Source organism: Halomonas sediminis (genome assembly GCF_044871105.1).
Classification (GTDB): domain Bacteria; phylum Pseudomonadota; class Gammaproteobacteria; order Pseudomonadales; family Halomonadaceae; genus Vreelandella; species Vreelandella zhuhanensis.
In genome coordinates, this window is the sequence record NZ_CP085246.1 from 57,672 (window position 1) to 282,120 (window position 224,449).

Below are 224,449 nucleotides of genomic sequence, written 5' to 3' on the forward strand. Positions count from 1 at the left end.
TGGCCCAGTGGCCCGGTGGTGGTTTCGATCCCCGGGGCGTAGCCGTATTCCGGGTGGCCGGCTGTGGGCGAGTGCAATTGACGAAAGCTTTGCAGGTGCTCCAGACTCACTTCGTAGCCGGTAAGGTGCAAAAGCGAGTAGAGCAGCATGGAACCATGCCCATTGGACAAGACGAAACGATCGCGATCGGCCCAGTTCGGATCGCTGGGATTATGCTTGAGGTAATCATTCCACAGCACCTCGGCAATATCCGCCATGCCCATGGGGGCACCAGGATGGCCGGATTTGGCTTTCTGGACGGCATCCATGGACAGAGCGCGAATGGCATTGGCCAGTTCGAAACGGGATGGCATGGGGTGCTCCTCGCCTGAAGTCGAAATTAAAGGCGCTATTGTCGCCGACTTGTGGAGCGGCGGCAAATTCTGGGAAGCCGGGGCTACAGCGTGTAGACTCTGCCTCCCGAAGCGGTGGGTGCCGCCTTCCTTTGCAGGCAGGCCTGTTCTGCCATGATTTCCTGCTGGTGCTGCGCTAATTGCAGCCGAGATACAGAGGGTCGAGAGCGCGATGAGCGAATATTCCCTGTTTACGTCCGAGTCCGTCTCCGAAGGCCATCCGGACAAGATCGCCGATCAGATTTCCGATGCGGTGTTGGATGCCATCATTGCCCGTGATAAACAGGCGCGCGTGGCATGCGAAACTTTGGTAAAAACCGGTGTGGCCATTATTGCCGGTGAAATCACCACCACGGCCTGGGTGGATCTGGAGGCGTTGGTGCGAGAGGTGATCACCGATATTGGTTATACCTCCTCGGATGTCGGCTTCGATGGCGTTACCTGCGGAGTGATCAATTTGATCGGCAAGCAGAGCGTGGAGATCGCCCAAGGCGTGGATCGCACCAAGCCGGAAGATCAGGGCGCGGGCGACCAAGGCTTGATGTTCGGCTATGCTAGCAACGAAACCGAGACATTAATGCCGGCACCGATTCACTATGCTCATCGGTTGGTCGAGCGTCAGGCAGAATTGCGTAAGCACGGCATGTTGCCGTGGCTGCGTCCGGATGCCAAGAGTCAGGTCACCTTCCGCTACAATGGCGAAGGCCAGCCGTGCGGCGTCGATGCGGTGGTGCTTTCCACGCAGCATGATCCTGACATCGAACAGGAAGACCTGCGTAAGATGGTCAAGCGTGAAATCATCGAGCATGTGTTACCGGCAGAATGGCTCGATGAAAAGACCCAATATCACATCAACCCCACCGGCAAGTTCGTGATAGGGGGCCCGGTGGGCGATTGCGGCTTGACCGGGCGCAAGATCATCGTCGACACCTACGGCGGCATGGCGCGCCACGGCGGCGGAGCTTTTTCGGGCAAGGATCCGTCCAAGGTCGACCGCAGCGCGGCTTACGCCGGACGCTATGTGGCAAAGAACATCGTCGCCGCAGGCCTTGCCGACAAATGCGAAATTCAGGTGGCCTATGCCATTGGCGTGGCTGAGCCGACCTCGGTGGCTATCGACACCTTTGGTACCGGCAAGATCGAGGATGCCAAGATCGTCGAGTTGGTGCGGGAGTATTTCGATCTGCGTCCCTTCGCGATTACCAAAATGTTGGACCTGCTGCATCCGATGTACCGTCTGACCTCGGTTTACGGCCATTTCGGTCGCGAGCCATTCGAATCCAGCTATGCCTGGATCGATGATCAAGGCAGGCAGCAAATCGAAACCTTTACCGCCTTTCCTTGGGAAAAAACCGACAAGGCTGATGCTCTACGCGAAGCAGCGGGTTTGTAACCGTTGTAAGACATTGACCGCATCGGCTGTAAGACAACGCCCCCACGGCTTTGCCGGGGGGCGTTTTTCATGGCTGACTTGGTTAGGCTGACGGGATTCCTTCAAGAAAGCGTTCAGGAGACATCCCATGCCGCCAAGGATAGCCCCATCATGGGGTGTCTGGATGAGAGCCATTCGGATAATTATTGTCAGGCTGAGCGTCGTCGGGATAAGCGTCGTTGGGGCAGGCTTGGCCCAAGCGGACGACATTGCTTGTCCAGACTGGCCGCAAGCCCGCCTGTTGCGGGAAGCCGACGCCTTGGCCGAGCAAGTGCAGCGCTGGGATCATACCTATCATCAGCAGGGCACCTCCCTGGTGGCCGACGAGCTTTACGATCAAGTGCTTGAGCGCCTGGCCGGCTGGCAAGATTGTCTCGGCAGGCCGATGGTGCATCAGCCATTGAGCGAAGCCTTCGGGGAAATATCTCATCCAGTGGTGCAGACCGGCCTAACAAAAACCGATGAGCCGGGCGTGAGACGCTGGACGAGTCGTCGGCAGGATGTATGGATTCAGCCCAAGGTGGATGGCGTGGCAGTCACGCTGCGCTATGTGGATGGTGCGCTGGTCCAGGCGGTCAGCCGTGGGGATGGTGAGCAGGGTCAAGACTGGACCGCCCATGCTCGGGCGCTCCCCGCCGTGCCGAATCGATTGCCTGAACCCGAAGATGTCGTGCTCCAGGGCGAGCTCTACTGGCGCTTGGAAAGGCATGTGCAATCGCGCAGCAAGACGCTTGAGGCCCGCAGCCGAGTGGTTGGTGTGATGGCGCAGCAAACCGCTTCCGTCAAGGAGTTGGCGAACATCGGTCTGTTCGTGTGGGATTGGCCGGATGGCCCGGCCGCCATGGAAAAGCGTCTTGAAACGCTGACGTTGCTGGGCTTTGATACCGCCGATTACACCCATCCGCTTAATGACCAAGATGCCGCCGGAAACTGGCGTGAACGCTGGTTCAATGGGCCATTACCCTTTGCCACCGATGGCGTGGTACTGCGCCAATCAAGCCGTCCTTCCGGTCGACGCTGGTCATCAGGCCCACCTGAATGGGCAGTGGCATGGAAATATCCACCTCGTCAGGCACTGGCGCAAGTGCGTGGGATTGAGTTCCGTGTGGGACGCACGGGCCGTATTACCCCCTTGGTATGGCTGTATCCTATCCGGCTTGAAGGACGTCGTATCAGCCGTGTATCGCTGGGCTCTTTTGAGCAATGGCAAGCGCTGGACCTGCGCGCCGGTGACCAGGTAGCGGTGCAACTGGCGGGCTTGACTATTCCGCAGCTTGCCGAGGTGGTCTGGCAAACAGAGGAACGCGAATCCCTGAACGTACCGGCTACCGAGGCCTATCACCTCCTGAGCTGTTTGCGCCTTATCGAGGGTTGCCAGGCACAGTTCGTCGCCAGGCTTGTCTGGCTCGGAGAGCAACTGGAAATGCGTGGTATAGGGGAAGGTACTTGGCAAGCTCTGGTAGATGCCGGGTTGTTGGAAGGCTTGCTGGACTGGATGAGTCTGGATACTGAAAGCCTTCAGGGGGTCTCTGGCGTGGGGGCTCTCAGAGCCTCTCAATTGCGTCAGAGCTTTAAGGTCGCACGGGAAAAACCGTTTCCCCAGTGGTTGGCGGCTCTCGGTGTGCCACCTGGAATAAATGCTGGCACCGCTGAGGAGTGGTCTGTACTCAAAGCGCGAACATTGAAGCAGTGGCAGACTATCCCGGATGTCGGTTCAGTCAGAAGTGAGGCCTTGCAGGCATTTTTTAGCCACCTTGAAATCCAGCAGCTGGCACAACGTTTGCAGCGCGAGGCGGTAGCCGGTTTCAAATCAACCGAGACTGGTCAGCGTTAGCATGATGCCGAAATAAAGCGGTATCAAAAAAGGCGCCAGCAAGGTGGAAACCAGCACGGCAAGGGCACCCTTCTGTGGTTGAATTCCCAACTCCATGGCCACCACCACTACGTTGGCGGCCATGGGCACCACGCCCAGAAGTAAAAAGGCCATGGCCAGTGGTGGAGAAATCTCTAGCCACCGCTGCAAGGCCAATACCGCTACCAGCGTCGCCAGCGGCCATACCAGGTACCTCACACCGACACAGGCGAGTACCAGACGGGTGTCCCAAGCGGCCAGCGTGGCCCGGCTCAAGGTCATGCCAATGATCATCATGCCCAACAGGGTATAGGTGGCGGGAAATACATCCAGTGATTGCATCACGGCGTCTGGTGGGCGAAGCCCGGCACTGGAAAGCATTAACGCGGCTAGAAAAGCGTAAATCAAGGGCAGCCGCAAGATCTTGACCAGGCTTTGGCGTACTGAAAACTGGCCACGAGCACTGATGTAAAAGCCCACGGTAAACTCATAAAGCGTGATGCCCAGCAGACAGAACAGGTAAAGCGTGACACCTTCCGCTGGCAGTATGATCAAGGCCACCGGAAGGCCGAAATAACCGGTGTTACCGGTGCCGGATGAAAAGGCTAGCAGAGCGCTTTCCGGGGCGTCGAAAAAATGCTGGGCCAGCCGATGGACAATCAGTGCAATCAAGCTGGAAAGCACGAACAGGGCGAGCGTCAGCAGAAGATAATCGGCTGTGGGACCACCCTGCATCAAGGCGCGAAAAAAGGTCAAAGGGGCGACCAGGTAAATCAGCAGTGTGGCGATGGGGTGCGGGTCGACAGCAAGACGCCTGGCGGCGAGCCACCCCAGCCCGACGAAACTCAACAGCATCAATAGCGGACCTGTCAGGGTGGCGGGGTTCAAGGCAAGCATCTGGGTTCCTCAAAGACGGAAAAGAACATGAATCAAATTGAAGTTTCGGCCGGGAATCTTTCATTGGCTCATGGCGCCAGGACAGGCGAGAATATCGCCAATAATCGCATATAACCTTTTAGATGATGAGGAAAAACGCATGAGCAGCCAAGAGCACCCCTTGGGTATCAGCTTTGAATTCTTTCCGCCAGGTACCGACGCCGGGCGCGACAAGCTCATGCAAGTGTGTGATGTGCTGGCGAGTCGTAACCCGCGTTTTTTCTCGGTGACTTACGGCGCCGGCGGCTCGACCCAGGCACGTACCCGTGAAGTAGTGCGTAAAGTGGGCCGCAGCGGAATTACCACTGCGCCCCACCTTTCATGTATCGGCAGTGACAAGGGTGAGTTGCGCGAGTTACTGGCGCAGTATCGAGAGGAAGGCATCAACAGCCTGGTGGCGCTACGCGGTGACATGCCTTCGGGTATGGGCAGCATCGGCGAGCTGCGCTATGCCAACGAACTGGTCGAATTCATCCGCGAGGAAACCGGCGATCATTTCGAGATTGCCGTGGCCGCTTACCCGGAGTCGCACCCCCAGGCACCCAGCTTCGACAAGGATGTGGAAAACTTCGCGCGTAAGATGAAAGCGGGAGCGAACCTGGCGATTACCCAATACTTCTTTACCGCTGACGCTTATTTCCACTTCGTTGACAAGGCGCGTGCCTTGGGCGTGGAACAGCCTATCGTGCCGGGTATCATGCCGATTACCAATTATACCAAGCTGGCGCGCTTTTCCGATGCTTGTGGGGCGGAAATACCCCGTTGGATTCGTAAGCAACTCGAAGCCTACGGCGATGACAGCGAGGCGATCGGTGATTTCGGCACGGACGTGATTTCACGCCTATGCCAGCGCCTGCTGGATGGCGGCGCTCCGGGATTGCATTTCTATACCCTGAATCAATCCAAAGCGCCGCTGCGCGTGCTCGATAATTTACGATAAACCCGAAAGATGAGAGCTTGAATAAGCGAGTTGGCGGCCTTTCGGTCAAGCGTCTAGCCTGAGTTCTGTAGGTTCCATGCAAACCGAATGAAGGAGCTGCACGATGCGCCATTTAATTCTCTCGGGAGTCGCCGTCTCTCTGCTGTTTGTCGGTGCGACAACCCATGCTCAAGAACAGGAACAGCACGACGTCGAGATGCATTGGGTCAGTAAAGACGGCATGGAGACATCGATTGGCACCGTCACTCTGGAAGAGAGAAAAGACGGACTACTTTTGACGCCCGACCTTTCGGGCATGATACCCGGCGTCTACGGCTTTCACGTTCACCAAAATGCCAGCTGTGAACCGAGCAAAAATGATGCTGGAGACATGGTCGCGGCGGGCCAGGCCGGTGGCCATTATGACCCCGAGAATACCGGCAGCCATGAAGGGCCTTATGGTGAGGGGCACCGTGGTGATCTCCCGGTACTTACCGTCAATGAGGAGGGCGAGGCCATGCATCCGGTATTGGCGCCACGGCTCAGCCTCGATGACATGCAGGGACGCAGCCTAGTGATTCATGCACAGGGCGATACTTATTCCAATGAACCCAAGGATGGCGGCGGTGGCCCACGCAAGGCCTGTGGTGTGGTCGAACTTTCCGGTAGTTAACAAAAAACCACCGACATGGACAATGTCGGTGGTTTTTATTGTGCGTGAAACATTGCGCCTATAACGCAAGCTGGCTTCAGGTGGTGGGCTTCACGCTGGCATGATTGCCATGCGCCTTGCGCTGCATCAAGAATAGCGCCGCTCCGATCACCAGTCCTGCAATGTCGGTATAAACGCCCCCATAGATCATGAAGATGGCACCTATCAGCATGATCACCCGCTGCCAGACCTTGACCGGACCGAAGAACCAGGCCTGCACCATGCCTGCGAGCAGTACGATACCCAGGGTGGCGGTGACGCCCACGCGCAGGATCTGCATCCAGCTACCCTCCATCAGCATGGCCGGGCTGTAGTAGAACATGAACGGCACGATAAAGGCGGCCAAGCCGATCTTGAATGAGGTGACCGACGTCTGCATGGCGTTGGCACCGGATATCCCCGCTGCCGCATACGAGGCCAAGGCCACGGGGGGCGTGATCGCCGAGACCACGGCGAAGTAAAACACGAAGAAGTGCGCCACCAGCGGTTGAATGCCGATATTGATCAACCCTGGCGCCACCACTGACGCGGCGACCGCATAAGCGGCGGTGGTGGGCATGCCCATGCCCAGCAAGATACTGATGCACATGGCGAACACCAGCGCCAGCAGCTGGCTGACCCCGGCCAGGCCGAGTAGCAGCGAAGAAAAGCGAGCCCCCACCCCGGTCAGGGAGATAACCCCCACGATCAAGCCGGCGCAGGCACAGACGGCGATGATCTGAATCGCCATGGTGCCGGCCAGTTGCAAGGCGGTGAGAATGGAGCGTATGCCCATCTTGTTAGGCGAAAACCAACTGACTACAGCGGCCGACGCAGTGGCCAGGGTACCGGCACGAATCACCGAATAACCCATGAACAACGCAAAAATCAGAATGATGATCGGCGTAAACAGGTAGACCTGCTTCACCAGTTTCGAGAACAGCGGAATCTCATCCTTGCGCATGCCGCGCATGCCTTTACGCGCAGCTTCGAAATCCACCATGAAGTAGACCGAGGCAAAATAAAGGATGGCTGGAATCACCGCCGCCAAGGCAATTTCGGTATAGGGAATACCGGTGATCTCCGCCATGATAAAGGCGCCTGCCCCCATGATCGGCGGCATGATCTGGCCGCCAGTGGACGCCGCAGCTTCGATGGCGCCGGCACTGCGCGCGGGATACCCCACTTTTTTCATCAACGGAATGGTCAGCGAGCCGGTGGATACCACGTTACCGGCGCTGGTGCCGTTGATCATGCCCATCAGGCCGGATGCAAAGATCGAGACCTTGGCCGGGCCGCCACGTGCACGACCGGCAGTGGCGAAGGCAAAGTTGACGAAGTAATCGCCCACCTTGGACGCTTGCAGAAACGCAGCGAAGATGATGAACAGAATAATGTACGTCGATGAGACCGCCGTGGTCGGGCCGAGGATGCCCGCATCGGTATAGACCTGGCTGAAGAAGCGGTTCATTGACAGTCCGGGATAGCCGAGAAAACCGGGCAGGTAGGGGCCGGCAAACACATAAAGCAGAAAGATTGCCGAAATGACCACCAGTGCCAGCCCCGTGACGCGTCGTGTCAGTTCAAGAATCAGCAGAGAGCCGGCAATCGCCGCCCAAGTAATGCCGGGAGGAGCAAAGGAAGTGCCGGTCGACATCCGGATGTCGGTGTTATAAGCCACCAATAAATAACCGGAACTCGCCAATGCACAGACCATCAACACCAGGTCGGCGGGGGTGAAACGGTGGCGAGCTTGGCGATAGAACCAGGAAATCCCGATGCTCGCCACAGTGGCGGCTATCAAGGGGAAACCGAAATGCCAAGTTTCCACCTGCGAGTCGATACGCAGGGCACCGCCGCTCAGGGTTTGCTGCATGAAAAATACCTGAATCAGCGAATAGATCGCTGGAATCAGTAGCGCATAGCTCACCCAGCCTAACCAAGGCGCGGAAGCGCGATGCTCCTGATCGGCAAAACGGGCACCGGCATACAGCCCGTAACCCAAGATCAATGCCCCGGCAATATGCACGATACGAAACGACCAGGTTTCCATCGGATAGACATTAAGTGAAATTAGGTGAAAGCTGGAATAAGCAATCGCTAACCCTGCAAACAGAAGCCACTGCCAGCCGGCAAAAACGCGGCGATTGGACTCCACCATATCTTCATCGACACCAGAGGCGATAGTGTCGGGTGGCGTCGGGGCGTCATCCTTGAAGCCGGTAGGATCTTGGTCTGGTTTGTGACTCATGGGGTCACCCTCACAGCAAAAGCAAAAAAAGGGGGCAAAAAGCGAAAGATGCCCCGTGCGGCATGGCCGGCACGGGGCACCGCTAACAAAGGGAAGGCTTACTTGATCAGGTCAGGGTCGATTTCGTAGCCGTTCTCTTCGTACCAACGAGCCGCACCCGGATGGAAAGGCAGCACTTTGTTATGCTTGATGTTTTCCGGAATGGTAGTTGCAGCACTACGGTGAATGGAGCGCATGCGGTCATTGTTTTCCATGGTGACCTTGGTCACTTCATAGATAAAGTCTTCCGGGAGGTCACAACCGGTAATGGCGAAGTTCCACATGGACACTGCACGGGCGTCTTCTTCCAGTGTTTCGTAAGTGCTGGCAGGAATGGAGAATTCCGCTACCGGGAAATTTTCGATAACGGTCTGTTGCTCTTCCTCGGTGAACTCGATGATGTTGACATCGGTCTGCACTTCCAGCTGGCTAACAGCCGGAATCGGAATGCCGGCGGCAAAGGCGATTACGTCGAGCAGACCATCCTGTAACTGGCCGCCAAGGTCCGTCCAGCCACCGTTACGCCGATCGAACTCTACACCTAGGGTTTCCAGAATCTCGGGGAAATAGGTGTCGGAAGTGGACGCGGCTGGGCCGAAGCCGATGCGGGCGCCATCCGGAATCTCGGAAATCGAGGTAATCCCGGAGCTTTCCAGTGCGGTAATCGAGAAGGGTGTCTCGTACATCGGGAACATGGCACAGACATTGTCCATTTCCAGGCCCGGTGCCAAGGGACTCTTACCGCTCACAGCATCCGCGGCGGGTCCCATGGTGGTCAGGCCGAAGGCGACATTGCCCTCATGAACCAGCGCCAGGTTCTGGGTCGGGCCACCGGTGACTTCGCCGCCGCCGGAAATACCCAGCTCGTCAGCAATGAAGTTGGCCCAGCCGGAGCCATAAACAAAGTAGGTGCCGCCCTGGCTTGCGGTCCCTACGGTGAAGTTGTCCGGCCAATCCGAACGCTCAGCGTGCGCGGCGGTACCGGCTACCAGCAGGGCGCTACCGGCGAGCAGGGTGAAAGTCTTGGGCATCATGTTGCGCATGTCGATTTTCCCGTTGTTTATTGGAATATTGATTGATGGCCGTTTGGGTAAGCGTCTTGGCTACCAGACGGCCATGCTGACACTCTAATCAACTGCAATTAGCGAACCATAAAATAAATAAAGCATTAAAAACAAAAGGTTAATACGGGGAGGTTCGACAAAAGTCGAAAAGGGAAGAGTGGAAAGTGGCTGGATAACCGCACACTACTGGTTGGCTCATGTGCGGTTTTTCGGACATTCTGGTGATAAGCGCAAGGGCGATAAGCGCAAAATTACGGCTTGTGGATCTTGCCAGGATCCAGAATGCGTACCGGCTGAACGTCCTGCTGCTTCTGTTCATCTCTTACCTGATTAACCCGGGTGTTCAGTTCGCCGAGTGCCTCGTCTTCAATGGCCAGCTGTTCAAAAAAATCACAGCTTACGCACTCGCGATAACGAATCCCGTTTTGTTCCCATGCACGGATACGGTCCATCTCGGCGCAGCGGGGGCAGGTGACCCCGGCAATAAAACGTTTGATAACAGCCATAAGAGGCTCCCAGAAAGTTGCTCGCCGGCCAATGCCGGCGAGCAACCGAAGTGAATGTCAGGCGGCATGAATGCCGCTGTGGCGCAGTAGAGGTTCAACGCTTGGATCGCGGCCTCGGAAGGCGCGGAATAGATCCGCCGCATCCCGGAGACCGCCGGGTTCGAGAATTTCACGGCGAAATCGCTGCCCAGTTTCGGGGTCGAATATACCGGCCTCTTCAAAGGCGCTCCAGGCATCCGCCGACAGCACTTCCGCCCATTTATAGCTGTAATAGCCTGCCGCATAGCCGCCGGCAAAGATATGCCCGAAGCTGTTTTGGAAGCGATTGAAGTCCGTTTTGGGTACCACCGAGATCGCTGCACGGATCTCGTCGAGCAAGGCCTGAATCTGTGTGGCGGTGGGGGTTTTGAGTTCATGATGCAGGCGCAGATCGAACAGCGAAAATTCCAGCTGGCGAACCATGCCCATGGCGGACTGGAAATTCTTGGCGGCTTGCAGGCGCTCGAGAAGCTCGGGGGGCAACGGCTCGCCGGTTTCCACGTGGCTGGCGAGCAAGTCGAGCCCCTCGCGTTCCCAGCAAAAATTCTCCATGAATTGGCTGGGCAGTTCAACGGCGTCCCATGCCACGCCATTGATACCGGAAATGTCGGCGATCTGCTGCTGGGTCAGCATATGATGCAGGCCGTGTCCAAACTCGTGAAACAGCGTGGTCACTTCATCATGAGTGAACAGCGCCGGTCGATCTCCTACAGGCGGCGTGAAGTTGCAGGTCAAGAAGGCGACCGGCAACTGAAGCCCTTCGCTGCTCTGGCGGCGTACTCGGCAATCGGCCATCCAGGCACCGCCACGCTTGCCTTCTCGGGCATAAAGGTCGAGATAAAAGCCGGCGATGACCTCACCGTTTTCGGTAATCTGGTAGTAGCGCACGTCGTCGTGATAACGCGGCGCCTCAGAATCTTCCTTGAAACGCACGCCGTAGAGACGTTCGACGACCTGAAATAGCCCGTCTATCACCTTGGGTGCCGGAAAGTAAGGGCGTAACTGTTCTTCGGAAATGACATGGCGTGCTTCGCGCAGCTTTTCACTGGCATAGGCCACATCCCAAGGCTGCAATTGGGTAATCCCCAATTCACGCTTGGCGTAGTCGGCAAGCTCGGAGAACTCTTCCTGGGCTTGAGGTACCGCCCGGCGAGCCAGGTCCTCCAGAAAGTCCAGGACTTGCCGGGGAGATTCCGCCATCTTGGTGGTCAGCGAATAGTCGGCGTAGCTGGCAAAACCCAGTAACTCGGCAAGCTCGGTGCGCAGCGCCAGGATTTCTTCCATGAGCGGAGCGTTATCGAAGTGCCCGGCATCCGGCCCTTGGTCGGAAGCACGGGTGATGAAGGCCGTGTACACCTCACGGCGCAATTCACGGTTATCGGCGTAGCAGATCACCGGATAGAAGCTGGGGAAATTCAAGGTGATCCGATAGCCTTCCAGCTCTTTGGCTTGGGCATTGGCCTTGAGGTTATCCAGGGCGCTCTGCGGGAGACCGGCAAGCTCGGTTTCGTCGTCAACCTGCTTGTACCAGGCTTGAGTGGCGTCCAGCACATTGTTGGAGTACTGGTTGGAAAGCTCAGAAAGGCGCGCCTTGATCTCGCCGTAACGGGCTTTTTGGGCCTGGGGTAAATCGACACCCGCAAGGTGGAAGTCACGCAGGGTATTCTCCACCGTGCGGCGCTGGGCTTGATCCAGCTCGGCCCAGGCGGGCCCTTCCTTGAGTGCCTGCCAAGCATGAAACAAGCCTTCGTGTTGGCTCACCCAGGTACTGTAGTCGGAAAGTTTGCTCAGGCATGCCTGGTAGGCTTCGCGCCATTCGGGAGAATTCATGGTGCCGTTGAGGTGAGAAACCGGTGCCCAGGCTTTGCTGAGACGATCGTTCAATGTTTCCAGCGGTGCCGCAACGCTTTCCCAGGTGGGAGTGCTGTGCTGGGCTTGAGCGGTGAGTTTTTCAATGGCCGCTCGATTGTCTGCCAGCAGGCTTTCCATCGCCGGTATCACGTGTTCAGGGCGAATTTCGTCAAAGGGCGGCAACTGATGGGTCTCGAGCAAGGGATTGCGGGACATGCGCACCTCGATAGTGATGGTCAGGAGTCGCTGAAAAAAAAGCGGAAAAGACTTCTGTTAAGGCCATAAATGCGGGCAAGTGTCATAGGTTTCAATGGCAAGGTTTGGCGGCGGTGCAAGGGCCTGCTAGTCTTGCTCGCTTCCAAACGCCAATGGGCAGGAGTAATCGATGAGCGAGACGCTGGAGCGCTGGGGCTCGAAGCGGGCCTTTATCTTGGCCGTCACCGGTGCCGCAGTGGGGCTGGGTAACATCTGGCGCTTTCCGTATATAGCCGGAGAAAACGGAGGTGCAGCCTTTTTGCTGATCTACGCCGCCTTTGTGGTATTGCTGGGGGTACCGGTGATGATGGCCGAAATTCTGGTCGGCCGAGCCGGGCGCCGGGGGCCAATGCAGGCATTGGGCGCCTTGGCGACCCAGGCAGGGGCCTCCCGCCATTGGCGCTGGCTGGGGGTGTTCGGTGCTTTCACCGTATTTTGCATCCTGTCGTTTTATTCGGTGGTGTCCGGTTGGTCGATAGAGTTTCTGGTGGCCTCGGTCAATGGCAATTTTATACAGGCAAGCCCCGCCGAGATCGGAGCAGGCTTCGATGCCTTCCTGGCGAATCCTGGACTGTTGGTTTTCAATCATTCGTTGTTTCTGTTCATGACCATGAGCGTGGTGGCAGCAGGTGTCGCCAAGGGCTTGGAGAGACTCAACAATCTATTGATGCCGTTGCTGTATATCTTGTTATTGTTATTGGCGGGCTATGCCGCGACTACTGAAGGATTCGGCCCGGCACTGGCCTGGCTGTTTGTGCCGGCTTTTGATGCCGTGACCTTGTCGGTCGTACTGCACGCCATGGGCCATGCTTTCTTTACCTTGGCGGTGGGTGCCTGTGCACTCATGGCCTATGGCGCCTATATGCCTGAGGAACAGAGCCTGCCCAAGGCGGCGGCCACCATTGCGGTGCTGGATATCAGTGTGGCGCTGATCGCCGGAATCGCGATATTTTCCGTGGTGTTCGCTCAAGGCATGGACCCCGCCGAAGGGCCGGGGCTGATGTTCGTCACCTTGCCTATCGCATTTTCCCATTTGCCTTGGGGGGCCGTATGGCTCAGTGCCTTCTTCTTGCTTTTGTTGCTGGCCACCTGGACCTCGGCGATCAATCTAGCCGAACCCATGGTGGCGACACTGGAAGGGTTGGGATGGAAGCGAGGCATGGCATCGGTGGCAGTCGGAAGTGGCGTATGGCTGGTGGGCGTGGTGGCCGCGATGTCATTCTCGGTATTGGCCGACTTTCGCCCGCTGTTCGGGCGTAATGTGTTTGAGTTGGTGAGCAGTATTCCGCCGGACATCTTTTTGCCGCTGGGTGGCATGCTGATTGCCATCTTCGCTGCCTGGATAATGCCTCAGGCTGCTGCGGCCGAGGCACTGGGGTCCAGCGAGCGAATGTTCCGGCTGTGGCGCCTGGTAGTGCGCTGGGTATCGATACCGCTCACCCTTGTCGTGCTGTTGAGCGCTTTGCTCTAGTGCCATAAAGCAGGTTTTCAATGACGGGAGATACCATGAAAGATCAGGCTATTCGCGGCTATCAGGGGGTGTCACCCCAGCTAGGCGAGCGAGTTTATGTCGATCCGGCTAGTGTGGTGCTGGGCGACGTGGTGTTGGGTGATGATTGCTCGGTATGGCCGATGACGGTGATTCGCGGCGATATGCACCGTATCCGCATTGGTGCACGCACCAGCGTGCAGGACGGCAGCGTGTTGCATATTACCCATGCCAGTGACTTCAATCCGGCGGGATTCGCGCTGACCATCGGCGATGATGTGACTATCGGCCACAAGGCGATTCTTCACGGCTGCACTCTGGGAAATCGTATTCTGGTGGGGATGGGCGCGATCGTCATGGATGGCGCCGTCGTGGAAGATGAGGTCATCATTGCGGCTGGGGCAGTGGTTACCCCGGGCAAACAGCTGGAAAGCGGTTATGTCTATGCCGGCAACCCGGCCAAGGCCATGCGACCGCTGAAGGATAAGGAACGTGCCTTCTTTACCTATACCGCAGGTAACTACGTGAAACTCAAGGACCAATACCTGCTGGAGCCAATGGGCTGACCCCAAGTCGCCACCCTGTGTTTTTATCCGAGAGAGAGTGTCGCGGTAGCCTGTAATCTGTTAATTTATCCAGCTTTTTAAGAGCTGCCGCGACATGGCCAATTTCCGCACCCACATCACCATTGCCGCTGTAGGCGGCACGCTGCTGGCGTATGCAGGTTGGCAGGTCCAGTGGTGGGCGGTACCTCAGGCGCTGCTGGCGCTGGCGCTGGTCACCTTCGGCGGTATCCTACCCGATATTGATGCTGACCGTTCGCGTTCCATACGCTTGATTTTCAACTTACTTTCCGTACCAGCCCTGGTGATGGGAGTGCTGTTGCTGCAGCCTTGGCTGACCCCCGGGGTGTTGCTGGTCGCCTGCGGGGGGATCTACTTTGCCGTGCGCTACCTGGGTAGCGTACTGTTTTCTCGGCTTACCGTGCATAGAGGCATCTGGCATTCGATACTGGCGGGGGCGTTATGTAGCCTGATGACCGCTGTAGTGAGTTTTCAATTATTGAAGCAGCCGGCTGGCTTGGCGTGGTCACATGGCATGGCCATCGGGGTAGGTTTTCTGATCCATCTATTGCTGGATGAGCTTTACAGCGTGGACCTGGAAGGTGCACGGTTGAAGCGCTCGTTCGGTACCGCCTTCAAGTTATGCGATGCGCGCCGACCGCTGTCCTCGCTGTTGATGCTGATCGCCACCGCGGTGCTGCTACCTTGGCTGCCACCCTGGAATGTGCTGGGCGAGCTGCTGGTTCAGGGGTCGTTCTTGTGGCGGTAATCGTCGGCTTTTAGTTGGTGCTTCTTGAGCTTGTCGTAAAGTGTCTTGCGGGGAATGCCCAGCTGTTGGCACACTTCGCTCACACGCCCTCTATAGCGTGCCAATGACTGACTGATCAGGCTTTTTTCGAACAGCTCGACTTGATGGGGAAGCGCGGGCTCGCAGGTGTCGGCGCTAGCCCCTTCGAGCAGTGCATCCAGACGATAATCAAAGGCCGCGCCGAGCAGGACGTAACGCTCGGCGAGGTTGCGCAGTTCGCGTACATTGCCTGGCCAGTCATGGGCCAGCAGCACGGCGATCCCCTGGCTATCCAGGGTGGGCGCTTCCAGACCGCTACGGTTGGCGGCAATTACCGCAAAATGCTGAAACAGCAGAGGGATATCCTCGCGCCGTTCGCGCAGGGCGGGAAGGGGCAGGGTCACGACGTTCAACCGATAGTAAAGATCTTCGCGAAACTGGCCGGTCTCGGCTGCCGTCTTGAGGTCCACCTTGGTGGCGGTGATCACGCGAATATTCAGCGGTACTACCTCATTGGCTCCCAGCCGTTCCACGGAGCGTTCCTGCAATACGCGCAGCAGCTTGACTTGCAATGCCAAAGGCATGGATTCGATTTCATCCAGAAACACCGTGCCGCCATTGGCATGCTCGAATTTACCGATACGCCGCTCGAAAGCGCCGGTAAAGGCGCCTTTTTCATGACCGAAAAGCTCGGATTCGATGGTGTTTTCCGGCACCGCGCCGCAGTTGATCGCCATGAAGGGACTGTTGCGGCGTGCACTGCGTTCGTGAATGGCCCGGGCCACCAGATCCTTGCCGGTACCGGTTTCCCCGAACAGCAGGACATCGGTTTCCACCTGACTGATGCGTTGAATCATTGCGGCCAGCCGAGAAATCACCGTGGTTCTGCCCACCAGGCGTGGACCCAGCGCGGCCTGCTGGACTTCCAGTTCAGCCTTCAGGCGGCGATTCTCCAGACTCAACTGGCGTTTTTCCACGCCTCGGCGCACTACCTCGACCAACTGATCGCCGGCAAAGGGTTTTTCCAGAAAATCCCAGGCACCTTCGCGCATGGCTTCGACTGCCGTGGAAATATCTCCATGGCCGGTAATCAGGATGATCGGCAGAGTAGGGTCGCGTTGGCGTAATTCACGCAGCAAGGCCATGCCGTCCATTCCAGGCATGCGAATGTCGCTGACCACCACGCCGGGAAAGTCGGCACTCAGCTGGCTCAAGGCACTTTCGGCACTTTCGTAACAGTGGGTGGCATAGCCGGCAAGCTCCAGGGTCTGGCTGGCGGTGATACGCAAATGGGGCTCGTCGTCGATGATCATCACCGGAAACGTCGACGGCTCATTCATGAGAAACACTCTCCTGAGAAGGCTGAGGCGATGAAGCAAGGCTGATAGTCAGCTCGAACTGGGCACCGCCTTCGAGGCAATTGGCGGCACGCAAGGTGCCGGCCAGGTCGTCAATGATACGTGAGGAAATCGAAAGGCCCAGCCCCAAACCACTGCCCGGGGTCTTGGTGGTAAAAAAGGGTTCGAAAATATGCGCCAGGTGGGCCTCGGGAATGCCGGGGCCGTTATCAGCGACACGGATCATGACCTTGTTGCCGGTTTGGCTGGCGCTTAGCTTCAGGCAAGGGTTTTCGGTGTCCTTCATGGCATGCAGGGCGTTGCTGATCAGATTGACCAGCACCTGCTCAAGGCGGATAAGGTCACCGGTGACCCAGAGTATCTCGTCGGGCCAATGCTGTTCTACCATCACGTTGCCTTCGCGAAGGCGGCTTTGGAATAGCCTCAAGGCGTAATCAACACAGGCCTGCACGGAGATGGTTTCCTGGCGCTCGCCGCTCTTGCGAGAAAACTGACGTAACTGGGCGCTGATCTCGGCCATGCGTTGAGTCAGGTCGATGATCTGCGCCAGGTTGGTATCGACATTGGTGTACTGCGCGCGGGCCAGAAAACTGCGGGCGTTCTCGCCATAGGCACGTATGGCTGCCAACGGTTGGTTGAGCTCATGGTTGATACCCGCGGCGAGCTGGCCCAGCACGGCAAGCTTGGCTGCCTGGATCAGTTCATCCTGGGTTTGGCGCAGGTTGTCTTCGGCGCGGCGACGTTCTTCGATTTCCGCCGATAGCCTGCTGTTGCTGGCCACCAGGTCTCGCGTGCGATGTTCGACGCTGACTTCCAGTTCGTCACGGACTCGTGCCAAAGTGCGGCGTTCACGTTCGGCGAAGGCTTCACGCTCACGGCGCAGGCGCAGGCGTTGCCAGCCAATGCCGCCACCGAGCAGCAGCACCCCGTAAAGGCCGCCCGCCATCGAGGCGGCTATCCATTGAGCGTTGGTCACCGGCGTCATCGGCTTGAGAATATGCATTTGCCAGCCAAACTCGGGAATAGGCTGGGTAAGCCTTAGATAGTTTTCATTTTTCATTGCGCCGTGGGCGAAACTGACGATCCGGCTATTGTCATCATAAGTGTCATGCTCCTCGATGCCCGCCGCAGGCAATGGTTCGTTGGCATAACGACGCGTTGCCAGTAGCGCTTCACGTTCGCTTTCGGAGAGTGGTTGCAGAGCCGTCATGCGCAGCTGTTCCCGACTGGCCATGAAAATGATGTCATCGGCATCGGTGACCAGCAGCGTTGCATCCTGTTTCGCCCAGCTTTCTTCAACGGTATCGAGCAATACCTTGATCACGATGACGCCATCCGGGCGAGCATCAGGGGCGGTATCGTCGAGCCACACCGGCGCGGAGAAATAATAGCCGCGTTCGAGCGACTGCACGCCCAAACCGAAAAAGCGCCCTTGGCCGCCGGCAATGGCAGCGGTGTAATAGCTGCGAAAAGCGTAGTTCTGGCCGATGAACGTATTGGCGCGATGCCAGTTGCTGGCCGCCAGGGTGGTGCCATGACGATCCAGCAGGTAGACATCGGACACCCCAGCCGTAAAGCGAAAGCGATCCAGCATCATGTTGAGCGGCATGGGATCCTGGCTTTTCGGTGAGGCGAGAAAGCGCTGCACACTTTCACGGGTGGCGAGCATGCTGGGCAGGTAATCGTAGCGCAGCAGGTAGCCGTTGAGGTTGGCCACCGATAAGCGCAGTTCGTTCTCGGCATCGCCTTGAAGGGTGGCGAGGGCTTGCTCCCGGGCTATCTGGGCTGCTTGCCACATGCATAGCAACAAGCCCAGGGAAAGCAGGACCAGCCAGAGACGCCGCCAGCGACGTGAAAGACCTGCCAGCAAAGTGGTGTTCATGGGCAAGTGTCCAGAACCTCATTCATTAAGGGGTGTGGCTGCAATGCCTGACGCTTCATGCCGATATCGTGGTGCTCTGGGCGCGGCGCAGGGCACGTTGTGAGCGGGTTTCCGCACGCGCCATTTCGAGCAGGCCTTCCTCGACGAAAACCAGGTGTTCATGAGCGCGAGTCCGGGCTTCTTCAGGCTTGCCCTCGAGAATGGCATCGAGCAGAGCGCGGTGCTGCTTCATCAACAGGCTACGCGAGTCCGGTTTGGCAAACAGGTGAGCCAGGTTGTCGACGATACTTTTTTCCAGTAAATCGAAAATGCCGCGAATCGTATGCAGCAGTAAAACGTTGTGAGCCGCTTCAGCGATGGCCAGATGAAAGGCGGCATCCAGCTTGGCTTCGCGTGCCGGGTCGGCGCCGGCGAAGCCGCTATCGAGTTCTTCGAAGCGCTGAATCAATATGGCTTTATCTGCTGGCGTGGAGCGCAGGGCGGCATAGTAGGCGGAAATTCCTTCCATGGCGTCACGAAATTCCAGCAGGTCCAGGTGAAACTCCTTGTGTCTGGAAAGCATTTCCAGAAGCGGGTCGGTATAACCGCTATTGAGTTCATCATTGACGAAGGTGCCGCCACCCTGTCGACTGGTCAACAAGCCGCGTGCGGCAAGCTTTTGGATGGCCTCACGCAGGGACGGCCGTGAGACACCGAAACGTTCGGCCAGCTCGCGCTCTGGAGGAAGGCGCTGGCCCGGTTTCAGGCTGCCTTCCAGAAGCATGCCTTCCAGCCGTTCAGTGATCACATCGGCCAGGCGTGGCTGCCGCAGTGGTGGATAGCTCATGATGAAAAACTCTCTTAGATTGGTAAGACCAATTTTAGCTTTTTGCTGAGGTGACGACAAGATGCCTTGTCCATCGCTAAGAATAGAGGAAAAATATCCTAAGGGAATCCAGGGTGCTTTTGACTAAAGTCTAGGTATTTAGGGCTGTACGGCCCAGAGTTTCCATTTGACAGTGTTTGGTTATCTCCTTAGTGTTGACAGAATTAATTGGGGTAAATTGGTTTTACCAATTTTCCAGTGTTATCGATTTCCGCTAGTCGGCATGCTGAGGAGCCCTGCGAATGGCGCCAGTCAAGCTATATCCCCCTAAACCGGACAAGGTGTATTTTTACGGCACCTGCCTGGTCGACATTTTTTTTCCTCAGGCCGGCCTGGATGCTATTCGTTTGCTCGAACGCGAGGGCATTGAGGTCATCTTTCCTGATGATCAGACTTGCTGTGGCCAGCCGGCGTATACCTCCGGCTATCAAACCGAGGCGCGCGAAGTGGCTCGCTCACAGTTGGGGTTGTTCGAGCAGGACTGGCCGATCATCGTGCCTTCGGGTTCCTGCAGCGGGATGATGCATACCCATTATCCGCAGCTTTTCGCCGGCACGAAAGACGAAGCGCTTGCCAAGGCGGTAGCCGGACGCGTGTTTGAGCTCACCGAGTTTCTGGTGCATGTCTGCCGGCTCAAGCTTGAAGATCGCGGCGAGCCCGAAAAAGTCGCCATGCACACCTCCTGCAGCGCCCGGCGGGAAATGGGACTGGCGGAAACCGGCCCGATGCTGCTGTCCAAGCTTGGCCAGGTGGAATTGATGGAGCAAGAGCGTGCCGCCGAATGTTGTGGTTTCGGCGGGACTTTTGCCGTGCGTCATCCGGAAATTTCGGCGGCCATGGTGGAAGACAAGACGCAGGCCATTGAAGCGACCGGAGCAAAGCGTTTCGTTACCTCTGATTGTGGCTGCCTAATGAACATTGGGGGGCGTTTCGAGCATCAGGAAAAAACGGTGACGGGTGAACATATTGCCAGTTATCTGTGGCGGAGAAGCTCATGAGCATGCAGGACGATGCGGTTCAGACATTCACTCCGCGCGACTTTCATCGCCAGGCTCACGATGCTCTGGGCAACCCGCAGATTCGCGCCAACTTCCGCAAGGCGATGGATGGCCTGATGACCAAGCGGCATGACAGCTTTGGCGACTGGGATCTGGAAACCCTGCGTGAACTCGGTGCCAATATCCGTATGCGAGCACTGGCCAAATTACCCGAGCTTCTCGAACAGTTAGAAGCCAACTGCCAGGCCAATGGCATCCAGGTGCATTGGGCTGAAGACGGAGAGGAGGCCTGTCGGATCATTCGCGAGCTGTGCGAGGCACGGGGCGCCAAGGCGGTCATCAAGGGCAAATCGATGGTTTCCGAAGAGATGCACCTCAATGAGCATCTTGAAGCGGCGGGCATCGAGGCGCTGGAATCCGATCTCGGCGAGTACCTGGTGCAGCTCAATCAGCAGACCCCCTCGCACATCATCATGCCGGCGATTCACCTCAATACCGATGAAATTTCCGACATCCTGCACGACAAGACGGGAACCGAGCGTACCCGCGATGTCGATTACATGACCGCCGCGGCACGCTCCCAGCTGCGCGAGCGCTTCATGGCCGCCGACGTGGGAATTTCCGGGGTCAACTTCGCGGTCGCCGAGACCGGCACGCTCTGTCTGGTGGAAAACGAAGGCAATGGGCGCATGACCACCGCTGTGCCGCCGATGCATATCGCCGTGACGGGTATCGAGAAAGTGGTGGAGCACCTGCGCGACGTTCCGCCTTTATATGCGCTGCTTTCGCGCTCGGCGACCGGCCAGCATGTGACCACTTACTTCAACATGATTTCTGGGCCGCGCAAGGCGCAGGAGCACGACGGGCCGCAAGCCGTGCATCTGGTACTGGTCGACAACGGACGCTCCAGAATCTATCAGGATGATGAACTGCTCGATACCCTGCGCTGCATCCGTTGCGGGGCCTGCATGAACCACTGCCCGGTGTATACGCGGGTCGGTGGCCATACCTATGGCACCACTTATCCCGGCCCTATCGGCAGTATCTTGATGCCTCATATGCTTGGGCTGGAAGACACCAAGGATCTGCCCAGCGCCTCGAGCCTGTGTGGTGCCTGTGGGGAGGTATGTCCGGTAAAGATTCCGATTCCCGATTTGCTGGTAAGGCTGCGTCGTGAGGCCGTGGGCGAAGGGCGTGGCAATGTCCCCGGCGCCGGGGTCAAGCGTAACAAGAAGGAAGTCGCTGCCTGGAAAAGCTTTCAGTGGCTGGCGACTCACCCGGGCGCTTGGCGTAGCGGTACCGCCATGGCCGGCAAACTGAACATGCTGATGCCATCGAAACTGGGGTCCTGGACGGACCATCGCACGGCGCCCAAGCCCGCCAAGACCACGCTGCATGCGTTGATCAAGCGTCATCGTAAACAAAGGAGCGACGTATGAGCGCCCGTGATGCGATTTTCAAGCGCCTGCGCGAGCGCACCGACGGCCCTCTGACGCCCCCGGCCTGTGACTTTTCCGTGGTGACCAATCGTGGCTGGAGTCGAACGGAGCGTCTTGAGCGCTTCGAGCGGTTGATCACCTCGGTGCATGGCGAAGTGATCCACGCCCCGTCAGGCGATTGGACTCGCCGCTTAGTCGAAGTGCTAGCCGCCAAGTCGATCAAGCGTCTGGCATTGGGTCGCGAGCATCCCATCGCGGTCGAGGCGCGCGAGGCCTTGAAAGCAGCCGATGTCGAGCTTGTCGATGTGGATCGCGATATCGAGACCTGGCAACGGGAACAGTTCGAACGTGTCGATGCCGGCTTGACCTCGACCGGCGGTGGCATTGCCGAGACCGGCAGCCTGTGGCTGTGGCCCACGCCGGACGAGCCACGCCTGATCAGCCTGGTGCCGCCGATTCATATTGCCGTGCTGGACGCTGAGAGCATCGAGGACACCTTCTTTGATGTGATCGAGGCGCATGGCTGGGCGCAGGGCATGCCGACCAACGCCCTGCTGATTTCCGGGCCCAGCAAGACTGCTGATATCGAACAGACGCTTGCCTACGGCGTGCATGGCCCGCGTGAATTGGTAGTGTTGCTGCGCCATGCTGCTGCACAAGAGACAAGTGCATGACCCCCTCGGCCTCCCATGCCTGGCAAGCGCTCAAGGCGGTTCTGCTGGAAACGATGCCCGCTGAACGCTTGATCGATGATCCGCTGCGCACCTTGGCTTATGGCACCGATGCCAGCTTCTACCGACTGATTCCCCAGCTGGTGGTGCGCGCCGAAACCGAAGAAGAGCTTCATCGGGTGCTGGCCGAATGCCGCGTCCGGCGCTTGCCGGTGACGTTTCGAGCGGCAGGTACCTCGCTTTCAGGCCAGGCGGTGACCGATTCGGTATTGATCCAGCTCGGGCAAGGTTGGCGGGGCCACAAGATTCTCGATGAAGGCCGGGCGATTCGCCTGCAGCCTGGCGTGATCGGCGCCCGGGCCAATCAGTTGCTGGCGCCTTACCAGCGCAAGATCGGTCCTGACCCGGCCTCGATCAACAGTTGCATGATCGGGGGAATCGCTGCCAACAATGCCTCGGGCATGTGTTGCGGTACCGCCCAGAACAGCTATCGAACGGTGCGTGATATCCGCGTCATCCTGGCCGATGGCGCCTTGCTGGATACTGCCGAGCCACACAGTGTCAGTGCTTTTCGCAAATCTCATGCTGCGCTGGTGTCGGGACTTGAACGTCTTGGAAACGAAACTCGGGCCAACGAGGCGCTGGCCGAGAAGATTCGCCACAAGTACCGGCTCAAGAACACCACTGGTTATGCGCTCAATAGCCTGGTGGATTTCGAAGATGGAATCGAGATTCTCAAGCATCTCATGATCGGCTCCGAGGGCACCTTGGGCTTCATCAGCGCCATCACCTATGAGAGCGTGATAGACGAACCCGAGAAAGCGGCGGCCCTGGCCTTATTCCCGGACATGGCCACTACCTGTCGAGCGACGATCGCGCTCAAGCAGGCGCCGGTATCCGCCGTGGAGTTGATGGATCGTGCCGCTCTGCGCTCGGTACAGGATCAAGCCGGGATGCCGGCCGTACTCAAGGAGCTTCCAGAGGGCGCCGCAGCGCTGCTGGTGGATGTGCGCGGTAATGACGACGCCGAGCTTGAGTTGCGCCTTGAGCAGGTGCAAAAGGTTCTCGCCGAGATTCAGACGCTCGAACCGGTCGCCTTTACCCGCGATGCTTCCACCTATGCGCTCTACTGGAAGATTCGCAAAGGGCTGTTCCCCGCGGTGGGCGCGGTACGTGAAACCGGCACCACGGTGATCATCGAGGATGTTGCCTTTCCTATCGAACGCCTCGACGAGGGCGTGCTTGCGCTGACTGAGGTGTTCCGCCGGCATGGCTATGAGGAGGCGATTCTGTTCGGGCATGCCTTGGAGGGCAACCTGCATTTTGTTTTCCCTCAGGGCTTCGAAAAACCCGGTGAGGTGGCGCGTTATCAGGCATTGATGGATGAAGTCGCCCGGCTGGTTGGGGTCGAGTATGGCGGCTCGCTTAAGGCGGAGCATGGCACCGGGCGCAACATGGCGCCCTATGTCGAGCTGGAGTGGGGTAGCGACGCCTATGCCCTGATGTGGGAACTCAAGGCCTTGTTCGACCCGGATAATCTGCTCAATCCTGAAGTGATCCTGAGTCGCAATCCGACGCTGCACCTGGAAAATCTCAAGCCGTTGCCGGCAGCCGACCCGCTGGTCGACAAGTGCATCGAGTGCGGCTTCTGCGAGGTAGTCTGCCCATCAAAAGACCTGACGCTTACACCACGCCAGCGCATCGTGCTTCGCCGGGAACTGGCAAGGCTTGAAGCGCTGGGTGATAGCGCCAGTGAAGAGGATAAAGCGCGTACCCAGGAGCTCTGGCAGGCCTATGCTTATCAAGGTATCGAGACCTGCGCTGCCACTGGCCTGTGTGCCATGCAGTGTCCGGTGGGTATCAATACGGGGGATCTGGTGCGCAAACTGCGCCACGACAACATCCAGGGCAAGGCGGGTGCGGCTAACCTGGTGGGACGGCATTTCTCCGGAGTTACCAGTGCCGGGCGAGGTGCCTTGAGAGTGGCGGGAGTTGCACGCACTACGCTGGGGCCAGATTTGCTAGGCAAACTCAGTCATGGAGTGCGCCGGATCAGTGGCAGTCGAGTGCCGCAGTGGAGTCCAGCGTTGCCTAAGGCAGCACCGGTACAGGTGCTGAAACGTGACACGGTTGATGATGATTCTCGAGAGAAGGTCGTCTATCTACCTTCCTGTGCCACTAGGGTTTTTGGAGCCTCGCATGACGACGCTGAAAGGCGCTCGGTAATGGAGATTACCTTGCAGCTGCTCGATAAAGCAGGCTTCGATGTCATCTTGCCCCAACAAGTTTCTCAGCTCTGCTGCGGTATGGCGTTTCAATCGAAAGGGTTGTTTGACGAGGCAGCACGCAAGGCCAAAGAGCTGAATAGCGAGCTATTGCGAGCCAGTCAAAACGGACGTTACCCGATCCTCTGTGACACCAGTCCCTGTACCTTGCAGATGCAAGAGCACCTTGATGAGCGGCTTTCCATGCAAGAACCGGTAAGCTTTGCTCAGGAGCAGTTGTTGCCGCGGCTTTCTGTTACCCCGCTTGATGAGCGTATCGCCGTGCATGTCACTTGCTCCAGTACCCGGATGGGATTGAGCGATAGTTTCGTGGCGCTGGCGCGGACTTGTTCTAATGACGTGGTGGTGCCGGCCGACATCAGCTGCTGCGGGTTTGCCGGCGACAAAGGCTTCAATACACCGGAGCTCAACGCGGTAGCGCTGGATGGGTTGGCAGAGCAAGTGGCAGGGTGCAGTGCTGGCTACTCCAACTCACGCACCTGTGAAATCGGCTTGAGCCAGCATGGCGGGATTCCTTATCGCTCGATTCTGTCGTTGCTGGACCGTGCCAGTCGCCCGCTTGAAGACCAAAGACGATAGCGTTGGAGTTTTTTTACCTCCAGGGCTTGCCAGTGTCCCGGCCAGGGGGTAGAGTACGCATCCGCTGCCGGGAACGCCAGGCGTTTCCAGCGGTGGAGCTTGCTGAAAAGCAAGCAGTGTCAAGGGGTTGGCGCTTTTTTTCAAAGCCTGGCTCGCCGAAGGAAGGAGATGAAATGATCGCCTTCAGTTCAATCGGTCCTTGACATTCTCGGTTAACGGCGTAGAATACGTCTTCCTCGCCGGGTGCTGATGAGGCGCAAGCCGGACAGCGACCGCGAGATGCTCTTTAACAATTGATCAGGTAATTCATGTGGGCGCTTGCCGATGAGGGTGACAATGTCACCGAAAATCAAGGCAAGCGACTCAAGCAATAAGGTTTTTCGGAACCTGTGTTGAATGAAATCGTTTGAACCTTGAGCCAAGTTTGATCCACTTCTGTGACTTTCGAGTGACAGGCAAGGATCACAATGATTTGAAACTGAAGAGTTTGATCATGGCTCAGATTGAACGCTGGCGGCAGGCCTAACACATGCAAGTCGAGCGGTAACAGGCCCTTCGGGGCGCTGACGAGCGGCGGACGGGTGAGTACTGCATAGGAATCTACCCGGTAGTGGGGGATAACCTGGGGAAACTCAGGCTAATACCGCATACGTCCTACGGGAGAAAGCAGGGGCCTTTTGGCCTTGCGCTATCGGATGAGCCTATGCCGGATTAGCTGGTTGGTGAGGTAATGGCTCACCAAGGCGACGATCCGTAGCTGGTCTGAGAGGATGATCAGCCACATCGGGACTGAGACACGGCCCGAACTCCTACGGGAGGCAGCAGTGGGGAATATTGGACAATGGGGGCAACCCTGATCCAGCCATGCCGCGTGTGTGAAGAAGGCCTTCGGGTTGTAAAGCACTTTCAGCGAGGAAGAACGCCTGGCGGTTAATACCCGCCAGGAAAGACATCACTCGCAGAAGAAGCACCGGCTAACTCCGTGCCAGCAGCCGCGGTAATACGGAGGGTGCGAGCGTTAATCGGAATTACTGGGCGTAAAGCGCGCGTAGGCGGCGTGATAAGCCGGTTGTGAAAGCCCTGGGCTCAACCTGGGAACTGCATCCGGAACTGTCAGGCTAGAGTGCAGGAGAGGAAGGTAGAATTCCCGGTGTAGCGGTGAAATGCGTAGAGATCGGGAGGAATACCAGTGGCGAAGGCGGCCTTCTGGACTGACACTGACGCTGAGGTGCGAAAGCGTGGGTAGCAAACAGGATTAGATACCCTGGTAGTCCACGCCGTAAACGATGTCGACCAGCCGTTGGGTGCCTTGAGCACTTTGTGGCGAAGTTAACGCGATAAGTCGACCGCCTGGGGAGTACGGCCGCAAGGTTAAAACTCAAATGAATTGACGGGGGCCCGCACAAGCGGTGGAGCATGTGGTTTAATTCGATGCAACGCGAAGAACCTTACCTACCCTTGACATCCTGCGAAGCCGGAAGAGATTCTGGTGTGCCTTCGGGAGCGCAGAGACAGGTGCTGCATGGCTGTCGTCAGCTCGTGTTGTGAAATGTTGGGTTAAGTCCCGTAACGAGCGCAACCCTTGTCCTTATTTGCCAGCGGGTCATGCCGGGAACTCTAAGGAGACTGCCGGTGACAAACCGGAGGAAGGTGGGGACGACGTCAAGTCATCATGGCCCTTACGGGTAGGGCTACACACGTGCTACAATGGCCGGTACAAAGGGTTGCGAGCTCGCGAGAGTCAGCGAATCCCAGAAAGCCGGTCTCAGTCCGGATCGGAGTCTGCAACTCGACTCCGTGAAGTCGGAATCGCTAGTAATCGTGAATCAGAATGTCACGGTGAATACGTTCCCGGGCCTTGTACACACCGCCCGTCACACCATGGGAGTGGACTGCACCAGAAGTGGTTAGCCTAACGCAAGAGGGCGATCACCACGGTGTGGTTCATGACTGGGGTGAAGTCGTAACAAGGTAGCCGTAGGGGAACCTGCGGCTGGATCACCTCCTTAAACGACACGTCAGCCCTTGCGGCAAGCGCTCACAATGAATTACCTGATCAATATAGAGCAAAACGGTAACAAGCGAGTGCCTTGGCTTTCGCTTTGCCGGGTCTGTAGCTCAGTTGGTTAGAGCGCACCCCTGATAAGGGTGAGGTCGGCAGTTCAAGTCTGCCCAGACCCACCAAATTCCTGTGATGCTGCGTCAACATGCTTCTCGTATAGCAGGCTATACGTCGTCGCATCTTGCCTTGTCTCACAGAAATTTGTGGAGAAAAGGTGTCGCACGATGGGGCCATAGCTCAGCTGGGAGAGCGCCTGCCTTGCACGCAGGAGGTCAGCGGTTCGATCCCGCTTGGCTCCACCAACCGTCTACCGTGAATTACCGTCAGTGGTCAGTGATAAGCATTCGAGACGCTCAATGCTTATCACTGTTCATTGAACAGTCGCTCTTTAACAATGTATATCATGCTGATGAACGCAGAAGACGCAAGTCTTCTGCATGTTGTCATTGCGACCCAGACTCCTTCGGGTTATAGGGTCAAGCAATGAAGCGCACACGGTGGATGCCTAGGCAGCCAGAGGCGATGAAAGACGTGGCAGCCTGCGATAAGGCTCGGCGAGGTGGCAAACAACCTGTGACCCGGGCATTTCTGAATGGGGAAACCCACTCATCACAAGATGAGTATCGTGCACTGAATACATAGGTGTACGAGGCGAACCAGGGGAACTGAAACATCTAAGTACCCTGAGGAAAAGAAATCAACCGAGATTCCCCTAGTAGCGGCGAGCGAACGGGGACCAGCCCTTAAGCGTGTGACTGATTAGGCGAACAAGCTGGGAAGCTTGGCCGTAGCGGGTGATAGCCCCGTAGTCGAAAATCTGATCACGTGAAATCGAGTAGGTCGGGGCACGAGAAACCTTGACTGAACATGGGGGGACCATCCTCCAAGGCTAAATACTCCTGGCTGACCGATAGTGAACCAGTACCGTGAGGGAAAGGCGAAAAGAACCCCGGAGAGGGGAGTGAAATAGATCCTGAAACCGTGTGCGTACAAGCAGTCGGAGCCCACTTGTTGGGTGACGGCGTACCTTTTGTATAATGGGTCAGCGACTTATTTTCAGTGGCGAGGTTAACCGTATAGGGGAGCCGTAGGGAAACCGAGTCTTAACTGGGCGCGCTAGTCGCTGGAAATAGACCCGAAACCGGGCGATCTATCCATGAGCAGGGTGAAGGTTGAGTAACATCAACTGGAGGCCCGAACCAGGATCTGTTGAAAAAGATTTGGATGACTTGTGGATCGGAGTGAAAGGCTAATCAAGCCCGGAGATAGCTGGTTCTCCTCGAAAGCTATTTAGGTAGCGCCTCATGTATCACCACCGGGGGTAGAGCACTGTTTCGGCTAGGGGGTCATCCCGACTTACCAACCCGAGGCAAACTCCGAATACCGGTGAGTGCAGCGTGGGAGACACACAGCGGGTGCTAACGTCCGTTGTGAAAAGGGAAACAACCCAGACCGTCAGCTAAGGTCCCCAAATCCTGGTTAAGTGGGAAACGATGTGGGAAGGCTCAGACAGCTAGGAGGTTGGCTTAGAAGCAGCCACCCTTTAAAGAAAGCGTAATAGCTCACTAGTCGAGTCGGCCTGCGCGGAAGATGTAACGGGGCTAAACCAGGTACCGAAGCTACGGGTGCGTTCTTAGGAATGCGCGGTAGAGGAGCGTCGTGTACGCCGATGAAGGTGGATTGAGAAGTCTGCTGGAGGTATCACGAGTGCGAATGCTGACATGAGTAACGATAAAGGGCGTGAAAAACGCCCTCGCCGGAAGACCAAGGGTTTCTGTTCGACGCTAATCGGAGCAGAGTGAGTCGGCCCCTAAGGCGAGGCCGAAAGGCGTAGTCGATGGAAAACGGGTCAATATTCCCGTACCGGACATGATTGCGATGGGGGGACGGAGAAGGCTAGGTGGGCCAGGCGTTGGTTGTCCTGGTGAAAGTGAGTAGGCCGAGGTCCTAGGCAAATCCGGGACCTTAACGCCGAGACACGAGATGAACTGACTACGGTCAGGAAGTCACTGATGCCACGCTTCCAGGAAAAGCCTCTAAGCTTCAGATCATGTGCGACCGTACCCCAAACCGACACAGGTGGTCAGGGAGAGAATCCCAAGGCGCTTGAGAGAACTCGGGTGAAGGAACTAGGCAAAATGGTGCCGTAACTTCGGGAGAAGGCACGCCGGCGTAGGGTGACGGGACTTGCTCCCTGAGCCCGAACCGGTCGAAGATACCAGGTGGCTGCAACTGTTTATTAAAAACACAGCACTCTGCCAACGCGCAAGCGGACGTATAGGGTGTGACGCCTGCCCGGTGCCGGAAGGTTAAATGATGGTGTTAGCCCTCGGGCGAAGCTCTTGATTGAAGCCCCGGTAAACGGCGGCCGTAACTATAACGGTCCTAAGGTAGCGAAATTCCTTGTCGGGTAAGTTCCGACCTGCACGAATGGCGTAATGATGGCCACGCTGTCTCCACCCGAGACTCAGTGAAATTGAAATCGCCGTGAAGATGCGGTGTACCCGCGGCTAGACGGAAAGACCCCGTGAACCTTTACTATAGCTTCACACTGGACGCTGATGTTGCCTGTGTAGGATAGCTGGGAGGCTAGGAACCCCGGACGCCAGTTCGGGGGGAGCCAACCTTGAAATACCAGCCTGGCATCATTGGCGTTCTCACTCAGGTCCCTTATCGGGATCGAGGACAGTGTGTGGTGGGTAGTTTGACTGGGGCGGTCTCCTCCCAAAGCGTAACGGAGGAGCACGAAGGTACCCTCAGCACGGTCGGACATCGTGCATTGAGTGCAAGAGCATAAGGGTGCTTGACTGCGAGACAGACACGTCGAGCAGGTGCGAAAGCAGGTTCTAGTGATCCGGTGGTTCTGTATGGAAGGGCCATCGCTCAACGGATAAAAGGTACTCCGGGGATAACAGGCTGATACCGCCCAAGAGTTCACATCGACGGCGGTGTTTGGCACCTCGATGTCGGCTCATCACATCCTGGGGCTGAAGTCGGTCCCAAGGGTATGGCTGTTCGCCATTTAAAGTGGTACGCGAGCTGGGTTTAGAACGTCGTGAGACAGTTCGGTCCCTATCTGCCGTGGGCGTTGGACGTTTGAGAAGGGCTGCTCCTAGTACGAGAGGACCGGAGTGGACGACCCTCTGGTGTTCCGGTTGTCACGCCAGTGGCATTGCCGGGTAGCTATGGTCGGACGGGATAACCGCTGAAAGCATCTAAGCGGGAAGCCCCCTTCAAGATGAGACGTCCCCGAGGCCTTGAGCCTCCTGAAGGGCCCAGCGAGACCAGCTGGTTGATAGGCACGGTGTGGAAGCGCTGCAAGGCGTTGAGCTAACGTGTACTAATGGCCCGTGAGGCTTGACCCTATAACACCCAAGGGGTCTGATCGCAGGACAACAGACAATTGGCCCGCCGCCAAGGCGACGTGCCCCTCAGCATGATAGACATTAAAAGTTTTGCCTGACGACCATAGCGTCCGGGAACCACCTGATCCCTTGCCGAACTCAGTCGTGAAACCGTTCCGCGCCGATGGTAGTGTGGGGTCTCCCCATGCGAGAGTAGGTCATCGTCAGGCACCTATTCGAAAAAACGCCCCCACGGCCTTGCCGCGGGGGCGTTTTTTTGTGCCCGAAAAAGGATGCCCGGAGGTTTTTATTTATAGCCGGTCTCCCGGCCTGTTGCTCATGGCGGGCAGGCCGGGAGGTGTTCGTAGTACGGACGATAAAGAATAAAACTGTATTACCAATCGACAGGTTTGCCTTCCCAATCCCAGAAGGTACCGGTGTCTTGAGGTGTGCGTTGTGAAATGACTGACAATAAGCGTTCTGCCACGAAATCGGGTGTGAACAGTTTGTGTTCGGGGACGCGAGCTTGAAAGGGCTGGGAAAGAGCGGTGTCAGTCGTGCCGGGATGCAGGCAAAGCACGACAGCCTTCTTGTTAAAGCGCTTCAGCTCTATCGCCGCCGTTTTCATCAGCATGTTGTGCGCGGCCTTGCTTGCACGATAGGCATACCAGCCGCCCAGCCGGTTATCAGAAATGGATCCCACCCGTGCCGAAAGGCTAGCAAAAATAGCGGGATGGCTGCCTTTAAGGGAATCCTGCAAAGCGCTAAGAAGCAATGCTGGCGTTATCGCATTGGTATGAAACAAGCTTGATAACGCTTCCTCATTGAGTTGGCCAAGTTGTTTTTCCGGCTGAATGCCACGTGCTTCATCGTGAAGTGTGCCGATGGCATTGAACACCAAATGCAGTGGCTGTTTATTCAAGTGTTCACATAACGCCAAGCGGTCGGCTTCTACCGAAACATCAAGCTTGAGCCATGTAAGGCGTGGATCGGTAATTGTTGAATCTTGGCGGCTGACTGCAATGACCTGGCCCAGGTGCGGGCAATTCAGCAATGCCTCGGTTATGGCAGCGCCAATGCCACCTGAAGCTCCAGTGACCAAGGCAGTAAAATTCTCGGGTAATTGCGTTAGCATAGGAGAGCTCTAAAGACTGATGAGCAGTCATTCAAGCGTGTTAATGCGGGAAAGTCGAGGGTCAGGCAGAGGCGTTGATGCGCCTAGGCTGGGAGCTATTGCGGCCGTCCGGCTTGTAGAGCGTTTTTTCTGCGATGTGGCGAATATAATCCAACATCTGCTGGTTATGTTTCATGCGCAAGGAAAGCATTTGCCCCGTGAGTTCATTCAGGCGGGCGGCACGTTCGCTTTTGGTCAGCAGTGTTTCCCAAGCAGTGGCACATTGCGCATCCTGAGCAGCTTCCACGGCACCTTGATGGCCATCGGCATAGCCCAGGCGTTTCTGCACGTTGCGGCGTAAGGTTTCCATCCGCTCCAGGTCACTCAGCACGGCTTGTTTTTCATGTGCGATAGTAGCGAGAGCATCACCATCAATATCGCCCTGAGCCAGCAATTGTTGCTCCTGCTCAAGTAGCGCTATCAAGGCTTGCAAACGCTGTTGTTGATCATCGAGCAAGCGGGCTAGACTCATTGCTGGTCGTCTCCAAGCGTTTCCTTGAGATTGGCAATCAGGCCATCTGCGATACGGTCGGCATTGATTTCCATACGGCCTTCACGGATAGCTGCACGAATTTCCTCCACCCGGGCAACGTCGATATCCTGGCTGTCGCTGACATTACTCTGGCTGAGTTGGGTGGTGCTGGAGGAATGCGCTGCCGCTTCAGGTGCTTTGGCAGGGCCGGCCTTTTGGGTTTCTTCTCGCTGTGGCGCCTGGTTGGTGCGCAAGAGCGAATGGATATTGTCGATTTTCACGTTGTCTGCCTCGTCGTCACCGTCGAATAGCCTTGTGCGCTGGTTACCACTAGGTATCGACTGCGAGAAGAAGAACTTTAGCTATTTTGCGCTAAAAATCCACCACCAAGGTACCGTTTTCAGTGACCCTTGCGGAAATGAGTTCTCTAGGACCGAAGCGAACCCGAATACGGTCTCCTGCCCCCCCGGTTTCCAAGGCTTCACCTTCCCGCGTCACGCGAAAAGCGCTACCACGAGCTTCGACCGTCACACGCTGGCCGCGTTCCACCAAGGGAGGCTTTTGCAGAAAATGCGCCTGGAAGATACTTTCCGCGCGTATTGGGCGGCGCGTCATTTGTCCCACGATGGCTTTTGCTTCAAGCAGCGCTTGAGCGGGAAGCTCGTTCAGATTGCCTGAGCGCTTGGTTAGCATCAAGGAGCTTATGACTGCGCCACGTTCAATGTCATGCGCTGCAATCATATAAGTGCCGATTACGCCGATCTCAGCCTGCATATAGCGTACCTGGCGCCCATCTTCGCCACAACGCACTCCGACGGAAATTCGCCCGACAGGCGCCTGGTCTGAATTGGTCAAGAAAGGCTTTGGGTCGATACAGGGCGGTAGGTGGCGTGAAGGGGTGCGCAATTCGATGATTACCTCCTCTCCCAGCGGCTGTGCCTGCTCGAAAAGAAAGCCATGAACGCGCTGCATGAGCGCTTCATCTGTCTCGGAGGCCCAAGTGACATTTTCAGCTAACAGGCCCAAGCCGACGATGGCAATCGCGTGACGCAGCCAGTGACAGGTAATAAACAAGCGCATGGAAAGGTCGCCAGAGGTCAGCAAAAAGAGAAGATAGCCACTGAGTATAGCCTGTACCAGCGTACGGAAGAATGAGAAATGCTGGGTGAAACATGAGCTGTTCCATGCTTTAGGCTGACATTCATGAAGGTAGTCTTCATCATCAACAAAAACCCTTTGAATTTTGCCTCTCAGAGAGGAACGGCATGATCGATCAACTTGAATCTGCCTTTAACTATCATCAACAAGCGTTAGGTCTGCGCCAGGCCCGCCATGAAGTGCTGGCAGCCAATATTGCCAACGCGGATACGCCCAATTACAAAGCGCGCGATATGGATTTCGCGGGTGAGCTGCAAAAAGCCGTGGAAAGCGGGCAGTCGCCGGCTGGCGGCGGTGGCTTGGTCCTATCGCGTACCTCCGAGCGTCATCTGCAGGGAGCGGGGCCGCCTACGGGAGGCAGCCACAGTGAATTGCTGTATCGCATTCCAGACCAGCCCAGCCTGGATGGCAATACCGTGGATATGGACAGGGAACGCAGCCAGTTCGCCGATAATTCCGTGCGCTATCAGGCCGCTTTAACGATCTTGAACAGCCGCATTCAAGGCCTGAAGAATGCCATGCAGCCGGAATAACCGGCAGGAGTTTTACTGAATGTCGATGTTTTCCGCCTTTGATATTGCGGGTTCCGCCATGAGCGCCCAGTCGCAGCGCATGAATGTGACCGCAAGCAACATGGCCAATGCCGATAGCGTAGCGGGCCCGGATGGCGAGACCTACCGTGCCAAGCAGGTGATGTTTGAAAGCCAGTCCCAGAATCGTTATGGGATCGGTGGCGTGCGGGTGACTGAAGTGGTTGAGGATCCTTCTCCGCTGCGTATGGAATACATGCCCAGCCACCCCGCCGCTGATGCCGACGGCTACGTGACCAAGCCCAATGTCGAGCCCGTGCATGAAATGGTCAACATGATTTCCGCTTCGCGTTCCTACCAGGCCAATATCGAAGTCATGAACACCACCAAGCAGATGATGATGAAAACGCTCACTCTGGGAGAAGGTTAATCCTATGAATATCGATACCAGCGTCATCAATAGCATCAATAATGGTGGTAAGACCGGCATGCCGGCTAGCCAGTCCGATGAGTTGCGTGAAAGCTTCATGACCCTGCTGATCACGCAGCTGGAAAATCAGGACCCGCTGAATCCGATGGAAAACGCGGAAATGACCTCCCAGTTGGCGCAGATCAACACCGTCAGTGGAATCGAGCAGCTTAACGATACGCTCAATGGCATCACCGCTCAGATGAATGCCGGCCAAACCCTGCAGGCCGCTGGGCTGATCGACAAGGCCGTATTGGTGCCTGGAGATACCGTCAAGGTACATTCGGATGATGAAGGCGGGGTTTACGCCACGCCATTCGGGATCGAGCTGGATCGCCCAGCGGAAAATGTCCAGCTTAGCGTGACCAGCCAGAGTGGCGAGGTGGTTTACGAGAAGAGTTTGGGCGCTGTGCGGGCCGGCGTGGAGTCGTTCAGTTGGAACGGTACCACCACCGATGGCGATCCCGTCACTGATGGCTCCTACAAAGTAAGCTACAAGGCCACTGACGCTGAGGGTGAGTCCCTCCAGTCTGATGCGCTGAACTATGCACTGGTCAATGGCATCACGCCCGCCGATGAGAATGGCAGTGTGAAGCTGGATCTCGGCGGCGTCTACGGTCAAGTCACGCTGGATCAAGTCAAGCAGATTCTTTGATAATTAGGCAGTTAACAATATTTCAGGGGAACACCAATGAGCTTTTCACAAGCCTTGAGCGGTCTGAACGCCCAAAAACAAACACTGGGTGCGGTGGGCAACAATATCGCCAACTCCCAGACCGTGGGGTTCAAGAGCTCCAGCGTCCAGTTTGCCGACGTTTTCGCCGAGTCGCGCATCGGCTTGGGTACGCGTAACTCCGCCACTCTGCAGGACTTTGGCCAAGGCAACATCGAGTCCACCAACCGCAATATGGACTTGGCAATTGCTGGCGAAGGCTTCTTCCGTTTTCAGCAGCCCAGTGGTGAAGTGGGTTATTCGCGTAATGGCCAGCTGACCATGACTGCTGATGGCAAATTGGTGAATGCTCAAGGTGCCAGCATCATGGGCTATGCCGCCAACGCTGCCGGTGAAGTGCAGGCAGGTGGTGATGTTGAGGCATTAAGAGTGGATGCGGGTGATTTAGCTGCCAGCGCCACTACTGGATTGGATATCGAATTGAACTTGGATTCAGAAGAAGGAGAGTTAACGGCTCCTGCCGAAGCAGATATCTTGGCAGGTTTGGACTCTGGTGATTATTCATATTCTACAAATGCCACGATTTATGATTCTCAAGGTAATGCTCGAAATCTGACGATGTATTTCACCAAGACTGATGCAGCTACTAACCAATGGAATGTTGGTCTTAGAATGACTGGTGGGCCTGAAGGTGCCGGTACTTATGCAGCTGCAGATGCCACTACATTGGATTTTGATGCGAACGGCGCATTGGAAGCTGGCGGTGCGGCCACTTTGAACTTAACTGCTGACGAATTTGATGGTGATCAGCTTGCAGAATTGAATGTTGCTATTGACTTTGCCGGGACTACTCAGTTTGCCAACAATTCCACCGTCAATGATATCAACCAGGATGGCTACACTTCTGGTTCGCTTGTCGGCGTCACCATCGGTAACGATGGTACGATCATGCGCAACTACTCCAACGAGCAGTCTCTTGCCGCAGGCCAGGTCGCGCTGGTCAGCTTCCGTAACCCGGAAGGCTTGAAGCCGGATGGAGATAACCTCTGGTCGGCCACGGGGGCTTCCGGCCAAGAGTTGGTGGGTGCGCCGGGAACCGGCCTGCGTGGTCTGATTGAACCGAGTGCCGTGGAAACCTCCAACGTGGACATGGCGGCTGAATTGGTCGACATGATCATTGCCCAGCGCGCCTATCAGGCCAACTCCCAGACCATCAGCACCCAGGATGAGCTGTTGCAGACCATTATCAACCTGTAACCCTCATCCGTTTCGCTCGTCATCAAAGGGAGTAAGCCGTGGATCGTATGCTGTATACCGCCATGAGCGGCGCCAAGCTGAGCATGGACCAACAATCCGTGGTCAGCCAGAATCTGTCCAATGTTTCCACTACCGGTTTTCGCGCTCAATTGCACGCGGCCCGCTCGGTACCGGTACAGGGGGACGCCTTGCTGGCGACTCGCACCTCGACCGTGGCGACGGTGCCGGGGACGGATCACTCCCAAGGACCGATTACGCGAACCGGGCGCACCCTGGATGTGGCCATGCAAGGCAATGCCTGGATGGCGGTACAAGCCGATGATGGTACCGAGGCCTACACCCGTCGGGGTGATCTGCAGATCGACAGCGATGGTGTTCTATTGAATCTGGGCCGCCCTGTGATGGGTGATGCTGGGCCCGTTGCCGTTCCCCAGGGAGCGCAAATCTCCATAGGGGCCGATGGGACTCTCAGTGCCATCGGCGCGGGAGAAAATCCTGATGCATTGGCCAATGTCGGGCGTATCAAGCTGGTAACCCCGCAAGATAACCGTGATCTTGAACGCGGAAAAGACGGCCTGTTTCGGGCGCCAGCGAATGACGAAGGCCAGCCGGGTCTTTTGGCGGGCGATGAAAATGCGCGTCTAGTCAGTGGGGCACTCGAAGGCAGCAACGTCAGCGCGGTGGACGCCATGGTATCGATGATCGACGTGGCGCGCCGCTATGACATGCAAATGAAAGTCATCACTACCGCCGATGAAAATGCCCAACGCGCCAACAACCTTCTTTCGATGCAGGGCTGATCGAGCCTTCAGGCATTCCAGTTTTCAGGTGCTCCAGTTTTCAGGGACTAAAGGAATTCATCAAATGATCAACTCATTATGGACGGCCAAGACCGGCCTGGAGGCCCAGCAGACCAAGCTGGACGTGATCTCCAATAACCTGGCCAACGTCAGCACCAATGGTTTCAAGAGCTCAAGGCCCGTCTTTGAAGACCTCTTGTATCAGAACATGCGTCAGCCAGGTGCTCAGAACGATATTCAGAACCGTTTGCCCTCGGGCATGCAGGTAGGTACCGGGGTGCGCGCCGTGGCCACCGAGCGTTTACATACCCAAGGTGGCCTGGAACAAACCGAAAATTCCCGCGACATGGCCATCAACGGCGGTGGCTTCTTTCAGGTACTGATGCCGGATGGCACCACGGGCTATACCCGCGACGGTAGCTTTCAGTTGAATGAAAACGGCCAGATGGTCACCGCCAATGGCTACCCGATGGAACCTGCGATTTTCATTCCAGAGAATGCCTTGTCAGTGAGTATTGGCGAAGATGGCACGGTGAGTGTGCGCCAGCCGGGCGTCACTCAGGATAGCGTGGTTGGCCAGGTCAGCTTGACCACCTTCATCAATCCGGCGGGTCTGGAAAGCATCGGTGGCAACCTTTATCTTGAGACAGGTGCCTCCGGGGCAGCCAACCAGAATATGCCGGGCATGAATGGCGCCGGGCGTTTGTTCCAAGGCTATGTGGAAGGTTCCAATGTGAGTGTGGTCGAAGAAATGGTCAACATGATCCAGACCCAGCGCGCCTACGAAATCAACAGCAAAGCGATTACCACCAGTGATGAAATGCTGGCACGTTTGAGCCAGTTGTAAGGTGAGAAGAATGACGACCCAAGCCATGCCCAAGGTAGCCAGTTCGCGACGCTGGGCACTGCTGGTTTTGGCATTGTTGATTCTGGGGATTTCCGGATGCGCACAGATACCGCGGGCCTCGGTGGTGGGCGAACAGGAGCAGATCACTATCGTTGATCGACCTCCACCGGTGCCTAACGGGTCGATTTACCAGGCCCGCCGTGGCTATCAACCCTTGTTTGAGGATCGTCGCCCGCGTGCAGTGGGTGATATCTTGACCATCGTGCTGGACGAGGAAGTCAGTGCCTCGAAAAACTCTCAATCCGATGCCAACCGCAGCGGATCTGCCGGCCTGGAACTGGAACAGATTCCGGATGTGTTGAGTGTACTTGAGGACTACGGCTTCGATGTGTCCGGGGAAAATAGTTTTTCCGGAGGCGGAGGCTCCCAAGCCAACAATTCCTTTACCGGTACCATTACGGTGTCCGTGCTTGAGGTAATGAATAACGGTAACCTGCGTGTGCGTGGCGAAAAACAGATCGCCATTAATCAGGGCACTGAGTTCATTCGCTTCGCGGGAGTGGTCAATCCACGCACGATCACCACCCAAAATACCGTACCTTCCACCTCAGTGGCGGATGCCCGGATAGAATATGTGGGTGATGGCTATATCAATGAAGCCCAGCACATGGGTTGGTTGCAGCGTTTCTTCCTCAACGTTTCGCCGTTCTGAACCGAGCTGAGCTGAGCAATGATCATGAATAAAACCAAACCTTTCGCGTGGTGGCAGGGCCGGCAATTGCTGGTTCCTGCCTTGCTGTGCCTGTTGGCTTTTCCGGCCCAGGCGGAGCGTGTCCGGGAACTGGCGGGTTTTGCCGGGGTACGTGATAACCAATTGGTGGGTTACGGCCTGGTGGTGGGTTTGGATAGTACCGGTGACCAGACCACTCAGGCACCTTTTACCAGCCAGAGCCTGAGTAACATGCTTTCCCAGTTGGGCGTGACGATTCCGCCGGGCACCAATATGCAGTTACGTAACGTGGCGGCGGTAATGGTGACGGCGGATTTGCCCGCTTTTGCCCGCCCCGGTCAGCGGCTGAATGTGGTGGTGTCGTCAATCGCTAATGCCAGAAGTTTGCGGGGTGGAACCCTCTTGATGACCCCGATGAAAGGCGCGGATGGTGACACTTATGCCATTGCTCAAGGCAACATGCTGGTAGGGGGTGCCGGGGCGCAGGCTGGAGGAAGCAGCGTTCAGATCAACCAGCAGGCGAGTGGGTCCATTCCTAACGGGGCCTTGGTCGAACGTGAGGTGGCACTTGCGTTGGGCACCAATGACGGCCTGCTGGAACTACAGCTGAACGATACGGATTTCGGTACCGTGCAACGTATGGTCGAGGCAATCAACAATGAATTCGGCCAGATAGTGGCATCAGCACGCAATGGCCGAGTGATTGCCCTGGATGGCCCCACCACTGACAATGCCAGGGTGAATTTCATGGCGCGAGTGCAAAACGTCCAGGTCACCCCCACTCAGGCGCCGGCAAAAGTAGTATTGAATGCCCGTACAGGGTCGGTAGTGCTCAATAGTGCCGTGACCCTACGCCAGGCGGCGGTGGCCCATGGCAACCTTTCGATCATGATCGATACCAATTTCGGCGTCAGCCAGCCTGCACCTTTGGGTGAAGGAGAAACGGTGGTGGTGCCGGATACGGATATCGAAATCGAACAGCAAGAGGCCTATCTGCAAATTGTGGAAGGTGCCCAATTGAGTGAAGTGGTTGAGGCCTTGAATGCGCTAGGGGCGACGCCCCAGGATTTGATGTCGATTCTGGAAGCGCTGAAAGCTTCTGGCTCGCTACGTGCTGAACTGGAGATCATTTGATGAGCGTGCAGGACATCAGCAATCAGTTTGCGCTTGATATGCAGGGACTGCAGCGTTTGCAGCATACCGCAAGAATGGACCCGGAAGCCGGTGTAAAAGGTGCTGCCCAGCAGTTCGAGGCGCTATTCATTCAGATGATGATGAAAAGCATGCGCGATGCCATTCCGGCTTCCGGCTTGATGAACAGCCGCGAGACCGATACGTTCCAGTCGATGCTGGATAAACAATGGTCCCAGAGCATGGCTTCGCGCGGCATGGGATTGGCCGATGCATTGGTCGAGCAGCTTGAACGCCAAGGCGTGGTAAATCGCCCGGGGGAGGCGCCTCAGGTCGATAGTGAGACACAAGCTTTGATTGCAGGTATTCCCAGGGGAACGCCGCGGGTGCTGGATGAACCACTACGCACTTCAGACATGGCGGCAGAACCCCAAGTTGCTGCAATGGCCAAACCGGCCTCCTTTCTGGACGAACTCGCCACCATTACTGAAGATACTCAAGTTGCTGCAATGGCTAAACCGGGCTCGTTTCTGGACGAACTCGCCACCATTTCAGCAGAAACTTCCTCAACAGCAACTTCCAGCGATAACGTCGTGACCGCTGCGCTTCCAGAAGCCAGTGCTCAGCGTGATACACCCCGGCATATCCAGGAATTCATCGGTCGATTAGCTAAACCGGCCCAGGCGGCGAGCAGCGCCACAGGGGTGCCCGCTGAATTGATTCTGGCTCAGGCTGCTCTGGAAACCGGTTGGGGGCGCCATGAAATCGCCACTTCCAACGGAGGTAATAGCCATAATCTGTTTGGGATAAAGGCGGGCAGCCAATGGCAAGGCAAGACCACCGATGTTGTGACCCACGAATATATCAATGGGCGTCGTACCCAAATGGTGGATACCTTCCGTGCCTATGACTCATTCGAACAGGCATTCACCGATTATGCCGGGCTGATTGGTAACAATTCACGCTATGCAGCGGTATTGAATGCCCCTGATGCTCACCAGGCCGCCCATGCCTTGCAGAAGGGGGGTTATGCTACCGACCCGCGCTATGCCGACAAGTTGATTGCCGTGATGAATACGCTGGGACCCTTGAGCGCTGGCGGTGATTTTCTGGCGGATAGCCGCTAAGTCATTGAGTCGAGCCTCAAGTTATTCTGCGCAATGCCGATAGAAAGACTATCGGCTTAAGGAACTGAGACCATGAGCATGTTTTCTGTTGGGCTAAGCGGCCTCAATGCAGCGCAGAATGCCCTGAATACCACTAGCAACAACATCAGTAACGTCTATACGCCTGGCTACAATCGCGAGCTGACTCAGCTTGGCGAAGGCCGCGAGGGTGGCGGGGTCCGTGTCAACGACATTGAGCGTCAATTCAATACCTATGTCGCCGATCAGCTCAACAGTGCCAAAACCCAATCCAGTGCCTTGCAGGCGTATCAAAACCAAGTGACGCAGGTCGACAATTTATTGGCGGATCGTGACGCTGGTCTGGCGCCGTTGATGCAGAATTTTTTCTCTTCTCTGGAAGACCTGGCAAGTGCCCCTTCAGACCCGGCAGCTCGCCAAGGCGTATTGGGAACGGCCAATACCTTGAGTGCTCAGTTCCGCTCCTTCGATGGTTATCTGCAAGATATGCAAGGCAATATCAATAACCAGATCAAGGACGAAATTACCCAGATCAACAACACCACCGAGCAGATTGCCGGGCTGAACCGGGAAATCGCCCTGGCGCGAGCCCGTACGGGCGAGGCTCCCAACAGTTTGCTGAATCAGCGCGATCACATGGTGTCCGAGCTCAACGAGCGGATGGACCTTCGCCTGAATATCCAGGATGGCAAAACCTACAATATCAGCTTGCCCAATGGTCAGCCTTTGGTTACCGGTACCGATTCCTACAAGCTCGAACCGGTAACATCGGACGCCGATCCTCAGCGTACCGTGGTGGGTTACCGTGATGGCGGCGGCAATCTGGTGACGCTGAGTGAGGACGTGGTTACCGGCGGCGCTCTGGGCGGCTTGATGAACTTCCGTGAAGAGACCTTGGACAAGACGCAGAATCAGATCGGTCAACTGGCCGTATCCTTGTCCACTGCCTTCAACGAGCAGCACAAGCTGGGTGTAGATCTCAATGGCGACCAAGGGGAAGATTTCTTCAAGGTTCGTTCGCCACAAACCTATGGCTACACCAATAATACCGGTGAAATCAGCTCCGCAGAATTTGATCCGGCTACCATTGATGAACTGCGTGCCACAGACTATACCGTGCGGTTTGAAGGCAGCGACCCGGTCGTAACGCGAAACGATAATGGCCAGGTGGTAGATTTCGATGAAGACGTCTGGAATGACACGGGTACACTGACCTTTGGTGGCATTGCCATTGAGTTTAGTACAGCGCCTGTTGATGGTGATCGTTTCGAGATTCAGCCAGTCCGTCGGGCAGGCAATGGTATGGAAGCCAATATTGCTGACCTGGACAAAATTGCTGCCGGTCAGCCTGTAAACCCCGATGATGCTCCTGGTAGTTGGGTCGCTGCTGGCGCTGGCGATAACCGCAACGCTCTTGCCCTGCAGAACTTGCAATCCGAGTCGATTGTCGGCGGTAGTGCTTCTGTGAGCGGTGCCTATGGCGCCATGGTCAGTGATGTCGGCAACCGGGCCAATATCACCCAGGTCAATCTGGATGCTCGGCAGGGCTTGACGGATCAATTGAAGGCAGTGCAACAGTCCGAGTCCGGCGTTAGCCTGGATGAAGAGGCCGCGAACTTGATCCGTTACCAGCAGTTCTACCAGGCCAATGCGAGGGTGATCGATACTGCCGGAACATTGATGGATACCATTCTTGGCCTACGGGGCTGATCGAAAGGAGACTGAAGCATGCGTATCAGTACCGTCACCATGTTCGAGCAGGGTGTTGCCTCGATGAATCGCCAGCAGAGCGACTTTCTCAAGGTCAGCGAGCAAATTGCCAGTGGCCTGAGAGTAGTCAATCCATCCGACGACCCCCAGGCTGCTTCACGAGCAGTGGGGGTGGATCAAGCCAAGGCCGTCACTCAGCAGTATGCGGATTCACGCGTATCGGCACGTAATTCGCTGGCACAGACAGAAAGCATTCTCAACAGCATCAGCGATGCGAATATCAGCGCAAAGACACTGCTGGTGCAGGCCTCCAGCGATACCCTGAGCGATGTCGATCGCCAGTCAGTGGCGAGCGAACTCAAGGGTATCTACGAAACCATGCTGGGCCAGGCCAATGCCACCGATGGTAACGGTCGCTACCTGTTCGGTGGTTACAAGGATAATGCCCCCCCGTTTGTGAAAGATGCCGAGGGCAATGCTCAGTACAACGGTGACAGCAACGCCCGTGAACAGCGCATCGATGCCTCGCGCCTGATGCCGGTAACCGATAACGGCGAGACCATATTCAAGAGCGTGCCCAGCGGGGCGGGATATGTGGCGGAAGCACAGTCCGGCAACCAAGGAAATGTGACGTTCAGCGGACCACAAGTGCGCGCCGTCAACGACGATGGCTACGGTAGCGATTACCGCGTCACATTTGATGGAACTGCGGATAATCCGACTTATCAGGTCGAACGATTCGAAGAGACGGCTTGGGTTACCACCGATACGACAGGCGGGGCTTTGCCCGCGGGTAACTGGAGTGAAGCCAATAGCGAAGAGGGTATCACGCTGGAGTTTGGTGGGTTGTCGATTGGCCTTGAGGGTACGCCGGCACCGGGCGACGATATCCTTGTCGCCCAGGCGGGCAGTGATCAACGCGAGCCGAATCTTTTCCGTACCATGGAAGAAGCCATCCGCGTACTGGAAACCCCCGCTGATGATCAGGCCAAGAAAGCCGACCTGCGCAATACGCTCAATACCGCCATGCGTGACCTGGATAACAGCCTGGATAACGTTCTTACGGTGCGTGCCTCGGCCGGGGCACGGCTTAACGAGTTGGATGTGGTGGATGCCGTGAGCAGCAACCGGATGCTCAATTACGAACAGACATTGTCAGATCTGGTCGATCTGGATTACAACGAGGCAATTTCCGAATACAGCTTGCGCCAGGTCGGGATGCAGGCAGCCCAGAAAGCCTTCGTTGATGTAAAAGGCATGTCCCTGTTCAACTACATGTAACGCTCTGCATGTAGCTTGTTTATTCAATGCCTTGGTTAACATGACCAAGGCATTTTTGTATCTATTTCTTCTTGGATGGTGTTCAGCCAAGCGGTGCCATGGCCTCGATCAGGCGCTGCATGAAATCGATGCTGTTGCTGAATAGACGTTGCAGGAAGCTTGCCATATCCGTCATCAATACCATCAGCAACACCAGCCCGGTAATCAGCGACATGGGAAAGCCGATATTGAAAACGGTGAGCTGGGGTGCCGAGCGATTGAGGATGCCCAGTGCCAGGTTTATGATCAAGAGCGATGCCACTAGCGGTAAAGCCAGCAGCATGCCGGCAGCAAAGATGGTGCCGCCATAACGCGCCAGCATATCGAAAGCGCTTGGGTTGAAGGTGCCGATACCGATGGGTAGCACCTGGAAACTCATCACCAGGGTTTCCAGCACCATCAAGTGGCCATTGAAGGCGAGAAACATCAAGAGGGTGATCATGTAGAAGATACGCGACAGCACCATGATGTTGGTGCCGCTGGCGGCATCGAAAAAACTGGCGAAGGCAAGCCCCATCTGCAAACCGATGAACTCACCCGCTGCCTGAACCACGGCAAACATGACATGCATCACCATGCCGATGGCCAGGCCGATCAATATCTGCTCCACCATGATGCCAAGCCCTGCCCAGGAGAGCACTGCAACTTCAGGCATGGAGGGAAGTACTGGCGCAATGACCACCGCGACGATAGCCGCGAGGCCCACCTTGGCCTGGTTGGGAACACTCGAGTGTCCCCATAAAGGAGCCGCTGCCATGAAGGCAGTGATACGGGCAAACGGCCACAAGAATGCCACCAGCCATGCTTGTAGTTGGGCAAAGGTGACTTCGACCACTGGTCACATCACCATGCTGGGGATGTTGATAAACAACTGACGCGTGAAGTCGACGATCAGACCTATCAGCCAGGGACCGGCGAAGACCAGCACGGCAAAGACGGCGAGGATCTTGGGAATAAACGTCAGCGTCATTTCGTTGATCTGAGTCGCGGCTTGGAAAAGGCTGACGATAAGGCCGGTCATCAAGGCGGCCATCAGTATCGGGCCGCCAAGAAATAGCGTGACGCGCATCCCTTGGTAGGCAATATTCATGACCATTTCAGGGGTCATTGGAGGTGCTCCTTTCGCCGCCGGTATAGGCTTGGCCTGCCGGACTAGATCATGTAAAAACTTTCCGCCAAGGAGCCGATGATCAGGTGCCAGCCGTCTACCAGAACAAACAACATCAACTTGAACGGCAAGGAAATCGTGATGGGCGGTACCATCATCATCCCCAAGGCCATCAGCGTACTGGCCACTACCAAGTCGATAATCAGGAAAGGAATGAAAATCGTGAACCCGATCTGGAAGGCGGTTTTCAACTCGCTGGTGACAAAGGAAGGCAAGAGAACCCGCATGGGCAAGTCTTCCGGGCCTTGCAAGGGCCCGACATCCGCCAGACGTGCAAACATGGCGATATCCGGTTCCCGCGTCTGGGCCAACATGAATTCACGAAAAGGCTGTTGAGCTATCCGCATGAATTCTTCGAAATTGATGGTTTCTTCGGTCAAGGGTAGCCATGCATTATCATAGACTTGAGCCAATACCGGCGACATGACGAAAAACGTCAAGAAAAGTGCAAGCCCCAGTAAGACCTGGTTAGGAGGCGTCGCCTGGGTACCCATTGCCGTGCGCAATAGGCTGAGCACGATGATGATCCGGGTAAAGCTGGTCATCATCAGCAAAATTGCCGGCAGAAAAGCCATGCTGCTGAGCAGAAGTAACGTTTGCAGGCTCAGTGACCATTGCTGCCCGCCGCCTTCCAAGGGCTTGCTCACTATGCCTGGAATCTCTTGAGCACCGGCAGCGAGCGGTAGCAGCAAAGCCAGGCCGATCAAACCTATTGCAAGCAGACGTTGCCAGCTAGGCAAGGAGTACGGCATCCAGTGTCTCATTGAGTATGACGAGAATCGGAAGGTGCATGGGGGGCACCTTTCTTTTGCTTCGAATAGGCGTTTATGGCCTGGTCCAGCCGTCGGGAAAAGCCATTCTGTGAGGAAAAGGACGTTGCATCTCGTCCTTCCGGCACGGGTAGCTCATGCAGTTTGGTGATTCGCCCGCTGCCGACACCCAGGACCAACCAGGTATCTTCCACCTGGATAACCACCACACGCTCACGGTTACCTACCGCTGAGGTTCCCACTACCTTGAGGTGAGCCCCATGGTGGAAGCGTTGCGTGTTCCAGCGGCGCAGCAGTGCGGTACAAGCAAGAATGATGGCAATCACCAGTGCCAGGGCAGCAGCGGTTTTACCCAAGGTTGCCATGCCTAGCAAGGCGTCACTGCCGTTACCTAGTGCTTCGAGTGGCGCACTGTCCTGTGCGGAAGGAGTATCGGCATTCATCGGTTCAGCTTGTGAATCCGTTCGGAGGGAGTGATGATCTCGGTAATACGAATGCCGTATTTATCGTCCACTACCACGACTTCCCCTTGAGCCACGAGATAGCCGTTGATCAGGATATCCATAGGCTCACCGGCCAGGCCCTCAAGCTCGATCACCGACCCCTGAGCGAGCTCGAGCAACTGCTTGATAGTGAGCTTGGTGCGACCCAGTTCCACGGTCAACTTGACCGGGATATCCATGATCATTTCCAGATCACGCGGCTGACCCGTGCCGGTATCCTGCGATAGCGGACGAAATATCTCCTCACTGGCCGGCTTGGCCGGCGAAGCAGGTTGCTCTGGCTGCGCTGCATCCTGGTGGGCGGCCTGTTCTTCCTCGGCGGATTGCTGTTCCGCCATGGCGGCGGCCCAAGGATCATCCTCCTCGAGCAAGGCTTCCTTGCTGGGGGTGGTGTCCTGCTCGGTTTTATCCTGCTCGGACATGGCGGCGGCCCGGTCATCATCAGAAATATTCTGATCGGGCTTGTTGGGATCAGTCATGCTTGAATTCCTTGGCTTGCTTCAGCGGTGACCCCTTGATGAAGTCGTTGGACGATACATTGTTCATGGCCGCATGGTCGAGCATGCGGGAGACCCGCAGTGCTCGCTGCTGATTTTGGCTGCCGTAGTCGCATTCCATGACCGGTACACCATCAACACTGGCCACGACCGTGCCGGGCAGGTCGAAAGGCAGGACGTCACCTTTCTTGAGTGACATGACATGGGCGATACGGCTAGGGATCTTGGCAAACTCTGCCACCAGTTCGATTTCCGACTGGCGCAGTTCGCTAGCCATGCGCTTTGTCCAGGAGCCGTCCTGAGCCTGTTTGCTGTCGTTGACCGGGTTGGCCAACAGGTCCCGCAACGGCTCAATCATGGCGTAGGGCATTGAAATCTGAAATTGACTCGAAAGATTGCCTACTTCCAGATTGAAATGAGTATTCACCACGATCTCGTTAGGAGAATTGGTGATGTTGGCAAATTTCGACTGGACTTCCGAACGTAGAAACTGGATATCGAGAGGATAAATAACTTTCCAGGCTTGTTCGTAGGCATCGATCGCCAGCTTTAACAGCCGCTGAATAATGCGTTGTTCGGTGTTGGTGAAATCGCGCCCTTCGGATTTTGTTACAAAACGTCCGTCGCCTCCAAAGAGGTTATCCACCACCATGTAGACCAGGTTGGGAGGGAAAACCATCAATGCCGAGCCACGTAGAGGTTTCATGGCGACAATGTTGATGTTGGTAGGTACCGGTACGTTACGCGAGAAATCACTGAAGCTTTGGTAGCGTACCGACTCCACGGTAATATCGACACTACGTCGAATCAGGTTGAACATGCCCGTGCGGAAATAGCGCGCAAAACGTTCATTGATGAAGTCCAGGGCGTGCAGGCGCTCGCGAAGCACACGATGTTGTGTGGAAGGATCATAGGGACGAATGCGGGCTTCGTCTTTTGATTGAGCCGTTGACGAAGGTTCATCCTCACCACTGACGCCCTTTAAAATGGCATCAATTTCTTCCTGGGACAGTAGATCGTCCTGCGACATGACGGCTCCAGATTCCCGGGTTATTGCACGATGAATTCAGTAAAGAGCACTTCACGTAAATCCAGCAGAGGCTGATTTTCTGCCATGGGCACACTGAGCCGGCCAATGACCTCATTCGCCAGCTGCTGTTTACCTTCCGCTGACGTCAAATCATTGGCCTGCTTACCGGAAAACAAGGTGAGCAAGCGGCTGCGTACCTGGGGCATATGCTCTTCCAGGAGCTCCTTGTTCTGCTGTTCGCCGACACGCAGCGTAACGCCCACATATAATAATCGTGAGCCATAAGTGTCATCTGCCAAGTTGACCGTAAACGGTTCGATACGCAGAAAAATGGGGGCCTGTCGTTGGGTCACTTGCTGTGCTTCGCTTGTCGCACTGTCTGTCTCACGGCCCATGACCATATACAGGGCAGCGGCGGCACCTGCTGAAGAAAGCAGCACCAGAAATACCATGATCCAGAGCAGCTTCTTCGATCCATTGTTTGATTCTGCCATTATTGTTCCTGTTAACTCCGAGCTTGGCCCCAGTGAGGCGTATTATGCCTAAAACTGGCATGGCTGATGAAAGGAACAAGCCCGCGGAGCGAGCCTATCTCTTGTTTTAACTTTTTTTCTTGCAGCGCTTTTCTAGGCGTAGAGATCAACGCGACCATCCAAAGAGGCGGTCAAGGTAGAAGATGCTTGTGCATCGCCTTCGCTGTCACTCACCTCCGTTCCAATGGTGCCTGTGCCTGGTTGGCCGGGTGATTTCTGACCGGCAAGTTGTTGCCCATCAGGTTGATCTCCTACAGAGGTTTCGCCTAATGAGATGCCCTGTTCGGCCAAGGCTTCTCGCAACTGAGGAATGGCCTGTTCGATGACTTGGCGCACCTGAGCGTGAGCGGAAAGAAAGTGAGCTTGGGTGCCTTGCTCACTGACCTTCAAGGATATGGAAAGGGGACCCAGTTCGGCGGGGTGAATTTGCATTTGAATCTGCTGCTCGCCACCCCGCTGAGTGAACTGCATCAGTTGTTGACCAAGCTGTTGCGGCCAGGCTTGATGAGCCACCGGCGTGGATATGCTGGCTTGTGCAGGTGCCGATGTCACTGCATTCAAGCCCACCAGACTTGGCTGAGACTGAGAGGAAGGCTGGGCTTGCATGCCGGCGGACAGGGAAGACTCTGACGTGGGAAGACTTCCGCCGGCAAGTCGACTGTCCACCAAGGGGGTACCCATACTTTCGCTGGCTGGGCGCTGAAGTTGTGTCGTGTCCAGGGATGGCCGTATGGCCTGAGCTTGTTGAGACAATGCCAAGGCATCCAGCAGGGAAGCCCGAGAGGTATCACTGCCTTGAGATGGCGTTGATAATTGAGCTGAAGACGCCGCCATGCTGCGTGCCAGCTCAGTGAGCTGTACTAGCGGGGTCATTTCGCCCCTTTGCAGGCTCTTGCCTTCAGCACTCACTTCAAGGGTGTCGAACTCGGCCAACAGTGCAAGGCGCGCAGCAATTTCATTCAGGCCGGTGGCTTCAGTCGTCAATCCGTCTTGTGGCTGTTCGAGTAGCGCTTCCAGTTCTTGTGCACTGATATCCAGATCGAGTGATTCAGCTTCCAGGGATTGCAGCAAGTCGGCATAGGGAGCGGCTGAGTCCAAGGCGCTCTTGCCCTGTTGAGCCGAGGCCTTGGCTAACGCATTATCGAACAATCCTGCTTTCCGTACGCCGGCTTCACTAGAACTGGCCTGAAGGCTAGGCGGATTATTCTGGCCCTGAGCGGCCGAAAGTAACATTTGAATAGTCATGTCATTCCCTGGAGCCGCTAATAGGAGCGGGTATCGGCAAGGCGGCGAGCCAAACGACCGTTCACCAAGTCATCGCTGGTTCTTTGCTCGCGTTGTTGTTCATTGCGTTGTTGCTCGGTCGCCCGGCGTGAGGCCAATGTATCGTAGGAAGACAGCTTGCGCTGCTCTTGCTGCCAATAGTGCTGGCTTTGCGTAACGCGCTGCTGCTGGGCGGCCAATGCCTGGCGCGCCTTCACCAGAGCGGCGTCCAGCGAGGCGAGAAATTGCTGGTAATTGTACATGCTTGCCGGATCGATACCCTGACGCATGGAGGTTTGTAGACGCTGGGCATATTCCTGGCGGTAACGCCCCAGCGATTCCACTTGCGCCACGGTCTGTTGTTCGTTGTTGCGTTCGTTGGCGAGTGCAAGACCGGCCTGGTCACGTGAACGTCGAGCCAGTTCGATCAAGGTATCAAATTGCGATGTACTCATGACTGCCCTCCTACGACCGCTTCAAGTGCTTGATGCGACTGGTCCATGGTTGCACATTCTTTCATCTCTTGCTGCAAGAAGCGTTCAAGCTCGGGGAAGCGTTGAACGGCTTCATCCAGTTGTGAATCATGCCCTGGACTGTAGGCGCCGACACTGATCAGGTCACGGTTGCGTTGGTACCTTGAGAAGAGACGTTTGAAGCGCTGGGCATGACGTTGCTGCTGCGCTGTGGTGATTGCTGTCATGGCACGGCTGATGGAGGCCTCGATATCGATGGCAGGATAATGTCCCGCTTCGGCCAAGGTCCGAGAAAGCACAATATGGCCGTCCAGAATGGCGCGTGCCGAATCGGCGATGGGATCTTGCTGGTCATCCCCTTCCGTGAGTACGGTATAAAAGGCGGTAATCGAGCCGCCCCCGCGTTCGGCATTTCCGGCACGCTCGACCAGGCCGGGGAGCTTGGCGAATACGGAAGGCGGGTAGCCCTTGGTCGCGGGCGGTTCACCGATTGCCAGGGCGATTTCGCGTTGGGCCATGGCATAACGCGTCAAGGAATCCATAATCAATAGCACGTTACGCCCTTCATCACGAAACCCTTCCGCTAGCCGTGTGGCGTAGGCAGCACCCTGCAATCGCTGCAGCGGCGAGGTGTCCGCGGGTGCCGCCACCACCACGGCGCGCCGCCGTCCTTCGGGGCCGAGAATATTGTCGATGAAGTCTTGAACCTCGCGGCCCCTTTCACCAATCAAGCCCACGACGATCACATCGGCCTGGGTATAACGCGCCATCATGCCCAGCAATACCGACTTGCCCACCCCGGAGCCGGCAAACAAGCCCATACGCTGGCCGCGTCCCACGCTGAGTAACGCATTGATGGCGCGGATACCCACATCGATCTGGGCGTCGATCGGTGCCCGCGCGAGAGGGTTCAAGGGGGTTGTTGCCAAGGTGGCGCGAGGGCATTCTTCCACACTCTCGCGATCATCCAGGGGGTTGCCGTTGCCGTCCAGCACTCGGCCCAGCAAGGCGTCGCCGAGCGGGAAGCGCCGTGCACTATGACCGCTGCCTTCACCCAAGGGTGTCACGCGCGCGCCGGGCATCAAACCGGAAATTTCTTCAAGCGGCATCAAGAACAATTTGTCGCCTGCAAACCCGACCACCTCAGCTTCTGCATGGGTCTTGGTGCTGGGAAGCTCGATACGACAGGCACTGCCTACCGCCACACGCAAGCCTACGACTTCAATCACCATGCCGGTGGCGCGAATCACTCGCCCGCTGGTGCGATGATGGGGAAGGTGTTGAATACGTTGCTGGGTGCGCTGCAGCACATGCTGCCAATGCTGCCGGTGGGGGTTGCGAGTATCTGACATGAGTGACCTCAGCTTGTGGAGGACGACAAGGCATCTGCTGTGCCGGGAGGACGCTTGCGTACCTGTGCCTTTATCGCCTGCCAGCGCCCTTCGAACGTCGCGTCCAATTCACCTTGGGCGCTGGTCACTCTGCAGCCTCCGCGGGGCAGTTGGTCATCCGGCTGCAGCTTCCAGCCGGCAGCGTCGAGCTCAAGCCCCAGGTGCTCATCGACGAGCCTGTGGTCGTCTGGGTTCAACCATAATCGCTGCTGTCCGATTAAGGGAGGCTCGCTGTGTAAAAGCTCGCGAACGACCGTCAGGATATGGTCGGGGGTTTCGCTCAGCGCCTCTGCGGCAAGTTGCTTGCCAGTGGCCAAGGCGAGCTCCACCAAGTCGTGGGCGACGTCATCGTCAAGCTGGGTCAGGGCGTTGCTAAATTGCTCGGCAAGGGTCTTGATGGGGCTTAAGTTGGCCTTGAGCTGTTGTTGCAGCTCTTGCTCCGCTTGTTTGCGTGCCTCTGCCAGACCTTGCTCAAGCCCCTCGGCATGGCCGCGGTCGAACCCTGCCTGGTGACCTTCTCGTTCGGCTTGCTGGCGAATCCTGTCATCCAGCGCCTGGCGCTCTTGCTGTTCGCATTGACGTGCCTGTTCGGCGGCCTTCTGTGCGGCCTGAATGTTACCTCGCTGTTGCGAGGCGGGATCTTCCTGGGGCGTAGGGATGGCCCCGTTTGACGGCTTGGGCAGTTCGCCCATCTGCCAGCGCCGCCAATCGCCGTGGCGATCGAACGTAGGGGCGCGTGGATCAGACATAGGCATCGTCTCCGCCAGCCAGCACTATCTCGCCGGCATCGGCCAGGCGGCGTACCACCTGAAGAATCGCCTTTTGCTCGGTTTCGACTTGAGAGACCCGAATCGGACCGCGTGCCTCCATGTCTTCACGTATCAGAACGGCAGCACGCTGGGACATGTTGAGCAGGAATTTGTCGACAAGACTGTCCTGAGCGCCTTTGAGGGCCACCACCAGAGAGTTGGTGTCGATTTCCTGCAGCACCATCTGAATCGCACGGTTGTCCAGGTCGAACAGGTTTTCGAACAGGAACATCTCGTCGATAATCTTCTGGGCCAGGTCGTCGCTGTGCGAACGCACCATCTCGATAGCAAGATCTTCTTGAGTGGAATTCATCAGGTTGAGAATTTCGGCTGCGGTTCTTACGCCGCCCTTCTTGCTGCGTTTGAGGTTCTGGCCTTCCAGCATGCTGGAAAGCACTTCGGTCAATTCCTGAAGTGCCGCCGGCTGAACGCCACTGAACGTGGCAATACGCAGCACCACGTCGTTGCGCAATTTTTCTTCGAACAGCTCCAGAATATTGGCCGCCTGATGACGCTCAAGATGTACCAGAATGGTAGTGATGATCTGAGGGTGCTCGTCATGGATAAGTTCCGCGACCATTGAGGCTTCCATCAGGTTGAGCGCATCGATACCGGAGTTGCTGCCAGTGGTTTCGAGAATATCCTCGATCAGACTCGAGGCGCGCTCGTTACCCAGTGCCTTGGACAGAATCGAGCGTATGTGCTCGCTGGAATTAAGGTTGAGCGCAACGAACTCTTCGGTTTGCTTGTGGAAGGCTTCCAGCACCAGCTTGATTTCTTCATGGGAGACCTGTTGCAAGCGATTCATTTCTATGCTGATTTCCTGGATTTCATTGGCACCCAGGTATTTGAAGATCTCGGCAGCGCTGTCTTCATCCAGAACCAGTAAAAGGATGGCGCTCTTGCGAGCACCGCTCATCTCGGCGATAGCATTACTCATGTGTTCATCCAGCTGCGAATGATCATGGCAACCATGCGAGGATCTTCCTGGGCCATTTCGCGTAGATCATTAAGGTTGTGTTCATACAGCGATGTCTTGCGCTGACGTTTCGGCTTGTTGTAGGTATCCTCGACGTCCTGATCATCCTCGCTCGCCTTCTCGCTCGCCTTGTTTTCCTTTTCCTCGCTGTCTTCGCCTACGTTCACCTGGAACCCGCCCGGCATTTGCGCCATGAGGGGCGGCTGGGTGTAGCGCTTTATCAGCGGCCGAAGAATCAAGAGGTAAAGCAGCAAGATGGCCAGAGCTACCAGCAAGTAGCGCCCCAGGTTGGCTGCCATGTCCAGAATTTCCGGACGTTGCCACCATTCGGGTAGTGCTGCTTCTTGTTCGGCGCGGCTGAAGGGGCTATTGACCACATCCACTGCATCGCCACGCGCCAGAGAGAACCCCATGGCCTGGCGTACCAGCCCTTCGATCTGCTGGACTTCAAGCTCCGTCAGGGGAACACGCACCCATTCTCCCGCCTCGTTGAGCTCGTCACGAAAGTTGACTACCACGGCGGCGGTCAGGCGTTCGATCTGGCCTCGGCGGTGTTGTATATGCTCGATACTACGGTCGACTTCGTAATTGACGACATCATCCTGGCGCAGGTTGCGTAATGCCTGCAGCGCTTGGGTCTGTTCCTCGTCCAGACCTTCCAGACCTTCCTCGTCAACATCGGGAAGGTTGATAGGCGAAGGGGCGGCACCCGGCGGGGTATTACTGAGGGCGCCGGGAATGCCCATGGCCAGTGCCTCATCCCCATCGTAAGACAGGCTGGATTGGCGGCTGCGCACGGCGGCTTCGTTGGGCGGCTGGTTGGGGCCGTAACGTTCCGAGGTTTCTTCCCGACGCGAGAAATCAATTTGCGCCGCCACCTGGGCGCGCACGTTATCGCTGCCGACTAGCGGTGTCAGGATACGCTCGATGCGCTGCTGGTAGGAGCGCTCGACTTCGGCGATATAGCTCAGTTGCGTACCGTCAAGACCATTGTTCTGGCGGGAATCGGCAGACAATAGGCGCCCATCCTGATTCACCACGGTCACGTCTTCTGCCGCAAGCTCGGGAACGCTGCTCGAGACCATATGCACGATGGCGCTGACCTGGCCGTCGCCGAGTACGCGACCGGGTAGCAAGGTCAGCACGACCGAGGCCTTGGCGGACTCACGGTCACGGACAAAGACCGAGGGCTTGGCCATGGACAGATGGACGCGCGCTTTTTCCACCGGCCCCAGCGATTCGATCGAGCGCCCGAGCTCACCTTCCAGGCCACGCTGGTAATTGATCTGTTCGGCAAATTGACTGATACCAAACGCCTGGGTTTCCATCAGCTCGAAGCCGACGTTGCCGCCCTTGGGAAGCCCTTGTTCTGCCAGTTGCAGGCGCAGGGCATGCACGTTCTCATCCGGCACCAGCAGGGCCCGCCCACCCTGACTGAAACGATAGGGAATGCCCCGCGACTCCAGCTCGGTGATGATGCGACCGCCATCCGCTTCTTCCAGGTTGGTATAAAGCACCCGATAATCCGGGCTGGACGCCCACAGCAGTAGAGCGACCACCACCGCGATGCTCGCAGCACCTGCTATTAACAGGGCTACCAGAGGATTGCCGCGCAGCTGTTGGACAATACGATCCCTGGAGGAGGCGCTTTTTGGCTCGGTATCCGTTGTTCCGTCAGTGGTTTTTTTATGGGTCGTGCTGTTCTGACGGCCGGGGGCCGTGCTGGCTTCGCTCATGCGTACTTCTCCGAAAAAGCGCAAACCAGCAGGCGGTCAAGGCGCATCACCAAACAAGGCATAGGCTGCATCCGTCAATCGCGGTTGTCCGCCAAAATGATGAGGCGGAATTATGATGAACGCCATTATCCGGTTGGGAGTCGAGCCTAAAGGAAAGAAAAGCCTGGGTTTCCGGGCGTATTTGCACGCACGAGCCATTGGTGAGCGGTGTTAATCTACCCGCATTATTTTATTTTTGGCTATTCGAGGCGTCTCAATGAGTGCACCCGCTATCCAGTCGGCGTTACAGCAGATGCAAGGCTTGGCCACGCAGGCAGCCGGGCATGAGCTCAAAGGCCAGCAACTGACGACCTCGGTAGGCCAAGGAAGTTTTGGTAGCGAGTTGCAGGCATCCATTCAGCGTATCAATCGGTTGCAACAAAATGCCAACACCAAGGCCGTGGCCTTTCAAGCCGGCGAGCCGGGTATCGAACTTAACGACCTGATGGTCGATATGCAAAAAGCCAGCGTGGCGTTTCAAATGGGTTTGCAGGTGCGTAATCGTTTGGTCACATCGTATCGGGATGTCATGAATATGCAGGTGTGATTGATTCTATCCTTGCGTTACTTGCGGCCTAACTGGGCATCCAGCGCATCGAACTGCTGGGTCAGGTAGTTGCTGGTAGAATTCATCTGGGCAATCATGCTGTCCAGCTGGCCGAACTGGGTGCGATAGCGCTCGATGGTTCGGTCGATACTTTGTTCCATGCGGCTGTAACGGTTGCCAAGGCTTTCGATACTGCTTTCCGCCCCGCTGATGGCGCCCTGAACCGCGCCATTGGACCCCAGCAATTGGCCGACGGTGGTATCCAGCTTGCCGGCCATGCCGGTATCGTCGCTGGTGCCGGCGAAGAACTCGGCCAGGGCGCCCTGGTCGTTGGCGATGATGTCATCGAGTTTGTCGCTATCGATTTCCAGGCTGCCGTCCAACTGCAGCGAAATGCCCACGTTGGAAAGCATGGAAAACTGGCCGTCGGCTACACCGCCACCCAAAACACCCCGCAGGCGCGATTCCACCGTGCGTATGGTGTTGTCGCCCAGCAAGTCACCGGCCTGACCGGTTTCACTGTCGAAGGCGGTCAGTTCGCCAATGCTGCCTTTCAGGTCGTTGAACGCCTTTACAAAGCCCGTCACGGCCTCACGCACCGCCAGGGTGTCTTGCTCCACCACCACGGTGCTGGTGGCGTTACCACCTTCCTGTAGGTTGAGCGTCACGCCCTGAATGGCGTCTTTGACTTCATTGATGGAGCTGGTGATTGTTACGCCGTTTACCTTGAGAGAGGCATCCTGCCCGGCGGTGTTTTGAATACTGGTGTCAACGGCCAGGCCCGCTCCTTCGCCGGTTAACCCGTTAAAAGTGATTCCTTGGATCGAAGTGTCGGCACCGGTTACGGTCGAACTCAGGGTTAAACGGTAACCTTCACCATCGTGGATCACAGAAGCGGAAACGCCACTATCTTCCTTGGCGTTGATGGCATCACGGATATCTTCCAGGCTGCTACCAGCGCCAACGATAACATCCACATCCACCGGTTCCGCCCCGGCGAAACTCAAGGTCAGGGTCTGGTCGTTATTAGCATCGATAATCGGGGCATTCGAATCCGTGACGCTCGTAGTGGCAAGGCTGCCGGCGGTGGCCAGCTGAATGACCTCTACATCGTAGCGTCCTGCGTTAGCCTCGGCGGTGGCGGTAGCACTTACCGATTCACCGCTCACGCTGGCGGAGAGGCTTGAGTACAGGGAGGAATCGTTGAGCTTGCCTATCGCGCTTTGGAAACTGGAAAGGCCGCTTTTCAACTGGCCGTAAGCGGAAATTCTGGTCTGCTGGCTTTCCAGTTGTCGCTCGATGGGGGCCAACTTGCCTCGTTCAGCATCCTTGAGCTGATCAAGCAGGCTATTGAGGTCCAGGCCGGAGCCGATGCCGAGTGAAGAAATTGAAGCCATATCATGCCGTCCTTTTCGTGATACCTGTGGTACCTATTCGTGGCACCTGCATCAAGATACTGGTTAATGCACTGTGGTTAATTTAACCCTATCGGCGGGATGAGGGCGAACTTGAGAAATTTTCCTGTCAAAAGCCTTTCCACACGCAAAACGCCAGCGGTAGGCATGCAGGAACGGTCGCTCAGATATGCACCGATAGTGATTTAACTCAGCATTGCCTGCGTATGTTCGCGCTGCTGCTTCACGGCATCATCCAGAATGCTCAGCAACTGGCCATAGTCTTCTGGCATCTGTTCATCCATCCCCGTTGCCTCAAAACGCTCAAGGGTGTGCTGCGTTTCGTCGATCACCGCTTGCAGTTTATCGATCAGGCGCTGGTGATCAGCAGGGGTCATGAGTCATCACGGGTTTGCCATGCCTGGATACGCTGATAAAGCTGTTTGGCTCTATCAATAGCGGTAGCTTCGTGGGTATCGAGGGTCAGGTAAATATCATGCCGTGAACCTTGCGTCACCGCTTCGAGTTCCGTTGCATAACGCTGAAGCAGGTGCTCCAGGTTCATGCGTATCATCAGAAGCTCCAGCTCAAATTCGCTTTTTAGCGTCTGGTAACGCTGTTGGTGTGCTGCGTCTTGAGTGAAAGCGCTGGGGGCAGCCAAGGTGCTTTTCACCTGTTTTTCGATGGTGTTGAGCTTAGGTATGAGGGAATACATGACCTCATACGCCGAGATACTGACGTGGCGGTCATTCACATTGGGCTCCCTTTTGTTATTCATCGAAAAAAACCGGCCCCACTTGGGAGCCGGTTCATTGTATCACTTAGCGATAAAGCGAATGCTCTATCGATGCCAAGCCTCAGATTAACCCAGCAGCGACAGCACGTTCTGCGGGATCTGGTTGGCCTGAGCCAGTACGCACCGCCAGCGTGGCTTCAAGGAGGTCAGCGGCGACCTGCCTTTAGTGGCGTGAGCGACGTGGAGCAAGGGGTCATCCTCCGTTATATAACAAGTAATGTGGCCATCTTAGATCTCAGGGCGAGGGTTTCCTGAGTATGCCGCGTTGCGTCATATGACGATTCGCGTTATATTGAATGCAGGGCAATGCCCTGAAGAAATTGCGCCAGTTGGATGCTGCCGATAACCTTGATGATCTGCGCATCCCACCCGGCAATCGACTGGAGGCCTTGCATGGTGACCGTGAAGGTCAGTACAGCATCCGCGCATCAACGACCAATGGCGGCTGTGCCCATGATATCGAAATCGTCGACTATCACTGAGGAGGCGACCATGACTGAACAACTGCCCAATATCCACCCGGGCGAGATCCTCCTTGAGGACTTCATTGAGCCCATGGGGCTGACCAAGAACGCCTTGGCCACCGCCATCGCCGTACCGGCCACCCGTATCGGCCAGATTGCCCGTGGCGAGCGCGCCATCACCGCCGATACCGACCTGCGCCTGTCTCGCTACTTCGGCACCAGCGAAGGCTACTGGCTGCGGCTGCAAAATGCCTACGACCTGGAGCAGGCCAAGCGCAAAGGTCGTTTTGACGGCATTCGCCCGCACGCGGCCTAACCTTTGTTGGAGGTCGCTTCAGCGGCGAGGGGTTCCCGAATTCCAGCACCCTAACCCAACCGCATGGTGGGAGGCCGCTTCAGCGGGCGAGGGGTTTCAGGCTTGGCGACCCAAAACATCGCGCGATAAATCGCCCTCCCACCCTGTATCAAGCCTTGGCGAAGCCGACGCGGCAATCTCAGGCCTGACAGACCGCTCACCTTGTTGACAAAAAGGAAACAAGTGAACTAATCTGCTGTCAGTACTCAGGAGGGGCGATGCGGATAGTCACGAAAAAAGTCTTCGACGAGGCGACCAAGAAATATCCAAACGATGCACCCTCGATACAACGAACATACAAGTTACTGAGATCCGAGAGCTTCCATTCACCAAATGACCTCAAGAAGGCACTCCCGAGTCTGGATAACTTCCGCTACAAGGACCGTTGGTGGATCATAGACATTGCTGGAAACAACCTGAGACTGATCGCCTTTATCTCATTCGAGCAACAGATCCTATACGTGAAACACATTACAACACATGCCGAATACGACAAGCTTTGCCGTCGGTATGCCAAGGAGGCAGATAAATGAACGCCATCGCCTACCTCGAAGAAGCCAAGGCCGTTTTCCGAGCCGTTCCATTCCTGTCACGCATCCACTCCGAAGAAGAGTATCAGGCGGCGCTGAACATCGTTGACGACTTGATCGACGATTTTGACAACAATACCACCCTTATCGAGCGCCTTACCGATGCCATCGAGGAGTGGGAGAATACCTCAGAGACATTCGCCGAGTTCAACGCTGGCGTTCAGTCCCAAGATGCAGTGGATATGCTCAGGTTCTTGATGGATCAGCACGGGCTGGGTGTTGCGGACCTGCCCGAGATCGGCAGCAAGTCGCTGGTCTCCAAGATCCTCAACCGCAGGGAACGAGACCTTACCCGCCGCCATATCGAAGCGCTATCCAAGCGATTCGGCGTTAGTCCCGCCCTCTTCTTCAATAGTTAACCAGAAACGGTATCCGCCGGGCGAGGGTTGCCGAATTCCAGCACCTAACCCAACTACCAGGTGGGAGGCCGCTTCAGCGGGCGAGGTCTTCACAGGCTCAGCCCACCAAAAAAACAAAAACATCGCGCGATAAATCACCCTCCACCCTATATCGGCCTGGAAGCGACGCGGCAACCCCAAGATCACTTCGCTGCGTTCGCGATGACACGGCAATCTCAGCTCTCAGGCTCAACGGTTTCCCGAATTTCCACGCCTTCGGGGGTATCACCGGGCCAGGGGTTGATATCCACGCCGGTTACCTGGGCGGTTTCCGGGCCACTGGGTACCGCATCGCACAGCGGTTGCAGGTGTTCCAGGGTGCCGTGAATCACCGCTTCGACACCGCCATCGGGCAGGTTGCGACCCCAGCCCGCTAGCTCGCGCTGCGTCAGCTCATCCACCAGCCACTGGCGATAGCCTACGCCCTGCACCGTGCCGGTTATCAGCAAGCGCAGGGTTAATAGCGTATCCGGGGCCATCGCCAAGGTATGTTCCGATGCTGCTTCACGGCATAATCCAGTATGGCCAGCAGCTTGTCGTAGTCTCCACGCATCTGCTCGTCCATACCTGTGGTCTCGAAACGCTCGAGGGTCTGCTGAGTTTCGTCGATCACGCCCTGAAGCTGATCGATTACCTGCTGGTGGTCATTAACAGTCACAGAGTCAATACCCAACTGAATTCGCAACGACATTCACTCCGACTTTATCTCGTCTTCAACTTGATCGACAAAGAGTTGATCATGAACGTCACTACCGTCGGTCAGCATAACGAGAGAATCATTATTCTCCAGCTCAATTTTTGGTGTTTCGACCAATAGTATATGTCGCTTTTCGTAGCACCAATTGATGAAAAACTCCTCTCTTACCACCATCCTGACTGGCATTGGCAGAACCATATAGACTGTTGAGGCCAGCTCTTTAAACCGATTTTCATCGTTAATAACGCTTGCAGAGAGTGGCCCGGCGACTTGGTACCAGGCTTGCCGAACCTTGGGCATCATGTCACTCAAAATACTTTTCTTACTCACCTGCTCAAAACTTTCCTCGCAGACACCATCCTCACTCTTCCCGCGCTTCCTATCGGCTTTTCCTTTTTTACCAAATAGACCAAATTTTGCCCCACTTTGATCTGCATTTTTCTTAATCCCCTTGTCAATAACCAGAACCAAGCTATCCTCCTGAAGAATCACTGACTCATCATGAACTCCAAAGAAGCATGCTTCACCTCTAGATACCGAGATCACTTCCTTCTGCCCCGAATCCTTGTAAATGACCGTCGCCATTCCTTGGACCACAAGGATCATCTCAACTAATTCTTTCTTTATGTCGATGACATCAGAATTTCCAACAAGCCTGGCGCCATCACCCAAGGATTCTTCTCCCATGGCTTCGAACATCGACATGATATCTATCTTCTTCATCTCATATCCTTATAAGAAAATAAAAAAAATATTCAAAAATATGGGCTGACCCGAAGGCCAGCCCAAGCTGTCATGCATCTACTGACAGACTATTAACCCAGCAGAGACAGCACAGACTGCGGAATCTGGTTAGCCTGTGCCAATACAGACGTACCGGCCTGCTGCAGAATCTGCGCGCGAGTCATGTTGGCGACTTCCACCGCGTAGTCTGCATCTTCGATACGCGAACGGGCAGAGGTCAGGTTAGTCTCGTTGGTCTGCAGGTTGGTAATGGCAGACTCGAAACGGTTCTGAATCGCACCTAGGTCAGAACGCAGGGTGTCAACCTTACTCAGTGCATAGTCAAGCTTTTCCATAGGGTTTCGTGATGCTTGATTAGCCAAGTCCTCAGTTATGAGAGCTTGACTCGGACTATCAGCATTTTGCACATACATCACATCCGCTGCGGTATTTGTTACTACTCCACCGCCATCTACCGTATATGCAGTGCCCCCAATATCAAGAACAGAGCCTGTCTTAGACCCTCCAGCAACTTCCAATGTTGCTGCTGTAGCAGCTTCGTTAGTAGCTTCACTTGTAAAGAGGCTTGTCCCTGCTGTATAAATAGCCGGATCGTCGTAATGAAGAGCGCCGGTGTCAACTGTAAGTGCCCCGCCAGTACCTGTGTTAGCTCCCGCAACACTCACAACAACTGTTGACCCATCAATAGTTGCTTCAAACGTACCATTGCCATCAGCGTTGACGCTTGTATCGGTTTTTGTCCATTCAACTCCACCAAACGAAAGACTATCGTTTTGATTCGCAGAAACAAACTTAGTTGCAAAATCATCTGCTACATTTGCATCACCAGCAGCTGAATTATTAGTCAGATTTTGGGTGACTGTACCATCAGTGGCGCTCGTATATACGGCCGTTGTCCCATCAGCAAGTGTGACATCACCATTATCTAAATCTACCCGAAGAGCTGTTGTAGGGGTACCATCAACATCGACGTTATATTCAGAATAGCCGGTTGCGCCAAACTCTTCAGTCATATCATTAAGAGTAGCTTTCTGGTCACCACTGACTTTAAATCCATCAAGCCCTAAAGAGCTCGCATTAATTTTCTCCAAGTCGATATTAATCGTCTCATTGTCGTTGGCGCCAACTTGTATCTTTAGAGCACCATCTTGCTGCAAGACTTTGGTACCGTTAAAGTCGGTTTGCTCAGAGATGCGATCGATCTCGGTCAGACGCTGTTCAATTTCTGCTTGGATAGACTTCAGGTCGTCCTGAGAGTTAGTACCGTTTTGCGCCTGAACAGATAGTTCACGCACACGCTGCAGGTTATCGTTAACTTGGTTCAGTGCGCCTTCAGCGGTTTGCGCGACGGAGATACCGTCGTTGGCGTTACGCTGTGCAGTAGACAGACCAGTAATCTGGGAAGACATACGGTTGGCGATGGCCTGACCGGCCGCATCATCCTTGGCACTGTTGATGCGCAGGCCAGAAGACAGACGCTCCATGGAGGTGGTAAGTGCGTTTTTTGATTCATTCAGGTTTTGCTGGCCGATCATCGATGTGATGTTGGTATTGATCACTGACATGGTGTGGTTCTCCTTAACGAGACGGTGGCCCGCTGGGCCTGCTACTCGGCCACATTGTGTGCCGTTGTATCAAGTAACGGCACCTCGGCTGTTTTCTTTAGGGCCAGCATGAAAAATAAGTGTAAGGCTTGGTAACAAAGGGTCAGGGGCTGAGGTGCGCCTTTCAGCGCATCAGGCTTCAGACTCTATTAAACGACCATGGAGTTGTTCGAGCCTTTGCGCAATCAACAGCACTTCTTCGCTAGGAATCTGGCGAATGACATCGCCTGTGTTGCGATCAACCACTTTTGTGATGACACGGGCAGGCTCTTCAACCAAATCAAACTCGATGCCATGTGGATGCATGACCTCATTGATGCACGAAATAGGCTCAACCAGTTCGTCGGCTGTAATGGTCCGAGTGTCGCTTTGTGCATCGCCCAGAACACTGCCCGGCGCCGGAAGTTTATCCAGTGCACTTTCCAGGCGTTGTCTGGGAGTCAAATCGTGCAGGGCGGAAGACGATAGGCTGCTGGTGGCGTCTGTTAGCGGTGAACTCATGGCATGTCGTTCCTCTTCAAGCGTCTGCGCCGGCAGTGGTTAGCGTCGCTGTACAAGAAAGGCGTGCTGCCGTGCTGTTTTTGTAGCCTCACAATGTTAAATCGGCACTTGCAATGAAAACTTTAATGCCTTGTGCCGCCGGTTTTTCAATTCATGGAAATTATCCAGCCACTTGCCCGATTTGCAGACGGTCTCAGTGAGAAAGAGCGAGTCACGGATGCTGCTTATCTGGATACGTCCTTGTGGCAGCATCTGTTATCCTGCTGCGCTCGTGGATTAACACCGAGTGATAGGAAAGCGAGGCGAGGATGGCAGCGCAGCAAGACGAGTTTGAAAAAGTAACCGGGGCCGCCTCCATCGAGGCGCTGCTGAACGCGCTTGTGGAAACCGGGGGTGTGTCACTTCGCCTGGAGCAGGCCGAGGCTGGGCGTGAACCCATGCTGTTGATGGAGCAGCATTCGGCTCAGATGCTGGTCATGGACCTTTCCTCGGTGGCTCACTTGCTCGAGGAATTGGAGGAAGGCGCGCCGTTTCGTTTGAGTGGCCAAACCGAAGGCAAGCTCGTGCGAACCCCGCCCCTGGTGCTGACCGAAACCCGCCGTTCCGGCGGGCGCTTTCTGTGTTGCTGCGAGTACCCCGACTACCTGGACGTTCTGCAACGGCGCGAAGCCTTTCGTGCCGAGCTGCGTATGGGCATGGCGGTCGTCGCTACCCTGTACGACGATGAGGGAATGGCCGTTCAGGGGGATCTACGCGATTTATCTCAAGACGGCTGCCAGCTCGAATTGCCGATGGCGGCCAGTGGCCTCCTGGCGTCTTGCCCGCCTTTATTGAAGGTTGAATTGCACTTTCCGGATGGCACGCATTTTCTTGCTGACGTCACGCCTTGCCACCAGAAAACCGATGCGGATCACAGGCTGTTACGTCTAGGATGCCGTTTTCACGGCTGCAGTACTCAGCAAGAGCGCCGGCTCTGGTATTTCGTCTGTGAAATCGAACGTGAAGCGGCGCGTTATAAAAAAGAGGGGCAGGGGGGCCGTTTGCCTTCAGCGTTGTTCGAGCCTCAAAAAGGTAAAAATACGGCCAATGAGGCCATTGGCCGCCGTGATCTCAAGCGCTATGCGACGCCCATGACGCAACGGTTGGTAAAAGTGGCCGCCTATCTGGATGCTCAGATGCTGGCGTTGCAGCAAGGCAGGGATATCGAATCGCGTCAACTGTCCCGGTATACCGATCGCTTATTGGTATTGCACGATGAGGATAGGGAGGCGCTGCTGTTTGCTTCGCGTTGCATGACCCCTGAACCCTTGCTGGTGAGGCACGGGCTTGCCGTGGCGATTCATCTTCTGGATCTGGTGGGGAGAAATATTCCCGGTGATGTGCGTAAAGCGATTGCCGCCAGCGCCCTGGTGCATGACTTGGGCAAGGTGTTGGTGCCGCAACTATTGTTCAAGGCGGCAAGCTTTGAAGCCCCCCATCGGCAAACACTGAGCGAACATGTGCCCTTGTTGTTGGAGCGCTTGAAACATTGCACCTGGCTTTCCGGAAAGATCGCCACGGCGGTGATCGGCGGCATCAATGAACGCATGGACGGCAGTGGTTACCCAGCGGGATTGGTGGGGGACGAACTGCACGAATTGGCCAGGGCGAGCGCCATAGTGGATGTGGTCGAGGCAATGCGCCGTGACCGAATTGACCGGCCTGCGCGAACCGTCCAGGAAATTTACCGCCATTTGCTGCGCCATCCCCAGCAGTTTGATCCACGCTGGATGAAACGGTATGTACAACACTTCAAGGTGCTGCCGATTGGGTCCCTGGTGCGTTTTTCCAGTGATCAGTTGGCATGGATTCAGCGCCTTGATGACCAGGGTAACCCAGTGGAAGTGCAGCTCACCCAGGTGAGTGAATCGCCTACCCGAGAAAATCTGGGGACGTTGATTCGAGGTAACGTATTGGAAAGTTTGGGAAAGCCAGTGGGCGAAGTGGCTGTTTCGACCTGAGGCGAGCTAAGTGAATTAAAGTCGTGTTATCCGTCGCCGATAAGCACAAGTAATAGCAACGCAAGGCGTGCTGAACCCAGTGAACAGGAGTAAGCAATTCATGAGTGTGACTCGTGGGGCAGCCACTTATGGCCGTGGCGCCAAGGCCTACGCCCGAGTAGGCGTTGAAAGTGGGGTGATGTCCGCCAACCCTCATCAGCTGATCGTGTTGTTGTTCGATGGCGCTCAGGCTTCTATTCGTGCGGCACGTATTCATCTTCAGGCGGGGAACACGGCAGAAAAAGGCCAGGCGATTTCCAAGGCGCTGGATATTATCAATAATGGCCTGGCGGCAGCGCTCGACCAGCAGAAAGGCGGTGAAATCGCTGAGCGTCTGGGGTCGCTCTATGATTATATCGCCCGCTTGCTGTTGTCAGCCAACCTGCGTAATGATGAAGAAAGCCTGAACCAGGCGGAGCGTTTGCTTGAAGATATCGCTTCCGCCTGGCGTGAAATCGGCCAGCAGAGTACATGAGGTGCCAATGTCTTCTCGTTATGACACTCAGGATGCCTTGCTGAAGGCTTATACGGCGCTGCTGGCAAGTGTCAAGCATATGCATGAACTGGCGCATCATGAGCAGTGGGCGGAACTCATTGAGCAGCGGACTCACTACGTCTTGCTGGTAGAGGAGCTGCAGCGGCTGGATGCTTCCCTGACGTTGGATGCCGTGCATAGTCAGCAAAAGGCCGACCTCCTGGAAGGCATTCTTGAGCATGATGTACAGATGCGCCAATTACTTCTCGAGCGTCGTGACGAACTGGGCAAGCTGATAGGCGTATCGCAACGTCAGCGCAGCCTGCACCGCGCTTATGCACCCCAGCAGGCGCCGGTAGGGTACAGCGAAGCTGTCGGGGAAACAGCTGTCGGGGAAGTCACAGAAGAGATTCCCGCCATGGGCAAGCCATCCAATAAGGGATCGCCGTGAGTGGGATCAACCCGCTGATAGATACCATGCTCTATGAGGTGCTGGGGCGACGCGGCGAGGCGCCGGCACAGCGTGTACTCAATGAACCGGTCAAGCCGGTGCTGTCGGGTGAAGCGCCGCGCGCGCTGCGTAGTGACTCACGCCTGGACGGCCGTCCCGCCCCGCCATTAACCGATCTTCAGCGCACGCCCTTGCAGCAAGGGGCACGGGCATTGCCGCCTGGCGAGCACTCTGCCAATGCCCCGGTTTCCACCCAGACTCACTTCAGCACTGCCGCGCGAAGTATCGCCGATGTGCTGCTGCGATTTCCGGCGCCTCCTTCTGTGGTGCGCACACCGGCGCCCTTGATGCAGGTTGGCGAACCGCTGGTTTCGAGCACCTTGGCGAGCCGCATCGAGAGCAGTATTCGGGATAGCGGGCTGTTTTATGAAGCCCATCTGAAACGTTGGTATCAGGGCGAAACCCCACGTCAGCAGCTCGCCCAAGAGCCCCAAATGCGTCAGGCAGGGCGTTTCGTTGCACCCGCATCGACCGGTCAAGGGCAAATCTTGCCGGACACTGTGCTGACGCCTGCGGCTACCCAACAAGGCACCTCGACACCACTACCGGCCTTGCACCGCTCCGGTGAGGTGGTGCAAGAAAGCTTGCAAGGCATCGTACGTCAACAGCTGGAAATGCTGGTGACGCCTACGATTCGCTGGGAAGGGGATGTCTGGGCAGGCATTTTCATGGCGCTGGTCATCAACTTGCCTCCTCGCGAGGAAGGACGCGAAGAGCAAGAAGATACAGACGATACTGCTTCGGGATGGCGCTCGGAGATTAAGCTCGAGGTCCCTGGTCTGGGGGACTTTAGCGCCGCCTTGTGGTTCTATCGCGACACTCTACGTTTGGACCTGTCCACTTCTCAGGCGGAAACACACCAACGCCTGGAAGCGGGGTTGGGGCAGTTGCAAAAGCGCCTTGAGGCCTTGGATATGCGTAAGGTGCAGGTAAAAGCGCGCTGGATAGAACCGGAGGATGGCAATGGCCTCTCAGCGTGAACGTCGCCGACAAGCAGTCGCCTTGGCCTATCAAGGCGGTGACAGCGCGCCCAAGGTGGTTGCAAAAGGCTACGGAGAAATGGCGGAACGCATCATGGCGGAAGCGCAGCGCCAGGGCATCTACGTGCATGATGCGCCTGAGTTGGTTGCCTTGCTGATGCAGCTGGATCTGGATGCCGAGATTCCCGCCGGTTTGTACCAGGTGGTGGCGGAATTATTGATTTGGGTGCATGAACTATCGGCTGCGCCATCCGAGACGAATAACCATTGACCTACCAAATGCTACTGACTGGTTTCATACATAGGTTGGCCAATGCAGACGTTCTATGTAACCATTCGCCTGGAAATAAGGGAAAATAAATTCAATAAGATAAACTTGTCAGATTAATTTAACTCAGCAACTTAACTTAAGTTAATTTAGTTGCTTAAAAAAGTTAATCAATTCTTTTAATAAGGGGTTTGAGTAGTTTTTTATTAATTTTATTTAATTTTGTGTCAGTGATTTTTAGACCAAGAGCGCAACTTATGAGCCAGACCAACTTTCTCGACGAAATTCAAGAGCTGAATCTGGCCTACTTGCTTCTGGCCCAACGTCTGCTTGGAGAGGATCGCGAGGCGGCCATGTTTCGCCTGAAAATTAGCGGAGAAATGGCCGATCTTCTCGCCTCGCTGAGTGCCCGCCAGCTAACCCAGTTGTCGCGTACCAATCAATTATTATGTCGTTTCAGCCATACCAGTGCCGAACGGTTGTATCAGGTGACGCATAACCCGCGCGACCAAGGTTTGGCAGGGTTGCATGCCTCCCTTTTACTAGCAGGAGAGCGTCTGGAGTCGAGTGCTCCTTCGGGAGATAAGGCGTGAGCCAGAAAAGCCTGGTAGATGAAATGCATCAGGTTCAGCTGGCCATTGAGCTGATTGAACTAGGTGCAAGATTACAGGTGCTGGAAACGGAAACCGAGCTAAGCCGAACGCGGCTGATCAAGCTCTACAAGGAAGTACGCGGCATGTCGCCGCCTAAAGGAATGCTGCCCTTTTCCACGGACTGGTTTGTCACCTGGCTACCCAACATCCATTCTTCTCTTTTTTATAATATATACATCAGTCTGTTAAGTGAGACATGTTGTGAGCGCATCGATGCCTTCGTCAAGGCATATCGGCTTTACACCGAACAGGTCGAGTTTGATGGAGGAGCCGCTGTGCTGGGGTTGACCCGGGCCTGGACCCTGGTGCGCTTTTTTGAAAGCGATCTTTTGCAGTTGACGTCTTGCACGCGTTGCGGTGGTTGCTATGTCGCCCATGCCCACAATCCGACACAAGGTTATGCGTGTGGTATTTGTCAGCCGCCTTCACGGGCCGGGAAGACCCGAAAGGCACTCGATAAATCATCTGGACAGGAAGTGGTTGAGAAAACATGAGATAGCCATTTGCTGAAAATTAATAAAAAATGCTTAGGTTGTGGATGGTAGTGCTGCTCAATGGTACTTTCCTCTGGCGAATAAAATACCTGCTTCATCATCGTGCTTGTTCGGATTGTCCGTCTATGCGCTATGAGGTCGGTTGAGTGATGCCGGCTCCGACAACCCCTTGATCGTGTAACTGTAAGGACACCGTTTGTGCTGATTCCGCTGGGTTATCTGATTGTCATTCTTTCTGTTTTCGGTGGCTTCGTGCTCGCGGGCGGAAGTCTCGGGCCATTGGTCCAACCGACCGAGTTGCTGATGATCGGAGGGGCGGGCGTGGGCGCCTTCATTGCCGCCAACAATGGCAAGGCCATCAAGGCCACTTTCAGGATATTCCCCAAGCTCAGAAGGACCAAGAACTACAACAAGGCGCTGTACATGGAATTGATGGCGCTGCAGTTCAAGCTACTTTCCAAAATTCGCCGTGAAGGCATGCTGGGTGTTGAGCGGGACATCGAAAATCCACAAGAAAGCCCCTTGTTTCAAGAACATCCCAAGGTGCTGGAAGATCCCATGATCATGGATTTCCTCACCGACTATCTACGCTTGATGGTGAGTGGGGGCATGGAGCCGATGGAACTCGATGAGTTGATGCTGCACGAGATCGAGGCTTTCGAGCAAGAGGCCCACATACCTGCTGATGCCATTGCCAAGGTGGGGGATGCCATGCCGGCTTTTGGTATCGTGGCCGCCGTCATGGGCGTAGTGAAAGCCTTGAGCATGGCGGATGCCGGGCCTGATGAGATGGGTCAAATGATTGCCCATGCACTGGTGGGTACGTTTCTAGGGATTCTGCTGGGGTATGGATTTATCAGCCCTTTGGCCAGTCGCGTCGAACGTCAGGTGAAAGAAGCTGAAAAGATGTTGCAGTGCATTCGGGTGACCTTGTTAGCCAGCCTCCACGGCTACGCACCGCAACTGGCGGTGGAATTCGGGCGCAAGGCATTGCATACCCAGGAACGGCCAAGCTTTACCGAGCTGGAAGACTACGTGCGTGATGCGAAGAAGGCCGGGGGGGCATGAGTCAGAACCGAGACAAGCGTCCGATAATTGTCATTCGTCGCAAGAAAATCGTTCATGCCCGCCACGGCGGTGCCTGGAAGATTGCACTGGCGGATTTGATGACCGCTCTCATGGCGTTGTTTCTGGTGCTTTGGATACTGAGTACAGCAACGGACGAGCAGCGGGAAGGGGTCGCCGAGTATTTCAGTACGCCGCTGATTTCCGCCATTTCGGGAGATCGGGCAGGCAGTACGAGTGCAATACCCGGGGGTGGACCCGACCCGACACACAGCGAAGGCGAGCGGGCAAGAATCGATACCCTTCGTCAGACTCGGCCGAGTGAGCAGCAGCGGCGTTTCTTTCAGGACTTACAGCGGCGAATTGAAAGTGTCATTGCGATGGACCCTGAGCTGCGTCAACTACGCGAGCAAATGCGTTTTGACCTCACTCCGGAGGGCTTGAGAATACAGCTATTGGATACCGAGCAGCGGCCCATGTTTGCGTTGGGCAGCGATCAGGTTGCGCCTTATATGCGTAATCTTTTGCGCACGATCGCACCACTGCTCAACGAGTTATCCAATGACCTGAGCATCAGCGGGCATACGGACAGCGTTCCTTATGCGGGAGGGTACAAAGGCTATAGCAACTGGGAACTCTCCAATGATCGCGCCAATGCCTCGCGTCGAGAACTGGTGGCCGGCGGGCTCGACCCGGTGCAGTTGCTGCGCGTCTCCGGGTTTGCTGATCGCGTTGACGTCTCGGATACGCAGTCGACTGATCCGGTTAACCGGCGTATTGAGCTTCTCGTTTTGTTACCGGAAATTGCTGCGGCTATTCGCAACCCCGGTGTATTGACGAAAGCCTCGGTGCCGCCTCTGCTACTTGAAAACTTGCAACAGGAGCCGGGTGCTGACTGACCGAAGAGACCGGTCGATTGAATGCCATGGACTGATAGAGGATGAACGATGGTAGGCAAGAACATGAGTTTTCTGGTGGTGGATGACTTTCCTACCATGCGCCGTATCGTCCGCAGCCTGCTCAAGGAGCTCGGTTTCACCAATGTGGAGGAAGCCGAAGATGGCCAGGATGCGCTGAATAAGCTGCGTGCCGGTAGTTTTGAGTTTGTGGTGTCCGAGTGGAACATGCCTAACCTTGATGGCCTTGAAATGCTCAAGGAAATTCGGCAGGACGATGCACTCAAGCACTTGCCGGTATTGATGGTGACGGCGGAAGCCAAGAAGCAAAACATCATTGCCGCTGCCCAGGCGGGTGTCAATGGGTATGTCGTCAAGCCGTTCACCACCGCCACCTTGGAAGAGAAGCTCAATAAGATTTTCGACAAAATGGGTAAATGAACCGGCTAGACGGCCGAGCGTGCTCTCAACGCCATTGATCGTGCCCAACCCATGCAAGAACCCATTGGCTGAGCGTTTGATGTCACCACCCCAGGCCGAGTAACAGCATGGCGGATAGCGATAGCGACGATGAAAAGACCGAAGAGGCCACACCCCGGCGACAGGAAAAATCGCGTGAAGAAGGCGAGGTGCCTCGATCGCGAGAACTGACCACTTTCCTGCTGTTATTGGGAGGAGTGATCGGCCTGTGGTCGATGGGGAAGATGCTTTATGATCAGCTGGGCATGGTCATGGAACAGGCGTTTCTGTTCGAAAGGCGTCAGGTGATGGAGCCCATTTCCATGCTGGTGGTCGCGCTGGACCTGGGGCAACGGACATTGTTTGCCATGCTGCCGTTGTTCCTGCTGCTGGTGCTGATTGCGCTGGTAGCACCCGCTTTACTGGGGGGTTGGCTGATCTCGGCCAAGTCGATGCAACCCAAGCTCTCCAAGCTCAACCCGGTGAAAGGCGTCAAACGGATATTTTCCAGCCAGGCCTTGGTGGAACTGGCCAAGGCCGTGGCGAAAACGGTATTGGTCGGTGGCGTGGGCGCAGCCTTCCTGTATTTGAATATCGGCAAATTCCTGGCCTTGATGGACCAGCCGGTACAGCAAGCCTTGGCCAGTGCGCTTAACATGGCGGCCCAAGCCTCAGGGCTGATGGTGCTTACCCTGGTGTTCGTCATCCTGATCGATGTGCCTTTTCAGCTATGGAGTCACGCCAAGAAGCTGCGCATGAGCAAAGAGGAAGTCAAGCGCGAGCACAAGGAATCGGAGGGCGACCCTCAGATCAAGGCCCGTATCCGTCAGCAGCAACAAGCCATGGCGCGAGGACGCATGATGAGCAAGGTGCCGGATGCTGATGTGATTATTACCAACCCGACCCATTATGCGGTGGCCTTGGCGTATCAGGAAGGCCAGATGGGCGCGCCGCGGGTAGTGGCAAAAGGGGCGGATGCGATAGCGGCCAAGATCAGGGAAATCGGGCTTGAGGCCGGTGTGCCTCGCCTGGAGGCAGCACCGCTGGCGCGAGCCTTATATCATCATGTGGATTTGGACGCCGAAGTACCGGCCGTCCTTTATACGGCAGTAGCCGAAGTCATGGCGTGGGCCTACCGCCTCAAGAACGTTGCCAAAGAAGGAGGCGAGGTGCCCTCTACACCTGACAATCTGCCGGTTCCCCCCGAGCTGGAAACCCCCGGCCGGCATTCCGACGGCACTAATGAGACGCAACCATGAAAGGCTTGAGCCAATATCTCGGCAGCCAGGAGTGGATGGGCACTGTGCGCATGAAGTTGCTCGCCGGACCGATTCTGATTCTGATGATCCTGGGCATGATGATTCTGCCCTTGCCACCGTTTCTGCTGGATCTGCTGTTCACCTTCAATATTGCCTTGGCGATCATGGTGCTGCTGGTCAGCATGTTCGCCCAGAAGCCGCTGGATTTTGCCGCTTTTCCCGCCGTATTGCTGTTTACCACCTTGCTGCGCCTGTCACTCAACGTCGCGTCGACACGCGTGGTACTGATGGAAGGTCATCAGGGGGGCGATGCGGCAGGCAAGGTCATCGAGGCGTTCGGCACCTTCCTGGTAGGTGGCAACTTTGCCGTCGGCCTCGTGGTGTTTCTGATCCTGGTGGTCATCAATTTCATGGTCATCACCAAAGGGGCCGGACGCATCGCCGAGGTAGGGGCGCGCTTTACCCTCGATGCCATGCCGGGCAAGCAGATGGCGATCGACGCCGACCTCAATGCCGGCTTGATCGGGGAAGAAGACGCCAAGCAGCGCCGCGCGGAAGTCTCTCAGGAGGCGGATTTTTATGGCTCGATGGATGGTGCCAGCAAGTTCGTGCGCGGCGATGCCATGGCAGGCCTGGTCATCATGGTGGTCAACGTCCTGGGGGGGTTACTGATCGGCATGGTGCAACATGACATGAGTTTTGCCGATGCAGGAAGAACCTATACCTTGCTGACCATCGGCGATGGTCTGGTCGCGCAGATTCCCGCCTTGGTGATTTCCACGGCGGCAGGTGTCACGGTGTCCAGGGTGAATACCGACCAGGATGTCGGCCAGCAGATGATCAGCCAGCTGTTCATCAACCCCCAAGTCATGATCCTGTCTGCCATCGTGATGGGCCTGCTGGGCATGGTGCCAGGGATGCCTAACCTGGTGTTCCTGATATTCACGGCCTTGTTGGCGGGTCTGGCCTGGTATCTCATTCGCCAGAAAGAGAATTTGCTGGTCAAGCAGGAAATTTCCGCCGAACCGCCGCCGGTGCAGGAAACTCCCGAGGCCAGTTGGGATGACGTCCAGTTGGTCGATACGTTGGGGCTGGAAGTCGGCCATCGCTTGATCCCGCTGGTGGATGCTCGCCAAGGAGGCGAGTTGCTTGGGCGAATCAAGAGCGTGCGCAAGAAATTCGCCCAGGAGGTCGGGTTTCTGCCGCCGGTGGTGCATATCCGCGACAACCTGGAGCTTCCCCCCAATACGTATGTCCTGACCCTGAAAGGGGCTGAAATCGGGCGTGCCGAAGCGCAACCGGGAAAGTGGCTGGCAATCGATCCCGGTCAGGTTTCCGGCGAACTGCAGGGAACCCCCACGCAAGACCCCGCCTTCGGTTTGCCGGCGGTGTGGATCGACAGCGGTCAGCGTGAACATGCTCAGGTGTATGGGTATACCGTGGTGGATGCCAGCACGGTGGTGGCGACCCATCTCAATCATCTGCTGCATCGCCATTCCCCGGAAATGTTGGGGCGCCAGGAGGTGCAGAAGCTGCTGGATAAACTGGGTGACGATCAGAAATCGCTGGTCGAGGAAGTGGTGCCCAAGGCTATCTCGCTCACGGTACTGCAACGCATCCTGCAGAACTTGCTCGATGAAGATGTCTCGATTCGGGATATGCGCACCATCTTGGATACGTTGGCGGAGCATGGCGGTCAGCAACAGGACCCCAATGAGCTGACCGCCATGGTACGGGTTGCCCTGGGGCGCAATATTACCCAGCAATGGTTCCCTGGGCAGGAGACCTTGCATGTGATGGGGCTGGAGGCTCAGTTGGAGCAGGTATTGCTGCAAGCCATGGGCGGCAATGGTGCGCTTGAGCCGGGCCTGGCGGATACCCTCATGACCCAGGCACAACAAGCCCTGGAACGTCAGGAAAGTGCCGGCGAGCCACCGGTGCTGGTGGTTCAGCACAGCCTGCGGGCGGTACTGTCGCGCTTCTTGCGGCGTCGGCTGCGCCATCTGGTGGTGATGTCCCAGGCGGAAATCCCCGATGATCGTACGCTGCGGGTAACCACCTTGGTGGGTGGGCGACAGTAAGCGTTGCTTTCGGATGACGCTCCTAACAAGCATGTACAACGCAAAAGGTGAAGCATGAGCGTAAGACGTTTCGTCGGGGCGAATAGCCGCGATGTCATGCGCCAGGTACGTGAAGCCCTGGGTGACGATGCGCTGATTCTCGCTAACCGGCAAACCGAAGGTGGCGTGGAAATCCTGGCCATGGCGGATGCGGCGGTGGATCACTTCGACCCGACCCAGGCGTCAGTCACCGAGGTACCTTCGGTTGAGCCTGCACCCGAACCGACTTCAAACCCTCTCGATCCGATGCATACCATGAGCGAGCGTTTGCTCAAGGAAATGCAGGATATGCGTGCCCTGTTGGCGAATGATTCGGTACGCAATCCCCCCGCCACCCAACAGCCACTTGGCTGCGCCCAACGCCTGGAGCGCCTGTTGCGGGAAGTGGGCTTCAGCCATGAGCTGGCCGAGGAAGTGTTGACCGGCTTGCCCGAAGATTTCGCGACACTGGCCGAGGACAGCGAACGCCCCTTGGCCTGGTTGCGCCGCCAGCTGGTCACACGGCTGCATGTCCTCGATGACGAACCCCAGTTTTTCGATCAGACCGGTATCGTGGCGCTGGTCGGCCCTACCGGGGTGGGCAAGACCACGACCACCGCCAAGTTGGCGGCCCGCTTTGTCATGCGGCATGGCACGCGCCCGGTGGCCTTGATCACTACCGATAGCTTTCGTGTCGGGGCGCATGAGCAATTGCGCATTTATGCGCGTCTGCTGGATACCCCGATGTATGCCCTGGATGCCGAGCAGCCCATCGACGACTTGCTGGACCGCTTGCAGGGCAAGCGCTGGATCATCATCGATACCGTGGGCATGAGCCAGCGTGATCAGCGAGTGATCGAGCAGATCGCTCACTTGCAAGGCGGGCGCTCGAAAGTGCGCCTGGTGCTGTTACTCAATGCCGCCAGTCAGCCGGAAACCCTGGAGGAGGTGGTGGTGCGCTATCGTCAGGCAGCGGTGGCTGCCGGAGCGTCGCTTGACGATTGCATCATCACCAAGCAAGACGAGGCCGGGCGCCTGGCGCCGGTGCTGGATATCGTCATGCGCCATGGCCTGCGGGTACTGTTTGGCTCTCACGGCCAGCGCGTCCCCGAAGACATGGCGGTGGCCGAGGCTGAAAGCCTGGTGGCGCAAGCCTTGAAAACGCGTACGCCGCTACCCGGTAAGCTTGAAGCCAGTACCCAGGCGGCGGTTTCCTTGCCGCGCTGGTCACGCAAGGTGTTGGGCCAAGGGCGGCGCCTTTCCGGTTTGCTGGCCGACCTGCGTCAACGGATCGTCGGCTTCGCTTACTTGGAAAGCGCCTGGGATCTGGCCGCCTTGCCTGGATCCTTGCAGAAGGAGCGCCTGGATCTACTGCTGGCGAGTTATCCACCCGGGCAAACTACCTTGGGCATGGCCTGGTCGCCGAGGCGTAATGAGCGAGGATGCGAGTGGGCCATGCCGGATGTCGGCCTGGATGCTGATGGCGCCTGGCTGGCGCTGCCCTGGTTGCAACATCGCCACCCGGCGGGGGAGCAGGAGCGTATTGCCTACCTCTCTCGGACCACAGGCGTCGTTGTACATTTATTGCCCGGGCTTCCTGATGGGCCAGCTTGGGAATGGCTGGAGGCCCAGCATATGACCTGGATCAGCCAGGTTCGAGGGGCTCAGGGGGTAAACTACCAGGGCGAGCGAGTCAGCCTGGCGACGCTGCCAAATGAGCCCGAGCCGGCCACCTCAGTGCCGGTACGCTTTCGGGGGCAGCCGATGACCTTAGGGGTGTCGCACCAGACGGTGGAGATAACTTCCTCCTCGCGCCAAACGACCGTCGCTTCTCAGCCGATGCTTGCCTGGCGTGGCGAGTTGCGTGATCCGGAAAGCGCCAAGATAGTGGCGCGTCGCTATTGGCTGACACCGGAACGTCTGGGCGACGACGTCCTCTCGTTGCTGTTGACCCAATTGCAAAGCGAAGGGATCGCGGCGTTGACTCGGCGAGCCTGGCAGCAACTGAAAGCCTCCGATAACGGTGAACTCAGCGCAGAAATACGTTTGCTGATGGCCTCCGGGTTAGCCACGGTGGTGGGGCATCTCGACGTTGCCGATGATGAGGCCGCCGCTGATTTGCGTGCCGATCTACTCGGGTTGCTGGGCGCGCGCCGTCGTCGCCGCGACACCGCCATGCTGGATGCCTTGTCCTATGCCTTCATGGCGCGCGATGCTATTCGCCAACTGGGCAACACTAGCCTGGAGGGCATCACGTGAGTGACAAGGATCAGGCGGCGGGGCTGCGTAAATGGGCCAATCTGCAGCGACAGCAAAAAGACAGTAACGAAGAGGCGGCCAGTGATGCCCCGGCGCCCCCGGCTCAACCGAAGGTGCGCCTCCCTTTGGTCGTCGTGGGGCTGCCGGGAACCACTGCCGCCCAGGCGCACAAGGTCAAGGAGCGTTTGAGCCAATGGGCCGCTTTGGGTCGAAAATGGGCCGGTGATCCAGAGCAATGGGAAATACACGTGGTGGCCGCGGATGCCCCCGAGGTGGCGACACTGACGCGGCAGTACCGGCGTTGGGCGTTATGGGTCGAAAGTGATGCTGAAGCATTCGTTCAAGCGTTTCGCATTCTGCGTCTGTTGCATGATGCCGGTGGACCCCGGCGTTTATTGGCGCTGCATGAGCCCGGCTTGTCCAGACGAGGCTTGTTGGATAATTTGCATGAAGCCGCTCACTACTACTTGGGAACTGACCTATTGGTACTCGCAAGATGAAAGATATCCTTGGCATGATAAGCTGTAAGTATGGGAAGCATAAGGCGATGGTTGGGCTTCTGCTGTTGCTCTCCCCGACGGCGCTAGCCGCACCGGGAAGTTGGGTGGCATCGGTGCCGGGGCTTATGGTGGCGATGAGTGATCGCGCCGTTTCGACTCAGAGCGTGGCGCCGCCGCCAACGGCCACTGTCGGCGAGGCGCAAATAACGCATATCCAGTGGCAGTATCGCCACCCTCCCGGCACCCTATTGCGGGCTTGGCTGTGTCATCCAGAGCAGTGCGTTCCGCTTAGGGGCATGCGAGGAGCCACCCAGGCATTTGCCGGCATGCAAGCTCAGGCACCGATACACTTTCGTTTCGCATTGACGCCGGGACAGCGTCCGGTAAAAGTTCAAGGCTTACAGGTCATCGTGGATTACCAGTGAAGGCCGATCAGCCGTGAGGCAAGAGGATGTACACAGCACAAGGCAGGATCAAACAAAGTGAATTGCTGGCCCAATACATGCCGCTGGTAAGACGCCAAGCACTGATGCTTCAGGTAAGATTGCCTTCCAGTATCGAGCTTGATGATCTGATCCAGGCCGGCATGGTGGGCTTGCTGGAAGCCTTGGGGCGTTTCGACGCCAATCAGGGGGCAAGCTTTGCCACCTTCGCCAGCCAGCGTGTTCGCGGCGCCATGATGGATGAACTGCGTACCCGTGATTGGCTGCCGCGCAGTGTGCGGCGTTCGGCACGGGCGATGGACGCCGCCATCCACCGTCTGGAACAGACCTTGGGTCGACCGCCGGAAGAAGCCGAGGTCGCGGCCGAGCTGGACATGCCGCTGGATAGCTATCACCAGCTGCTCAACGATACCAATAACGGCCACCTGCTCGCCTATGAAGACCTGGTGGCGGAAAACGGCGAACCGGTCAGTACCACCTCGGTTCATCTACCGTTCGATGTCCTGCTGGATTCCCAGCAGCGTCAGCGCCTGGTCGAGGCCATCGAAGCCTTGCCGGAGCGCGAAAAATTATTGATGGCACTGTATTACCAGGAAGAACTTAACCTCAAGGAAGTGGGTGCCGTGCTTGGCGTGACGGAATCCCGCGTCTCTCAATTGCACAGCCAGGCGGTGAGCCGTCTTCGTGCTCGTCTGGCCGACGATTGAGATGAACTCGTCGCTATTTGAACCACGTATTGTGCATTGATGGCGTGCGCTGTTGGCACAACGCCTTCGATTAACTTGAGACCGGCAAGGAGCCGTTGATGAATCCTTCGACGCTGATAGGCATGTTTGCCAGCATAGGGCTGCTGGTTAGCGTCCTGTTCTTTACTGCGGAATCACCCGAGAGCTTTCTTAATCTCCCGGGGCTTGCGATTGTGCTCACCGGCACTCTGGCCGCCACTTTCATCAGTTATCCACTCAAGGAAGTACTGCATGTGGTGCGGCTGGTGGGCATCGTATTCCGTCGTGAGAACACCTATGTGCGCGATGACATCAAGGAACTTGTCGACATGTCCCGGTTATGGTTCAAGGGGGATGTACGGGCGGTGGAGGCCGCTTTGGAAGACACGCACAACCCCTTCTTGCGTACTGGTATTCAGCTAGTGATCGCCAACACCAAGCAAGACGAGATATTCGATCTGATGCGCTGGCGTATCGCTCGGTTGAAAGCTCGCGAGCATGCCCAGGCGCAGGTATTTCGTACCATGGCCACCTATGCGCCCGCATTCGGCATGATCGGCACCCTGGTCGGCCTGGTGAACATGCTGGAAGTCATGGATTCCGGGGACCTGGACGTTATCGGTCCGCGCATGGCCGTGGCGTTGCTGACCACCTTCTATGGCATCTTGTTGGCCAACCTGATCTTCAAGCCTATCGCGGTCAAACTGGAACGGCGTACCGAAGACCGCCTGATTACCATGAACATGGTAATGGAAGGTATTTCGTTGATCACCAAGCGCCGTCTACCCTCTTTCATCGAAGAAACGCTCAATTCCTTCGTCGCCGACTTTCATGATGAAATTCGCGAGAGAAAGGTGCCCTCGAAACCCGCCACTAGCAAAGGGTAGCGCCCATGCTGGATCATGATACGCGGCAGGCATTAGCCCCTGTCAGTATAGGCAGTGACGATGAAGGCTGGTTGACCAGTTATCTCGATGTGCTCACTTTGCTGATCACTCTGTTCGTGCTCCTGCTGGCGCTGACGCCGGCGGGCAGTGGCGAAGCAGCGGAGGATCAAATAACGCCAGGAGACGTCGTGCCAACTAGCCTGCTGGCACAGCGTTCAACCGGCACCATGCCGCGCCACGATGGTGTCCAGCCGCAATTTTCCGGGCTGAGCATTCCCGGGGTGAGTGTCGAGCAAGGCCGTGAAGGGGTGACGTTACGTATCGATGACAGCCTCTTGTTCGGCAGCGGCCAGGCCCAATTGACCAACCAGGGACGAAACGTGATCGGCAGCCTGGGTGAGGTGCTTGAGTCATTCGATGGTCAGATTTCCATTGAAGGTCATACCGACAATATCCCGATTTCCACCACACGTTTTCCATCCAACTGGGAATTATCCGCAGCCCGAGCAATTGCGGTGTTGCGACATCTCGAAGGGGAAGGCCTGGACGTCAACCGTCTGCGTGCCGTGGGTTATGCCGATACCCAACCAATGCAAGACAATGCCATGCCTGAAGGTCGCGCGGCCAACCGGCGTGTCGAGTTGCTGCTGCGTCAAGTACGGGGGAGTTGAAAACGTTGCCTGACAACATCACGCTATTGAAATCCCCGCCACAGCTGCAGCCATATGGTGCCATGCTGGTGTTGGATGCTAGCTGTCGCCGGGTATGTCAGGTCAGTGCCAATCTGACGGAATTGACCGGCCTTGAGTGGTCGGGAAAAACTCAAGATAACGTTGCTACGCTTCTTGGCAAACGATTGGCCCAGCGTGTGGAAGATGAAATGCGGGACGCGTCGCGCTTACCTGGGCCGTTGGCATTTCCTTGTCTTGTGCAAGGTAAAAGCCAACGTTTTCAGCTTAACGCCCTGCGCAGTGGCAAGCATGTGCTGGTCGAGCTGGAACCGCTCAATGCCTCGGGTAAACGTCGCCTGTTGGGCACGGTCAATGAAAGCCTGATGCACCTTGCCGATGCGCCTCATCAGGATGCCTTGCTCGATAGTTTGGTCAATGCCATTCGACAACTTACCGGCCATGATCGCGTGGTGGTGTGCCACTTCGATAGTGACTGGCACGGCCTGATGGTGGCGCAAGCCACCTCCGGGAAATTACCTGCGTTGCTGGGGCAACGCTTTCCTGCCAGTGACTTCCCCTTGAGCCTGCGACGCAGTTACGAGCGTACACCCGTACGCGCAATTACTGATGCTCAGGCACCGCCGGTGACCTTGCTTCCACGCACGAGCGACAACAGCGTCGATGTAACGGTAAGTTTGCTGCGTGCCCCGGCGCCTGAGCGGCAAACGTATCTGGCCCGCATGGGCGTTCGGGGCTCGTTAAGCTTGGCCATGCAAGGAGATGATGCCGGCTTGTGGGGCCTGGTGATCTGTCATTCGGCCACCCCTCATCAGGTCCCTCCTCCTATACGCGATGCCGTACGCGCCCTGGTGCAAATGGCTACCCAGCGTCTTCTGCTGTTGCGTGCCCGCCAGGAAGCCCGCTATCTGGAAAGGGTGCAGGATAGTCTGGCATTACCAGCTTCACAGGAAGAGCCCTACAGCCCCGCACAATTATTGCAGCAGCAAGCTGCCACTTGGCTGGAACTATTTCGCTCTACCGGAGTGGCTTTGTGTATCAATGGCAAAATTATCAGCACCGGTCAGGTGCCCGCCAGAGCTGTCATCGAGCAATTGACCGCACGGCTGGAAACGGCACATGCCCATGCCCGGCCTTGGTGTAGCCGAAATCTTCGCAGTGATCCCGTCACCAGGACGTTACCCATGGGCCACCATTGTGGTGTCATGGCGATACCGCTGGCCATGAACCCATCCCAGCGTACCTGGCTGGTATTCTTTCGTCCTGAACAGATGGAAACCCTGTATTGGGCGATGCAGCCTACCGAGGCATCCGGGCAGTTCATGATGTCGACTGATCTGGCGGGCTCGGCGGCCTGGCGTGAAGAAGTAGTAGGCAAGAGCGAAGCCTGGCAGCATGTTGAGCGGCTGGCTGCCGTAGACTTGGGTGAAGACTTGACCTTGGCTATTTCTGCTTATGAAATCAGTACTTTGAATGCTCATTTGCAAACTGAGCGGCAAGCCTTGGCGAAAGCCAATCAGCGTTTGGAGCAATTGGCGCATTTTGACCCCTTGACCCAGGTGTGGAACCGTTACCGCATTGAACAGGCGATCGATGCGGCGTTGGTTGCCGCCCAGCGTTACGGTACGCCGTTTTGCCTGTTGCTGTTTGATGTGGATAACTTCAAAAGCATTAATGACACCTATGGCCATGCCTTGGGCGATGATGTGCTGGTGGCGCTTGCCGCCCTCGTGGAAGGCTCATTGCGGGGTTGCGACCACTTGGGGCGATGGGGAGGCGAGGAATTTATCGTGCTTGCCACCCACTCGGATCTGGAGGCTGCAGTGGGGTTGGCCGAGAGACTCCGGATCTTGATTGCGTCACTGGATGTGACAGGAATTGAACAATCGATTACGGTCAGCATCGGACTGGCGGACTGGTATGCGGGAGCTTCATGCAAGACGATGATAACGCGAGCGGATGCCGCTATGTACCGAGCCAAGCATAGCGGACGTAATCGGGTAGAACTTGCTCAGGAAACAGGCCTTGAACCTGGCGACAAGGCACATTGAACGGGAATAGCCGTCTTGTTGGGTGTCGTTAAGGAGAATAAGGCGTGAGTGTAAGCCCGGTACAATCAACTCCTGACATGAAGTGGCGAATATCGCCCCACCAAGCCGGCTTTACAGGGGGTTGTGATTGGCTTGTTGTTATTGTGCTTGCTGGGTTGGGAAATGCATAAACACCATGGCCAAGAACAGCATGGGGCGCAATCGCGTAGCGTGGCAAGTGCCGACATGGTGGCCCAGTGGGTGGACAGTACCTTGATTGCCTCGGCGCATTCACTGCGAGGAATAAAAGAACTTTACGATCTGACCCAGGCGCAACCGGGCAGCATCGATGCCGAAGCCTTGGCGACGCTGCTGGTTCGCCGTCGCGACAGTCTGGAATTCTGGGAGGAAGTCGCTCTGGTGTCACCCTCCGGACGGATTGTCGCGTCGACGCTCTCCTCGTCGTTGACACGCATCGAACTTGACCAACATGCTTTCTTCACTCCTTTGTTAAGCCACACTGCTCCCGTATTGGAGGCGGTTTCCGGGTTGTACTCCTCCGAAACCGCTGGAGGGGAGCTGCGCCTATTGCACGCATTACGCCTGGAAAACCCTGAAGGGGAGCTGCAAGGACTGGCCTTGGCGCGGTTTGCCCCTTCTGTATTTGCCGACATGCTGGAGCGCCTGACATTAAATGAAGGCACCAGCCTGGGATTGGTGGATACCACCCTTCGAGTGTTAGCACGGCGTGCGGAAGCTGGAATTGCCGCAAGTATGTCGGTGGGAAAAGAAGTACGTACCCCGCAATTACTCGCATTTCAGTCGGGAAGTGATATTCGTAGAAGCTGGATCAGAGAGTCGCCAGTGGATGGCGTGCATCGGCTGTACAGCGCGCGTAAGTTGGAAAATGCCCCCTGGGTAGTGATTGCCGGTACGGATACTACCTTTTATTTGAATGATTGGTGGCGGCGCTTCTGGGCATTGATGGCGGGATGGTTGGCATTAGTGGTGATGGGGGCGGTGGCAATGCGTCATTACCGTCATCTGTATGCCGCGGAACAGGAGCTGCGCCAACACCGCAACCGCCTGGCCATGGAAATGGAGACCCAGCTCCAGGCACAGCAAGCCAGTGAGCTGGAAGCTGACCATCAGCGTGATGCGTAATGATGCCGGTGCCATTGCCAATTACGTGGCCACGCTGAGCGATATTACCCAGCGCAAGGCCGCCGAAAAAGAAATTCATCAGTTGGCGTTTTACGATGCCCTTACCGGCTTGCCCAATCGCCGTCTGCTGATCGACCGTCTGGAGGCCGCGTTCAAGGATACTCAGCGAGACGGGCACTACACCGCCGTCATGTTCATCGACCTGGACAATTTCAAGACCATCAACGATAGCCTGGGGCATTATCTGGGCGATGCCTTGCTGCAAAACGTGGCGCGACGTCTCGAACAGGTCGTGCGTGACGGCGACACTGTGGCCCGTCTGGGGGGTGATGAATTCGTAGTGATGCTGCATGAGCTGGGAGGTGATCTAGCGCTTGCGGCACCGCATGCCGAAATTATCGCCAATAAGCTGTTGATGTCGCTGATGGCGCCCTTCGATGTGCAGGAACAAGTGCTGCAAGTGACCGGCAGTATCGGTATTGCCTTGTTCACCGGTAGTGAGGTTAGCGTCAGTGATATTCTTCAACAAGCGGATCTGGCGATGTATCAAGCCAAGTCCGCCGGGCGTAATGCCTTGCGCTTTTTTGATACGGCCATGCAGACCGCCGTGGTGGAACGGGCACGGCTGGAGAGCGACCTTCGCCAAGCGTTGGAGAATCAAGAATTCCGCCTGTATTATCAGAGTCAGGTGAATGCTCAGGGCGTGGTGGTCGGCGTGGAAGCATTGCTGCGTTGGGAGCATCCGGTTCGCGGCATGGTGTCGCCAGCCGAGTTCATTCCACTGGCCGAAGAAAACAATCTGATTAGCTCCATTGGTGCCTGGGTGCTGGAAACCGCCTGTCACCAATTGGCATTATGGGCACGTTCCCCAGCCACTGAAGGGTTGAGTATTGCGGTCAATGTTAGCCCCCATCAGTTTCGTCAGGCCTGCTTCGTTGACGAAATACTCGATATTCTCGCGCATACCGGTGCCAACCCTCGTCGATTGAAGCTGGAAGTGACCGAAAGCTTGTTCATTGCCGAAGGCGATACGGTGCGAGCCCGCATGAAAGCGCTGCGAAGTGAGGGAATCTGCTTCTCTCTGGATGATTTCGGTACCGGTTATTCCTCGCTGGCTTATCTCAAGCGATTACCTCTGGATCAACTCAAGATCGATCAGTCTTTTGTCCGTGATGTGCTGGATGATCCCATTGATGAGGCCATCGTGCGTACCGTCATCGCCTTGGCGCAAAGTCTGGAGCTGGAAGTGATCGCCGAAGGGGTAGAGACGCAGGCGCATTGCCAATGGCTTTATGAGCATGGCTGCATGGCATATCAAGGCTACCTGTTTTCACGTCCAGTACCGGTTGACGCTTTGGTAGTCGAGCGACAAGCAGCTTGCATGCGCTCAATAGCAGCGTCTGCGCCCTGAAGGCTGAAAGACATGTACCAAGGCGCCTGTTCTCCTTGGTCGAAGCCTAGATAAAAAGCGTCCCCCTCGCGCATTTCCTCGATAAGTGGCGACAAATCATTTAGATAAAAGTGCGTATAGAAACCCTTGTCTCCGCGCTCGATGATGAACTCCGCCATGCTCTCGTGGCGGGTGGTATCATCCACGCGTAGGCGCGCCGGCACCAGGTTCACTGCACGGCTTTCGCCCTGTCGCTCATCAAGTTCCACGTGCATTTCCAGCCAAGGCAAATCACAGACACCCGCGGTGGCATTAAGGCTTAGGGCGGCGTCGGCATAGCTGTGGGTTTCCACGGCACGAAAGTGACGTTCATCGCCAAGCACCAAGTTCATCGATTGCCAGTGTCCATGTTGAATGCTGTCTTCAATGTTGAAAGTGGCGCCAAGCACAGAAGAGCCCAGCGCCAGGTACAGGCCGACAGCAAGGGAAAGGCGAAAGTGAAAATTTCGAATTGAAAGCATTAGGTGATACATCGACTGATAGTAAAAGACCAGCCTATAACGGCTGAGGCAAGGAAAAAAGCTAAGGTGCTGTTTTCTTTGCGTGTGTCTACATATGGTAGAAGATTATATAAAAAATGGCCCATGTGGTGGAAAGTCAAGTCTATACTTCATCAGTGTAGTCCGTATAATCGCCGCATTTCCGGTCATCAATTCTGCCTCGCTGTGAAGGAGTCCCGCGACATGAGCACCTCTATCAAGGTCAGCAAGATCTCTCATGATGTTCCGCTACAAGCGCCGTCACGGGAAATCTGGGATGCCAAGTATCGCCTCAAGGATCGCCATAGCCGACCGGTGGACAAGGATGTCGGCGGCACCTTCGAGCGGGTAGCGCGTGCCCTTGCCGCGGTGGAAGGTGACAAGGCCGAGGAGTGGTTGCCCAAGTTTCGCTGGGCGCTGGAACAGGGCGCCATACCTGCCGGGCGGATTTTATCCAACGCCGGTGCGGAAGACTATAAGCCAACGGTTAGCCTGATCAACTGTACCGTCTCGCGCACCATTCGCGACTCCATGCGCGATATCCTGGATAGTGTGGTGGATGCGGGCATGACGCTGAAGTCCGGTGCCGGTATTGGCTATGATTTTTCCACCTTGCGCCACAAGGGCGCCTTCGTATTCGGCGCCGGCGCCGGTACCAACGGCCCTTTGGCGTTCATGGATATTTACGACAAGATGTGTTTCACCGTGGCTTCCGCCGGTGGACGCCGCGGCGCCCAGATGGGCACTTTCGATGTCGGCCATCCCGATGTGCGTGAGTTCATCCAGGCCAAACGTGAAGCCGGGCGTCTGCGCCAGTTCAACCTCAGCTTGTTGATCACCGATGAATTCATGGAGGCGGTCAAGAACGATACCGACTGGCCACTGGCGTTCCCGCTGCACCACGGCGAGAAGGATGACGTCAAGGCGGAAGACCTGATCTACCGCGACTGGCCGGTCATCGAAGAAGGTTACACGGTAGACGACAAAGGCCGAGTGGCTTGCCGTATCATCGAAGTCATCAAGGCACGGGAATTGTGGGATACCATCATGCATTCCACCTACGACTATGCCGAGCCTGGCTTTATCCTGATCGACCAGGTCAATCGCATGAACAACAACTGGTTTTGCGAAGATATTCGCGCGACCAATCCTTGCGGCGAGCAACCCCTGCCGCCGGAAGGCGCTTGTCTGCTGGGCTCGGTCAACTTGACCCAGTTCGTTATCGACCCCTTCGGCAAGAAGCCGCGTTTCGACTGGGACCGCTACCGCAAGGTAGTGGCAATCTTCACCCGTATGCTGGATAACGTGGTGGAAATCGCCGGTCTGCCCTTGCCCCAGCAGCAGCGTGAAATTGAAGCCAAGCGTCGTCACGGCATGGGTTTTCTGGGCCTGGGGTCAACCCTGACCATGCTCAAGATTCCCTACGGTTCGGCGCAGTCGCTGACCTTTACCGAGGAAGTCAGCCGCAACCTGGCGATTGAAGGCTGGAAGCAGGCGCTGGAACTTTCTCGCGAGAAAGGTATGGCACCGGTGCTGGAAGAAGAGCACCTCATTACCGCCAAGATGATGCGCGAACGTCCGCAGCTGGCCAAAGACGGGTATGAGATTGGTGACAAGGTGCCGGGACGCATTCTGCATGCGCGCTACAGCCAGTACATGGCCAAGATCGCCGAGCTCGAGCCGGAATTGGTCGCGGCACTGGCGGAACAGGGTGCTCGATTTACTCACCACAGTTCAATCGCCCCGACCGGCACCATCAGCCTGTCGATGGGCAACAATGCATCCAACGGTATCGAGCCCTCTTTCTCGCATCGTTATTTCCGCAATATCATCCAGTCCGGCAAGAAGACCAAGGAACAAGTCGAAGTCGTGTCGTTCGAGCTGGCCGCCTATCGCCACTTCATTGCCAGCGATGCAGTGGAAAGCGACCTGCCGGATTACTTCGTCACGGCCGATTCGGTGACACCGGAACAGCATGTGGCGGTACAGGCGGCGTCACAGAACTGGATTGACTCGGCGATTTCCAAGACGGTCAATGTTCCCACGGATTTTCCTTTCGAGCAGTTCGAGAGCCTTTATCTGCAGGCCTACGAAAGCCGTCTCAAAGGCTGTACCACTTTCCGCTTCAACCCCGAAGCTTTCCAGGGCGTGCTGGTGCGTGAGGACGATCTCAAGAACACCACCTATGTATTCGAGCTGGAAAACGGTGAAATACTGGAACTTACCGGTGATGAAAGCGTGATTTACGATGGCGAGGAGCACAATGCCGCCAATTTGTTCGATGGACTGAAGGAAGGCACCTATGGCAAATGGTGAGGTTTTCCATCAAGCGCGAAACGCACACATTCTGCTGACCGAAGGGACTGACTGATGACCGTTGAAATAAAATCCAAGATCGTCGGATATAGCATCAAGCAAAAGGAGCAGCCGGCTGCCGTGCCGGAACTTCAGGAAGAAACTCCCCTAACGGTGCGTATTCCTTCGCGCCCCGAAGGAACCCTGGAAGCCGTTTCGGAAAAGATTTCCTATGTCGGCGCGGAAGGGCGCAAGAAAGTCTATCTGCTGGTGTCGTTCATGCCGGTGGAAGGTGTGTTGGGCGGCAAGCGCGTGGTGATCGAGCGGCCGGTGGAATTTTTCTTCCCCTCAGGTCAGCTTTCAAGCGAACACCAATGGATTACCGCCACCATGCGCAGCCTGTCGTTGGCCGCACGGGGTGGCTACGTTACCCAGGCGGTGGCGGATCTGCGCAAGGTAGCTTGGGATAAAGGGCTGGTGCGCTGTGGCATGAATCAATGGAACAAGCCCATGTTCCACGATTCCGAAGTGGCGGCGATTGCCTGGTCAATTCAGCAGATTCTTTATCGCCGGGGCTTTCTGGATGCCGATGGCAACCAGGTACCGGTGGAAACCTTGGTCGAGCGCTACGCTCACCGCATGACTCACGGTTATGCCTGGCATCCGCCGGAAGAGGCGAGCGAGACGGCCCAAGCAGAACCCGCCGTGGCGGTTACCTCGGCAAAAAAGCCTGAAGGGGAGGGCCCGGCCGTCGTCGGACACTGCCCCGAATGTCGTGGTGAATTGATCATGATGGATGGCTGCCCCACCTGCTATGCCGGCTGTGGTTGGTCGAAATGCGGGTAACGGGTCGATAGTGCCGAGAGTGGTGGCAGGCCGTTTGATTTCCCCTCGCGCTTGCGGGGGGGAATTGTTTTTGCTGCTCTGCTGGGCATGGGTACCGTTGCCCTTGGCAGCCGATACGCTATGGCTGGAAAATGGCGATCGTATTACCGGGGCGGTGCTGCGTCACACGGTGAGCGAGTGGCAGGTGGCGTCGGACGTTGCCGGTATCATCCACATCGATGCCGCGTACGTCTCGCGGGTGGAGTGGAGCGGGGCAGAAATGCCGGTTAGTGATTTTCTAGCGGAGGCGCGCGAAAGGAATCGTCCGGAAGATCACCCGTTCACCTCCCGCGGCGGTCTCGATGTGGCAGTAGAGTACGAAAACAGCGCCGTGGATACGCACGAAGTTGATGTCGCCCTGCGTCAACATGTGACCCAAGGGGTTTGGCGTCACAGGTGGCGGGCTAGCTATCATCGTGAGTACCGCGACAATGAGCGGCGCGACAACGACTGGGAACTCGCCTACTCGCCGGAGCGCTTTGTGACCCGGCAACGCTTTTGGCAGGGGCGGGTGAGCTCGAAACGCGATTGGGAGGAGGATATTTCCCGGCGTTTTGCGCTCGGGTTGGGGCCGGGATATCAGTTATGGAATACCGAGCAAAGCGCGTTTTCGCTCTCGGCGCTGCTCACCTACAACCGCTTTGCCTATGCGAGCCAACCGGAGGAGCGCTTTTACTCTTGGGCATTGCAGTGGCAGTTCAATCGCCATTTCTGGCAGGAGCAGTTTGAGCTTTACGCTGCAGGCCGTACCGGCCGTGCTTTTTCTGGTGCCACCGGCTTCCAGTTCAACGCGGAAATCGGCGTGCGCTACCCGCTGACCGAGTGGATGTCGCTCAATATGGGAGTAGAGGCCGACTGGGTCGAGAATAGCGCCGAAGACTTGCGCGATACTCTCTACCATGTGGGCCTTGGGGTGAACTGGTAGCTTAGCGCTCGAGTGCTTGGGCTAAGGGTGGGGTGGGGTAGGTGGATTTTTGCGAAGAAAGCAGGTCAGGTCGCTATCAAGGTATCGCTCGTCGAAACCGCCTTCCTTGGCCAAGGCCTTCAGGTCGGGAATGGTGACGTGATGGCGGTTACGATAGGCCAGCTTGGCTTCATTCAAGACGGAAAATGTACGGCTGACGTGGACCGGGGTCATGCCGAGAAGATCGCCAAGCTGCTCTTGAGTCAGCGGTAGGCGCATCTTGGAGCCGCCTCTCGGATCGGTCTGCCGCTGGCGCAGAAATATTTCGTGAAGAAAGTGCGCCAGTCTTTGCCGGGCGCTACGTCGGGAGATGCTTACCAGACGCTCGGAAAGCAAGGCCTGCTGGCGACTGGCGATGGCAAACATCACTGCGGTCAAGGTCAGCGACTCATTGAACAGCTCCAGCATACGCTGATGCGGAAAGGGGCAGATGATCCCATCCTCGATCATGGCCACCCCTTCCAGGCGATCGGTAAAGGCGAATTCCTGCAACCCGAGAATATCCCCTGGCAGATATACCTCGAGAATCTGTCGAGCACCGTTTTCCAGGTAGCGGTAAGAGTAGGCCCATCCTTGACTCAGTGTGTAGAACTCGTCGGCGTCCTCGCCTTCTTGCCAAAGCGAGGTGCCGCGAGTGATTTCTATGGGGGTTTCTTCGAGTGACGCCAGTATTTTTTTGTCCTTCGGACTCAGAGCGCAATAGTAATCGAAATGACGAACAATACAGCTATCTGAGTAGTCCATGAGAAGAAACCTCTTGTAAAAGCCCGACAACATTTTTATCACACTTTCTCTTGCTTGCTTCCTTTTAGAATCATTATGCCTCGGCGTGCCGCTCAAGTAGCGGTTGGAGAAAACGCCCCGTGTGTGAGACTGGCTGTTTTGCCACCTGCTCGGGCGTGCCTTCAGCGATAATCCGTCCGCCGCCTGAGCCGCCTTCCGGGCCCAGGTCGATCAGCCAATCGGCTGTCTTGATCACGTCGAGATTGTGCTCTATCACCACAATCGTATTGCCATGGTCACGCAGGCGATGGAGGACGGTCAGCAGTTGACGGATGTCTTCGAAGTGTAGCCCGGTTGTCGGCTCGTCAAGAATATACAGGGTCTTGCCGGTATCGCGTTTGGCCAATTCCCGTGCCAGCTTGACGCGCTGGGCCTCGCCGCCGGAAAGGGTGGTGGCGCTCTGGCCCAGGCGTATGTAGGCAAGTCCCACGTCGAGCAAAGTTTGCAGGCGCCTGGCGATGGCGGGAACCGGGCTGAAGAATTCCAGGGCATCCTCTACGGTCATTTCCAGGACGTTATGAATGTTCTTGCCCTTGTAATGGATATCCAGGGTTTCGCGGTTGTAGCGCTTGCCCTTGCAGACGTCGCAAGGCACGTAGATATCCGGCAGAAAGTGCATTTCCACCTTGATCAGGCCTTCGCCCTGGCATGACTCGCAGCGCCCACCCTTGACGTTGAACGAGAACCGACCGGGTTTATAGCCGCGGGAACGGGCTTCCTGAGTGCCGGCAAACAACTCACGAATCGGAGTGAAAATTCCGGTATAGGTGGCCGGGTTGGAACGGGGGGTACGCCCGATGGGGCTCTGGTCGATGTCGATCACCTTGTCCAGCAGCTCGAGCCCTTCGATTTGCGTATAGGGTGCTGGAGTCAGGGTGGTGGCGCGATTGAGATCCCGAGCGGCAATCGGCATCAAGGTGCCGTTGATCAGGGTGGACTTGCCTGAGCCGGACACCCCGGTGATGCAGATGAACAATCCCAACGGCAAATGAAGGGTGACATCCTGGAGATTATTGCCGGTGGCGCCATGCAGCACCAGTTGCTTTTCCGGGTTGCCGGGAATGCGATACGGGGGCATTTCGATCCGACGTTTACCGCTCAAGTATTGGCCGGTCAGCGACGCAGGGTTGTCCATGACGTCCTGGGGCGTGCCCTGAGCGACGATCTCGCCGCCATGCACGCCAGCGCCGGGGCCGATATCCAGGACGTGGTCAGCAGCGCGAATGGCCTCTTCGTCGTGTTCGACCACGATCACGGTATTGCCTAGATCGCGCAGGCGCTCCAGGGTTTTCAGCAAGCGGTCGTTGTCGCGTTGATGCAGGCCGATGGAAGGTTCATCGAGGATGTACATGACCCCCACCAGGCCGGCGCCGATCTGGCTGGCGAGACGGATACGCTGGGCTTCGCCGCCCGAGAGCGTATCGGCGCTGCGCTCCAGGTTAAGGTAATCCAGTCCCACATTGACCAGAAACTCCAGACGCGCATGGATTTCGCTGACGATTTTCTCAGCGATTTCCCCTTTACGCCCCGGCAGCTTGAGCTTGGCGAAATATCCCCACGCCTCGCCGATCGGGAAATGCACGATATCGGCGAGGGTATGGTCGTCGATGTAGACATGGCGGGATTCCTTGCGCAGGCGTGAGCCGTGACAACTGGTACAGGGCTGCACGGCGATATGCTTGGCCAGGTCGTCACGCACCATGCTCGACTCGGTTTCCCGGTAACGCCGTTGCATGTTGGGGAGTACGCCCTCGAAAGGGTGCTCGCGGGTCACCTTGCGGCCGCGATCGCTGACATAGCTGAAGGGAATCGCCTCGTCACCGCTGCCGTGAAGGATGATGTCGCGCTCATGACGGGCGAGATCCTTCCAGGGCGTTTCAAGCGCAAAACGGTAGTGCTCGGCAAGCGCTTGCAGCTGGGTAAAGTAATAGATGTTGCGCCGGTCCCAGCCCTTGATCACGCCTTCTGCGAGAGACAGCTCGGGATGAGTGATGAATTTGTCAGGGTCGAAATATTGCTGTACCCCCAGGCCGTCACAGGTGGGGCAGGCACCTGCGGGGTTGTTGAACGAGAACATGCGTGGCTCAAGTTCCGCCAGTGAATAGCCGCACACCGGGCAGGCAAAGCGCGCGGAAAAAGCCATGTCCTGGTGCGTGCCATCCATGAAATGAATCATGGCGGTGCCGTCTGCCAGAGAAAGCGCGGTCTCGAATGATTCCGCCAGACGCAAGGCCAGGTCGTCGCGTACCTTGAAGCGATCCACCACCACGCTGATATCGTGCTTCTTGCGCTTGTCGAGTGGCGCAATATCGTCAAGTTCGAGTATCTGGCCATCGATCAGCACACGGACAAAGCCTTGGGCGCGAAGCTCGGCGAGCAATTGCAGGTGCTCGCCCTTGCGTCCCTTGACGACGGGCGCCAGCAGCATCAGCTTGCTGCCTTCGGGCAGGCCGAGCACTTGATCGACCATCTGCGAAACGGTCTGTGCTTCAAGATCTTCGCCATGTTCCGGGCAGCGCGGCGTACCCGCTCTGGCGAACAATAGACGCAGGTAGTCGTAGATTTCGGTAATGGTGCCCACGGTGGAGCGTGGATTGTGGGAGGTGGATTTTTGCTCGATGGAAATCGCCGGGGAAAGTCCTTCGATATGATCCACGTCGGGCTTTTCCATCATCGAGAGAAACTGGCGAGCGTAGGTGGATAGCGATTCCACATAGCGGCGCTGGCCTTCGGCATACAACGTATCGAACGCCAGTGATGACTTGCCGGAACCGGATAGGCCGGTGATCACGATCAGTCGGTTGCGGGGCAGTTCCACGTCTATCTGCTTGAGGTTATGGGTGCGGGCACCCCTGACCAGAATGCTGTCCATCGACACCTCGAAACGCACGGCAAAAGATCGATTATACGGGCGCATGGGCACCGGCAGCAAAGCGGGTTTCCCAGTTCCTATTGTCGCAGGCCGTTTCCAGTCAAGCAGCAAACCGCTAGAATGCAGGGTTCTCTCATTGGCTGGATAGCCTCCCACCACAGAATATAGGGTGATATGCGCAAGATTTCCGCACTGCTGCTGGGGTCTGAACGCCGCGCGATCAGCGGTTTGGCAGGTCTGTATGCCACGCGCATGCTAGGTTTGTTCATGGTGTTGCCGGTGCTGGCGCTGTATGCAGACAATCTGGCCGGAGCGACGCCTTTACTGATCGGTGTGGCACTGGGGATTTACGGCCTGACCCAAGCCGTGCTGCAAATTCCGTTCGGTGTGCTTTCCGACCGCTTAGGGCGCAAGAAGATGATTGCGATTGGCTTGCTCATCTTCTTGCTGGGCAGTGTGGTAGCGGCCCTGGCGGATAGCATCGCCGGGGTAATTGCCGGGCGCGCCCTGCAAGGCAGTGGCGCCGTAGCCGCAGCCATCATGGCACTGCTGGCGGATCAAACCCGCGAGCAGGTGCGTACCGCTGCCATGGCGACTATCGGGATTTCGATCGGCGTATCCTTTGCCGTGGCGATGGTGCTGGGACCATGGTTAGCGGCTTGGGTAGGGCTGAGTGGCGTGTTTTGGGTTACCGCCATGCTTGCGCTATGCAGTCTGGTGGTGCTCTGGAAATGGGTGCCCGCCGCGCCGCGCCGCGTTCGCCACCGCGACGTCAGCATGGATCGAAAACAGTTCAAGAGTGTCATTCGTCGCCCGGACCTGTGGCGGTTGGATTTGTCGATCTTTGCTCTGCACCTGGTGCTGATGGCGATCTTTGTGGTGGTGCCGTTTCGGTTGCTCGAGGCGGGTGTCGCCCTCGAGCATCATGGCTTGGCGTATCTGGGGGTGATGGGCGTAGCGTTCGTGGCCATGGTGCCGCTGGTGATCGTGGCGGAAAAGACCTATCGCATGAAAGCCATGTGCTTGCTGGCGATTACCGCCATCATGCTCAGCCTGTTCGGGCTGGGAACGCCGGCTTCCAGCGGCCTCTGGTTGTTTGCCTGGCTGCTGATATTTTTTACCGGTTTCAACTTGCTCGAAGCGACACTACCTTCCATGATCAGCAAACTGGCCCCCGCCGGTGCCAAGGGCACGGCCATGGGGGTTTACTCCACCAGCCAGTTTCTGGGGGCGTTTCTGGGCGGTACCTTGGGTGGTGCCCTGGCGCACTACGGGGGGCAGGATGCGGTCTTCATCGGCAGCGCCCTGCTTTCACTGGGATGGCTGGTGGCCATGTGGAAAATGCCGCCGCCGCCGCCACTTTCCAGTGAAGTGATTGCGCTGGACGATGATACCCATGATGCTGCACTGGACGCCCTCATGTTGCGCCTGGCCGATGTGGCCGGGGTGGAAGATGTGATGGTGGTACCGGAAGAGCGGCTGGCGTATCTGAAAGTGAATCGCAAGCAGCTGGATCAAGACGCCCTGTCACGCCTGATGGCCAGCCCTTCCCGCAAGGAAGAATAACGTCGTGAGTGTTGCCGTGGACGGTAGTCCTATCCAGATTCAAGTCTATTATTTTTTAAACAACAGCTTTTTTAAACATCTTTTAATAAGGAGTTCGTCATGGCCCGCGGCATCAATAAGGTCATATTGATCGGTAACCTGGGACAAGACCCGGAGGTGCGTTTTACGCCCTCGGGCACGGCGGTGGCCAATCTCAATCTGGCGACTACCGACACCTGGATGGACAAGCAGAGCGGACAGCGCCAGGAGCGTACCGAATGGCATCGGGTGGTAATGTTCAACAAGCTGGCTGAAATCGGGCAGCAATACCTCAAGAAGGGCTCTAAGCTCTATATTGAGGGCCGTTTGCAGACGCGCAAATGGCAGGATCAAAACGGCCAGGACCGTTACAGCACCGAGATCGTTGCCAACGACATGCAGATGCTGGATGGCCGCGGCGACGGTGGCCAGCAGGGCGGCTACCAGGGCGCACAGCAGCCTCAGCAGCCTCAACAGGGTGGCTACCAGGGCGGCGGTAACCAACCGCCCCAGCAAAGCGGCTATGCCAACCCTCAGCAGGGTGGCCAGCAACGTCCACCCCAGCCCCAGCCAGCGCCTTCGCAGCAGGGCCAGCAACAAGGTCAGCAGCAGAACAATAACTATGGCGCTCCCGATCCGGGTAATTTCGATGACTTCGATGATGAAATCCCCTTTTAACTTTCCTCTTTGAAAAAGTGCCCATGATTGCTAACCACTAGGATGCGCTTGTGAAGCTGTTGATTCTGGATGCCGGCCATTGTCTGAGTCTGGCCTTGGCCCGAGAAGCCAGCCGACGTTCGGATACCGAGCTTGTGATCGAGTCCGGGATGTCGCTGGATAGCGACAGGCTGACAACGATCGCCCCGGATGCGGTGATCATTCCTCCCTTGGCTCATCCCTTGAATATGGCGCCGGCGGCGGTCATGGCGCATGCCGATGCCGTGGAAGCTTGCTTGGAGATTTGCCTTGCCCAGGAAGTCGCTCTGGTCTGGTGTGTGTCCGACCAGCTTTATGAAGATGGCTTCGAGGTGGCGATTGACGAGCATCTGGTGCCGGCCCCCCGTGATGAATCGTTGCGACGCCTGGTGCTGGTGGGGGATCGGATCCGGGCCGAATATCATCGGCACTTGATTGTGCGTCTGGGACCGCTATTTGCGCTGGAAGGCAGCCATGCCTGGCTCAACGAGATCATCGATAGTTTGGTCATGGGGCAGGAAGTGCGCGCCACGGAAGACGTCATCTTCTGTCCCACTTCGGCGGATGCGGTCGCCCGGGCCTTGGTGGGCATGCTGCTTCAGCAGCAATGTGGCGCCGATTCCTGGGGGGCCTATCACCTTGCCGGCACTGAACCGGTAAGTGCCTTCACGTTCACCTCGATGGTACGCACTCAGTTGGCCACTCATCTGGAAGGGCGTGGTGAAGAGGTGGCATTGGGGGACGTCAAGGCGCTCAATCACCATCACGACCAGAAGCTACGTCGTGTGCTCAACTGTCGGCGTGTATTGGACGTCTTCGGTGTACATCAGAAAGCCTGGCGGCTGGAAGTAGGGCGAATGCTGGATGCTTGGTGTCTGGTCCGTGACAATGCGTCGGAAGAAGGCAAAAGCGAGTCGACATCTTGATCAACGTGTTGCGCAGTGTGTTGTTTTATGTGGGCTATTTTGTGGCCCTATTGGCATCAGGCCTTTTTTTGTTGCCCGTTGCACCGTTTCTACCGCTTGAGCGGCGCTACGGGCTGCTCAATCTATATAACCACTTTCTGATGACGTGGTTCCGCTGGACATGCGGTGTGCGTTACGACATCCAAGGGCAGCAAAACCTGCCTGAAGGGCCATGCGTCATCCAGGCCAATCATCAGTGCGAGTGGGAAACCGTTTTTCTACAGATAATGAAGCCGCCGGTATGTACCGTGCTCAAGCAGGAACTCTTGCGTATTCCCATCTTCGGTTGGGCGCTTTGGCTGCTGAAGCCGATTAGCCTGGACCGCTCAAGACCCGCTCGAGCCATGAAACAGGTGTTGACCCAAGGCGTTACGCGTCTGCAGGGCGGGCTCTCGGTGCTGATCTTTCCCGAAGGCACTCGAGTCGATCCGGGCGTTCGCAAGCGCTACAACAAAAGTGGCGCTGTGATCGCCTGCCGAGCCGGGGTGCCGGTGTTACCGGTGGCGCATAATGCCGGAGAGCGTTGGCCTGGGCGCCACTGGGTGAAGAATCCCGGCGTGCTGCGCGTGCGTATCGGTGCGCCGATAGACACCCAAGGGCGGCTTCCCGACGAAGTGCTCAAGGAAGTTGAAGCCTGGATTGAAGAGCAACTCGAGGAAATTTCCGAAGTGCCACGCCCAAAGGTGTCCTGACACTTCGTGACGAGAGCCCACACACAAACGGCGCCCCAAGGGGCGCCGTTTGCGGTGATGCCAAACGATGGGTCTTGGCGCGTTCAGCTCTGGTAGCGCTGGAACACGAGGCAGGCGTTGGTGCCGCCGAAACCAAAACTGTTGGACAATACCCGTTCGAGTTTGACGTTATCCCGCCGAGTGGTAACGATATCGAAACCGTGGGCCTGCTCATCGAGGTGATCGATATTGGCCGAGGCGGTGACGAAGTCGTTTTCCATCATCAATATCGAGTAGATGGCTTCCTGTACACCAGTGGCACCCAGTGAATGCCCCGTCAATGATTTGGTCGAACTCATTGCCGGAGGCGAGTCTCCGAAGACTTCACGTACTGCCTTGAGCTCGGCGACGTCACCCACGGGGGTGGAGGTGCCGTGGGTATTGATGTAGTCGATATCGCCTTCCACCGTGGCCATGGCCTGATGCATGCAACGCACGGCACCTTCGCCGGACGGTGCCACCATGTCGTGTCCATCGGACGTGGCACCATAACCGACCAGCTCAGCGTAGATCGTTGCGCCACGGGCCTTGGCGTGTTCGAGTTCCTCAAGTACCAGCATGCCGCCGCCACCGGCGATCACGAAGCCATCGCGTGCCTGATCATAAGGCCGTGAGGCTTTTTCCGGTGTGTCGTTGTAGTGGGTCGAGAGAGCGCCCATGGCGTCGAACAGACAGGACAATGTCCAGTGTTCTTCCTCACCACCGCCGGCAAACACCACATCCTGCTTGCCCAGCTGAATCTGCTCCATGGCACTGCCGATACAATGCGCGGACGTGGCACAGGCGGAAGAGATGGAATAATTGACGCCCTTGATACGGAAAGGTGTGGCTAGACACGCCGATACCGTGCTGCCCATAGTGCGTGTAACCCGGTAAGGGCCTACTCGGCGCAAGCCTTTTTCACGCAGCACATCGGCGGCTTCGACCTGGTTGGCACTGGAGGCGCCGCCGGAGCCGGCGATCAAGCCGGTACGTTCATTGGAAACCTGGTCTTCCGACAAGCCAGAATCTTCGATGGCTTGAGCCATCGAGACATAGGCATAGGCCGCTGCATCGCCCATGAAGCGGCGCAGCTTACGGTCGACCAAGGCATCCAGGTCAATATCGACACTGCCGGCCACATGGCTACGAAAGCCGCGTTCGGCGTATTCTTCCTTAAAACGAATACCGCTACGTCCGCTCTTGAGCGCTTCGAGAACCTGTTGCTGGTCATTGCCCAAACAAGACACAATGCCAAGGCCGGTGACTACCACTCGTCGCATGGGAGCCTCCTGTTAAAAATTTGCTGTGGAGGTGAATAGGCCAACACGCAGATCATTAGCCTGATAAATGTCGCGTCCATCGACGCAAACCGTACCATCGGCAATTCCTAGGATAAGGCGCCGTGTGATTATCCGCTTGATATTGATGCGGTAGGTCACTTTATCCGCCTCGGGAAGAATTTGCCCGGAAAACTTGACCTCACCACAGCCGAGCGCTCTTCCACGGCCGGGGTGGCCTAGCCATCCCAGGTAAAAACCGACCAGTTGCCACATGGCATCCAGCCCCAGGCAACCGGGCATTACCGGATCACCAGGGAAGTGGCAGTCAAAGAACCACAAGTCTGGGGTGATATCCAGCTCAGCAATCAACTCACCCTTGCTGTGGTCGCCGCCCTCTTCATGAATATGGATGATGCGGTCAAGCATCAGCATGTTGGGTGCCGGAAGCTGAGCGTTTCCGGGGCCGAACAGCTCGCCGCGCGAGCATGCCAGCAGTTCTTTGCGATCAAAGGAATGTTGCTTGGTCACTGAATCGTTCCGAGAGTCGAGATAGTGGTTTGCCGTTTACGGCGCGTATTCCCGGGTAGCGTACCGAGTACGGCCCGCGAGACGTTTTGCCTAGTCTACTTCCCGAAACCCATGAATGCACGTTGCCTGAACCTTGAACGACCAATGGCTACCGATTGAGCCTCAGCGGCCGATGAGTCCTTTTAGCATTTGTTCTTATTCTAACGGTTGTTGTTCTGGCATGCCTAAGGCCAATATTTTCATCTTCCCGGCTCGCTTGGTTCTCAAAGGGCACCGGTAAGAGGGGCACGCTTGGCGCCGGGCTTGGCCATCAGCACATGGCAGGTACCGATACTGCGTTCCAGGAAGCCGCCTTCGCAGTAGCATAAGTAATAACGCCACATGCGGATGAAGCGTTCGTCGTAACCCAGCTTTTGCACCTGCTCCAGACTGGCCTCGAAACGCTGGCGCCACTCCCGCAGCGTACGCGCATAGTGTGTGCCGATTTCATCCAGCGCCAAGAGATTGAACGATGTCTTGCGCCTGATGCTATCCAGAATCGCGTGATGGGAGGGCAGGAAACCGCCGGGGAAGATATAACGCTTGATGAAATCCATTTCGCGTTTGGCCGCCTCGAAACGCTGATCCCGAATGGTGATCGCTTGAAGCATGGCGATACCGTCTGGCTTGAGTAAGCTGTCGAGCTTGGCCAGGTAGGTATCCAGGTAATGATGGCCTACTGCCTCGATCATCTCTACCGAAATCAAACGATCGTAATGGCCGTCGAGTTCACGGTAATCCTGCTTGAGTAGCGTAATGCGCGACTCCAGGCCTTCCTCGCGGATGCGTTTGGCGGTGTGGGCATGCTGAGCCTCGGAAATGGTGGTCGTGGTGACATGACAGCCCCGTGTCTTGGCGGCATGAATGGCCAGGCCACCCCAGCCGGTGCCGATCTCCAGAAGGTGATGCTCAGGACGCACGTCGAGCTTTTCCAGCATCAGGTCGAGCTTGTAGGTCGAGGCCTGCTCCAGACTCGCCTCAGGAGAGGGAAACACCGCACTCGAGTACATCCAGTGCTCACGATCCAGGAAAGTGGAAAATAGGTCGTTGCCCAGATCGTAGTGGGCGGCAATGTTGCGCTTGGCGCCACCCCTGCTGTTGTGTTGAAAGCGATAAGCCGCCGCCAGCAACCAGCGTGCCAGACGGGCACTGCCGTTTTCCATCGTTCCGTTGACATGCTCCAGGTTGGCGGCGAACAAGCGTACCAGTACGACCAGGTCATCCGTGTCCCAGTCACCGTCCATGTAGGACTCCGCTGCGCCCACCGTGCCACCCAGCGCCATGCGTTTCCAGGCGCGCGAATTGAGGATTACCACCTTGGCTTCCAAGGAGCCACCTTGGCCTAGATGGTGGCATTCGTTGCCTTCCAGCAGTGTGATACTGCCTTGTTCAAAGGTATCCAGCTGAGCCAGCAGACGCGGTTTCAGAAAACGCGTGAGACGATCCTGCTGCAAGTCAGACGCCTGTGGCGTAGAGGTGCAAGGGCTGGAGTGGGGTAGAGACGAAGGCGGGACAGGACGCAGGGTGGTCATGAAGGAGTCTCCTTGCGCTTGGCATGAGAGTGGATCGGAACGCGTTTGAGCCACAGGCGCAGCGCCTGGTAATGAATGCCGGCAACCGTTTTCAGGCTCATCCAGGGATGGCGCCTGAGGACGCGTAACAGCTGCTTGCGGGTGGCGGGCACGGCATCGAGTGTCAAGGTGGAATCGAAATGACAGTGTTCTTCCTTCCAGTTTTCCATTTGTAGCAGTAACCGTTCATCGGGCGTGTTGAAACGCCAGTGATAAGTCATGTCCATGGGGTTGAAGGGAGAAACATGCATGTTCTTGGTAAAGCTTGCACGATGGCTATGGCGCTCAGGGGTTACCTGGCAGGCATACTGGGTACGCTCTTGCCAGGGGGTGTTGGTCACTTCACTGAGTACGGCTGCCAGGCGGCCGTATTGGTCATAGGCGTAATACAGCGTAATCGGGTTGAATATCATGCCCAGGGTACGCAGCTGGGTGAGGACATAGATTCGGCCATCCGGTGCAGTGCCTAGATGGCGAATCAGCGCTTCACGCACGGCGGTCTTCAGCGGGCGGTCAGTGGGGCCGAGGTAATCCTCACGCTTGAACCGAATCAACGCCGGACCTCGGGCGCTGAAACCCGGCACATCGTCAAAGAGTTCGGGTAATTCGTCCAGATCCAACCATGCCATCCAGACTTGATAAGAAAAGGTATGTTTGCGCGGTGTGAAACGCCGGTGACGCAACACACCCTGATAAATGCGCGAGCGAGGAGCCTTGATCATCCCAGCCCCTCCGTATGATTGGGCGTCAACAGATCCTGGGCGGCGGGCAGTGCGGGCTCGGGGCGAGGAAGTTCGCAAGGCTCGTCACAGCCTAATGTGCGTGCTATACGAAGCGCGCTCCAGACGCCATCTTCATGAAAGCCGTTGCGCCAATATGCCCCACAGAAATGCGTGCGTCGAGCCGGGCTGGAGATGTCCGAATGGCGTGCCTGAGCGGCCTGGCCCGCCAGGGTGAACTGAGGATGCGCATAGGTGTAGCGCCCGAGCACCTGGCTTGGCTCGATGCTTTGGCTGTCGTTGAGAGTGACGCAGAAAGTAGGCGCCTTTTCGCAGAGCCGTTGAAGAATATTCATGTTGTAGGTGACCGATACCCGGGCCTGTTCATCGCGCTTGTCCAGGCGGTAGTTCCAGCTGGCCCAGGCTCTGCGCCTGCGCGGCAACAGCCGGGTATCGGTATGCAGCACCACCTCGTTGTCCTGGTAAGGCATGGCCGAGAGAACGTCCTGTTCTTCGACCGTGGCATCTTGCAGCAGCTTGAGTGCCTGGTCGGCATGGCAGGCCAACACCACCTGATCGAACTGTTCCTGGCCTGAAGCGGTAGTCAGCGTGACGCCCGTCGCATCGCGCCTGAGCGCAGTGACCGGCGCATTCAGGCGAATGCGCTCACGATAAGGCGCCGTCAAGGCGGGGATGTAGGATCTCGAACCTCCCACCAGGGTGTACCACTGAGGACGGTTGCTGATCGAAAGCAGGCCGTGATTGCGGAAAAAACCCACGAAAAAAGTCAGCGGAAAAGTACGCAAATCTTCGATGCTGGCCGACCAGATGGCAGCTCCCATGGGCAATAGGTAACGGCGTTGAAAAGCAGCGCTATAGCCATGAGCGTCCAGGTAGTCGCCAAGTGTCATGGCGTCCGCCAGACGCTGTTGGGCCAGGTCCCGGCTGGCTTCGCGATTGAAGCGCAGTATCTCGCCCAGCAGGCGGTAAAAGGCCGGGCGCAGAAGGTTGCGTCGTTGCGCGAACAGCGATCCCAGCGTATGGCCGTTATATTCGAAGTCGACGTCGGTCTCGTGCACGGAAAAGCTCATTTCCGTGGCCTGGATGGGCACGTCCAGATGGGCCAGAAGGCGCAGGAAATGCGGATAGGTCCAGTCATTGAAGACGATGAAGCCGGTGTCGATGGCGTAATCCTGCCCCGCTACGCTGACATCCATGGTGGCGGTGTGACCGCCCAGGCGAGTATTGGCTTCGAACAGCGTGACCTCATGCTGCGAAGAAAGGTACCAGCCGGCAGCCATTCCACTGATGCCGCTGCCGATCACGGCGATACGTTGGCGAGCGGAAGTGCTCATGAGCGCTTCTCCTGGGTAGAGCTTGTGTCACGCACCATGCGTAGTCCGATCCGTAAGCGCAGCGTTGCCGGCAAGATGCCTAGCAGCTTGACGAGGTAGGTGAAACGGCGTGGAAAATGAATGTCCAGACGCCCACGCGCCAGACCTGCAAGAATCGCCTCGGCGGCCTGTTCCGGGCTGATACGCATAGGCATCGGAAAGTCATTACGATCGCTCAGCGGGGTTTTGACAAAGCCCGGGTGAATCACACTGACCGCGATGCCTTCCCCATGTAGATCCAGACGGAGCGATTCCAGAAAATGGCTCAGCGCTGCCTTGGAGGCCCCGTAAGCTTCGGCGCGTGGCAGCGGCAGATAGGCAGCGGCACTCGAAACCGCCGCCAGGCGTGCCGGGCGGCCTTCGCCACGGGCCCGGCGCAGTAGCGGAAGGGCGGCCTCCACGCAACACAAGGTACCGTATACGTTAGGTGTGAAAACGCGCTCTATCAGTGCCATATCGAAGTTTTGCGCGTCGAGATATTCACAGGTGCCGGCGTTGAACAAGGCTAGATCCAGCGCACCGAAGCGTGCTTCGATACGCCTGCCGGCGGCGAGCACCGCCTGGCGATCGCTGATATCCAGCGGCAAGACCAGGGCGTCCGGAAAACCTTCACTCAGCTCGGCCAAGGCATCGGCATTGCGCGCGCTCAATGCCAGCTGATGCCCTTCGGCCAACAGTTTGGTGGCCAGTGCCTTACCGATACCGGAAGTGGCGCCGGTCAGCCAGATGCGTTGTGGCGTACTCCAAGTGCTCATGAAACTCTCCTGCGGCCTGTCTCGTCGCTCTGTCCAAAGTCAGTTCAAGCGTCGTTTCAGCCAGCGTATGGTGCCGCCCATTAGCGGCAAATGTTCGTAAAGCATGGCCCCGGCGTCGAAGTAGTCTCGGTGGCGGGTTACTCGGCCACTGCCGTCATCCGCGAACTGCAGCCGACTACAGCCCTCTACGTCGATGCGTTTTCCCCCACCCAGGCGTGGATGGGAAAAATGCATGGTCCAGGTCACGAAGGCGCTGTCGCCCTGGCAGAGCTGCTGGTGGAACGTAAAGCCGCATTCCTGGACGTTGTCGTAAAGGGTGGCAAAGTAACTCTTGAGTGCTTCGCGCCCTTCGATATGATGCAAAGGGTCTACAAAAATAACGTCCTCAGTATATACCTTGTAAATATCATCTGTACATGTTTTGTCTAGTTTTTTAAAGAAGGCACAAAAGGCCTCCAGGGCGGCATGAGACATGACGAAATCCTCAATGAAGCTTTCTCGCTGAATCTACTGAAGCGAGGTCAGTTGCCGTTGAGAGCTTTAGGGGTTGAGGGCTTTAAAGGCTTCCAGCGCCCGTTGTCTGGCGAATTTGTGCTCCACGATGGGTGCCGGATAATCGAGCGGGCTCAATAGATCACGCGGGGGCGCATGACGCGCCTTGGCCGGAAGCTGGGTAAGTTCCGGTATCCATCGGGCAAGAAACTCCCCCTGGGGGTCGAAGCGGGTGGATTGGGTGGTCGGGTTGAAGATGCGAAAGTAGGGAGCGGCATCGGTACCGGTGGAGGCCGCCCACTGCCAGCCACCGTTATTGGCACAGAACTCGCCATCGACGAGATGGCGCAGAAAAAATGCCTCGCCACGACGCCAGTCGATCAGCAGGTGCTTGGACAGGAACATGGCGCTGACCATGCGCAAACGGTTATGCATCCAGCCGGTTTCGACGAGTTGGTGCATGGCGGCATCCACCAGGGGGTAGCCGGTGCGCCCCTCGCACCAGGCAGCAAAACTTTCCTCATCCTCCCGCCAGGCAAGGGCTTGGGTATGGTCTTGAAACGGTTGGTGGCGGCATACCTTGGGGAAACCTACGGCCACGTGCTGGTAGAACTCTCGCCAGATGAGTTCGTTGACCCAGGTGGTCAGCCCCGCATCGCCTTCGGCGAGAGAGCCGTCGTTGTGCGCCAGTACTGCCTGCAGGCACTGACGATAGGAGATCATCCCCAGCGCCAGGTAGGGGGAAAGCTCACTGGTGCCGCGAATGGCGGGAACGTCACGCTGCTGGTGGTAATGACGCCCGCGAAAATGCAGGAAACGCTCCAAACGGTCTGCGGCGGCATCTTCCCCGGCGGGCCACTGCCGGGCATCGACCGCTGGCTCCTCATGGGCGGACGGCTCGGGCATGGCGTCACTGACAATGCTCAGGCGTTGCTGTGGCGAGGGAGTGTCGCGCAATGCCAGCTGCTCGGGTTGCAGCTGCTTATGCCAGGCCTTGGCGAAAGGCGTGAAAACGCCGTAATAATCGCCCTTGCCGGTGCGCAAACTGCCGGGAGCAAAGGCGATGCTGTCGTGATAGCCGGTAGCACGGAGAGAATCCTGAGCGAACGCCGCTACCACGGCCCGATCGCGCCGGCTTTCGTTGAGCGGATATTCATGATTGAAGTGCAAGTGCTCGATGCCCTGTTCCCGGGCGATGGCCAACAAGGCGGCGGGCGCCTGGTCGAAGCTTTCGATATCGCGCTGCAACAGCGGAATGTTGAGCCCCTCCAGGGCATCTTTCAGAGCGGCGACGCCGCGCATCCAGAAATCCAGCTTGTTGGCGCCGTGCCCATGAGCTCGCCATTGGGCGAGACTGCGCAGGAACACCGCCACCACCGGGCCGTTTTCGGCCGCAGTGGCAAGGGCGCTATTGTCATGAATACGTAGGTCGCTGCGTAGCCAGATCAACTGCAGGGCCATGGCGTCTCCATCTCGATGTTAGTGAATTGGCCGGTGCGTTACAGCACGCCAGACTCACGCAATAAGGGGCGCAGGCGGGAAATGGCCTGGGTCAGGTCATTGCCAAGGACATGCACCTCACTGTCCTGCAAGTCGGCGGCACGCAGCCGGGCGACCTCACCACAAATCCCTAACGGGACTGTCAACCCGGCAGCGGCCTGGGGTAATGCCTGCTGAATGAAGGTTGAATCTTCCGCTTGGCCACTGGCCAGCAGCACCAGGGAAACGTGCAACCGTGAAACGGCCCGCGGCAACTCATCCAGTGCCAGGGGAACATCCAGCAGTTGGACCCGGTAGCCCTGTTCGCTGGCCATCAAGGCCGCCATCAACATCCATAGGGGGCCGGGGTCGTCAGGCATTGTACTGAGCAATATCAACGGACCGCGAGTTGCCTGGTTAGCGTAATAAAGGCGTATGCCTATCTGGCTGCGCAGGAAGGCTTCCAGGGTGCGCCGTACCAGGTCGTCAGGCTGAGCCTTCCATTGGGCTTCCAGGCTATGAATCACCGGTTGCCATAACTCGTTGATACTGATGCTGAGAGGATACAGCGCTAGACTCTGGTGATAGAGCGCTTCCAACTTGAGCATATCCAGCGCCTGAATGGCGGCTTGCAGTTGTAGGCGTTGGCTATTCCAGTCACTGGCATTGCTTGTGGGTGTATCCGGTGCGGTGGGTTGATCGAGCAGGTCCACCACTTGGCTTACCGGAACGCCACGATTGAGCCATTGCAGGATACGTTCGATGCGCTGGATATCATCCTGCGCATACAAACGGTGACCCTTGGGTGTGCGTTGGGGGCGAATCAAACCATAACGACGCTCCCAGGCGCGTAGGGTGACCGAATTCACACCCGTTATCCGGGAAACTTCCCGAATGGGGTAAAGCGGGGTATCGGGTGGATGGGTCGCCTTGTTGCTCATGGGCGCCAGTGCCTCTTTAGTTGTCTGTGCTACTTGGTGAAATATCTAACAGTTGTCGGTAAGCCGAATCTTTATGCAACGTCACTGCAATAGCATGTTGGACAAAGATACTTTGTACAACCTGTGCGTTTCCATCGCAATTGTCCATCACAACTGTCCATCACAACCAGCCGTTGCGTATCTCTATCCAGCTTCCCCGGCCTGCTCAGCAATCACCGCCGCCAAGGCGTCGACAAAGGCGGGATGCTCTCCTACGGGAGGCAGCAGGGTTAATGCCAGGCCGGGATGGAGACGGGTGAGTGCCTCGATCTGGCCGGGTACGTCCTTGCGCAGGTGGCGTCCGGCGGCAAAGAAAAGCGGCAGGATCTCCACCTTGTGGGCTCCCTGAGCTTCGAGTGTGGCTACCGTGGTTTCCAGCGAGGGTTCGCTGAGCTCCATGTACGCCAGATGTACTGGAGTGCTCAAGCGCTGGCGCAGGCTGTGATGGAAGCTTTCGAAAGGCTCGCGCCACTTGGGGTCGCTGGAACCATGCGCAAGCAATACCAGGTGATAAGCCATGTAAGATGCTCCTTGAGATAGAAGGGGAGGGTGGCTCATGTCTTGGCTAAGGCCTGGCCCAGATGATGGCCGGAAAGCCAGGCATCTTCCACGCGGCCACCTCGACAGCCATCGCCACATAATGCCAGGCCGTTGCTTTCCAGATGAAAGTCAACCAGACGCCCCTCGTCCTGGAAGGAGGCGGGCTCGGCGGGCTGAGCATAGCGCCAGCGGTGAGCGCCCAACTCCTTGATATCAGGAAGATGCGTGGGTGAGGGGAACACGCTGCGCAAGGCATCCAGCAGCAAGTTTGCCACTTCATCGGCGGAGGATTCCAGGTGTGCGTCACTCCAGTCGAGATGAGCGATCAGGCTCAGGCTTTCGCCCTGCTCTTCCCGGCCGGGCTTGGTCTGGTTACGCGACATCAGGCGCAGGGCGGGATGCGTCAAGCGCGCTATTTGCCAGGTTTCCGGTACGCCGGGTAACACCGGCAGCGGCTGGGTAAAGGTTACCCAGCCCGCCCAACAGGCGCGCTGGGGCGTTGCGCGGCAAATGTCACTCAGCCGTGGCGCCCATCCTCCCAGCAACGCCTGGGCCTGGGGTGCAGGCGCACTGATCACTGCCTGGGCGAAAGGCCCATGCCGCTGAGCGTTACTATCGATAAGCCACCATTGGCTGCCGTCACGCTCAAGGGTCTCGATAGGTGTTTTTGAGTGGATAGTCAGCCCTTGGGCGAGGTGGCGAGGCAGGGCGCTCATGCGGGGTTTCCCAGCGTAGCGCAATTGACCGTCATGCAGGGCCTCCCAGCCCAAGGGACTCGCTTGCCAGAGCCTTTCCGGCCATGGCGCGATACACCCGGCTTGCTGCCAGCGAGCCACTGCCTCTTGAAATTCGGTGTCTCTGGCTGTGAAGTACTGGGCTCCCAGATCGAATATCGCTTGCGGACGACGTTTGCTGGACATGCGTCCCCCAGGGCCGCGAGCCTTTTCGAATAGCTGCACGGCCTTGCCGGCGGCGTTCAGTTGCTGAGCACAAGCCAGTCCGGCAATGCCTGCCCCGATAATCGCGGTAGCCGCTGGAGGGGGCGTGCGTGAGTGTGTGTTAGGCATACACTGTTCACATGGTTAGTGGAAAATCAGTTGGAATCGTTTAGTTTCCTCTAGCCTAGCAGATGCGTACAATATCTGTATAACATAAATCCGTCTCACTCTGGCGGTTTAACGGCAGCAGGAGAGAAATGACGATGCGCATATTGATAACCGGAGGCAGTGGGTTTGTCGGGCAACGCCTGTGCCGATGCCTTGTCGAGCAAGGTCATGAGGTGCAGGTGGTGTCACGTGACCCGGAAGGCGTCCGCGACCGTCTGCCGAATAATTGTGAGATCCGCGACAGTGTGATGGCGTTCGTCGACACGCCACCCGAAGCACTGATCAACCTGGCCGGTGAATCGATTGCCGGTAAGCGTTGGAGCTCGGAGCAAAAAGCCAAGCTGATCGAGTCACGGGTGGGTATCACCCAGGATCTGGTATCGCTGTGTGCCGAGTTGCGCGATAAGGGAGAAGCCTTACCCAAGGTGATGATCTCGGGTTCCGCCATGGGCTACTACGGCGACCAGGGTGACCGGGTGGTCACCGAAGCGACGCCGCCTCACGATGAGTTTGCCCATCGGCTGTGTCAACGCTGGGAAAAAACCGCACAAGAGGTGGAAGCCTACGGGGTACGCCTGGCGATTGTGCGCATTGGCTTGGTGCTGGATGAGGGCGGTGGTGCGCTGCAAAAAATGTTGCCGCCGTTCAAGCTCGGCCTCGGAGGGCGCTTCGGCAATGGGAAGCAGTACATGCCATGGATTCATCGGGAGGATCTGGTACGAGCGATACTTTTCCTGCTGGAGCGCGATGATCTCGACGGTGCCTTCAACGGCAGTGCGCCTAATCCGGTGACCAATGCGGAATTCACCCAGACCTTGGCGCATAAGCTCAAGCGTCCGGCCGTGCTCCCAGTGCCCGCCATCGCCTTGGAAACCATTTTCGGCGAGATGTCGCGGCTATTGCTTACCGGGGCCGATATGCGCCCCCGGCGCCTGGAAGACGCCGGGTTCAGCTTCAACTTTCCCACTCTGGACAAGGCGCTAGCCGATATCCTGGAGTGAGCTGGATATCTACTTAGCGTCCCTTGGGGTCCGCCGTGATAATCACCCGCACGCTATCCAGGCGTAGGCGGGTGCTTTCCATGGCGTCAGACAATGCCTGGCGCTCCCGGCTCAGGGCATCGATTTCCACGTCACGCACCGCCGGGTTGTGCTCGGCCAAGGCCTGAAGGCGCGCCAGCTCCCCGTCGAGTTGCTCGCGCATGCGCTTTTCACCGGCTTCGATAATGCTGGGCAATTCGCGTTCGGCCTCGCTTTCGCCCTGGGTGAGTAATTCACGTAGCTGATCGTGGCGGCTCTTGATCAGGTCGCGAGCCATCGATTTGTTGACCTTCTGCAGGTTTTGGGAAAGCCCGGTGAAGGAAATTTTGCCGGTCAGGTTGGCGCCCGACTCATCGAGCAGTACACGCACGGCGGTGGGCGGCAAGAAGCGGTTCAGGTGCAGCGAGCGAGGTGCCGGGCAGTGAGTGCGAAACACCAGCTCCGCCATCAGGCGCCCGCTGGAAATGGCGGGATGGCGCAACAGGGCCAGCGCCGTGTTGCCCATGGTACCGTCGAGAATCCTGCCCATCATTTCGCGGGTGAGCGGGTGCTCCCAGGAGAGGCGCTGGATATCGTCACGGCTCAGCGCGCGCGCCCGGTCGAAGGTGGCTGAAAAGCCTTCTTCGCCCTTGACCAGGCCCGGAAGCCCATCGAGCATCTGCGGGCTGGGCTGAAGGTGCATGATACCCGCCCCCAGCTCCTGGCTATCGACCCCGAAAATATCCAGCGCGCGTTCGATGTAACGCGGCAGGGCGGGATCATGGTCCAGCTCGCGGATGGCCTCGATGACCGCTTCGGCCTTGGCCGGGCGGCAGGCGTTGAGTTCCAGCAGACGATTGCGCCCGGCATCCTGTTCCGCCAGGCGGGCGCTAAACAGGGTGCGGGTTTCGGCGATGATCTCGTTCAGGCTGTCATCGTCGAGCAGGGCATCGGCCAGGGCGTCGCCAAAGGCCTCGAACAGGTCGCTACCTACCCCGTGCGGGGCACTGAACGCATCCATGCCTTCGTGGTACCAGCGCAGCAGGCGCTCGCCAGGGCTGCCTACGAAGGTGGGTACGTGCAGTTCGATGGCATGTTTCTGGCCGATACGGTCGAGTCGGCCGATTCGCTGTTCCAGCTGGTCGGGATGTTGCGGCAGATCGAACATTACCAAGTGACGACAGAACTGAAAGTTACGTCCTTCCGAACCGATTTCCGAACACACCAGTACCTGAGAACCGTCCTCTTCGTCGGCGAACGCCGCAGCGGCCCGGTCACGCTCGATCAGGGAAAGCCCTTCATGGAACACCGGGGCATGAATGCCGCCGAGTACCCGCAACCCTTCGGCCAGGCCCAGGGCGGTATCGCGGTGATGGGCGATGATCAGCACCTTGTCGTTGGCGAAGCCTTCCTCGCCATCGTCGCTCAGTCGTTCAAGCAGCCAGTTGATGCGCCTGTCGATGTGCCACCAGGGCTCCACATTGAGCGGGTCATTCGATAGCGCCCGGTACATGGCATCGGGGTAGATCAACACATCGGGATGATCCATTTCGCTTTCGATCAGCAGCTCGTCAAGGTAATCCTCGTCGCGCTCCAGCCTGCGCACCACGCGGCGGTAAGCCGGCGGCATCTCCAGTGACACCCTGTGCAGACGACGTTCGGGAAAGCCGCCCACATGACGGCGGCTGTTGCGAAACATCACCCGGCCTGTGCCATGGCGGTCAAGCAGTGCCTCGCGCAGCTGGCCGCGAGCGCTTTCGTGCTGAGCTGCGTCGGCTTCGGGGTTGGCCAGGGTTGCCAATAGCGCCTGGCTATCGCGATCGTCAACCACGGCATCGATGGCTTCCCGGGCCTCGGCATCGCCGGGCAGGCGTTCCAGGGCATCGATGGCACCGGCCACTTCGCCGTAGTGCTGCTCTTCTTCCTTGAACCGTTCGAAGTCATGGTAGCGTTCGGGGTCGAGTAGGCGCAGGCGGGCAAAATGGCTGGCCAGGCCCATCTGTTCGGGCGTGGCGGTGAGCAGCAGCAACCCGGGTATCTTTGATGACAGGCGTTCGACGCACTGGTAGCTGGCGCCGCTTTCTTCTTCCGACCAGGCCAGATGATGGGCTTCGTCGACGATCAGCAGGTCGAACTGGCTGGCCTCGGCCTGCTCTTGGCGGTGAGGATTGGCGAATAGCCAGTTCTGGCTTGCGAGCACCAGCTGAGCGGTTTCAAAGGGATTGGCGAGGCCGTGCGCCTGGCTCTGAGTTTCATTGAGCAGCCTGACATCCAGCGAGAAGCGCCGCAGCAGTTCCACCAGCCATTGATGGGTAAGGCTGTCCGGCACCAGGATCAAGGCGCGCTCGATACGCCCGTTGAGCAACAGACGGTGGAGAATCAGGCCCGCCTCGATGGTCTTGCCCAGACCGACTTCGTCGGCGAGCAATACCCGGGGAGCATGGCGGCGCGAGACTTCGTCAGCGATATACAGCTGATGGGGAATCAGGTCGATACGTGGGCCGGACAGTCCCAGCGCCGGATGCCGTTCGATGCGCTGAAAATGGTGCAGGGTGCGAAAGCGCAGATCGAACCAGTCATTGCGGTCGACCTGCCCGGTCAGGAGACGGTCACGCGCCTGATCGAACTGCATGGTGTCGGCGAGCTTGGCTTCCGGCAGTTCACGCAGGTTGCCATGTTCGTCTTCCCCGACATAGGTGATGAGACCTCGGCTTTCGCGGCTCTCGTCGACGATCATTTTCCAGCCGTCTGCGGAAAGAACACGGTCGCCGCTACCGAACATGACCCGCGTCAGCGGTGCCTGACGGGTATTGTAAGTCCGGGTTTCCTGACTGGCGCTGAACAAGATGGTGACACTGCGGAAATCGTTGCTAAGCACGGTGCCAAGCCCAAGTTCGGCCTCGCCGTCGCTGATCCAGCGTTGGCCGGGAGAAAAATCGCTCATGATGCCTCGGGATACGGAAAACGGTGCGCACACCGCCGGAGGTTAGCCACCGACGGCAACAGGGCGGGCGATTCTAACCCAAAGGGGCGGGAGGATTAAGCTGTGATTGGTTCAATCGTTCAGCCAGCTGTCGAGCTGAGCGCGGGTAAGCTCACCCACATGCTGCTCGATGGCCCGCCCCTGGGCGTCAAACAGCAGCGTGGTCGGCAATCCCGGCGATTCGAATAAAGTCATCAATTGCTGGCGCGGGTCGCGCAGCGCGTAACCAAACTCAAGCTGCTGCTCGTCCAGATAACGCACAATGGGCAAGAGGTCTTCCCCCTGGTTGACGATCACCACCGTAACGTCTTCCCGCTGGGCAGCTTGTTCGAGCAACGGCATTTCGCGCAGGCAGGGCGGACACCAAGTGGCCCAGAGGTTGACGATGATACGCTGATCACCCTGAATCAGGGCGGGCAGATGGACCTCCCGGCCCTCGATATCTTCCAGGGTAATATCCGGCAGTTCACTGATGGGAAGCTGCCCTCCCAGGGGGGAAAGCATTACCAGCACCAGCCATAACGTCGAACTGCCCACAACCAGGGCCAAGGCGCCGCCCATGGCTAGGGTGCGGTGGCGCAAGGTCCAGGCGGACCAGGCCAGCGCGGCCGCCATGCCCCAGAGACCGTGATAGCCGGGTTGCCAAAATTTCAGGGCATCCAGTGGAGCACCCGCATAACTTTCAAACTGCGTGATCACATGCCCCAGACGCGCGCCCAGAAGCCACACGACCACCAGCCCATTGAACCAGCGGCTATGTTGGTGGCGAGGCAGGCCCAGGAGGTAACGGCTGGCCAGGAGTAGTGCCAGCGCGCAGCCGATGGCATACAGGCGGGGAAGGGAAATCAATACAGGGCCAAGAGCTATCGCATTCATGCAGGGACTCGGTGGAGGTGACGACCTTGGAACAAGGCACGGCGCAGCGGGTACACTAGGCAAAACGATTTTCGACAAGCCTACTGTCGCCGGCCTGCGCTGTCATCCATTGCGTACCGGCAGGAGTGATGCATGCCCCATAAGAACTTCGATAGGTTGCGCGCCCTGGCGATTGCCTCCCAGGCGCTGGGCCTGACCTTGATCATCACATTGGAGACTGTGATGGGTGACACTGCCCGGCCGTGGCAGGGCGTTGTATTGGCTGCCATGGTGGCTGCTGCGTTACTCATTGCCCTGGCGCGGCTGTACCGGCGAAACAAGCAGCGCAAGCGCTGGGACCAGCGCGTGAGCGACCCCGACGATGAGCCCCGCTAGTCTTGAAGAGATTCAGTCGTGAAGGTCTTGAGCCATGAAAAGGAAGCAGGATGCTGCAACCAGATGACGTTCGGAAGAGTGACGCCGCCCGCTGGGAACGAATAAAGATCACTGTCGGCCTATTGGCCGGGCCGCTGCTCGCGGTTGCCTTGCTGGGAATGGGGGCGCCGGCCGAGATGCCGCCCATGGCATGGAAGGTCCTCATCCTGACCGCCTGGATGGCGCTGTGGTGGATACTCGAGCCGGTACCAATAGCGGTGACCGCCTTGTTGCCCGTGGCGGTGTTGCCGCTGCTGGAAGTGGCGCCCATCAACGAGGCCGCCGCCCCCTATGCCAATCCGCTGATTTTTCTGTTTCTGGGCGGTTTCATGCTGGCCGAGGCGATTCAGCGCTGGAACTTGCATCGGCGCATCGCGCTAGGGGTGCTCAGGGTGGCCGGCAAGCGCCCCGATTATCTGGTGGGAGGCTTCATGGCGGCAACGGCATTTCTCAGCATGTGGGTGAGCAATACCGCGACCGCCGCCTTGATGGTACCTATCGGACTGTCCGTGCTGGCCCTGCTGGAGCAGGAAGATAGCATGGGGCCGAATCGCAGCATGGCGCTGTGCTTGCTGCTGGGAATTGCTCTGGCGGCCAATATCGGCGGCATGGGTACCTTGATCGGAACTCCGCCCAATGCCTTGTTGGCGGGGTTCATGGCCGACAATTATGCCATCCAGATCGGCTTCGCCCAGTGGATGCTGGTTGCGGTGCCACCCGCGCTTGTATTGCTGGCGCTGGCCTGGTGGTTGCTGACCCGGCTGGTGTATCCAGTGCCGCGTGATAAAATCCAGGGGATTTCTCCCATGCTTGAACTGCAGTCACGGGATCTGGGCAAAATGGCCTCCCCCGAGCGCCGGGTGGCGGTGGTGTTCGCATTGGTGGCCCTGGCCTGGGTGGCGCGTCCGTTACTCGAGCGTTGGCTGGGAATCCAGCTCAGTGACGGGGGCATCGCGGTGATTGGCGCCTTGCTGCTGTTCGTGGTGCCGGCACGCTGGAAACAACGCCAGTTCTTGATGGACTGGGACACGGCGCGCAACCTGCCTTGGGGGGTGTTGATCTTGGTGGGTGGCGGTTTGAGCCTGGGTGCCGCTATCGAAAGTTCAGGGCTTGCGGAAGTCGTCGCCAATGCCTTGGCGGGACTGGGCGGTTGGCCGACCTGGGCCATGGTAGTAATGGTCGTCACGGTAGTGATGCTGATGAGCCATGTGACCAGCAATACCGCAACGGCGGCCGCGATTCTACCCTTGACCGCCGCGCTCACGGTCAGCCTGAATGCCAGCCCCTTGCTGTTGGCAGTGCCGGTGGCCATGGCCGCCTCTTGTGCTTTTATGCTGCCGGTGGCAACGCCGCCGAATGCCGTGGTGTTCGCCAGTGGACGCTTGAAGGTCATCGACATGGTGCGTGCCGGGGCGTTGATCAGTGCCGTGGCCATCTTCATGATCAGCCTGGCCGTGTTTGCTCTAGCCATGCCGATACTCGGATTCGGCTGGAAGACAGCGTAAGTGTATGCCGAGCGTTAAAAGCGCCACTTGTGTTTTTACGCAATGGGTTCCAAATTAACCCTATACCCTGAGCCAGGGCATGGCTTACTTTTTTCACTGGCAGAGCGATACAACATGATGAAAAAGCGCGCACTCGCCGTCGCTATAGCGACTTCTTCACTGGCCTTCACGGGCATGGCACAAGCAGAAGTCAAGGTTGGCTTTCTGGGGGGCTTTACCGGAGGGATTGAAAGCCTCACCCCGCCCATCTTCGATGGCGCACAACTGGCGGTACAGCAGGTCAACGAGCAGGGCGGCATTCTCGGCGGCCAGGAATTGGTGATGCCCACCGGTGACACCACCTGCAGTGATGCTTCGGCTGCGTCGAACGCGGCAGACCGCATGGTCAATACCGAGCAGGTTACCGCCATTGTGGGAGCGTTGTGCACCGGGGCCACCATTGCCGCGGCCAACAATGCGGCCATCCCGGGGGGAGTGCTCATGGTCTCCCCGGCATCGACCGCACCGGCGGTGACCGAGTTGGATGATAATGACCTGGTGTTCCGTACCGTGCCTTCGGATGCTTTCCAGGGTGAGATGCTGGCCAAGCTGTTATTGCAGAAAGGCATCGATGAAGTGGTGGTCACCTACGTCAATAATGACTACGGTCGTGGCCTGTCGGATGCCTTTACCGAAGCCTTTACCCAAGGCGGCGGCACAGTGGAGAAAAATCTGGCACACGAGGATAACCGCGCCGACTACCGCTCCGAGCTGGGTTCACTTGCCACCACCGGCGTCCCCAATCTGGTGGTGCTGGCTTATGCCGATACGTCGGGCCAGACCGTGCTGCGTCAAGCATTTGAAAGCGGCATGTTCACCCAGTATGTGGGCGCCGACGGTATGGTCGGCGATAGCCTGGTCGAAGCGATTGGTGCCGATGTGCTCGAAGGCATGATCGCTACCCGTCCGGGAAGCCCGGATCTGCCGGGCACCGACATGTTCGTCGAGCAGGCAGAAGCGGCGGGTATCGACCCCAGCGCAGTGTTTGCGGCGCAAGCCTACGATGCTGCCTTCCTGGTGGCGTTGGCCATCGAACAGAATGGCAGCGCCGAGCGCGAAGGGCTTTCCGAGGCGCTGCGTAGTGTGGCCACCGAACCCGGTGAAGTGATTCTTCCCGGTGAATGGGAAAAGGCCGTGGAGTTGATCGCTTCGGGTACTGAAATCAACTACGAAGGCGCTTCCGGCACGCATGAATTCGACGGTAACGGCGACGTACCGGGCGTGGTGGTCGAGATGGTGGTGGAAGACGGAAGCTTCGTCAGCAAGGGATTGGTCGATCTCTGAGCAAGATGCTCCATTTTGACAAGATACCCCATTGAAACGTAACGCTTGAGTCATGAAAAAAGCCCCGATGGATAACCATCGGGGCTTTTGGTTTTGGCAAAGGGGGATGCTCAGCCGTGGTGCTTGATCTTTTCCGGCAAGAGTCCCTTGGGCGCAAAGCGTAGTACCAGCGTGATCAATAAGCCGATCACCAAGACGCGCGCCTGAAGCGCTCGGCTTTCCATGTTGGCGGGAAAGTCCCAGCCGAACACGCCTTCCCCCAGGTTGACCACCAGTTGCATCAGAAATAATGCCAGCGGCTCGGACATGATCCAGATGATGTACACCGCCACGGCACCGAAGATGGTGCCCAGGTTATTGCCCGGTCCACCCAGAATTACCATCACCAATACCAGAAAGGTATGGTTGAGCGGCAAGTAACCCTGGGGGTCGAACAAACTGTTGAACGTGGTCATTACCCCGCCCCCGATACCCATCAGGATGCAGCCCAGCACGAAGATTTCCAGGCGCCGCCGATTGATGTCCTTGCCCATGGCGGCACTCGATATTTCGTTATCCCGGATGGCACGAATCATGCGTCCCCAAGGGGCGTGATAGGCGCGGTGCAGAAGAAAGAAGATGACCGCAATGATGAGGGCGGTAACCGATAGATACAGTGCCCGCGACAAGGTAAACCCCAGTTCTGCAGGACCGGGAGTGGGCCAGGGTAGCGGCGAAACGGTCGCGGTACCGCGCGTCAGCCAGTCGGAATTCTTGAGAAAGGCCTTGATGATTTCGGCGATGCCCAGGGTGGCAATGGCCAGATAGTCGCTACGTAGCCCCAGACACACATGGCCGATAAAGTAACCGACGCCCCCGGCCAGCGCCCCACCGACTATCCAACCTACCCAGGCAGGCAGACCCAGACCGCCGATGAAACCGGCGCGTGATTCGATCTCGCCGGTGACACCGCGCAATGCACTGATGACCACCATGTAAAGCACCACGGCGACAATCACCGTCAGCACGCTGCGTATTTTCTTGGGGACACCGAGGCGGTCGAGCTTGCTGACACCCACGACCACCAGCACAGCGCCGACCAGGTACAGCAGTACCCGACCCAGCTCGCCGGGAAGCTCGGTATTCCAGAACGCATCGTTCACCGGAATGCTGAAGAACATGGCGCAGAAACCCCCGAGCGCCACGAACCCCATGACCCCGGCATTGAACTGGCCGGCATAACCCCACTGAATGGTCAGGCCCAGGGCCAGAATCGCATAGCAGGCGGCTTCCACCAGCATGCGGGTGCTGTAGGCAGCACCCATGAGGGCATAGACCCCCAGCACGGCCACCAGCAGGATGGCAAAGAGCACCACTTCACGCAGAGGAAAGCGGCGGGGAGTGGCGATTTCCTTGGGAGATGCAGTTGGCGTATTCATCAGATCACCTTGCCCTTGAAGATGCCGGTCGGACGCCAGATCAAGATGGCGACCAGGATGAAGAAGGGCACCACGATCTTGTACTCGGTGCCGACGAAGGCTAGGTTAGTGGGTAATTCAAGCCAGTCGGGAAAGCTGTCGCGATAAGGGCGCAGCAATACATTCCAGTTGAACACCGCCAGCGTCTCGGCAAAACCCACCACGAACCCCCCGGCAATCGCGCCATAAGGATGGCCTACACCCCCCACAATGGCGGCGGCAAAGATCGGCAATAGCAGAAAGAAGCTCAAGTCAGGCTTGAAGGTCACATCCAGCGACAGCAAGGTGCCGGCGATTGCCGCCAGAGAACCGGCAATCACCCAGGTAACCGCCACGATGGTGTTGGTGTTGATTCCCGATGCCTGGGCCAGCTCCGGGTTGTCTGACATGGCGCGCATGGCCTTGCCCAGCCGTGAGCGGTTGAGAAACAGATGCAGCGCCACCACCGACAGGAGGGTGAGGATGAACAGATAAAGTTGCGGCTCGGTAATCACCACCGGCACCCGTACCCCTTCAAGGGGCAGCACCATGCGAAAGATTTCCTTGCGATCGTCCACGTAGAGGTTCTGCCCGCCGGTACCGGCAAACAGGCGGATCACCCCTTGCAGCATCAGAGTGACGCCCAGCGAGCCGATCACCAGCACGATCGGCTTGACGCCATGGGCACGCAGTGGTTTGTAAAAAGCCTTGTCGATCCCCACGGCCAAGAGCGCCGTCAGCGCCATGGCGATTGGTAGCATCACAACGGCCGTGGGCATCCCGAGGCCCGCTCCCGCCGCCGGAAAGGCGGTGGTCAGCGCCAGTACCATGAAGGCACCGAAGGTCATCATGTCGGCGTGGGCAAAGTGGGCGAAGCGCATGATACTGAACACCAGCGTGACGCCCACCGCACCGATCGCATAGATCGACCCGGACACACTGCCGGCAATCAAGACGTTATTGATGAAAAACATGAATTCATTCAAGACGAGATTCTCCAGATACGAGCTCTAGCCACCGAGAAAGCTTTTGGCGACATCGGGGTCGGCAAGCAGGGCGGCGCCGGTGTCAGTGAAACGATTCTGGCCCGCCGCCAGCACGAAGCCCTTGTCGGCGATGGCCAGCGCCTGCTTGGCGTTCTGTTCCACCATCAGAATGCCCACCCCGATGGCGTTGATTTCTTTGATGCGGGCGAAGATCTCGTTCATGTAAAGGGGTGACAACCCAGCGGTGGGTTCATCCAGCAACAGCACGCTAGGCTCGGCCATCAAGGCACGCCCCATGGCCACCATCTGGCGCTGACCACCGGAAAGCTCACCGGCGCGCTGGTGGCGCTTGTCATAAAGAGGCGGGAACGCCTCGTAGACCTGCTTGAGCATAGGCTTGACGCTATCGGGTTTGAGGAAAGCGCCCATTTCCAGGTTTTCCTTAACCGTCATGCTGGGAAAGATGTTGTTTTCCTGAGGCACAAAGCCCATGCCTTTCTGCACCAGCTTATTGGGCGGCAGGTTATGGATCGGCTCGCCGCGTAACAATATTTCGCCTTGATTGACGAGGAGCAGGCCGAAAATCGCCTTGAGCATGGTCGATTTCCCGGCCCCGTTGGGGCCGACGATGACCCCGACTTCATCGGCTTCAAGCGTCATGTTGATCCCGTTGAGGATGTTCATGCCGCCATAGCCGCCGTGCACGTCGCGTGCTTCGAGTAATGGCATGCTGGTTCCCAGGCAATGAGCTTGAACTTGTTTTTAAGTATGAGTCGTCAAGCGACTCCTGCGCCGAAGTAGGCTTCTATCACGGCCGGGTTGTTCTGTATTTCCTCGATACTGCCTTCCACCATGACGCTGCCCTGTGCCAGGACGATCACCGGATCGCATAATCGGGCGATCATATCCATGTCGTGTTCAATGACAAGGAAGGTATACCCCATTTCTCGATTGAGGCGCTCGATATTGCCGACCAAATCACCCAGGAGGGTGCGGTTGACCCCGGCGGCGATTTCATCCAACAGCACCACCTTGGCGTCGGTCATCATAGTGCGCCCCAGTTCGAGAAGCTTTTTCTGACCGCCGGAAAGGTTGCCCGCAAGCTCGTTGCGCACAGGGTGCAAGCCGACGAAGTCGATCACCTCGAGCGCCCGGCGGCGCACTTCAGTTTCTTCCTCGCGCACCCGGGCAGGCTTGAACCAGGCATTGAACAAGCTTTCACCGGCCTGGTGAGGGGGCACCATCATCAAGTTTTCCAGGGCGCTCATATGACTGAACTCATGAGCGATCTGAAAGGTACGCAGCAGTCCCTTGTGAAAGCGCTGGTCGGGGCTGAGCCTGGTGATATCTTCGCCGTTGAACAGCACTTGGCCACTGTCCGGCGCCAAGGCACCGGCAATAAGGTTGAACAGGGTTGACTTACCGGCCCCGTTGGGTCCGATCATGCCGGTGATGGAGCCTTCTTCCACATGGATCGAGCAGTCGTTGATGACCTGCATACCACCGAATGCCTTGTTGAGGTGGCGGACGTCAATGATGGCTGTCATGAGCAATTCCTGTCAGGCCTTGGCAGGCTGCCACAGGCGTTAGTGTTATTTTTCCTGACTATTTTCCATCAGAAAGGTGCGCCCGACGGCAAAGGCACCCACAAGCAGTACCGCCCCTATAGCGGGAATCAGGTAGCCGTCGACCTGCGGGATCGTGCGCAGAAAGACAAACGCTACCGCTGCTGGAGCAATGAAGCGCACCAGAAAGCGCCAGATGCTGAACCAGGTTTCGTTGGTGCGCATTTCCTTCATCACCTCGGAGTGGGTCAGCGCCCAGCCGGCAAACATTGCAATCAATATCCCGCCCAGAGGCATGAAGATATTGGTCAGCAGCTCGATGAAGTCAAAGGCGCTGCGCCCGAACAGGGTATGGAAGATAGTGCCTTCAGCATAGATATTAAAGCTGACCACGGTGAGCAGCCCCAGTGCCCAGCTGGCCATCACCATCAGGGTGACCGCCTGAGGGCGCGTCATGTCGAAACGCTCTACCAGAAAGGCTGCTACCGGTTCGATCAGCGATATCGAAGAGCTGATCGCCGCCCCCAGCACCAGAATGAAGAACACCCCTCCCACCAATCCGCCCAAAGGCATTTCGGCAAAGGCCAGCGGTAGCGTCACGAACATCAGTCCGGGTCCTTGGCCGGTTTCCAGCCCTGCGCCGAACACCAGAGAGAAGATGGCAAGCCCGGCGACCATGGCCACGGCGGTATCCACAATGGCCACGGCAATCGCGGTGCGCGTGAGAGAGGCGGTGCTGGACATGTAAGCGCCATACGCCATGATGGCACCCATCCCCAGGCTCAGGGTGAAAAACGATTGCCCCACGGCCTGCAACCAGCCTTCCAGACTCAATTCCGCAAGGTTGAAGGTAAACAGGAAGCTTGCCGCCGCGGCGATATCGCCGTGCATCACGCTATACGCCAGCACCAGCAGCAAGATGGCGAACAGGGCTGGCATGATGATGCGCAGGCCCGACTCGATACCCTTGTGAATGCCCATGCCCACGATCAGGCCGGAGGCAATAATGAACAAGGTGTGATAAAGCGTCAAAAGGCCCGGTGAGGCGAGCAAGGCGTCGAAACCGGCAGCGATGGTCGCGGCATCGGCGCCGACCAGCGAGCCGGTCAACATCAGCCAGGTGTAATGGATTGCCCAGCCGGCGATTACCGAGTAGAAACTCAAGATCAGAAATGCCGAGGCGGCACCCAGCCAGCCAATCGTTTCCCAAGCTCTCGAGGTATTGTGAGTCTTGGTCAGGTGGCGCATGCCCATGATAGGGCTTTGCCGACTGGCCCGCCCAAGCATGATTTCAGCGATCAAAATGGGAATGCCCACAGCGAAGATAGTCACTGCATACACCAGAATAAAGGCGCCACCGCCATTTTCACCGGTGAGGTAAGGAAATCGCCAAAGGTTACCCAGGCCTACCGCCGAGCCGACCGCAGCCAGCAGGAAGGTGCCTTTATGTGTCCAGACGTTGTGACCACTCATGAGTCAGAATCCGTATCGATGGCTTGAAAAAGAGAGGCATGCAAACATACTTGGCAGGTTAGCTGAAACGATGTCGACACTGTGCGTCACAAGCCGTTGGTTTTCCAGCTGCCTAGCGTTAAGGCTGCGTTGGCTGATGGGGCTTATTAATGTGGCTTGAGGCTGGCTGGCCAGGATGAGCGCATACGAATCGGGCCCGCACATGGCGGGCCCGATAGGTACACTGAGGAAGCGCAGCGCTTATTTCTTGCTGGAACGCTTGCGCTCGTTTTCCTTGAGTAGCTTCTTGCGCAGCCGGATGTGGTGCGGTGTCACCTCAACCAGCTCATCGGAGTCAAGAAACTCGATGGCTTGTTCCAGGCTGAACTTCACCGGCGGGGTCAGGACGATGTTCTCGTCGTTACCCGTGGAGCGCATGTTGTCGAGTTTCTTGCCCTTGGTCGGATTGACCATCATGTCATTGGCACGGTTGCTGATGCCGATCAGCATGCCTTCATAAACTTCGGTGGCGTGATCGATAATCAGCTTGCCGCGTTCCTGAAGTGCAAACAGTGCATAGGCCAGTGCCTTGCCGTCGACCATCGACACCAGCACACCATTGCGACGCTCGATGGAGGCATCGGGCTTGAGCTCGCCGTAGTGGTCGAAGCGACTGGTGAGGATGCCGGTACCGGAGGTCAAGGTCAGGAACTGGCCACGAAAGCCGATCAAACCGCGTGCCGGGATGATGAAGTCCAGGCGCACACGACCCTTGCCGTCCGGGTGCATGTTGGTCATCTCACCCTTGCGATAGCCCAACTCTTCCATGATCGCGCCCTGGTGCTGCTCTTCGCAATCGATGATCACCTCTTCGTACGGCTCCTGCTTCTCGCCGCCGATTTCTCTGATGATCACTTCAGGACGGCCCACGGCAAGCTCGAAGCCTTCACGACGCATGGTTTCGATCAACACCGAGAGGTGCAGCTCACCACGGCCGGATACCTTGAATTTCTCCGGCGTTTCGCCTTGCTCGACACGCAGCGCCACATTGTGGATCAGCTCCTGGTCGAGACGATCCTTGATGTTGCGGCTGGTGACGAATTTGCCGTCCTTGCCCGCGAACGGAGAATCATTGACCTGGAAGGACATGGAGACGGTGGGTTCATCCACTGACAGTGGTGGCAATGCCTCGACCTTGGATGGGTCGCACAGCGTATCGGAGATGGAGAGGTCATCGATGCCGGTTACGCAGACGATATCGCCGGCGGTGGCCTCGTTGGTTTGCACGCGCTCCAGGCCCATGTGAGTCATCACCTGGCCGATCTTGCCCTTGCGCACCTTGCCATCCACACCGATCACGCTGATCTGCTGGTTGGGCTTGACTGCACCGCGCTTGATGCGGCCCAGACCGATAACGCCGACATAGCTGTTGTAGTCCAGCGCCGAGATCTGCATCTGGAAGGGGCCGTCGAGCTCAACCTTGGGCGGCTCGACGATGTCGACAATGGACTGAAGCATTGGCGTCATGTCGTCGGCCAGGTCTTCCGGGTCCATGCCGGCAACGCCATTCAGCGCCGAGCAATAGATAATCGGAAAGTCGAGCTGCTCATCGGTAGCGCCGAGGTTATCGAACAGGTCGAAAATCTGGTCGATGACCCAGTCAGGCCGTGCGCCAGGGCGGTCGATCTTGTTGACCACCACGATTGGCTTAAGCCCTTGGGCGAAGGCCTTCTGAGTCACAAAGCGAGTCTGCGGCATGGGGCCATCGACTGCATCGACCAATAGCAGCACGGAGTCCACCATCGACATCACGCGCTCGACTTCACCACCGAAATCGGCGTGTCCCGGCGTGTCGACGATATTGATATGGTAATCCTGGCCGGATTGGTCCTGCCATTGAATGGCAGTATTCTTGGCCAGAATAGTAATGCCGCGCTCTTTCTCCTGGTCACTGGAGTCCATGACGCGTTCCTGGCCTTCGGCTTTGCGGTCAAGCGTACCGGATTGGCTCAGGAGTTTATCGACCAGAGTGGTCTTGCCGTGGTCAACGTGAGCAATAATGGCGACATTGCGCAGGTTGTTGACCGCGCTAGGATTTTGCTGATTTTGCATGCTGGGAGATAACTCTTGTGAACACCCGTTCGTCCACGGGTCGGAAAATGCGGGGCGCAAGGTTGGGCAGATGCCGACCGCCTTGGCTCGGGGCTTGCGTCCAGCAGGCATTCTATCATGACCTGGCCGTGGCTGATATTACTCGCCGCAGGATTCCTGATCTCAGGCCATTGCTGGCAGTGCCCATTGGTTACTTTTCGTCCATTAGGTGGGGAATGTTTTCGGTGTAGAGCCGCATCCGCTAGAATGGCATTTTTCCCAGCTGGGGCAAGAGCATGACCATCGGTAACCTGATGCGCTTGTTGAGTGATGGCAAGGTCCATTCCGGCGAGCAGCTGGGTGAGGCACTCGGCATTTCCCGCGCCGCGGTATGGAAGCAGTTGAAAAAACTCGAGGGGCTGGGTGTCGAGTTACAGGCCGTCAAGGGTCGGGGCTACTCATTGGCGCAGCGGCTTGAACCGTTGGATGGCGCCGATATCGTGTCACGCCTGCCATCCGGGGCACGTCGTCATCTGGTACGCCTGTTCGTGGAAGACCAGCTGCCGTCAAGCAACGAATACATTCGCCAGCGCTTTACCCAAGGCGCAGGTCATGGCGAAGTCTGCCTGGTTGAATGGCAAACCGCTGGACGTGGCCGGCGCGGTCGAGCCTGGACGACTCCCTGGGGGCAAAGCCTGATGCTTTCCCTGGGGTGGCGCTTTGAAGGCGGTGTGGCGGCGCTTGAAGGCTTGAGCCTGGCGGTGGGTGTGGTCGTTGCCCAGGTACTGGAAAGCCATGGAGTTTTCCCGAGATTGAAGTGGCCCAATGATGTGCTCTTGCCCGACGCCGAAGGGTGCTTGGCCAAACTGGCGGGTATCTTGATCGAGGTGGTCGGGGATGCAGCAGGTCCCTGCGACGTGGTGGTGGGAATGGGCATGAATCTTTCATTGCCCGAATCGCTACGTGTGAATATCGAGCAGCCTGTGGCGGCCCTGCATGATTATCTGCCGATGCTTTCGCGCAACCAGCTGGCGGCCGAGGTGCTGGCGGCATTATTGGGGCTGCTGGCGGCGTTTGAAACGTCGGGCTTTGCTGGTTGGCAACAAGCATGGAATCAGCGTCACGCCTATGTCGACGTGCCGGTAAAAGTGATTCAAGGCACCCGGGTCACCGAGGCGGTGGCCGGTGATGTGGATGAGAGTGGCAACCTCTGGGTCAACGAAGGGGGTCGGAAGAAGCGCCTGGCGGGCGGTGAAATCAGCGTGCGTGGCGCATTATGATTCTTGATCTGGATATCGGAAATACCTTGTCGAAATGGCGCCTCAAAGATGCTGACAGCAGTGAGATACGCTCTCGAGGGGCAGTGTGGACCCGTGAAGAGTGGCGCCCGGGGTCAGACATCCCCGACTTGGATGTAGTCGAGGCAGTACGTATCTCAAGCGTAGCACGCGCCGCCGTGCTTGATGATACGGTCAAGCTGTTGCGCCATCGGGTGGGTGCCGTGCATGTGGCGCGATCCACCGCAGAAGCGTTAGGGGTGATAAATGGCTATGAAGAGCCGGGCAGGCTGGGTGTCGACCGGTGGATGGGCGCATTGGCGGGTTATCAGTTAGCGGGAGGTTGCTGCGCGGTAGACTGCGGTAGTGCGATTACCGTTGACTTCGTGCTGCCCGGAGGTATGCACCTGGGCGGGTACATTCTGCCGGGACTGCGCCTGATGAAGGAAAGCCTGAAATTGGGTACGCGCAACGTTGCAATCGATCCCGACAGTGAAGCCGAAGAATTACTTGAACCTGGGCGTCGCACCGTCGAGGCGGTGAATCACGGTATCTACATGGCGGCAGTGAGTGCTATCAACCGAATCTATTGCGAAGTGTGCGACCAGCATGGGGTTGCGCTTCCCATGTTGCTTACAGGTGGGGATGCGCGCGTTATTTCGCGCGGGGTGCAGGTGCCTCATGCCGTCTGGCCGGATATGGTTTATGGTGGGCTTGAAGCCTGTTTTCCGCTGACCTTGGCGGAGCGGGCGGGGAAAATGGCTGGTGCTCCCAAAGTGGCTGAGCCAGTGTCGTTGGAAAAGATTCACGCAGGCCTTGCATTTTCAATGCTGCTTTGAAAGAATGCAGCGCGTTCCGAGGTGCTCGGCAAAGTCGTCCATTTTCAATTTAGGGCGGAATTGTCGAATAAAATCAAGTAAAAGCAGGTATTGCTTGACAAAAACTTCGGAGCTGGCATAATATGCCGCCACAGTTGGAGGGATTCCCGAGTGGCCAAAGGGAGCAGACTGTAAATCTGCCGCGAAAGCTTCGAAGGTTCGAATCCTTCTCCCTCCACCAAATTGAAAGGCACTGATTTGCGTCAGTGTCTCGAAACAAGCCGGTAAGCGGGCATTGCCTACTGGGCCGCCGTCAGCTAAAAGGTTTGCGTAAGGCATGGCAGTGTACGAAGCTTAAGAGTCATGGCTTGCAGATGCAGTTGTGCGGGCATAGTTCAACGGTAGAACCTCAGCCTTCCAAGCTGATGGTGCGGGTTCGATTCCCGCTGCCCGCTCCAGTTAGATAGTTGTGCTCATGTAGCTCAGGGGTAGAGCACACCCTTGGTAAGGGTGAGGTCGACGGTTCAAATCCGTCCATGAGCTCCATATTGCAAAAGGCGAGCGAAGCTCGCCTTTTTTGTCTTTACTGCTTTCTAAGAATGTGTCGGCTGGCAATCTGGTCGTAATCATGAGAAAGCAGCAAGGAAAGGGTTGCCAGGCGGTTTTTTGCTCGCTATAATGGCGCCCGCTATTGCGTAGGCTTTCGCAAAGATAGCAAGCGCAGTAAATGCTAGCGGTAAAAATACAGGCCAGTAGCTCAATTGGCAGAGCAGCGGTCTCCAAAACCGCAGGTTGGGGGTTCGATTCCCTCCTGGCCTGCCAATCTTCCCCAGATTGGTAGAGCTTCAAGACTTAGATCTTCAAAGAATTCCTTATTCGATTGCCGTACCCTGAGGAGTCTCGTTTTCATGAAACATAACGCCGAGGTGCAGCAACCGCGCCACGACGGGCTCAAGTGGGCGGTAGTTGCGACTCTTCTTGTGGTAGCCGTCGTAGGTAATACGTACTTTGCCGATATCGCCCTGCTCTACCGAGTATTGGGTGTCGTCGCGCTGTGTGCGGGCGCTGGGCTAATTGCGCTTACCACGACCAAAGGGCGTGACCTTGTCGAACTGGCGGTAAGCGCCAAGAAAGAGATTCAGCGTGTTATCTGGCCGACCCGGGCGGAAACCGTGCAGACCACTGTTATTGTATTGGTCGCCGTATTGGTGGTCGGTTTGATGCTGTGGTTGATCGATACCCTTCTTGGCTGGGCAATGTCCGGCGTCATTGGTTAGGAGTTTTCATGTCCAAGCGTTGGTACGTCATTCACGCTTATTCCGGTTTTGAAAAGCACGTCATGCGCTCACTGATCGAGCGCGTGAAGATGTACGCCATGGAAGACCGCTTTGGCGAGATCCTGGTGCCGACCGAAGAAGTCGTTGAAATGCGTGACGGCAAACGCCGCAAGAGTGAGCGTAAATTCTATCCCGGCTATGTCCTGATCGAGATGGAAATGGACGATGAGACCTGGCACCTGGTCAACGAAACACCGCGTGTCATGGGGTTTATCGGCGGTACCAAGGAAAAACCGGCACCTATCACGCAAAAAGAAGCTGACGCTATCTTGCATCGTGTCAAGGAAGGCGTCGACAAGCCGCGTCCGAAGACCATGTTCGAGCCGGGCCAGTCGGTGCGTGTCACCGATGGGCCGTTCGCAGATTTCAACGGCGTGGTGGAAGAAGTCAACTACGAGAAGAGTCGTCTACATGTCAGCGTGCTGATATTCGGTCGCTCAACGCCTGTCGAGCTCGAGTTCGCCCAGGTGGAAAAAGAATAGCCCGTAAAAAACAGTCGAAATAGTTCGTAAAAATAGTCTGTTAAGTAGCACTGAATTCATAATGGGTCGGCAACCGATGCCGGCCCAATGTTACCGGGGAGCCGCAAGGCGCTTGAACCCAACTGGAGCATAACGATGGCCAAGAAAGTAAAGGCTTATATCAAGCTGCAAGTTGCAGCAGGTAAAGCCAATCCGAGTCCGCCCGTAGGCCCTGCCCTGGGTCAGCACGGCGTCAACATCATGGAATTCTGTAAGGCATTCAATGCCGCGACTCAAGAAATTGAGCCGGGCTTGCCGACGCCTGTCGTGATTACCGTGTATTCCGACCGTAGCTTCACGTTTGTCACCAAGACCCCGCCTGCTGCCGTGCTGCTGAAAAAAGCCGCTGGCATCAAGTCCGGTTCCGGTGAGCCCAACAAGAAGAAGGTCGGCACCGTGACTCGCGAGCAGCTCGAAGAGATCGCCAAGACCAAGGAGCCGGACATGACGGCTGGCAGCCTCGACGCCGCAGTGCGTACCATTGCCGGTAGTGCCCGCAGTATGGGCCTTAACGTGGAGGGTCTCTGATCATGGCTAAATTATCCAAGCGCGCCCAGCTGATCAAGGAAAAGGTCGATACTAACAAGGCCTATTCGATGGAAGAAGCTGTGGCTTTGCTCAGTGCTTTGTCCACTGTCAAGTTCAATGAATCTCTGGATGTCGCGATCAACCTGGGTGTTGATCCGCGCAAATCCGATCAGGTCGTGCGTGGCGCCACCGTCATGCCCAATGGTACTGGCAAGGACGTGCGCGTTGCCGTCTTTACTCAGGGTGCCAATGCCGACGCCGCGAAAGAAGCCGGTGCCGACATCGTGGGCATGGAAGACCTGGCTGACCAAGTCAAGAAAGGCGTGATGGACTTCGACGTGGTTATCGCCTCGCCGGACGCCATGCGTGTGGTCGGCCAGCTGGGCCAGATTCTCGGCCCGCGCGGTCTGATGCCGAACCCCAAGGTCGGCACCGTGACCCCGGATGTCGCCACCGCGGTGAAGAATGCCAAAGCGGGTCAGGTGCGTTTCCGTACCGACAAGAACGGCATCATTCACACTATATTGGGCAAGGTCGACTTTGACGCCGCCGCCATTCAGGGCAATCTGGAAGCGCTGGTTGCCGACCTGAAGCGTCTCAAGCCGAGCACGTCCAAAGGCATTTATCTCCAGAAAGTAACCCTGTCCTCTACCATGGGCCCGGGTTTGACTCTTGACCATTCCGCCCTGGTGTAAATCAGGCTGGGTCGAGTAACAGGCAATAACTTTGCGGTCCCCGTGCCATTCGTTCGGGGCACCGTCAAAGACCGCAGGTGCCGCTCTTCGTCTTGAACGAGCGGCTTAATCGCCCCAGGCGCCTGCGCAGATGGTGTCGCCTCCAGTTAGCCAAGGCTGGTGGGCACCATCCCCAAGGCTTTCCGTCAATGTGTGTACAGCAAGGCGACACATCAAGGGCGGGAAGAGATGGTAACCACCGGAGCCTTCCTACCGAGGTTCCGGCACGAAGGAGTGATCATTGTGCCACTAGCACTTGAAGGCAAGAAAGCAATTGTTGCCGAGGTCAGTGAAGCGGCCAAGGGCGCTCTCTCCGTCGTAGTTGCCGATTCTCGTGGTGTTACGGTCGGCAAGATGACCGACCTGCGCAAGCAGGCCCGTGAGAATGGCGTCCAGATCCGTGTTGTGCGCAACACCCTGGCACGCCGCGCCCTGTCAGGCACCCAGTGGGAATGCCTGAACGACAGCTTCGTGGGCCCGACTCTGTTGGCGTTTTCCACTGATCATCCGGGCGCTGCCGCTCGTTTGTTCAAGGAATTCTCCAAGGATGAGAAAAGCTTCGAAGTCAAGGCGCTGGCCTACGAAGGCGAGCTGATCCCGGCAAGCGACATTGACCGCCTGGCAACACTGCCGACGTACGATGAAGCTATCGCTCAGCTGATGTCGGTAATGAAAGAAGCCTCCGCCGGCAAGCTGGTTCGGACCCTGGCCGCCTTGCGCGACCAGAAGCAGGAAGCAGCCGCTTAAATCGGTACCTGCGTGGGCAGTCGTTGGACTGCCCGAGCCGAACATTGAATCCTTGAGTTTTCGCGTTGTCGAAACTCCCGCAAAGTTTAGGAAATGAAAATGGCACTGACCAAAGACGATATCATTACCGCTGTTGCTGACATGTCCGTAATGGAAGTTGTCGAGCTGATCGAGGCAATGGAAGAGAAGTTCGGCGTTTCTGCCGCTGCGGCCGTGGTTGCAGGTCCGGGTGGTGAAGCTGCTGTTGAAGAAGAGCAGACTGAATTCGACCTGGTGCTTACCGCTACCGGCGACAAGAAAGTCAACGTGATCAAGGCTGTTCGCGAAATCACTGGTCTGGGCCTGAAGGAAGCCAAGGGTGCCGTTGACGGCGCACCGGCTACCATCAAGGAAGCCATGTCCAAGGATGATGCTGAAGAAGCCAAGAAGAAACTGGAAGACGCCGGCGCGACCGTCGAGCTCAAGTAATTTTTGTGCTCACGGCTTCACGCGCTGCGTAAGCTTCCACGGCTGGCGGCGGGAAATCCCGCTGTCGGCCTTTTTCTGTTGTTAAAGATATATCGTTCAAGAATTACGACGGCGAGCTGCCCCACAGGGAGTTTGCCGTCAGTGCCTGACGAAGCCCGCCGGGCAGCGATGACTACGCATCGGTCACCCATGGTGAACAAGCTGGGGAATACAGATGGCTTACTCATATACTGAGAAAAAACGCATCCGCAAGGATTTCGGCAAACTGCCCCAAGTGATGGATGTGCCTTACTTGCTGGCGATCCAGCTTGATTCCTATTACGACTTTCTCCAGCAGGATCGTTCGCCCGACGAGCGCCATGAAATTGGCCTGCACGCGGCGTTCAAATCCGTGTTCCCGATCGAGAGCTTCTCCGGCAGCGCAGGGCTGGAATATGTCAGCTATCGCTTTGGTACGCCAGCATTCGATGTCAAGGAATGCCAGTTACGTGGCGTGACTTATTCGGCACCGCTGCGCGTGAAGGTTCGCTTGATCATCTATGATCGCGATTCTTCCAACAAGGCGATCAAGGATATCAAGGAGCAGGAAGTCTACATGGGGGAAATGCCCCTGATGACCGAGAACGGTACCTTTGTAATCAATGGTACCGAGCGTGTCATCGTTTCCCAGTTGCACCGCTCGCCCGGTGTGTTCTTTGATCACGACAAGGGCAAGAGCCACTCCTCGGGCAAGCTTTTGTACTCCGCTCGAGTGATTCCTTACCGTGGCTCCTGGCTGGACTTCGAATTCGATCCCAAAGACAACGTTTTCGTGCGTATCGATCGCCGCCGCAAGTTGCCGGCGAGCGTATTGATGCGTGCTTTGGGAATGAGCGCCGAGGAAATTCTCGGAGAGTTCTTTGAAACCAGCATCTTCCATGTGGAAAAATCCGGTTTCTCTGTAGAGCTGGTGCCCTCGCGCCTGCGCGGTGAAACCGCCACCTTCGATATTCAGGATGCCGATGGCAACGTGATTGTCGAAGAGGGCCGGCGTATCACCCAGAAGCATATCCGCCAGTTGGAAAAAACCGGTCTTGAGCGCCTGAACGTGCCGATGGAGTACCTGTTCGGCAAAACGTTGGCCAAAGATCAGGTAGACCCCAATACCGGTGAGCTGATCTGTCCGTGTAATACCGAAATCACCCCGGAGCTGCTGGAGCGTCTGGGTCAGGCGAAGATTACCCAACTGGAAACGTTGTACACCAACGATCTGGATTGTGGTTCGTTCATCTCCGATACCCTCAAATTGGACACCACCAACTCGCAGCTTGAAGCGCTGGTGGAAATCTATCGCATGATGCGTCCCGGCGAGCCGCCTACCAAGGAAGCTGCCGAAACGCTGTTCCACAACCTGTTCTTTACTGAAGACCGTTACGATCTGTCGGGCGTCGGTCGCATGAAGTTCAATCGTCGCCTGCGCCGCGATACTGATACTGGTTCCGGTGTGCTCGACCGTCGCGATATTCTGGATGTGCTCAAGGAATTGATCAGCATCCGTAACGGCTTCGGCAATGTCGACGATATCGACCATCTGGGCAACCGTCGTATTCGCTGCGTCGGCGAAATGGCCGAAAACCAGTTCCGCGTAGGCCTGGTGCGTGTCGAGCGCGCAGTCAAGGAACGCCTCTCGATGGCCGAGAGCGAAGGCCTGATGCCGCAGGATCTGATCAATGCCAAGCCGGTGGCGGCAGCGGTCAAGGAGTTCTTCGGTTCCAGCCAGCTCTCGCAGTTTATGGACCAGAACAATCCGCTTTCCGAGGTGACGCACAAGCGGCGTGTCTCGGCGCTCGGCCCGGGCGGTTTGACCCGTGAGCGTGCCGGCTTCGAAGTACGTGACGTTCACGCCACGCACTACGGTCGTCTGTGCCCGATCGAAACGCCGGAAGGGCCGAACATCGGTCTGATCAACTCTCTGGCCACCTACAGTCACACCAACAGCTACGGCTTCCTCGAGACACCGTACCGCAAGGTGATAGACCGCCAGCTGAACGATGAGATCGTCCATCTCTCGGCAATCGAGGAAGGTGATTACGTTATCGCGCAGGCATCGGCTGCCGTGGATGAATCCGGCAAGCTCAGCGATGATCTGGTGCAGGTGCGTCATAAGGGTGAAACCACCTTCATGCGTCCCGAACAGGTCACGCTGATGGATGTGTCACCGCGCCAGGTGGTCTCCGTGGCTGCGGCCCTGATTCCGTTCCTCGAGCACGATGACGCCAACCGCGCCTTGATGGGTTCCAATATGCAGCGTCAGGCGGTACCGACCCTGCGTGCCGAGAAGCCATTGGTGGGTACCGGTATGGAGCGTTTCGTCGCCCGCGACTCCGGCGTCTGCGCCGTGGCACAGCGTGGCGGGGTGATCGACTCGGTGGATGCTCGCCGGGTTGTGGTACGGGTCAACGAAGATGAAATCATCGGCGGTGAAGCCGGGGTGGATATCTACAACCTGACCAAGTACACCCGTTCCAACCAGAATACCTGCATGAACCAGCGCCCTATCGTGCGCCCCGGTGATGTAGTGGCACGTGACGATATCCTGGCCGATGGTCCGTCTATCGATATGGGCGATCTGGCCTTGGGTCAGAACATGCGCATGGCCTTCATGCCCTGGAACGGCTACAACTTCGAGGATTCCATCCTGCTTTCCGAGCGGGTGGTCCAGGAAGACCGTTTCACCACCATCCACATCCAGGAGCTGACCTGCGTGTCGCGTGACACCAAGTTGGGCTCGGAAGAAATCACCGCCGATATTCCCAACGTGGGCGAGTCGGCGCTTTCCAAGCTGGATGAAGCGGGCGTGGTGTATATCGGTGCTGAAGTCGGCCCCGGGGATATTCTGGTGGGTAAGGTGACGCCCAAGGGTGAAACCCAGCTGACGCCGGAAGAAAAGTTACTGCGTGCCATCTTCGGTGAGAAGGCCAGTGATGTGAAAGACACCTCACTGCGTGCCCCGACCGGCATCAAGGGCACCATCATCGATGTTCAGGTCTTCACTCGTGATGGGGTGGAAAAAGATGCCCGTGCACTTACCATCGAGCGCATGCAGCTCGATGAAGTACGCAAGGATCTCCAGGAAACTTACCGTATTGCCGAAGATGCCACGTTCGAGCGTCTCAAACGTACCCTGGAAGGTCAGGTAGTCAACGGTGGTCCTGCGCTTGGCAAAGGCGACGTGCTTACCGATGAATATCTGGATGAACTGCCGCGTCAACAGTGGTTCAAGTTGCGCATGCAGGACGAAACGTTCAATGAGCTGCTGGCCCAGGCCGATGAACAGCTGGAAAATCGTCGCAAGGAAATGGACGAGCGTTTCGAAGACAAGAAGCGCAAGCTGACCCAAGGCGATGATCTGGCGCCGGGCGTGCTCAAGATCGTCAAGGTCTACATGGCGGTCAAGCGTCGTATTCAGCCGGGCGACAAGATGGCCGGCCGTCACGGTAACAAGGGTGTCATCTCGGCCATCATGCCGATCGAAGACATGCCGTTCGACGATAACGGTGAACCGGTCGACGTGGTTCTCAACCCCTTGGGTGTACCGTCACGCATGAACGTGGGTCAGATTCTGGAAACCCACTTGGGCATGGCTGCACGTGGGTTGGGCATGAAAATCGACGCCATGTTGCGCGATGCTCGTGGTCAGCAGGTTGCCGAAATTCGCAATTTCCTGGGGCAGATCTACAATACGCCGGGCACGCGGATCGAAGATCTGGATTCGTTGACCGACGACGAAATCATCGCCTTGGCCAAGAATTTGAAAGGTGGTGTTCCCATGGCCACGCCGGTATTCGACGGCGCCAAGGAACACGAGATCAAGCACCTGTTGAAGCTTGCCGATCTGCCGGAGTCCGGGCAAATGGCGCTTTACGACGGGCGTAGCGGGGATCTCTTTGACCGTCCGGTGACAGTGGGCTACATGTACATGCTCAAGCTCAACCACCTGGTCGATGACAAGATGCACGCCCGTTCCACCGGCTCTTACTCGCTGGTAACCCAGCAGCCGCTGGGGGGTAAGGCGCAGTTTGGTGGTCAGCGCTTCGGTGAGATGGAGGTCTGGGCACTGGAAGCTTACGGCGCGGCCTATACGCTTCAAGAAATGCTCACGGTCAAGTCTGATGACGTGGAAGGGCGCACCAAGATGTACAAGAACATCGTGGATGGCGATCACACCATGCAGGCAGGCATGCCGGAATCCTTCAACGTACTCGTGAAGGAAATCCGCTCGCTGGGCATCGATATCGAGTTAGAGAGCTAGGAGCCTCCGAATGAAAGATTTGGTGAAAGTCCTCAAATCGCAGTCTCAGTCCGAAGAGTTTGACGCGATCAAGATTACCCTGGCGTCTCCGGACATGATTCGCTCCTGGTCCTTCGGCGAGGTGAAGAAGCCTGAGACCATCAACTACCGCACCTTCAAGCCGGAGCGGGACGGCTTGTTCTGCGCCAAGATCTTCGGCCCGGTGAAGGACTACGAATGCCTGTGCGGCAAATACAAGCGCATGAAGCATCGTGGCATCATCTGCGAAAAGTGTGGCGTTGAAGTGACCAAGGCCGCCGTGCGCCGCGAGCGCATGGGGCACATCGAACTGGCCTCGCCAGTCGCGCACATCTGGTTTCTGAAGTCGCTGCCGTCACGTATCGGCATGTTCCTCGACATGACCCTGCGCGACATCGAGCGTGTGCTGTATTTCGAAAGTTTCGTGGTCATCGACCCGGGCATGACCACGCTTGAGCGTGGTCAATTGCTCAACGACGAGCAGTACTTCGAAGCGCTGGAAGAATTTGGTGACGACTTCGATGCCCGCATGGGTGCCGAAGCGGTGCAGGAATTGCTCAAGGACATCGATCTCGAAGAAGAGATCAATCACTTGCGCGAAGAAATTCCGCAGACCAATTCCGAAACCAAGATCAAGAAGCTCTCCAAGCGCCTGAAGCTCCTGGAAGCCTTCTACCACTCCGGCAATGCCCCGGCGTGGATGGTCATGGAAGTGCTGCCGGTGTTGCCACCGGATCTTCGTCCCTTGGTGCCGCTGGACGGCGGGCGCTTCGCGACCTCGGATCTCAACGACCTTTACCGTCGTGTGATCAACCGTAACAACCGCCTGAAGCGTCTGCTCGATCTCAATGCGCCGGATATCATCGTGCGCAACGAGAAGCGCATGCTCCAGGAAGCGGTCGATGCGCTGCTGGATAACGGCCGTCGCGGTCGTGCGATTACCGGTTCCAACAAGCGCCCGCTGAAATCGCTCGCCGACATGATCAAGGGTAAGCAGGGGCGCTTCCGTCAGAACCTGCTGGGTAAGCGTGTCGATTACTCCGGCCGTTCGGTCATCACCGTGGGTCCGACCCTGCGTCTGCACCAGTGTGGTTTGCCCAAGAAAATGGCGCTGGAGCTGTTCAAGCCGTTCATCTATTCCAAGCTGCAGTCGTTGGGGTACGCCTCAACGATCAAGGCCGCCAAGAAGATGGTCGAGCGCGAGCTGCCGGAAGTGTGGGATATCCTTGCCGATGTCATCCGCGAGCATCCGGTGCTGCTCAACCGCGCCCCGACACTTCACCGTCTGGGTATCCAGGCGTTCGAGCCGCTTTTGATCGAAGGCAAGGCGATCCAGCTGCACCCGCTGGTGTGTGCCGCCTACAACGCCGACTTCGACGGTGACCAGATGGCGGTCCACGTACCGCTGACCCTGGAAGCCCAGCTCGAAGCGCGGGCGCTGATGATGGCGACCAACAACGTCCTGTCACCAGCCAATGGCGAGCCGATCATCGTGCCGTCCCAGGACGTGGTCTTGGGTCTGTATTACATGACCCGCGAAAAGATCAACGCCAAGGGCGAGGGCATGGCGTTCTCGAACCTCAACGAGGTGGAGCGCGCTTTCGGCACTCAGAACGTTTCGCTGCACGCTCGGGTCAAGGTCCGTCTGGAAGAAGTGGACGTTGACGAAGAGACCGGTGAGCGCACTGACCATCGTCGCATCTACGACACCACCGTCGGTCGTGCGATGCTGTTCCGCATCTTGCCTGAAGGAGTGCCCTTCGCGCTGATCGATCAGCCGATGAAAAAGAAGGCCATCTCCAAGCTGATCAATGAAGTCTATCGCCGTGCCGGCCTCAAGCCGACGGTGATCTTCGCTGATCAACTGATGTACACCGGCTTCCGTCTTGCGACCTGGTCGGGTGCCTCTATCGGCGTCAATGACTTCGTTATCCCGGATGCCAAGACGGAAATCGTCGACGCGGCCGAAGCCGAGGTCAAGGAAATCGAAGACCAGTTCTCCTCGGGTCTAGTGACCGCGGGCGAGAAATACAACAAGGTCATCGATATCTGGTCCAAGGCCAACGATAAAGTGGCCAAGGCGATGATGGCGGGTATTTCCAAGGAGACCGTGATCGACCGCGACGGCAACGAAGTCGAGCAGGACTCGTTCAACAGCGTGTTTATCATGGCCGACTCCGGCGCCCGTGGCTCTGCTGCTCAGATCCGTCAGCTGGCGGGTATGCGCGGCTTGATGGCCAAGCCGGATGGCTCGATCATCGAAACGCCGATCGTGGCCAACTTCCGTGAAGGCTTGAACGTACTTCAGTACTTCATCTCGACCCACGGGGCACGTAAAGGTCTGGCGGATACCGCCCTCAAGACGGCCAACTCGGGTTACCTGACGCGTCGTCTGGTGGATGTGGCACAGGATCTGGTGATTACCGAAGTCGATTGCGGTACCGATCAGGGTTTGACCTTGCACCCGATTATCGAAGGCGGTGACATCATCGTGCCGTTGTCTCAGCGCGTACTGGGACGTGTGGTCGCTCAAGACGTCATCGACCCGGTTTCACAGGACGTTCTGATCGCCCGTGGCACCTTGCTCGATGAAAAGTGGTGTGCCGAACTCGATACCATGGGTGTCGACGAGATCATCATGCGTAGTACTATCACCTGTGAGACCGCTCACGGCGTCTGCGCGTCCTGTTATGGGCGTGATCTGGCGCGTGGCCATCAGGTCAATATCGGCGAAGCGGTGGGTGTCATTGCGGCACAGTCCATCGGTGAGCCGGGCACCCAGCTGACCATGCGTACCTTCCATATCGGCGGCGCGGCCTCGCGCTCCTCTGCAGTGGACAGCGTTCAGGTCAAGCACGGTGGTACGGTGCGTCTGCACAATATCAAGCACGTGGAACGTGGCGACGGCAAGCTGGTGGTGGTCTCTCGTTCGAGTGCCCTGGCAGTTGCCGATGACCACGGCCGCGAGCGGGAATATTACAAGCTGCCCTACGGTGCCGAGCTTTCGGCGAAGGAAGGCGACTACATCGAAGCCGGCCAGACCGTGGCCAAGTGGGACCCGCACACTCACCCAATCATTGCCGAAGTCGAAGGCAGAGCGCAGTATATCGATCTCGACGAAGGTGTGACCATGCACCGGACCGTCGATGAGATGACCGGTCTGTCATCCATCGAAGTGATCGAGTCCGCGGCACGCCCGATGGCCGGGCGCGACAAGCGCCCGATGATCATGCTGCAGGACAGCGCCGGCGAATACGTCTCGGTGTCCGGCTCCAATACGCCGGTTCAGTATCTGCTGCCGGGTCGCTCCATCATCTCCACCGAAAATGGCGCGACCATCGGTGTGGGTGAAGTCGTGGCACGTATCCCGGTAGAAGCATCGGCCAACAAGGACATCACCGGTGGTCTGCCGCGCGTGGCGGATCTGTTCGAAGCACGCAAGCCCAAGGAACCGGCCATCCTGGCCGAGATCGACGGTGTGATCAGTTTCGGCAAGGAAACCAAGGGTAAGCGTCGCTTGACGATTACCCCGGAATCCGGTGATCCGTTCGAGCTGTTGATTCCCAAGTGGCGTCAGATTGCGGTCTTCGAAGGGGAAGCGGTAGAGAAAGGCGAAGTGATTTCTCACGGTCCAAACAGTCCGCACGATATTCTGCGTCTGCTGGGGGTTGCGGAACTGGCCAAGTACATCACCGCCGAAGTTCAAGAAGTTTATCGCCTCCAGGGCGTAGGCATTAATGACAAGCACATCGAAGTTATTGTGCGTCAGATGCTGCGCAAGGTCGAAATTACCGATTCCGGTGACTCCGACTTCATTACCGGCGATCAAGCCGAACTGGTGCGCGTGCTGGAACAGAATGCCCGCCTGGAAAAGGAAGACAAATTCCCGGCCAAGTATCAGCGCATGCTGCTGGGTATCACCAAGGCCAGCCTGGCCACGGAATCGTTTATTTCAGCGGCTTCGTTCCAGGAAACCACGCGGGTGTTGACCGAAGCTGCAGTCACCGGCAAGCGCGATTACTTGCGTGGCCTGAAAGAAAACGTGGTGGTGGGACGCTTGATCCCGGCCGGTACCGGCTTGACTCACCACGCCGAACGTCGCCGCAGACGCGAAGGCGTCGAGCAGGAGCTTCGTCCCTCGGCCACCGAGGTGGAGCAGGAGTTGGGAGCGCAGTTGACCGCGCTGGACTCCGACGACGAAGCGCTTTAAGCATAAAACCCTGACCTGATGGTCGTTGGTTGCCGGCATATAACCTGCCGGCAACGCTTGACGACCAGCATCGTCAGCCATTAGAATGCGCAGCCTTTAACAGTGGGGTGGGTACGCCCGCATCTGCTGGAAGGCAAGGCAACCATTGGAGTCAGCTACACACCATGGCAACAATCAATCAGCTAGTGCGCAAGCCGCGCAAGCGCCCTGTCACCAAGAGTGACGTTCCGGCGCTTCAGGCCTGCCCGCAGAAACGCGGCGTTTGCACCCGCGTCTACACCACCACCCCCAAGAAGCCGAACTCGGCGTTGCGTAAGGTTTGCCGTGTGCGCCTGACCAACGGTTTCGAGGTGTCTTCCTACATCGGTGGTGAAGGGCACAATCTTCAGGAACACTCCGTGGTTCTGATTCGCGGCGGTAGAGTCAAGGATTTGCCCGGTGTGCGCTATCACACCGTGCGCGGCGCCTTGGATACCTCTGGCGTGCAGGGCCGTAAGCAGGGCCGTTCCAAGTACGGTACCAAACGCCCGAAATCCTGATGATATACGGCCAGCAGCAGGTGGTTAACGTCACTTGATGCCGGCAACTCGTCGTTACGTACATGACGGTCTGATAAGAGTAAGGTCGGGCGGCATAGCACAAGCGCTATCGCTAAGTTCCGGGTTTACCTGAAGGATCCTTAATTGAGGGCTTATCATGCCTAGAAGAAGAATTGTAGCCAAACGCGAAATCCTCCCGGATCCCAAGTTCGGAAGTGAGCGTCTGGCAAAGTTCATGAACCACTTGATGGTGAGTGGCAAGAAATCAGTCGCGGAAAGCATCGTCTATGGTGCGCTTGACAAGGTTGCCGAGCGCAGCAAAGAAGAGCCGCTGGAAATCTTTGACAAGGCGCTGGAAACCATTCAGCCCATGGTCGAAGTGAAATCGCGCCGCGTTGGTGGTGCGACTTACCAGGTGCCGGTTGAAGTTCGTCCGTCTCGCCGTCAGGCCCTGGCCATGCGTTGGCTGGTGGATGCGGCGCGTCGTCGCGGTGAAAAAACCATGGTGCAGCGTCTGGCGGGTGAAATGCTCGACGCCGCCGAAGGTAAAGGTTCTGCGGTGAAGAAGCGTGAAGACGTGCATCGTATGGCGGAAGCCAACAAGGCCTTCTCTCACTATCGTTTCTAAGAGCAGCGTTTTCCAAGGGCAGCGTTTCTAAAAGCAATTTTCCAAATGCAGCGTTTCCAAGCTGCAGATGTCGAGAATCAGCTTCTGCCGCCATCGTCAGGCGATGGCGGTCCATCAGAAACGCATCGCTTCACAACGCATCGCCAACCAACGGGAGTTTCACCGTGGCACGCAAGACACCACTTAACCGTTATCGCAATATCGGGATCGTTGCTCACGTCGACGCGGGTAAAACCACCACGACCGAGCGCGTCCTGTTTTACACCGGCCTATCCCACAAGGTTGGTGAAGTTCATGATGGCGCTGCCACCATGGACTGGATGGAGCAGGAGCAGGAGCGTGGTATCACTATCACTTCTGCGGCAACGACCTGTTTCTGGCAGGGTATGAACAAGCAGTTCCCCGAGCACCGCATCAATATTATCGACACCCCAGGGCACGTTGACTTCACTATCGAAGTCGAGCGTTCCTTGCGCGTACTCGATGGTGCCGTGGTGGTGCTGTGTGGCTCCTCCGGCGTACAGCCGCAGACCGAAACGGTATGGCGCCAGGCCAACAAGTATGAAGTTCCGCGCATGGTGTTCGTCAACAAGATGGACCGTACCGGTGCTGACTTCTTCATGGTTGTCGAGCAGCTCAAGGAGCGTCTCGGTGCCAAGGCCGTGCCGATCCAGATCAACTGGGGCACCGAAGAAGACTTCAAGGGCGTTATCGACCTGATCCAGATGAAGGGTATTCTCTGGAATGAAGACGACAAGGGCATGACCTACGATCTGGTCGATATTCCTGCCGAACTTCAGGAAACCGCTGAAAAGTACCGCGAGGAGATGGTCGAAGCCGCTGCGGAAGGCACTGATGAGCTGATGGACAAGTATCTCGAAGGTGTAGAGCTGACCATCGAGGAAATCAAGGCCGGTCTGCGTGCGCGGACTCTGGCCAATGACGTCGTTCTGGTGACCTGTGGTAGCGCCTTCAAGAACAAGGGCGTGCAAGCCGTTCTGGATGGCGTGATCGAATACATGCCGTCGCCGACCGAAGTCAAGCCCATCGAAGGTGAGCTGGACGATAAGGACGGCACCATCGAGACCCGTGAAGCGAACGACGAGGCGCCCTTTGCTGCCCTGGCGTTCAAGATCGCCACGGATCCCTTCGTGGGTACTCTGACCTTTATTCGCGTTTATTCCGGGGTGCTTAACTCGGGTGACGGCGTCTTCAATTCGGTCAAGAGCAAGAAAGAGCGTGTCGGTCGTATCGTGCAGATGCATGCCAACTCGCGTGAAGAGATCAAGGAAGTGCGTGCCGGCGATATCGCCGCCTGTATCGGCATGAAAGATGTCACCACCGGCGACACGCTGTGTGATATCAATCACAAGATCGTCCTTGAGCGGATGGAATTCCCTGATCCGGTGATCTCGGTTGCCGTCGAGCCGAAGTCCAAGGCTGACCAGGAAAAGATGGGTGTGGCACTGGGCAAGCTCGCCCAGGAAGACCCCTCCTTCCAGGTCAAGACCGACGAAGAAACCGGCCAGACCATCATCTCCGGTATGGGTGAGCTGCACCTGGACATTCTCGTCGATCGCATGCGTCGTGAATTCAAGGTTGAAGCGAACATTGGTAAGCCGCAGGTTGCTTACCGTGAAACCATTCGCGGTAGCATCGAGCAGGAAGGTAAGTTCGTTCGTCAGTCCGGTGGTCGCGGCCAGTATGGTCATGTGCACCTGCGCATCGAACCGCTTACCTATGACGAGAAAGGCGAGGGGGAGGACGAAATCTTCTTCAAGTTCGTCAATGAAATCGTCGGTGGTGTGGTTCCCAAGGAATACATCCCGGCTGTCGAAAAAGGGGCTTACGAGCAGCTGAAGAACGGGGTCATCGCGGGTTACCCGATGATTGACGTGAAAGTCACGCTGTACGATGGTTCCTTCCACGACGTGGACTCCAACGAGACCGCGTTCAAGATTGCTTCTTCCATGGCGGTCAAAGAAGGTGCCAGGAAAGCCAAGGCCGTGCTGCTGGAACCGGTGATGAAGGTCGAGGTCGTGACCCCCGAGGAATTTATGGGTGACGTCATGGGCGACCTGAACCGTCGTCGCGGTCTGGTGCAGGGCATGGATGACTCCTCAATGGGTAAGGTCATCCGTGCAACGGTGCCGCTGGGTGAGATGTTCGGTTATGCAACCGATCTGCGCTCTCAGTCCCAGGGCCGTGCGAGCTACTCTATGGAGTTCGCGAAGTACGACGAGGCGCCCTCCAGCGTCGTAGAAGCCGTCATCAACCAAAACGGTTAACCGTTAGCTAACGTAAAGAGGTTATAGCAGTGGCTAAGGAAAAATTTGAACGTTCCAAACCGCACGTCAACGTCGGTACCATCGGTCACGTTGACCACGGTAAAACGACTCTGACAGCAGCCCTGACTCGTGTTTCCGCCGAGGTTTTCGGTGGTAAATGGAGCGAGTTCGATGCCATCGACAATGCACCGGAAGAGCGTGAGCGCGGTATCACCATCGCCACCTCTCACGTCGAGTATCAGTCCGAGTCGCGTCATTATGCGCACGTCGACTGCCCGGGGCACGCCGACTACGTCAAGAACATGATCACCGGTGCTGCGCAGATGGACGGCGCTATCCTGGTCTGTTCCGCTGCTGACGGCCCGATGCCGCAGACTCGCGAGCACATCTTGCTGTCTCGCCAGGTCGGCGTTCCGTACATCGTCGTGTTCCTGAACAAGGCGGACATGGTCGACGACGAAGAGCTGCTCGAGCTGGTCGAAATGGAAGTGCGTGAACTGCTCGACCAGTACGACTTCCCGGGTGACGACACGCCGATCATCACTGGTTCCGCGCTGATGGCGCTGAACGGTGAAGATGAGAACGGCATGGGTACTACCGCTGTTGCTAATTTGATCAAGGCACTGGATGAGTACATTCCGGAGCCGGAGCGTGCCATCGATCAGCCGTTCCTGATGCCGATCGAAGACGTGTTCTCCATCTCCGGCCGCGGTACCGTGGTAACCGGTCGTGTTGAGCGCGGTGTGGTCAAAGCGGGTGAAGAAGTGGAAATCGTGGGTATTCGCGATACCACTAAAACCGTCGTGACCGGTGTCGAAATGTTCCGCAAGTTGCTCGACGAAGGTCGTGCGGGTGAGAACGTCGGCGCCCTGTTGCGTGGCACCAAGCGTGATGACGTCGAGCGTGGCCAGGTCCTGGCCAAGCCGGGCAGCATCAACCCGCACACTGTCTTCGAAGCTGAAGTCTATGTGTTGTCCAAAGAAGAAGGTGGCCGTCATACGCCTTTCTTCAAGGGCTACCGTCCGCAGTTCTACTTCCGTACCACCGACGTGACGGGTACTTGTGAACTGCCGGAAGGTGTGGAAATGGTCATGCCGGGTGACAACGTTCAGATGGTTGTTACCTTGATCGCTCCGATCGCTATGGATGATGGTCTGCGCTTCGCTATTCGTGAAGGCGGTCGTACCGTCGGTGCGGGCGTTGTAGCCAAGATCATCAAGTAAGACTGTTACTTGAATGATCAAGGGGGCTCAGCTGAGCCCCCTTTTCTGCGCACCGGCAGTGAAGTGTTTGACACTCACTTCTGGCGTGCCTATAATGCGCATCCTTTGAATGCGTGGGTAGACGGCTCGCGCCGTCAACATCCATGGGAGTTTAGGGCAAATGCAGAACCAGAAGATTCGCATTCGGTTGAAAGCATTCGACCATCGCCTGATCGATCAGTCCACGGCGGAGATCGTAGAAACCGCCAAGCGTACTGGTGCTCAGGTTCGTGGTCCGATACCGCTGCCGACCAATCGCGAGCGTTTTACCATTCTGATTTCACCGCACGTCAACAAGGATGCGCGTGATCAGTATGAGATTCGTACGCACAAGCGTGTGCTCGACATTGTCGAACCCACTGAAAAGACTGTCGATGCATTGATGAAGCTCGATCTCGCCGCTGGCGTAGACGTTCAAATCAAGCTCGACTAACCACACTAGACACTCGCGGCCCAGCGCCTGGCATCAGAACGCCAAGCAGCAGCCGCCACGCCGAGATGGCGCCATACAATGTGCTAGTGGAATGCTCTGGAAAGGGCAGCCATAGCGGGTGACAGCCCCGTACACTATAGGAGACTGAACATGACTATCGGTTTAGTCGGTAAGAAGGCGGGCATGACTCGTGTCTTCACCGAAGATGGCGCTTCCGTGCCTGTAACCGTTATTGAAGTTGAGCCTAACCGCATCACTTGCGTGAAATCGGTCGAATCCGATGGTTACGCTGCGGTTCAGGTGACAGCTGGCTCCCGCAAAGCCAAGCACCTTACCAAAGCCCGGGCAGGTCTATTTGCCAAGGCAGGTGTGGAGGCTGGTCGTTCGCTGAAGGAGTTCCGCCTGACAGAAGGTGACGAGACTCCCCAAGTAGGCGGCGAATTCACCGTATCCCTCTTCGAAGCTGGTCAGATGGTCGACGTGACCGGCACCTCCAAGGGTAAAGGTTTCCAGGGTGCTGTTAAGCGCTGGAACTTCCGTACCCAGGACATGACCCACGGTAACTCTCTGTCGCATCGCGCGCCGGGTTCCATCGGCATGTGTCAAACACCAGGTCGCGTTTTCAAGGGCAAGAAAATGGCCGGTCAGATGGGCAACGTCCGCTGTACCGTTCAGAGCCTCGAAATCGTCCGTGTTGACGCCGAGCGTAATCTGCTGCTGATCAAAGGCGCCGTACCGGGAGCAACCGGTAGTGACGTCATCGTGCGCAGCGCCGTGAAAGCAGGCTGAAGGGGATAATTACCAATGAATCTGAATCTTGCTGCAGGCGCGGGTACCGTTGAAGTAGCCGACGCCACTTTTGGCAAAGAATTCAACGAGGCGCTGGTTCACCAGGTTGTCACTGCCTATTTGGCTGGTGGCCGCCAGGGAACTCGCGCCCAGAAAAACCGTTCCGATGTGCGCGGTGGTGGTAAGAAGCCGTGGCGTCAGAAGGGTACCGGCCGTGCACGTGCCGGCACTATCCGTTCTCCGCTGTGGCGCAGCGGCGGCGTGACCTTCGCGGCACGTCCGCAAGATCACAGCCAGAAGGTCAACCGCAAGATGTACCGTGCGGCAATGCGTTCGATCCTGTCTGAGCTGATACGTCAAGAGCGTTTGGTCGTCATCGAAGAGTTCACAGTCGATGCGCCCAAGACCAAGCAGGTTGCTGCCAAGCTGAAAGAGTTGAACCTTGAAAAGGTGTTGATCGTCACTGAAGACGTCAACGAGACGCTCTATCTGGCCGCCCGTAACCTTCCCCATGTAGATGTGGTGGATGTTGCGGCAGCTGACCCGGTGAGTCTGGTTGCCTTCGACAAGGTGCTGGTCACCGTCTCCGCCCTACGTAAATTCGAGGAGAAGCTGGCATGAACCAGGAACGCGTATTCAAGGTTCTGCTTGGACCACACGTGACCGAAAAGGCCGCGATGGCCGCCGAGCGTAACCAGTACGTTTTCAAGGTGGCGAGTGATGCCACCAAGCCCGAGATCAAGAAAGCCGTTGAGATTCTGTTCGGCAAGAAGGTCAATGGCGTTCAGGTATTGAACGTCAAGGGTAAAACCAAGCGTACTGCAAACGGCATCGGCCAACGCAAGGGTTACCGCAAGGCATATGTGACCCTGGCCGCGGGCGAAACGCTCGAAGACTTCTCTGGCGCCGAATAAGGGCAGGAGTACGGATAATGGCAATCGTCAAGACCAAACCCACATCCGCCGGTCGTCGTCACGTCGTCAAGATCGTTGGCGATGGGCTGTATAAGGGCCGCGCTTATGCGCCGTTGCTCGAAAAACAGTCCAAGTCCGGTGGCCGTAATAATAACGGTCGCATCACCACCCGCCACGTGGGCGGTGGTCACCGTCAGCACTATCGGATTGTTGATTTCAAGCGTATCAAGGATGGCGTTCCTGCCACCGTTGAACGTCTGGAATACGACCCGAACCGTAGTGCCAACATTGCGCTGCTCAAGTATGCCGATGGCGAGCGTCGCTACATCATTGCGCCCAAGGGCGTAGCGGTAGGCGACAAGCTGGAATCCGGCGTCAACGCCGCCATCAAGAAAGGCAATGCTTTGCCGCTGCGTAACATCCCGCTGGGTTCCACGGTGCATTGCATCGAGCTCAAGCCGGGCAAGGGCGCGCAAATCGCTCGCAGTGCCGGCACCAGCGCGCAGCTCGTAGCGCGTGAAGGTAATTACGCCACCTTGCGGTTACGCTCCGGCGAAATGCGCAAGATCCTGGCTGAATGCCGCGCGACTTTGGGTGAAGTGGGCAATTCCGAGCACAGCCTGCGTCAACTTGGCAAGGCCGGTGCGAAGCGTTGGAGAGGTGTGCGTCCGACAGTTCGCGGTGTTGCGATGAACCCGGTGGATCACCCGCACGGTGGTGGTGAAGGCCGTTCAAGCGGTGGCCGTCACCCGGTATCACCCTGGGGTGTCCCGACCAAGGGTCACAAGACTCGCAAGAACAAGCGCACCGACAAGCTTATCATTCGTCGCCGCAAGTCCAAGTAACAGACATTTAAGGGGTAACGGCTGTGCCACGTTCACTAAAGAAAGGTCCTTTCATCGACCTTCATCTTTTAAAGAAGGTTGAGGTTGCAGTGGAGAAGAGCGATCGCAAACCGATCAAGACTTGGTCGCGTCGCTCCATGATTCTACCGAATATGGTAGGACTCACCATTGCAGTCCATAACGGTCGCCAACACGTCCCGGTGCACGTCTCCGAGGAAATGGTTGGCCACAAGCTGGGCGAATTCGCTGCCACCCGCACTTACCGTGGGCATGTGGCGGACAAGAAAGCCAAACGGTAAGCCAAAGAGGATTGAGAGATGGAAGTCACAGCTAAGCTGCGTGGCGCTCGTTTATCCGCCCAGAAGGCCCGTTTGGTGGCTGACCAGGTGCGCGGTAAACCGGTCGACCAAGCACTCGACCTGCTGACCTTCTCACCGAAGAAGGCTGCCAAGCTGGTCAAGAAAGTGCTTCAGTCCGCCATTGCAAACGCGGAAGAAAACGACGGCATGGATATCGATGAGCTGCGTGTCTCGACCATCTGCGTCGATGAGGGTATGACGCTCAAGCGCATCCGTCCGCGCGCCAAGGGCCGTGCGGATCGCATTCTGAAGCGCACTTGCCACATCACCGTCAAGGTAGCCGAGAAGTAGGAGTCGACCAGATGGGTCAAAAAGTCAATCCAACAGGCATCCGACTAGGCATCGTCAAAGACCATGCTTCTGTCTGGTATGCTGAGCGCGGCGCTTACGCCGATAAGCTCAATAACGATCTCGTAGTGCGCAGCTTTCTGGAGGAGCGTCTAAAAAACGCCTCCGTGAGCCGTATTCACATCGAGCGTCCGGCGAACAATGCTCGCATCACCATTCACACTGCCCGTCCGGGTATCGTGATCGGCAAGAAGGGCGAAGATGTTGATCGTCTGCGCCGTGACCTTACCCAGATGATGGGTGTGCCGGTGCATGTGAACATTGAAGAAGTTCGCAAGCCGGAGCTGGATGCCAAGCTAGTCGCTGCTAACGTAGCGGGTCAGCTTGAGCGTCGCGTCATGTTCCGTCGTGCGATGAAGCGCGCGGTACAGAACGCCATGCGTCTGGGTGCCGGTGGCATCAAGATTCAGCTGTCTGGTCGTCTTGGTGGTGCTGAAATCGCACGTACCGAATGGTACCGCGAAGGTCGTGTTCCGCTGCATACCCTGCGTGCGGATATCGACTACGCCACTTACGAAGCTCACACCACCTATGGCGTTATCGGCGTCAAAGTGTGGATCTTCAAGGGTGAAATCCTCGGCGGTATCGAGGAAGTACGTGCCAAGGCCAAACAGCCTGCCGGCAACGCGCCCAAGAAGAAAGGTTCCAGGTAAGGGGAGAGCGAGTCGATGTTACAGCCCAAGCGCATGAAATTCCGCAAGATGATGAAAGGCCGCAACCGTGGCCTGGCGCATCGCGGAAGCAAGATCAGCTTCGGGGAATATGGCCTCAAGGCTACCGGTCGCGGCCGCGTTACTGCGCGCCAGATCGAAGCCGGCCGTCGTGCGATCACCCGTCACGTCAAGCGTGGCGGCAAGATCTGGATCCGCGTCTTCCCTGATAAGCCGATTTCCAAGAAGCCGCTCGAAGTTCGTATGGGTAAAGGGAAGGGCTCGGTCGAGTACTGGGTAGCCCAGATCCAGCCGGGTCGGGTCCTGTATGAGATCGAAGGTGTTTCGGAAGAGTTGGCGCGTGAAGCGTTCACTCTCGCTGCACAGAAGATGCCCATATCCACCACCTTTGCAAAACGGACGGTGATGTGATGATAGCCAACGAAATTCGTGAAAAGTCAGTCGGTGAACTGCGTGAGCAGCTCCTCGAACTCCTCCGCGAGCAGTTCAACCTGCGCATGCAGAAGGCCACCGGCCAACTCAGCCAGACTCATCTGCTCAAGCAGGTCCGTCGGGATATCGCCCGCGTGAAGACTGTGCTTAACGAGAAGGCAGGGGACTGAGATGGCCGAAGAGAAAAAAACCCGGACGCTCACCGGTAAAGTGGTGAGCGACAAGATGGACAAGTCCATCGTTGTAATGATCGAGCGTCGTGAGCGTCACCCGATCTACGGAAAATACGTAAAGCGCTCCACCAAGCTGCACGCCCATGATGAAACGAACCAGGCAAAGGCAGGCGATACGGTTTCCATTCAGGAATGCCGTCCGCTTTCCAAGAAGAAAGCTTGGTCGCTCGTCGAGGTGGTTGAGCAGGCGAAAGGCTAACGCCCAGGTCTGTCAAACCAGTGCAGTCAGATTAGGTTTGGAGAAAACCGATGATTCAGACTCAGACAATGCTGGATGTCGCCGACAACAGCGGAGCGCGCCGGGTGCAATGCATCAAGGTGTTAGGCGGTTCACACCGTCGCTACGCTCGTATTGGTGATGTCATCAAAGTAACGGTGAAGGAAGCTATTCCGCGCGGCAAGGTCAAAAAAGGCCAGGTGCTGAAAGCGGTAGTGGTTCGGACCCGTAGTGGCGTCCGTCGTCCAGACGGTTCGCTGATCCGTTTCGATGGAAATGCGGCTGTTTTGTTGAACAACACTAACGAACAACCGATCGGTACCCGTATCTTCGGGCCGGTAACTCGTGAACTGCGCAACGAAAGGTTCATGAAGATCATTTCCTTGGCGCCTGAAGTGCTGTAAGGAGCGAGGCGGATATGCAAAAAATCAAACGTGACGATGAAGTCATCGTCATCGCCGGGAAGGATAAAGGCAAGCGTGGCACGATTAAGCGGGTGTTGGAAAACCGCTTTGTCGTGTCCGGTGTGAACATGATCAAGCGTCACACCAAGCCGAATCCCACGGCGGGAAATCAGGGCGGTATCGTCGAGCGCGAGGCTCCGATTCACGCGTCCAACGTGGCCATCTTCAATTCGGAGACCGGTAAGGCGGATCGCGTCGGCTTCCAAGTGAAGGAAGACGGTACCAAGGTACGTATCTACAAGTCGACGCAGACGCAGATCGACGCCTAACGCGAGTCGGGTAGCAAAATGGCGAACTTGAAAGAACGTTATCAAAACGAGGTAGTAGCTCAACTCCGTGAGCAGTTTAGCTACGCCAACGTGATGCAGGTACCCCGGGTCACGAAAGTGACACTGAACATGGGTATCGGCGACGCGGTCAGCGATAAAAAGCTGATCGACAATGCCAGCGGTGACTTGGAAAAGCTTTCCGGTCAAAAGCCGCTGGTGACGAAGGCACGCAAGTCCATCGCGGGCTTCAAGGTGCGTGAAGGTTGGCCAATCGGCATCAAGGTAACCCTGCGCGCTGAGCGCATGTGGGACTTCCTGGACCGCTTGGTAAACATCGCGATACCCCGCGTGCGTGACTTCCGTGGTCTCAACCCGAAGTCCTTCGACGGTCGCGGCAACTACTCCATGGGGGTGCGTGAGCAGATCATCTTCCCGGAGATCGAGTATGATAAAATCGATCGTATTCGGGGGCTGGACGTCACCATCACCACTACAGCCAACACCGACGAGGAAGGTCGCGCGTTACTTACCGCGCTGAACTTCCCGTTCAAGAAATAAGGTTGGGATCATGGCAAAGAAAAGCATGGTAGAGCGTGAGCTCAAGCGCACCAAGCTGGTCGAGAAATATGCGGCCAAGCGCACTGGACTCAAGGCGATCATCCACGATGTGAATGCTTCTGAGGAAGACCGCTTCGAGGCGACGCTGAAGCTACAGCAGCTACCGCGCGACTCGAGCCCGGTACGCCAGCGTAACCGCTGCCGTATCACCGGTCGTCCGCACGGCTTTTACACCAAGTTCGGCCTCGGCCGTAACAAGTTGCGTGAAGCCGCCATGCGTGGCGATGTCCCTGGACTCAAGAAGTCCAGCTGGTAACCGTCACGTAGCATTATCAGGAGCGCACATTAAATGAGCATGCAAGATACTCTGGCGGATATGTTGACTCGTATCCGCAATGCGCAGATGGCCACCAAGGAGACGGTCACCATGCCGTCCTCCAAGCTGAAGGTCGAGGTGGCCCAAGTGCTGAAAGACGAGGGCTACATCACCGACCTCACGGTAAGCGAAGGCGTCAAGCCCGAGCTGACCGTGACCCTCAAGTACTTTGAGGGCAAGCCGGTAATCGAACATCTGCAACGGGTTTCCAAGCCTTCTTTGCGCCGCTATAAGGGCAAAGATGATTTGCCCAAGGTCGCCGATGGTCTGGGTATCGCGATTGTCACTACCTCCAACGGGGTAATGACCGATCGCGCCGCACGTCAGGCGGGTGTCGGTGGCGAAGTCATCTGCACCGTATTCTAGGAGGCTGATATGTCCCGTATAGCCAAATATCCGGTTAAAGTGCCTACCGGTGTCGACATCAAGATTGATGGCGACAAGCTGACCGTCAAAGGCGGCCAGGGCACGCTGTCCATGTCCATTCACCAAGATGTGGTGATTGGCCAGGAAGATGGCAAACTGACCTTCGCCCCAAGCGAAAGCGCCAAGAGCTGGGCGATGGCCGGTACTACCCGCGCCTTGGTTCAGAACCTGGTCACGGGCGTATCCGAGGGCTTTACCAAGTCGCTCGAAATTATCGGCGTCGGTTATCGTGCCCAGGCCAAGGGCCAGACGCTCAACCTTTCACTGGGCTTCTCGCACCCGGTCGACTACGAACTGCCTGAAGGTGTTACAGCGGAAACGCCGAAAAACACCATTATCGTGCTGAAAAGCGCTGATAAGCAGGCACTCGGTCAGTGCGCCGCAGAAATCCGCGCATTCCGTCCGCCTGAACCCTATAAGGGCAAGGGTGTTCGGTACGTCGACGAGCAGGTGCGTCGCAAAGAAGCCAAGAAGAAGTAAGGCAGGGTTATGAACGCGAAGAAAGAATCTCGTCTCCGTCGTGCCCGCCGCGCTCGCGCCAAGATCCGCGAGCTGGGCGTGTATCGCCTGTGCGTCAACCGTACCCCGCGTCACATCTATGCGCAGATTATCTCGCCGGATGGTGGCAAGGTGCTGGCCAGCGCTTCTACGCTGGACAAGGCGCTGCGTGAAGGTGCGACCGGTAATTCAGAGGCAGCCACGAAAGTGGGCGCCCTGATTGCCGAACGTGCTAAAGAAGCAGGCATCACCCAGGTGGCCTTCGACCGTGCTGGTTTCCAATATCACGGTCGCGTCAAGGCTCTGGCCGACGCCGCTCGTGAAGGCGGCCTGGAATTCTAAAGGGTTTTACGATGGCGAAGAACGAACAGAACAACGGCGATCTGCAAGAAAAATTAGTGCAGGTTAACCGTGTCGCCAAGGTGGTCAAGGGTGGTCGTATTTTCGGCTTCACCGCTTTGACTGTCGTTGGTGATGGTAAAGGTCGTGTCGGTTTCGGTCGTGGCAAGGCGCGTGAAGTGCCTATCGCGATTCAGAAAGCGATGGATCAGGCCCGTCGCAACATGGTCAAGGTCAACCTCAGCGGCCATACGCTGCAGTACCCGGTAAAGGCCCGCCACGGCGCCTCCAAGGTGTACATGCAGCCGGCTTCTGAAGGTACCGGGATCATTGCCGGTGGCGCCATGCGCTCCGTGCTTGAACTGGCCGGCGTCCATGACGTCCTGGCCAAATGCTACGGTTCCACCAACCCGGTGAACGTGGTACGGGCGACCGTTAAAGGTCTCGCGTCCATGCAAGGGCCGGAAGACGTGGCCGCCAAGCGCGGTCTGTCAGTCGAAGCGATCACGGGGTAAACACCATGGCAGCAACGATCAAGGTTACCCAGATCCGCAGTACCATCGGCATCTTGCCCAAGCACAAGGCCACAATGAAAGGCCTGGGTCTGCGTCGCATCGGTCACACGGTTGAGCTGGAAGACACCCCTGCCGTGCGCGGCATGGTCCACAAGGTAACTTACCTTGTGCGCGTTGAGGGAGAGTAATCCATGAAACTCAATACTTTGAGCCCGGCACCGGGCTCCAAACACGCCGCAAAGCGGGTTGGTCGTGGTATCGGCTCCGGTCTGGGTAAGACCGGCGGCCGTGGTCACAAAGGGCAAAAAGCCCGGAGTGGCGGTAGCGTCAAGCCTGGTTTTGAAGGCGGTCAGATGCCTTTGCAGCGTCGTTTGCCGAAATTCGGCTTCTCGTCTGCGAAATCGCGTGTATCTGAAGAAGTCCGTCTGGATGAGCTTGCCAAGGTTGCCGGTGACGACGTCACTCTGGAAACCTTGAAGCAGGCAAATGTGCTGAAGGATGCCACGCTGCATGCGAAAATCATCCTTTCCGGCGAACTGAACAAGGCGGTTACAGTGCGCGGTATCAAGGTCACCCAGGGTGCCCGTACCGCAATCGAAGCCGCCGGTGGCAAGGTAGAGGACTAAATGGCCAAGTCAGGAAACATGCCGGCGACAGGCAGCGGTCTGAGTGAACTGTGGGCGCGTCTGCGCTTCGTGCTCCTCGCCATCGTGGTGTACCGTATCGGTGCCCACATCCCCGTGCCCGGTATCAATCCTGACCAGCTTGCTGCCTTGTTCAGGGAGCAACAGGGCACCATCCTGGGCATGTTCAACATGTTCTCGGGTGGTGCGCTGGAGCGCATGAGTGTTCTCGCCTTGGGCATCATGCCCTATATCTCGGCGTCGATCATCATGCAGCTATTGACTGCGGTTTCACCCCATCTTGAGCAGCTCAAGAAGGAGGGTGAGGCTGGCCGCCGCAAGATCAGCCAGTACACACGCTACGGCACAGTATTGCTGGCGTTCGTGCAAGCCACCGGCATGTCGGTCGGGCTGGCGAGCCAAGGCATTGCTTACAGTGCCGACTTCAGCTTCTTCTTCACCGCAGTCGTGACGTTTGTCTCGGGTGCGGTGTTCATGATGTGGCTAGGGGAGCAGATTACCGAAAAGGGGATCGGCAACGGTATTTCGTTGTTGATCTTCGCCGGTATCGTCGCCGGGTTGCCCAGCGCCGTGGGCCAGGCTTTCGAGCTTGCCCGCAACGAGGGCGCCTGGAACGTGCTTCCACTGTTGGCATTGACTGTGCTAGGTGTCGCCACCGTGGCCTTCGTGGTATTCATTGAGCGCGGTCAACGCCGCCTGAAAGTGAACTATCCACGGCGCCAGGTTGGCAACAAGATGTATGCGGGACAAAGCAGTTATCTTCCTCTGAAGGTTAATATGGCCGGCGTTATTCCTGCCATCTTTGCTTCCAGTATTCTGCTGTTTCCGGCCTCTATCGGTCAGTGGGTAGGTGCTGGTGAAGGCATGGAGTGGTTGCAGCGTGCCTCTCAGGCTCTCGGGCCTGGGCAGCCGCTTTACATCTTGCTTTTCGCGGCGGCAGTGGTATTCTTCTGCTTCTTTTACACAGCGCTGGTCTTCAACCCCAAGGATGTGGCTGACAATCTCAAAAAGTCAGGCGCCTTCCTGCCAGGTATTCGCCCCGGCGAGCAGACCGCTCGTTATATCGACAAGGTCATGACTCGTCTGACCCTGTTCGGTGCCTTGTATATCACTGCGGTTTCCCTGATGCCCCAGTTTTTGATCGTGGCGTGGAACGTACCGTTCTTTTTCGGTGGTACGTCACTTCTGATCGTGGTGGTGGTCATCATGGACTTCATGGCCCAGGTGCAATCGCATCTCATGTCGAATCAATATGACTCGGTGATGAAGAAGTCCAACCTGAAAGGCTACGGTAGCGGCGGTATCATGCGCTGAAAGCGCCGCAGACCGATTGGAGAGAACGATGAAAGTTCGAGCTTCCGTAAAGAAAATGTGCCGTAACTGTAAGATCATTCGTCGCAATGGCGCTGTCCGCGTCATCTGCATCGAACCGCGGCACAAGCAGCGTCAGGGCTGAGCCCTACACTGTTTTAAGCGGGCGCCGGCATGCCTCTTGCCTCAAGGTGAGTTAAGGGGTATGCTGTTGCGCCTTTTGTAGATGAACAATCGAGCAAGCCGCTCAAATTTCGGAGTAAGCTGATGGCCCGTATTGCAGGCGTCAATATCCCGGACAACAAGCATGCGGCGATCTCGCTGACCTATATCTTCGGGATTGGCCGTACTCGCGCACAGGCACTTTGTGTTGCGACCGGCATCACGCCGACCACCAAGATCCAGGCACTTTCCAGCGAAGAGCTGGACGCCCTGCGTTCTGAAGTCGGCAAGTATACCGTTGAAGGTGACCTTCGTCGTGATGTGACGCTTAATATCAAGCGTCTCATGGACTTGGGTTGCTACCGTGGTCTGCGTCATCGTCGTAGTCTTCCGCTGCGTGGTCAGCGGACCAAGACTAACGCGCGTACCCGTAAGGGCCCGCGTAAGCCGATCCGCAAATAACACGCACGTTCTGGCGTAAAGACAGGAATAGACATCAACATGGCTAACCCGCGCAGTAACCGTAAAAAGGTTAAAAAGCAGGTAGTGGATGCCATTGCGCATATCCATGCCTCTTTTAACAACACGATCGTGACGATCACAGACCGCCAGGGCAATGCTCTTTCTTGGGCAACTGCCGGTGGTTCGGGTTTTCGTGGTTCTCGCAAGAGCACCCCGTTCGCTGCTCAAGTAGCAAGTGAACGTGCAGCTACCGCTGCAGCCGAGTATGGTGTGAAAAACGTCGACGTGCTGGTCAAAGGCCCAGGTCCCGGCCGTGAATCCGCCGTGCGCGCACTGAATGCCGCCGGCTTCCGCGTGCAAAGCATCACCGACGCGACGCCCATTCCCCATAATGGCTGCCGTCCGCCGAAGAAACGCCGCGTTTAAGGAGACAGATTCATGGCTCGTTATATTGGACCCAAGTGCAAACTGTCTCGTCGGGAAGGTACCGATCTCTTTCTGAAGAGTGGTGTGACTCCCTTCGAGAAGAAGTGCAAATCCGAGCAGATTCCGGGTGTGCACGGCCAGCGTCGTCAGCGTCTTTCCGACTACGGCTTGCAGCTTCGCGAGAAGCAGAAAGTACGTCGTATGTATGGCGTACTCGAAAAGCAGTTCCGCAACTACTACAAAGAAGCCGCACGCCTGAAAGGCGCCACCGGTGAAGTGTTGTTGCAGTTGCTGGAATCCCGACTGGACAACGTCGTCTACCGCATGGGCTTCGGCTCGACTCGCTCTGAAGCGCGTCAGCTGGTCAGTCACAAGGCGATCTCCGTCAACGGACGCACCGTCAATGTGGCTTCCTATCAGGTTAAGCCCGGCGATGTGGTTTCCGTTCGTGAGAAGGCGAAGAACCAGGTCCGCATTCAAAGCGCATTGTCCATCTCGGCCAATCGTGGTGATGTGGTCTGGATCGAAATCGACGCCAAGAAGATGGAAGGCACTTTCAAGGCTCTGCCTGAACGCGGTGACCTGTCTGCCGACATCAACGAAAACCTGATCGTCGAACTGTACTCCAAGTAAGCAGTTTTCTGCTTCTTGTTGACCTGGCGGTACATGATGTGTATCCGTCGGGTCATCTCCGAGTACCAAGTATCCGTTTGGCAGCCTGAAAGGTGTTCATATGCAGCGTTCAGTGACAGAGTTTCTCCGTCCGCGCGACATCAAGGTCGAAGAAATCAGCGCACATCACGCCAAAATCGTGCTCGAGCCGTTCGAGCGTGGCTTTGGCCACACCCTGGGGAATGCACTGCGTCGCATTCTGCTCTCGTCCATGCCCGGCTGTGCCGTGGTGGAAGCCGAGATTGCGGGTGTCGAGCACGAGTACAGTGCGATTGAAGGGGTGCAGGAAGATGTTATTGAAATCCTCCTGAACTTGAAAGATGTCGCGATCAAGATGCACAGCCGCGACGAGGCGGTGCTCTCGCTGAACAAGCAGGGCCCGGCCGTCGTGACTGCGGGTGATATCACGCTTGATCATAGCGTCGAAATCGTTAATCCGGATCACGTCATTGCCCACGTCAACGAAGGTGCCGAGCTTAAGATTCAGCTCAAGGTCGCTTTGGGTCGTGGTTACGAGCCGGCTGATACTCGCGGTTCCGATGAGGAAACCCGCACTATTGGTCGCCTGCAGCTGGATGCCACCTTCAGTCCTGTCCGTCGTGTTTCCTATTCCGTGGAAGCTGCCCGTGTCGAGCAACGTACCGACCTGGACAAGCTGATCATTGATCTGGAAACCGATGGAACCTTGGATCCGGAAGAGGCTATCCGTCGGAGTGCGACCATCCTGCAAGAGCAGCTGGCCGCGTTCGTCGATCTGGAAGCCGACAAGGAACAGGAAGTCGAAGAGGAAGAGGATCACGTCGATCCCATCCTGCTGCGCCCCGTAGACGATCTCGAGTTGACCGTTCGCAGTGCCAACTGTCTGAAGGCCGAGAATATTTATTACATCGGCGATCTGATCCAGCGTACAGAAGTAGAGCTGTTGAAGACGCCGAACCTCGGCAAGAAGTCCTTGAATGAAATCAAGGATGTGTTGGCAGCGCGTGGTCTGTCCCTAGGCATGCGGCTGGAAAACTGGCCGCCGGCTAGCCTGAAGGACGACAAGGCCTCCGCGTGAGCGTCGACTTGAGTCCCAGTTTGGTAAGGAATCACAACCATGCGTCATCGTAAGAGTGGTCGTCATCTGAATCGCACCAGCTCGCACCGCAAGGCCATGTTCAAGAACATGTCCGTGTCTCTGGTCGAGCATGAAGTAATCAGAACAACCCTGCCCAAGGCCAAGGAACTGCGTCGTCACCTCGAGCCGCTGATCACCCTGGCCAAGCAGGATAGCATCGCCAACCGTCGTTTGGCATTTGCTCGCACGCGTTCCAAGGAAGCGGTGGGTAAATTGTTCAACGAATTGGGACCGCGTTATGCAGAGCGTCCGGGTGGTTACATCCGTATTCTCAAGTGCGGCTTCCGCACCGGCGACAATGCCCCCATGGCATACGTCGAGCTGGTTGACCGTCCGGTCGTCGAAGAAGCTGCTGCAGAAGAGTAACTTTGCAGGCCTCATCGGCACCTATCGAAAACCGATCCTCCGGGGTCGGTTTTTTTATATCTGAGAAAGCTGCTTTTCTAACATAAGGCTTGTGCTGGATGGGTAATATGGCAAGGTAAGGCAGTAACGTTTATCCGCAGGACTGTACGCACAGCCGAATATCCTCATAATGGTCGCCTATTGACTTGCTATGGCTATTCGCTTGTGTAGAGCGTTGTTCTGTTTGCTATGCTTTCAAAAATATGCTTGATCAAAAACAAGGCGCTACCAGCGCTGCCGCGATATCTCGATCCAAGGGGAACTCATGAAACCTTTTCTTGCACGCTCCCAGCCTGGCTGTACCGCTCTGCTACTCATGTTGGTTTTTTTGTTTGGCTCCTTGGCGGAGGCTAATCCGCGTTATGCCGGTATCGTGGTGGACCTGGATAACGGCGAAGTGCTGTACGCCGAAAATGCTGATGCACGGCGCTATCCGGCTTCGCTGAGTAAGATGATGACCCTGTACCTCTTATTTGAAGCTCTCGAACGGGGCAGTCTGAAGCTGCATCAGCCCTTGCCGGTCTCCAGCCAGGCGGCGGCCATGCCGGCAGTCAAGTTATGGCTGGCGGCGGGAAGCTCGATCGAAGTGGACGATGCGATTCGAGCCTTGACGGTGCGCTCCGCCAACGATGTAGCGGCGGTGGTGGCTGAGGCATTGGCGGGCAGTGAGCGCCAGTTTGCCCGTCTTATGACCCAGAAAGCCCGTGAGCTGGGTATGCAGGCCACGACGTTTCGCAATGCCTCTGGGTTGCCCGACGCTGCTCAGGTCTCCAGCGCGCGCGATATGCTGACGCTTGCGGTTCGGGTAAGGCAGGATTTTCCTGAGTATTTCCATTATTTTGCCCTTCAGGAGTTCACTTATCGCGGCACCCGGCATACCAGCCACAATCGACTGGTGCGTAATTACCCGGGAGCGGATGGCATGAAAACCGGTTTCATTCGGGCCTCGGGGTTCAATGTGGCGACCACCGCCCAACGTGGAAGCCGTCGGTTGATGGCCATCGTGATGGGCGGCCTTACCGCCCAATCACGCGATGCTCACATGGCGGACCTTCTTGATCGGGGTTTTCTACGCGCCTCGTTGCGTGATCAGCGTACCTGGCTGGCCAGTGCCAGTATTTCTACCGAGTACATGAGCTTTCCTGCTTACCAGCCGGCCGACAACAGTCCTGCCACACAACCGCTGATGGCCGCGCTGGCAGCTACTTCAGCGCCTGTTGCTTCCCCTTCCCCCGTGGAGAACAACGCTGCCGCCAGAGCGATAGCCTCCGTGTCTGCCGCGACAGCAACCCAGGATGCGCCGGTGCAGGAGATGGGCTCTGCGGATGATCCAGTAGCCCGTTTCCTTCAACGTGAGCGTGAGATGGCAGCCAACACCGCCTCCGGCCAATGGGGTATTCAGGTGGGCGCTTTCAGCCAGGCCGCTCATGCACGGCAATTGGCCCAGCAAGCGGCACGACGTTTGACTCAGGAATTCCACCAGGCGCGAGTCACTGTGGAAACATTGCAAGGTGGCCCGCCGATGTTCCGGGCACGTCTCGTCGATTTCCAGGAAGATCAGGCGCGCCAGGCGTGCATGCAGCTTCAAGCGGGAGGCATGGACTGCATGGTGGTTAACGCCAGCCTTTAACAATCGCTTGTTTTTCGCGCACCCCGCCGGTTGCAAGATCGGCGGGGTGCGCGTTTCTGCCAAAAGCCGTGAGGAAAAAAATGGAGTCGTCGTCGCTAAAGGGAATCGGCTGCATGTGCCTGGGCGTATTGTTTCTGGCCTTGGGCGATGCGGTATCCAAGTGGCTGGGAGAAACCCATTCGCCGGTGCAGATTATCTTTTTTCGTACGCTGGTCTCGTTACCGCTGATCGCCTTGCTGGCCCATTTCGGGGGCGGTTTGCGCAAGCTGCGTACCCGGCGACCGGGTGTCCATCTGATCCGCGGGCTTATCTATACCGGCACCATGGGCTGTTTCGTGCTCGGCCTGACGTTATTGCCGCTTGCCGAAGCCACGGCGATAGCCTTCGTGGCGCCATTGTTTGTGACGCTGCTTTCGGTACCCTTGCTGGGTGAGCGCATCGCGCCCCCGGTACTGGCGGCCTCGCTGGTCGGATTTCTCGGTGTGCTGATCGTGGTACGTCCGGGTGGCGACGCCTTTGGCCTGGGGGCATTGGTGATGATTGGTGCCGCTGTCTTTTACGCGCTCATGATGATTACCGCCCGGCGGTATGGCGCCCGTGAACACCTCTGGGCCATGGTGTTCTACATGTCCCTGGTGCCGCTGATGATTACGGCAGCCATATTGCCATGGGTATGGCAAACGCCGTTACCCTGGCATTGGCTGGGGTTTCTCGGGGCGGGAATATTCGGGGTCGGAGCCACCGCTTTCATTACCCTGGCGTTTCGCTTCGCCCCGGCGGCTATTGCGGCGCCGTTTGATTACACCGCCATGCTTTGGGCGGTTGGCCTGGGATGGTGGTTCTGGGGAGAAATTCCAGATGCATGGGTGTTGCTGGGCAGCATCCTGATCATCGGCAGCGGCCTGGCGATTGCCTACCATGATCGCCGCACCACACTTAAACGGCGCCCCAGTGCTTGAGCAGCTGTCTCGCTGAAGCTTCAGGGTCGGGCTGACCACAGATGGCGCTTACCAGTGCAGCGCCGTCCACACCCGTCTGGCGTACGTCTCGCATATGCTGGGTTTTCAATCCCCCGATAGCCACACAGGGTAACGGGCTTGCTTCAGCCAATGTGGCGAGCCCTGCAAACCCCAGCGGTTGAGCATGATCGCGCTTGCTCGGCGTTGCGAACACCGGCCCTAGGCCCAAGTAATCCAGCAGCTCGATGGGCGCCTTGGCAAGTTGCTCCGGCGTATTGATGGAAAGCCCGATGATCGCCTCTGGGCCCAGTGCTGCCCGGGCCTCAAGGGCTGCGGTGTCGCTTTGTCCCAGATGCAGGCCATCCGCGCCACTGGCTAACGCCACGTTCAAACGATCGTTGATGATCAAGGGCACGCCGGTACCGGAAAGGGCAGCTTTCAAACGCTTGGCCTGGTTTATCATCTTTTCATCGCCGGTCTGCTTGTTGCGTAGCTGCACCACCGTTACGCCACCTTTCACGGCGGCCATCACTGTGTGTTCCAAGCCGTAGGCCCGGCAGAGCTCCGTATCAGTGACCAGATAAAGCGTTAGGTCAGGTCGCCTCATGGGGATGATTCTCCGAGTCAGGGTTGGGCTGGGTGTCGATAGTATTGGACGCGAGCATTGAACGGTAGGATAAGATGAGGCTCGAATTAGTTAAAGGAGATACGCATGAGCTTTGCTGGTGAGCAGTATCCCGGCGTCGAAAAACCTGCGCCACAAGCAAAAGGGTTTCGCTTGAATCACAGCATGTTGCGAGTCAAGGACCCGCAAAAGGCCTTGGCATTCTATTCGAAAATCCTGGGCATGCGGGTGTTGCGGCGGCTGGATTTCGAGGAAATGCAATTCTCGTTGTATTTCCTGGCGAACCTGGAAAATGCTGACCAGGTTCCCGAAGACACGGCGCAGCGTACTGTCTGGACGTTCAATCAGAAAGGCCTGCTCGAGCTGACCCACAACTGGGGCACCGAGACGCAGGAAGATTTTTCCTACCACGATGGCAATACCGAGCCCCAAGGCTTTGGCCATATCTGTTTCTCGGTGCCGGACCTGGAGGCCGCTCAGGCGTGGTTCGATGAGAACGAAGTGGAATTCATCAAGCGTGCCGACCAAGGCAAGATGAAGGATGTCATCTTCATCAAGGATGTCGACGGTTACTGGATCGAGGTTGTCGAAGCGGCGCGAATGGGTGCCATGGGCGACTAGCCTAGGCGTGAACGGGGAGTACTAATGGCTAAACTTTTGTTTCGCCTGCATAACGTCACGGATGAAGAAGCCGGCGAGGTGCGCGATCTGCTGGTGTCCCATGGCTTTGATACCTACGAAACCCATGCCGGGTTTTTTCGCATGGGGGTTGAGGCGATCTGGCTGCGAGATGAAGGCCAACTCGACCGGGCGCGTGCAGTGCTCGATGACTACCAGCGGGCACGCGGCACGCGAGTGCGAGCCGAACACCAGGAGGCTCTGGCCCGGGGTGAGGCACCGACCCTGTGGCGTCGGTTGGCGGCTCACCCTGTTCAGGTCCTGCTGGTGTTGATTGCCGTGGCATTGATCGGCGCAATTTCATTGCTGCCCTTCATGACCATGCTCAGTGACTGAAGGCTCAATCGCGATGGATCATAAGTGGCCGCGCTTGACATAAAACACCGCACCCTCATCGCCGGCACTGAGCGTGGGGGTAGCACCATCGGGCCAGCGTAGCCAGCTGCCGCTGGGGTAATGAGTGAGGGCGGCGGGGGCATGCGTCTTCAGCTCGCCTTCCAATACCAGAATTTCCTGACCTCCCTTGAGCGGGGAAAAGCTGACTTCGGTACCGGCTGCCCAGCGTTCCAGGCTGACACTTTCATTCTTGTGAGTATGCAGCACCTTATAGGCTACCCCGGGTTGCCGATCGGGCTGCCAAGGGGAAAGCGCGCAATTGCGGGCAAAATGCAGTGTGTCGCTGGGGTCGAATTGATGCAGCTTGACGAAAATCAAGGCACCACTGTCGCCTACCGCCGGCCTGTGCGAGGTGCCAATCGGGTTGCGCAGGTAACTGCCGGCAGGATAACGGCCGTGTTCGTCGGCAAACTCGCCTTCCAGAACCAGGATTTCTTCACCGCCTGGGTGCGTATGGGGCGAAAAATGGCTATTGGGAGGGTAGCGCACCAAGGAAGTAGCGCGGGCGACTTCTTCGCCTATGCGGTCAAGCCGCATGCGTTCCACTCCGGGTGAAGGGGAGTCTACCCAGTGATACTCAGCGGGCGTCACGCTGGCAAAATGAGAAAAATCGGCGTTTAGACGCATGGTGGCAGAGTCTCCGTGACCACGGCGGGAGCGTCAGTTTCCTTCAAGCGGCATCCTCGATGCAACCCCCTGATATAACGCGACATCGATACCTTGCCGACAAAAATGCCGCCCGAAGGCGGCGTTAACGCTTGTCACTGGCTCAGTGGCTGTGACCATGCTGATCGTCGTGATCCGGGTCAGCCAGCGCTGTATTAAGTGTTTGGGCATTATGGCGCATCATGCCCAGATAAGTGCTGGCTTCTCCTTCACTGGCCAAGGCATCGGTGTAGAGCGTACCGGCAACCGGCAGGCCGGTTTCCTCGGCCAGCTGATTGAGCACGGCGGGATTGGTCATGTTTTCATGAAACAATGCCTGAACATTTTGCTCACGAATCACATCGATCAGTTGCGCCATGTTGGTGGCGCTGGCCTCCGAGGCACTGGAAAGCCCAGCCGGTGACAAGAAGCGTACCCCGTAGGCAGAAGAGAAGTAGCTGAAGGAGTCGTGCCCGGTAATCACACTTGTCGAGGCGGGTATCTCACCGATCAACTGGTGAATTTCCTCATCGGTGGCTTCCAGCTCATTGATGTAACGCTCGGCATTCTCGCGATAAGTAGCGGCATTTTCAGGGTTGGCTTCGATCAGTCCATCCCGAATGTTAGTGACGTACACCTTACCCAAGGTCAGATCCTGCCAGGCGTGAGGGTCGTCGTCACCATGGGCATGGTCATCGTGAGCATCCGCATCCGCTGTATCGATACCTGCCGTCGCGGTCACCACTGGGCCGCTGTAATCGCTGGCTTCGATCAACCGCTCCATCCAACCTTCGAATTGCAGGCCGTTGAAGACCACCAAGTCCGCTTCCGAGAGCGCACGGGCATCGCCGGGGCTGGGCGAGTACGCATGGGTATCGCTATCCGGGCCGACCAGCGATGTCACCTCGACATGCTCGCCGCCTACGTTCTCCACCATGTCGGCAAGAATGCTGAAGCTGGTGGTTACCTGAACGCGTTCAGCGGCGATGGCCGCCGGCAGGGCAAGCATGGCGGAAAAACCGACCAGCCAACGTGAAGAGCAAAAGGAACGCATGTGTTTCTCCTGAAAGGGATGAGCTTAATGAGGGTCTTCCGCACCAAGCGGAATGACACGACGACGAAACTTGGCGGCCAAGCTGTGATGGCGCCCCACCAAGGCCGAAACGAGATAGCCGACCCCCGCCAGCAGAATAATGCTCGGCCCGGACGGCAGGTTGAAGTGATACGACACCAACAGCCCACCGGTGCTGGCGAGCATCGCCCAGACCACGGCAATGCCGATCAGCCCTTCCAGGCGCTTGCTCCAGAAGCGGGCGGTGGTGGCGGGCAGCATCATGAGGCCTACCGCCATCAAGGTGCCCAGCGTCTGGAAACCGGCGGTCAGGTTAAGTACCACCAAACCAAGAAATACCCCCTGGATCACGCCGCCGCGTATCCCTTGGCCGCGCAGAAACAAGGGGTCGAGGCACTCCACCACCATGGCGCGAAACAAGGTGGCTATCAGCACCACGATCAAGCTACTGATGCTCACGATCAGAATCAGCGCGGTGGTATTGACCGCCAGGATCGAACCAAACAGCACATGCGTCAGATCCACACTGCTGCCGCCGAGCGAGATCAACATCACCCCGGCCGCCAACGACATGATGAAGAAACTGGCCATCGCGGAATCTTCGCGATGGCCGGTCATCTGCGACACACTGCCAGCCAGCAGCGCCACCAACAGGCCGAACATGACCCCACCCAGGCTCATTACCGGCAGCGAAAACCCCGCCAGCAAGAAACCCAGCGCGATGCCGGGCAATATCGCGTGAGCCATGGCATCGCCGATCAGGCTCATGCCGCGCAATACCAGAAAGACACCCAACGGCGGAGCCGCCAGAGAAAGCGCCAAGCTGGCCACCAATGCCCGGCGCATGAAACCGTATTCGAAAGGACTGATAAACCAGCTATCAAGCAGAGCCAACATGAATGCTATCCGGAAAGGTGAGAGGCAGGCGCGGTGCCTTGGCGGGTTGGCCGGCATAGCGGCCAAGAATTTCCTTGGGTGACGCCCAGCGACCATGCCCGCCCGCCAGCATCAGTACTTCATCGGCCAGGCGCGAAAGCTGCTCCATGTCGTGCAACACCACCACCAGGGTGGCGCCGTCCTTGGCCATGTCGTGGAAGACGTCGATCAACACATCCACGGTTTCGATATCCACGTTGGCGAAGGGCTCATCCAGCAACAGAAGCTCGGCGCCTTGCATCAAGGTACGGCCGATCAGCGCCCGCTGGCGCTGGCCCCCGGAAAGCTCGCCCAACGGCCGGTGAGCCAGGTGGGAAATGCCCAGCCGCGCCATGATCTCGCGACCCTGGCGGTAATGCGCCGCGCAGTAACCCTTCAAGGCGCCGTGGCTGGGCCAGGTGCCGGTCATGATCAGTTCTTCCACGCTCATGGGGAAGGTCAGGTCCAGCGCCAGTTGCTGCGGCAGCCAGGCGCGCCGTTCCTTGGGAACGTCGCATATGATCTTGCCCCCCATCGGGCGAAGCTCCCCCATGATGGCCTGAATCAAGGTGCTCTTGCCCGCCCCGTTGGCGCCGATCAAGGCGGTGATGGCGCCATCCAGAAAGCGACCGTCGAGATGTTCCACCACCATCCGCCCGCTCTGCGCCAGCTGAAGGTCGTGCAGCCGTAGACGTGAGTTGTTTGCGTGCATCACGGCCACCATCCGTTAGCCCAGCCCACCAGCAACCACAGCATGGCCAGGGGGATCAGCGCTAACATCAGGCGGCGCGTGGCAGACAACGACATCAAGGAAAAATGGCAAGGGCCTTCTTCCCGGTGTCGGTGGGCACGGTGCACCATGAGAAGCATCCTCGTTCAGGTAATGAGAGAATTGCAGTAAGTTATAACATAACATTTGGTGCGAGCCAAACTCCGCTATTTTATCGCGCCGCGATGAAAGGGCATAGAGTGCAAGGGATTAGTTGATGCGCGTCAGTAGTAATTAAGCAAACGCTTCATCCCCACAGCCATGGGGATGATTCGTCGTTCGCTGCCGACAGGCAGCTCAGAAAAAGACCGCCGGTTATGGCGGTCGTCGCAAAGAAGGCGTGGGGCCGACAGTTGGGGGATCAAAGTGCAAGGGTGCTTTGAGAGGTACTTTAATGTACTGAATGCGCGTGGGGCAGGTTTGTAGACGTTGAAGTAAATCGTGGAGAGCGTTGTGGTCCAGTTCCGGATCAAAGCCGCCGATCTTCTCCAGCCAGCTACGCGTGACGGCAAAATAGTGGGGTAGCAAGAGGGTCTTGTTGAAAAAACGTTGCAGTAATCGTTCGAACAGGCCCGGGCGAGACATGCCGATCATCAACACATCCAGCTTATGAGCGTTTAACCGGGAAATGATTTTCGGCCAGGCAGCCGGGGTGGGGCAGCTTGGCTGGCAGGCAAATACAAACCAGTCGGCCTGGCTGCTCAGGGCGGCATGGTTCAAGCGTTCGCCCAGGGTGAGTTCGGGCGTCAGCAGGCATCGCACCTGGTAGCGGCTTTCCAGTTGCGAAAGACGCGGGTCGGGCTGGGATGTCGTCACCAAAAGCTGCACGTGAGAACTCTCCAGCGCTACTGAGTGCAATGCCCCCAGATGACGAGGAAGCATGGCGCCAGTCACTAAGGCATCTGTGATAAAACATAGAAGACCCATTGTGGCTGACTCCGTAGGGGGAAAGCTTGGGCGTAAATACGCTCTAGCGTAATTGATTGTAGTATTTGGTTTATTTGAGTATCAAGTTAAAGTTTTCCCGAGATTGTCACCATGGAAATTTTTAATTTGGCACTATTTTGGTGCAGTATGAGTTGTTGCTGAGTTTTTTTGGTGCATTGATAGGAAAGGATGAGGGATTAAATGCGCTAAAAGAGAGTGAGAAAAGCACTGAAATGGATGAGTTTATTTGTTTAAATATCTTAAAATCAGTTATTTATTATTTTTTAGTCGCTATTGGTGCATTTTTGGCACGAACCGTGCATTAATAAAGGCAGACGCTCAGCACGCATAGTCACATGACGTATGGCGTGCTAAAACAAGAGCCGATTTCTAACTACCCGATGGCTTCCTGGCACCATGACGCAGAAGCTGCGGTGAGATTGAACAATATCAACGAGTTGATTTGCTGAAAGCCACGCTCATACCGGAGAACACTATGTCAGCCAAGACCCTCGCGCTAATTGAAGAAAATGAGATCAGATGGGTGGATCTGCGCTTTACCGACACACGCGGTAAAGAACAGCACGTTACGATCCCCGCTCGCGATGTGGATGAAGAGTTTTTCGAGAACGGCCAGATGTTCGACGGGTCTTCCATCTCCGGCTGGAAGGGTATCAATGAGTCGGACATGATTCTGCGTCCGGAAGATGGCACCGCCTTCCTCGACCCCTTCACCGAAGATGCGACCCTGGTGCTGCGCTGCGACATCATCGAGCCGACCACCATGCAGGGCTACGAGCGCGACCCGCGTTCCATCGCCAAGCGTGCTGAAGCCTACCTGCAGTCTACCGGCATGGGCGACACCGCCTTTTTCGGTCCGGAACCTGAGTTCTTCATCTTCGACGAGGTGCATTGGAAGTCCGATATCGAAGGCTCCATGTACAAGATCACCTCCGAAGAAGGGGCCTGGTCGACGGATCGCACTATCGAAGGCGGCAACCTCGGCCACCGTCCGCGCCTTAAAGGTGGCTACTTCCCGGTTCCGCCGGTGGATAGCTTCCATGACCTGCGCGGCGCCATGTGTAACACCCTGGAAGCCATTGGTCAGACGGTGGAAGTGCATCACCACGAGGTGTCCAACGCCGGCCAGAATGAAATCGGCGTCAGGTTCAACACCTTGGTGAAGAAGGCCGACGAAGTTCAGGAAATGAAGTATGTGATCCACAACGTGGCACACGCCTACGGCAAGACCGCAACCTTCATGCCCAAGCCGCTGGTGGGTGACAACGGTTCCGGTATGCACATCCACCAGTCGTTCTGGAAAGAGGGTGTCAACCAGTTCGCCGGTGAGGAGTACGCGGGACTCTCCGAAATGGCGCTGTACTATATTGGGGGTGTCATCAAGCACGCCCGTGCCTTGAATGCCTTCACCAATGCGTCCACCAACTCCTACAAGCGCCTGGTGGCGGGTTTTGAAGCACCGGTCATGCTGGCCTACAGCGCGCGTAATCGCTCTGCGTCAATTCGTATTCCGTACACGGCAAGCCCCAAGGGCAAGCGCGTCGAAACTCGCTTCCCTGACCCGACCGCCAACCCTTACCTGGCGTTTGCGGCCCTGCTGATGGCGGGTATCGACGGCATCAAGAACAAGATTCATCCTGGTGATGCCATGGACAAGAATCTTTATGACCTGCCGCCGGAAGAAGGCAAGAAGGTGCCGACCGTGGCCTCGAGCCTCGATCAGGCGCTGGAAGCGCTGGACGCCGACCGTGCCTTCTTGACCGAAGGCGGTGTGTTCACCGATGACATGATCGATGCCTACATCGAGCTTCTGAGCGAAGATGTGGAACGTCTGCGCATGGCGACGCACCCGCTCGAGTTCGACATGTACTACAGCTGCTGATTCATCTTCATCGCTGCTGTTACGAGACCCTGCTTCGGCAGGGTCTTTGCGTTAGGATGCACTGTTATGGTGCGAAGGCTTAGGCGACAGGATTGCGTCAGTGACTAATATGTCCCCGTCGTTTAAATAAATAGGTCGGTCGTTTAAACAAACGGGTCTGTTGTTTAAACAAAATAGTGCTCAGCCCGTGGCCTACGACATAGCTGGCGTATTTTTTGCACTCTTATTGTCAGGATCTCTATTATCAGGACATCCGCTGCCGGTTTGGCATCGGCTTATTTCTCGTTAACCGAACGGTATTGCCATGACTCACCATGGGGACGCTTCCCCCGGCACGTCTCAGCCGACACTGCTTGGCGCGAGTGATATGTACAAACGCTTGCTGGATCATCTGACCACGGCGGTGTTGCTGCTCGACAGCGAACTCCGGGTGCGCTGGATGAACCCGGCAGCTGAAGCCTTGCTGGCGGTGAGCTTGAGCCGTATCTCGGGGTTCAGCCTGGATACGTTGCTGGGCAATGACGACAGCATCGATGCGATACTGGCTAAGGCACGGGATGCCTTCCATCCATTCACCCAGCGTGAAGCACGCCTGCGGCCGCTCAATGGCGAGCCATTGACCGTCGATTACACGGTGACGCCCTTATCGGAAGATGAATTACTGCTTGAGCTCGAGCCACGCGATCGCTTGATGCAGATTTCCCGTGAAGAAGCGCTGATGACCCGCCAGGAAACGATCAAGGTGCTGGCGCGAGGCCTGGCGCACGAGGTCAAGAACCCCCTGGGGGGAATTCGAGGGGCGGCGCAACTGCTCGAGCGCGACCTGCACGCCCCGGAATTGCGTGAATTCACCCATATCATCGTGGAGGAAGTCGACCGGCTACGCGATCTGGTGGACTCAATGCTCGGGCCTACTCACGTCATCAAGCACATGCCCCTCAATATTCACAAGGTGCTGGAACGGGTGCGTTCGCTGCTGCACGCCGAGTACCCGGATGTCGATATCCGCCGTGACTATGACCCCAGCTTGCCGGACCTTTCCGGCGATGAATCGCAGATGATCCAGGCCTTGTTGAATGTGGCACGCAACGCCGTTCAAGCGATGACCGATGCCGAAATGACCGCACCCGAACTGACCCTGCGTACCCGCGCTCGGCGCCAGTTCACCCTGGGGGCCGAACGCCATCGGCTAGTCTGTGAAGTGGGGGTGATCGATAACGGCCCCGGGGTGCCGGAAAGCCTGAGTGAGACGCTTTTCTACCCCATGGTGTCGGGGCGTGCCGAAGGCAGCGGGTTGGGGCTTTCCATCGCTCAATCGATTCTGCATCAACACCAAGGGTTGATCGAATGCGAGTCCGCCCCCGGGCATACCGAATTTCGTTTATTGATTCCGTTGGAGAAGCACCATGACTGAGGTGGCAGGCACTGATGTAGCCCGGGTAGTGATCGTGGACGATGATCGTGCTATTCGCTGGGTGCTGGAGCGCGCCTTGGCGCAACCGGACCTTGAGGTGGAATGCATTGCGCGGGCGGACACCTCCCTGACGCGGTTGATCGAGGATCCGCCGGATGTGCTGGTCACTGACATTCGCATGCCGGGCATCGATGGCCTGGACTTGATGGCCCGCCTGCGCCAGGCGCATCCGGATCTGCCGGTCATCGTGATGACGGCTCACTCGGACCTGGACAGCGCCGTGGCCTCCTATCAGGGCGGTGCCTTTGAGTACCTGCCCAAGCCGTTCGATGTCGACGAAGCCTTGGCGCTGGTACGCCGGGCGGTGGCTCATGCCCGCGAACGCCGGCGTCCGATTACGGTGCCGGAGGGCCTGAACACCGAAATCATCGGCGAAGCACCGGCCATGCAGGAAGTCTTTCGTGCCATCGGGCGGCTGTCGCATTCGCATATTACCGTACTGATCAACGGTGAATCGGGGACCGGCAAGGAGCGCGTGGCTCAGGCGCTGCACCAGCATAGTCCGCGTGCCGGCAAGCCGTTCATTGCCCTGAACATGGCGGCGATCCCGCGTGACCTGATCGAATCCGAGCTGTTCGGGCACGAAAAAGGGGCCTTCACCGGTGCCACCGCCCAGCGCCAGGGGCGGTTCGAGCAGGCCAATGGCGGCACCTTGTTTCTGGATGAAATCGGCGACATGCCGGCAGAGACGCAGACCCGCTTGCTGCGTGTGCTGGCTGACGGCGAGTTCTATCGGGTGGGCGGGCATCTCTCGGTCAAGGTGGACGTACGCATCATTGCCGCCACTCACCAGAATCTGGAAACCCTGGTCAATGAAGGCCGCTTTCGTGAAGACCTCTTCCATCGGCTTAACGTGATCCGTATCCATCTGCCCACGTTGGCGGAGCGCCGCGAGGACATTCCGCGTCTCATGCGGCATTTTCTGGCCGAAGCCGCCACCGAACTTTCCACCGAGATCAAGGTGCTGACCGCGGACGCCGAGGCGCATCTCACCCACCTGCCCTGGCCGGGGAACGTGCGCCAGCTGGAAAATACCTGCCGTTGGCTCACGGTGATGGCCTCCGGGCGTGAAGTGCTGGTGGAAGACTTGCCGCCGGAGCTGCGCGCTTCAAACCATAGCGAGGGGGAGCAAGGTGACTGGCGCAACGCTTTTCGAGAATGGGCCGACCATGCCCTGGCCGAAGGCCATACGCACCTGTTGGAAGAAGCGGTGCCGGATTTCGAGCGCATTCTGATCGAAACCGCGCTCAAGCATACCGGGGGGCGCAAAGGGGAGGCGGCTGAGCTTCTGGGCTGGGGGCGCAATACGCTGACCCGTAAGCTCAAGGCGTTATTGCCCGCCTTGGCGGATGAATGAGAGTGAGTGGCTCAATGAGTGAAGGACACTTGATCGTCCGGAACCCTATATCTAGTCGCTACTCTCGTCTGCCTCGTCCAAGACGTAAATGCCATCGGCGAGGCTTGCATCGGGCGGCTGACAGTCGTTGATGGCCAAGGGTAAAAGCGCCATTCGCCGGCTGATGCCCAAGTCTTGCAGTTGATGGGGGACGCCGTCGCCGTGGATGACATGACCGTAACCCATCAGGCCTACCGCCAGAGAACCGCTCTGTGCCGCCGTTGCCAAGCCATCGGCCATGGCCCTGTCCCAGGCCAGCTGCGCCTGGATGAAGCTCTCCAGGGCGGCACCCTCGTTCTTGTCTTGCACTTGCCCTTCCTGTTTTTCTTCTTCGTTTTCCGCAGCAGGATGGTGTTGAAAGATTTGCGTCAGTCGTTCGCGGTAGGCAGGGGTTGCGGCGCCAGGCGCCGTTATTGCGTGGCGCTCGGATGAGGGTACGGCCTGCCATCCTTCCTGGGCCAGGCGTTGGCGCAGCGCCGGTTGGATATTCAGCGCGACCAGCGGGACTTGCTGCATACGGGCGAAATGCAAGATAGGCAGATAAAGCTCAGCATCGATTCCCCACACCTCTTTCCAGTTGCTTTCGCGAATAAAGGCTTCTTCATCAAGCTCGCCCGCTACCCAGGCATCCAATACCGGTTGCACGTCGCGGGAAAGCATTTCCAGACCGATCACCATGTCGGAACGGTGCGCATATAGCCCGGCCAAGGTATGCAGCTGCCAGCGGTGATGGGCTTTCTCATCGTGGCGCTCCCCGAGCATCACCACTTCTTGCCGAGCGGCAGTGGCCAGCAATGTTTCGGGTGTCGTCAAGGCACCCTGCATGAACCACTGGCCCGGTGCCGGGCAGGGTTCACCCTCGGCTATGGCAGCGCCTGGCAATGCAGCGAGCATGGCGAGCATCAATACCGCGGTGGCTCGCCTCGGTATGCGAAAGCAATGGGGCATGCGAACTCCTGAGTCAGGATTTCTCCAACGACTGAATCTCGCTCAACAGAGCATTGGCCTCTTCAGTGAGGGTCGCATTGGCACGCATGTCGCCGTTGCGCGAGGCTTCCATGGCGGCCTGCAGTTTGCGTTCGTAGGCTTGCTGAAGCTTTTTCTTCGGGTCACGTTTGAAGATACTCAACATAAACTATTCCTCTCAATGGAGATCGTGAAATGTACACTCCTTGTAGAGGATTTTGGGGCCGCTGTCTAATGGTGGTTCATATTTTTTATTTTTCGCTTGCGGCCGGTTCCAGGCAGGTTTCCAAAAAGCGCCGGAAATCATCGAGTATCGTGTCCAGACTGGCATGCAGGCGATGATCATCATTCAGCAGGCGCAAGGGAAAGCAATAGGCCTGAGCATAGTCAATGATCGGCCCGGGAGGCACGATGTCGTCATTCCAGCCATGAATGATCCGGGTATGCTTCGCCTGGATGACCGGCGAGGATTCCGGGTAGCGATCCAGCCCCAATGCCGGGGCCAGCAGAAAGCAACCCAACAGTGGATGCCTGGCGCTAGCCGCGGCACTCACCCAACCGCCCAGGCTGGAGCCGGCCATGATGCATTGCATGGGGTCGGCGTGACGCTGCTCCAGGGTAGCCAGCAGGTGTTGCAGCCGTTCGCTTGGAGAGGACATGCCGCGATAGTCCATCACCACCGCCTCGCAACCGTCCAGGGCTTCCACCACTTCCTTCATGGCTTGCATTTTCATGGCGCCCGGGCCGCTTTCCAGGCCGTGCGAGAGATATACCGTGGTCATGTCGCGCTCCAGGTTGGTTGTTGCGAGCGTATTCGTTGTTTCGAGAATATTCGATCCTAGCTACTTTTTCGCGCTGGCAACAGTCTTGAACCAATGACAGCCTTGAGCCCATAGCCGTGGGCTGGGCGTGGTTTCAGTGGTAGGGTGCCGAAGGCGGACGTTCGCTTTCATAAGGAATTTTCATGAAACAGACCCTCGACCTTCTTGACCGGCTGGTGGCATTCGACACCACTTCCAGCGAATCCAACCTGGCGCTGGTGAATTTCGTTGAGCAATATCTGGCCGAGTATGGCATTCAGGCGGACCGGGTAATGAGCCCCTGCGGCAACAAAGCCAACCTGGTGGCGCGTATCGGCCCCCGGGCGCCGGGCGGCGTGATGCTTTCCGGCCATACGGATGTGGTGCCGGTGAAAGGACAGCCCTGGTCGACCGACCCCTTTCGCCTGCATGACGGCAATGACGGGCGGCTGTACGGGCGGGGTACCTGCGACATGAAAGGCTTCATTGCCTGTGTGCTGGCGATGGTCCCGACATGGTCGCAAGCTGCGCTCAAGCAACCGATTTATCTGGGGTTTTCCTATGACGAGGAAGTCGGCTGCCTGGGCGCGCCGGACTTGATTCGACATTTCTGCCAGAACTACTCCACCAGTGCCCAGGTGATCGTCGGCGAACCGACCGATATGCAACCGGTGGTGGCCCAGAAAGGCGCCACTAACCTGCGTACCTGGATAGTGGGCCGTGAAGCCCACAGCAGCCAGATCAATCAGGGCACCTCGGCGGTTCACGTCGCTGCCCGTCTGGTCACTTATATCGAAGACATCATGCACATGCTGGTGGAAGAAGGGCGGGTGGACCCGGCGTTCAACGTACCGCATAGCAGTTTGCATGTGGGCAAGATTGCCGGGGGTACGGCGATCAATATCATGGCCCGGGAATGTCAGTTCGAGTGGGAAATACGTCATCTGCCCACCGACACCTTCGAAACTGTCTTCGAGCGCTTTCAAGCCTATTGCCGCGACATCGAAGCCGGCTTGCGCGACCAGGGCAAGCAGGTCGAGATCAGCACCGAACTGCTCAATACCACCGTGCCGGGGCTGGTGGATCGGGATAACGCCAGGGTGATGGCGCTGGCCAGACGGCACCTGTCGGAAGACTCAGCCGGCTGCCGCCATGCGGTGGCCTACGCCACCGAAGCCGGGCAATTCCAGGCAGGCGGAATGCAGACGATCATTCTGGGGCCGGGGAGTATCGCTCAGGCGCATCAGCCGGATGAATATGTCGAACTCGAGCAGTTGCAGCACTGTGTGGCGTTCTTGCAGCGCTTGGGCAAGGATCTTGAACAGCCTCTTGAGTAAGCCCTTGAGAATAAGCAACGGCCTGAACGAAAACACCCCATTCAGCAAAGTCTGAATGGGGTGTAGTGACGATTGAACGGCGGTCTATCCAAGAACGTGTTACTTGTTGCGTTATTCACTAGCTGCTTTACCTGCTGACTGCCTGTTTTACCAACTGAAAGCGTCAACCCTCAATGCTGGTAGTCTTCCTCGAAAAGGTCTGCTTTTGCATGACGCATGACATCTTCGCAGGCAGCTTGATGAGCAAGTTGCGTGAGCAGTCCCTGGGTGACTTCGAACCCTTTACCCAGGCAGGTATCGACTTCCTGGCGGCTCACATAGGGGCTTACATTACAGTCAATCTTGATCGTTCTTCCGCCACTGTCCAGCTTGTCTGCGAATTCCCGCAGGCGCCAGGCGATACGCTCTTTCCAGCTGGCTGATTCTTCCGCGCCTTCGTTTACGCTAAACGTGCACTGCCATTCAGGCTTATATACCTTCATGAGAACCTCCTGTGCTTGCTTGGAAAGAATGATCGATCGTGGTTTTGGCTCCGTAATTGAATGTCTTGCTTTGCCACTATACAACAACCTTTCAACAACCGGGATGGCTTTCCGCGTCCATTTGGCGCGCTTTCCTGCTCAATACCCGGTCATTTCCAGATAACCTACGCCCAACACCTCATCGCTTGCGTACTCGGTAACATTTACCTCGCCCTCCCAGTAAGGCACCGAGGTGGCCATCCAGCGATCAGTAAAGGGGGCTTTGATGGCCAGGTCAAGCCCACGCCCCGGCACCTGAAGGCGCCACTGGGTGGGCACATCACGCCCAGCCATTCTACTGCTGACAAGTGGCTCCATCACAAGTTCACTGGAAGAGAGCGCCGTGGAGGTCCCTTCGGGGGTGATCCAGGTGCCGGCGCGATAATCCCCGCCGTCTTCCCCGCCGCCGCGTAGCTGAAAGGCCATCAGCTTGTGGCCATCTTCCAGATGCAGGGAAAACCAGTCCCAGCCACGTTGCTGGGGGCCGAGTAATTGGCTACTCCATTCCCGGTCGAGCCAGCCACGCCCGCTCACCGCCCGGGTGGCGCCGTCCAGGGTTACTTCGCCCTCGACACGCCAGAACGGCTGGCTGTAGTACATCGACCCTTGGCCACCGGCGGCCTTGCGACTGAAGCCTTCCTCGCCGTGAAGCACCAGCGGACCTTCAGCGGTCAACTGAAGCCGGTAACTGAAACTGCCCTCAGGAGTGCTTTCTTGGGCACTGACTTCCAGACGCTCGAAGGTATTCTCCTCAGGGGCTTCCACCCGGCTTGCCAGCTGCCAATCATCCAGCCAGACGCGAAAGGGGATCGCTTGAGCACCGGCCTGGCCTTGCTCGAGTGCCGCGCTATTGCCCCGCGCGAAACGCTCGGCGACACGATGCTCTTGGCCTTGAGACAGGGCGGCATGGGCCATCCACAGCTGATCGGTGGCCCAGGGGCCGGGGTCGTCCGGGCGCTTTTCGGGGGGCAGCAGTGCCTGGCGAAAAAGCGTCCACTGAATGCCTAGCGGCGTACCGCTCGCGTCTTGCAGATTGGCGGTCAGGTACCACCATTCGATGCGGCTGTCGGGATGCGCCGCGTGATCCTCGGGAAAGGAAAGCGTCATGCCGGGGTTGGCTTGCTCATAACCTTGGGTGTCTGCGCCCAGGCCGGCAAACCCCTGGCTGGGGGGTGAATCTGTTGGCTTTTCGGCTTCGAAGAGCCATGACAAGAGGCCCAGTAGTAGCGCAACGCTGCCCAGCCCTAACCAGAGAAGTAGGCGGCGAGGGTGACGGCTGGCTGGGTTCATGGGTATCGCCTCATGGAATTCACCTCAGGTGGCTTCAAACTGGCTGAGCAGTTCTCGGGGTGGGGTTCGCCATAGGCTCAAGACAGGCAGCAGCGCGGCCAATGCCGCCACGCCCACCGCGACGCCTACCGTCAGCAATATTTCCCCGGGAAACAGATGCAAGGGCAGGCGCCAACCGAAGGCCGCGACATTGATCACCGAGACCAGACAGGCGGTCAGCGCGATACCCAACGGCACGGCCAGCAAGGCCGTTACCAGGGCGGCCCCGCACAGCTGGGATAACTGGAGACCGGCCAATCGCGAACGCGTCACGCCCAGCGCCCATAATGGGGCCAGTTGTCGGCGCCGTTCGCGGGACTGTGCCAGCAGTGTCGCCAAGAGTGCCAAGGCGGCAACGCCCAGGGTGAGGGCATTTAGCGCCCGGGTAATGCTGAAGGTACGCTCGAAGATGCCCGTGGCGACCCGCTTGACCTCTTGTTGGTTGGTCAGGGTTTCCACGCCGGTGGCTGCTTCCCGGCGCCCGAAGTGCTCGACAAGCGCATTTTGCACGCTGATTGTATTGGCGCCTGCGTGCAGCGCAATACCCAAGGAGCTTGGCGGTGCTGCAAAGCGCCTAGTTAGCTGCGATGTCGCCAAGGCTACCTCGCCACGGGGGTTGCCGTAATCCGGGTAGACACCCACTACCTGAAGCGTTTGAGGCCCGGTCGGCGAACTCAGCTTGAGCCGGTCTCCCGGCGCGATGCCTTGGGCGATGGCCAGCTGTTCGTTGATCAACGCCTGGCCGGCGGTGATAGCGGCCCAGGCGGCGTCACGTCCGGCCAGGGTATCCAGTAGCGGCCAATGCGCTCTTAGCCGTTCGCCGGGCGTAATGCCGAAAACACTCACCGGAAGCGTGGGAGTCCGCGCCGGGCCGTTGACGGGTAAGGCCTCGAGCAGAGTGGCCTCGGCACTGCTGGTGGGTAACGTCTCCGCGACTTCGGGACGCGCCAGCAGCCAATCGTTGATCTCCTCGAAATACTCAGGCGCCGGTTGCAGGTACAGTTCCGCCGCCAGACGTTGGTCCAGCCAGTCGAGAAACGTCAGACGAAATCCCCCGACCATGCTGCTGACCCCCAAGTTGGCGGAAAGCGCGATCAGCAATGCCATCATCGCCAGCGCCAGGCGTGGTAATTGCAGCTGCAGGTCCGCCAACGCCCATTGGGCAAGCGGCCTTTTTTTAGCCAGCCGGGCCAAACCGGCCAGTATCAAGGCCAGCAATGGCGGCAAGCATAGGGCGCTGGCGAGAAGCAGCATGGTGACCAGACCGAAGCCTGCCAGCAAGCCTTCACCGGCAGGCAGGCGAGTGAGCCACAGCCATAATCCCAGTGCCATCAAACCGCCCAAAGCACCGGCGATACTCATGGTGCGCAGCTGTCGATGAAACCCCGCCCGCCACGCCTGGGCCTGACCCAAACCGAGCACACTGAGCCGCCCGGCTCGCCAGAGCACCCCTGTTCCTGCGATAAATAACCCGCCCAAGGTCACGCCCAGCCCACCCAGCCAGTAGTGCCAGGGCAGGCTCAGTTCCGCAGCGACCCCGGCCCCGTACAGACTGCCCAGGGTCGCCGCGACATCGGGCAGCAGCGCCTGCGCCAGCCACACACCGCTGACGATGCCCAGCAGGGCACCGGCTCCGCCTAGCAGCAGTAACTCCAACGCCAGAAGGCCCACCAGCGTACGGCCCGGCACGCCCAGGGCGCGCAAGGTGCGCAGCATGCCCAGGCGCTGCTCCAGCGCCAGGCCCAGCGCGGCCTGAACGATGAACAGCCCTACCACCAAGGCCAGTAGTGCCAAGGCGGTCAAGTTCAAGTGAAAGCTTTCGGTGAGTTGCCCCGGCGATACCAGGGTGGCGGCGGGGGTCAATAGCAGTGCTTCGGGCACATCGCTGATCTCCCCCGGCCTGGCCACTAGCCGAGTAAAGGTACCCTGGGTCTCAAGCAGCCTGGACGCCGCGGCGATATCCATCAATAGGGTGTCGGGTGGCAGGTTCGGCGTAAGGACCAGCGGCGGCAATCGACGGCCGTTTTCCAGCTGCGGACGCGCATTGGCTGCGTCTTGCTGAGCCAGTCCTAACGCTTTCAAGGTGTCCGGTGCCAGTCGGGTCTGATAGGGCGGCGTCATAAAAACGACCAGCGCTTCCCCGCTTCCGGCGCTGGCAAAGCCGCTATCGCCGGGCAGAGTCAAGGGGTCGATACCCAGAATGTTGAGTCGAGCACCCTCGCCGCTTTCGACTTCGACTTCGCCTTCCAGCAGCGGCGAGACATCCAGACCGCTGCGACGCAGCTCGATGTAAGTCTCCCAGCTCAACGGCGCGCCGTCACGGCGGGTCAGGCTGTCCAGGTTTTGGGTGAATAACGATTCCGCACGCGCATAACTATCGCGGGCCGACGCATTGATCGCCTGAACGCCGCTCCATAGCGCGCTTGCCACCCACAACCCCAGCAACAGCATCAGCAACTGGCCGGGATGTCGCCGATAATGTGAAAGCAGCGTTCTCATTGCAGTGACTATCATGCGGCAGGCTCCGCCAGATGGCCTCGAGTGAGCTTCAGGCAACGATCCAGCGGGGCGGCGACCTGTAGGCTGTGAGTGACCAGAAGCAGGGCGCTGCCGCTTTCCTGGACCAGTTCGAGCATCAGCGTCAGCACGTCTTTGGCGCTGGTTTCATCCAGGTTGCCGGTGGGCTCGTCGGCCAGCAACAGCGCAGGGCGCGGCGCCAGGGCACGGCCGATCGCTAGGCGCTGCTGCTGGCCACCGGAAAGTTGTTCCGGGTAACGCTGCTCAAGCCCGGTCAGCCCCAGTCGCTCGACGAGATGGCGCGTCCAGGCGAGGTTCTCGCGACCGGCCAGGCGTGCCTGAAGACGCAGATTGTCCGAGGCATTCAAGCTCGGCACCAAATGGAACTGCTGGAATACCAGGCCCAGTGACTGACGGCGCAAGCGGGCGCGGCCCGGCTCATCCAGCGTTGCGATGGATATTCCCTGGAAAGTGATCTTTCCTGCATCCGGCAAGTCCAGCCCGGCGGCGAGGTGCAGCAATGTCGACTTGCCGCTGCCAGACTCACCCATCAGCGCCAGGCTTTGGCCCTTCTCCAAGTCCATATCCACGCCGTCCAGCACCCTAAGTGGCCCCTGTGGCGTGGCATAGGCTTTATGTACTTGATGAAATTTCAACATGGACCCGCCTTGGAAATAATTTTCAGCTATTTGTTTATAATTAAAAACAATAAGTTATGTTGGGAAAGCTAGCAAATATGCTTTTCCTCATTAAAATTATGCTGCTTTGCAGCAATAATGCACCTATGGTGGTTATGTATGTTTCATCAGGAGCCATTTCATGACGTATTCACCACTGCAATACCATCCGCACGATACGTATGTATTGAAAGTTTGGGCCAACCAGGCACGGATACAGCGCGAAGCTCATGATGCCATAGAGCACCACTTCGACGGCCGACAAGGCAAGCGCGAAAACCAGTAAAGTGGTTTATTAAGAGAAATATCAGCGGCCGGCACTTTGCCGGTCGTTTTTTTGGGTGGTAGTCGTCAGGAAAATCGAAGATATGTTGGTACAGTGTCACCTCGCTATTACCTTGCTCGCTCATGGCATCCTCCGCTTTTTGCGAAGCGGGGCGAGTTTGGCCTAACCTGAAGTTTCACCGAGGTGCCAGCCAGCCTTATTGAACGAAGGGAGGTCATGTGAGCGATAGCGACCTGGGAATGATGAATGCCGAATGCCTGCGTGAACTTTTCGAGTCACGTAAGGCTTCCCCGCTCGAAGCCGCGCGGGCGGCGCTTGAGCGTATCGACCGCTACAACGCCAAGGTCAATGCCTATGTACATGTCGACCATGAAGGGGCGCAAGCCGCCGCGCATGCCTCGGCCCGGCGCTGGGGCCAAGGGCGGCCACTGAGCCCTATCGATGGGGTGCCGGTATCGCTCAAGGACTTGACCGAAGTCGCCGGGATGCCGGCGCGCCAAGGCTCACTGACCGTGCCGGACACGCCTTGCGAACGGGATGCACCACCCGCCAGGATGTTGCGGGAAGCGGGGGCGGTGATTCTGGGGAAGACCAATACCTCGGAGTTCGGCTGGAAAGGCGTAACCGACAACCGGGTCTTCGGGGCCACGGCCAACCCTTGGGATACGGCTTTGACGGCGGGCGGCTCTTCGGGTGGGGCGGCCGTGGCGGCGGCTCTCAATATGGGGGTGTTGCATCAAGGGGGCGATTCGGGCGGCTCGATTCGAATTCCTGCCGCTTTTAGCGGGGTGTTCGGGTTCAAACCCACCTATGGCTGGACACCGCAATGGCCGCCAGCCAAGGAGCCCACTCTCTCGCACATCGGCCCTTTGACCCGCACCGTGGATGATGCGGTAAGCATGCTCAATGTGATCGGGCGTTACGACTACCGCGACCCCTATGCGATACGCGGGCAGCCCGACGATTGGGGTGAAGAGGTCGGCATGGGGCTGCGCGGCCTGCGTATCGCCTATTCGCCGACCTTGGGCTACGCCCAGGTGGATAAGCAAGTTGCCGCCCGCGTCCACGAGGCTGCCGACAAACTGGCGGCGCTCGGTGCCGAGGTGGTGGAGATCAACCCCGATTTCGAGGCATCACCCTTGGAGACCTTCCGCAAGCTTTGGTATACCGCTTCACTTGCCGTATGGGAGGAGCTTGACGAAAAGGCGCGCCAACAGCTTGACCCCGGCATGGTCACCGATGCAAAACGAGCCCAGGAGTGGGGCGCAGTGGATCTGTTTCGCGCCTTGCGCGCCCGGGCGCGGTTGACCGAGCAGCTCGAGCATTTCAACCAGAAATATCATCTTCTGATGACGCCGTCCGTGGCGATCGAGCCTTTCGAGATCAATCATAACGTGCCGCCCGGCAGTGGCATGCAGGGCTGGGAAGAATGGGCGCCTTTTTCCTATCCTTTCAATTTGAGCCAGCAACCGGCGGCATCGGTGCCTTGCGGCTTCACCGATACCGGCCTTCCGGTGGGCTTTCAGCTGGCCGGAGGCAAGCATGACGACGTGCGCATCCTGCGTGCCTGCCATGCATTCATGCAAGCCTATCCGGCACGCTTTCCCACGGTGCCCGACCCCTACCAGTCAGGCTGAGTGGACGGCTATACCAATAACCTGCTCCAGCTGCCATAGCGGCCATGGATCGGCCCACGACGCACGCTCAGCGCAATGACCGCAACCCCGCAGACAAGGCTGTTGATCAATGCCGCGGTGTCGGCGTCATGCAGAAAGGGCACCAGGCACAGCATGGCACCTAACACAATCAACACCCAACGTACCGGGCGCGCCGACTCCGCCAAGGCGATGATTGACACGGTAATGATCAATGCCCCAAGCAAGTGATCCCAGTTGGCCAAGCTGCCTTCATTGCCGAAGGTCAGCCGGGTAAACATCAGCCAGATACCGATCACAATGGCTAGCCCTAGGTTCCAGGGCAGGGTGACCCCGGTTTGCAGGGCATCCTGAGCGATAGCCAGTGGGCTGCGGTGAAAGTCGTCTTGTATGGGTTCGCGCTCTCCTTCGTCGGTATCACCGGTAAAGAATATCTTGAGCATCGGCGCCCCGGCACGATAACGCCGCTTGAGAAACTCGCCGGTAGCGACGAATTCATTAAAGGCATAGGCGATCTGCAACAGCATCGCCCCCGCCTGAATCAGGCATAAGGTGCACCAGGTACCGATGAGTATCGGCTGAATAATGATGAAGGTCACCGAGACCACGCCTAAGGGCACGATCAAGACACCGAACGAGGCAACGACCCAGGGCATGGTGCGCCAACGCTGGCTGGTGCCGATGAGCCCGATCAGTATTTCCAGCATGTAGACGATGCCGCCCAGGCCAGCATCGGGAATCGGCCAGGCCTTTGAAGCCGAAGAGGTAATGATGTCTTCGGTTCCGTTGAGCCCTTCCCGGGTGCCGGCAAAGAACGGGTCCCAGACGGCGTCGATATGCCCCAGCTGATAAGCCGCCAGGTAACGCGAGATGAAGAACCCCACCAAGGCCAGCAAGATGATCGGCATGCGCTGAAACCAGCTGGAAGGGTTATTGTTCCAGCCGGGTGGCATGGTAGGCCCTGTGGTGGCCGCCGCCGGTGAGATGCCAGGGGAGGGCCGCACCACGGCGGAAAAGCCGATCGCCAGCATCCCGGTCACGGTGCCGTTGAGATAAGCCGCCGCGCTTTCGGTCCAGAAGAGGAGCGGCGCGAACAGCAGCCATACCCCCACCACCGCGCATACCCAGCGAGCCCAGCTGTTACGCCAGGAAAGTGAAATGCAGCCGAATACCACCAGTAAAAGCCCTGCCGCCATGTCGCTGAAACTCATGGCGCTGCTGGTGTAGCCGAGTATTGAAGGGGAGGTAATCAGCCAGGCGCCCAGGCCCACATTGAAGAAATGTGCCCAGAGCGTGCGGAAATGCTCACGCTGATACTGTTGCTGATGCTGTTCGAGTACGGTCTCGGCGTTGCGGCCTTTTTCGCTGGCTTCCTCCATCCAGTCCGGGGGCGTGATGCCGTTGGCCTTGTACCAGCCACGCGGATCATTCAACAGGTTGGCGACGATCTCCTCGAGCTTGTCGAATAACTCATGGCGCGGCTCCCACCCGAGCTGCCTGCGCGCCCGATTGATATTTAACTCATAATGGTCATCGGCCATGTCGATCATGAAGGGTCGAATGAACGGCTTTTCACCCTTGTCGAAATCATCGGGTATCAACGGCTCGCTTTTTTCCTCGAGCAAGGCGCCGGTCTTGGCGAGTGGCTTCGGCATCGAGAGGGTCTTCCAGTGCGCCTTGCCGTGAATCAGCTCGCCGATCCGATTCTGCAGCGCCTCGTAACTCACGCAATGCGGTTCCCCGACGAGAATTTCGTTCTCTCGGGGCAGGTCGTGGCGCCTGTCGATGGTGCGGCGGAAGGCATCGATCATGTCCTCCTTGTGGATACATGCTTGGCCAGCACCGGTGTTTCCGGCGTAGAGGTGGCTTTTAAAGGAGTCTTCGTAAATGCGCGCAATCTGATGCGATAAAGTGGGTACGCAGTGGTTTTCATCGTACATCCCGGCCAGTCGCAGCAGGGTATAGGGCATGTCACCCGCCTGGTCGCGTATTACCGCTTCGGTTTCGGCTTTCGATTTCGGATAAGCCCAGGTAGGCGCAATGGGGGTGTGCTCGGTGATCTTTCTGCCGGGTATCTGAGGCTTGTGAACCAGCATGGTGCTGGAATAGATGAAGCGGTCCACATTCATGTCCTGCAGAGCCGTCAAGAGGTTGCTGGTCCCCTGCACATTGACCTTGTCGTAGAGAGGCGATTCTTCACCGGTAAAATCGAAGTAGGCCGCCAGATGCACGACCGCGGCGATGTCCCTGCCGTGACGGTCGGCTATCTTGTCCATGGCTTCCTTGATGGAATCCACCGAGGTAAGGTCGAATTCATGGCTTTCGTCTGCGTCTTTGGCCTCTTTCATGTCCAACCCGATGATCCAGTAGTCACGCTTCAAGCTATGGGTCAGGGCAGTTCCGATACCGCCGGCGGCACCGGTGATGATAACGATTGGCCTGTGTTGATTCGCTTTTCTCTTGTCCTGCATGAGTAGAGATCCTTTCTGTCGTAAGGCGAGAAGACGTCCCACACCACATGACAAACTGACCTTCAATCTAGTCGGGAAAACAGCGATCCGGCAAACACCTATTCAAGCGTTGCACACGTGAATGTTGCGGCAGGGCGCAGCAATGAAGCGGATATGTTTTCTGCAAGTCTCTTGGCTGGCCTGGCGGCAAGCCGTAAGCTCGGATTCCAAACAATTTTTCGAGCTCGCAGCATGCACCCACAACGCGAACGTTTGCATAACGAACTGCACGCCCGGCCCCCGGTTCGCTTTTCAGCACCGGCCCATTTGCATCACTATGCTTTTCTCGACAACCAGGCGGTGGGTGACGCTATTCTCGCCCATCTGGGGGAGTTGACCGGCACTCCGCTGGACGTCGAGGCAGCCCAGGAAATCATCGAATTCGAAGGCAATACGCTCAAATGGGAGCGGCATACCGAATTCTTCACCCTGACGTTGCTGGTGCCGCGCCGGACCGGTTCCCCGCAATGGCCTGCTCCGCCAACGCTGCTGGCTGATATTGCCCAGGTACATCAGGCGGAATTGATAAACGCCAGCCTGATTCTGGTGGAAGCGGAAGAGCAATGGGAAGGCAAGCCAAAGGCCTATGGCTTTCGTGACCCTGCCGGTTCCCTGGTGGGAGGTGGCGACGCTACCGTATGGAGTGATTTCCGGCTAACGGCGGAAGGGGTCAATCATTTACTGCTGGTGAACCGCGGGCTCAACGACTTTCGATTGGGACGCATGACTCGAAGGCTGCTGGAGATCGAGACCTATCGGATGATGGCCTCGCTTGCCTTGCCCTTGGCCAAGGAACTGAGCGTCGAGCTGCATGATTACGAACTGGAACTGGGGGAGCTATCGGATCGCAATGCCGACGCTGGCAACACCAGCCCAAAACCGCTACTGGCGGATATTTTCAGGCTTTCCGACCGGCTCGAGCGTTCCGGTGCCCGTTCGCGGCAACGCTTCAGTGCCACAGAGGCCTATGCGTTGCTCGTGAACACGCGCATTGAAGAGCTGCGCGAGAAGCGTCTTGACGGCCATCCTGCGTTGGGTACCTTTATTTTGCGCCGTTTCCGTCCCACCGTGCATTATTGCGCGGCGATCAATCGGCGTCAGGAAAGCTTGGCGGAAAGCGTCGCGCGTCTCAACGACCTGCTGAGAACCCGTGCTCAGGTGGAAATCGAAGAGCAGAATTCGGCGATTCTGCAAAGTCTCAATGAACGCACCAGCAGTCAGCTCAAGATTCAAAAGGCGGTCGAGGGGCTCTCGATCATCGTTATCAGTTACTACATTTTTAGCCTTTTCCAGCTGGGCTTGAAAAGTCTGGGTGCCTTGGGTGTGGTCATCCAGCCCATGCTGGCCGCCATGGTGTTGGGGCCGCTGGGATTGCTGATCATCGGTTTTCTCGCCTGGCGAATCTGGCGCGTCAAGAATCACTGAGAAAAACGGCTCTTACGTCCAAGAGCTGAAAATCCAAGAATGGAACAAGCAAGTAATGAATAAAACAATCAAAACTACGCTGCGGTGTCTCGCTATCGCAAGCCTTGCCGTCGTCTTCACCGGCTGTGCGATGCTGGCGCCTGCGCCCCCCAATGACCAGAGCAATGTCTGCGAAATCTTTCGCGAACAGCCCAGTTGGTACGACTATGCGCGGGATTCCCAAAAGGCATGGGGCACGCCGATAGCCACCCAGATGGCCTTCATTCAGCAGGAGTCTTCGTTTCGCAGCCATGTACGCCCGCCCCGAAGTCGCCTGCTGGGGTTCATTCCCTGGCGGCGGCCTTCTTCCGCACGCGGTTACGCCCAGGCCCAGGACCCCGTCTGGGGGGAATACGAGGCGGATGCGGGAGGGCTTTTTGCCCGGCGAACGCACATGAAGCATGCCACGGATTTCATCGGCTGGTATAACCGCCGCACCCAGCAACAAACCGGCGTTTCCCTGAACAATCCCGAGCATCTCTACTTGGCCTACCATGAAGGCCAGGGTGGTTATCGTCGGGGGTCGTACCGAAGCAAACCCCAGGTGATGCGTGCCGCACGCCAAGTAAGCAGCCGCGCAGGGCGTTATCAGGCCCAGCTGTCAGCCTGCGAAGCCGAGTTTCAATGCCGTCGCTTCTATCAGGTATGGCCTTTCTGCCGAGGAAAACGTCGATAACCCTTGTTCGGTATAAGCGTTCAGCTCTTCCGTATCGGCGTGTGCAGGCGGGGCGCGCCAGTTCAGGTGAGGCCAGCCTTCGACACGGGCTACCTCGGCCAGCACGGGGTCCGGGTTGACCGCCACCGGTCGGTCGACATGGTTGAGCAGCGGCAGGTCATTGCGTGAATCGGAATAAAAGGTGAGAGAGCGGGGATGTAATCGCCGCTCGGCGAGCCACGCCTTGAGCCGGGAGACTTTTCCCCCTCGATAGGAAAGTTGGCCCGAGGTCACTCCGGTATAGCGGCCTTCGCTGATCGCAAGTTCTACCGCGATGACGTGGGCGATGCCCAGGTGCCTGGCCACCGGTTCGACCAGATGGCGCGCCGAAGCGGATATCAGCAGTAGTTCGTCGCCTTCCTGACGGTGGCTTTCGATGCGTTCCCTTGCCTGATGAAACACCAGCGGCACCACGTCACTGATGACGAACCGGTCCACTTCCTCCTGCACCTCTTCGAGGCTGCGCCCGGTGAGCGGGGAGAGCGTCAAGGCGAGGTACTCTTCAAGTTTCAGTCGGCCGGCATGGTAAGCGACTTGCATGGCGCGTGTTGAAGAAAGGAAATAACCCACGTCTTCAACCCAGCCTTGCTTGACCATCCAGGTATTCCATAGCGCGCTGCAATCGCCATTCAGCAGGGTGTCATCGAGGTCGAACAGTGCAAAATGCATGGAGCTCACCTGTTAAGCGGAACATGGTTAACGACTGTCAGCCTGAGGTGGGAATGTGACGTTGCCGAGTCATGGGCGTGACAATCGGATGAACAAGCGGGGAAGCTCACCCCGCCACGAACAGGCTCAAGATGGCGAAGCCGTAACCAATGCTCGCCCCGGCCACCACATCGCTTACGTAATGCAAACCGAGACCCACACGCGAAAATGCAATCAGCAGGGCAAGCGGAATCACCACAGGCAAGAGCCAAGGTGTATGCGCGGCCACCAGGACGCTGAACATCACCGCGTGCATGGTGTGGCCGCTGGGAAAGCTGTAGCGGTCCCGGGCAGGTTCACTGCATTGAATGCCGCCACAATAGGTAATGAAGGGGCGCTCGCGGCATAACCGGGTCTTGATCAAACGGTACAGCGCCGTCGCCACCAGCGCGGTGATGGCATACTGAGCCAGACGCCAGCTGCCGTCGGTTTGCAGCCAGGGTTGCGCCAAGGTCAGCAGCACCCACACCGGCCAGTCTCCCAACCGGCTGGCGGCCTGCAAGGTGAGACGCCAGGGCCGGTATAAGCTGAGCCGGGTGATGCGCTGACAGAATTGCCATTCGAGAAGATCAAGATGGTCAAACAGAGCAAGAGTACGGGGTCGCATGATAAGCCTCCCGGGCATGGTCAAGGTAAGACAGGAACTGGTCGGCAATATCGGCCCAGCTCAGTGGGCCTTGGGTGGCCAGAGAAATCACGTCCGGGCGCAGCGTATGGGCAACACCATTGATCTCGGGCGACCAGGTTTCGCTGACCAGACAAATCCGCATACGCTTCTCACCGGTTGTTTCATTGGCAACCAGTGTTGCGCCGGGAGGTGACATTGCGACGACAGCGATATGAACAAACGATGACTTGAACCCTCCGCCGATTCATTCACAGAATAGAATCGCGGATTCTAATCCCTCTCACGCGCTCTGTTGCCAGAGCGTGGAGAGGGTTACCGGGGTTCTCGGTGCGTGGGTCGACGTCTGCGACCTCACACGGGCGGTCTGCTTGCGCTGACCGCCCTGGAAGTAGACATGGCCGCGAGCGGCGATGTTATAGGCGGCATTAAGATCGGCGTGATACCGCTTGCCGCTTGAAAACGTGCATTGACTGTAATTGGCAACGTCTCGTTTCACTGGCCCCGAGCCATCAAACGCTTGCCGCGACGTGCCACGCGCATACACGTGCACACGCTTTAGGCCGACTTCTTCTGCCTTGCTGTCGATACGATTAACCAGTTGGCGGTGAAACCAGCGATGAAAGCGCGCTTTCATCGGCGTGCGCTTTTTGCCTGCTTTCGGGCGCCAGCCTTTGAGGTCTTCGACGGCCATGGCTTGGCAGTCATGATTGAGCGCCAGGTTCACCAGCTGTCGACTGATCTGATGGGCTTGGTTATCAGCCAGGTGAGTTAAACGCTGGTGATCCTGACGGCAAAAGCCCACCGACAAACGGCACCCGTGGTGGGTGTGTTTGCGCGCAGCGCGACGGATGCGTTGCATGAGCCGACACTCACGGTCTTTATCCGTGCGCGAGATAAACCCGCGTGCATGGACAGTGCCTTGGGCATCGACAACGGCCCAGGTGGCCGCCGTGTTGATACCGACATCGACCGCCAGCACCCGGTTAGGCGTGCTTTTGGTGGGCGTCGGTGGGTTGAACTGTTTGGGTAACGAGAGCTGCCAGTGGCGACCGTTATAGGTCAGCAGCGGTGATTTCGCTTGGCCCTTGCCGCGAAAGCGGCATTGGCCCTTGAGCTGAAAGCCCATCCAGATCCAGTCGTTCTGCCAACGCACCTTAATGAAGGCATGCGTGGCCTCAGCATTCACTTTGGCGCACTGGCTGCCGTAAAGGCTGGGGAACGTATGGGTACTGGTGGTCAGGCGTGGCCACTTCGCGTGGGGGTGCTTGCGCTTACCGCATCGCCACTGATCGAATCGAGTGACAAATGAACGCACTTGGCCCACGGCATCCATAATAGCCACGCGGCGAAGGTAGGAAGGGAATTTGTAGTAACGTTTGGCGATATAGGGATAGCGTACTTGCGGCCGCTGGCGGGTCGGATGGATAAGCCCTTCGATCACCTTAACGACTTCATTGCCTTTGCCAGCCCCCACCACCGGCCAGTGGGTATAGGCCACGGTCATCAGATCGCGCACTAGCCGTCGATAAAGCCTTAGCGTATCCGCCAACGCCTGTTGCTGATCGGCATTAACGACCTGAAGAGTAAGGGTGTCAGAACGAATGATAGCCACCGGATGACTATATATCCATGCACTAAGAGCAAGCAAAGCTAACGCCTTGCTCTGCCTTAACTGACGATTCATTCAGAGAATCGAATCGCAGAATGCGGCAGGATTTTGTTCAAAACGAAAACGACCGCCCGAAGGCGGCCGAGTAACAAAGGTAAATCGAGCTGCTTTTGAAGCCCCGATTCACTACTTTTTCCAATCTTCAGGCTGTTCGATCGCCTCTTCTCCTTCTTCAGGAACGCGCACGCCAGGCTTGTCGATAATCTGAACGGTGCTTGCCTGGGGGCCTTTTTCGCCCATCTCGGCCTCGAAACGAACCTGAGTACCTGGATGCAAGCGCTCGAAATCATCATGCAGCACGGCATTGCGATGAAAGTAATATTCCTGGCCATCAATGGGCGATTTGATGAAACCATAGCCTTCTTCGGTAAATAGCCGAACCACGAACGCATGCGATTCATAACCGTTTTCATGCTGTTTCATGTCACCTCTCCTGCGTGCAGTTTCTTTCTTGAGTTGTTTCTCTACGGCCTCGAAAGCCTTGCGAATGATCGGGCGCAGTTGCACGTGCATGTCTTCGACTACACCCTTCTTGTCGCCTATCAGATGTTTCTTCGGCGGCAAGGAGACCTCGACTTGGGCACGGTAGAGGTTCCCGGTGTGTTGGGAGTGTTGCTCCCGTTCGATGATTACACGGCAGGAGATCAGGTTGTCGCACATATTGTCCAGGTGCTCGGCGCGCTCCTTGATGTACTCATCGATCCAATCGCTCTGGCTGATATGATGGTAGGTAATTTCCAAGGGTACCTGCATGATTATCTCGCTCTCTCTCTAATTGATGGACAAGCATCGCTCGCGAATACACGTTTGCGTCCTTTCACCTATAGCTGTTGTGCCAGATTTTTCCGCTTTAAAGGGGGAGGCAACGAAAAAATTCCCGTAACGAACCGGCTCTCCAAAAAATGCGTCTAGCCTGTAAGAAAGCGGTGCCGCTCATAGGCGCTTAGGGAATGTTTAACGCAGGAAAGGAAAGTCGCCACTAAAGAAAAGCCACCATCAAAGAAATCGGGGAGCTATTGGTATGACCAAGCCTGTCGGTAAGCAGGACTTTCCTGTGAGTAATGCGCGTCGTTATCTGGAGCCTGGGCCGGTTGTGTTGATCACATCGAAGCACAGCGACGAAAGCAATATAATGACGCTAGGGTGGTATACGATATTGGCGTTTTCCCCTTCCATGGTGGGCTGCATGATTTCCGAAGACAATTACAGCCATCAGTTGATCAAGCAAAGTCGGGAATGTGTGATCAATCTCCCCACCACGGAACTGACGGATAAAGTGGTGGGTGTCGGAAACACCTCTGGCGCAGAGATCGATAAGTTCTCGACATTCGGGCTGACGCCGGAAAAAGCCCGCCTCGTTTCCGCGCCACTTATCCAGGAATGCCATGCTAACTTCGAGTGCCGCCTGCATGACGATGCGTTAGTGGATAGCTATAACTTTTTTATCTTCGAAATCGTGGCCGCCCATGTCGCGCTGCAGCCCGCCTACCCGGAAACCTTGCATTACACGGGTGATGGCATCTTTATGGTCTCTGGCAACCACGTTGATAAACGCTCCTTGTTTTCGGAGAGGCTGTTGTAAGTCTCTTTGCCTCTATTTAATCAGCCTGCTTGCCCCGGCGATTGTTGCGCAAGGCTTTCTCTCGGTCGTGTTTGCGCTGGCGTGCTAGGGCGTTGCCGCTTGCCGGCTGCACCCGGTGGTCTCCCGTCACCTCGTTGACTTTATCAGCGATTACACTCACCGAAAATTTCTGCTTCACCGAAAAGCCATACATGAAAGAAGAAGGAAGGATTCGATGACACAGCCCGTGGATGCGCGGCGAGCGGGAAGGGTGCTGGAGGTATTCCAGGCATTTCTGTGGCTGGGCCTTACCTCCTTTGGTGGGCCGATTGCTCACTTGGGTTACTTTCGCAGCGAGTTCGTGGAGCGCAGAAAATGGCTGGATGAAAAAGCCTATGCCGATCTTGTGGCGCTATGCCAGTTTCTGCCGGGGCCTGCCAGCAGCCAGGTCGGTTTTGCCCTGGGGCTGTTGCGCGGCGGCCCTTGGGGCGGCGCGGCGGCGTGGCTGGCGTTCACCTTGCCTTCGGCACTGCTACTGCTGGTATTTGCCTTGGGAGCCTCGGCGATGGGTGGCCCCTTGGGCAGCGGTGTCATTCATGGCCTGAAAATAGTGGCGGTGGCTATCGTGGCACACGCGGTCTGGGGCATGGCGAAAAACCTCTGTCCTGATCGTCGGCGTGCGGGCATCGCCCTGGCAGCGGTGCTGATTGTGGTGGTCGGCAGCGGCCCCTTCAGCCAGGTCGGCGCCATCCTGATGGGCGGCTTGGCGGGGCTGATGCTGTGCCGTGCCAATCTTGACTATCCGGGCACTGCCTTGCAGTTTCCAGTGTCACGCCGTGCTGGAGGCGTGGCCTTGGCGGTATTTTTCGGGCTGTTGGTCGGTTTGCCACTGCTGGCATTCATCAAACCCTCGGCCGGGGTTGCGGTAATCGATGCCTTCTACCGCGCCGGGGCCCTGGTGTTTGGTGGCGGGCATGTGGTGTTGCCGCTTCTTGAGGTCGAGGTAGTTCAGTCGGGCTGGGTCAGTGCCGAAGACTTCCTGACAGGCTACGGGGCCGCTCAGGCGGTGCCGGGGCCGCTTTTCACCTTTGCCGCTTACCTGGGGGCGATACTGGCACCTGTACCCCATGCTCTCTGGGGGGCTTTCATCGCTCTGTTGGCAATCTTTCTGCCTGGGTTGCTGTTGTTGGTGGCAGTACTGCCGTTCTGGAATCGTTTTCGCGAGGTAGCCGCTGCTCAGGCATTGATGCGCGGCGCCAATGCGGCAGTGGTGGGGATTCTTGGCGCGGCCTTGTATCAACCGGTATGGACCAGTGCGATTATCGGGCCTTACGAATTCGCCCTGGCGCTGGTCGATTTCATGCTGCTTACCGTATGGAGGCTGCCTGCCTGGGCAGTGGTGCTGGTTTCCGCCTTGGGCGGCTTCGCGATCAGATTGAGCGGCGGATGATGTTTTTACCCATGCTAATATAGTGCTTCTCTCATGCAGGCAACAATGGTCTTCATCATCACTTGATCGCCAGCAGTCTAAGCAGTTGAGGGCGCTGCTCATCGGTCAATAGATCCGCCAATGTATAGCCATCCAGTACATGAAAGAACGCTTCCAGGGCTTCGGCCAACATGGGTCTGATGCGACATGCCCCGGTAATTACGCATTTATTCTGCTTGCCGAAGCATTCCACCAGCGCCAGGTCCTGCTCGGTGTCGCGTACCAGGGCGCCGATATTGATGTCTTCGGGCGCTCGCCCCAGCAGTAGCCCGCCTTGCTTGCCGCGTATTGCCTGTAGATACCCCTTGTGGTTGAGTTCTTGCACCACTTTCATCAAGTGATTACGGGAAATATCATAGCGTTCGGCGATCTCGCGAATGGTCGAGCGTTCCTCGCCTTTCAAGGCCACGAAGAGCAGTACACGTAGGGAATAATCGGTATAGCGGGTGATATGCATAATCTGGGCAACCTGTCATGCGAGAGGTAAAAGAGGTATCAAGGAAGCTGAACCGTTGGCCGTGTCAACACGAAGGCGGCCACGGCGGTAAACAGGATACCGGTAAGGGCCAGGACAGGCAGGGGCGAACCCACCATCATCAGCGTAACCCAGCTGACTATCAATAATGCACAGGCGGTATTTTTAGCGCGCCTGGGAACGGCTCGCTGGTCGCGCCAGGCAAGCAGGATAGGGCCAAGCCGAGGATGTGTCCAAAGCCAGTTGGCCAATCTGGGCGAGCCTTTAGGCGCCGCCCAGGCGGCTACCAGCAAAAACGGCGTGGTAGGAAGCAGGGGTAAAACGATGCCCATGGCTCCCAGGCTGATGCACAAGAGGGCAAGGCATTGATAGAGTCGTGAGCACAAGGAGCGGGGTAGTAACATGATGACGGCCTCCTTGGTTTTCTATAAGGTGTATTGTAAATGAATATAATAAGCGAATGTTGCTTTTACAAGCTACCTGAACATGATTCGCTTACTCTTGTGATTTTCCTTCAAGGAGGCCCGAATGGCTATTTCCAATTATGCTGACCTGCTGGCGGAAGCCCACCGTCAAACCGAGCCACAACGGCTGCTGTTCGTTCTGGCACGTGCCGAATTGCCCGACAGCCCCGACCAGGCACAGCGTGAGCGTTTCGAACAAGGCGAAGGCGGTGTGCTGGCCCCGGTACTCTGCGTGGACAAGACCCTCGAGGAGCTTAGCGACATGGCGGCTCTGGTTGAGGAATCACAAGGTACCGGCCAGGAATGGGACATCGTCTTCGTGGCCGCCCTGGCGGGTGATGGCACCTTGCCTCCCAGCAGTGAAGAAGCGGAGCAGCCTTTGCAGCGCATGGTCGAGTCGATAAAGATGGGCAGCATCGAAAACTTTTTGGCCTTCGATCGCCATGGCGAGGCAGTCAGCTTTCATTGACCTTTTCAATTTATACCAAACCGGATGAGGCAAGTTAACGGAAGGGGTTGGCGCTGATGTTTCAGGACACCTTGCTCGCCGACCTCACCGTCGAATTACCCAGCGCCGTGCGCCTTGTCCGGCGTCTGGGTGTCAAAGGGGTGCTATGAAAGTGGCGCAAGGCTAGTGGCCGTTCAACTCCCCGCGTCCCACCTGTCCCAGCAATTCCAGATCGATATCCCCATAGGCGACCACCTCGCCGCCATACGTCTTGCGGAAGGCTTCGGCAGCGGCATGCTCGGCGAAGGACGCCAAGGTGTGCCCCATGCTGCCGCGACGTTCGTGGCCGATCACATACCAGGCTTCGCTGGCCAGGGTGAAGGCGTCATCCTCTGGTGCTGTCCAGGGGGTCACACCGATATCATGAACATAGGCATGTGAAAGACGTGTCTCGTTTTCCGGCTGTTGCAGAAAGACGAAAAGCTCCATGGTGGAGCAGAACTTGAGCGGCGTTTGCTGGCCCTGCACGAAGGCCTCGCCCTTGGGTCCGGGGTGCTCGCTGATCAGCATGCCGCACACATGACAGCTATCGCCCGATTCGAGGGGAACAGGTTCAGCCAGGGTGTCGGGTTCCGGCTCGCTGCAGCCGGCAAGCAGCAACAGGGCGAGCAGGCTGAACAGCAACAGCGAAATGCGTCGAGTCATGGTGATAGTCCAAATGTATTCGGCTCAAGCCGGTCGTTGACGGAAACGCAGGATGGCCAGACCCAAAGGCACCAGTATCCAGGCGAAAAGAATCGGTATCAGTACCGCCGGGTGGAAAGCGCCCCCCTGGGCAATGGAGGTAACGCCACTCACACTACGAGCTGCTTCGAAGCCGGCCAGGTTGATCAGCCGAAAGCACTCGGTGGGATTGAGCAGCAATAGCCAGGGCAGCCAGTCGCCGCCTTGCTTGACGCTGACCAGCAAGGCGAGCAAACCAAGGTCGAAGACCAGCACGAACAGGAACCAGACGACCAGCGCCAGGCCGGCGGCCCGAGCCTTTTCGGTAACCGAAACGCTGATCAGGTAGGCGAAGGCGATGAACACCCAGCCCAGCAGAACGCTGCTGAGAATCAGCAGGCCCATGCCACCGGCGAGTTCAGCAATGTCGACTCCCTCGGCACCCAATGCCACCACCACCCCGGCGATACCGAAGCCGAGGACCGTGGCCACGCCCAGAATCAATCCATGCCCCAGAAACTTGCCCAGCAATAATGAAGTGCGGCTCAGCGGGTAGGTGAGCAGCAGCAGCAGGGTGCCGGCCTCCTGCTCGCCGACCACGGCGTCATACGCCAGTAGCAGGGCGATCAACGGAATCAGAAAGACCGCCAGGGTCGAGAGGCTGGTCAGGGTGGTGGCAAGCGATGTGAACCCCAGACCGCCGCTGGCGGCGGCACCGAACCAGGCAATACCCACGGCGAGCGCCGCCAGCACCAGAGCGATGGCCAGCACCCAGCGGTTACGCAGGCCGTCGCGAAACTCCTTGCCTGCGATGGTCAGAATAGCCTTCATGAGATAACTCCTGGTTCTTCGGGAGCGCGCCGGGCCGAAAAATGCGTATAAAGATGCTCAAGGGTCGGCGGCAATAGCTCGATGTCCTCGACCCTGGGGTCGGCGGTGAGGTGGCGCAGTGCCGCGAGTTTGGCATCGACGGGAACCGAGAAGGTGACGCCATGCTTCTTGTGATCAACAGCCTGGATACGCGGGTCATCCCAGCCGTGGCGCCAGGCGTCTCCTTCCAGGCAGCCTCGGGCGTGAATGATGAGGGGCAGCTGCGCTTCGGCGCGCAGCTCCGCCATGTTGCCCATGGCCAGGCGACGTCCCCCGCCCAGAATCAGGGCGCGGTCGATATAGGGCTCTACACCGGGCAATACATGCGAGGAAAGCAGTACGGTGCAGCCCCGGTCGCGCAAGTCTCTCACCGTCTCGTAGAAGTCACGCGTCGCTGCCGGGTCGAGGCCGGTGGTCGGCTCATCGAGCAGCAGCAATTGCGGCTCGCCGAGTAGCGCCTGAGCCAGCCCAAGGCGCTGGCGCATGCCTTTGGAGTAGGTCTTGACGCGCCGGTCGGCGGCGCTCGATAGCCCTACCCGCTCGAGCAGTTCGTCGACTTGAGCGCGTGCCACCCGCTTGAGCCGGGCGAAATACACCAGGACTTCCCGTCCGCTGAGCTGGTCGTAAAAACTGACGTTCTCCGGCAGGTAGCCCAGGCGTCGGCGCAGCGTCTCGGCATGAGGGCCGGCAGGCGCGCCGCCGAGCACCGAGACGCTACCCCTGTCCGGGGCGATCAAGCCGAGAATCAGGTGCATGGTGGTGGTCTTGCCCGCGCCATTGTGGCCGAGCAAGGCCAGTACCTCGCCCTGGCTGACCGAGAGATCGAGCGCATCGATGCGTGTCAGGTCGCCGTGATGTTTGGTCACGCGCTGGAAGTCGATCACCGGGGTCATGTGTCGGCATCTCCGAAGTGAGGGTCTGTCATCAAGGGAGCGCTATCGCGCACACCTTGGGGGCGAAACACCGGGAATTGACGCTGCACCCAACGCAAGGCCAGCACGGCGGGGCTGTCCATCAGTAGCCGGGCCGCGGGATAGCGCCACAACAGGCGGTCCATGGCATCGTTGGGTTCGAAGGGCGTATCGCCAATGCCATCCTCGGCAAGGTCCCAGCCCAGGTAATTGCTCCAGTAATTGCCGCGACCGTCCTCCGACCACTCCTGCAGGCGAGTCGCCACGTACATCACTTGCTGACGGTTATCGATAAAGGCGTTGCCTACCACGACGTTGTCTTCCGAACCGGCGGTCAGGTGAATGCCGATGTCACTGTGGGCGAAACGGTTGCCTTCGAAACGATTGTATTGAGAGTTATAGACGAACAACGCCTTGCCTTCGCCGCCACTGACTAGTCCTTGGCCGGCGGCATCGCGGCGCTGCTGTATGCCTTCGACCCGGTTGTCGCGCAGCAGCGAGTGGGTAATGTTGTTCATCAAGATGCCGTAGTGGCGGTCGTTTTGTGAACGGTTACCGATCACCGTCAAACGCTTGGACTGCATCAAGGCATAACCGGTGCGGGTGTCGCGGGTCAGGTTGTTTTCCAGATGGTTGTCGTGGGCGTACATGTAGTGCACGCCGTAGCGTAGATCCTGCATGTGATTGTCGCGCAGCACGCTATCGCGACTGGTATCGATGTAGATACCGTCACGCACCCGGCGGATATCATTACCTTCCACCAAGGCCCCGCTGACGCTAAACAGATGAATGCCGTTGCCTCGGTCCTGAGAGCGTAGCGTTTCATCGCCTCGAATGACATTGTCGATTACCTTGGCATCGGCGACGGCGTCGAGGCGAATACCGAAGCCCGGCCCGGAAAGGCGGTTGCCTTGGATGAGGCTGCCGGTGGCATCGGGTTGCACCAGGATGCCGGCATCCATCTCGGTCAGATCCTGGCCCCAGTTTTCAATCACTAGATCGGCCAGCACGCTGTTCGAGGCAGAGAGTGTCACGGCATGGCCTTCGCCAAGCCCATCGATCACCGCAACGCCTTCGGCTGTCAGCGACAGGCTGCGGTCAATCACTATCGAACCGGGATAGCGACCCTCGGGTAAGCGGATATGGTCGCCATCGGTGGCTTGCTCGATCAGCGGCTGGAGCGGTTCGCCGGGAACGCCACGCCACTCTGCCGCCTGCGCGGGCAAGCCTATCAAGAAGACCGCCACCACGAGGGTGGTGGCGGCAAGAATAACTCTGCGAAGCATGAGGACTCCCTTATAGCCCGAGGCCGAATGTCCGGCCCCGGGTGCCATCAGGCCTTCTCGACCAGCATGCGGCCGGTCATCTCCATGTGCATGGCGTGACAGAACCATGAACAGTAGTACCAGTACACCCCGGCCTTGTCGGCAGTGAAGGTGACGCTGGAGGTCTGCTGCGGACTGATCTCCATGGAGGCACCGTGGTTGACCATGACGAAGCCATGGGTCAGATCCTCGATCTGGTCGAGGTTGGTGACCACCACAGTGACCTCATCGCCCTGCCTGACCTTGAATTCGCTCAAGCCGAACTGCGGGGCAATGGAGGTCATGTAAACCCGTACCTTGTTACCATCCCGTATGACCTTGTTGTCGCCCTCCAAGGTGACGCCGTCGGCCTTGGCCATGGCCACGGTCTCGGCGAAGAAGGGATCGTCACGCTTCCACACCCGGCTCGGGCTGAGCTGGTCGGCGCGCATCAGGATACAGTCGTGGGGCTCGGCGAAGGTGGGGCCGTCGTGCACCAGTTTCATCTCTTCGCCGGAGATATCGATCAGTTGGTCGTTTTCCGGGTGCAACGGGCCCACCGGCAGGAAGCGGTCCTTGGAAAACTTGCTTAATACCACCAGCCATTTGCCGTCGGCATCGCGGGATTCGGTGAGGCTGGCATGGTTGTGCCCCGGCTGGTAATGCACATCGAGTTTCTGGCGCAGGTAGTTGACGTCTTCGCCATTGTAGTGGCGAATAGCGTCCTCGATGTTCCACTTGGCGACCTGGCTGTCGATGAACAGGGTGGTGTAGGCGTTGCCGCGGCCGTCGTAGGTGGTATGCAGTGGCCCCAGGCCCAGCTCCGGTTCGCCGACAACGGTATCGCGCGGCTCGATGGCATCATTGAACAGATCGGGAAGCGTGTCGATGGCGATGATGGTGCAGGTGGGCGAGAGCTTGCCGTTGGTGATGAAATACTTGCCGTCCGGCGAGGTATTCACGCCGTGGGGGTTCTTGGGCACCGGGATGTAGCGGGTCAGCTTCGAGCCCTTGCGACCGTCGAGTACCGGCACTTCGCTGTCGCCCAAGGTCTCGAATTGGCCGGCTTCTACTGCGGCCTCGATGGCATTGACATCGAACACCACCACCCAGTCGCGCTCGGCGCGCATGGTGTCGGCCAGCGTCATGCCCTTCTCGGAGTTGTAGCAGGTGGACGCCACGAAGCGCCCGGTATAATCGGCGTCGGTGTTATCCAGGTTGCCGTCGACGATCACCTGCCAGGCGACGTCCATGCTCTCGGCATCAATGGCATTGAACATGGTCCAGTAGTTGTCCGGTGTCTCCAGGTCACGGCCATCGTTGATCTGGGGAATCGGCAGCTCGGCGTTGGCGAAAACGTACTTGGTATAAGGCACCTTCTGCAGGCGTAGCCCATGGATCGCCTGAACGTTGGGGATGGTGGTGATCTTGTCCGTTTTCATGATGTCGAGACGGATGCGCGCCACCCGGGTGTTGGCCTTGTCGTTGATGAACAAGTACTTGCCGTCGTAGCTGCCGTCGGTCATCGAGACATGCGGGTGGTGGCAGTCGCCATTGAGGAAACGCGCCGAGTCGCCCAGGATCCGCTTGGACTCATTGGTGATGCCCCAGCCGGTGGCGCTGTCGACATTAAACACCGGGATGCGCATCAGCTCGCGCATGGAGGGAACGCCCAGTATTCGCACTTCCCCTTGGTGGCCGCCGCTCCAGAAACCATAGTATTCATCGAGTTCGCCGGGAGCGATCTCGATCCCATTCTCCCCCGCCGCTCGGGCTTGTTGGCTATTAAGCAGGGCGCCAGCACCGAAACCGCTGGCCAAGCCTGCGCCGGCCACACCGGTAACGGCACTGTTACGTAGAAAGTGGCGCCGGCCAATGTCCTTGATGGTCTTCTTGTCGCTCATGACTCACTCCTCTTGATGCGTCGGGATTCGCTGCAGTTTGCGGTTTCCGGCATTGCCGGGGTCGAACGTCTCGGTGCCATCCGGATTGCCGGCCAGGCGTGACGCTTTTTCATAACGCTTGCGGCGTTTGATCATTGGTGGACAGCGTTGGTCGTCCCAATAATTGACTTGGCAGTCGAGACAGTAATGACACTCGTTGGCGTTGATGCGTCCATCGGGATGGATGGCACCGACTTCGCATTCGTTGGCACAAATCTGACAGGGCGTGCCGCAGCTGCCGCGATGGCGTTTGAGCCAGTCGAACAGGCGCAGACGGGCGGGGATTGCCAGGCCAGCACCCAACGGACAGACGTAGCGGCAGTAGAACTTGTGGTTGAAGGCCGAGATCGCCACCAGGCCTACGGCATAGAGCAAAAAGCCCCAGTCGCGCTGGAAGCGCAGGGTGATCGCGGTCTTGAACGGCTCCACTTCGGCATAGCGCTCGGCGGTACCCAGGGAATGCAGGGAAACGGCGAACAGCGCCAGTAGAATGATGTACTTGATCGCCCAGAGCCGCTCATGAAGCCCGAAGGGCACCTCGATCTGCTTTACTTTTAATTTACGAGCGATCTGGTTGACCAGATCCTGCAATGCCCCGAAGGGGCATAGCCAGCCGCAGAATACCCCGCGCCCCCACAACAGCAGGCTGACCGCCACGAACGACCAGAGGATAAATAGCATCGGGTCGATCAGGAAGGAGCTCCAACTGAAGCCGGAAATCAGAGAGTTGGTAAAGGTCAGAATGTTGACCACCGAGAGCTGGGCCAGTGAATACCAACCGATGAACCCCAGGGTGTAGATGAGAAAGCCCAGGCGCAACAGGCGCTGAATACGTGGGTAGCGCACCAGGATGTCCTGAAACAGCATGATACCGGTGAGCACGATCAGCCCGGCGACCAGCACGCCGATCTGGAAAGCCTTGTCGCGCCACACCTGCACCCAGATAGGTTCTTCCACCGGAGGTTCAGGGCGTTCGATGTAAGCCTCCGGCACCTTATAGTCGGCACTGAAGCGGCTAAATTCGGTAGCCAGCGGACCCGAGGCGCGGCGCACCAGTAATTCCAGCTGCCAGGGTTGGCCGGGATCGAAGCCCGCTTGCTCTCTTACGATGAAGATATCGCGCTCATCCAAGGCGGGCATACCGTCAATGGACAGGCTGCCCAGGCGGATATGGTCGCGGTCGTGAAAGCTGATATTGGTATTGCCCTGGGCCAACTCGAGGCGATCGAAGATGCCGCCACGCACATAACCTGAGCCCTTGAAGGAATAGTCGCCTCGAGCCATGACCGCGATGGCGTGTTCGTCTTCTCCGAGCTCGGCCATCAGCTGCTCATAGCGGGTGTCACCCAGGAGGTTACGACCGGCGGTGGGCGGATTAAGATAGGTGTAGAAAAGTTCGATGAATGTCTTGTCGGCGGGTTCCGGCGTGCGCAGGTAGTTCTCGGCCGGGGTATCGACGAAAGAGGCGTCGACTTCGCCATGGGTCAGGTGCAGGCGCCGGATGGTACCGTCACCGGTAAGCTCATTCCAGTCAGCAGGAGAGAACACGTCTTGTAGCACCCGTGCCGGCGGAGCGGTCGAAGGATCAGCGATCAGCCCTTGTTCGGCCGCCACCTTGCGTGCGGCACGCATGATAGTGTCATTTGCCACAATGACGGTAACCGTCGCGCCGGAGATAGCGTCCAGGTCGCCACCGATCTTGGGATTATCAGTGACATGATAAGGCAGGTGAGCATCGGCGAAATTCTGCAGTTTCTCTTCGGGAATACCCACCAGCATGATCGGTTCAGCGTGTTCGAGAACCTCGGTCACCACCAGGTCGCCATTCGTGTCGATGGCCACCAGCAAGTTGATCGGCTTTCCGGAGTAGGCGGGGATCGGCGCGATATCCACGGTCTCGAAGACATAACCGAGCAGGTCTTCTCCCGCCCGGGCTTCCTGTACCGGCCATTGCGATTCGGCCTGCCTGAGATTGTCAGCCTCAGGGAAGCCGGCTTGAATTTGCGCAAGCTCGACAGCTTGGGCAGGCAGGGCCAATACCAGCATCAGCACCAGGCCGAGCCATACGTTTGGCAGTAACGCCAGACGAGCAGCACGCCTTAATGACATCATTTCCTGGAAACCATTTTCTTGGAAACTGTGGCCTTGGAAACCATCGATGGCGTGGTCATGAATTGTCTCCTTGCCGTTCAAGGCCCTTCAAGAGAAGCGTGGTGGCGATGCGTTTAATAAAAATCATTTATTATGCATCTTTTTGCTTGGTTGCTTGGCTCAGACATGTCCTGAGCCGGCACATTGAGAAGGTGTATTGAAACTACATTAATTAAAGTCGCTTTAAGCGTATTTGATCTGGGTCATGCTGTACAGATACTACCCCTTATGAGAATTTGGCCTACCTCTTAACGGGTAGTGGCTTGAGCAGGGGTAGGGTGCGAGACCTGTATATAATGTTAAAGCCCGATACGGTGAGCCCGGTGAGTAAAGAAAATGCCACTGGGTGACTCGCTTACCAGGCGGGTGATTTCCTCTAGGGTATGGGTGTCATAGACCGTGACGCGGTCGCTGTCTCTGGCTGAAATCCATACATGTTCGCCACGGGGAGTGAATTCCATATGCAGAACGGCCTGCCCTGGTGACAACGTCGCCACGATAGCGCGAGTTTCGCTATCAATGACCTGCACCACATCATTGTCCGGGTGCGCAAAGCTGACCCAGATTTGGCGTTCGTCCGGTCGGCTCATGACGAAGATGGGTTGGCCGTGGACCGGGATGCGCTCGGTAAGCGACCAGTCGTCGGTTGCGGCGATGAGCACTTCATGGCGACCGACCGCCGGTAACCAGGCTTCGTTTCCCGCCATGGCCCAGCCTTCCAAATGGGGCATCTTGTAGACCGGCAGGCGTTCCTCGCCACGACCGTAGTCGGGCAGGATGCGTTGTATCCCGGCATCGGTATGCCATAGATCGAGCAAGGCCAGACCGTCCTCACCAAACAGACCGGCGATGTAATAGCGTCCGCTAGGGTCGATCAGGGCGTCATAGGGGTTTTTGCCCACCTCGGTGAAGCGTGTCAGTTCCGGCGCTTCACCGTTCATGTCAACGAGATGAATTTCCCCGGCGTCGAACAGGCTATAGACGAAGCGATTCCCCGGCGCGTCCACCAGCCCGACGACCTTGGAGCGCTGCTCACGGCCCTTTTCATCCATCCAGGTAGCGGGAATGTCAGCTACCAATTCAAGGTCTTCGCTGCCAAAAACTTTCACCCCGCCCGGCTCATAGTTGGCCACCGCAACGAGCCGTCCGTCTTGGGAAATGGCCCCGCCAATGCTGTTGCCCGACTGCATCACGCGCGCGGTGATCTCGCCAGTCAACAAGTCGACCTTGCTCAAGCCTCCATCGCGACCAAAGACAAAGGCGTAGCGCATGTCCCGCGAGAATTTCACCGAGGCGTGGGAAAGATCGCCAAGTCCTTTCACCTGATCAAGTATCTGGCGTCGGCTGGTATCTACTACGGCAAGGCTACCGGTGGCGCGCTCCACGATCACACCGAGGTCACCGGTGCCATGAAGTGCCTCGGGAGTTGTCTGGCAACCAGCAAGTAGCGCGAGTAACGCTATGCCGGCGAAAGGTTTACGTATCGAATTCAGCTTCATGGGGACTCCAGCGTCAGCGTGCCAAGGGGTTGTCGTTTTGCAGATGATCGGCGAGCCAGCGTGCATCCTGTTCGCTAAGCAAACCTTCCCAACCGGGCATGGCAGTGCCGGAAATGCCCTGCAGGATCAACCTGGCCAGGCCATCGCGGGGATAGGTATTCATGCGTTCGCGGGACAGGGCGGGGCCTAGCCCGCCCTTTAGGGTCATGCCATGGCAGGAGCCGCAATCCTGGTAAAGCAGTGTTTCCAGTTCCTTTTCCCGAGCCGTGTCGATATCTAGCGCCATCAGTGACTGAGCGGGCAGCAGCCAAAGCGTACAGAGCAGGATGGAGCGACTTAGAAGGGACATGAAAGCTCCAGGCAAGTGGAAAGGAGTGGACGAAGTGTCGAGTTTCCGGTTCGGAGCTATATTGATTTGTGTCAATGAAACGATGCTTAAGCACTGTTTGAAAAATAGATCAGTTTTTCTGGCGCCTGACAATGTCCATTCGGAGGTAGACGCGGATGAGGTAACGAATGAATTGATGCAGATCAACTTGTTATACGAAACCTTGCTCAAAAATCAAAAGATGCATGAAAAATATTTTTTAATCGATCAGTCTTTTTGGAGGCAGCGCTACACCTGGGTTTCTCCAGCGAAAATAAAAATAGCATTACCTGACAAAGCTGCTTACGTGGACCATTGAATAGGTGAAACGATGATGAAGAGAAACAGGTATCTCAGACCACTGGTAGTGGCTGTCACAGCTGCCTCACTCGGCTTGGGTTTGGGCATGGTACAGGCTTTTGAGGATGATCCCGATCAGGAGCAAGAGGCGGCAAGAGTCTATCGGGGCACGGAGTCACCGGTGGAAGCGGCGACAGCCAAGGCGGTGCGCAGTCCTGGTGCCCCTGACCTTACGGAGGAGGAGTTCGAGCGAGCCAAGGAAATCTACTTTCAGCGTTGCGCAGGCTGTCATGGGGTGTTGCGCAAGGGGGCGACCGGTAAGCCGTTGACCCCGGAGGTTACCCAGGAACGCGGCCTGGACTATCTCAAGGTTTTCATCAATTACGGCTCCCCGGCCGGCATGCCTAACTGGGGTACCTCGGGCGATTTCTCCGAAGAAGAAGTCGAGTTGATGGCCAAGTACATCATGCATGAACCGCCGGTTCCGCCTGAATTCGGTATGCCCGAAATGCAGGAAAGCTGGGAAGTGATGGTGCCGCCGGAAGAACGTCCCACCCAGCAACTGAACGATCTGGACCTGGAAAATCTTTTCTCGGTGACGCTGCGCGATGCCGGTCAGATCGCCTTGATCGACGGCGCTAGCAAGGAAATCGTCGATATTCTTGATACCGGCTATGCGGTGCATATTTCGCGCATGTCCGCCTCGGGGCGCTACCTGTTCGTCATCGGTCGCGATGCCAAGGTAGACATGATCGACTTGTGGATGGAAGAGCCGGGAATCGTGGCGACCATCAAGGTGGGGTTGGAAGCACGCTCCATCGAAACCTCGAAGTTCGAGGGGTACGAGGATCGTTTTGCCATCGCCGGTGCCTATTGGCCGCCTCAGTACGTGATCATGGATGGCGAGACCCTGGAGCCGAAAAAGATCGTCAGCACCCGGGGCATGACCGTCGGCACCCAGGAATATCATCCTGAACCGCGCGTTGCGGCCATCGTGGCCTCCCACCAACATCCCGAGTTCATCGTCAACATCAAGGAAACCGGCAAGGTTCAGCTGGTCAATTACGAGAACCTGGATGCCTTGAGCACGGTGGAGATCGCCACGTCTCGCTTCCTGCACGATGGGGGCTGGGAGAGCAGCGGCCGTTACTTCATGACGGCAGCCAACGAATCCAACCAGATCGTGGTGATCGATGCCCAGGAGCGCGAGCTCGAGGCCATCATCGATGTGGGCAAGATCCCGCACCCTGGCCGCGGTGCCAATTTTGTCGACCCTGAATTCGGGCCGGTATGGGCGACCAGCCACCTGGGTGATAACACCATCCAGCTGATCGGTACCGACCCTGAAGGTTATCCGGAAAATGCCTGGAAGGTGGTGCGTATCCTCGAAGGTCAAGGCGGCGGGTCGCTGTTCATCAAGACCCATCCGGCGTCGAGTAACCTTTATGTCGACACACCGCTTAATCCCGGTGAAGCGCTTAGCCAAACCGTAGCGGTCTTCGACCTCAACGATATAGAAGCCGGCTATGAAATCCTGCCTATCGCCGAATGGGCTGATGTGGGAGAAGGGCCCAAGCGGGTAGTGCAGCCGGAATACAACAAGGCGGGTGACGAGGTGTGGTTCTCGGTATGGAACGCCATGGACCAGCAGTCCGCCCTGGTGATCGTCGATGACACGACGCGTGAGCTGAAGGCAGTGATCAAGGATGAACGATTGGTGACGCCGACCGGCAAGTTCAACGTTCTCAATACTCAGCACGATATCTACTGAACAGGAAACGGCAGCGGTCCGAGAGGACCGCCGCCCTTCCCTATAAAAGCAGTACCAGACAGAAGTGAGCTGTGCCGATGCATTGCCAACCCCAGGATTTCGATATGCTGGACCGACGTTTGATCGATTGCTACCAGCGCGATCTACCGGTTTGTCCCCAGCCCTTTCAGGCCATGGCCGAGCGCCTTGGCACGTCCGAAGCCGAGGTGATCGCTCGCCTGCAGCGGCTTCAGGCGCTGGATGTACTGAGCCGTGTCGGGCCGGTTTTCGAACATACCTTGGCCGGGGCCAGCTTGTTGGCCGCCGTGGCTGTTCCGGAAGAAGAACGCGATGCCTTTGCAGAGCTCATCAACCAAGCCCCGGGGGTGAATCATAATTACGCCCGGGAGCATCATTACAACTTGTGGTTCGTGATGACCGCACCGGAGGAACAGTGTCTTGACGAACGCTTGAACCACTTGGAAACCATACTCGGCCGGTCGATCCTGCGCCTGCCCATGCTGGAAAGTTTTCATATTGACCTGGCGTTTACGATTCCTTGGGCTGAGCTGGAGAGAATATGACAACCACAACGCCGCTTGACTTGGAACCTGTTTGCCAAGCCCATGAATCCGACGCCCATAGTCACCTGCGGGCACTTCTTGAGCAGGGATTGCCGTTAACCCCACGGCCCTGGCAGGCGCTGGCCGAGCAGTGTGGCCTGGAAGAAGCCGAGGTCATGGCCTGCATGCACCGCTGGCAGGATGAAAAACTGATCAAGCGCCTGGGGCTGGTGGTGCGTCATCGCTGCCTGGGTATCAAGGCTAACGCCATGGTGGTGTGGAACGTGCCTGATGAACAAGTGGCTCGCGTGGGCCAAGCCTTGGCTCAAGAAAGTGTCGTTACGCTGTGCTATCGCCGCCCCCGCCGCCTCCCCGACTGGCCGTTCAATCTTTTCTGCATGATCCATGGCATTCAGCGTGAACAGGTCCTTGCCCAGCTCGAGCTTCTCGTTCACCACCATGGACTTGCGGAAATCGACCACCAGGTGCTGTTTAGTCATCACGCCTACCGCCAATGCGGTGGGCGTTATGCCCAGGGAGGGAGCTATGCGCAATAAGGACGGTATTAACGAGGTTGAGCTTGACGCTGATGACCGGCATATCATCAACCGTCTGCAAGATGGGTTACCCTTGGCGCCGCACCCCTACGCGCTGGTGGCGGGGGAGCTCGGTCTATCTGAAGCCGAATTGATTGAACGTCTGGCGCGGCTGCGTGATACCGGCGTGCTGAGCCGTTTCGGCCCCATGTACCATGCCGAGCGCTTGGGAGGAGGCCTGACGCTGGCGGCCCTGGCGGTACCGGAGGTGGACTATGAGCGGGTGGCCGGAATACTCGACGCCTTCCCTGAAGTGGCCCATAACTACCGTCGCGAGCATGCATTGAACATGTGGTTCGTCCTGGCCACCGAGACAGCGGAGCGTATCCCCGAGGTCGTGGCAGAACTCGAGGCGGCCACCGGCCTGGCGGTCTTCAACATGCCCAAGGAGAGGGAATTCCATGTCCGACTTCATCTGGCCGTCTGAGGAGGGCAAGAGCAAGAGCCTGGATGAGCAAGATCGCGCCATCGTGCTGGCCACTCAAGCAGGCTTGCCGCTGGTCTCCGACCCATGGACGGCGGTGGGTGAGCAGGTCGGTATGAGCGGCGAAGAGGTACTGTCGCGCATGCAGGCGATGCTCGAACGTGGCGTGATCCGCCGCATTGCCGCGGTGCCCAATCACTATCGTCTGGGTTACGTGGCCAACGGCATGACGGTGTGGGATGTGGCGGATGCCGATGTCGAGCGGCTGGGTCGGGAAATTGCCGCTATCGGGGGGGTCAGTCATTGCTACCAGCGCCCACGCCACCTGCCTCACTGGCCCTATAACCTTTTCGCCATGCTCCACGGGCGAACTCGTGAGGAAGTCGAACAACAAGCCCAGGTGCTTCGCGCCTGCCTGGGGGAGGCGTGCCACGGCCATCGCATTCTCTATAGTTCGCGCATATTAAAAAAGACCGGATTACGCCTGGCCGCGGCAAATCTGCAGACCGCAAGCACCGAGACCGACGCGCGAGGCTGAGCCTTGCCGCAGAAGGAGAACGCCATGTTCCGTGTCACCCGCTATATCAAGACCCTGCTCGAACCCGGACCGATCCCGGGGGCTCGCAAGCCTCCCGGCCCCGTGGTGATCTGGAATCTGATCCGCCGTTGTAACCTGACTTGCAAGCACTGCTACACCGTCTCGGCGGATATCGACTTCAAGGGCGAACTCACCACCGCTGAGGCGCATACGGTGCTCGACGACCTGCAGGGCTTTCGCGTGCCGGCGTTGATCCTTTCCGGTGGCGAGCCGTTGATGCGTCCGGACATATTCGAGCTTTCTCGGCGGGCCAGGGCGCTGGGTATCTACACCGGCCTTTCCACCAACGGCACGCTGATTACCGAGGCGAATATCGAAGAAATCGCCGATGTCGGCTACGACTACGTGGGCATCAGCATCGACGGTCTGGAAACCACCCACGATACCATTCGCCAGCGCAAAGGGGCCTTTCGTGAATCAATGCATGCGGTGAAGCTGTGCAAGGCGAAAGGCATCAAGGTGGGGCTGCGCTTCACCCTGACACGGGAAAACTATGAACAGTTCGGCGATATTCTGGCGCTGCTCGATGAGCACGATATCGATAAGTTCTATCTCTCGCATCTCAACTACGGCGGTCGCGGTAATCGCCACAGCAAGCAGGACGCCTGGTACCAGATGACTCGTGATGCCATGAACCGACTGTTCGAGCATTGCCGTAGTGAACTCGAACGTGGGGTGGAGCGCGAATACGTTACCGGCAACAACGATGCCGACGGTCCTTTTCTGCTGCAATGGGCCGAGCAGCACTTTCCGGATGAAGCCGAAGCGCTGCGCCAACGCCTGGTGAACTGGGGGGGCAATGCCTCCGGTGAACATATCGCCAATATCGATAACCTAGGCAATGTGCATCCCGATACCTTCTGGTGGGATCATGATTTGGGCAATGTGCGTGAGTGTCCCTTTTCCGAGATATGGCGTGATACCAGCGATTCCCTGATGCAGGGCTTCCGGCAACGGCCACGCCCAGTGAAAGGGCGTTGCAGCGCATGCCGTTATTTGAGTATCTGCAATGGCAATACCCGGGTTCGGGCCTGGAAAGTCAGCGGTGATCCTTGGGAAGAAGACCCCGGCTGTTACCTGACTAACCAGGAAATCGGCGTTGATGATCAAGACATGCGGCGTATCAGCGTTCCTTTTGCGTCCATCCCCGCCACCGAGCTCTAGCCGAGGAGTCCGTCATGACGTCACATCGTGTTTCCTATGACCTGGCCGAAACGCTCTTGGCACCCGGGGAGGTGGCCATCGTGGGGGCTGGCCCCGGTGACCCCGGCCTGTTGACGCTTCGGGCCTTGGCGTTGATCGAACAAGCAGACTGTCTGGTTTACGACCGCTTGGTCTCCAAGGAAGTGCTGGCTCTGGCAAGCCCCGATGCGCAACGTTTTTATGTGGGCAAGGCCTCGCGCTGTCATGCCTTGACTCAGGAGCAGACCAACGCCTTGCTGGTGCGCCTGGCCGGTGAAAGGCAGCGGGTGGTGCGCCTTAAAGGAGGCGACCCCTATATCTTCGGGCGTGGCGGTGAAGAAGCCGAAGTATTGGTCGAAAACCGCGTGCCTTTTCGCGTGGTGCCGGGTATCACCTCGGCTCAAGGGTGCGCCGCCTACGGTGGCTTCCCGCTGACACATCGTGACCATGCCCAAAGCGTCACTTTCGTTACCGGGCACTGCAAGGGAGACGGTGAACTGACCTTGAACTGGCAGGCCTTGGCGGTGCCGCATCACACCGTGGTGTTCTATATGGGCCTGGCCAATGCCGCACTGATCAGCGATAAGTTGCAGTCCCATGGCTTGGCAGCCAGTCATCCGGTCGCCCTGGTGGAGCGGGGTACTACGCCCGAGCAACGCCAGGTGATTACTTGTCTGGGCGAGCTGGTCAAGACTATTGATGAGCAAGGATTGCGACCACCGACGCTGATTGTTGTGGGAGACGTCGTGCGCTTGGCCGATGTGTTGGCCCAACCGATACCCGAGGAGGCGATTTTCGCCAGCGGCGAAATATTGGAACTGGCTAGGGAGCGTATTGCCCTGTGAAATTTCTCAATCTTGCAGTGCGGTTGGCGCTTCTCCTACCGGCTGTCTCGGCATTGGCGGAGGAGGCGGAGACCCGAACGCTTTATCAAACCCAGTGTGCCGCTTGCCACGGCGAGACTCGCCTGGGCGGTATCGGCCCGGCACTGCTCCCGGGCAATCTTTCGCGGTTGAAACCCGACGCTGCCACCCAAGTCATCCGCGATGGACGTTTAGCCAGCCAGATGCCGGGGTTCGGTGAAACGCTCGATAGCGATGAAATCGCCTCCTTGGTGGCGTGGATTTACCGCCCTCCAGAAAGCCCACCAAGTTGGAGTAAGGACGATATCCGGGCCAGCCAGGTCGTGCTCCACTCCGAGGGTAGTCTTCCGAACGAGCCGGTTTTCGATGCCGACCCGCTCAACCTGTTCATCGTGGTGGAAACCGGCGACCACCACGCCAGTCTGCTTGATGGGGATAGCTTTGAGCGCATCCATCGGTTTGAAACTCGCTATGCGCTGCATGGCGGACCCAAGTACACCCCGGACGGACGTTACGTCTTCTTTGGCTCCCGAGATGGCTGGATTACCAAGTACGACCTTTACAATCTCGAGGTAGTCGCCGAAGTCCGTGCCGGCATCAATATGCGTAACATTGCCGTCTCGGCCGACGGTCGCTATGTCATGGCTGCCAATTACTTGCCGCATAGCCTGGTGCTTTTCGATGCGCATGAACTGGATCTGATGAAAGTCTATCCGGTGGCCGACGAGGCCGGTAACGGCTCCCGGGTCAGTGCCGTCTACGCCGCACCGCCCCGGGGTAGCTTCATTGCTGCGCTCAAGGATATCAAGGAGGTCTGGGAGATTCCCTGGCCATTGCCCACCGAGCCCGTGGTCTCCACCGGCCACATGAGCACGCCCTTGGTCGCCAGCCGATCTCATGACACGCCCAATTTCCGCGTTCGGCGTATTTCGGTACCGGACTATCTGGACGATTTCTTCTTCGATCTCGACTATCGGCATGTCATCGGTGCCTCCCGAGGCGGGCAGGGCGGCATGGTGGTCGACCTGGACAACGGCGAGAAGGTCGCGGACCTGCCCCTGGCTGGAATGCCACACCTGGGTTCCGGCATCACTTGGGAGTACGAGGGACGCCGAGTAATGGCAACGCCGCACTTGTCCAAGGCAGCGGTATCGATCATCGATATGCAGGACTGGTCGGTGGTCAAAACACTCGAGACCGACGGCCCTGGCTTCTTCATGCGCAGTCATGCCAATTCGCCCTATGCCTGGGTGGATGTGTTTTTCGGCCCTAACCGCGACCGGGTGCATATCATCGACAAGGCCAGCCTGGAAATCGTCGAGACCCTGATTCCCGAACCGGGCAAGACCGCCGCCCACGTGGAGTTCGACCGCTACGGCAAGAAGTTGTTATTGAGCATTTGGGAAGATGATGGCGCCGTGATCGTTTATGACGGCGATACCCTGGAGGAGCTTCAGCGTATCCCCATGCGCAAGCCATCGGGTAAGTACAATGTCTGGAACAAGACGCACTATGAAGAAGGTACCAGCCATTAAGGGATTGGCGATAAGCCTGGGTGCACAAGTGCTGTGCGGCGAAACACTATTTTTTATGTATAGTTTTTCCCCTTTTGGCAAAATTTGACCTGTGTCAAAGTTAGTGTTGATTTGCTTCTGGTATTATTAAGTTGTATTTTAAATACATCTTAAAAAAATAGATGCCTTTTGGCTTTTAAGCCTGAGGCCGAAAAAGACTAGCAAGGGAGTATGGCTTATGGCTGATGGACTGACTAAATCGGCAGCCCGCAACATCTTCTATGGCGGTTCGCTGTTCTTCTTTCTGGTGTTCGCCGGGCTGACGGCTCATACCCACTGGTACATGGTCAATGTATCCACTGACAGCGCAGGACTCACCGATTCCGTGAAGCATGGCAAGGAGGTGTGGGAAAGGAACATGTGCATCAACTGCCACAGCATCATGGGTGAGGGGGCTTACTTCGCTCCGGAGCTGGGCAATGTCTGGGAACGTTACGGCGGCCACGAAAATCCCGAAGCCGCGCGAGCCGGTATCAACGCCTGGATACGTGCCCAGCCGCTGGGTGTCGAGGGGCGGCGTCAGATGCCGGCCTACGACTTCAGCGACGAGGAAATGTCGTCATTGATTGACTTCCTCGAATGGACCGATGGAATCGACGACCAGAACTGGCCCCCGCATCCCGCCGGCTAAGCCGCGAGCGTTGTTAATGCCGGGTGGATGAATCAAGGAGAACCGTACAATGAAATACGAAACCCAGAAGGTGGCTTTGCCCTTCTTCATGGTGGCCATGGCGCTGTTCACGTTGCAGGTCGTCTTCGGGCTGCTGGCCGCCACCGTCTATGCCTTGCCCAACTTCATGACTGAAGTGATGCCCTTTCATATCATGCGCGTCAGTCATACCAACCTGCTGATTGTGTGGCTGTTGATCGGCTTCATGGGCTGTACCTATTATTTGATGCCGGAAGAGGCCGAACAGGAAATCTATAGTCCCAATCTGGCTTACCTGCAGCTGGCGATCTTCGCTTTCGCCGGGGCCGCTGCCTTGGTCGGCTACCAGTTCGGTATTCACGAAGGGCGCGAGTTTCTCGAACAGCCGTTCTGGGTTAAGGTGCTGATTACCATATCCTTTTTGATGTTCCTGTTCAATACCAGCATGACCTTGCTCAAGGGACGCAAGACCGCCATCAACCTGGTGCTGATGCTGGGGCTTTGGCTGGCGGCGGTGTTCTGGTTGTTCGCTTTCTACAACCCGACCAACCTGGCAGTGGATAAACTCTATTGGTGGTGGGTGGTACACCTCTGGGTCGAAGGCGTATGGGAGCTGATCATGGCGTCCTTGCTGGGTTACCTCTTGATCAAGATGACCGGTGTGGACCGCGAAGTGATCGAAAAGTGGCTGTATATCATTGTCGGTCTGGCGCTGTTTTCCGGACTGCTGGGAACCGGTCACCACTACTACTGGATCGGCGCGCCAAGTTACTGGCAGCCACTCAGCAGTGTCTTCTCCACGCTTGAAGTGGCGCCCTTCTTCGCCATGGTGGTCTTCGCCTTCACCATGTTCTGGAAAGGCAGCCGCAACCACCCCAACAAGGCCGCCATGCTATGGGCGCTAGGTTGTCCGACCATCGCCTTCTTCGGCGCTGGGGTATGGGGCTTCATGCATACCCTGTCATTCGTCAATTACTACAGCCATGGCACCCAGATCACCGCCGCTCACGGCCACCTGGCTTTCTATGGGGCCTATGTGATGCTGATCCTCGGGGTAATTACCTACGCCATGCCGCAGATTCGCCGGGTACAGCCCTACAATCAGGTATTGAACATGTGGGGCTTCTGGATCATGACCAGCGGCATGTGCTTCATGACCTTCACCTTGACCTTCGCCGGTGTGGTGCAGACTCACCTGCAGCGTGTTCTGGGCATGAACTACATGGAGGTTCAGATGCAGCTTGAGCTCTTCTACATCTTCCGTCTGGGTGCGGGTCTCGCCGTGGCCGTGGGAGCGGGCATGCTGCTCTATGCCTTCTTCGGGCCCGCTCGGGAGCAGGTGCCGGCAGGCGGCACGCAAATAACCGCCGGAACAGGCTCGGCCTGAACAAAACGGCCCTCCGGGGCCGTTTTGCTTCCCATTCCTTAATTTTCCGGCCATGGAGACTTACCATGCCTGTTTCTTCCGTCGCCGCTCATGTCGATGAGCGTGAATTACCTTTCTACGAAAATGTCGGTAACGAATGCAGCATGTTCGAACATGCCTTTCGTCAACGTCTGCCTTTGCTGCTCAAGGGCCCCACCGGTTGCGGCAAGACACGCTTTGTCAGCCATATGGCGGCCAAGCTGGGACGACCGCTGTTCACCATTTCCTGTCACGACGACCTGACCTCCGCCGATCTCACCGGCCGCTATCTGTTGCAGGGCGGCGAGACCCGCTGGGTCGACGGCCCTCTGACCCGGGCAGTGCGTGAGGGTGGGATCTGCTATCTTGATGAGGTGGTGGAGGCGCGCAAGGACGTCACCGTGGTCTTGCACCCGCTTACTGATGATCGCCGCCTGCTGCCTCTGGAGCGTACCGGCGAATTGCTCGAAGCCCCGGATGACTTCATGCTGGTGGTGTCCTACAACCCCGGTTATCAGCACATTCTCAAGTCGCTCAAACCCAGCACTCGTCAACGTTTCCTGGCGATGTCGTTTGATTTTCCGCCGCCTAAGGTCGAGCGCGACATCGTCGCGCGGGAAAGCGGACTACCGGGCGAGCAGTGCGCCGCATTGGTCAACCTGGCCGCGAGCCTGCGTGCCATGAAGGGCCAGGATCTGGAAGAAGGGGTCTCTACACGGTTGTTGGTTTATTGCGCTACCTTGATCGCTGCTGGAGTGCCCATTCTGGAGGCTGCACGCGCTACCTTGGTGGAGCCGCTCAGTGATGATGCGGATGTTCAGGAAGGGCTGATGGAAGCGATCCACGCCACCTTCGGTTGAGGGCTTTTCATGCTTGATTTTCTTGAAGTCGAGGAGTTTGTCGGTCGCCATTGGCACCATTGGGCTTCCGGCGCGGCAAGCTATCCTGACCACCCTGAAGCCGCGGTGCGCCTCGAGTCGTTGCGCCCCATGCTCGGCGTCTTCTTTCGCGCGGGTGGTGGCGAGGCGGGGATTGATGTTGCCGCTATTGCCGGGCGCAGTTCGTCTCATCGCTTGTCCCTACGCCAACGCCTGGGACTCGACGAGGAAGTACTCGATCAAGCTCGGCGCGATGAAGAGAGCCTGCTGTTACCGCCACGCATCGCCTTGTTCTCCGAGGCCTCACTGAATCGTGATCTCTACCTCTGGCTGGTGGCTTACCTGGCGGTGGCTCGGCATGTCCCGGTAGTCGAAGATCCGTTGCAGCATGATCTTCTTCAGTTACGTGAAGTGAGCCGGGCGACTCGGGCGGCGCTTGCCCACTTTCCGGGACTCGCTCAGCGCCATGCCAGACTCTGCCGAGAATTGCTGGCCATTCGTCCCCAGCGCAAGCGGTTGCCGGCTATGGAAGCGGCATTGGAGGCCGCCCTGTGTACCCAGCTCGGTGATCCAATTCCAAACGAGAGCTGGGCCGAAGTGATGCATGATGCCATCCTCGACGACGCCCTGCCGCTGGATGCCTTTCATGCGCCACGCGGCTATCGTCCGCCGCTTCCGGTACCGTTATGGGGTCAGGCCGTGACCCTGGGTACCAATAAAGAAGCGCGAACTGAACAGGAGGATGACGAGGCGCCTGTGGCCGGCAATGACTCGCCGGAAGATGATCACGGCAAGCGCAAGGCTGACCGTCGTGAGCAGGATCAGGCCGACCGCGACGACTCCCTGATGCTGAATGCCTCGGAAAAAATGCTCTCCTGGGCCGAGATGGTCAATCTCAATCGCCATGTGGAAGATGAAGACGAAGACGAGGCCAAGCAGGCTGCCGATCAGCTCGACGAGATCGTGCTTAGCCCCAATCGCAAAAAGGCCGCTTCCAAGCTCAAGCTGGATCTCGATCTGGCGCCCGATGAGGTGAGTGGAGGACGGCTGCGCGGTCGCCATACCTACCCGGAATGGAACCATCGCAAACAAGTCTATATGCCAGACCACTGTGTGGTACTTAGCGATATCCAGAGCGAGGAAGGGGAGAACTGGCAACCGGATGAATCCACTCGGCGGCGCATACGTCGAGTCCGTCGCGAGTTTGAAGCACTCAGACCACGCCGCGAGATTCTGCGTGGCCAACTCGATGGCAGCGAACTGGATATGGATGCCGTGATTCGTTCACGCTGCGATCTGGCGGCTACCGGTGAGGCCAGCGATCGCCTCTATCAGGCCAGTCGCACCCAGGCGAGGGATTTGGCGGTATCAATCCTGATCGATGTGTCGCTTTCCACCGAGGCTTGGCTGGAGGACCGTCGAGTGCTGGATGTGGCCAAAGAAGCGTTATTGGTACTGGGTCATGGCCTGGCGGGTTGTGGCGATGACTATGCCATTCATAGTTTTACCTCGCACCGCCGTCATCGCGTCTGGGTCAATACGCTGAAAAGCTTCGATGAGCCTATGGGGGATCGGGTATCGCGGCGTATCGCAGCGCTCAAGCCTGGCCACTATACCCGCATGGGTCCGGCTATCCGGCATCTTTCCGGTGAACTTGCCAAGCGGCCCAACCGCCATCGGTTATTGTTGCTGCTTACCGACGGCAAGCCTAACGATACCGATTATTACGAAGGGCGTTACGGCATCGAGGATACGCGTAAAGCGGTGCTCGAGGCGCGCCGAGAAGAAGTGCGCGTGTTCGGGGTGACTATCGACCGAGAGGCGGGGCGCTACATTCCTCATCTGTTCGGGCGAGGTGGTTACGCCATCGTGCAGCGCCCGGAGCATCTTGCCTTGGCCCTGCCGGGTATCTATCGTCAGATCATTGCTACCTGAGGAGGTTTACCATGTCTCGTTTGCGTCCCGTACTGGCGGTTGGGCTATGGTCTCTCGTTGCCCTAGGGGTGGTTGTGCCGTTGGTGTGGCTGATCAATAACCGCGACTGGGGGGTGGGGTTGATGCTGCTGGTGCCCTTCGTCGTGTATGGCCTGATGCGGCTGGGTCGGCTGCTGGAAGCCTGGGCGAATACGGCACCGCCGCCTTCAGGTATGTCCGGTTCCGATACCACGCCGCGCTAACCCATTAAATTAAAGCGACCCGCCAGATAGCCCGCGGCAATCAGTGCCAGCGTCACAAGAATTAACCCGATAAAAATCCCTTTCCAGGCAGGCGTAGCGGCGCGCAGATTGAGGTAGACCATCAATACCCGATGCGCCTTGAAAGCGGTAGCGGCTAGCACCAGGGCGACCGACCAGAGAGACAATGTCTGCCAGTCAGTGGTCTGATCCAGGCGCGCCGAGACCATGGAAACCCCTGTCAGGCCCATTAGCATGACCCAGGTGATGAGTAAGCGGCGCGTGCCGGGCAGTGCCGTCATGGTTACCTCAAAAGTCATTCATCTAAGAAGATAAATCAGCGGATAAAGCAGTATCCAGATCAGATCTACCATGTGCCAGAAGGCCGCCGCCGTTTCCACGTTCTCGGTGGAAGTGCGCCAGCTCACCAATCCCAGCAACGCCAGGCCGAACAGTACGTGGGCAAAGTGAAAAGCGGTCAAACCATAGTAAAAACCGAAAAAGGCGTTGGTTTCCGGCGTTAGACCCGCGGAAAACTTGTCGGTGTACTCGATAAGCTTGATGCCACAGAACAGGAGGCCCAGCAGCATAGCGGCACCCAGCCACAGGCGGGTGCGTTGCATGCGGCCGACGCTTATAGCCTCCACGGCCAAGGCTACACAGAGCCCGCTGGTCAATAGCACCAGCGTATTGAGGCCGCCCAGCAGAGGGTCAAGCTGTTGCTGGGAGGCATTGAAAAGGGCGGGGTCAAGGGCACGCTGGCCAGCGTAAAGCGCAAAGAAAGCGGTAAAGACCAGCATTTCGCTGAGAATCAGCACCCACATCAGTGGGTTGCCTGGCAAGGTCGAGAGTGGCCCCCAGCCAGGGTTGGGCAGGTCGCGGCTCATCAATCCTCCAGGCTGATACGGGCACCGCCGAAAGCCAGGCTACGAGGATTGTCGATGGGACGATTGGAGGTCAAGCGTTGAATGCCCACACCGCATCGAGCCACCATCCAGATCAGGCAAGCAGTGAAATAGACATAACCCATTGCCCAGGGAGCCATGGGCGGCAGTCCGGCAAGCCCGAGTAATTGCCAGGCGGCGACGAAAACACCACCCCCGAAAACACCCAGCCAGAAGGTACGAATCTGGAAGGAAAAATGCGAAGCCACCCAGTCATCGGCGTTTCGCCGTTTCAAATGAGCGATCAATACCCCCAGCGGGGCGGTGACCACCGCCAGAACACTGCCCAGAAAAAGCATGTAAACGATGATCGCCGTACCGCGCCCACGGCTGGAAGGCAAGGATGCGGCTTGAGGGGAGGAAAGAGCAGAAGTGGAAGACATCAGGGTGCCTCTCTGTGAGCGGTGAGCCGGGTTTCTCAAGGATTCCCGGCGCTTATGACTGCATTTTCTATGCCACGCTGAACTCGAGCAGATGGTGCTTTTTTAGCTTTCACCGAGCCGTCACGCCTTTCCAGGCCGAGGCTAGGGTTATTCCACAGCACTGATCATGAAGTCGACAGACGCCTTAACTTCTTCATCACTGAGACTAAGGTTTCCGCCCTTGGGCGGCATGGCATTGAAACCCTCGATCGAGTGGGTATACAGGATCTCCATTCCCTTTTCGAGTCGCGGCTCCCAAGCATCGGCATCGCCCTTGATCGGGGCACCGGCAGCCCCTGTCATATGGCAGGCCATGCAGGCCTGGTTATAAATTGCCTCGCCATCAGGTTCCGCCTGGGCGGTTACGGAGAAAGCCAAGGCAGCAGTAGCAGCGACAAGAGCGACAGACAATGTTTTCATCATAGATCTCCTGAAATCGATCACGGTCATGATGCGCCGAGCAACTGCCCGGCGTCGGTTATAGCTCAGATGCAGGAATTCGCATCAGCTCAGCCAAGTGTGGCTGATTTTTTTCCAACATGTCCGCTAATGTATAGCGGTCGAGTACTTCAAGGAAAGCTTCCAAGGCCTCGCTGAACATGGGTTTCAACCGGCACGCCGGTGTGATGATACATTTGTTCTTGTCGCGAAAGCACTCCACCAGGCACAGCTCTTGCTCCATGTGACGCACCAGATCTCCCAGCCCGATTGTCGCCGGATCACGTTTGAGCAGTACCCCACCGTTCTTGCCGCGAATGGCAGTGATATATCTCTTGTGGCCGAGGCTTTGAACCACTTTCATCAAGTGATTGTTGGAAATATCGAACGTCTTGGCGATTTCTGAAATAGTCGAACGTTCTTCTTTTTTCTTTGCGGCGAGATAGCACAATACGCGGATCGAATAATCAGTGAATCGAGTTAGGTGCATGGCGGAACCTTCTTCGTTTTGCCTTGACGCTGCTCGAATGGCTGTAGAGGACCTGTGCTATTTACCAGCGCTATTTGTCAGTGCTGTGCCGGTACCTCTTGGTTTAATAAAAGGATGACGTTGTCTTGGATCATGCCTGTTGGTTGGCAGACGTCGGTTTAAGTAGTACTTTATATGCATGTTAAGTTTGACGCAATATTTCATCTCCCGTGGCGTCATGAATGTTGTCACGAATTCGTGTGTTGTCGCTGCATGATCATGCGAAAAACAGTCAGGCGGCAAACACTGAGCGAACCCATGGAGCAGATCATCTGCGATACCATGGGGTATTGAGTAATTTCATGCCCACCCCATTTACATGCCCACCCTATTCACGAGGCTGGTGACAATCATGAAAGACGATGTGCTGTTCGACCGTCCCCTGGTGGAGAAATATGACCGGCCGGGACCCCGCTATACCTCTTACCCCACTGCGCCTCAGTTTCACGCGGCGTTCGCTGAAGACGACTATCGGGCGGCTGCCGAGCGCAGCAATCGGGTGGCATCGCCCAAGCCGTTGTCGGCCTATATTCACATCCCGTTTTGCAAGAGCCTTTGCTACTACTGTGCCTGTAACAAGATCATTACGCATAACACCGAACGCGCTGCTGAATATCTGGAGTGGTTGAAACATGAAATAAATCTTCAGGGAAAACTGTTCGACGATTCACGGCGCATGACCCAGCTGCACTTGGGGGGCGGAACGCCCACCTACCTCAGCAATGCGCAGTTGGCGGACTTGATGGCGGCGCTGGATGCGGCCTTTCATCTTGCACCGCCCGAGGCGCGTGAGTTTTCGCTGGAGGTGGATCCGCGCACCGTGACACCCGAACAGATACACGAACTGCATGACCTGGGATTCAACCGCTTGAGTTTCGGCGTGCAGGACTTCGACCGCGATGTGCAGGAGGCGGTCAATCGCGTGCAGAGCGAAGCCCAGGTGGTGGAACTGGTCGAGGCCGCCCGTGAGGCCGGCTTCCAGTCGATCAGTGTCGACTTGATCTATGGACTACCGCTGCAAACGGTGGCGAGCTTCGATACCACACTTGCCAAGATCATTGCCCTGCGACCCGACCGTATCGCCACCTACAGTTATGCCCACTTGCCGGAGCTATTCAAGTCGCAGCGTCTGATCCGTCCTGAAGACATGCCACCGCCGGAGCGTAAACTGGAATTGCTGGAGTTGACCATCCAGCGGCTCACCGACGCCGGTTATGTCTACATCGGTATGGATCACTTCGCGCTACCCGAAGACGAACTCAGTCTGGCGCGTGAAAACCGTACCCTGCAGCGCAATTTCCAGGGCTATTCCACGCATGCCGACTGTGATCTGATCGGCTTGGGTATCACCGCCATCGGTAAGGTAGGCGACACTTACAGCCAGAACGTCAAGGAGGCCGCTCAGTATCAACACCGACTGGAAAGCGGACGTTTACCGGTGATGCGTGGTTATCGCCTCAACGACGACGATCGCTTGCGTCGTGATGTGATCAACGCCCTGATGTGCCATGGCCGGGTCGAGTTTGAAGATATAGAAGCGCGTTATGGGGTGACGTTTGGCGAGACCTTCGCTGATGCCTTGGCGCATCTGGAAGAAATGCAGCGTGATGAACTGTTGACCATCCATGCCGATGCCATCGAAGTGCTGCCCGCCGGACGCCTGATGATGCGTAATGTGGCGATGGCCTTCGATGCTTACCTCAAGCCCCAGGAAGGGCGATTTTCACGCACAGTGTGAATCTTGGAAAAGGCGGCCAATCGCTTGACTCCTTGGGCGTAGCGGGCAAGGCGCTACCCTTTTAAAAGCACGGGTAGCGCCTTTGTCATTTCCATTGGGTCATGAAGGTGACGTACAGAACGGATTACTCCGCACGTTCGAACAGCAAGTTGTTTTCCAGGTGAATATGCTGCATCAAATCCTCACGGAACTCGCTTATCGCGGTGTAGAGCGCGCGCCAAGTGGTGCAGGCTCCTTTAGGTGGCCTTGATGCATGTCAGTGCGAAGAATCATGGCAGCGCCTAGGATGAGCAGCACGGAGTTTCCTGTTGATGTGTTTGCCCCGGAGTGTTTGTCATGTCATTGCTGCCTTTTCCTGTTCCCATGCCGTCTTCTTCACTGCCCCTTCCACCGGCCCCTAGCCGGCTGATTCGCCTTCTCGATCCTCGGGTTCCCTTTGCTATCAAGCGGTGTCTCATCGAACCCCTACTCAACCGTACCTTTGCCGCGCCCCTCGAAGAGGGCGAGTTCGATGCGCTGGAGGGGCGTCGTATCACCCTGGCGATCGACGATGTAGGGGTAGCGCTAAACCTGACGCTCGAGGCTCAGCATCTGGTACTGTGTCATGAGATAGGAGAGGCGACTATCCGAGGAGGCTGGCGGGAATTTCTGTGTCTTGCCACTCGCCGTGAAGATCCAGACAGCCTTTTTTTTCAGCGTCGCTTACTGATTGAGGGGGATACCGAGTTGGGTCTGATGCTCAAGAATTTACTGGATGGCTGTGAAGAAGGCCTCGCCCAAGGACGCTTGGGCGAGGTATTGATGGGGCTGGAGCGTCTGGCGCGCAGAGATTGAGACGGTCGTAAAAATCCTCCTGAAAATTGAATACTTCACTGCCTCAGCTCGAGACGCTCGAAATACGGGGTTAGACGTTTGACCAGGGCCGTCAGCATCGAAATGGGCGGAGCGTTGAGAACCGCTTGGCAATAGGCAGGGGCAATACACTGGTCGGTGCGAGCCACCTGAAGTGCATAACGACGCACACCACAGTCGGCAAGTGTCAACGCCAGGCGTTCCACCTCGGCAAGCGTGAAATCCTTCCAGTGCACCGTGGTGCGACATTCGAAGTCGATATCGCCGTCGAGCAGCGCTACGAGACTATGGCTATGGCGTTGCCAGATGCCAGGGCGACCACATATCCGGTCGAAATCCTGTCCACGCCCCTTCACATCAAGGCCGACCCAGTCCAGCTGTGGCAACAGCCGGGCCAGGTGTTCAGGATAGAGGCCGGCAGTATGCAGGCCAACCTTGAAGCCCATTGCCTTTACCTCCTGAATCGCGCCAGTCAGACCATTATGCAACGTCGGCTCTCCTCCACTGAACACTACCGCTTCGAGTAGGCCGCGGCGGCTGGCCAAGAATTGTTTCACTTCCTGCCATTCGTGGGGCTTGCCGCGTCTCGGGTCTACCATCTGGGGGTTGTGACAGTAGCCGCAACGTAGCGGGCAACCTTGCAGAAATACCACGCAAGCCAAGTGGTTGGGGTAGTCCAATGTGGTCATGGGCGTCAGGCCGGCAATCGGCAGGTGAATCGTGCCGGCTAAGGTGTCGTGTTGTGCTTGGCACATAGGACGCTCCTTGTTTCAGCCAGCTTGGGTGCGGCTGTTGTCCATGCCGGGGCGGCCGTACCAGTAGCCATCACACATCTCGGCGTCTACCAGCGCCAGTGGATCCGGTGCCGGAAGCTTACCGTGGCGGGCCTGATCGAAGGCTTTGACTACCTCAGCCATGCCTGTGGCACGTGGGCTAAGGCGCGCCACTGAAACACCCATCTCGGTCATGGCCGAAAGCTCATGCCTTAAATCCTGACAAGCGCCGGAAAGGGTCTGGATACCGTTCAAGGTAAAGACATCGTGAGCCTCCTGTGAGCGCAGCGCCAAGCCTTCGGGGTATTGCTGGCAGACGAACTGACAGCGATCCTTGGGTTTCTGGTGACGCCGTGCAGTAAAGCAACGTGACGACCAGGCCAGCGGCAGATGACCATAGGCAAATACTTCGCAGGGTTGGCTCACACCCGTCTGGTGGCAATCATCGATAAGTCGAGCCAAGTCTTCCCGCGACATTTCCACCGGCACCTGCCAGCGTTGCATGCCGGCACGGGCCATTACGCCCAGAGTGGCAGGGTTATAGAGGTTGAGTGCGGCCCCGGCGATGAAGGATAGGCGAGCGCTGGACAGACGTTGCAGGGCACTCTGATCGTTGGCCTCGACGATGAAGTCACCGTTATCGCAGAGCTTGCGTAAATCGCGCAAATCGGCTTCGGATTCGATCAGGGTCTGGCTGGCGAGCACCACCTGCTTGCCACTTTGAGAAAGCTCCCGACCGATACCCAACCAGTCATCAAGTTTCATGTCGCGGCGTCTTGAACAGACCGTTTCGCCCAGGGTGACGATATCCACCGGCCAATCGGCCGCCTCACGGTAGAAGTCGGCGTAGTGGTCGCGTGTCCAGTAGTAAAGCACCGGGCCGAGAGATATTTGCGGGGACTGAGTCGTGGATGGCATACGATCTCCTATTTCCAGCGACGCTCGTAGGCGCCCAGAGTAGTGGTGGCGCCCTCGGAGAGCTCTGCGAGACCGGCCATCCAGGTGGAATCCGGATGGAAGCGATCGGGTGCTTCTTCGAGGCGATCAAGCGCCTGGCGCCAGATGCTGGCTACCTTCGAGGCATAGGCGGGACTGCGTTGCCGGCCTTCGATCTTGACTGCGCTGATACCCAATCCCTTCAGCTCCGGGAGCAGCTCCAGGGTGTTGAGGCTGGTGGGCTCTTCGATGGCGTGATACGTCTCACCATCCACTTCGAAGCGTCCCTTGCACAGGGTTGGGTAGCCCGCACGCTCGCCATCGGCATAGCGGTCGATCAGTACGCCGTTGAGGCGTGACTCCAATCCCTGCGGGGTTTCCTCCCAACGCACATGGGCCGCCGGTGAGCAGACCCCGCGTGTGTTGGGCGACTCTCCGGTAAGATAAGAAGAAAGATAGCAGCGCCCTTCGGCCATGATGCATAGGCTGCCGAAGGCGAAGACTTCAAGTTCCACCGGGGTTTGCCTGGCCAGGTCACGTACCTGAGTGATCGACAATACTCTTGGTAGCACGGCACGTTTGATGCCGAATTGTTCATGATAGAACTTCAGCGCTTCATGGCTGGTGGCCGACCCCTGTACCGAGAGGTGGCGAGCCACGTTCGGATGGTGGCGAGTGGCATAGTCGAGCAGCCCCATATCGGCGAGGATCAGGGCGTCCACACCCAATTCGACAGCCTGATCCACGGCGCGGGTCCATTGTTGCCAACCGTCGGGTTGAGGGTAGGTATTGATAGCGCAAAATACCCGTTTTCCATGGGCATGGGCGTAGTCGATGCCCTCATGGGCGCGCTTGTCGGTGAAGTTCAAGCCGGCAAACTGGCGGGCATTGGTGGTATTCTGGAAGCCGAAATACACGGCATCGGCGCCTTCGTTGACGGCACGTTTCAGGGCAGGCAGGTTGCCGGCGGGACATACAAGTTCCATGGCAGAGACTCTTCACGATGAAAACCCGAGTATCTTAGTCGCCTATTTATTGCCAACCTTTGACCCGAGTCATGGTGGAGCGGATTTTCCGAACCCATACAAAAGCGGCCCCGGCAACTAACGCCAGGGCCGCTTTTTTCAGAGCATCACTCAAGTGAGCCGAGGGCCTGTCAAACCACGTCGAGAGGGCGCGAGGGGCCGAAGTGTTCGAAATGGCGACGGTCCTCGTTGACACCCAAGTCGGACAAGGCACCATTAATGGCGGTCATGAAACCCTGGGGACCCACGAAATAGCAGCGTGTCTTGGCGTTGGGCAGATAGCGGGCCAGCAAGGTGCGGTCGATGCGACCAATATGATCAGCATTGCTACCCCGTTCATGAATGCTGATAGCCTGAAGGCGTTCGGGATACTCGCGCTTGAGTATCTCCAATTCGTCATTAAAGGCGTGATGCTCGGCATCCAGGGCGGCGTGCAGATATACCACCTGGCGTCCAAGCGCCAAGGCATGACGTGCCATGGGCAGCAAGGGCGTCTGGCCGACACCGCCACTGGCCAGCAGCAGGGGTTCGTCACCGTCTATCAGGGTCAGGTCGCCTGCCGGGGGCAGCAGTTCCAAGGTATCACCCGGTTGCAGGACGTCATGGAAATGGCGGCTGGCTTGACCCTCTGCTTCGCGCTTGATCGAAAGCCGATAGCTGCGGCCATTGGGGGTTGCCGAAAGGCTGTAGTGGCGATAGACCGGTTCTCCATCGATGAGCAGGCGCACGCCAATATACTGGCCCGGCTCGTGGTCGGCCACGGCGCCGCCATCCTCGGGTTCCAGCACAAAAGAACGAATCACCGCACTTTCCTGCTGAGTATCGGCAATACGGAAACGGCGCGTGCCACGCCAGCCGCCCGGGCTTTGCTCGAATTCGAGATAGCGCTGGTCTTCAAGGTCGATCAGCAGACCGGCGAGTTCGTTATAGAGTGCGGTCCAGGCCTCGGCGATTTCCGGTGTCACGGCATCGCCGAGTACTTCGCCGATGGCTGCCATCAAACATTCGCCGACGATGGGATACTGCTCCGGCACAATACCCAAGGAGACATGTTTGCTGACCACGATAGCCAATGTGGCACGTGCTTGGGCGGGGTTACGGCGCAGTTGCACATATGCCAGCACGGCGCTCGCCAAGGCGCGAGGTTGTTCGCCGCTTTGCTGATTAACCTCATTGAATAACGGCTTGACCTCCGGGTAGCGGCTAAACATTATTGGATAAAAGCGCTGGGTGATGGCGTCGAGATGTTCGGCGACGACCGGGGCCGTGGCGTCGATCAGCTTTTCCTGTTCATGAGACAGCATAGGGAGTACCTCAGGGAATTATTTAAGATGCTTTATGTATACATCTTAAGGCCTGAAGCATCAAATACCAACCCCGGTGCGAGCTTTCGTAGCTTTGCCTCTGCGGTGGTGGCTCAGAAAAACATCGTTTTACGCTGATGGAAGCCGCCCTTCATCTGCAGCACAATGGGCCTTCTTTTATCCGAGAGTGAGCGCCATGGAGTGTTATTTCCTGATCAAGCATCTGCATGTCACTGCCGCTGTGC

At 57.5% G+C, this 224,449-nt stretch carries 230 protein-coding genes, 6 tRNA genes and 3 rRNA genes (2 of these 239 only partly in view); 142 read left to right on the forward strand and 97 right to left on the reverse strand.

Going from position 1 to position 224,449, the window contains the following annotated elements; all coding sequences use genetic code 11:
- Positions 1-353: the beginning of a transketolase gene (gene tkt / locus LG290_RS00260; protein WP_499835764.1), read on the reverse strand. 1,639 nt of this gene lie to the left of the window's left edge; only the first 353 of its 1,992 coding nucleotides appear in the window; its start codon is at positions 351-353; the stop codon falls past the left edge of the window.
- 211 nt (positions 354-564) lie between these two features.
- Here tkt and metK point away from each other — a divergent pair, with 211 nt between their 5' ends.
- Positions 565-1,785, forward strand: coding sequence for a methionine adenosyltransferase (gene metK / locus LG290_RS00265; protein ID WP_499835765.1), 1,221 nt, complete (start codon positions 565-567; stop codon positions 1,783-1,785).
- Between the two features lie 127 nt (positions 1,786-1,912).
- The gene (gene ligB / locus LG290_RS00270; RefSeq protein WP_499835766.1) at positions 1,913-3,658 is read left to right on the forward strand and encodes an NAD-dependent DNA ligase LigB; all 1,746 of its coding nucleotides are present in this window, start codon (positions 1,913-1,915) and stop codon (positions 3,656-3,658) included.
- Here ligB and LG290_RS00275 read toward each other — a convergent pair.
- Positions 3,635-4,573 carry an AEC family transporter gene (locus LG290_RS00275; RefSeq protein WP_499835767.1) on the reverse strand — a complete coding sequence of 313 codons (939 nt, stop codon included), beginning with the start codon at positions 4,571-4,573 and terminating at the stop codon, positions 3,635-3,637. The two genes, ligB and LG290_RS00275, sit on opposite strands and share 24 nt — an antisense overlap.
- A 139-nt stretch (positions 4,574-4,712) precedes the next feature.
- On the opposite strand from LG290_RS00275, the gene metF reads away from it, so the two are divergent.
- Positions 4,713-5,552: a methylenetetrahydrofolate reductase [NAD(P)H] gene (metF, locus tag LG290_RS00280; RefSeq protein ID WP_499835768.1), complete on the forward strand. Its 840-nt coding sequence runs from the start codon at positions 4,713-4,715 to the stop codon at positions 5,550-5,552.
- A 103-nt stretch (positions 5,553-5,655) separates the two neighbouring features.
- A complete protein-coding gene (sodC, locus tag LG290_RS00285) occupies positions 5,656-6,204 on the forward strand; it encodes a superoxide dismutase family protein (protein ID WP_160419788.1) in 549 nt (182 codons plus the stop codon).
- A gap of 76 nt (positions 6,205-6,280) precedes the next feature.
- Here the strand turns inward: sodC and LG290_RS00290 are convergent, their stop codons facing one another.
- The 4 genes from LG290_RS00290 to prlC form a co-directional block, all read right to left on the reverse strand.
- A complete protein-coding gene (locus LG290_RS00290) occupies positions 6,281-8,473 on the reverse strand; it encodes a TRAP transporter permease (protein WP_499835769.1) in 2,193 nt (730 codons plus the stop codon).
- Positions 8,474-8,571: 98 nt separating this feature from the next.
- Positions 8,572-9,555: a TAXI family TRAP transporter solute-binding subunit gene (locus LG290_RS00295; protein WP_160419790.1), complete on the reverse strand. Its 984-nt coding sequence runs from the start codon at positions 9,553-9,555 to the stop codon at positions 8,572-8,574.
- Positions 9,556-9,827: 272 nt separating this feature from the next.
- Positions 9,828-10,082 (reverse strand): YheV family putative zinc ribbon protein, encoded by a 255-nt coding sequence (locus LG290_RS00300; protein WP_499835770.1) that lies wholly within the window; start codon positions 10,080-10,082, stop codon positions 9,828-9,830.
- Positions 10,083-10,139: 57 nt separating this feature from the next.
- Positions 10,140-12,188 carry an oligopeptidase A gene (prlC, locus tag LG290_RS00305; protein ID WP_499835771.1) on the reverse strand — a complete coding sequence of 683 codons (2,049 nt, stop codon included), beginning with the start codon at positions 12,186-12,188 and terminating at the stop codon, positions 10,140-10,142.
- 169 nt (positions 12,189-12,357) lie between these two features.
- Here prlC and LG290_RS00310 point away from each other — a divergent pair, with 169 nt between their 5' ends.
- The 3 genes from LG290_RS00310 to LG290_RS00320 all read left to right on the forward strand — a co-directional run bounded on the left by LG290_RS00310 (position 12,358) and on the right by LG290_RS00320 (position 15,048).
- A complete protein-coding gene (locus LG290_RS00310; RefSeq protein ID WP_499835772.1) occupies positions 12,358-13,698 on the forward strand; it encodes a sodium-dependent transporter in 1,341 nt (446 codons plus the stop codon).
- A gap of 35 nt (positions 13,699-13,733) precedes the next feature.
- On the forward strand, positions 13,734-14,282 hold the full coding sequence (locus LG290_RS00315; RefSeq protein ID WP_499835773.1) for a gamma carbonic anhydrase family protein: 549 nt from the start codon (positions 13,734-13,736) through the stop codon (positions 14,280-14,282).
- Between the two features lie 94 nt (positions 14,283-14,376).
- Positions 14,377-15,048: a metal-dependent hydrolase gene (locus LG290_RS00320; protein ID WP_160419795.1), complete on the forward strand. Its 672-nt coding sequence runs from the start codon at positions 14,377-14,379 to the stop codon at positions 15,046-15,048.
- Here LG290_RS00320 and LG290_RS00325 read toward each other — a convergent pair.
- Genes LG290_RS00325 through LG290_RS00335 form a run of 3 tightly spaced genes read right to left on the reverse strand, consistent with a single transcriptional unit; the run spans position 15,024 to position 19,132 of the window.
- Positions 15,024-16,406, reverse strand: coding sequence for a sigma-54-dependent transcriptional regulator (locus tag LG290_RS00325; RefSeq protein WP_499835774.1), 1,383 nt, complete (start codon positions 16,404-16,406; stop codon positions 15,024-15,026). The genes LG290_RS00320 and LG290_RS00325 overlap by 25 nt on opposite strands.
- Complete coding sequence (locus LG290_RS00330) at positions 16,399-18,306, reverse strand: sensor histidine kinase (protein WP_499835775.1); 1,908 nt, start codon at positions 18,304-18,306, stop codon at positions 16,399-16,401. The genes LG290_RS00325 and LG290_RS00330 overlap by 8 nt, the downstream gene beginning before the upstream one ends.
- A gap of 55 nt (positions 18,307-18,361) precedes the next feature.
- Positions 18,362-19,132, reverse strand: coding sequence for a GntR family transcriptional regulator (locus LG290_RS00335; RefSeq protein ID WP_160419798.1), 771 nt, complete (start codon positions 19,130-19,132; stop codon positions 18,362-18,364).
- 281 nt (positions 19,133-19,413) lie between these two features.
- Between LG290_RS00335 and LG290_RS00340 the strand changes: the two genes are divergently transcribed.
- From LG290_RS00340 to rrf, 9 genes are all read left to right on the forward strand, one after another.
- On the forward strand, positions 19,414-20,169 hold the full coding sequence (locus LG290_RS00340) for a (Fe-S)-binding protein (RefSeq protein ID WP_499835776.1): 756 nt from the start codon (positions 19,414-19,416) through the stop codon (positions 20,167-20,169).
- Positions 20,166-21,608: a LutB/LldF family L-lactate oxidation iron-sulfur protein gene (locus LG290_RS00345; RefSeq protein WP_227842481.1), complete on the forward strand. Its 1,443-nt coding sequence runs from the start codon at positions 20,166-20,168 to the stop codon at positions 21,606-21,608. Before LG290_RS00340 ends, LG290_RS00345 begins: the two co-directional genes overlap by 4 nt.
- On the forward strand, positions 21,605-22,282 hold the full coding sequence (locus LG290_RS00350) for a LutC/YkgG family protein (protein WP_499835777.1): 678 nt from the start codon (positions 21,605-21,607) through the stop codon (positions 22,280-22,282). The genes LG290_RS00345 and LG290_RS00350 overlap by 4 nt, the downstream gene beginning before the upstream one ends.
- Entirely contained in the window at positions 22,279-25,143 is a 2,865-nt protein-coding gene (locus LG290_RS00355) for an FAD-binding and (Fe-S)-binding domain-containing protein (protein WP_499835778.1), read from the forward strand. The genes LG290_RS00350 and LG290_RS00355 overlap by 4 nt, the downstream gene beginning before the upstream one ends.
- A 475-nt stretch (positions 25,144-25,618) precedes the next feature.
- Positions 25,619-27,152 (forward strand): 16S ribosomal RNA (locus LG290_RS00360).
- A 98-nt stretch (positions 27,153-27,250) separates the two neighbouring features.
- Positions 27,251-27,327: transfer RNA gene (locus LG290_RS00365), tRNA-Ile, on the forward strand.
- A 104-nt stretch (positions 27,328-27,431) separates the two neighbouring features.
- Positions 27,432-27,507 (forward strand) — tRNA-Ala (locus LG290_RS00370).
- Positions 27,508-27,679: 172 nt separating this feature from the next.
- Positions 27,680-30,570, forward strand: a 23S ribosomal RNA gene (locus LG290_RS00375).
- Positions 30,571-30,663: 93 nt separating this feature from the next.
- Positions 30,664-30,779, forward strand: a 5S ribosomal RNA gene (gene rrf / locus LG290_RS00380).
- Together the 16S, 23S and 5S rRNA genes with 2 tRNA genes alongside form the textbook arrangement of a ribosomal RNA operon.
- A gap of 164 nt (positions 30,780-30,943) precedes the next feature.
- On the opposite strand, the gene LG290_RS00385 is transcribed toward rrf, so the two are convergent.
- From LG290_RS00385 to flgA, 4 genes are all read right to left on the reverse strand, one after another.
- Positions 30,944-31,684, reverse strand: a complete 741-nt coding sequence (locus LG290_RS00385) for an SDR family NAD(P)-dependent oxidoreductase (protein ID WP_499835779.1) — start codon at positions 31,682-31,684, stop codon at positions 30,944-30,946.
- 61 nt (positions 31,685-31,745) lie between these two features.
- Positions 31,746-32,195: a flagella synthesis protein FlgN gene (locus LG290_RS00390; RefSeq protein ID WP_499835780.1), complete on the reverse strand. Its 450-nt coding sequence runs from the start codon at positions 32,193-32,195 to the stop codon at positions 31,746-31,748.
- Entirely contained in the window at positions 32,192-32,476 is a 285-nt protein-coding gene (gene flgM / locus LG290_RS00395; RefSeq protein ID WP_499835781.1) for a flagellar biosynthesis anti-sigma factor FlgM, read from the reverse strand. The genes LG290_RS00390 and flgM overlap by 4 nt, the downstream gene beginning before the upstream one ends.
- A 91-nt stretch (positions 32,477-32,567) precedes the next feature.
- Positions 32,568-33,275: a flagellar basal body P-ring formation chaperone FlgA gene (gene flgA, locus LG290_RS00400; protein ID WP_499835782.1), complete on the reverse strand. Its 708-nt coding sequence runs from the start codon at positions 33,273-33,275 to the stop codon at positions 32,568-32,570.
- Positions 33,276-33,460: 185 nt separating this feature from the next.
- Between flgA and flgB the strand changes: the two genes are divergently transcribed.
- The 11 genes from flgB (at position 33,461) to flgL (ending at position 43,926) form a co-directional block, all read left to right on the forward strand.
- Entirely contained in the window at positions 33,461-33,886 is a 426-nt protein-coding gene (gene flgB, locus LG290_RS00405) for a flagellar basal body rod protein FlgB (protein WP_499835783.1), read from the forward strand.
- Positions 33,887-33,905: 19 nt separating this feature from the next.
- A complete protein-coding gene (gene flgC, locus LG290_RS00410; protein ID WP_499835784.1) occupies positions 33,906-34,313 on the forward strand; it encodes a flagellar basal body rod protein FlgC in 408 nt (135 codons plus the stop codon).
- A gap of 4 nt (positions 34,314-34,317) precedes the next feature.
- A complete protein-coding gene (locus LG290_RS00415) occupies positions 34,318-35,007 on the forward strand; it encodes a flagellar hook assembly protein FlgD (protein ID WP_499835785.1) in 690 nt (229 codons plus the stop codon).
- Between the two features lie 36 nt (positions 35,008-35,043).
- Positions 35,044-36,282, forward strand: a complete 1,239-nt coding sequence (gene flgE / locus LG290_RS00420) for a flagellar hook protein FlgE (protein WP_499835786.1) — start codon at positions 35,044-35,046, stop codon at positions 36,280-36,282.
- Between the two features lie 38 nt (positions 36,283-36,320).
- The gene (locus LG290_RS00425) at positions 36,321-37,082 is read left to right on the forward strand and encodes a flagellar basal body rod protein FlgF (RefSeq protein WP_499835787.1); all 762 of its coding nucleotides are present in this window, start codon (positions 36,321-36,323) and stop codon (positions 37,080-37,082) included.
- Positions 37,083-37,146: 64 nt separating this feature from the next.
- Positions 37,147-37,929 (forward strand): flagellar basal-body rod protein FlgG, encoded by a 783-nt coding sequence (flgG, locus tag LG290_RS00430; RefSeq protein ID WP_499835788.1) that lies wholly within the window; start codon positions 37,147-37,149, stop codon positions 37,927-37,929.
- Positions 37,930-37,954: 25 nt separating this feature from the next.
- Complete coding sequence (locus LG290_RS00435; protein ID WP_499836993.1) at positions 37,955-38,641, forward strand: flagellar basal body L-ring protein FlgH; 687 nt, start codon at positions 37,955-37,957, stop codon at positions 38,639-38,641.
- Between the two features lie 24 nt (positions 38,642-38,665).
- Positions 38,666-39,793: a flagellar basal body P-ring protein FlgI gene (locus LG290_RS00440; protein WP_499835789.1), complete on the forward strand. Its 1,128-nt coding sequence runs from the start codon at positions 38,666-38,668 to the stop codon at positions 39,791-39,793.
- Positions 39,793-40,917 carry a flagellar assembly peptidoglycan hydrolase FlgJ gene (flgJ, locus tag LG290_RS00445; protein WP_499835790.1) on the forward strand — a complete coding sequence of 375 codons (1,125 nt, stop codon included), beginning with the start codon at positions 39,793-39,795 and terminating at the stop codon, positions 40,915-40,917. The genes LG290_RS00440 and flgJ overlap by 1 nt, the downstream gene beginning before the upstream one ends.
- A 72-nt stretch (positions 40,918-40,989) precedes the next feature.
- On the forward strand, positions 40,990-42,645 hold the full coding sequence (flgK, locus tag LG290_RS00450) for a flagellar hook-associated protein FlgK (protein ID WP_499835791.1): 1,656 nt from the start codon (positions 40,990-40,992) through the stop codon (positions 42,643-42,645).
- 18 nt (positions 42,646-42,663) lie between these two features.
- Positions 42,664-43,926, forward strand: coding sequence for a flagellar hook-associated protein FlgL (flgL, locus tag LG290_RS00455; RefSeq protein WP_499835792.1), 1,263 nt, complete (start codon positions 42,664-42,666; stop codon positions 43,924-43,926).
- 82 nt (positions 43,927-44,008) lie between these two features.
- Here flgL and fliR read toward each other — a convergent pair whose 3' ends face one another.
- The 13 genes from fliR to fliF form a co-directional block, all read right to left on the reverse strand.
- Complete coding sequence (gene fliR, locus LG290_RS00460) at positions 44,009-44,800, reverse strand: flagellar biosynthetic protein FliR (RefSeq protein ID WP_499835793.1); 792 nt, start codon at positions 44,798-44,800, stop codon at positions 44,009-44,011.
- A gap of 3 nt (positions 44,801-44,803) precedes the next feature.
- Positions 44,804-45,073, reverse strand: a complete 270-nt coding sequence (fliQ, locus tag LG290_RS00465) for a flagellar biosynthesis protein FliQ (RefSeq protein ID WP_499835794.1) — start codon at positions 45,071-45,073, stop codon at positions 44,804-44,806.
- A 44-nt stretch (positions 45,074-45,117) separates the two neighbouring features.
- Positions 45,118-45,885 carry a flagellar type III secretion system pore protein FliP gene (fliP, locus tag LG290_RS00470; protein ID WP_499835795.1) on the reverse strand — a complete coding sequence of 256 codons (768 nt, stop codon included), beginning with the start codon at positions 45,883-45,885 and terminating at the stop codon, positions 45,118-45,120.
- Between the two features lie 8 nt (positions 45,886-45,893).
- Positions 45,894-46,346: a flagellar biosynthetic protein FliO gene (gene fliO, locus LG290_RS00475; RefSeq protein ID WP_499835796.1), complete on the reverse strand. Its 453-nt coding sequence runs from the start codon at positions 46,344-46,346 to the stop codon at positions 45,894-45,896.
- The gene (gene fliN / locus LG290_RS00480) at positions 46,343-46,885 is read right to left on the reverse strand and encodes a flagellar motor switch protein FliN (protein WP_499835797.1); all 543 of its coding nucleotides are present in this window, start codon (positions 46,883-46,885) and stop codon (positions 46,343-46,345) included. Before fliN ends, fliO begins: the two co-directional genes overlap by 4 nt.
- Positions 46,878-47,933: a flagellar motor switch protein FliM gene (fliM, locus tag LG290_RS00485; protein ID WP_499835798.1), complete on the reverse strand. Its 1,056-nt coding sequence runs from the start codon at positions 47,931-47,933 to the stop codon at positions 46,878-46,880. The genes fliN and fliM overlap by 8 nt, the downstream gene beginning before the upstream one ends.
- Positions 47,934-47,953: 20 nt before the next feature.
- Entirely contained in the window at positions 47,954-48,427 is a 474-nt protein-coding gene (gene fliL, locus LG290_RS00490; RefSeq protein ID WP_499835799.1) for a flagellar basal body-associated protein FliL, read from the reverse strand.
- A gap of 132 nt (positions 48,428-48,559) precedes the next feature.
- On the reverse strand, positions 48,560-49,711 hold the full coding sequence (locus LG290_RS00495) for a flagellar hook-length control protein FliK (protein ID WP_499835801.1): 1,152 nt from the start codon (positions 49,709-49,711) through the stop codon (positions 48,560-48,562).
- Between the two features lie 17 nt (positions 49,712-49,728).
- Positions 49,729-50,184, reverse strand: coding sequence for a flagellar export protein FliJ (gene fliJ / locus LG290_RS00500; protein WP_499835802.1), 456 nt, complete (start codon positions 50,182-50,184; stop codon positions 49,729-49,731).
- Positions 50,181-51,554, reverse strand: coding sequence for a flagellar protein export ATPase FliI (fliI, locus tag LG290_RS00505; RefSeq protein ID WP_499835803.1), 1,374 nt, complete (start codon positions 51,552-51,554; stop codon positions 50,181-50,183). Before fliI ends, fliJ begins: the two co-directional genes overlap by 4 nt.
- A gap of 8 nt (positions 51,555-51,562) precedes the next feature.
- A complete protein-coding gene (locus LG290_RS00510) occupies positions 51,563-52,342 on the reverse strand; it encodes a flagellar assembly protein FliH (protein ID WP_499835804.1) in 780 nt (259 codons plus the stop codon).
- Positions 52,335-53,342: a flagellar motor switch protein FliG gene (fliG, locus tag LG290_RS00515; RefSeq protein WP_499835805.1), complete on the reverse strand. Its 1,008-nt coding sequence runs from the start codon at positions 53,340-53,342 to the stop codon at positions 52,335-52,337. The genes LG290_RS00510 and fliG overlap by 8 nt, the downstream gene beginning before the upstream one ends.
- Complete coding sequence (gene fliF, locus LG290_RS00520) at positions 53,339-55,117, reverse strand: flagellar basal-body MS-ring/collar protein FliF (protein ID WP_499835806.1); 1,779 nt, start codon at positions 55,115-55,117, stop codon at positions 53,339-53,341. The genes fliG and fliF overlap by 4 nt, the downstream gene beginning before the upstream one ends.
- A 256-nt stretch (positions 55,118-55,373) precedes the next feature.
- Between fliF and fliE the strand changes: the two genes are divergently transcribed.
- Positions 55,374-55,703, forward strand: coding sequence for a flagellar hook-basal body complex protein FliE (fliE, locus tag LG290_RS00525; protein ID WP_499835807.1), 330 nt, complete (start codon positions 55,374-55,376; stop codon positions 55,701-55,703).
- Between the two features lie 17 nt (positions 55,704-55,720).
- On the opposite strand, the gene fliD is transcribed toward fliE, so the two are convergent.
- From fliD to LG290_RS00545, 4 genes are all read right to left on the reverse strand, one after another.
- Complete coding sequence (gene fliD, locus LG290_RS00530) at positions 55,721-57,100, reverse strand: flagellar filament capping protein FliD (RefSeq protein ID WP_499835808.1); 1,380 nt, start codon at positions 57,098-57,100, stop codon at positions 55,721-55,723.
- 203 nt (positions 57,101-57,303) lie between these two features.
- Positions 57,304-57,495 carry a hypothetical protein gene (locus tag LG290_RS00535; protein ID WP_499835809.1) on the reverse strand — a complete coding sequence of 64 codons (192 nt, stop codon included), beginning with the start codon at positions 57,493-57,495 and terminating at the stop codon, positions 57,304-57,306.
- The gene (locus LG290_RS00540; RefSeq protein WP_499835810.1) at positions 57,492-57,851 is read right to left on the reverse strand and encodes a hypothetical protein; all 360 of its coding nucleotides are present in this window, start codon (positions 57,849-57,851) and stop codon (positions 57,492-57,494) included. The genes LG290_RS00535 and LG290_RS00540 overlap by 4 nt, the downstream gene beginning before the upstream one ends.
- A 108-nt stretch (positions 57,852-57,959) precedes the next feature.
- Positions 57,960-58,082 (reverse strand): hypothetical protein, encoded by a 123-nt coding sequence (locus LG290_RS00545; protein ID WP_499835811.1) that lies wholly within the window; start codon positions 58,080-58,082, stop codon positions 57,960-57,962.
- Between the two features lie 107 nt (positions 58,083-58,189).
- On the opposite strand from LG290_RS00545, the gene LG290_RS00550 reads away from it, so the two are divergent.
- The 4 genes from LG290_RS00550 to LG290_RS00565 all read left to right on the forward strand — a co-directional run bounded on the left by LG290_RS00550 (position 58,190) and on the right by LG290_RS00565 (position 59,661).
- The gene (locus LG290_RS00550) at positions 58,190-58,375 is read left to right on the forward strand and encodes a type II toxin-antitoxin system RelE/ParE family toxin (protein ID WP_499835812.1); all 186 of its coding nucleotides are present in this window, start codon (positions 58,190-58,192) and stop codon (positions 58,373-58,375) included.
- A gap of 10 nt (positions 58,376-58,385) precedes the next feature.
- Positions 58,386-58,673: a HigA family addiction module antitoxin gene (locus LG290_RS00555; RefSeq protein WP_499835813.1), complete on the forward strand. Its 288-nt coding sequence runs from the start codon at positions 58,386-58,388 to the stop codon at positions 58,671-58,673.
- A 257-nt stretch (positions 58,674-58,930) separates the two neighbouring features.
- Positions 58,931-59,245 carry a type II toxin-antitoxin system HigB family toxin gene (locus LG290_RS00560; protein WP_499835814.1) on the forward strand — a complete coding sequence of 105 codons (315 nt, stop codon included), beginning with the start codon at positions 58,931-58,933 and terminating at the stop codon, positions 59,243-59,245.
- Positions 59,242-59,661 carry a helix-turn-helix domain-containing protein gene (locus LG290_RS00565; protein ID WP_499835815.1) on the forward strand — a complete coding sequence of 140 codons (420 nt, stop codon included), beginning with the start codon at positions 59,242-59,244 and terminating at the stop codon, positions 59,659-59,661. Before LG290_RS00560 ends, LG290_RS00565 begins: the two co-directional genes overlap by 4 nt.
- Before the next feature lie 215 nt (positions 59,662-59,876).
- On the opposite strand, the gene LG290_RS00570 is transcribed toward LG290_RS00565, so the two are convergent.
- The 5 genes from LG290_RS00570 to LG290_RS00590 form a co-directional block, all read right to left on the reverse strand.
- Entirely contained in the window at positions 59,877-60,179 is a 303-nt protein-coding gene (locus LG290_RS00570; RefSeq protein WP_499836994.1) for an acylphosphatase, read from the reverse strand.
- Positions 60,158-60,391 carry a hypothetical protein gene (locus LG290_RS00575; RefSeq protein WP_499835816.1) on the reverse strand — a complete coding sequence of 78 codons (234 nt, stop codon included), beginning with the start codon at positions 60,389-60,391 and terminating at the stop codon, positions 60,158-60,160. Before LG290_RS00575 ends, LG290_RS00570 begins: the two co-directional genes overlap by 22 nt.
- A complete protein-coding gene (locus LG290_RS00580; RefSeq protein WP_499835817.1) occupies positions 60,392-61,120 on the reverse strand; it encodes a hypothetical protein in 729 nt (242 codons plus the stop codon).
- A 92-nt stretch (positions 61,121-61,212) separates the two neighbouring features.
- Complete coding sequence (locus LG290_RS00585) at positions 61,213-62,706, reverse strand: flagellin N-terminal helical domain-containing protein (protein WP_499835818.1); 1,494 nt, start codon at positions 62,704-62,706, stop codon at positions 61,213-61,215.
- 171 nt (positions 62,707-62,877) lie between these two features.
- A complete protein-coding gene (locus LG290_RS00590) occupies positions 62,878-63,246 on the reverse strand; it encodes a flagellar protein FlaG (protein WP_499835819.1) in 369 nt (122 codons plus the stop codon).
- 308 nt (positions 63,247-63,554) lie between these two features.
- Here LG290_RS00590 and LG290_RS00595 point away from each other — a divergent pair, with 308 nt between their 5' ends.
- From LG290_RS00595 to LG290_RS00695, 21 genes are all read left to right on the forward strand, one after another.
- Complete coding sequence (locus LG290_RS00595; RefSeq protein WP_499835820.1) at positions 63,555-65,246, forward strand: HD domain-containing phosphohydrolase; 1,692 nt, start codon at positions 63,555-63,557, stop codon at positions 65,244-65,246.
- A gap of 100 nt (positions 65,247-65,346) precedes the next feature.
- Positions 65,347-65,760 (forward strand): flagellar export chaperone FliS, encoded by a 414-nt coding sequence (gene fliS, locus LG290_RS00600; RefSeq protein WP_499835821.1) that lies wholly within the window; start codon positions 65,347-65,349, stop codon positions 65,758-65,760.
- A gap of 7 nt (positions 65,761-65,767) precedes the next feature.
- On the forward strand, positions 65,768-66,211 hold the full coding sequence (gene fliT / locus LG290_RS00605) for a flagellar protein FliT (RefSeq protein ID WP_499835822.1): 444 nt from the start codon (positions 65,768-65,770) through the stop codon (positions 66,209-66,211).
- On the forward strand, positions 66,208-67,251 hold the full coding sequence (gene fliK / locus LG290_RS00610; protein ID WP_499835823.1) for a flagellar hook-length control protein FliK: 1,044 nt from the start codon (positions 66,208-66,210) through the stop codon (positions 67,249-67,251). The genes fliT and fliK overlap by 4 nt, the downstream gene beginning before the upstream one ends.
- A complete protein-coding gene (locus tag LG290_RS00615) occupies positions 67,235-67,522 on the forward strand; it encodes an EscU/YscU/HrcU family type III secretion system export apparatus switch protein (protein WP_499835824.1) in 288 nt (95 codons plus the stop codon). Before fliK ends, LG290_RS00615 begins: the two co-directional genes overlap by 17 nt.
- A gap of 254 nt (positions 67,523-67,776) precedes the next feature.
- Complete coding sequence (gene flhD / locus LG290_RS00620) at positions 67,777-68,112, forward strand: flagellar transcriptional regulator FlhD (protein WP_499835825.1); 336 nt, start codon at positions 67,777-67,779, stop codon at positions 68,110-68,112.
- Positions 68,109-68,666, forward strand: a complete 558-nt coding sequence (gene flhC / locus LG290_RS00625) for a flagellar transcriptional regulator FlhC (RefSeq protein ID WP_499835826.1) — start codon at positions 68,109-68,111, stop codon at positions 68,664-68,666. The genes flhD and flhC overlap by 4 nt, the downstream gene beginning before the upstream one ends.
- Before the next feature lie 198 nt (positions 68,667-68,864).
- Positions 68,865-69,734, forward strand: a complete 870-nt coding sequence (motA, locus tag LG290_RS00630) for a flagellar motor stator protein MotA (protein WP_499835827.1) — start codon at positions 68,865-68,867, stop codon at positions 69,732-69,734.
- On the forward strand, positions 69,731-70,630 hold the full coding sequence (motB, locus tag LG290_RS00635) for a flagellar motor protein MotB (RefSeq protein ID WP_499835828.1): 900 nt from the start codon (positions 69,731-69,733) through the stop codon (positions 70,628-70,630). Before motA ends, motB begins: the two co-directional genes overlap by 4 nt.
- A gap of 48 nt (positions 70,631-70,678) precedes the next feature.
- Positions 70,679-71,068 carry a chemotaxis response regulator CheY gene (gene cheY / locus LG290_RS00640; RefSeq protein ID WP_499835829.1) on the forward strand — a complete coding sequence of 130 codons (390 nt, stop codon included), beginning with the start codon at positions 70,679-70,681 and terminating at the stop codon, positions 71,066-71,068.
- Positions 71,069-71,175: 107 nt separating this feature from the next.
- Complete coding sequence (flhB, locus tag LG290_RS00645; RefSeq protein WP_499835830.1) at positions 71,176-72,345, forward strand: flagellar biosynthesis protein FlhB; 1,170 nt, start codon at positions 71,176-71,178, stop codon at positions 72,343-72,345.
- Positions 72,342-74,426 (forward strand): flagellar biosynthesis protein FlhA, encoded by a 2,085-nt coding sequence (flhA, locus tag LG290_RS00650; protein WP_499835831.1) that lies wholly within the window; start codon positions 72,342-72,344, stop codon positions 74,424-74,426. Before flhB ends, flhA begins: the two co-directional genes overlap by 4 nt.
- A gap of 54 nt (positions 74,427-74,480) precedes the next feature.
- A complete protein-coding gene (gene flhF, locus LG290_RS00655) occupies positions 74,481-76,703 on the forward strand; it encodes a flagellar biosynthesis GTPase FlhF (RefSeq protein ID WP_499835832.1) in 2,223 nt (740 codons plus the stop codon).
- Positions 76,700-77,203 (forward strand): hypothetical protein, encoded by a 504-nt coding sequence (locus tag LG290_RS00660; protein ID WP_499835833.1) that lies wholly within the window; start codon positions 76,700-76,702, stop codon positions 77,201-77,203. Before flhF ends, LG290_RS00660 begins: the two co-directional genes overlap by 4 nt.
- Positions 77,204-77,250: 47 nt before the next feature.
- Entirely contained in the window at positions 77,251-77,628 is a 378-nt protein-coding gene (locus LG290_RS00665) for a flagellar protein FlhE (RefSeq protein WP_499835834.1), read from the forward strand.
- Positions 77,629-77,654: 26 nt separating this feature from the next.
- Positions 77,655-78,353: an RNA polymerase sigma factor FliA gene (locus LG290_RS00670; RefSeq protein WP_499835835.1), complete on the forward strand. Its 699-nt coding sequence runs from the start codon at positions 77,655-77,657 to the stop codon at positions 78,351-78,353.
- Positions 78,354-78,451: 98 nt separating this feature from the next.
- Entirely contained in the window at positions 78,452-79,258 is an 807-nt protein-coding gene (locus LG290_RS00675) for a motility protein A (protein ID WP_499835836.1), read from the forward strand.
- 5 nt (positions 79,259-79,263) lie between these two features.
- Positions 79,264-79,929 carry an OmpA/MotB family protein gene (locus LG290_RS00680; RefSeq protein ID WP_499835837.1) on the forward strand — a complete coding sequence of 222 codons (666 nt, stop codon included), beginning with the start codon at positions 79,264-79,266 and terminating at the stop codon, positions 79,927-79,929.
- 5 nt (positions 79,930-79,934) lie between these two features.
- On the forward strand, positions 79,935-81,998 hold the full coding sequence (locus LG290_RS00685) for a sensor domain-containing diguanylate cyclase (RefSeq protein ID WP_499835838.1): 2,064 nt from the start codon (positions 79,935-79,937) through the stop codon (positions 81,996-81,998).
- 162 nt (positions 81,999-82,160) lie between these two features.
- Complete coding sequence (locus LG290_RS00690) at positions 82,161-83,141, forward strand: hypothetical protein (RefSeq protein WP_499835840.1); 981 nt, start codon at positions 82,161-82,163, stop codon at positions 83,139-83,141.
- Complete coding sequence (locus LG290_RS00695; RefSeq protein ID WP_499835841.1) at positions 83,107-84,552, forward strand: putative bifunctional diguanylate cyclase/phosphodiesterase; 1,446 nt, start codon at positions 83,107-83,109, stop codon at positions 84,550-84,552. Before LG290_RS00690 ends, LG290_RS00695 begins: the two co-directional genes overlap by 35 nt.
- On the opposite strand, the gene LG290_RS00700 is transcribed toward LG290_RS00695, so the two are convergent.
- The gene (locus tag LG290_RS00700; RefSeq protein ID WP_499835842.1) at positions 84,462-85,052 is read right to left on the reverse strand and encodes a hypothetical protein; all 591 of its coding nucleotides are present in this window, start codon (positions 85,050-85,052) and stop codon (positions 84,462-84,464) included. The two genes, LG290_RS00695 and LG290_RS00700, sit on opposite strands and share 91 nt — an antisense overlap.
- Positions 85,053-85,274: 222 nt before the next feature.
- Here LG290_RS00700 and LG290_RS00705 point away from each other — a divergent pair, with 222 nt between their 5' ends.
- The 3 genes from LG290_RS00705 (at position 85,275) to LG290_RS00715 (ending at position 89,175) form a co-directional block, all read left to right on the forward strand.
- Positions 85,275-87,386, forward strand: a complete 2,112-nt coding sequence (locus LG290_RS00705; RefSeq protein WP_499835843.1) for an adenosylcobalamin-dependent ribonucleoside-diphosphate reductase — start codon at positions 85,275-85,277, stop codon at positions 87,384-87,386.
- Positions 87,387-87,440: 54 nt separating this feature from the next.
- Positions 87,441-88,211 (forward strand): ribonucleoside-diphosphate reductase, encoded by a 771-nt coding sequence (locus tag LG290_RS00710; protein ID WP_499835844.1) that lies wholly within the window; start codon positions 87,441-87,443, stop codon positions 88,209-88,211.
- A gap of 70 nt (positions 88,212-88,281) precedes the next feature.
- Positions 88,282-89,175: a DUF481 domain-containing protein gene (locus LG290_RS00715; protein ID WP_499835845.1), complete on the forward strand. Its 894-nt coding sequence runs from the start codon at positions 88,282-88,284 to the stop codon at positions 89,173-89,175.
- A 21-nt stretch (positions 89,176-89,196) separates the two neighbouring features.
- On the opposite strand, the gene LG290_RS00720 is transcribed toward LG290_RS00715, so the two are convergent.
- Together LG290_RS00720 and uvrA are read right to left on the reverse strand one after the other, a co-directional pair.
- Positions 89,197-89,958, reverse strand: coding sequence for a Crp/Fnr family transcriptional regulator (locus LG290_RS00720; protein ID WP_499835846.1), 762 nt, complete (start codon positions 89,956-89,958; stop codon positions 89,197-89,199).
- 73 nt (positions 89,959-90,031) lie between these two features.
- Positions 90,032-92,869: an excinuclease ABC subunit UvrA gene (uvrA, locus tag LG290_RS00725; protein WP_499836995.1), complete on the reverse strand. Its 2,838-nt coding sequence runs from the start codon at positions 92,867-92,869 to the stop codon at positions 90,032-90,034.
- A gap of 174 nt (positions 92,870-93,043) precedes the next feature.
- On the opposite strand from uvrA, the gene LG290_RS00730 reads away from it, so the two are divergent.
- The 4 genes from LG290_RS00730 (at position 93,044) to LG290_RS00745 (ending at position 96,806) form a co-directional block, all read left to right on the forward strand.
- Positions 93,044-94,435, forward strand: a complete 1,392-nt coding sequence (locus LG290_RS00730) for an MFS transporter (RefSeq protein WP_499835847.1) — start codon at positions 93,044-93,046, stop codon at positions 94,433-94,435.
- Positions 94,436-94,534: 99 nt separating this feature from the next.
- Entirely contained in the window at positions 94,535-95,131 is a 597-nt protein-coding gene (gene ssb / locus LG290_RS00735) for a single-stranded DNA-binding protein (protein WP_499835848.1), read from the forward strand.
- 50 nt (positions 95,132-95,181) lie between these two features.
- Positions 95,182-96,075: a sugar nucleotide-binding protein gene (locus tag LG290_RS00740; protein WP_499835849.1), complete on the forward strand. Its 894-nt coding sequence runs from the start codon at positions 95,182-95,184 to the stop codon at positions 96,073-96,075.
- Positions 96,072-96,806, forward strand: a complete 735-nt coding sequence (locus tag LG290_RS00745) for a lysophospholipid acyltransferase family protein (RefSeq protein WP_499835850.1) — start codon at positions 96,072-96,074, stop codon at positions 96,804-96,806. The genes LG290_RS00740 and LG290_RS00745 overlap by 4 nt, the downstream gene beginning before the upstream one ends.
- An 83-nt stretch (positions 96,807-96,889) precedes the next feature.
- Here the strand turns inward: LG290_RS00745 and fabB are convergent, their stop codons facing one another.
- The 11 genes from fabB to LG290_RS00800 form a co-directional block, all read right to left on the reverse strand.
- Positions 96,890-98,107 (reverse strand): beta-ketoacyl-ACP synthase I, encoded by a 1,218-nt coding sequence (fabB, locus tag LG290_RS00750; protein ID WP_499835851.1) that lies wholly within the window; start codon positions 98,105-98,107, stop codon positions 96,890-96,892.
- Positions 98,108-98,119: 12 nt separating this feature from the next.
- Positions 98,120-98,635 carry a 3-hydroxyacyl-[acyl-carrier-protein] dehydratase FabA gene (fabA, locus tag LG290_RS00755; protein ID WP_114485825.1) on the reverse strand — a complete coding sequence of 172 codons (516 nt, stop codon included), beginning with the start codon at positions 98,633-98,635 and terminating at the stop codon, positions 98,120-98,122.
- 263 nt (positions 98,636-98,898) lie between these two features.
- Positions 98,899-100,206 carry a class I SAM-dependent methyltransferase gene (locus tag LG290_RS00760; protein WP_499835852.1) on the reverse strand — a complete coding sequence of 436 codons (1,308 nt, stop codon included), beginning with the start codon at positions 100,204-100,206 and terminating at the stop codon, positions 98,899-98,901.
- Positions 100,203-100,967 carry a DUF1365 domain-containing protein gene (locus LG290_RS00765; protein WP_499835853.1) on the reverse strand — a complete coding sequence of 255 codons (765 nt, stop codon included), beginning with the start codon at positions 100,965-100,967 and terminating at the stop codon, positions 100,203-100,205. The genes LG290_RS00760 and LG290_RS00765 overlap by 4 nt, the downstream gene beginning before the upstream one ends.
- Positions 100,964-102,319 (reverse strand): NAD(P)/FAD-dependent oxidoreductase, encoded by a 1,356-nt coding sequence (locus tag LG290_RS00770; RefSeq protein WP_499835854.1) that lies wholly within the window; start codon positions 102,317-102,319, stop codon positions 100,964-100,966. The genes LG290_RS00765 and LG290_RS00770 overlap by 4 nt, the downstream gene beginning before the upstream one ends.
- Positions 102,316-103,113 carry an SDR family NAD(P)-dependent oxidoreductase gene (locus tag LG290_RS00775; protein WP_499835855.1) on the reverse strand — a complete coding sequence of 266 codons (798 nt, stop codon included), beginning with the start codon at positions 103,111-103,113 and terminating at the stop codon, positions 102,316-102,318. Before LG290_RS00775 ends, LG290_RS00770 begins: the two co-directional genes overlap by 4 nt.
- A 39-nt stretch (positions 103,114-103,152) precedes the next feature.
- The gene (locus LG290_RS00780; RefSeq protein WP_499835856.1) at positions 103,153-103,587 is read right to left on the reverse strand and encodes a nuclear transport factor 2 family protein; all 435 of its coding nucleotides are present in this window, start codon (positions 103,585-103,587) and stop codon (positions 103,153-103,155) included.
- A gap of 66 nt (positions 103,588-103,653) precedes the next feature.
- Positions 103,654-105,066, reverse strand: a complete 1,413-nt coding sequence (gene phrB / locus LG290_RS00785; RefSeq protein WP_499835857.1) for a deoxyribodipyrimidine photo-lyase — start codon at positions 105,064-105,066, stop codon at positions 103,654-103,656.
- A 38-nt stretch (positions 105,067-105,104) separates the two neighbouring features.
- Positions 105,105-106,025, reverse strand: a complete 921-nt coding sequence (locus LG290_RS00790; protein WP_499835858.1) for a MerR family transcriptional regulator — start codon at positions 106,023-106,025, stop codon at positions 105,105-105,107.
- Positions 106,026-106,208: 183 nt separating this feature from the next.
- Complete coding sequence (locus LG290_RS00795; RefSeq protein WP_160419218.1) at positions 106,209-106,583, reverse strand: sirohydrochlorin chelatase; 375 nt, start codon at positions 106,581-106,583, stop codon at positions 106,209-106,211.
- Positions 106,584-106,618: 35 nt separating this feature from the next.
- Entirely contained in the window at positions 106,619-107,671 is a 1,053-nt protein-coding gene (locus LG290_RS00800) for an NAD(P)/FAD-dependent oxidoreductase (protein WP_499835859.1), read from the reverse strand.
- Between the two features lie 134 nt (positions 107,672-107,805).
- Between LG290_RS00800 and LG290_RS00805 the strand changes: the two genes are divergently transcribed.
- Positions 107,806-108,711 carry a TIGR01777 family oxidoreductase gene (locus LG290_RS00805; protein WP_499835860.1) on the forward strand — a complete coding sequence of 302 codons (906 nt, stop codon included), beginning with the start codon at positions 107,806-107,808 and terminating at the stop codon, positions 108,709-108,711.
- A 13-nt stretch (positions 108,712-108,724) separates the two neighbouring features.
- Here the strand turns inward: LG290_RS00805 and rapA are convergent, their stop codons facing one another.
- A complete protein-coding gene (gene rapA / locus LG290_RS00810) occupies positions 108,725-111,673 on the reverse strand; it encodes an RNA polymerase-associated protein RapA (protein WP_499835861.1) in 2,949 nt (982 codons plus the stop codon).
- A gap of 111 nt (positions 111,674-111,784) precedes the next feature.
- Positions 111,785-112,588 carry a redoxin family protein gene (locus LG290_RS00815; protein ID WP_499835862.1) on the reverse strand — a complete coding sequence of 268 codons (804 nt, stop codon included), beginning with the start codon at positions 112,586-112,588 and terminating at the stop codon, positions 111,785-111,787.
- A 132-nt stretch (positions 112,589-112,720) separates the two neighbouring features.
- Here LG290_RS00815 and LG290_RS00820 point away from each other — a divergent pair, with 132 nt between their 5' ends.
- The 3 genes from LG290_RS00820 (at position 112,721) to LG290_RS00830 (ending at position 115,830) form a co-directional block, all read left to right on the forward strand.
- Positions 112,721-112,963, forward strand: a complete 243-nt coding sequence (locus LG290_RS00820; RefSeq protein WP_499835863.1) for a hypothetical protein — start codon at positions 112,721-112,723, stop codon at positions 112,961-112,963.
- Positions 112,964-113,013: 50 nt separating this feature from the next.
- Positions 113,014-114,507: an SLC13 family permease gene (locus LG290_RS00825; RefSeq protein WP_499835864.1), complete on the forward strand. Its 1,494-nt coding sequence runs from the start codon at positions 113,014-113,016 to the stop codon at positions 114,505-114,507.
- Between the two features lie 114 nt (positions 114,508-114,621).
- Positions 114,622-115,830: an ABC transporter substrate-binding protein gene (locus LG290_RS00830; RefSeq protein WP_499835865.1), complete on the forward strand. Its 1,209-nt coding sequence runs from the start codon at positions 114,622-114,624 to the stop codon at positions 115,828-115,830.
- Between the two features lie 110 nt (positions 115,831-115,940).
- Here the strand turns inward: LG290_RS00830 and LG290_RS00835 are convergent, their stop codons facing one another.
- The 6 genes from LG290_RS00835 to typA all read right to left on the reverse strand — a co-directional run bounded on the left by LG290_RS00835 (position 115,941) and on the right by typA (position 123,381).
- Entirely contained in the window at positions 115,941-117,248 is a 1,308-nt protein-coding gene (locus LG290_RS00835; RefSeq protein WP_499835866.1) for a branched-chain amino acid ABC transporter permease, read from the reverse strand.
- On the reverse strand, positions 117,248-118,252 hold the full coding sequence (locus tag LG290_RS00840) for a branched-chain amino acid ABC transporter permease (protein WP_499835867.1): 1,005 nt from the start codon (positions 118,250-118,252) through the stop codon (positions 117,248-117,250). Before LG290_RS00840 ends, LG290_RS00835 begins: the two co-directional genes overlap by 1 nt.
- 24 nt (positions 118,253-118,276) lie before the next feature.
- Positions 118,277-118,981, reverse strand: a complete 705-nt coding sequence (locus LG290_RS00845) for an ABC transporter ATP-binding protein (protein ID WP_499835868.1) — start codon at positions 118,979-118,981, stop codon at positions 118,277-118,279.
- A 47-nt stretch (positions 118,982-119,028) separates the two neighbouring features.
- Positions 119,029-119,799 carry an ABC transporter ATP-binding protein gene (locus tag LG290_RS00850; protein ID WP_499835869.1) on the reverse strand — a complete coding sequence of 257 codons (771 nt, stop codon included), beginning with the start codon at positions 119,797-119,799 and terminating at the stop codon, positions 119,029-119,031.
- Between the two features lie 45 nt (positions 119,800-119,844).
- Positions 119,845-121,290, reverse strand: a complete 1,446-nt coding sequence (locus tag LG290_RS00855; protein ID WP_499835870.1) for a sodium-dependent transporter — start codon at positions 121,288-121,290, stop codon at positions 119,845-119,847.
- A gap of 240 nt (positions 121,291-121,530) precedes the next feature.
- Positions 121,531-123,381, reverse strand: coding sequence for a translational GTPase TypA (gene typA / locus LG290_RS00860; protein WP_160419231.1), 1,851 nt, complete (start codon positions 123,379-123,381; stop codon positions 121,531-121,533).
- A gap of 275 nt (positions 123,382-123,656) precedes the next feature.
- Here typA and LG290_RS00865 point away from each other — a divergent pair, with 275 nt between their 5' ends.
- From LG290_RS00865 to LG290_RS01100, 48 genes are all read left to right on the forward strand, one after another.
- A complete protein-coding gene (locus LG290_RS00865; RefSeq protein WP_499835871.1) occupies positions 123,657-124,640 on the forward strand; it encodes a biotin--[acetyl-CoA-carboxylase] ligase in 984 nt (327 codons plus the stop codon).
- Positions 124,637-125,476 carry a type III pantothenate kinase gene (locus LG290_RS00870; protein ID WP_499835872.1) on the forward strand — a complete coding sequence of 280 codons (840 nt, stop codon included), beginning with the start codon at positions 124,637-124,639 and terminating at the stop codon, positions 125,474-125,476. Before LG290_RS00865 ends, LG290_RS00870 begins: the two co-directional genes overlap by 4 nt.
- 136 nt (positions 125,477-125,612) lie before the next feature.
- Positions 125,613-125,696: transfer RNA gene (locus LG290_RS00875), tRNA-Tyr, on the forward strand.
- 143 nt (positions 125,697-125,839) lie between these two features.
- Positions 125,840-125,913 (forward strand) — tRNA-Gly (locus tag LG290_RS00880).
- A gap of 13 nt (positions 125,914-125,926) precedes the next feature.
- Positions 125,927-126,001 (forward strand) — tRNA-Thr (locus LG290_RS00885).
- A gap of 200 nt (positions 126,002-126,201) precedes the next feature.
- Positions 126,202-126,277, forward strand: a tRNA-Trp gene (locus LG290_RS00890).
- An 86-nt stretch (positions 126,278-126,363) separates the two neighbouring features.
- Entirely contained in the window at positions 126,364-126,732 is a 369-nt protein-coding gene (secE, locus tag LG290_RS00895) for a preprotein translocase subunit SecE (protein WP_499835873.1), read from the forward strand.
- 8 nt (positions 126,733-126,740) lie between these two features.
- Positions 126,741-127,274, forward strand: coding sequence for a transcription termination/antitermination protein NusG (nusG, locus tag LG290_RS00900; RefSeq protein WP_114485800.1), 534 nt, complete (start codon positions 126,741-126,743; stop codon positions 127,272-127,274).
- A 135-nt stretch (positions 127,275-127,409) separates the two neighbouring features.
- Positions 127,410-127,841 (forward strand): 50S ribosomal protein L11, encoded by a 432-nt coding sequence (gene rplK / locus LG290_RS00905; RefSeq protein WP_160419235.1) that lies wholly within the window; start codon positions 127,410-127,412, stop codon positions 127,839-127,841.
- A 2-nt stretch (positions 127,842-127,843) separates the two neighbouring features.
- Entirely contained in the window at positions 127,844-128,536 is a 693-nt protein-coding gene (gene rplA, locus LG290_RS00910; protein WP_499835874.1) for a 50S ribosomal protein L1, read from the forward strand.
- 282 nt (positions 128,537-128,818) lie between these two features.
- The gene (gene rplJ / locus LG290_RS00915) at positions 128,819-129,322 is read left to right on the forward strand and encodes a 50S ribosomal protein L10 (RefSeq protein ID WP_160419237.1); all 504 of its coding nucleotides are present in this window, start codon (positions 128,819-128,821) and stop codon (positions 129,320-129,322) included.
- A gap of 99 nt (positions 129,323-129,421) precedes the next feature.
- Entirely contained in the window at positions 129,422-129,790 is a 369-nt protein-coding gene (gene rplL / locus LG290_RS00920; protein WP_114485796.1) for a 50S ribosomal protein L7/L12, read from the forward strand.
- Between the two features lie 214 nt (positions 129,791-130,004).
- A complete protein-coding gene (gene rpoB, locus LG290_RS00925; protein WP_499835875.1) occupies positions 130,005-134,081 on the forward strand; it encodes a DNA-directed RNA polymerase subunit beta in 4,077 nt (1,358 codons plus the stop codon).
- A gap of 10 nt (positions 134,082-134,091) precedes the next feature.
- Positions 134,092-138,309, forward strand: a complete 4,218-nt coding sequence (gene rpoC, locus LG290_RS00930) for a DNA-directed RNA polymerase subunit beta' (RefSeq protein ID WP_160419239.1) — start codon at positions 134,092-134,094, stop codon at positions 138,307-138,309.
- Between the two features lie 164 nt (positions 138,310-138,473).
- Positions 138,474-138,848 carry a 30S ribosomal protein S12 gene (gene rpsL / locus LG290_RS00935; protein ID WP_114485793.1) on the forward strand — a complete coding sequence of 125 codons (375 nt, stop codon included), beginning with the start codon at positions 138,474-138,476 and terminating at the stop codon, positions 138,846-138,848.
- Between the two features lie 157 nt (positions 138,849-139,005).
- Complete coding sequence (gene rpsG / locus LG290_RS00940; RefSeq protein ID WP_114485792.1) at positions 139,006-139,476, forward strand: 30S ribosomal protein S7; 471 nt, start codon at positions 139,006-139,008, stop codon at positions 139,474-139,476.
- Positions 139,477-139,640: 164 nt separating this feature from the next.
- On the forward strand, positions 139,641-141,764 hold the full coding sequence (gene fusA, locus LG290_RS00945) for an elongation factor G (protein ID WP_499835876.1): 2,124 nt from the start codon (positions 139,641-139,643) through the stop codon (positions 141,762-141,764).
- Positions 141,765-141,793: 29 nt separating this feature from the next.
- Positions 141,794-142,987: an elongation factor Tu gene (gene tuf, locus LG290_RS00950; RefSeq protein ID WP_160419242.1), complete on the forward strand. Its 1,194-nt coding sequence runs from the start codon at positions 141,794-141,796 to the stop codon at positions 142,985-142,987.
- 160 nt (positions 142,988-143,147) lie between these two features.
- Positions 143,148-143,459: a 30S ribosomal protein S10 gene (gene rpsJ / locus LG290_RS00955; protein WP_114485789.1), complete on the forward strand. Its 312-nt coding sequence runs from the start codon at positions 143,148-143,150 to the stop codon at positions 143,457-143,459.
- Between the two features lie 150 nt (positions 143,460-143,609).
- Complete coding sequence (rplC, locus tag LG290_RS00960) at positions 143,610-144,248, forward strand: 50S ribosomal protein L3 (RefSeq protein ID WP_499835877.1); 639 nt, start codon at positions 143,610-143,612, stop codon at positions 144,246-144,248.
- A 15-nt stretch (positions 144,249-144,263) separates the two neighbouring features.
- Entirely contained in the window at positions 144,264-144,869 is a 606-nt protein-coding gene (rplD, locus tag LG290_RS00965) for a 50S ribosomal protein L4 (protein WP_160419244.1), read from the forward strand.
- The gene (gene rplW, locus LG290_RS00970) at positions 144,866-145,162 is read left to right on the forward strand and encodes a 50S ribosomal protein L23 (RefSeq protein WP_160419245.1); all 297 of its coding nucleotides are present in this window, start codon (positions 144,866-144,868) and stop codon (positions 145,160-145,162) included. The genes rplD and rplW overlap by 4 nt, the downstream gene beginning before the upstream one ends.
- Positions 145,163-145,179: 17 nt before the next feature.
- A complete protein-coding gene (gene rplB, locus LG290_RS00975) occupies positions 145,180-146,007 on the forward strand; it encodes a 50S ribosomal protein L2 (RefSeq protein ID WP_160419246.1) in 828 nt (275 codons plus the stop codon).
- A gap of 23 nt (positions 146,008-146,030) precedes the next feature.
- Positions 146,031-146,306, forward strand: coding sequence for a 30S ribosomal protein S19 (gene rpsS / locus LG290_RS00980; protein WP_160419247.1), 276 nt, complete (start codon positions 146,031-146,033; stop codon positions 146,304-146,306).
- An 18-nt stretch (positions 146,307-146,324) separates the two neighbouring features.
- The gene (gene rplV / locus LG290_RS00985; protein ID WP_160419248.1) at positions 146,325-146,657 is read left to right on the forward strand and encodes a 50S ribosomal protein L22; all 333 of its coding nucleotides are present in this window, start codon (positions 146,325-146,327) and stop codon (positions 146,655-146,657) included.
- An 11-nt stretch (positions 146,658-146,668) separates the two neighbouring features.
- Positions 146,669-147,367: a 30S ribosomal protein S3 gene (gene rpsC / locus LG290_RS00990; protein WP_114485782.1), complete on the forward strand. Its 699-nt coding sequence runs from the start codon at positions 146,669-146,671 to the stop codon at positions 147,365-147,367.
- A gap of 15 nt (positions 147,368-147,382) precedes the next feature.
- The gene (gene rplP, locus LG290_RS00995) at positions 147,383-147,796 is read left to right on the forward strand and encodes a 50S ribosomal protein L16 (protein WP_114485781.1); all 414 of its coding nucleotides are present in this window, start codon (positions 147,383-147,385) and stop codon (positions 147,794-147,796) included.
- Positions 147,796-147,987 carry a 50S ribosomal protein L29 gene (rpmC, locus tag LG290_RS01000; protein ID WP_114485780.1) on the forward strand — a complete coding sequence of 64 codons (192 nt, stop codon included), beginning with the start codon at positions 147,796-147,798 and terminating at the stop codon, positions 147,985-147,987. The genes rplP and rpmC overlap by 1 nt, the downstream gene beginning before the upstream one ends.
- A gap of 1 nt (position 147,988) precedes the next feature.
- Complete coding sequence (gene rpsQ, locus LG290_RS01005; protein WP_114485779.1) at positions 147,989-148,249, forward strand: 30S ribosomal protein S17; 261 nt, start codon at positions 147,989-147,991, stop codon at positions 148,247-148,249.
- A 50-nt stretch (positions 148,250-148,299) separates the two neighbouring features.
- On the forward strand, positions 148,300-148,671 hold the full coding sequence (rplN, locus tag LG290_RS01010) for a 50S ribosomal protein L14 (RefSeq protein WP_160419249.1): 372 nt from the start codon (positions 148,300-148,302) through the stop codon (positions 148,669-148,671).
- A 14-nt stretch (positions 148,672-148,685) separates the two neighbouring features.
- On the forward strand, positions 148,686-149,000 hold the full coding sequence (gene rplX, locus LG290_RS01015; RefSeq protein ID WP_160419250.1) for a 50S ribosomal protein L24: 315 nt from the start codon (positions 148,686-148,688) through the stop codon (positions 148,998-149,000).
- Between the two features lie 18 nt (positions 149,001-149,018).
- A complete protein-coding gene (rplE, locus tag LG290_RS01020) occupies positions 149,019-149,558 on the forward strand; it encodes a 50S ribosomal protein L5 (protein WP_160419251.1) in 540 nt (179 codons plus the stop codon).
- A 10-nt stretch (positions 149,559-149,568) separates the two neighbouring features.
- Complete coding sequence (gene rpsN, locus LG290_RS01025) at positions 149,569-149,874, forward strand: 30S ribosomal protein S14 (protein ID WP_160419252.1); 306 nt, start codon at positions 149,569-149,571, stop codon at positions 149,872-149,874.
- Positions 149,875-149,907: 33 nt separating this feature from the next.
- On the forward strand, positions 149,908-150,300 hold the full coding sequence (rpsH, locus tag LG290_RS01030) for a 30S ribosomal protein S8 (protein WP_160419253.1): 393 nt from the start codon (positions 149,908-149,910) through the stop codon (positions 150,298-150,300).
- Between the two features lie 9 nt (positions 150,301-150,309).
- The gene (rplF, locus tag LG290_RS01035; protein WP_160419254.1) at positions 150,310-150,840 is read left to right on the forward strand and encodes a 50S ribosomal protein L6; all 531 of its coding nucleotides are present in this window, start codon (positions 150,310-150,312) and stop codon (positions 150,838-150,840) included.
- Between the two features lie 9 nt (positions 150,841-150,849).
- A complete protein-coding gene (gene rplR, locus LG290_RS01040; protein ID WP_160419255.1) occupies positions 150,850-151,200 on the forward strand; it encodes a 50S ribosomal protein L18 in 351 nt (116 codons plus the stop codon).
- A gap of 11 nt (positions 151,201-151,211) precedes the next feature.
- On the forward strand, positions 151,212-151,712 hold the full coding sequence (gene rpsE / locus LG290_RS01045) for a 30S ribosomal protein S5 (RefSeq protein WP_114485772.1): 501 nt from the start codon (positions 151,212-151,214) through the stop codon (positions 151,710-151,712).
- A 5-nt stretch (positions 151,713-151,717) separates the two neighbouring features.
- Positions 151,718-151,900, forward strand: coding sequence for a 50S ribosomal protein L30 (gene rpmD, locus LG290_RS01050; RefSeq protein WP_114485771.1), 183 nt, complete (start codon positions 151,718-151,720; stop codon positions 151,898-151,900).
- 3 nt (positions 151,901-151,903) lie between these two features.
- The gene (gene rplO, locus LG290_RS01055) at positions 151,904-152,338 is read left to right on the forward strand and encodes a 50S ribosomal protein L15 (protein ID WP_114485770.1); all 435 of its coding nucleotides are present in this window, start codon (positions 151,904-151,906) and stop codon (positions 152,336-152,338) included.
- Complete coding sequence (gene secY / locus LG290_RS01060) at positions 152,339-153,670, forward strand: preprotein translocase subunit SecY (RefSeq protein WP_114485769.1); 1,332 nt, start codon at positions 152,339-152,341, stop codon at positions 153,668-153,670.
- Positions 153,671-153,698: 28 nt separating this feature from the next.
- Positions 153,699-153,812, forward strand: coding sequence for a 50S ribosomal protein L36 (gene rpmJ / locus LG290_RS01065; RefSeq protein WP_009099023.1), 114 nt, complete (start codon positions 153,699-153,701; stop codon positions 153,810-153,812).
- 122 nt (positions 153,813-153,934) lie between these two features.
- On the forward strand, positions 153,935-154,291 hold the full coding sequence (gene rpsM, locus LG290_RS01070; RefSeq protein WP_160419256.1) for a 30S ribosomal protein S13: 357 nt from the start codon (positions 153,935-153,937) through the stop codon (positions 154,289-154,291).
- A gap of 39 nt (positions 154,292-154,330) precedes the next feature.
- Positions 154,331-154,717, forward strand: a complete 387-nt coding sequence (rpsK, locus tag LG290_RS01075) for a 30S ribosomal protein S11 (protein ID WP_096276490.1) — start codon at positions 154,331-154,333, stop codon at positions 154,715-154,717.
- Positions 154,718-154,729: 12 nt separating this feature from the next.
- Positions 154,730-155,350, forward strand: a complete 621-nt coding sequence (rpsD, locus tag LG290_RS01080; RefSeq protein WP_160419257.1) for a 30S ribosomal protein S4 — start codon at positions 154,730-154,732, stop codon at positions 155,348-155,350.
- Positions 155,351-155,450: 100 nt separating this feature from the next.
- A complete protein-coding gene (locus LG290_RS01085) occupies positions 155,451-156,446 on the forward strand; it encodes a DNA-directed RNA polymerase subunit alpha (protein ID WP_160419258.1) in 996 nt (331 codons plus the stop codon).
- Between the two features lie 39 nt (positions 156,447-156,485).
- On the forward strand, positions 156,486-156,872 hold the full coding sequence (gene rplQ, locus LG290_RS01090) for a 50S ribosomal protein L17 (protein WP_114485765.1): 387 nt from the start codon (positions 156,486-156,488) through the stop codon (positions 156,870-156,872).
- A gap of 304 nt (positions 156,873-157,176) precedes the next feature.
- Positions 157,177-158,541 carry a serine hydrolase gene (locus tag LG290_RS01095; protein WP_499835878.1) on the forward strand — a complete coding sequence of 455 codons (1,365 nt, stop codon included), beginning with the start codon at positions 157,177-157,179 and terminating at the stop codon, positions 158,539-158,541.
- A 113-nt stretch (positions 158,542-158,654) separates the two neighbouring features.
- Positions 158,655-159,500 carry a DMT family transporter gene (locus LG290_RS01100; protein WP_499835879.1) on the forward strand — a complete coding sequence of 282 codons (846 nt, stop codon included), beginning with the start codon at positions 158,655-158,657 and terminating at the stop codon, positions 159,498-159,500.
- Here the strand turns inward: LG290_RS01100 and thiE are convergent.
- On the reverse strand, positions 159,478-160,107 hold the full coding sequence (gene thiE, locus LG290_RS01105) for a thiamine phosphate synthase (RefSeq protein ID WP_499835880.1): 630 nt from the start codon (positions 160,105-160,107) through the stop codon (positions 159,478-159,480). The genes LG290_RS01100 and thiE overlap by 23 nt on opposite strands.
- Positions 160,108-160,212: 105 nt before the next feature.
- Between thiE and gloA the strand changes: the two genes are divergently transcribed.
- Positions 160,213-160,746 carry a lactoylglutathione lyase gene (gene gloA, locus LG290_RS01110; protein ID WP_499835881.1) on the forward strand — a complete coding sequence of 178 codons (534 nt, stop codon included), beginning with the start codon at positions 160,213-160,215 and terminating at the stop codon, positions 160,744-160,746.
- A gap of 24 nt (positions 160,747-160,770) precedes the next feature.
- Complete coding sequence (locus LG290_RS01115; RefSeq protein ID WP_160419263.1) at positions 160,771-161,139, forward strand: DUF6164 family protein; 369 nt, start codon at positions 160,771-160,773, stop codon at positions 161,137-161,139.
- A gap of 18 nt (positions 161,140-161,157) precedes the next feature.
- On the opposite strand, the gene LG290_RS01120 is transcribed toward LG290_RS01115, so the two are convergent.
- The 6 genes from LG290_RS01120 to LG290_RS01145 form a co-directional block, all read right to left on the reverse strand.
- On the reverse strand, positions 161,158-161,826 hold the full coding sequence (locus LG290_RS01120; RefSeq protein WP_499835883.1) for a cupin domain-containing protein: 669 nt from the start codon (positions 161,824-161,826) through the stop codon (positions 161,158-161,160).
- A gap of 142 nt (positions 161,827-161,968) precedes the next feature.
- Positions 161,969-162,898, reverse strand: coding sequence for a metal ABC transporter solute-binding protein, Zn/Mn family (locus LG290_RS01125; protein WP_499835884.1), 930 nt, complete (start codon positions 162,896-162,898; stop codon positions 161,969-161,971).
- A 24-nt stretch (positions 162,899-162,922) separates the two neighbouring features.
- Positions 162,923-163,813 carry a metal ABC transporter permease gene (locus LG290_RS01130; protein ID WP_499835885.1) on the reverse strand — a complete coding sequence of 297 codons (891 nt, stop codon included), beginning with the start codon at positions 163,811-163,813 and terminating at the stop codon, positions 162,923-162,925.
- The gene (locus tag LG290_RS01135; protein ID WP_499835886.1) at positions 163,797-164,543 is read right to left on the reverse strand and encodes a metal ABC transporter ATP-binding protein; all 747 of its coding nucleotides are present in this window, start codon (positions 164,541-164,543) and stop codon (positions 163,797-163,799) included. The genes LG290_RS01130 and LG290_RS01135 overlap by 17 nt, the downstream gene beginning before the upstream one ends.
- Positions 164,543-164,692: a hypothetical protein gene (locus LG290_RS01140; RefSeq protein ID WP_499835887.1), complete on the reverse strand. Its 150-nt coding sequence runs from the start codon at positions 164,690-164,692 to the stop codon at positions 164,543-164,545. The genes LG290_RS01135 and LG290_RS01140 overlap by 1 nt, the downstream gene beginning before the upstream one ends.
- 223 nt (positions 164,693-164,915) lie before the next feature.
- On the reverse strand, positions 164,916-165,428 hold the full coding sequence (locus LG290_RS01145; protein WP_499835888.1) for a hypothetical protein: 513 nt from the start codon (positions 165,426-165,428) through the stop codon (positions 164,916-164,918).
- A 595-nt stretch (positions 165,429-166,023) separates the two neighbouring features.
- On the opposite strand from LG290_RS01145, the gene glnA reads away from it, so the two are divergent.
- The 3 genes from glnA to ntrC all read left to right on the forward strand — a co-directional run bounded on the left by glnA (position 166,024) and on the right by ntrC (position 170,261).
- Positions 166,024-167,430 (forward strand): glutamate--ammonia ligase, encoded by a 1,407-nt coding sequence (glnA, locus tag LG290_RS01150; protein WP_160419269.1) that lies wholly within the window; start codon positions 166,024-166,026, stop codon positions 167,428-167,430.
- Positions 167,431-167,797: 367 nt separating this feature from the next.
- Positions 167,798-168,844 (forward strand): nitrogen regulation protein NR(II), encoded by a 1,047-nt coding sequence (gene glnL / locus LG290_RS01155; protein WP_499836996.1) that lies wholly within the window; start codon positions 167,798-167,800, stop codon positions 168,842-168,844.
- Positions 168,837-170,261: a nitrogen regulation protein NR(I) gene (gene ntrC, locus LG290_RS01160; RefSeq protein WP_499835889.1), complete on the forward strand. Its 1,425-nt coding sequence runs from the start codon at positions 168,837-168,839 to the stop codon at positions 170,259-170,261. The genes glnL and ntrC overlap by 8 nt, the downstream gene beginning before the upstream one ends.
- A gap of 51 nt (positions 170,262-170,312) precedes the next feature.
- Here the strand turns inward: ntrC and LG290_RS01165 are convergent, their stop codons facing one another.
- The 3 genes from LG290_RS01165 to LG290_RS01175 form a co-directional block, all read right to left on the reverse strand.
- Positions 170,313-171,248 (reverse strand): ChaN family lipoprotein, encoded by a 936-nt coding sequence (locus tag LG290_RS01165; protein ID WP_499835890.1) that lies wholly within the window; start codon positions 171,246-171,248, stop codon positions 170,313-170,315.
- 13 nt (positions 171,249-171,261) lie between these two features.
- Complete coding sequence (locus tag LG290_RS01170; RefSeq protein WP_160419271.1) at positions 171,262-171,432, reverse strand: DUF6435 family protein; 171 nt, start codon at positions 171,430-171,432, stop codon at positions 171,262-171,264.
- 85 nt (positions 171,433-171,517) lie between these two features.
- Positions 171,518-172,048, reverse strand: coding sequence for a YqiA/YcfP family alpha/beta fold hydrolase (locus tag LG290_RS01175; protein WP_499835891.1), 531 nt, complete (start codon positions 172,046-172,048; stop codon positions 171,518-171,520).
- Positions 172,049-172,230: 182 nt separating this feature from the next.
- Between LG290_RS01175 and argE the strand changes: the two genes are divergently transcribed.
- Complete coding sequence (gene argE / locus LG290_RS01180) at positions 172,231-173,403, forward strand: acetylornithine deacetylase (protein WP_499835892.1); 1,173 nt, start codon at positions 172,231-172,233, stop codon at positions 173,401-173,403.
- A 170-nt stretch (positions 173,404-173,573) separates the two neighbouring features.
- Here argE and LG290_RS01185 read toward each other — a convergent pair whose 3' ends face one another.
- From LG290_RS01185 to LG290_RS01200, 4 genes are all read right to left on the reverse strand, one after another.
- Positions 173,574-173,885: a hypothetical protein gene (locus LG290_RS01185; RefSeq protein WP_114485745.1), complete on the reverse strand. Its 312-nt coding sequence runs from the start codon at positions 173,883-173,885 to the stop codon at positions 173,574-173,576.
- Between the two features lie 138 nt (positions 173,886-174,023).
- Positions 174,024-175,214, reverse strand: a complete 1,191-nt coding sequence (locus LG290_RS01190; RefSeq protein WP_499835893.1) for a lipocalin-like domain-containing protein — start codon at positions 175,212-175,214, stop codon at positions 174,024-174,026.
- 24 nt (positions 175,215-175,238) lie between these two features.
- Positions 175,239-177,767 (reverse strand): ABC transporter permease, encoded by a 2,529-nt coding sequence (locus LG290_RS01195; RefSeq protein WP_499835894.1) that lies wholly within the window; start codon positions 177,765-177,767, stop codon positions 175,239-175,241.
- Positions 177,764-178,429 (reverse strand): ABC transporter ATP-binding protein, encoded by a 666-nt coding sequence (locus LG290_RS01200; protein ID WP_499835895.1) that lies wholly within the window; start codon positions 178,427-178,429, stop codon positions 177,764-177,766. The genes LG290_RS01195 and LG290_RS01200 overlap by 4 nt, the downstream gene beginning before the upstream one ends.
- Before the next feature lie 160 nt (positions 178,430-178,589).
- Between LG290_RS01200 and LG290_RS01205 the strand changes: the two genes are divergently transcribed.
- Both LG290_RS01205 and LG290_RS01210 read left to right on the forward strand, forming a co-directional pair.
- Positions 178,590-178,733, forward strand: a complete 144-nt coding sequence (locus tag LG290_RS01205; RefSeq protein ID WP_499835896.1) for a hypothetical protein — start codon at positions 178,590-178,592, stop codon at positions 178,731-178,733.
- A gap of 218 nt (positions 178,734-178,951) precedes the next feature.
- Complete coding sequence (locus tag LG290_RS01210; RefSeq protein WP_499835897.1) at positions 178,952-180,370, forward strand: amidase; 1,419 nt, start codon at positions 178,952-178,954, stop codon at positions 180,368-180,370.
- 8 nt (positions 180,371-180,378) lie between these two features.
- Here the strand turns inward: LG290_RS01210 and LG290_RS01215 are convergent, their stop codons facing one another.
- Positions 180,379-182,859 carry an SPW repeat domain-containing protein gene (locus LG290_RS01215; protein ID WP_499835898.1) on the reverse strand — a complete coding sequence of 827 codons (2,481 nt, stop codon included), beginning with the start codon at positions 182,857-182,859 and terminating at the stop codon, positions 180,379-180,381.
- 231 nt (positions 182,860-183,090) lie between these two features.
- Here LG290_RS01215 and LG290_RS01220 point away from each other — a divergent pair, with 231 nt between their 5' ends.
- Together LG290_RS01220 and LG290_RS01225 are read left to right on the forward strand one after the other, a co-directional pair.
- The gene (locus LG290_RS01220) at positions 183,091-184,323 is read left to right on the forward strand and encodes a DUF3422 domain-containing protein (protein ID WP_499835899.1); all 1,233 of its coding nucleotides are present in this window, start codon (positions 183,091-183,093) and stop codon (positions 184,321-184,323) included.
- A gap of 55 nt (positions 184,324-184,378) precedes the next feature.
- A complete protein-coding gene (locus LG290_RS01225; protein ID WP_499835900.1) occupies positions 184,379-185,038 on the forward strand; it encodes a transglycosylase SLT domain-containing protein in 660 nt (219 codons plus the stop codon).
- Here LG290_RS01225 and LG290_RS01230 read toward each other — a convergent pair.
- The 5 genes from LG290_RS01230 to LG290_RS01250 form a co-directional block, all read right to left on the reverse strand.
- Positions 184,964-185,746: an HAD family hydrolase gene (locus tag LG290_RS01230; protein WP_499835901.1), complete on the reverse strand. Its 783-nt coding sequence runs from the start codon at positions 185,744-185,746 to the stop codon at positions 184,964-184,966. The genes LG290_RS01225 and LG290_RS01230 overlap by 75 nt on opposite strands.
- Positions 185,747-185,852: 106 nt before the next feature.
- A complete protein-coding gene (locus LG290_RS01235) occupies positions 185,853-186,392 on the reverse strand; it encodes a phosphatase PAP2 family protein (RefSeq protein ID WP_499835902.1) in 540 nt (179 codons plus the stop codon).
- A complete protein-coding gene (locus tag LG290_RS01240; RefSeq protein ID WP_499835903.1) occupies positions 186,364-186,609 on the reverse strand; it encodes a hypothetical protein in 246 nt (81 codons plus the stop codon). Before LG290_RS01240 ends, LG290_RS01235 begins: the two co-directional genes overlap by 29 nt.
- Before the next feature lie 84 nt (positions 186,610-186,693).
- On the reverse strand, positions 186,694-188,025 hold the full coding sequence (locus LG290_RS01245; protein ID WP_499835904.1) for an IS200/IS605 family accessory protein TnpB-related protein: 1,332 nt from the start codon (positions 188,023-188,025) through the stop codon (positions 186,694-186,696).
- Between the two features lie 183 nt (positions 188,026-188,208).
- On the reverse strand, positions 188,209-188,835 hold the full coding sequence (locus tag LG290_RS01250) for an HPF/RaiA family ribosome-associated protein (protein ID WP_160419290.1): 627 nt from the start codon (positions 188,833-188,835) through the stop codon (positions 188,209-188,211).
- A gap of 268 nt (positions 188,836-189,103) precedes the next feature.
- Between LG290_RS01250 and LG290_RS01255 the strand changes: the two genes are divergently transcribed.
- The gene (locus LG290_RS01255) at positions 189,104-189,664 is read left to right on the forward strand and encodes a flavin reductase family protein (protein WP_499835905.1); all 561 of its coding nucleotides are present in this window, start codon (positions 189,104-189,106) and stop codon (positions 189,662-189,664) included.
- 16 nt (positions 189,665-189,680) lie between these two features.
- Here the strand turns inward: LG290_RS01255 and LG290_RS01260 are convergent, their stop codons facing one another.
- Entirely contained in the window at positions 189,681-189,824 is a 144-nt protein-coding gene (locus LG290_RS01260) for a hypothetical protein (protein WP_499835906.1), read from the reverse strand.
- 54 nt (positions 189,825-189,878) lie between these two features.
- Here LG290_RS01260 and chrA point away from each other — a divergent pair, with 54 nt between their 5' ends.
- Positions 189,879-191,093: a chromate efflux transporter gene (chrA, locus tag LG290_RS01265; protein ID WP_499835907.1), complete on the forward strand. Its 1,215-nt coding sequence runs from the start codon at positions 189,879-189,881 to the stop codon at positions 191,091-191,093.
- Between the two features lie 58 nt (positions 191,094-191,151).
- Here the strand turns inward: chrA and LG290_RS01270 are convergent, their stop codons facing one another.
- Entirely contained in the window at positions 191,152-191,589 is a 438-nt protein-coding gene (locus tag LG290_RS01270; protein WP_160419294.1) for an RrF2 family transcriptional regulator, read from the reverse strand.
- Positions 191,590-191,627: 38 nt separating this feature from the next.
- Positions 191,628-192,011, reverse strand: coding sequence for a YbaN family protein (locus LG290_RS01275; RefSeq protein WP_160419295.1), 384 nt, complete (start codon positions 192,009-192,011; stop codon positions 191,628-191,630).
- Positions 192,012-192,135: 124 nt separating this feature from the next.
- Here LG290_RS01275 and LG290_RS01280 point away from each other — a divergent pair, with 124 nt between their 5' ends.
- Positions 192,136-192,540 (forward strand): ribonucleotide reductase subunit alpha, encoded by a 405-nt coding sequence (locus tag LG290_RS01280; protein ID WP_499835908.1) that lies wholly within the window; start codon positions 192,136-192,138, stop codon positions 192,538-192,540.
- Positions 192,541-192,702: 162 nt separating this feature from the next.
- Here LG290_RS01280 and LG290_RS01285 read toward each other — a convergent pair whose 3' ends face one another.
- The 8 genes from LG290_RS01285 to LG290_RS01320 all read right to left on the reverse strand — a co-directional run bounded on the left by LG290_RS01285 (position 192,703) and on the right by LG290_RS01320 (position 202,269).
- Entirely contained in the window at positions 192,703-193,224 is a 522-nt protein-coding gene (locus LG290_RS01285) for a nitrous oxide reductase accessory protein NosL (RefSeq protein WP_499835909.1), read from the reverse strand.
- Positions 193,225-193,248: 24 nt separating this feature from the next.
- Positions 193,249-194,073 carry an ABC transporter permease gene (locus LG290_RS01290; RefSeq protein ID WP_499835910.1) on the reverse strand — a complete coding sequence of 275 codons (825 nt, stop codon included), beginning with the start codon at positions 194,071-194,073 and terminating at the stop codon, positions 193,249-193,251.
- Positions 194,070-195,005, reverse strand: a complete 936-nt coding sequence (locus LG290_RS01295) for an ABC transporter ATP-binding protein (RefSeq protein ID WP_499835911.1) — start codon at positions 195,003-195,005, stop codon at positions 194,070-194,072. Before LG290_RS01295 ends, LG290_RS01290 begins: the two co-directional genes overlap by 4 nt.
- Entirely contained in the window at positions 195,002-196,309 is a 1,308-nt protein-coding gene (locus LG290_RS01300; protein ID WP_499835912.1) for a nitrous oxide reductase family maturation protein NosD, read from the reverse strand. Before LG290_RS01300 ends, LG290_RS01295 begins: the two co-directional genes overlap by 4 nt.
- A gap of 47 nt (positions 196,310-196,356) precedes the next feature.
- Positions 196,357-198,231: a TAT-dependent nitrous-oxide reductase gene (gene nosZ / locus LG290_RS01305; protein WP_499835913.1), complete on the reverse strand. Its 1,875-nt coding sequence runs from the start codon at positions 198,229-198,231 to the stop codon at positions 196,357-196,359.
- Between the two features lie 3 nt (positions 198,232-198,234).
- On the reverse strand, positions 198,235-200,463 hold the full coding sequence (nosR, locus tag LG290_RS01310; RefSeq protein WP_499835915.1) for a transcriptional regulator NosR: 2,229 nt from the start codon (positions 200,461-200,463) through the stop codon (positions 198,235-198,237).
- A gap of 257 nt (positions 200,464-200,720) precedes the next feature.
- On the reverse strand, positions 200,721-201,920 hold the full coding sequence (locus LG290_RS01315; RefSeq protein ID WP_499835916.1) for a cytochrome D1 domain-containing protein: 1,200 nt from the start codon (positions 201,918-201,920) through the stop codon (positions 200,721-200,723).
- 13 nt (positions 201,921-201,933) lie between these two features.
- Complete coding sequence (locus tag LG290_RS01320) at positions 201,934-202,269, reverse strand: c-type cytochrome (RefSeq protein WP_499835917.1); 336 nt, start codon at positions 202,267-202,269, stop codon at positions 201,934-201,936.
- Between LG290_RS01320 and LG290_RS01325 the strand changes: the two genes are divergently transcribed.
- The 14 genes from LG290_RS01325 to LG290_RS01390 all read left to right on the forward strand — a co-directional run bounded on the left by LG290_RS01325 (position 202,268) and on the right by LG290_RS01390 (position 215,246).
- The gene (locus LG290_RS01325) at positions 202,268-202,606 is read left to right on the forward strand and encodes a hypothetical protein (RefSeq protein ID WP_499835918.1); all 339 of its coding nucleotides are present in this window, start codon (positions 202,268-202,270) and stop codon (positions 202,604-202,606) included. The genes LG290_RS01320 and LG290_RS01325 overlap by 2 nt on opposite strands.
- Before the next feature lie 87 nt (positions 202,607-202,693).
- On the forward strand, positions 202,694-204,358 hold the full coding sequence (locus LG290_RS01330) for a cytochrome D1 domain-containing protein (RefSeq protein ID WP_499835919.1): 1,665 nt from the start codon (positions 202,694-202,696) through the stop codon (positions 204,356-204,358).
- 77 nt (positions 204,359-204,435) lie between these two features.
- Positions 204,436-204,921, forward strand: coding sequence for an AsnC family transcriptional regulator (locus tag LG290_RS01335; protein ID WP_499835920.1), 486 nt, complete (start codon positions 204,436-204,438; stop codon positions 204,919-204,921).
- On the forward strand, positions 204,918-205,457 hold the full coding sequence (ahbB, locus tag LG290_RS01340; protein ID WP_499835921.1) for a siroheme decarboxylase subunit beta: 540 nt from the start codon (positions 204,918-204,920) through the stop codon (positions 205,455-205,457). Before LG290_RS01335 ends, ahbB (LG290_RS01340) begins: the two co-directional genes overlap by 4 nt.
- A complete protein-coding gene (locus LG290_RS01345; protein WP_499835922.1) occupies positions 205,447-205,923 on the forward strand; it encodes an Lrp/AsnC family transcriptional regulator in 477 nt (158 codons plus the stop codon). Before ahbB (LG290_RS01340) ends, LG290_RS01345 begins: the two co-directional genes overlap by 11 nt.
- Complete coding sequence (gene ahbB / locus LG290_RS01350) at positions 205,898-206,458, forward strand: siroheme decarboxylase subunit beta (protein WP_499835923.1); 561 nt, start codon at positions 205,898-205,900, stop codon at positions 206,456-206,458. Before LG290_RS01345 ends, ahbB (LG290_RS01350) begins: the two co-directional genes overlap by 26 nt.
- Before the next feature lie 24 nt (positions 206,459-206,482).
- A complete protein-coding gene (gene nirJ / locus LG290_RS01355) occupies positions 206,483-207,682 on the forward strand; it encodes a heme d1 biosynthesis radical SAM protein NirJ (protein WP_499835925.1) in 1,200 nt (399 codons plus the stop codon).
- Between the two features lie 14 nt (positions 207,683-207,696).
- Positions 207,697-208,545 carry a uroporphyrinogen-III C-methyltransferase gene (gene cobA, locus LG290_RS01360; protein WP_499835926.1) on the forward strand — a complete coding sequence of 283 codons (849 nt, stop codon included), beginning with the start codon at positions 207,697-207,699 and terminating at the stop codon, positions 208,543-208,545.
- A complete protein-coding gene (locus LG290_RS01365; RefSeq protein ID WP_499835927.1) occupies positions 208,542-210,098 on the forward strand; it encodes a cytochrome D1 domain-containing protein in 1,557 nt (518 codons plus the stop codon). Before cobA ends, LG290_RS01365 begins: the two co-directional genes overlap by 4 nt.
- 217 nt (positions 210,099-210,315) lie before the next feature.
- Positions 210,316-210,768 (forward strand): c-type cytochrome, encoded by a 453-nt coding sequence (locus tag LG290_RS01370; protein WP_499835929.1) that lies wholly within the window; start codon positions 210,316-210,318, stop codon positions 210,766-210,768.
- 49 nt (positions 210,769-210,817) lie between these two features.
- Entirely contained in the window at positions 210,818-212,173 is a 1,356-nt protein-coding gene (locus tag LG290_RS01375) for a cbb3-type cytochrome c oxidase subunit I (RefSeq protein ID WP_499835930.1), read from the forward strand.
- Positions 212,174-212,238: 65 nt separating this feature from the next.
- Positions 212,239-213,051, forward strand: a complete 813-nt coding sequence (locus tag LG290_RS01380) for a CbbQ/NirQ/NorQ/GpvN family protein (RefSeq protein ID WP_160419316.1) — start codon at positions 212,239-212,241, stop codon at positions 213,049-213,051.
- 9 nt (positions 213,052-213,060) lie between these two features.
- Positions 213,061-215,004, forward strand: a complete 1,944-nt coding sequence (locus LG290_RS01385) for a nitric oxide reductase activation protein NorD (RefSeq protein ID WP_499835931.1) — start codon at positions 213,061-213,063, stop codon at positions 215,002-215,004.
- Positions 215,005-215,015: 11 nt separating this feature from the next.
- Complete coding sequence (locus LG290_RS01390; RefSeq protein WP_499835932.1) at positions 215,016-215,246, forward strand: hypothetical protein; 231 nt, start codon at positions 215,016-215,018, stop codon at positions 215,244-215,246.
- Here LG290_RS01390 and LG290_RS01395 read toward each other — a convergent pair.
- From LG290_RS01395 to LG290_RS01415, 5 genes are all read right to left on the reverse strand, one after another.
- Positions 215,243-215,545, reverse strand: a complete 303-nt coding sequence (locus LG290_RS01395; protein WP_499835933.1) for a cytochrome C oxidase subunit IV family protein — start codon at positions 215,543-215,545, stop codon at positions 215,243-215,245. The genes LG290_RS01390 and LG290_RS01395 overlap by 4 nt on opposite strands.
- Before the next feature lie 18 nt (positions 215,546-215,563).
- On the reverse strand, positions 215,564-216,130 hold the full coding sequence (locus LG290_RS01400; protein ID WP_160419320.1) for a cytochrome c oxidase subunit 3 family protein: 567 nt from the start codon (positions 216,128-216,130) through the stop codon (positions 215,564-215,566).
- A complete protein-coding gene (locus LG290_RS01405) occupies positions 216,130-216,570 on the reverse strand; it encodes a DUF4870 family protein (RefSeq protein WP_499835934.1) in 441 nt (146 codons plus the stop codon). Before LG290_RS01405 ends, LG290_RS01400 begins: the two co-directional genes overlap by 1 nt.
- A 147-nt stretch (positions 216,571-216,717) precedes the next feature.
- Positions 216,718-217,032: a c-type cytochrome gene (locus LG290_RS01410; protein WP_499835935.1), complete on the reverse strand. Its 315-nt coding sequence runs from the start codon at positions 217,030-217,032 to the stop codon at positions 216,718-216,720.
- Positions 217,033-217,087: 55 nt separating this feature from the next.
- Positions 217,088-217,537, reverse strand: coding sequence for an Rrf2 family transcriptional regulator (locus tag LG290_RS01415; protein WP_499835936.1), 450 nt, complete (start codon positions 217,535-217,537; stop codon positions 217,088-217,090).
- Positions 217,538-217,928: 391 nt separating this feature from the next.
- Here LG290_RS01415 and hemN point away from each other — a divergent pair, with 391 nt between their 5' ends.
- Together hemN and ubiT are read left to right on the forward strand one after the other, a co-directional pair.
- Positions 217,929-219,314, forward strand: coding sequence for an oxygen-independent coproporphyrinogen III oxidase (gene hemN / locus LG290_RS01420; RefSeq protein WP_499835937.1), 1,386 nt, complete (start codon positions 217,929-217,931; stop codon positions 219,312-219,314).
- Between the two features lie 336 nt (positions 219,315-219,650).
- Positions 219,651-220,148: a ubiquinone anaerobic biosynthesis accessory factor UbiT gene (gene ubiT, locus LG290_RS01425; protein WP_499835938.1), complete on the forward strand. Its 498-nt coding sequence runs from the start codon at positions 219,651-219,653 to the stop codon at positions 220,146-220,148.
- 35 nt (positions 220,149-220,183) lie between these two features.
- Here ubiT and LG290_RS01430 read toward each other — a convergent pair whose 3' ends face one another.
- The 4 genes from LG290_RS01430 to LG290_RS01445 form a co-directional block, all read right to left on the reverse strand.
- Positions 220,184-220,921 (reverse strand): anaerobic ribonucleoside-triphosphate reductase activating protein, encoded by a 738-nt coding sequence (locus LG290_RS01430; protein WP_499835940.1) that lies wholly within the window; start codon positions 220,919-220,921, stop codon positions 220,184-220,186.
- A 15-nt stretch (positions 220,922-220,936) separates the two neighbouring features.
- The gene (locus tag LG290_RS01435) at positions 220,937-221,857 is read right to left on the reverse strand and encodes a U32 family peptidase (protein WP_499835941.1); all 921 of its coding nucleotides are present in this window, start codon (positions 221,855-221,857) and stop codon (positions 220,937-220,939) included.
- Between the two features lie 8 nt (positions 221,858-221,865).
- Positions 221,866-222,861 (reverse strand): ubiquinone anaerobic biosynthesis protein UbiU, encoded by a 996-nt coding sequence (ubiU, locus tag LG290_RS01440; RefSeq protein ID WP_499835942.1) that lies wholly within the window; start codon positions 222,859-222,861, stop codon positions 221,866-221,868.
- A 170-nt stretch (positions 222,862-223,031) separates the two neighbouring features.
- Positions 223,032-224,204: a globin domain-containing protein gene (locus LG290_RS01445; RefSeq protein ID WP_499835943.1), complete on the reverse strand. Its 1,173-nt coding sequence runs from the start codon at positions 224,202-224,204 to the stop codon at positions 223,032-223,034.
- A gap of 196 nt (positions 224,205-224,400) precedes the next feature.
- On the opposite strand from LG290_RS01445, the gene LG290_RS01450 reads away from it, so the two are divergent.
- Positions 224,401-224,449: the beginning of a SirB2 family protein gene (locus tag LG290_RS01450; RefSeq protein ID WP_499835944.1), read on the forward strand. Its footprint extends 338 nt past the window's final position; only the first 49 of its 387 coding nucleotides appear in the window; the start codon lies at positions 224,401-224,403; its stop codon lies off the right edge, out of view.

Excerpts from the sequence above, each read along its gene's own strand:
- LG290_RS01345 (WP_499835922.1), top strand. The coding sequence starts at position 205,447 with ATGCGCAATAAGGACGGTATTAACGAGGTTGAGCTTGACGCTGATGAC.
- LG290_RS01240 (WP_499835903.1), bottom strand. The coding sequence starts at position 186,609 with ATGTCACCTCCCGGCGCAACACTGGTTGCCAATGAAACAACCGGTGAG.
- LG290_RS00700 (WP_499835842.1), bottom strand. The coding sequence starts at position 85,052 with ATGCTTTCAATTCGAAATTTTCACTTTCGCCTTTCCCTTGCTGTCGGC.
- flgL (WP_499835792.1), top strand. The coding sequence starts at position 42,664 with ATGCGTATCAGTACCGTCACCATGTTCGAGCAGGGTGTTGCCTCGATG.
- rplW (WP_160419245.1), top strand. The coding sequence starts at position 144,866 with ATGAACCAGGAACGCGTATTCAAGGTTCTGCTTGGACCACACGTGACC.
- rpsE (WP_114485772.1), top strand. The coding sequence starts at position 151,212 with ATGGCGAAGAACGAACAGAACAACGGCGATCTGCAAGAAAAATTAGTG.
- LG290_RS01220 (WP_499835899.1), top strand. The coding sequence starts at position 183,091 with ATGCACCCACAACGCGAACGTTTGCATAACGAACTGCACGCCCGGCCC.
- LG290_RS01300 (WP_499835912.1), bottom strand. The coding sequence starts at position 196,309 with ATGCTTCGCAGAGTTATTCTTGCCGCCACCACCCTCGTGGTGGCGGTC.
- rpsQ (WP_114485779.1), top strand. The coding sequence starts at position 147,989 with ATGGCCGAAGAGAAAAAAACCCGGACGCTCACCGGTAAAGTGGTGAGC.
- LG290_RS00535 (WP_499835809.1), bottom strand. The coding sequence starts at position 57,495 with ATGACCCCTGCTGATCACCAGCGCCTGATCGATAAACTGCAAGCGGTG.
- LG290_RS00665 (WP_499835834.1), top strand. The coding sequence starts at position 77,251 with ATGGTTGGGCTTCTGCTGTTGCTCTCCCCGACGGCGCTAGCCGCACCG.
- ahbB (WP_499835921.1), top strand. The coding sequence starts at position 204,918 with ATGACAACCACAACGCCGCTTGACTTGGAACCTGTTTGCCAAGCCCAT.
- LG290_RS00295 (WP_160419790.1), bottom strand. The coding sequence starts at position 9,555 with ATGCGCAACATGATGCCCAAGACTTTCACCCTGCTCGCCGGTAGCGCC.
- gloA (WP_499835881.1), top strand. The coding sequence starts at position 160,213 with ATGAGCTTTGCTGGTGAGCAGTATCCCGGCGTCGAAAAACCTGCGCCA.
- ubiU (WP_499835942.1), bottom strand. The coding sequence starts at position 222,861 with ATGGAACTTGTATGTCCCGCCGGCAACCTGCCTGCCCTGAAACGTGCC.
- flgJ (WP_499835790.1), top strand. The coding sequence starts at position 39,793 with ATGAGCGTGCAGGACATCAGCAATCAGTTTGCGCTTGATATGCAGGGA.
- LG290_RS01235 (WP_499835902.1), bottom strand. The coding sequence starts at position 186,392 with ATGCGACCCCGTACTCTTGCTCTGTTTGACCATCTTGATCTTCTCGAA.
- LG290_RS00780 (WP_499835856.1), bottom strand. The coding sequence starts at position 103,587 with ATGTCTCATGCCGCCCTGGAGGCCTTTTGTGCCTTCTTTAAAAAACTA.
- LG290_RS00575 (WP_499835816.1), bottom strand. The coding sequence starts at position 60,391 with ATGTCGTTGCGAATTCAGTTGGGTATTGACTCTGTGACTGTTAATGAC.
- rpsD (WP_160419257.1), top strand. The coding sequence starts at position 154,730 with ATGGCTCGTTATATTGGACCCAAGTGCAAACTGTCTCGTCGGGAAGGT.
- flhA (WP_499835831.1), top strand. The coding sequence starts at position 72,342 with ATGAAAGGCTTGAGCCAATATCTCGGCAGCCAGGAGTGGATGGGCACT.
- LG290_RS00435 (WP_499836993.1), top strand. The coding sequence starts at position 37,955 with ATGCCCAAGGTAGCCAGTTCGCGACGCTGGGCACTGCTGGTTTTGGCA.
- LG290_RS01205 (WP_499835896.1), top strand. The coding sequence starts at position 178,590 with ATGACGTATTCACCACTGCAATACCATCCGCACGATACGTATGTATTG.
- flgC (WP_499835784.1), top strand. The coding sequence starts at position 33,906 with ATGTCGATGTTTTCCGCCTTTGATATTGCGGGTTCCGCCATGAGCGCC.
- LG290_RS01135 (WP_499835886.1), bottom strand. The coding sequence starts at position 164,543 with ATGCACGCAAACAACTCACGTCTACGGCTGCACGACCTTCAGCTGGCG.
- rpoB (WP_499835875.1), top strand. The coding sequence starts at position 130,005 with ATGGCTTACTCATATACTGAGAAAAAACGCATCCGCAAGGATTTCGGC.
- LG290_RS00335 (WP_160419798.1), bottom strand. The coding sequence starts at position 19,132 with ATGAGCTATCCACCACTGCGGCAGCCACGCCTGGCCGATGTGATCACT.
- argE (WP_499835892.1), top strand. The coding sequence starts at position 172,231 with ATGAAACAGACCCTCGACCTTCTTGACCGGCTGGTGGCATTCGACACC.
- prlC (WP_499835771.1), bottom strand. The coding sequence starts at position 12,188 with ATGTCCCGCAATCCCTTGCTCGAGACCCATCAGTTGCCGCCCTTTGAC.
- LG290_RS00585 (WP_499835818.1), bottom strand. The coding sequence starts at position 62,706 with ATGTCAGTGATCAATACCAACATCACATCGATGATCGGCCAGCAAAAC.
- sodC (WP_160419788.1), top strand. The coding sequence starts at position 5,656 with ATGCGCCATTTAATTCTCTCGGGAGTCGCCGTCTCTCTGCTGTTTGTC.
- LG290_RS01130 (WP_499835885.1), bottom strand. The coding sequence starts at position 163,813 with ATGTTGGCTCTGCTTGATAGCTGGTTTATCAGTCCTTTCGAATACGGT.
- LG290_RS01095 (WP_499835878.1), top strand. The coding sequence starts at position 157,177 with ATGAAACCTTTTCTTGCACGCTCCCAGCCTGGCTGTACCGCTCTGCTA.
- rplL (WP_114485796.1), top strand. The coding sequence starts at position 129,422 with ATGGCACTGACCAAAGACGATATCATTACCGCTGTTGCTGACATGTCC.
- LG290_RS00560 (WP_499835814.1), top strand. The coding sequence starts at position 58,931 with ATGCGGATAGTCACGAAAAAAGTCTTCGACGAGGCGACCAAGAAATAT.
- LG290_RS01290 (WP_499835910.1), bottom strand. The coding sequence starts at position 194,073 with ATGAAGGCTATTCTGACCATCGCAGGCAAGGAGTTTCGCGACGGCCTG.
- LG290_RS00865 (WP_499835871.1), top strand. The coding sequence starts at position 123,657 with ATGACCATCGGTAACCTGATGCGCTTGTTGAGTGATGGCAAGGTCCAT.
- LG290_RS01315 (WP_499835916.1), bottom strand. The coding sequence starts at position 201,920 with ATGAAGCTGAATTCGATACGTAAACCTTTCGCCGGCATAGCGTTACTC.
- LG290_RS00775 (WP_499835855.1), bottom strand. The coding sequence starts at position 103,113 with ATGAGCACTTGGAGTACGCCACAACGCATCTGGCTGACCGGCGCCACT.
- rpsG (WP_114485792.1), top strand. The coding sequence starts at position 139,006 with ATGCCTAGAAGAAGAATTGTAGCCAAACGCGAAATCCTCCCGGATCCC.
- fliL (WP_499835799.1), bottom strand. The coding sequence starts at position 48,427 with ATGGCAGAATCAAACAATGGATCGAAGAAGCTGCTCTGGATCATGGTA.
- LG290_RS01295 (WP_499835911.1), bottom strand. The coding sequence starts at position 195,005 with ATGACCCCGGTGATCGACTTCCAGCGCGTGACCAAACATCACGGCGAC.
- rplB (WP_160419246.1), top strand. The coding sequence starts at position 145,180 with ATGGCAATCGTCAAGACCAAACCCACATCCGCCGGTCGTCGTCACGTC.
- LG290_RS01335 (WP_499835920.1), top strand. The coding sequence starts at position 204,436 with ATGCATTGCCAACCCCAGGATTTCGATATGCTGGACCGACGTTTGATC.
- LG290_RS01390 (WP_499835932.1), top strand. The coding sequence starts at position 215,016 with ATGTCTCGTTTGCGTCCCGTACTGGCGGTTGGGCTATGGTCTCTCGTT.
- LG290_RS00805 (WP_499835860.1), top strand. The coding sequence starts at position 107,806 with ATGCGCATATTGATAACCGGAGGCAGTGGGTTTGTCGGGCAACGCCTG.
- cobA (WP_499835926.1), top strand. The coding sequence starts at position 207,697 with ATGACGTCACATCGTGTTTCCTATGACCTGGCCGAAACGCTCTTGGCA.
- LG290_RS00440 (WP_499835789.1), top strand. The coding sequence starts at position 38,666 with ATGAATAAAACCAAACCTTTCGCGTGGTGGCAGGGCCGGCAATTGCTG.
- LG290_RS00590 (WP_499835819.1), bottom strand. The coding sequence starts at position 63,246 with ATGAGTTCACCGCTAACAGACGCCACCAGCAGCCTATCGTCTTCCGCC.
- LG290_RS00315 (WP_499835773.1), top strand. The coding sequence starts at position 13,734 with ATGAAAGATCAGGCTATTCGCGGCTATCAGGGGGTGTCACCCCAGCTA.
- LG290_RS01200 (WP_499835895.1), bottom strand. The coding sequence starts at position 178,429 with ATGTTGAAATTTCATCAAGTACATAAAGCCTATGCCACGCCACAGGGG.
- rpmC (WP_114485780.1), top strand. The coding sequence starts at position 147,796 with ATGATAGCCAACGAAATTCGTGAAAAGTCAGTCGGTGAACTGCGTGAG.
- LG290_RS01430 (WP_499835940.1), bottom strand. The coding sequence starts at position 220,921 with ATGTGCCAAGCACAACACGACACCTTAGCCGGCACGATTCACCTGCCG.
- LG290_RS00675 (WP_499835836.1), top strand. The coding sequence starts at position 78,452 with ATGAATCCTTCGACGCTGATAGGCATGTTTGCCAGCATAGGGCTGCTG.
- rpsN (WP_160419252.1), top strand. The coding sequence starts at position 149,569 with ATGGCAAAGAAAAGCATGGTAGAGCGTGAGCTCAAGCGCACCAAGCTG.
- LG290_RS00570 (WP_499836994.1), bottom strand. The coding sequence starts at position 60,179 with ATGGCCCCGGATACGCTATTAACCCTGCGCTTGCTGATAACCGGCACG.
- LG290_RS01410 (WP_499835935.1), bottom strand. The coding sequence starts at position 217,032 with ATGATGAAAACATTGTCTGTCGCTCTTGTCGCTGCTACTGCTGCCTTG.
- glnA (WP_160419269.1), top strand. The coding sequence starts at position 166,024 with ATGTCAGCCAAGACCCTCGCGCTAATTGAAGAAAATGAGATCAGATGG.
- LG290_RS00710 (WP_499835844.1), top strand. The coding sequence starts at position 87,441 with ATGACCGTTGAAATAAAATCCAAGATCGTCGGATATAGCATCAAGCAA.
- LG290_RS01275 (WP_160419295.1), bottom strand. The coding sequence starts at position 192,011 with ATGTTACTACCCCGCTCCTTGTGCTCACGACTCTATCAATGCCTTGCC.
- flgK (WP_499835791.1), top strand. The coding sequence starts at position 40,990 with ATGAGCATGTTTTCTGTTGGGCTAAGCGGCCTCAATGCAGCGCAGAAT.
- nirJ (WP_499835925.1), top strand. The coding sequence starts at position 206,483 with ATGTTCCGTGTCACCCGCTATATCAAGACCCTGCTCGAACCCGGACCG.
- LG290_RS01185 (WP_114485745.1), bottom strand. The coding sequence starts at position 173,885 with ATGAAGGTATATAAGCCTGAATGGCAGTGCACGTTTAGCGTAAACGAA.
- LG290_RS01215 (WP_499835898.1), bottom strand. The coding sequence starts at position 182,859 with ATGCAGGACAAGAGAAAAGCGAATCAACACAGGCCAATCGTTATCATC.
- LG290_RS01175 (WP_499835891.1), bottom strand. The coding sequence starts at position 172,048 with ATGACCACGGTATATCTCTCGCACGGCCTGGAAAGCGGCCCGGGCGCC.
- LG290_RS01125 (WP_499835884.1), bottom strand. The coding sequence starts at position 162,898 with ATGCGTTCCTTTTGCTCTTCACGTTGGCTGGTCGGTTTTTCCGCCATG.
- LG290_RS01395 (WP_499835933.1), bottom strand. The coding sequence starts at position 215,545 with ATGACGGCACTGCCCGGCACGCGCCGCTTACTCATCACCTGGGTCATG.
- LG290_RS00580 (WP_499835817.1), bottom strand. The coding sequence starts at position 61,120 with ATGAAGAAGATAGATATCATGTCGATGTTCGAAGCCATGGGAGAAGAA.
- rplD (WP_160419244.1), top strand. The coding sequence starts at position 144,264 with ATGAATCTGAATCTTGCTGCAGGCGCGGGTACCGTTGAAGTAGCCGAC.
- LG290_RS00690 (WP_499835840.1), top strand. The coding sequence starts at position 82,161 with ATGCATAAACACCATGGCCAAGAACAGCATGGGGCGCAATCGCGTAGC.
- fliQ (WP_499835794.1), bottom strand. The coding sequence starts at position 45,073 with ATGACCCCTGAAATGGTCATGAATATTGCCTACCAAGGGATGCGCGTC.
- LG290_RS00850 (WP_499835869.1), bottom strand. The coding sequence starts at position 119,799 with ATGACAGCCATCATTGACGTCCGCCACCTCAACAAGGCATTCGGTGGT.
- LG290_RS00790 (WP_499835858.1), bottom strand. The coding sequence starts at position 106,025 with ATGAGCAACAAGGCGACCCATCCACCCGATACCCCGCTTTACCCCATT.
- LG290_RS00415 (WP_499835785.1), top strand. The coding sequence starts at position 34,318 with ATGAATATCGATACCAGCGTCATCAATAGCATCAATAATGGTGGTAAG.
- LG290_RS01120 (WP_499835883.1), bottom strand. The coding sequence starts at position 161,826 with ATGCGTCTAAACGCCGATTTTTCTCATTTTGCCAGCGTGACGCCCGCT.
- LG290_RS01385 (WP_499835931.1), top strand. The coding sequence starts at position 213,061 with ATGCTTGATTTTCTTGAAGTCGAGGAGTTTGTCGGTCGCCATTGGCAC.
- LG290_RS01195 (WP_499835894.1), bottom strand. The coding sequence starts at position 177,767 with ATGATAGTCACTGCAATGAGAACGCTGCTTTCACATTATCGGCGACAT.
- metK (WP_499835765.1), top strand. The coding sequence starts at position 565 with ATGAGCGAATATTCCCTGTTTACGTCCGAGTCCGTCTCCGAAGGCCAT.
- rplX (WP_160419250.1), top strand. The coding sequence starts at position 148,686 with ATGCAAAAAATCAAACGTGACGATGAAGTCATCGTCATCGCCGGGAAG.
- fliO (WP_499835796.1), bottom strand. The coding sequence starts at position 46,346 with ATGAATGCCGATACTCCTTCCGCACAGGACAGTGCGCCACTCGAAGCA.
- LG290_RS00795 (WP_160419218.1), bottom strand. The coding sequence starts at position 106,583 with ATGGCTTATCACCTGGTATTGCTTGCGCATGGTTCCAGCGACCCCAAG.
- LG290_RS01445 (WP_499835943.1), bottom strand. The coding sequence starts at position 224,204 with ATGCTGTCTCATGAACAGGAAAAGCTGATCGACGCCACGGCCCCGGTC.
- fabB (WP_499835851.1), bottom strand. The coding sequence starts at position 98,107 with ATGCGACGAGTGGTAGTCACCGGCCTTGGCATTGTGTCTTGTTTGGGC.
- secY (WP_114485769.1), top strand. The coding sequence starts at position 152,339 with ATGGCCAAGTCAGGAAACATGCCGGCGACAGGCAGCGGTCTGAGTGAA.
- LG290_RS01230 (WP_499835901.1), bottom strand. The coding sequence starts at position 185,746 with ATGCATTTTGCACTGTTCGACCTCGATGACACCCTGCTGAATGGCGAT.
- LG290_RS01085 (WP_160419258.1), top strand. The coding sequence starts at position 155,451 with ATGCAGCGTTCAGTGACAGAGTTTCTCCGTCCGCGCGACATCAAGGTC.
- LG290_RS00670 (WP_499835835.1), top strand. The coding sequence starts at position 77,655 with ATGTACACAGCACAAGGCAGGATCAAACAAAGTGAATTGCTGGCCCAA.
- nosZ (WP_499835913.1), bottom strand. The coding sequence starts at position 198,231 with ATGAGCGACAAGAAGACCATCAAGGACATTGGCCGGCGCCACTTTCTA.
- LG290_RS00290 (WP_499835769.1), bottom strand. The coding sequence starts at position 8,473 with ATGAGTCACAAACCAGACCAAGATCCTACCGGCTTCAAGGATGACGCC.
- thiE (WP_499835880.1), bottom strand. The coding sequence starts at position 160,107 with ATGAGGCGACCTGACCTAACGCTTTATCTGGTCACTGATACGGAGCTC.
- LG290_RS00385 (WP_499835779.1), bottom strand. The coding sequence starts at position 31,684 with ATGCTAACGCAATTACCCGAGAATTTTACTGCCTTGGTCACTGGAGCT.
- LG290_RS00550 (WP_499835812.1), top strand. The coding sequence starts at position 58,190 with ATGCAGGGCAATGCCCTGAAGAAATTGCGCCAGTTGGATGCTGCCGAT.
- rpsH (WP_160419253.1), top strand. The coding sequence starts at position 149,908 with ATGAGCATGCAAGATACTCTGGCGGATATGTTGACTCGTATCCGCAAT.
- LG290_RS01170 (WP_160419271.1), bottom strand. The coding sequence starts at position 171,432 with ATGTTGAGTATCTTCAAACGTGACCCGAAGAAAAAGCTTCAGCAAGCC.
- LG290_RS01330 (WP_499835919.1), top strand. The coding sequence starts at position 202,694 with ATGGTACAGGCTTTTGAGGATGATCCCGATCAGGAGCAAGAGGCGGCA.
- LG290_RS01320 (WP_499835917.1), bottom strand. The coding sequence starts at position 202,269 with ATGTCCCTTCTAAGTCGCTCCATCCTGCTCTGTACGCTTTGGCTGCTG.
- ubiT (WP_499835938.1), top strand. The coding sequence starts at position 219,651 with ATGTCATTGCTGCCTTTTCCTGTTCCCATGCCGTCTTCTTCACTGCCC.
- flgA (WP_499835782.1), bottom strand. The coding sequence starts at position 33,275 with ATGCGCTTGTTTATTACCTGTCACTGGCTGCGTCACGCGATTGCCATC.
- LG290_RS00310 (WP_499835772.1), top strand. The coding sequence starts at position 12,358 with ATGAGCGAGACGCTGGAGCGCTGGGGCTCGAAGCGGGCCTTTATCTTG.
- LG290_RS00340 (WP_499835776.1), top strand. The coding sequence starts at position 19,414 with ATGGCGCCAGTCAAGCTATATCCCCCTAAACCGGACAAGGTGTATTTT.
- nusG (WP_114485800.1), top strand. The coding sequence starts at position 126,741 with ATGTCCAAGCGTTGGTACGTCATTCACGCTTATTCCGGTTTTGAAAAG.
- rplE (WP_160419251.1), top strand. The coding sequence starts at position 149,019 with ATGGCGAACTTGAAAGAACGTTATCAAAACGAGGTAGTAGCTCAACTC.
- LG290_RS00320 (WP_160419795.1), top strand. The coding sequence starts at position 14,377 with ATGGCCAATTTCCGCACCCACATCACCATTGCCGCTGTAGGCGGCACG.
- LG290_RS00830 (WP_499835865.1), top strand. The coding sequence starts at position 114,622 with ATGATGAAAAAGCGCGCACTCGCCGTCGCTATAGCGACTTCTTCACTG.
- rapA (WP_499835861.1), bottom strand. The coding sequence starts at position 111,673 with ATGAGCGATTTTTCTCCCGGCCAACGCTGGATCAGCGACGGCGAGGCC.
- ligB (WP_499835766.1), top strand. The coding sequence starts at position 1,913 with ATGCCGCCAAGGATAGCCCCATCATGGGGTGTCTGGATGAGAGCCATT.
- LG290_RS01285 (WP_499835909.1), bottom strand. The coding sequence starts at position 193,224 with ATGACTCGACGCATTTCGCTGTTGCTGTTCAGCCTGCTCGCCCTGTTG.
- typA (WP_160419231.1), bottom strand. The coding sequence starts at position 123,381 with ATGCAAAATCAGCAAAATCCTAGCGCGGTCAACAACCTGCGCAATGTC.
- LG290_RS01255 (WP_499835905.1), top strand. The coding sequence starts at position 189,104 with ATGACCAAGCCTGTCGGTAAGCAGGACTTTCCTGTGAGTAATGCGCGT.
- rplK (WP_160419235.1), top strand. The coding sequence starts at position 127,410 with ATGGCCAAGAAAGTAAAGGCTTATATCAAGCTGCAAGTTGCAGCAGGT.
- LG290_RS00345 (WP_227842481.1), top strand. The coding sequence starts at position 20,166 with ATGAGCATGCAGGACGATGCGGTTCAGACATTCACTCCGCGCGACTTT.
- fliN (WP_499835797.1), bottom strand. The coding sequence starts at position 46,885 with ATGACTGATCCCAACAAGCCCGATCAGAATATTTCTGATGATGACCGG.
- metF (WP_499835768.1), top strand. The coding sequence starts at position 4,713 with ATGAGCAGCCAAGAGCACCCCTTGGGTATCAGCTTTGAATTCTTTCCG.
- glnL (WP_499836996.1), top strand. The coding sequence starts at position 167,798 with ATGTACAAACGCTTGCTGGATCATCTGACCACGGCGGTGTTGCTGCTC.
- rpsL (WP_114485793.1), top strand. The coding sequence starts at position 138,474 with ATGGCAACAATCAATCAGCTAGTGCGCAAGCCGCGCAAGCGCCCTGTC.
- ssb (WP_499835848.1), top strand. The coding sequence starts at position 94,535 with ATGGCCCGCGGCATCAATAAGGTCATATTGATCGGTAACCTGGGACAA.
- rplF (WP_160419254.1), top strand. The coding sequence starts at position 150,310 with ATGTCCCGTATAGCCAAATATCCGGTTAAAGTGCCTACCGGTGTCGAC.
- flgE (WP_499835786.1), top strand. The coding sequence starts at position 35,044 with ATGAGCTTTTCACAAGCCTTGAGCGGTCTGAACGCCCAAAAACAAACA.
- LG290_RS00555 (WP_499835813.1), top strand. The coding sequence starts at position 58,386 with ATGACTGAACAACTGCCCAATATCCACCCGGGCGAGATCCTCCTTGAG.
- phrB (WP_499835857.1), bottom strand. The coding sequence starts at position 105,066 with ATGGCCCTGCAGTTGATCTGGCTACGCAGCGACCTACGTATTCATGAC.
- LG290_RS01115 (WP_160419263.1), top strand. The coding sequence starts at position 160,771 with ATGGCTAAACTTTTGTTTCGCCTGCATAACGTCACGGATGAAGAAGCC.
- LG290_RS00615 (WP_499835824.1), top strand. The coding sequence starts at position 67,235 with ATGGCCTCTCAGCGTGAACGTCGCCGACAAGCAGTCGCCTTGGCCTAT.
- fliF (WP_499835806.1), bottom strand. The coding sequence starts at position 55,117 with ATGAGCGAAGCCAGCACGGCCCCCGGCCGTCAGAACAGCACGACCCAT.
- LG290_RS00300 (WP_499835770.1), bottom strand. The coding sequence starts at position 10,082 with ATGGCTGTTATCAAACGTTTTATTGCCGGGGTCACCTGCCCCCGCTGC.
- fliD (WP_499835808.1), bottom strand. The coding sequence starts at position 57,100 with ATGGCTTCAATTTCTTCACTCGGCATCGGCTCCGGCCTGGACCTCAAT.
- fliP (WP_499835795.1), bottom strand. The coding sequence starts at position 45,885 with ATGCCGTACTCCTTGCCTAGCTGGCAACGTCTGCTTGCAATAGGTTTG.
- rplN (WP_160419249.1), top strand. The coding sequence starts at position 148,300 with ATGATTCAGACTCAGACAATGCTGGATGTCGCCGACAACAGCGGAGCG.
- motB (WP_499835828.1), top strand. The coding sequence starts at position 69,731 with ATGAGTCAGAACCGAGACAAGCGTCCGATAATTGTCATTCGTCGCAAG.
- fliG (WP_499835805.1), bottom strand. The coding sequence starts at position 53,342 with ATGAGTAATGCTATCGCCGAGATGAGCGGTGCTCGCAAGAGCGCCATC.
- LG290_RS00815 (WP_499835862.1), bottom strand. The coding sequence starts at position 112,588 with ATGAATGCGATAGCTCTTGGCCCTGTATTGATTTCCCTTCCCCGCCTG.
- LG290_RS01225 (WP_499835900.1), top strand. The coding sequence starts at position 184,379 with ATGAATAAAACAATCAAAACTACGCTGCGGTGTCTCGCTATCGCAAGC.
- LG290_RS01415 (WP_499835936.1), bottom strand. The coding sequence starts at position 217,537 with ATGCACCTAACTCGATTCACTGATTATTCGATCCGCGTATTGTGCTAT.
- LG290_RS01370 (WP_499835929.1), top strand. The coding sequence starts at position 210,316 with ATGGCTGATGGACTGACTAAATCGGCAGCCCGCAACATCTTCTATGGC.
- flgG (WP_499835788.1), top strand. The coding sequence starts at position 37,147 with ATGATCAACTCATTATGGACGGCCAAGACCGGCCTGGAGGCCCAGCAG.
- fliT (WP_499835822.1), top strand. The coding sequence starts at position 65,768 with ATGTCTTCTCGTTATGACACTCAGGATGCCTTGCTGAAGGCTTATACG.
- LG290_RS01250 (WP_160419290.1), bottom strand. The coding sequence starts at position 188,835 with ATGCAGGTACCCTTGGAAATTACCTACCATCATATCAGCCAGAGCGAT.
- LG290_RS00835 (WP_499835866.1), bottom strand. The coding sequence starts at position 117,248 with ATGAATACGCCAACTGCATCTCCCAAGGAAATCGCCACTCCCCGCCGC.
- LG290_RS00820 (WP_499835863.1), top strand. The coding sequence starts at position 112,721 with ATGCCCCATAAGAACTTCGATAGGTTGCGCGCCCTGGCGATTGCCTCC.
- flhB (WP_499835830.1), top strand. The coding sequence starts at position 71,176 with ATGGCGGATAGCGATAGCGACGATGAAAAGACCGAAGAGGCCACACCC.
- rplA (WP_499835874.1), top strand. The coding sequence starts at position 127,844 with ATGGCTAAATTATCCAAGCGCGCCCAGCTGATCAAGGAAAAGGTCGAT.
- LG290_RS00720 (WP_499835846.1), bottom strand. The coding sequence starts at position 89,958 with ATGGACTACTCAGATAGCTGTATTGTTCGTCATTTCGATTACTATTGC.
- rplQ (WP_114485765.1), top strand. The coding sequence starts at position 156,486 with ATGCGTCATCGTAAGAGTGGTCGTCATCTGAATCGCACCAGCTCGCAC.
- LG290_RS00350 (WP_499835777.1), top strand. The coding sequence starts at position 21,605 with ATGAGCGCCCGTGATGCGATTTTCAAGCGCCTGCGCGAGCGCACCGAC.
- fliI (WP_499835803.1), bottom strand. The coding sequence starts at position 51,554 with ATGTCAGATACTCGCAACCCCCACCGGCAGCATTGGCAGCATGTGCTG.
- rplP (WP_114485781.1), top strand. The coding sequence starts at position 147,383 with ATGTTACAGCCCAAGCGCATGAAATTCCGCAAGATGATGAAAGGCCGC.
- LG290_RS00495 (WP_499835801.1), bottom strand. The coding sequence starts at position 49,711 with ATGACTATTCAAATGTTACTTTCGGCCGCTCAGGGCCAGAATAATCCG.
- LG290_RS01380 (WP_160419316.1), top strand. The coding sequence starts at position 212,239 with ATGCCTGTTTCTTCCGTCGCCGCTCATGTCGATGAGCGTGAATTACCT.
- rplC (WP_499835877.1), top strand. The coding sequence starts at position 143,610 with ATGACTATCGGTTTAGTCGGTAAGAAGGCGGGCATGACTCGTGTCTTC.
- fliE (WP_499835807.1), top strand. The coding sequence starts at position 55,374 with ATGAGTGCACCCGCTATCCAGTCGGCGTTACAGCAGATGCAAGGCTTG.
- LG290_RS01280 (WP_499835908.1), top strand. The coding sequence starts at position 192,136 with ATGGCTATTTCCAATTATGCTGACCTGCTGGCGGAAGCCCACCGTCAA.
- rpmJ (WP_009099023.1), top strand. The coding sequence starts at position 153,699 with ATGAAAGTTCGAGCTTCCGTAAAGAAAATGTGCCGTAACTGTAAGATC.
- LG290_RS01140 (WP_499835887.1), bottom strand. The coding sequence starts at position 164,692 with ATGGTGCACCGTGCCCACCGACACCGGGAAGAAGGCCCTTGCCATTTT.
- LG290_RS00390 (WP_499835780.1), bottom strand. The coding sequence starts at position 32,195 with ATGAGTCTAGCCCGCTTGCTCGATGATCAACAACAGCGTTTGCAAGCC.
- LG290_RS01405 (WP_499835934.1), bottom strand. The coding sequence starts at position 216,570 with ATGTCTTCCACTTCTGCTCTTTCCTCCCCTCAAGCCGCATCCTTGCCT.
- rpsC (WP_114485782.1), top strand. The coding sequence starts at position 146,669 with ATGGGTCAAAAAGTCAATCCAACAGGCATCCGACTAGGCATCGTCAAA.
- uvrA (WP_499836995.1), bottom strand. The coding sequence starts at position 92,869 with ATGGACAGCATTCTGGTCAGGGGTGCCCGCACCCATAACCTCAAGCAG.
- fliS (WP_499835821.1), top strand. The coding sequence starts at position 65,347 with ATGAGTGTGACTCGTGGGGCAGCCACTTATGGCCGTGGCGCCAAGGCC.
- LG290_RS00845 (WP_499835868.1), bottom strand. The coding sequence starts at position 118,981 with ATGCCATTACTCGAAGCACGCGACGTGCACGGCGGCTATGGCGGCATG.
- fliM (WP_499835798.1), bottom strand. The coding sequence starts at position 47,933 with ATGTCGCAGGACGATCTACTGTCCCAGGAAGAAATTGATGCCATTTTA.
- LG290_RS01435 (WP_499835941.1), bottom strand. The coding sequence starts at position 221,857 with ATGCCATCCACGACTCAGTCCCCGCAAATATCTCTCGGCCCGGTGCTT.
- LG290_RS00565 (WP_499835815.1), top strand. The coding sequence starts at position 59,242 with ATGAACGCCATCGCCTACCTCGAAGAAGCCAAGGCCGTTTTCCGAGCC.
- hemN (WP_499835937.1), top strand. The coding sequence starts at position 217,929 with ATGAAAGACGATGTGCTGTTCGACCGTCCCCTGGTGGAGAAATATGAC.
- LG290_RS01270 (WP_160419294.1), bottom strand. The coding sequence starts at position 191,589 with ATGCATATCACCCGCTATACCGATTATTCCCTACGTGTACTGCTCTTC.
- LG290_RS00330 (WP_499835775.1), bottom strand. The coding sequence starts at position 18,306 with ATGAACACCACTTTGCTGGCAGGTCTTTCACGTCGCTGGCGGCGTCTC.
- LG290_RS00275 (WP_499835767.1), bottom strand. The coding sequence starts at position 4,573 with ATGCTTGCCTTGAACCCCGCCACCCTGACAGGTCCGCTATTGATGCTG.
- rplV (WP_160419248.1), top strand. The coding sequence starts at position 146,325 with ATGGAAGTCACAGCTAAGCTGCGTGGCGCTCGTTTATCCGCCCAGAAG.
- LG290_RS01400 (WP_160419320.1), bottom strand. The coding sequence starts at position 216,130 with ATGAGCCGCGACCTGCCCAACCCTGGCTGGGGGCCACTCTCGACCTTG.
- LG290_RS00800 (WP_499835859.1), bottom strand. The coding sequence starts at position 107,671 with ATGCCTAACACACACTCACGCACGCCCCCTCCAGCGGCTACCGCGATT.
- LG290_RS00325 (WP_499835774.1), bottom strand. The coding sequence starts at position 16,406 with ATGAATGAGCCGTCGACGTTTCCGGTGATGATCATCGACGACGAGCCC.
- LG290_RS01165 (WP_499835890.1), bottom strand. The coding sequence starts at position 171,248 with ATGCCCCATTGCTTTCGCATACCGAGGCGAGCCACCGCGGTATTGATG.
- LG290_RS00595 (WP_499835820.1), top strand. The coding sequence starts at position 63,555 with ATGGCAGCGCAGCAAGACGAGTTTGAAAAAGTAACCGGGGCCGCCTCC.
- rpmD (WP_114485771.1), top strand. The coding sequence starts at position 151,718 with ATGGCAGCAACGATCAAGGTTACCCAGATCCGCAGTACCATCGGCATC.
- LG290_RS00355 (WP_499835778.1), top strand. The coding sequence starts at position 22,279 with ATGACCCCCTCGGCCTCCCATGCCTGGCAAGCGCTCAAGGCGGTTCTG.
- LG290_RS00765 (WP_499835853.1), bottom strand. The coding sequence starts at position 100,967 with ATGATCAAGGCTCCTCGCTCGCGCATTTATCAGGGTGTGTTGCGTCAC.
- LG290_RS00855 (WP_499835870.1), bottom strand. The coding sequence starts at position 121,290 with ATGAGTGGTCACAACGTCTGGACACATAAAGGCACCTTCCTGCTGGCT.
- rpsJ (WP_114485789.1), top strand. The coding sequence starts at position 143,148 with ATGCAGAACCAGAAGATTCGCATTCGGTTGAAAGCATTCGACCATCGC.
- cheY (WP_499835829.1), top strand. The coding sequence starts at position 70,679 with ATGGTAGGCAAGAACATGAGTTTTCTGGTGGTGGATGACTTTCCTACC.
- LG290_RS00680 (WP_499835837.1), top strand. The coding sequence starts at position 79,264 with ATGCTGGATCATGATACGCGGCAGGCATTAGCCCCTGTCAGTATAGGC.
- LG290_RS00730 (WP_499835847.1), top strand. The coding sequence starts at position 93,044 with ATGCGCAAGATTTCCGCACTGCTGCTGGGGTCTGAACGCCGCGCGATC.
- LG290_RS01375 (WP_499835930.1), top strand. The coding sequence starts at position 210,818 with ATGAAATACGAAACCCAGAAGGTGGCTTTGCCCTTCTTCATGGTGGCC.
- rplO (WP_114485770.1), top strand. The coding sequence starts at position 151,904 with ATGAAACTCAATACTTTGAGCCCGGCACCGGGCTCCAAACACGCCGCA.
- LG290_RS00825 (WP_499835864.1), top strand. The coding sequence starts at position 113,014 with ATGCTGCAACCAGATGACGTTCGGAAGAGTGACGCCGCCCGCTGGGAA.
- LG290_RS01190 (WP_499835893.1), bottom strand. The coding sequence starts at position 175,214 with ATGAACCCAGCCAGCCGTCACCCTCGCCGCCTACTTCTCTGGTTAGGG.
- LG290_RS00870 (WP_499835872.1), top strand. The coding sequence starts at position 124,637 with ATGATTCTTGATCTGGATATCGGAAATACCTTGTCGAAATGGCGCCTC.
- fliJ (WP_499835802.1), bottom strand. The coding sequence starts at position 50,184 with ATGAGTACATCGCAATTTGATACCTTGATCGAACTGGCTCGACGTTCA.
- ntrC (WP_499835889.1), top strand. The coding sequence starts at position 168,837 with ATGACTGAGGTGGCAGGCACTGATGTAGCCCGGGTAGTGATCGTGGAC.
- rpsK (WP_096276490.1), top strand. The coding sequence starts at position 154,331 with ATGGCTAACCCGCGCAGTAACCGTAAAAAGGTTAAAAAGCAGGTAGTG.
- LG290_RS01100 (WP_499835879.1), top strand. The coding sequence starts at position 158,655 with ATGTGCCTGGGCGTATTGTTTCTGGCCTTGGGCGATGCGGTATCCAAG.
- LG290_RS00770 (WP_499835854.1), bottom strand. The coding sequence starts at position 102,319 with ATGAGCACTTCCGCTCGCCAACGTATCGCCGTGATCGGCAGCGGCATC.
- rpsM (WP_160419256.1), top strand. The coding sequence starts at position 153,935 with ATGGCCCGTATTGCAGGCGTCAATATCCCGGACAACAAGCATGCGGCG.
- chrA (WP_499835907.1), top strand. The coding sequence starts at position 189,879 with ATGACACAGCCCGTGGATGCGCGGCGAGCGGGAAGGGTGCTGGAGGTA.
- rplR (WP_160419255.1), top strand. The coding sequence starts at position 150,850 with ATGAACGCGAAGAAAGAATCTCGTCTCCGTCGTGCCCGCCGCGCTCGC.
- secE (WP_499835873.1), top strand. The coding sequence starts at position 126,364 with ATGAAACATAACGCCGAGGTGCAGCAACCGCGCCACGACGGGCTCAAG.
- flgB (WP_499835783.1), top strand. The coding sequence starts at position 33,461 with ATGATCGATCAACTTGAATCTGCCTTTAACTATCATCAACAAGCGTTA.
- LG290_RS00510 (WP_499835804.1), bottom strand. The coding sequence starts at position 52,342 with ATGTCTGATCCACGCGCCCCTACGTTCGATCGCCACGGCGATTGGCGG.
- flhF (WP_499835832.1), top strand. The coding sequence starts at position 74,481 with ATGAGCGTAAGACGTTTCGTCGGGGCGAATAGCCGCGATGTCATGCGC.
- LG290_RS00705 (WP_499835843.1), top strand. The coding sequence starts at position 85,275 with ATGAGCACCTCTATCAAGGTCAGCAAGATCTCTCATGATGTTCCGCTA.
- LG290_RS01325 (WP_499835918.1), top strand. The coding sequence starts at position 202,268 with ATGAAAGCTCCAGGCAAGTGGAAAGGAGTGGACGAAGTGTCGAGTTTC.
- ahbB (WP_499835923.1), top strand. The coding sequence starts at position 205,898 with ATGTCCGACTTCATCTGGCCGTCTGAGGAGGGCAAGAGCAAGAGCCTG.
- flhD (WP_499835825.1), top strand. The coding sequence starts at position 67,777 with ATGAGCCAGACCAACTTTCTCGACGAAATTCAAGAGCTGAATCTGGCC.
- rpoC (WP_160419239.1), top strand. The coding sequence starts at position 134,092 with ATGAAAGATTTGGTGAAAGTCCTCAAATCGCAGTCTCAGTCCGAAGAG.
- LG290_RS00760 (WP_499835852.1), bottom strand. The coding sequence starts at position 100,206 with ATGACCACCCTGCGTCCTGTCCCGCCTTCGTCTCTACCCCACTCCAGC.